This window comes from Streptomyces fulvorobeus (genome assembly GCF_013167895.1).
In the GTDB taxonomy this organism is placed as follows: domain Bacteria; phylum Actinomycetota; class Actinomycetes; order Streptomycetales; family Streptomycetaceae; genus Streptomyces; species Streptomyces fulvorobeus.
Genome location: NZ_BLWC01000001.1, coordinates 171597 through 402282, shown reverse-complemented (window position 1 = coordinate 402282; position 230686 = coordinate 171597). Strand labels below are relative to the sequence as shown.

Sequence of the window (230686 nt, the reverse complement as noted above, 5' to 3'; positions counted from 1 at the left end):
CCCCTCGGCCGGGATCACCGCTCAGCCGGCGGGATCTCCCGGCCGGTCAGTCGCCGAACATACCGGCGTACGGGTCCGGCTCGCCGGTCCACGGGTCCAGGCCGGCCTTCGACAGCCGCTGCTCCTCCTGTCTGTTCAGGAAGACAGCCGGGTGCCTGCCCCAGAGGGAGAGGTCGCTCAGCGGACACGCGGGGAAGTCCGCTCGCAGCACGCGCACGAGGAACTCCGCCATCCCGCAGTCGTACCGGCTCCAGAGGTTGTCGCCCCTGCTCCGCACCAGGACCGGCCACGCGTCCGGGTCACTTCCCGAGGCGTCCCAGCACACGATGTCGGAGCTGGAGTCGACCCCCCAGGCGATCAGCTCGGGTGACGTACCCGCCAGTTCCGGGGACTTCGGCTCCCCCCTCGCCCAGGCGTCCTGCGCGTTCACCGTTTCCATGAGCATCTCGTCGGGCCCCGGTTCGGCCCCTCTCGGCTCGGGCCTGAGGACTCCGAAGGAGTTCTCGATCGTCCCGGCTCCGTACGACTCGATGAAGTGCCGGTAGTCGGACGGGAACCCCTTGCCCCACGACTGGCCCATCAGGTCCCAGTCGGTCACCGTGTCGCTCACGGCCGTGGGCGGCATCAGCTGCCGGAGCGTCTCCAGTGCTGCCATCTCAGTCACCTCTCCCTCTGCGCGGCGGCGTCACGGCATGGACCCGGTGGGAATGGGGGCGCCGGTGGTGTGGTGGTTGTACATCCCGAGGTTGTTCCCCTTCAGGGTGTTCGGTATGAACTCGTCGATGCGGATCCCTGGGGTGCCGTCCGGGTTCGTGCCGTAGGCCGTGATGGTGAAACCGTTGGGAACCGTTCTGGCGCCAGTGTAGTGAGCCGTCACCGAGTACATGACCTCCTGACCGCCGGCGTTGACCGCTTCCGCGACCTGGTTCTCGTAGTTCTTCATGTTGTTGGCCCCCTGGGCGGAGCCGGTCTGCCAGTCGTTGGCGCCGCGGGCACAGGTGGCCAGGTTGTTCAGATCGGTACCCGAACCGCTCAGCTGGTTGCCGAGGAGATGGCACGCGTTGATGTTCTTGGACGGGGACACCCCGAGGTGCCCCGCCACGCGCTGCGCCCACTTGTAACCCGGAGGGGCCACCGTCTTGACGTCGGTCCCCGAACCCTTGTGGGTGGACAGGTAGTCCTTGTCGAGGCAGGCGCTCACACCTGTGGCGCGGTCGCCGTTGGCCGCGTCCTGGGCGCCGTGCTGGACCCACCCGCAGCCGGAGCCGTCATCGTCGTCACCGTCACCGGTGCCTCGCGGCTTGGGCGAGGGCTTGGGAGCGGGCTCGGGCGCCGAGTCCTCCTCCGCCGCGTCCTCCACGGCGTCCTCGATCCGGTCAACCGTATCGGCGACGACCGTGGTGACCGCGGCGGCCACCACCGCCGCCACGACCACGACCGCGGCCACCACGACCACCGGCGCCAGGATGGCGAGGAAGGCGAGATGCCCGTCGAGCTCCACGTTGCTGGTGGGGTTGCCCCCGGTGAAGGCGTAGCGGTTGCCGGTGAAGGGATCGCTGCCCAGACCCATGTCGGCCAGAGCGCCGTTGAACATGTCCCGGGTGGTGAAGCGGTTGAGCCCCGGGCTGTAGTCGCGGAAGCCCATGTCGTAGGTGCCGGCCCCGGCGTCCCACCGCTTGGCGTTGTACCGGTACGAGTTGTACTGGTCCTTCGCCGGGTTCGCGGCATCCGGCTTGTCGATACCGGTGAACTCGGACGAGTCGTCGCTGCCGTACGCGGTGTACCCGTACGTCGCCTTGGTGTTGCCGCCGGCGTCCGTCAGCGTCTCGACGTCGGTGCGGCTGTTGTAGCCGTAGTAGGCGTCCTCGGCGGTGCCGTCCGTGTTGTGCTTGACCTGGGACAGCCGTTCACCCCACGGACTGTACTGGTAGGACTTGGTGAGCTGTCCGGAGATCTCCTCGGTGAGGACCTCGCCCGACAGTCCCAGATAGTTGTAGTCGGTGGTCTTGCCGTCCACTGTCCTGGACGTCGTGCGGTCGATCGGGTCGAAGGCGTAGGTGGTGGACTTCATTCCACCCGAACCGTCGCGCTGCTGGGACTCGACGACGTGGTCGAATCCGTCGTACACGTTCCGCGAGACGATCTGGCCACCGGCGGTGACGGACTCCTGGCGGCCGAACGGGTCGTAGTTGAAGGTGGACACTGCCCCCGACGTCGTCGACGTCAGCAGCCGGTTGCGGTCGTAGGCGAACGTCGAGGACGTGCCCCTGACCGTCTGGCTGACCACGTTCGCGTTGTCGTCGTGGACGTAGGTGTCGGTGCCCGCCCCGTTGCCCGTCTTGACCGACTGCGAGAGCCGGTCGGCGGGGTCGTAGGCGTAGGTGGTGGTGGAGTCGAGGTACGCCGCGTGGTTGTCGGCGTTCATCTTCCGCGTGACGTCCCGCGCCTTGTTGCCGTTGGCGTCATAGGCGAAGTCGTGGGAGGAGACGAGCGTGCCGTTGGGCTTCTTCTCGTACTGGGCCTTGAGCGCACCGTCCAGGTAGTAGGTGTGGTCGACCGTGTTGGAGTTGGCCTTCGTCTCGCGCAGCGGCTGGCCGCGGTCCGTGTAGGTGTACGAGGTGACCTTGGGCGCGGCGTCGGTCGCGGTCCTGCCGACCGACACCGTCTTCACCAGGTCCCGGAGGTCGTAGGTGTACCGGGAGAACTGGTCGGGGTGCAGGACCGTCTCGGGCCGGCTGTTGGCGTCGTAGGTGTAGGAGGTGGTCTTCTTCTCCTGGCCCGCCAGCGCCTCGGTGATCTTCTGGACCTGGTTGAGGCCCGTGTAGGCGATGGTGTAGGCGTCGATCCTGGCACCGGAGGAGGTGTCGTCGATCGACGTGAGGTTGCCGTTGAGGTCGTAGCCGTAGCCGAAGGTGTGCTTCTCCGTGTCGGTTTCACCGGAGGTGTCACGCACCAGCTTGACCGCGTCGGCCGCGACCGTCCCGCCGCTGTTCTGCGCCAGCCTGAGCTTGCCGGCGTTGCCCTGGGAGAAGGTGAACGAGCCCAGCGGGACCCAGGTGCCGGCGGCCGTGTTCTGGTCGACCGTCTTGTCGGTGGTGCCCGCGGAGTGCGTGACGGTGTACTTGGCGGCCGTCGCGGCCCCCGTCGCCTGCGGGAACTTGACGTAGGCGGTGTAGCTCCCGGTCCTCGGGATGTTCAGCGTCCAGGTGAACGCGTCCGTTCCCGTGCCCGCGGCGTGCGCCTGGTGGTCGTAGCCCTGCTGACCGGTGGTGCTCCGCTTGGTCCAGGTACCTGTGGAGCTGGTGTTCTGGTGGTCGGAGTTGTCGACGAGGACGACCGCGCTGCCCACCGGCACACCGTCGTCGGTCTTCGACTTCAGCTTGCCGTTGGGGTGGTAGCTCCACCCCATCGTGCGCGACGAGGAGCCTCCTGCCGAGGTGATGGTCCGGGAGGTCTGCGCACCGATGTCGTTGTAGTCGTAGGTGGTGACGATGTCCCACGGATCGGTCGTGGACTTCGTCCACCCGTTGTCGAAGTAGGTGAACCTGGCGTCGTTGCGGACCGTCTGGCCCTCGGACGGCGGTGCGGAGGTCGTGGAGACCCTGCCGACCTCGTCGTAGAAGGTCTGGGTGTAGACGTTCGGGCTGTTGTACCGGGAGTCCGCCGGGTCGTACGGCTGGTACTGCTTGACCGGCCGGTTGAGCTTGTCGTACTCGGTACGGGCGGTGAAGTCGTCCGCGGCGGCCGTGTCGGCGCCGCGCGGGGTGATCACCTTGGTGGCGTTGCCGACCTGGTCGTACTCGTACTTCGTCGTCCGGTAGGTGACGGGGCCGGTGCCGGTGTGCGGAGTCCGGACCTGCGTCTTCGCGCCGCGCTCGTCGTAGGTGACCAGCGTCTCGTTGTTGTCGACGTCCTTCGTGGCGACGACGAGCGAGTCCTTGTCGTACCTGCTGGAGGTGGTCTTGCCCAGCGCGTCGGTGACCGTCGTGACCCGGTGGTTCAGGTCGTAGGCGGTCCTGCTCGTGTGGTCGGTGGTGTCGGCGGTCGCGTTCTTCTTCGGGTCGATGACCGTGACCGGGTTGCCGACGTTGTCGTACTCGTACGAGACCTTGTGACCCACCGCGTTGACCACCGAGGTCAGCTGGTAGATCTCGTCGTAGTGGTGGGTCGTGGTGTAGTCGTTCGGGTCCGCTGTGGTCGAGGTGCCCTTGGGCTCGGTGGTCGTCCGGAGATGCCCGGTCCTGTCGTAGGTGTAGGTGGTCGTCCGCTCGGGAGCGGTCGCCGAATCCCTCGGGGCGGTCCCGGCGATCACCTGGTCCGCCGCGTCGTACACCGCTGTGGAGACCGCGCCGTGCGGAGCCGTGACGGTGGTGACGTTGTCGTTGGCGTCGAAGACCGGGGCCGGAGTCGTGAGGAGGACACCGGCGGCCTGGTCCTTGGGCGCCGTGCTGACCATCGGCCGCCCGTAGACGTCGTAGCTCTGCGTGGTCCTCTTGCCCAGCGCGTCGGTGACCCGGGTGACCTGGCCGCGCTCGTCGTAGACGTACGAGGTCGCGTTGTTCAGCGCGTCGGTCGTCCTCTCCGGGTGACCGGTGGGGCCGAACAGACTGCTGGTCGACGCGTTGCCGTTGGCATCGGTCGTCCGCGTGGGCTGGCCGTAGGTGTCGTACTCGTGCCTGGTGGTGTAGTCGTCCGGTACCGCGGCGGTCGCGAGGCCCTTCGGGTCGGTGAGCGTGGTCAGATTGCCGAAGGTGTCGTAGCCGAACTGCCAGGTGCGGCCTTCCGGAGACGTCTTCCGGTACAGGTGGGCGGAGAAGCCGTCAGGACCGGGCCGGTACTCGTACTTCTGCGCGTTGGCCGGGTAGACACCGGGCGCGCAGTCGCTAGCCGCCGGCACGCCGGCCTTGTTGTTCTCGGCGTCACGCTGCCAGAGGGGATAGCCCGTCCTCTGGTCGTAACAGAACGCCGTCCTGGCGCCGTTGTTCTCCTCCAGGTACGTGACGTTGTTGTCGGCGTCCCAGCCGAGCTCGACCGTCTGCGCCTTGGCGTTGGTCGTCAGTACGGGACGGCCGAAGTCGTCCGTCACGTAGTCCGTCGCGCGGTTCTCGGCGTCGGTGACCCTGGCGTGCGTGAACTTGGGGTTGGCGGCGTCGGGGGCGTAGGCGAATCTCGTCGTGTTCTGCAGACGGTCGGTGATCGTCTGGGTCCACCAGTGGTACTTCGGGTCGTCGCCCTCCTTCGGGAAGTGGTACGACAGGCCCGTGCTCTTGCCCCGCGGGTCGGTGACCTTGACCAGCTTGACGTTCTTGTTGCCCTGCGTCGCGTCGTACTCGAAGCCGAACACCTTGGGCTGGGCCGAGCCCGCGCCGTCGGTGAGCTGGGTGAGCAGGCCCTTGTCGGAGTAGCCGAAGGTGATCCTGCGGCCGGAGATGTCGGTCATCGACTTGACGTGGTCGTCGGCCTTGGGGCCGGCCTCGCCCTTGGTGTAGTACTCGACGGTGAGGCTCTGGCGGCCCGCCGGGTCGGTGATGTACTTGAGGAACTTGGTGGGCTTGTTGTTCGACTTGCGCTCTTCGTAGGTGTAGGTCTGCGTGTTGCCGTTCTTGTCGATGATCGACGTCATGTAGCCGTCGCAGCCGAACAGGAACCGGGTGCCGTCGGGACGGGTCATCGTCCAGGCGTCGGGTATCGGGTCCTTCAGCGGCGTGCAGTCCAGCCCGGGCTTGGCCTCCAGCTTGTAGTGGACGCCTGCCGGAGCCTTCCAGCTGCCGTCGGACTGCTTGGCGAAGACGTGCGTGGTGCCGTCGCCGTCCGGGAGCTTGATCTCGGTGGGGTGGGGCTTGGGATGGAGCTCAAGTGGCGCGCCGAGCCGGATGGGCCCCGCTGCCTGGCCCGACCAGCCCGCGCCGAGGACGGTGTCGGAGGTGTCGAGGGAGTTGTAGGAGAAGCGGGCGAACGTGGTGAGTCCGCGTCCGGGGTTGGAGAAGGCGTTGTAGGACCAGACGCTGTTGCCGGAGGCCGTGTTGTTCATGACCGTGGAGCCGGCGCCGGTGTTCTTGCCCGCGTACGAGGAGAACTTCTCCAGGCCGAGCTGGTTGGAGGTCGGGTCCTCGACCGCCACGTTCTGCTTCAGGCCCGGGACGCCGGCGGTGCCGGAGACCCAGGTACTGGTCGTCTTGTCGAAGACGTCCCAGGTCAGGGCGTAGTCGGTGCGCTTGTTGCCCGAGTCGGAGTTGATCGGGGTCTTGACCTGCGCCTGGAGGCTGACGGAGTCACCGGGTGCCACGTCGCGGGGCAGGGCGGTCCGGATCTGGTTGCCGCCGTTGGTGACGTCGGTGCCGTCCGGGAGCGCCCACTTGTAGGTGAGGACCTGGTCGGTGGCCTTCCACGTGGTCGTGGTGGTGTTGGTCAGGTCGAAGGCGACCGTGTACGTGGTGTTCGGCGTCATCCGGGCCGGAGTCTGCGGCGCGAAGTACGTCGAAGCCGTCGTCGAGTCGATATAGGTGACGACGATTCTGGGGTGGAGCTTCGGTTCGGCGCCTTCGGAGGACAGGAACAGGGTGCGTTCCTGCTTCGCCGTCTCGTCGGCCATCCTGATGGCGACGCCCTTCTGGGACGCCGGGGTGTTCACCCAGGACTGGGCCAGGGACGTGACGTTCCAGTCGTGGCGGGCGGGGTCGTTGGTCTTGGACCCGTTGTCGGACACCACCGCGCCGACATCACCACCCGGGGCCGTCCAGGCCGTGGCCGCGTTCGCCTTGGCCCAGGTCGCCGTTTCGTCGAAGTCCCGTGTCAGAGGGCGCAGTTCGTAGACGGCGCCGGCCGCGTCCTGACTGGTCTGGGTGCCCCACAGCCGTACGGTCGCGTCCAGTACGCGGGCGGTGGCGGGGATGCCCAGCTTGGGGAAGCGCACCAGGGCGCGGGTGTCACCGTAGGTGAGGGAGTTGTTGCCGGCCGAGATCCATGTCTGCGGGCCGCCCTCGGACAGGGTGTCGTGGGCGAGGGCGGGTTCGGCGGAGGAGAGGGTGGTGTCCGCGTCAGCGGCCAGGACCTTCGTCGTACGCCCGGCCTTGGGGAGCCTCACCAGCTGGGTCGGGGCGCCGATGACCTGGCGGTCCTTGGTCTTCACCGCGACCATGTAGTAGTACGCGCGGCCGAACGGGTCCGCGTCGTCCGCCTTCGTCGGCGTCGCGGTGGTGTCGGTGAACGACGTGGTGCCGGGGGCGACCGGGGACACCATCGTCGCGGCGGACGGGGTGAACGTCTGGTTGATCGAGCGGTGGACCTGGTACTCGACCAGATCGTCCGCGGTGTTCGCGGCCGAGGGGTCGGTGTAGGGCGACCAGTTCAGCTCCGCACCCGTGTCATGGATCGTGGTCGGGGTGGTGAGGTCGACGCCCTGGCGGCCGTAGGTCAGCACCAGCTTCGGATAGGTCGCGGACTCGCCCGCGTACCCGAACTCACTGCCCTGGTAACGCGGTCCGCCCTTGGGGCCGTTGGCACTCTCGTCCCCGGCCTTGATGACGAACCCGTTGTTGGTGTTCGTGCCGTCGACCCACGACTGGACGGTCCTGGTCACGGGGAAGGAGTGCCAGGTGTTGAGCTCACCGGGCTTCTTGGTGACCACACCCCCCTTCGTGAACCGCACCGCGTCCGCCAGGACGGTGGTGGAGGCGGAGGCGGGGCCGTCACCCAGGACGACCTTGCCCAGGGTGCCCGCCTTGAACGGATGCGTCCCCAGCGTCTTCCACACACCACCCGTACCGGCCTGCTGGTTGACCGCGTACGTCTTGCTTCCCCCGCTGTACGTCACGGTGTACGGGGCGTTGGCGGCGCGGTCGGCAGCCGGAACGTAGTGCGCCTCGACCTGGTAGTCACCGTCCTCCGGCAGCGTCGGCTGCCAGCTGTAGCTGTCCCCGGCGACCGTGTCCTTGTTGTAGAGGTAATCCAGATTCCTGGCGTACTGCGTGTAGGCGGTGTTCCCGGATGCGGGCCATGCGCCCACCGCCGCGGTGAGCCCGGCGTCACCGTCATCCACCACCACCGAGGTGCCGGAGAGCTCACCGGTCAGCGCGTTCGCGTTGTTCCACGTCGCACCCTCCTCGGTCCACTCCTGCGTGGCCCGGTGCGCCTCCAGCTGCACCTCGGTATCGCCCGTGGTGTGCGTCTGGTCGTAGTACAGCCTCAGATCGGCCGAATCCAGCTTCGTGCCCGGCGGGACCGTCCCCAGCGGGAAGCGGATCAGGGCACGGGACGACCCCGTGCTGGTGTTGCCGACCGACAGACGCCAGTTGTCGTCGTAGTTCGACGCCGGACCGTCCGAGGAGATCATCACGTCGCGCGCCGAAGTCGGCGTCGGCGCGATCGTGATCGTCGGATCGACCGTCACCGGGTACTGCCGCTCCTTCGCGGCCAGCCACTTCGCGTCCGGTACGACCGTCAGCTTCCAGTCCTTGCCCGCCCTGGTGAGCCTCTGCTCCACAGCCGGGCTGTAACCCGTCCCGTACGCGGCCTTCGCGTCCTTCCCCGCGTCCGTCATGAACGCCGGGGGGATCACCAGCACCGGGTCCGGTGCCTCACCGTAGAAGCCGACGGAACCGTCCTTGCCTGCCTTCGGCGTCAGACCGCCCGAGTCCAGAGTGAACGTGAACGACACCGGGGCCGCGGGCCGTACGGGCAGGACGATGTTCTCCTTCACCCGACCCGCACCCACCACGTACGACAGGTCAGCGCCGCCGACCGCGTCCTTGTACGTCACGGTGTCGCCCTCGGCCACCGGGGCCAGCTTGCCCGCACCCTCCAGGCCCAGCGTCACCGTGTGACCCCCGGCCTCGAACCGCAGCAACCGCTCCGCGTCCGACCCGAACCAGCTGCGCGCCGCGTTCGTCGTGTTCGCCAGGACGAAGCCCCTGGCATCGGTCGGCCGGACCGTGGGGTCGATGTCCTTGAACGACTTCCCCGACCGGTAACCCGTCGGTGTCACCGACACCTCGGCCTGCACCCGGCCGTCCGACAACCGCCAGAACCGCTCGTTCGCCGTTCGCCGCTCTGTCAGCTCCGCGATCCGCTTCGCCTTCCCGGCGGCCTTCCCCACCGGCAGCTTCTCCCGGCTGGCCAGGACAGGATGCCCGCCGGTCGACGGCCACTCCGGCCGGTTCTCAGCACTTTCGTCGCCGGAGAACCAGCCCTTGACGGCATCGACGATTCCGTCGCCGTTCTCACCGGAAACCTCAGCCGCATAGGCGACTTGAGGCATCATGGTGGAGGCGACCGCCGATACCACTAGGCAGGACAGAGCCCGCCCGAATCTGACTTTCACGCCATTCCCTTCACCGACGTGCCGGCGGGGGAATCCCCTGCCGGTCACGCGAAAAGACCGACCCGACCGGTCCGCATCCAGGCATGGTGAACAGGCCGCCCCCGCAGTACGCGCGGGAAAGGCGGCCTCACCGGAGACGTGTTGATCAAGGTCGGAGGCTGTCTAGTCGATCACTGAAGCCCCGGTCAAGAGAGTTCGTATTTCGGGGTAATCGGCTCTTCCTGCGGTAAGTCGGAAAAGAGAGCGCACCCCGATTTGCCCGCTTCTTCCGTTCCCTGGCACGGGTCGATTCCCATGGTGTATAACCCAGGCGAACTCGCCTCGACCGAAAGCGCGGCCATGCCCACACCGCAGGAACCCACCAACCCGGAACAGCCGGAACAGCCGGGCCGTCCGGAACAGTCGGAGCACCCGGAAGAACCCGAAACCCCGGAAGCAGCCGGGAAGGCGTCCCGGAGCACCGACCGCCGTGGCATCGCCGTGGCCGTGGCGCTGCTGCTCGCCTGCGGTGCCTTCGTCACGTACGGAATCCTCGACACCGGCAGCGACCGGGCCGGGAAGGAATCCGCCGTACCCACCGCCGCCGTCACCTACGAAGTGGTCGGCGAGGGCGCGGCCGACATCTCCTACCGCGGAGACGGTGAGGACGGCCGCGCGAGCGTCGTGAACGACGCCGAACTGCCGTGGAAGAAGACGGTCGACGTACCGCTCGGTACCTCTCCGGTCATCAACGTCACCCTCGGCGAGAAGGGCGGCGAGGCCAGCTGCACACTCGCGGTCCGGGGCAGGCACGTGCAACGTGCCACCGCGTCGGGGTCCTTCGGGCGCAGCACGTGCACCAGCGAACTGCCGGCCGCCGAAGCGTCCGCGACTGCGGGCGGAGCCCGGTGACGGAGTACGGTGAGCGCGACGGCGTCAGCCTCGATGCGGTCACCGGGCCCGCCCCTCAGGACTGCCGCGCGACCGGCCACCGCAGCTGACAGGACGGGCGGAGCACCCGTGAGTCCCACATCGATCCGCCTGATCGAGCCCTCGGACGGACCCGCACTCGCCGGCCTGCGCGCCCGGGACCGGCATGCCTACGCGCGATGGCTGCCCGCGCAACCCGCGGAGTTCTACACGCCCCAGGGGCAGGCGGCGGTCATCGAATCCCTGCTGGCCTCCCATGACCAGGGGCTCGCGTGGCCGGGCGTCGTGGTCTGTGAGGGGGCCGTCATCGGGCAGGTCGGCATCAGCTCGATCCTGCGCGGCCCGTTCCAGAAGGGATTCCTCGGCTACTGGGTCTCCTCCCTCCACCAGGGCCGCGGGCACACGAGCCGTGCGGTCGGCCTCGTGCTGCGGATCGCCGAGGACGAGCTGAAGCTGCATCGGCTTGAGGCACACACCCAACTGGAGAACCTCGCGTCCCAGGCGGTCCTGCGCAAGCACGGATTCAGCCCCTGGGGCATCGCCCATGACCACTTCTACGCCGAGGGCGCATGGCGCGACGAAGTGTTCTGGGAGAGGAGACTGACGGGCGGCCCCGCCACCTAGGGCGTCACCCTCCGGTCCTTGCGCACCGTAACGGCAGCCCGCTGCCACCGGGTTGCCGTTACGGTGCGCCCAGGTCACCGCGCAGCCGTCGTGGTCTGCTCCGGCCACCGGGTGCGGCGCCGGAGGACCGGTGAGGGGCCAGCTCCCGCGCGGAGCCCACTCGGCCTCGCCGTTTCGGGTGGGGAGCGGCTGGAGGGCCGCACCCCGGGGGAAACAGCGAGGCCGAGCCCTCAGTTGCCCGCCCTCTCCGCGGCCACGTAGACGGTGTTCGTCGCGGTCCCGCCCTGGAGTGTGTTGTCGAACTCCACGACGTGTGCCTCGGCCGTGGCGAAGACGCCTGCGAGTACGGAGACGAACTCCTCGTCCGGCGGGTCGTTCGACCACAGGGCGAAGACACCGCCGGGACGGAGGCAGCCGGCCAGGGCGCGCAGCCCGGCAGGGCGGTAGAGCGCCGCGTGACTGGGGTGCAGCACGTGGCGTGGCGAGTGGTCGACGTCCAGCAGGATCGCGTCGAACCGGTGGTCCGGATCCCGCGGATCCAGGCGGGATTCTGCTGCCATCGCGAAGAAGTCGCCGTGTACCAGGCGGCAGCGGGGATCGGACGCCAGGCCACTGCCCAGCGGGACCAGCCCCCGCTCGTGCCACTCGATCACCGCGGCCAGCGCGTCGATGACGACGAGCGACCGCACGCGTGCGTCGTCCAGGGCCGCCCGGGCGGTGTACCCGAGGCCGAGACCGCCCACGGCGACGTCCAGCTCACCGCCTGTCACGCCGGCCAGACCGAGCCGGGTGAGGGCGATCTCGCCCGCCGTGAAGAGGCTGGACATGAGGAACTCGTCCCCGAGCTTCACCTCGTGCACGTCGACGCCCGACGCGGGGTCCCGGCGACGGCGCAGGCTGATGTCACCCATGGGCGTCGGGCGCCAGTCGAGCTCCTGGAAACGCACGCTCATCCGTTCACCTCTCGGTTTCCTTCTTCTGTCTCCTGGTCCGGCCGGACCAGGCGGGGATGACGACCGGCCGGACTCCGGGTGCGACCCGGTCAGGCGTCGATGACGACCGGGATGATGAGCGGCTTGCGGCGGTGGGTCCGGAAGGCCCAGGCCGCGACGGCACGGGCGATGAGCTGCTCCAGCTGGCGCGCGTCCCCGACGCCTTCCTCGGCCGCCTTGGCCAGGGTCTTCTCGATCACGGTGACGACCGGTTCGAAGGTCGCGTCGTCGTGGACGAAGCCCCTGGCGAGGAAGTCCGGAGGCTCCGCGAGGGCGCCCGTGTCGGCGTCGACGAGCGCCACCACGGTGACCACGCCCTCCTCGGCGAGGGTGACACGGTCCTTCAGGGAGGCTTCGGTGGCACCGCCGACCGTCATGCCGTCCACGTAGACGTTGCCCGCGGGTACCTTGCCGGTGATCGAGGCACGGCCCTTGACGAGGTCGACGACGACTCCGTCCTCGGCGATGATGACCCGGTCGGGGTCGACCCCGGTACGGATGGCCAGGTCACCGTTGGCGCGCAGGTGGCGCCACTCGCCGTGCACCGGCATGACGTTGCGGGGCTTGACGATGTTGTAGCAGTAGACGAGCTCTCCCGCACTGGCGTGTCCGGAGACGTGCACCTTCGCGTTGCCCTTGTGGACGACATGGGCGCCCCATCGGGTCAGCCCGTTGATGACCCGGTAGATGGCGTTCTCGTTGCCCGGGATCAGGGAGCTGGCGAGCAGGACGGTGTCGCCCTTGCCGATGCGGATCATGTGGTCGCGGTTGGCCATGCGCGAGAGCGCGGCCATCGGCTCTCCCTGCGAGCCGGTGCAGATCAGGGTGATCTTGTTGTCCGGCAGCTTCTCCAGTTCCCTGGTGCTGACCACGAGACCGGAGGGGACCTTGAGGTAGCCCAGTTCCCGGGCGATGCCCATGTTGCGGACCATCGACCTGCCCACGAACGCGACCTTGCGGCCGTGCTGGTGGGCGGCGTCCAGTACCTGCTGGATACGGTGTACGTGGCTGGCGAAGCTGGAGACGATGACCCGGCGCGGAGCGGTGCGCAGGACCTGTTCGATCGCGGGGTTCAGCTCGCGCTCGGACGTGGTGAAGCCCGGCACCTCGGCGTTGGTCGAGTCGGTGAGGAAGAGGTCGACCCCCTCCTCGCCGAGCCGGGCGAAGGCGCGCAGGTCGGTGATGCGATCGTCCAGCGGGAACTGGTCCATCTTGAAGTCGCCGGTGTGCAGGACCATGCCCGCGGCGGTACGGATGGCGACCGCCAGCCCGTCCGGGATGGAGTGGTTGACGGCGATGAACTCGCAGTCGAAGGGGCCGAAGCTCCGGCGGTCGCCCTCGCGGACCCGGACCGTCCGCGGCCTGATGTTGTGCTCCTTGAGCTTGGCCTCCAGGAACGCCAGGGTCAGTTTCGAGCCGACGACGGGGATGTCCGCCCGTTCGCGCAGCAGGTAGGGGACGCCGCCGATGTGGTCCTCGTGGCCGTGGGTCAGTACGACGGCCACGATGTCGTCCAGGCGGTCCCGGATCGAGGTGAAGTCCGGGAGGATGACATCGACCCCCGGTTGGTTCTCCTCGGGGAAGAGCACTCCGCAGTCGACAATCAGCAGTTTGCCCGCGTGCTCGAAGACCGTCATGTTGCGGCCGATCTCACCCAGGCCGCCCAGGGCGGTGACCCTGAGCCCTCCCTTGGGCAGTGGCGGGGCAGTTTTCAGCTCGGGATGGGGATGACTCATGCCTTGACGCTACCGGAGCGTACCCGGCAATCTCTCGTTAGGTGATCACGGACGGGCGACGGCGTGCCGGTCAGCCCGGTGATCAGCCCCCGCCGCACCGCCGGCGGGCGTCCGGATCACCGCACGGACCGCAGGCGCGTCAGCGCTCCGACTGGATGTCCCCGTGGGTGGAGGAGGCGATCGGGTCCCGGTGCGCGAAGTCGCCAGGCGGTATCCCGGGGTGGTGGCCGCCGTGTGGTTGCTGGGCCGCGGCGGGGCCGCCGGGCGGGTGCGAGCCGAGGGTGAGCCGGGAGACGATGCGGTAGCGGTCGCCCCGGTAGATCGAGTGGACGTACTCCACCGGCCGCCCCTGGGAGTCGGTGGTCAGCCGCTCGAAGAGCAGTGCGGGGGAGAGTTCCGGCACGTCGAGCAGCGCGGCCTCGGCCTGGGTGACGACGGTGGGCTCGATGGCCTGGACCGCCTCACGGACGTGCACCGCGTGCTGGTCGCGCAGATGGTCGTAGAGGTCGCCGCTCTCCAGCTCCTGCGGGGTCAGGCCGGGGACGAGCAGGGCCGGGATGTGCAGGTGCTCGATGGCGATCGGGGCGCCGTCGACGAGACGCAGGCGGGCGATGTAGACGATCTCGGCCGCGGGGGACATCCGCAGCTTGCGGCCCACCCGGGCGCCGGACTGGAGGGTGGTGAATTCGAGCAGCCGGCTCGACCAGGTGCCGGCGGCCTGCGGCACGCTGAGGGTCTGGTGGCCGGAGACGAGCTCCTGGGTGATCTTCTCGGGGGCCACGAACATGCCGCGGCCGTGTTCGCGCACGAGCAGCCCCGCGGCGACCAGCTCGTCGACGGCGGCGCGCAGGGTGGGCCGTGACACGCCGAGCCGCGCGCAGAGCGAGCGCTCCGAGGGGATGGCGTCACCGGGCCGCCGCGACTCGATCAGTTCCAGGATGACCTCGCGGACCCGCTCGCGCTTGAGCACCGCTCCCTGAGCGTCGGTGTCGGCGTTCATTCACTGCCCTTCGTGACCGGTTGGTGTTGACCAGTTTCCCAGTTATCGCCCACAACCGGGCCGCCGGTCAAGCGCGGTCCGGCCGGTGAGCCGTGAATTCCCCTTGCTGCAAGGCCCCTTGACGGCAACAGTGGTCTATGCCAACTTCATCCCTCACCAAGAGGTCACCTGTCCAGTGGGTCCCACTGGTCAAGTCCTCGGGTCTCGTCCGGTCCTGATGTCGGGTCCTGTCTCTCAGAGGTGAACCGTGAAGTTCCGTGTGCTTGCGGCTGTGTCCGCGCTGGTGATGACCACCGGCCTCAGTGCCTGCAGTTCCTCAGGCGACTCCGACGGCGGATCCGGCGGCGGGGGGACGACCATCGACGTCTGGCTGATGCGCGACAGCGTCTCGGCCGAGTTCCAGGCCGAGTTCGTCAAGGGCTTCGAGGCGGCCCACCCCGACATCGAGGTCAAGGTCCAGATCCAGGAGTGGGACGGCATCGGCCAGAAGGTCACGGCGGCCCTGGCCAGCAACGACGCACCGGACGTCATCGAGACGGGCAACACCCAGGTCGCCCAGTTCGCCGAGAGCGGCGGGCTGCTGGACCTCAGCGACCGGGTGGAGGAGATGGGCGGTGAGGACTGGCTGAAGGGCCTGGCCGAGCCGGGCGCGTACGAGGGCAAGCAGTACGGGATTCCGTACTACGCGGCCAATCGCGTCGTCATCTACCGCACCGACCTCTTCGAGCAGGCCGGTATCGACGCCAAGGCCGTCAAGACCCGTGACCAGTGGATCGAGGCCACCGAGAAGCTCGACAAGGGCGGCAACCAGGGCATCTACCTGCCGGGGCAGATGTGGTACGCGCTCGGCGGCTTCATCTGGGACGAGGGCGGCGATTTCGCCACCGAGTCCGGCGGCACGTGGAAGGGCGCTCTCGACACCCCCGAGGCGGTCCGCGGCATGGAGTTCTACGCGCGGTTGCAGGCCCTCGGCAAGGGGCCGAAGGACTCCGACGAGGCCGAGCCCCCGCAGGCCGAGGTGATGGCCACCGGGAAGGTGGCCCAGGTCATCTCCAGTCCCGGCGGCGCCAAGGCCGTCATCGAGAACAACCCCGCCCTCAAGGACAAGCTCGGTTTCTTCCCCATCCCCGGCAAGACCGCCGACACCCCCGGCGCGGTCTTCACGGGCGGCTCCGACCTGGTCGTGCCCACGGTCGCCGGAAACCACGAGGCGGCCGTCACCTTCATCAAGGAACTCACGGGCGACGAGTGGCAGAAGAAGCTCGCGGTCGCCATGAGCTACGTACCGAACAAGACGACGCTGGCCGGTGCGGTGGCCGCCGATCCGGGCGCCTCCGCGATGGCCGTCGGCGCGGCGAACGGCCATGCCACGCCCAACACCCCCGGCTGGGCCGCCGTCGAGGCCGAGAACCCGATCAAGGACTACATGACGGCCGTGCTGACCGGCGGCGACCCCAGGCGCGAGGGCGCCAAAGCCTCCGAGGAGATCACCCGCGCGATGAACTCCGGTTCCTGACGTGCGAGGCGTCAAGGAGCGGGCCGCCTCCACCGGGCCGCTCACCCCCCTCGCCCCGCTGCCGCCCGGGCGCGCGCGGCCCGCACGGCGCGGCCTCTGGCCGTACGTCCTGATCGCACCCGCCGTCGCCGGCATGGTCTATCTGCTCGTCTATCCGCTGCTGCGCGCCGTGCTGATCTCCCTCCAGGACTTCGGGCTCCGCCAACTCATCATGGGTGAAGCCGAGTTCGTGGGGCTCAGGAACTACGAGACGTTGCTGGGCGATCCCCGCTTCTGGGAGGTCGTACGGCGCACGTTCGTCTTCATGGTCCTGTGCGTGGTGCTGATCCTGGTGATCTCCACCCTGGTCGCTGTGATGGTCGAGCGGCTCGGCAGGTTCGGCCGTACCGCGGTGCTGAGCGCGCTCGTACTGGCCTGGGCGATGCCGGTCGTCGCCGCCACCACGGTCTTCCAGTGGCTCTTCCACTCCGAGTTCGGCATCGTCAACTGGCTGCTGACCGGCATCGGCTTCGAGTCGTTCGACCGCTACCCGTGGTTCGCCAACGGCCCGGCGGCCTTCGCCATCCTGGTGACGCTGATCGTCTGGCAGTCCGTGCCCTTCGCCGCCGTCACCCTGTACTCCGCGCTGACTACCGTCCCCGCCGAGCTGTACGAGTCGGCCCGCCTCGACGGCGCCACCGACCGGAAGATCTTCACCGCCATCACCTTCCCGATGATCCGGCCGATCTTCATGCTGGTCCTCTCCCTCGAAGTCATCTGGACGTTCAAGGCGTTCGTACAGATCTGGGTCATGACTCGCGGCGGCCCCGGCGACGCCACCACGATCCTGCCGGTGTACGCGGTCCAGACGGCCCTCTCCAGCCAGCGCTACGACCTCGGCTCCGCCGCGTCCATGGTCACGGTGGTCCTGATGTCCGGCGTACTCGTCCTCTACTTCCGTCAGATGTTCAAGCAGGAGGACGAGCTGAAGTGACCGTGACCCGCCCGCGCATCCGCCGGATACCGCTGAACGCCGCCGCCGCGGTCACGGTGCTCGTCTGCCTCTTCCCCGTCTACTGGATGATCTCCACCGCGTTCAAGCCGTCCCGCGACATCCAGTCCGACCGCCCGCGACTGATCCCCTACACCTGGACACTCGACCACTTCCGCAAGGCGGTGGAGGCTGACGGCTTCGGTCTCTTCTGGCGCAACAGCATCCTGGTGACGCTCTCGGCCGTACTCCTGGCGCTGCTCGTCGCACTCGCCGCGGCCTTCGCGGTGGCCCGGCTGCAGTGGAGGGGCCGCAGTCAGTTCATGCTGATGGTCTTCGTGGCGCAGATGGCGCCCTGGGAGTCGCTGATCATCCCCATCTACATCATCTCCCGCGACACCGACATGCTCGACCGGCTGCCGACGCTCACCCTCGTCTACTTCATGATCACGCTGCCGTTCACCATCGTGGTCCTGCGCGGCTTCATCGCCACCATCCCGCCGGAACTCGAGGAGGCCGCGCAGGTCGACGGCTGCACCCGGGCCGGCGCCTTCCGGCACGTGGCCTTCCCGCTGCTGGCGCCCGGTCTGATGGCGACCTCGCTTTTCGGCTACATCACCGCCTGGAACGAGTTCGCCTACGCCAACTTCCTGATCATCAAGCAGCAGGACAACCGGACCCTGCCGGTGTGGCTCTCCTCCTTCCAGAACACCTTCGGCACCGACTGGGGCGCCACCATGGCGGCCTCCACGCTCTTCGCGCTGCCCGCCCTGGTGATCTTCCTGCTGCTCCAGCGCCATGTGACCTCCGGCTTCGCCGCCGGCGCCGTGAAGGGCTGACGCCCAGCGACCCCGTCCCGAGCCCACGGACCCCATGCGACCCCGCCCCGGAGGCCGACCCGTGCCCGCACTACGCCCCGACTTCCACCTCGTTCCCCGCCCCACCAAGCTCACGCCGCGGCCCGGCCACTTCACGCTCGACGGTGACACCGCCGTACGCGCGACCCCCGGAGCCGAGGCCGCCGCCGGACTGCTCCGCACCCTCCTGGCCCCGGCCACCGGACTGCCACTGCCCGAGTCGCCCACCGGTCAGTTCGTCCTCGCCCTCGACCCGCAGCTCGGCGGCCTCGGCACGGAGGGATACGGGCTCACCATCGACCCGCACGCCGTGCGGCTGCGCGCCGCACACCTCACCGGGCTGCTCCGCGGCATCCAGACCGTGCGCCAACTCCTGCCCGCGGCCGCCCTGCCGGCGCATCCGTCACCGGGCCGCGCCTGGCAGCTGCCCTGCGCCGAGATCACGGACGTGCCGCGCCACTCCTGGCGCGGAGTCATGCTCGACGTCGCCCGGCACTTCCAGCCGGTCTCGTTCCTGCGCCGCTACGTCGACCTGCTCGCGCTGCACAAGCTCAACGTGCTGCACCTGCACCTCACCGACGACCAGGGCTGGCGGATGCCCGTCGCCGCGTATCCGAAGCTCACCGAGATCGGCGGCCACCGGGCGCGGTCGATGACGGGGGCGGCGGGCAGCGAAGCGTACGACGGGCGCCCGCACGGCGGTTCGTACACCCGGGCGGAGCTGGTCGGTCTCGTGGCGTACGCGGCCGCGCGCGGCGTCACCGTGGTGCCCGAGATCGAGATGCCCGGGCACGCGCGGGCCGCCATCGCCGCCTACCCCGAGCTGGGCGACGACCCCGGGCGCAGACTCGACGTCTGGACCCGGTGGGGAGTGTGCGACACCGTGCTCGGCGTCCACGACGACCGGGTCCTCGACTTCTGCCGCACGGTGCTCGAAGAGGTGATGGACGTCTTCGACTCGCCGTACATCCACGTCGGCGGGGACGAGTGCCCCACCACCGAGTGGGAGCGCAGCCCGGCCGCCCGCGCCCGCGTCGCCGCCGAGGGCCTGGCGGGGCCCGGGGCACTGCACGGCTGGTTCATGGCACGGATCGGCGCGTTCCTCGCCGGACACGGGCGTACGCCGGCCGGCTGGGCCGAGACCGGGACCGAACTCCCGCCGGAGTTCACCGTGATGTCCTGGCGCGACCCGGCCCACGCGCTCGACGCCGCCAGGCGCGGCAACGACGTCGTCACCGCCCACTACCTCTCCACCTACCTCGACTACGCCCAGTCCGAGTTCCCCGGCGAACCGCCGGCCCAGCCCGGCGCCATCGTCGACCTGCGCGCCGTACACGCCCATGAGCCCGTGCCGACGGGGTGGGAGCCGGCGGCGGCCGCGCGGGTCCTGGGCGCACAGGCCCAGCTGTGGACCGAGTTCGCCACCACACCGGACCACATCGAGTACCTCACCTACCCCAGGGTCTGCGCGCTGGCCGACCGCACCTGGTCGGGCGCCGAGGACTGGGAGGACTTCACGGTCCGGCTGCGGTCGCACACCGCCCGGCTCGACGCACTCGGAGTCAACTACCGCCCCCTGTCCCCGCGGCCCCTCACGGCCGCGGCCGCACGAACCGCACCACCCCGTCGGAGCACCCCCACCGTTCCCGGAAGGAACACGCACTGATGAGAGACCGCACGAAGAACCGCATACGTACCGCAGCGGCCACCACCGTCGCAGCGAGCCTGTGCACCGTGGGACTCGCCGCGCTGCCGGCCACCGCCAGCGCGGCGGCGGACGGCCTCACCGTCCAGTACCGGACCAGCGCGTCCGGCGCCACCGCCGACCAGAGCGAGCCCTGGCTCAAGGTGAAGAACACCAGCTCAGGTGCGGTACGGCTGAGCGACGTCAAGGTCCGCTACTACTTCAAGGCCGACGCGCCTGGCGCCACGTACCGCTTCGCCTGCTCCTGGGCGGTCGAGGGCTGCGCCAACATCACCGGTACGTTCGGCACGCTCGCCCGCCCGACCGCCACCGCCGACCGCTATCTGGAGATCGGCTTCACCGCGGGCGCGGGATCGCTCGCGGCGGGCGCCGACACCGGCGACATGCAGCTGCGCTTCCACCAGTCCAGCTGGCAGACCCTGAGGCAGAGCGACGACTACTCGTTCGGCGCGGGACAGTCCTCCTACGGCGACTGGTCGAAGGTGACCGCGACCCTCGGCGGCAGCGCGGTGTGGGGCACCGCCCCGGGGGCGGCGCCCCGGACCCCGACCCGGACCCCACCGACCCGCCGGGCAGCGGGGCCGCGCTCTTCGACGACTTCAACTACACGAGCCACACCGACCCGAGGATCTCCGCGAACGGCTGGAGCGTGCGCTCCAACTCCGGTGGCCCCGGAGTGCCGGGCGCCACCTGGGCCCCAGAGAACATCACCTTCGCCTCGGCCGGCGGCAACTCCATCATGAACCTGGAGACCTCGACGGCGGGTACCGGCGCGTCCACCGAGCACACCGAACTCCTCACCAAGTCCATGAAGTTCAAGAACGGCACCTACGCGGCCAGGGTGAGGTTCTCCGACGTGCCGAAGGCCGGAGGACCCGACGGCGACCGCCTGGTGCAGACGTTCTTCGCGCTCAACGACCTCACGGCCCCGATGGCGGACGACTACGCGGAGTACGACTTCGAGTACCTGCCCAACGGCGGCTGGGGCGAGCCGTCCAACATCCTCTACACCACCTCGTGGGAGACCTACCGCCCCGACCCGTGGGAGGCCGTCAACCAGCACACCGAGTCCCGCGTCAGCCACGCCGGCTGGCACGACCTCGTGTTCACCATCGACAACACCAGCATCAAGTACTACCTGGACGGACAGCTCTTCGGTACCCACGACGCCAGGTACCTGCCCGAGCGGCCGATGGGGATCTACTTCAACCAATGGCTGATCGACCTCGCGGGCCAGACGAGCACCACGCCGCGCGCGTACGACCAGCAGGTCGACTACGTCCTGCACGTCAAGGACCAGGTGCTCAGCCCGGCCCAGGTGAGCGCGAAGCTCGCCGCCTACCGCACGGCGGGCACGACCTTCCAGGACACGGTGCCCGCAGGCTGACCTGACAGCCGTGTCCGCGACGGGCACAGGGACGGGCCGGGGCGCGTGCCGACCGCACGCGCCCCGGTCCCTCCGGTTCAGGCCGGGGTGGCGTCACCGCCGCCGAAGGGCCAGGCGTCGATGTCGCGGTAGCGGATCGGTCCGCTGCCGCGGCCCGCGTTGCTGCCGACCAGGTGCAGCCGCTCGCCCGGCCATCGGCCGCCGGTGAATCCGGCAAGGCTCGCGGCGACCTCCGCGGCCGATGACCGGTCCCCCGACGTGCCCGCGCCAAGGTCAGATGGGGGTGCAGCGGCCGGTCCTCGAAGGCGATGCCGCAGCCCTCGACCGCGGCACGCACATCGGCGGCGAGCGCGTGCAGCTCGTCGAGGTCTCCGCCGATCCCGCTCCACAGCACCCGCTCGTCGAAGCTCCCGCCGCCGCGCAGTGCCAAGGACAGCGGCGGGCGGCCCGCCGCCAGTCCGGCGAGAGGCGGACGCAGGAGGGGCACGGTCCCGGACGGCAGCTCACCGAGGAACGCCAGGGTGATGTGCCAGTCCTCGATACGGTTCCACCGCAGGTGCGGGTGGCTCACGTAGGCGGGGCGCAGCGCCCGGGCCAGTTCTTCCTTCGCGGGGTCGGGCGGGGCGAGGGCGATGAACACGCGAACGGTCGCGGGCTGGATCTCTTGGGTCACACCGCCTTCGTACCAGGCCGCGGGGGACGCGCGTACGCCGGAGGGCGGAGCCGGTGTACGGACCGGAACAGGCCGGGAGGCCCGCTGGTAAACTGAGGGCCACGCTTCGACACCGCCGGGGCCCGTACCGAGGGGTACGGGCCCCGGTGCGTTCCGGGCGCCAGAGCCAGGAAGGTTGCCCATGAACACCACGCCGCAGGCCCAGGGGCCGCGAGCCACGGACTCCCGCAGAGCCGCAGCGCCCGGTGGGGAACCGGCGACGTCGCGGACGGCGGAGCCGGGCCTGCCGCCGGCCGAGTCCTTCGACGCGCTCGGGCTGCCGCCGGAGCTCATGAGGACGATGGCCGGCCTCGGGGTGAAGGAACCCTTCCCGATCCAGGCGGCGACCCTGCCCGACGCGCTGGCGGGCCGTGACGTCCTGGGCCGCGCGCGGACGGGCTCCGGCAAGACGCTCGCCTTCGGTCTCGCACTGCTCGCCAGGACCGCGGGCAGGCGGGCGGAGCCCAAGCAGCCGCTCGCCCTGGTCCTGGTGCCGACCCGTGAGCTGGCGCAGCAGGTGAGCGACGCGCTGGAGCCGTACGCGCGGGCGCTCGGCGTACGCATGGCGACGGTGGTCGGCGGGCTGTCGGTCAACCTGCAGTCGGCGCTGCTGAAGACCGGCGTGGAAGTGGTGGTCGCGACGCCAGGGCGGCTGACGGACCTGGTGTCGCGTCGGCACTGCCACCTGAACCAGGTCCGGATCACCGTGCTGGACGAGGCGGACCAGATGTGCGACCTCGGGTTCCTGCCGCAGGTCACGGATCTCCTGGACCAGGTCCGCCACGACGGGCAGCGGCTGCTGTTCTCGGCGACGCTCGACCGCAACGTGGACCAGCTGGTGCGGGACTACCTGCACGAGCCCGTGCTCGCCTCGCTGGACCGGCTGGCGGGGTCGGTCACCACGATGGAACACCACGTGCTGAACATCCACGCCGCCGACAAGTACGCGATCGCGACCGAGATCGCCGCGCGCGACGGCCGGGTCCTGATGTTCCTGGACACCAAGGCGGGCGTGGACCAGTTCACCCGTCACCTGCGGGCCAGCGGGGTACGAGCCGCCGCCCTGCACAGCGGGAAGTCGCAGCCGCAGCGCACGCACACGCTCGGCCAGTTCAAGGACGGTGAGATCAACGTGCTGGTGGCCACCAACGTCGCCGCGCGGGGCATCCACATCGACGCGCTCGACCTCGTCGTCAACGTCGACCCGCCCGCCGACGCCAAGGACTACCTGCACCGGGGCGGGCGCACCGCACGCGCGGGGGAGTCCGGGAACGTGGTCACGCTCGTCACCCCGAACCAGCGGCGGGACGTCAACCGGATCATGACCGACGCCCGGATCAGGCCGACGGTCACCCAGGTGCACTCCGGTGAGGAGAAGCTGACCGCCATCACGGGGGCGAGGCGCCCGCCGGTCGAGGGGAAGGGCAGCGGCAACGTCGCCTTCCGCGGCATGGGTACGCGACCCGGACGCCCGAAGGAGACCCGCAGGACGGCCGATGCCCGCAAGGCGGCGGAAGCGCGCGCGGCGGCCCGGGTACGGAGGAGCCGCTGACCGTCCGCGAGGGGTATGCGCCGGGCGCATAGCATGGTGCCCATGACGCAGGACAAGGACGAGCTGGACAGCCTGGTACGCAGAAGGATCCGCGCCCTGCGCGTGGCCCAGGGCTGGTCCCTGGAGGAACTGGCCGCCCGCGCCAACGTCAGCCAGTCCACGCTCAGCCGCATCGAGACGGGTCAGCGCCGGCTGGCCCTCGACCAGCTCGTCACGCTGGCACGCGCCCTGGACACCTCGCTGGACCAGCTCGTCGAGACCGCCGCCGACGACGTCGTCACCAGTCCGGCGATCGACGCGGCCCACGGACTCATGCGCTGGTCCATCAAGGCGGAGCCCGGCATGAGCGTCGTACGCCGCCGCATGACGGAGCCACCGCCGGACAGTCCCGCACGGATGCGGGCACACCCCGGCCGCGAATGGCTCGTCGTCCTGTCCGGCACCGCGGTCCTGCTGCTGGGCAACCGCCGCCTGCGCGTGGAGACGAACCAGGCGGCGGAGTTCCCCACGATGCTGCCGCACGCGATCGGCGCCGAGGGCGGGCCCTGCGAGATCCTGGGCATCTTCGACCGGGACGCCCGCCGCGGCCACCAGCGCGGGGACGACGGCTGAGACGGGAGAACGGACCGCTGTTTGCGCGTTCCGCAGCGCGTCCGGCCAGCTTCTTGCGTATACCGGGAGAGGTGATGCGTCTCCGGCATGAGTTCCCTAGCGTGGCACTCATGACTCACGCTTCCCCGCACACGGCACACCAGGGCTCGCACCCCGGCCCCCAGCACACTCCTGACTCCCACGACCAGGCGGACATCCTCGACCTGGACGCGGAGGTGCTCGCCGAGCACACCGCGTCCCTGACCGCATGGCTGCCCGTCGAGGGCGAACCGCGGCACATCGTCGACCTCGGCTGCGGCACCGGGGCGGGCACGTTCGCCCTGCTCGCCCGGTTCCCCGAGGCCGAGGTGACCGCGGTGGACACGTCGGCCGTCCATCTGCGCCGCCTGCGGGAGAGGGCAGGGGCGCTCGGCCTGGCCGACCGGGTACGCACGGTCTCCGCCGACCTCGACGCGGACTGGCCCGGACTCGGCCGGCCCGGCCTGGTGTGGGCGTCGGCCTCGATGCACCACCTGGCCGACCCCGACCGGGCCCTGCGCAGGGTCCGCGGCCTGCTCGCCCCCGGCGGCCTGTTCGCCGTCGTCGAGCTGGCCGGCTTCCCCCGCTTCCTGCCCGGCACCGCTCCCGAGGAGCGGCCCGGCCTGGAGGAGCGCTGCCACGCCGCCCTCGCGGACCACCACGCCGGACACGTCTCCCACCGCGGCGCCGACTGGGGCGCCAAGCTGGCCGCCGCCGGATTCACCGTCGAGGGCGAGCGCACCCTCACCGTCGCCGTCGACGGCTCCCGCAGCGCCGCGGTCGGCGCCTACGCGCTCACCGGCCTCAAGCGCCTGCGCGCCGGCGCCGCCCGGGCCCTCGCCCCGAGGACCTCGGCGCCCTGGACCGGCTGCTCGACACCGAAGGCCCCCACAGCATCCTGCGCCGTGAGGATCTCGCGGTCCGCACCGAACGCCGTGTCTGGGCGGCACGCCGCACGGCCGGCCTCGGCTAGAAGGCAACGGCGGGACCGTCGGCGCGTGCCCGGCATGGCCGGGCGCCGCCGAGCCCTCCGTGACGGGCGCCGGGCCCCGGGTGTGACCCGCGCCTACGCGGGACGTGCGGGGCGCGGCGGCATCCCCGTCCGGCCGTCACCCCGTACCGGTCGCGGACTGTCCCCGGGGCCGGTTGATGTGGGCCGTCAGAAGGTGGGAGTCCAGCAGGGAGACGTCCGCCGTCCGGTCGGCCTTCGCGTATCCGGCCAGCATGCGTTTGGTCAGCACGAGCGCCTCGGGCGCGCGCCGCACCAGGGGTCTGGTCCAGGCGTCGACGGCCTCGTCGAGCCGGTCGGGCGGGGCCGTCCTGTGCAGGAGGCCGAGCCGGTGTGCGGTGGCCGCGTCGAAGACCTCGCAGGTGAGCATGAGTTCCCGGATACGGGCGGCTCCCGCCTCCGAGACCAGGCGGCCCATCGCTCCTCCCCAGGCGGGTGGCAGCCCGATGCCGACCTCCGGCATGCGGAAGCGGCAGGTGTCCGCGCCCGCGCGCAGGTCGCAGAACGAGGCCAGCGCGAGTCCGGCACCGATCACCCGGCCGTGGAGCCGGGCGATGGTGACCGCGTGGGTGTTCTCCAGCGCCTGGCACAGACGGTGGGCCTTGTCCGCGATGCGCCGCAGCCCTGCTCCTGTCGGGTCCGCGGCGAGCGATGCCTGGTACTCGGCGCGGTCGGCGCCCAGACAGAAGTCCGTGCCCAGGGACGACAGGACCAGGACGCGGACGTCCGGGCGGTCGTGGAGGCCGTCGAGCAGGAGGAGGAACTCGTCGAGGACGGCGACGCCCAGCGTGTCGTCCTGCTGCCACGGGTTGAGGCGGACATGGAGTACGGGACCGTCCTGCTCGACGCGTATCGCCTTGCCGGAGCCGGAGGGACTGGTGTGAGGGGGCGTCATAAGGCTCATGCGAGGGCGACATCCAGGTTGAGCGGGCGCCGGAACGCCACCCGGGGCGCCATCGTCGGGCGGCGCACGAGCGTGAGGCGGGGGAGGCGCCGGATCAGCTGGCGGAGAAGGATCTGGGCTTCCAGCCGGGCGAGCGGCGCGCCCAGGCAGTAGTGGATGCCTCCGCTGAAGGCGAGGTGAGCGGGCTTGCGCAGGGGGTCGAACCGGTGGGGTTCACGGTGCCTGGCGGGGTCCCGGTGCGCGGCTCCCACCATGAGGTGGACCATCTCGTCCCTGCGTATCTCGATCCCGCCCAGGACGTGGTCCTTGGCCGCGACCCTGCTGATCACATGGGTGGGCGGGTCGTAGCGCAACGTTTCTTCCACGAAGCCGGGCACCAGGTCGGGGTGGTTGGCCACCAGGTTCCAGCGGTCCGGACTCTCCACGAGATGCAGCGCCATGGTCGTCAGGAGCGTCGCGGTGGTCTCCAGGGCGGCCAGCAGGACGAACAGGACCAGGAAGTAGACCGCCTCGTCGGCCTTGTCGCGGTCGGGTTCCATGGTGTCCCACGTCTGTATCCAGCGGGAGACGGGGTCATCCCCGGGATGTGCGCGCCGGTCCTCGACCAGGGCCGTGAAGTAGGTGCGCAGTTCAGCCGTGGCCGCGTCCGACGCGGCGAGCTGGCTCGCCGAGGGGAGCAGTTCCTGCGTGAAGACCTGGTCGTGGGTGAGCTCCCGCAGCCGGGGCCGGTCGGCGGCCGGGATACCGAGCCAGTCACCGATGGCGGCCACCGGCAGCTCCTCGCCCACCAGGGCCGCGAAGTCCGCCTCCCCTTCGCGTACCCGCTCCAGCAGGGAGTCCAGCAGCCGGTCGGTCGTCCGGGTCACGGCCTGGCCGATCCGTTCGATGGCGGCGCGGTCGAACGTGCCGGCCGCCCGGCGGGCCCGGGTGTGGTCCGGGGGGTTGAGGGCGGCCAGCGTGTTGCTCATCTCCCGCGAGGAGGAGGCGTTCCAGCGGGTGCCCGATCCCTGGCGCTCGCGCCACCGCTTGTCGGGCTCCAGCCAGTCACGGCTGCGCAGCACCTGGTCGCAGACGGCGAAGCTCGACACGACGGAGCCGCCCCAGGGGGCGGGTATGACATCCCCCCTGGACAGCAGCTCCTCGTATATCGGGAAGGGGTCGGCCTGCCCTGCTGCCGTCCGCAGACGTGAGAAGAGTGAGGCGGACGCCCTGCGGTCGTACGACGGAGTTGTGGCAACTCCCATATGGCGGCTCCTTTCCGAGAACCAGCCGCCATGCATACCCATAAGGTCGTTGAAGCATCCAGTAACACAGGGGCCTCATGGGGTTACTTAAATCACTCTCCCCTCGTCCATGCCAGGAAGCGGCTGAACATGCCCCCTTTGTGCTGCGGGGCGGCGGAGGCCGACGGCTGGGAGGAGCGGGCCGCGGACCGCTGTTCGGCGGGCGCGTGCTGCTGGGCGGCCGGGGCCTGCGCGGGCTCCGCTGCCGACGACACCGTCCGCGGGGTGAAGCGGACAGGCAGGGTCACCAGCGAACGGCTCCACGGCGTCGGCGCCCAGGCGAGTGTCCTGAACGGGACCCGCATCTCGATGTCGGGCAGCCGGTTGAGGAGGGTCTCGACAGCGGTGACCGCGATCATGAACGCCGGGTCCTTGGCGGGGCACGCGTGCGGGCCCGCCCCGAACGCCAGGTGCGCCTTGGCGCTGAGCTGCTGGCGGTGCTCGGTCAGCTTCGGATCGGTGTTGGCCGCGGCGAAGGACACCAGGACCGGATCGTTGGCACGCAGCAGCCTGCCGCCCAGCTCGACGTCGTGGACCGGGTAGTGGGCCGCGTAGTTGGCGATGGGCGCGTAGTTCCACAGGCTCTGGGCGATGGCGTCCTCGACCGGCAGCCCGGTCTGCCACTCCTCACCGAGGTACAGCGCGCTGCTGGTGCCGATGGCGGCGGTCAGAGGCGCGGTACCGCCGGAGAGCAGCGTGACGAGCTGGTGCAGCACCTCCTCGTCGCTGAGCCGGGCCGAGTGCTCCATCAGCCGTGTCGTCAGGTCCGCCGCCGGGCGGCGCCGCTTCAGGGCGATCAGCTCGGTGAGCGCGCCTCCCAGCACCTCGTCGGCCCCGGGGGTGCCCTCGAAGATGCCGCTGATCCCGGCGATCACACGGTCACCGATCTCGGGCGGGCAGCCGAACAGGTCGCTGAAGACCAGCAGCGGCAGCGGCTGCGCGTACTCCGACATCAGCTCGGCCTGGCCGCGGGGCTCGGAGCTGAACCGGCTGATCAGGTAGTCGGCGGACTGCTGGGTCTGCCTGACGAGCTGGAGTTCGTTGACCGTGGCGAGGCTGTCCGTGACCGCCTGGCGCAGCCGGGCGTGTGCCGCGCCGTCGCTGAAGAGGGCGTTGGGGCGGTAGCTCATCATCGGCAGGGCCGGGCTGTCCGCCGGGACGCGCCCTTCGTTCAGCGCGTTCCAGCGGCGGGAGTCACGGACGAAGGACGCGGGGTTCTGCAGGACGTACAGCGCGGCGTCGTAACTGGTGATCAGCTCCACCTGGACATCCGGGGCGATGTCCACGGGGGCGCTCGGACCGAACGAACGCAGATGCGCGTAGTGGCCGTCGGGGTCGGCACCGAACGAGGGACCGTACAGCTGGACGTTCCCGTGCGCGGGGCACCCGGGAGGTATCTCCTGTGCGTCAGGCGGCTGTTGCATTGCGGCGCTCTCCTAGCCGAGTTGGGACATGAGGTGGGTGACGAGGGTGATGAGTGCCTGGGCCGAGGTGGTCTCGTCGCGTACGTCGCACCTCACGACGGGGGTGTCGGCCGTCAGGTTCAGTGCTTCGTGGATCTCGTCGAGCGGGTAGTCCGTCGTGCCCTCGAAGTGATTGACGCCGATGGCGTACGCCAGGCCGAAGCTCTCGACCAGGTCGAGGACGGGGAAGGACTCGTGCAGCCGCTCGGGGTCGACGAGGACGAGTGCGCCCAGGGCGCCCCGGGACAGCTCCTCCCACATCTCCTTGAAACGCTCCTGGCCAGGCGTACCGAAGAGGTAGAGGACCAGGGTGTCGCTGAGGGTGAGGCGGCCGAAGTCCATGGCCACGGTGGTGGTCTTCTTGTGGGGGGTTCCCGACAGGTCGTCGTAACCCTCGCTGGCCTCGGTGATCTCCTCCTCGGTCCGCAGCGGCTCGATCTCGGAGAGACTCCCGATGCAGGTGGTCTTCCCGACCCCGAAGTGCCCCACTATGAGGATCTTCACCGCGTGGGAGACGTCTGGATCCAGGTACACGCGTTACGCTCCGAATCGGTTCTTCAGGCCATCGAGTACGGCGCTGACCAGTTCTCTGTCCACTCGTTCGGCGCGCGGTATCGGCCTTCTCACGAGGATGAGGCCGTCCTCCTCCAGCTGCGCCAGCAGGATGCGCACGATGCCCAGCGGCAGGTGCGTGTGGCCGGCCACCTCGGCCACGGACAGGAAGCCGTCGGCGACCAGTTCCATGACCTGGCCCGCTTCCGGGGAGAGCGTGCGCGCGGCGGCAGCCGACTCCGGCGCCGCCATGACGAGCGTGGTGTGCTCGTACTCGTGGTCCGGGGGCAGTGCCCGTCCGTTCGTGATCACGAAGAGGGGGACTAACGGGGACGTCAGTTCCAGCTCGTGCTCGGGTTCGTCAGGCATGGCCTGCCCCCTGTCCTTGCGCCGCTGAACCGGTCAGTTTCGGGATCACTTCGTGCAGGCGCGTGGTGAACTCCTCGATGTCGCAGTCGTGCTCGGCCGCGGCGGCCAGGAAGGCCCCGGTACCGGCCGCGATCAGGAAGATCCAGCCGTGCTGGAACTCGATGACCGTCTGCCGCCACTCGGCGTCCTCCAGGACGCCCGCGAACTGCGAGGTGACCCTGCTGTAGGCGTGGATGCCCGTCATGGCCGCGGAGATCGTGTCCGCCAGGTCCCTGTTCAGTCCGCTGGTCGCCCCGCGCGGCAGCCCGTCCGCCCCCAGCAGCACGGCGTGCCGAGCGCCCCGCACCTCGGAGATCACCCGGTCGAGGTCGGCGAGCACGAAGCCCGAGCCGCCGCCGCTCTCACGCCTGGCGGGTCCGGAACCACCCGTACCGGCGTCCTCGTCCGTGTTCACCCGGGGCGGCGAGGTGAGGTTGTTGCCCAGCCTGGCGACGAGACGGTGCATGCGGAAGGAGATCTGCTGCATGTCCACGTCGGGCGCCGCGGCGGCCGCCAGATAGGCGCCCTGCCCCGCTCCGATCAGGAAGCTCCAGCCGTGGGAGAACTCGATGATCGTCTGGTTCCACTGCCGGTTCTCCTCGGGCCCCGCGAAGTGGGCGGTGGCCCGGCTGAGCGACTGCATCCCGGCCATGGCGGCGGAGATGGTGCGCACCTCCTTCTCGGCCAGGCCCTCCGTGGCTCCCCGAGGAAGGCCGTCCGCGGACAGCAGGACGGCGTGCCGTGCCCGGGGCACGTTGTGCACGATGTCCTCTAGCATCCACGACAGGTCGGCGGTCATGCGTCTTCGGACCCTTCGAGTGACGTGGCGTCAGGATTGCGGCCGGACAGCGTGCCGCGCTGGAAAGCCCCCAGGCTGCGCCCGGAGGCGCGCCCCGTCTCCTGGGGAGCCCTTGGCGCGGAGCGGGGCGCCTCCGGGTCGGGCACGCTCGCGATGGGCGCCTGGCGCGCTCCGCGCTTCGGCAGGCCGTGCGTGGTGCGCGCCGCACCCGTCTGCGGCCGTCCTTCGTTGCGCATGATGCTGCTGACGGGAGCCTCCGGGGCCTGGGGTGTCTCCTCCATGGTCCACAGCTCCTCGGGCAGCAGGACGACGGCCCGTACGCCGCCGTACCGGGAGACTCCGGTGACATCCACCGTGAAGCCGTACTGACGCGCGATCAGGCCGATCACCGGGAATCCGAACTTCGGCTGGTTCCCGAGCTGGGACAGCCGGGGCACGACATCCCCGGACAGCAGCTCGGTTGCCCGCTGGCGGTCCTCGTCGTTCATGCTGACACCGGCGTCGTCGATGACGATGCACAGGTTGTTCCGGATCCGCTGGAACGTCACCTCGATCGGTGCGTCCTGCTGGGAGAAGCTGGCAGCGTTGTCAAGCAGTTCGGCCACGGCGAGCGCCACGGGAGCGACCGCGGACGCCTTCAGCGCCAGACCGGTCTGCTGCATGATGGCGACCCGGTGGAAGTTGCGTATCTGCCCCTGGGCGCTGCGCACCACGTCGTACACGCTGGCGGGGCGGTTGCGGCGGCCGAGCGGCGCTCCGCACATGACGGCGATGCCCTGGGCCTTGCGCGCCATCTGGGCGTTGGCGTGGTTGACCTCCAGCAGGTCGCTGAGCACGGCGTGACCGCCGTACTTCCGCTGGATGCCGTCCAGGAGGGTCGTCTGCTCCGCCGCGAGGCTCTGCAGGAAGCTGGCGGCGCCCTTGAGGACCGCCTTGGTGTTCTCCTCCGCGGCCTCCTTGGCCTCGCGGAGGGTCCGCTCCTGCTCGCTCCTGAACCTCTGCAGTTCGGCTCGGGACACGTGCAGCTGGCTGTCGGACGTGTGGAGCTGGCGCCTCAGCTCGGCCTCGGACTGCTGCTTCTTCGCCCCTAGGGCTCTGTTGCGGGCGGCGAGTGCCACGACCGCGACGACGGCTGTCGCCGCCACCGCGGCCAAGCACCACACAAGTGCATCTCGAATCATGGAAACCTTTCCGGGCGCATGGCAGGCGGACGGCGACCGGTCACACCTCGCGAGGGCCCGCGACACAGCCGCTCGGGCGCTGCCCGGCCGCTGCTGCGCGGGACAGGCCGCCGATCGCACATCAGCATCTGGATCCAGTTGGATCAAGATCACAGATGCCCGGATGCTATCACCGGAATCCGGCCTTCAGCGGAACCGGGTCAGACTCCGGATACCAGTCAACCGGCCCTGTACGCAAGGATGTTGGAGAAGGCTTAGCCTTCCGTTCAGGCCGACGCCAGCTTCTGTTGTCCCTCGTCCCCGGCAGTCGCCGGAGGTCTTTCACAAGAGAGGTGACAATCTCTCACATCCGCTTACACGTTCGACAACCGGTGCCTCGTGGTGGCCACGGGCGAAACCCCGCCCGGTGGGCGGAAGTGTCCTGTTTCCGGCGGGGCCACACCGTTCCGCGCTAAGCTGCGAGCGCCCCGCGGGGGAAGTCCGGTCCAAGTCCGGCGCTGACCCGCAACGGTAGGCGGAGACCACACAGGTCTCCGTAAGCCCGATTTCCCGCGGTGCTGATGGCTCCTGTCAATTCGCCGTGGACTGCGAGAGGTGCTGCGCGGGGGCCTCCCGGTCCCGGGCTGCTCCTTTGGAAACGTAGGCGCACGGCCCGAGGCGAAAGCGACCCGCCCGTGGCCACATCGCTCGAACACCTACCCGCCGCACCACTGCGCACCGCCCCCACCGGCGCCGGACCCGCACCGCCCAGGCGCGTCCCGCTGCCGGTGCTCCTGACCTGCCTGGGCATCGCGCTCCCGGTCTCCCTCGTCTTCGGCGCCGGAACAGGGGCCTCGGGGCTCAGCTGGCCGGAGGTGGCGCACCACCTCTGGGCCGGACTGACCGGCGGACCCGTCGCCGCCGACCAGGCCGGGGCCTACACGATCGTGTGGGAACTGCGCTTCCCGCGAGCCGTCCTGGCCGCGATCGTGGGGGCGGGTCTTTCGGCCATCGGCGTCGCCGTGCAGGCCATGGTCCGCAACGCCCTGGCCGACCCGTTCGTCCTCGGCATCTCCTCGGGCGCGGCCGTGGGGGCCAACGCGGTCCTCATCTTCGGCGCGTTCGGTGCCTTCGGCGTCTGGGCCCTGTCATCGGCCGCCTTCGTCTCCGCCCTCCTGGCCATGGTGCTGGTGTACGCGGTCGCCCGCACCGACCGCGGCCTCACCCCGCTGCGGCTCGTCCTGACGGGCACCGCGATGTACTACGGCTTCTCGGCCGTGACCACGTTCATGGTGTTCGCCGCCGAACGCGGCGAGGCGGCCCGCTCGGCGATGATGTGGCTGCTCGGCAGTCTCGGCGGCGCCACCTGGACCTCCGTGCCGATCGCCGCGGCCGCGGTGTGCGCCGGCCTGGCCCACCTCGTGTGGTCGGCCCGCCGTCTGAACGCCCTCGCCATGGGCGACGAGACCGCCGCCGCGCTGGGTGTGGACGCGGGAAGGCTGCGCAAGGAGCTCTTCCTCGTCTCCGCGGCCGTCACGGGGGCCGTCGTCGCGGTGAGCGGAGCCATCGGCTTCGTCGGCCTGATGGTCCCGCACGCCGCCCGGATGCTGGTCGGCGCGGACCACCGCCGGCTCCTTGCCGTCGCACCACTCGCGGGCGCCGTCCTGCTGATCTGGGTGGACATCCTCTCCCGCGTGGTGCTCGCACCGGCCGAACTGCCCGTGGGCGTACTGACCGCGGTCATCGGCGTTCCGTGCTTCGTCCTGCTCATGCGCCGCCGCTCCTACACCTTCGGGGGCGCGTGATGCGGATCGACATCGACCGGCTGACGGTCGAGATCGCCGGCGCACGGCTCGTCGACGACGTCACACTGCGCGCCGGTTCGGGCAGTTCGTCGGCCTCGTGGGACCCAACGGCAGCGGGAAGTCCACCCTGCTGCGCTGCGTCTACCGGGCCCTGCGACCCACGGCCGGCACCGTGCGGCTCGGCGAGGAGGACGTGTACGCGATCAGCGCGCGTGAGAGCGCCCGCCGGCTCGCCGCGCTTCCCCAGGAGGCGGTCAGCGAGTTCGACTTCACGGTCGCCGAGGTCGTGGCCATGGGGCGGCTGCCGCACCAGCGGTCCATGGCCAGGGCCACCGATGAGGACCTGCGTACGTGTGAGGCCGCCCTGGCGGGAGTAGGTGCCGGGCACCTCACGGACCGCGGCTTCCTCACGCTGTCCGGAGGGGAGAAGCAACGCGTCCTGATCGCCCGCGCGCTGGCCCAGCAACCCCGCGTCCTGATCCTCGACGAGCCCACCAACCACCTGGACATCGCCCAGCAGCTGGAGGTGCTGGCCCTGGTGCGCGAGAGCGGGCTGACCGTGCTGACCGCGCTGCACGATCTCAACCTCGCCGCACTCCACTGCGATCTCATCCACGTCATCGACGCCGGCCGGATCGTCGCTTCCGGCCCTCCGCACGACGTCCTCACACCCGCGTTGCTGGCCGAGGTCTTCGGCGTACGGGCGCATCGCGTACCGCACCCGGAGACCGGCGCGGTGCAACTGCTCTTCGACCGCCTCCAACCCGCGTGACCGATGCCCAAGGAGTTTCCCTCACCATGCCCAACCCCGTACGACCCGCCGCATTCGCACTCGCCCTCGCGCTGGCACTCACCGGCTGCGGAGCCGATGTCGCCTCCCAGGACGCTCCGGGGAAGGGCTCCGGCGCCCCCGGCGGCCACTATCCGGTGACGGTCGAGAACTGCGGTGAGAAGAAGACCTACGACAAGGCCCCGCAGCGCGTGGTCACCAACGACGTCGGCATCACGGAGATCATGTTCGCGCTCGGACTGGAGGACCACATGGCGGGATACGTCATGCCGGACGACAAGGGTGATCTCACGTCCGTGCCGTGGAAGGACGGTTACGAGAAGACCACCTGGCTCTCGAAGGGGACCATCAACAAGGAACTGGTCCTGGACGCCCGTGCCGACCTCGTCTTCGCGGGCTGGAACTACGGCTTCAACGAGGGGGAGGGCTTCACCCCGGCCGCGCTCCGGCGCGTGGGCATCGACTCCTACCTGCTGAGCGAGTCCTGCCGTAACGGCCGGGGCAAGGCGCGCGGAGTGATGGCACCGCTCGACGCGCTCTACACCGATCTGCGCAACCTGGGACGGATCTTCGACGTCGAGGACCGGGCCGAGACCCTCGTCGGGGCGTTCCGCGAGGAGGTGGCGGAAGCGCGGGCGACGGCCGCGGAGGGAGGTGCCCGGCCGCGCGTCTTCCTCTACGACGACGGGCAGGACAAGCCCTTCACCTCGGGCGCGTACGCCGGGCCCCACGACATCATCACCAAGGCGGGTGGTGACCACATCATGAAGGACCTCAAGGACAGCTGGACGACGGTCGGCTGGGAGACGGTCGTCGAGCGTGACCCGGAAGTGATCGTGATCAACAACTACGGTGACACGAGCGCGGAGCGCAAGCGCGCGTTCCTGAAGTCCTACAAGCCGCTCGCCGACGTCTCGGCGATCAGACACGACCGCATCGTCGTCCTGGACTACGTGGACCTGGTGGAGAGCCCGCGCAACCCCGCGGCCGTCACCAGGCTCGCCGCGGAACTGCGCGGACTCACCCCGTGAGACACCGACTCACACCCGGGAGAGCTCGGCAGCCCCGAAGGAGACGTTGAAGCGGTCGCACCAGATGGTCACGCTGCTCAGACGGTCCAGGTCGACGCCGGAGGGCAGGGCGTAGTTCTGATCGCCCTTGTTGCCCTTGAGCCTGCCGAGGCTCCTGTGCTCTCCGTCGTCGAAGACTCCCCAGCCGGTCCTGCCCTCCCGCACCTGGGCGTCGGTGATCCAGACGTGCAGATCGGGACCGTTGCTGGTGTCCAGCCCTTCCAGGCGCACCGTGTGTGAGCCGTCGGGCAGCCGCAGGACCTTCACCGTGCCGGAGGTCGCGTGTTCATGGCTGATGAACTCACCCGTCGCGAGCGTCCGCGGCCCGGCCGGGGGCGCCGAGGGGGTGGCCGGCTGCCGCGCCGCAGGCGTAGGCGCGGCAGTCGGGAACTCCTCCCGCACGGTCTCGTCCTGCCATAGCTTCCAGGGCTGGAACAGCCAGAGCCCCGCGCCCACGGCCAGTACCGCCACCATCAGGAGTCCGCGGGTCACCGGTCCGCCGAACAAGCGCCGTGCACGTGTCATCACATCTCCCGAGCGTCTGAGTGTTACTCGCATTTCCCGGGTGATACTCGCATTCGACGGGGACGGGCGACGGATGCGGCCCCGCGGCTGCTCGACGTCACCGGCCCACCCGCCGGCACGAGGGTGCCTGTGGGTGGGCCGGCGGGGGGTCAGGAAGCGATGTCGTAGAAGACGAACTCCTCCCAGGCGCCGGTGATCTCGGCGGAACGGGCGCGCAGCACGTACTGGAGCGATCCGGTGTAACCGTTCTCCATGGTGACGAAGAGGCCGTTCAGCGTGGACTGGAGCGCCCAGTGACCCAGCTCCTCGTTGTAGTACACGTGGAACCGCTCCCAGCCGCCCGCGCCGGCGGAGCGGGCCCGCAGTACGTTCTTGGCGCTGCCGGTGTAGTTCTTCTCGACCGCCACGTACAGGTTGTTCGCCAGGGACCTCATGGCGTACGTCTCGGTGGTCTCGTCCCACTCGAAGGCGAAGCCCTCCCAGGCGCCGCCGTACGCGGCGGAGCGGGCACGCACCACGCCCGTGCTGGGCGGGCCGTAGTTCAGCTCGGTGGCGGCGAACAGTCCGTTGCGGACCGACTGCAGTGCCATGAGCTCGGGCTCCTCGGCCGAGGCGGAGAGCCTTTCACCGGTGGCGGGGGCCCGCAGGGCTCCCGTCTCCCCGGTGATCCGCGCCAGCTCGGCGCCGTCCACCGCCTCCCACCCGCCGGGCACCGCGGCCGGCCGGTCGGCCTGCGGTACGGCGCCGGCCACGGGTGCGGTCATCGCGGACGCCGCCAGCAGGGCGCTCAGGGAGACCAGGACGGAGGTTATGCGTCGCACAGGTATTCCTCACCTTTGTCGAATCAGATTTCAGAAGCAACCGATAAATCGGCCTCAGAGTAACGGCGGAATTCGACGCGTGAACAAGGAAATAGCGATATCCGGACCGCTCCGGCGAATCGTCGTACTGCGTTGTTGCTTCCGCTGTTCCCCGTTAAGGTCCAGGAAACTCCAGGTTCGCTCAGGCCGTGGCGGATACGCGCAACTCTCCGTGCAGGCAGGTGCATTCCCACTCGTTGCACACCTTCCTCGCCTCCGTGCGCGACCGTGACCGGAGAGGGAGGCGGCCGGCTACGGGGTGCGGCGGCACACTGGGCGGGCAGGACAACCCTTTCCCGTACGAAGGAGTTCGCTGTGGCACTCACCCGCGAAGAGCGCGAACAGTTCCTCGCCCAGCCCCATGTCGCCGCGCTGGCCGTGGCAACGCAGGACAGTGACCGGGCGCCGCTCAACGTGCCGATCTGGTACCAGTACGCGCCGGGCGGCGACATCCGGGTGCTGACCGGGCGCACCTCGCGCAAGGCCGAACTGATCGCCGCGGCAGGGAGGTTCTCGCTGCTCGTCGACCGGGTGGAGCCGACCGTCCGTTACGTGTCCGTCGAGGGTCCCGTCACCGAGACCCGCGCCGCGACGCGCGCTGACCTGGAGGAGATGGCCGCGCGTTATCTGCCGGCCGAGAAGGTCGCGGGCTACGTCGACTTCGCGTGGCAGGACCACGGCGAGCAGGTGGTGATCCGGATGCGGCCCCAGCGGTGGGTCAGTTCGGACCTCGGGCAGGTCTGAGAGGGTGTCCGGTCCCCGTGGGGCGTCCCCCGGGGGCCGGACCGGGCGGTCCCGGAGGGGCCGGCGCATCGCTCGGGCCGATGCCACCCGAGGGCGAGCGCCGCGCCGGCCGGCGAAACGGCATCGGCGGGGCGAGGGCCGTTCGCGGGCCCGAAGGCAGCTGCGGGAAGTGACCGCGGGGGAGTGGGGGGTCCCGAGCCGGTACGGGCCAGAGGGCTGGTCCGTACCAAAGTCTTGACAGCGCGATCGCTCACTTCTTAAATCACGTAGTGAACTAAGCGCTTGCCTGTCATATGCATGACATCAACCCTTTCCCCCCGCCATGCTCCATGAAGGGACAGTCATGGCTTCCCCGCGCCTATCCCGGCGTCTGCTGACGTCGCTCGTCTCGGTACTCGCCCTCGCCTCACTCTCCACCGGACTGGCGCAGGGCGCACCCACGCCGGCGACCGAGCCATCCGCCCGTACCGCGGCGGCCGCGGCCGCCGTCACGTTCTCCGACGAGTTCGACGGGCCTGCGGGAGCGGCCGTCGACGGGGGGAAGTGGCAGACCGAGACGGGCGACAACGTCTCCAACCACGAGCGGCAGTTCTACACCGCGGGCACCCGCAACGCGGCCCTGGACGGCCAGGGGAACCTGGTCATCACCGCCCGCCGGGAGAACCCGGAGAACTACCAGTGCTGGTACGGACGGTGTGAGTACACCTCCGCCCGGCTGAACACCGCGGGACGGTTCACCACGACGTACGGCCGCGTCGAGGCCCGGATGAAGATCCCGCGCGGACAGGGCATCTGGCCGGCGTTCTGGATGCTGGGCAACGACATCGGGCAGGTGGGCTGGCCGAACTCGGGCGAGATCGACATCATGGAGAACGTCGGCTTCGAACCGGGCACCGTCCACGGCACGCTCCACGGCCCCGGCTACTCCGGCTCGGGCGGTATCGGTGCCGGTTACACCCTGCCGGGCGGCCAGGCGTTCGCCGACGCCTTCCACACCTTCACGGTCGACTGGAGCCCGAACGCGATCACCTGGTCCGTCGACGGAACCGTGTACCAGCGGCGTACACCCGCCGACCTGGGCGGGCGCCAGTGGGTCTTCGACAAGCCGTTCTTCCTGATCCTCAACCTCGCGGTCGGCGGCTACTGGCCCGGCGACCCGGACGGCAGCACGGTCCTTCCCCAGCGCCTCCTGGTCGACTACGTCCGCGTGAGCACCGACACCGCCCAGCCGGGTACCGGCGGGCCCATCACCGGCATCGGCGGCAAGTGTGTCGACGTGGCCGGGGCCAACACCGCCAACGGCACGGCCGTCCAGCTCTACGACTGCAACGGCACGGCCGCGCAGCGTTGGACCGTCGGCGCGGACGGCACCATCCGCGCGCTCGGCAAGTGCCTGGACGTGGCTTCGGGCGGCACGGCGGACGGTACGCGTACGCAGTTGTGGGAGTGCAACGGCAGCGCCGCGCAGAAGTGGGCCGTCCCCGCCGCCAGGGACATCGTCAACCCCCAGGCCAACAAGTGCCTGGACGCCACCGGCGGCAGCTCGGCCAACGGCACCCGGCTGCAGATCTGGACCTGCACCGGTGCGGCCGCCCAGAAGTGGACGGTGACCCGCTGACCGCCTGAGTCCCGCCGCGCGACCAGCACGCGCACGGGGGCAAGTGCGGGGCACACGAGCGACCCTGACCTCTCCGGTCCGGCCATGGCCGGACCGGAGAGGTCAGGTCGTCCCAGCACCGACGCCAGGGACGTCAGCGCGGCCAGGGGGTTTTCACCGACCGGGGTCAGGACCGAGTCGGTGACGCCCGCCTCGCCGAGCGCGGTGAGCCGGTCCCCGTACCTGTTCCACCGTGCCGGCCAGGGCGCCGGCGGCCGGTCAGTCGGTGTCGCGCGGGTCGAACGACGTGGTGTCGGTCACCAGCGGCTCCGGGAACGCACCGGCCACGGCGTCCCACCGGACGAACTTGAAGTCGGTGCCCTCCCTCCCGCCGTCAGCGGGGGCTGCCTCGCCGTCGTGGGTGACCAGCAGGCCCTTCGGGAAACCGCGCCCCAGGGGGACGTTGACGACGGTCGAGCCGTCGGAGTGCTGCACTCCGTCGGTGGCCGCGCCGTCGTCCACGGTGAAGGAACCGAGGTAGCGGTTGCGGCCCTCCCGCCCGTACACGGCGAAGGTGTTGTCCCCCTGGCTGGAGGCGAGCACGTATCCGGTGCCCTCGGCCGCGTGGTAGACGGTCACACCCTCGGCGTCCGCGCTCAGGTTCTCACCGCCGAAGCCGGGGTCGGCGGCGGTGTCGAGCACGCACTCCTCCCCGGCCGCGTCGTACGTCCACGGAGTGCCGTACTCACGGACGCGGTCCAACACCTCGGGGGTCCCGAACTCCTCGTCGTCGAGCTCGACTCGCCACAGTCCTACCGCTTCCTGGGCGGCGTAGAGGACGTGCTCCTCTTGGTCGACCGCCATCCCCTCGACCTGCGGGCGCTCGCCCGGGTCCGCGCAGGGCGTCCAGTCGGTGCCGTCCGGCAGTGTGAACGTGCCGGGCAGATCCAGCGTGTCCTCGGCGCTGTACCCCACCCGGCCGCCGACATCCTCCAGTTCGAGCAGGCGAAGGCGGCTCTCCTCGCGCTGCGACACCACGACGTAGGCGTCGTCACCGTCGCTGAACGCCGCGAGACCGTACGACGTGCGCTGTCCGTCCACCTCGGCCTCATTCGCGGCGAAGACCGGCCGCACCCCCGAGGCGGTCACGTCCCTCAGGGGCGCCCGCCCCGCCGCGACGGCGGCGGGATCGATCACATAGGCGCGTATCCGGTCCCGGCCCCGGTCGCTCACGAGCGCCAGATCCCGCTTCCGGCCGCCCAGTTCGAAGCCGTAGACGATGTCGACGTTGTTGAAGCGGCCGGGGGCCGCGTCCTCGCCGGGCGCCGCCGGGGCGCTGACGTGCTGCAACCGCCGCCCGTCGAGGCCGTACACGTCCAGGCCGGCTTCCTTGAGGGTCCCGATCACGATGCTGCGCCCCGGGTTGTCGGGATCGACCCAGACCGCGGGGTCGTCGGCATCGGCGTTGCCGCCCGCCTCGTCGTCGTACACGGCGGGGGTCTCCACACGTGCCTCTACGGAGACCGGACCGGCCGGGGAAGCGCCGGTGACCATCACGAGGGAGGCGGCCAAAGCTGTCAGGGCGGAAGCGCTCACGGTACTCCTCAGTAGCGTTGCGGACCCGCGAGACGCTATGGGCATCCGGTGTGGACAGCGGAACGGCACGGTGAATCCCGGATGACGACTCGCAGTGGCGGCGGCGCCGCTCCGGAGGCGGAAGCCCTCCCGGCCCGCCCGCCGTCCCCGGGTGTCACCGCCCGCGCAGCGCCTCGGGGAGTTCCTCGCGGTGGACGATCCCCAGGCGCCGCGTGGCCCGGGTCAGCGCCACGTACAGGTCACTGGTCCCGAAACCGGAGGGTTCCACGACCAGTACGTGGTCGAACTCCAGCCCCTTGGCCTGCCGCGGGCCGAGCAGGACCACCGTCCGGGTCAGATCGGGCTCCGCACCGGCCGTGACCCCGTCCAGCTGCGCCGCGATCTCCTCGTGCAGCGCCGAGGGGGCGATCACCGCGAGGCGCCCCTCGGTGGGCGTCAGCTCCGCGACCGCCCGCGCCACCGCGCCCGCCAGATCGTCCCCCGAGCGCCGTGTCCACGGCATCTCGCCGGTGGAGCGCACCGAGCCCGGAGGCTCGAAGGAGGGGTCCTCGGCCCGCAGGACCCGGGCCGCCAGCTCCATGATCTCGGCGGGCGTACGGTAGTTGACCTTGAGCCGCACGTGCTCGAAGCGGTCGCCCACGTACGGCTCCAGGATCTTCTCCCACGACCCGACACCGGCCTCCTCCGAGGTCTGCGCGGGGTCGCCGACCAGCGTCAGCGAGCGGGTCGGCGACCGGCGCATCAGCAGCCGCCACGCCATCGGCGACAGCTCCTGCGCCTCGTCGACGATGATGTGCCCGAACGCCCAGGTCCGGTCGGCGGCGGCACGCTCCGCCGCGCTGCGGTGGTCGGCCTCCTCCTGCCGGTCCGCCATCCGCTCGGCGTCGATGATGTCGTGGGCGGCGAGGCGCTCCGACTCCTCGTCCTCGAACTCGTACGTCTCCGAGCCCCTGGACAGTTCCAGCACGCCCTGGGCGTACGCGACGCGCTCCTGGCGCACGGCCTCGGCCGCGGCCCGTTCGGCGCTGTCGTCCCGCCCGAGCAGTTCGGCCGCCTCGTCGAGCAGCGGTACGTCGGCGGGCGTCCACGCCCCCTCGCCCGGCGCCCGCCGGATGGCCCGCGCGTCCGCCTCCGGTATGTACACCGGATCGGCCAGATAGCCGGCGACGAACTCCTCGGGAGTGAGTTCGGGCCACAGCTCCGCGATGACGGAGTGCACCTCCCCGCTGACCGCGACACCCTTGCCCAACTGGGCGATGTCGTCGGGGCCGAGGAAGTTGGGACCGCCGTAGGGGTCCGCGCCGATGCGCTCGGTGAGCTGCGCGGTGAGGGCGTCGATGATCCGGAAGGCGAAGTGGGGACGCGCCAGGTTGTGCGGCAGCCGCGTGTCGCGGGCCGCCTGCCGGGCCTCGTAGGCGATCTCCCAGTCCAGTACGAGGTCCCCGTCGTCGTGCGCGACGACCAGCGGTGCACCGGGCTCGGGCAGCCGCTGCCGGTCGCGGACGGCGAGGGCGAGCGCCTCCGCCATCGGCGCACCGCCCTTGACGGCGACCGCCCGCGGGGTGTCCGTGCCACGGGCGCGCACGCCGGGGAAGAGCTCGCCCTGCGTGGCGAGCAGGACGCCCGTCTCGCCGAGCGCGGGCAGGACCTCGCCGATGTAGCTCAGGAACGCCGGGTCGGGGCCCACGATCAGGACGGCGCGCTTGGCGATCAGCTCGCGGTGCTCGTACAGCAGGAAGGCCGCACGGTGCAGCGCCACCGCGGTCTTGCCGGTGCCGGGGCCGCCCTCCACGACCAGGACGCCCTGGTGCGGGGCGCGGATGACACGGTCCTGTTCGGCCTGGATGGTCCGCACGATGTCGCCCATGCGCCCGGTACGGGCGGAGCCCAGGGCGGCGAGCAGTACGGCGTCGCCGCTCGGGTCCTCGAAGCCGGTGCGTTCCCGGTCGCCGAGGTCGAGGATCTCGTCGTGCAGTTCGGTGACGCGGCGTCCCTCGGTGGTGATGTGCCTGCGGCGGCGCAGACCCATGGGGGTGTGCCCGGTGGCCAGATAGAAGGGGCGTGCCACCGGTGCGCGCCAGTCGATCAGAAGAGGTGTACGCGCGGGGTCGTCCTCGCGAATTCCGATACGGCCGATATGGTGTGCCACGCCGTCGGAGAGGTCGATACGGCCGAAACAGAGCGAGCCGTCCACCGCGTCGAGGGCGGCCAGCAGCCCCGAGCGCTCGGCGACGAGCACCTCGCGCTCGAGACGGGCCTGCATACCCGTACCCACGGGCGTCATCGCGTCCTCGACACCCTCCGCGGCGGCTCCGCGCAGCGCGTCGACCCGGTCGTGGAGCCGGCCGATGAATTCCTGCTCCTCGTGCAATTCGGCGCTTTCCCGAGTTGACAACATGACTCCCTGCTGGATATGGTATTTCTTAGTGGCCCCGATTCGGGGCTTTTTCTGTGAGCGCACAGAAACACTCAATATACCCGTGGAAATCCCCGGCCCGCAATTGCGGACCGGGGATTCTCGCTGTGCGGGGGGAACGACCGCCGGCCTCAGCCGACCCGGTCGTCCGGCGCCACGGGCCGCGCCTCCAGTCCCGGTGCGGCGAGCAGGTCGGCGATCAGTTCCCGGGAACCGCCGATGTAGGTGCTCATCAGGTCCACGTCGCCGCCCAGGCACCAGGCCCGGTCCTGCGGCCACCACAGGTCGGGCAGTTCGGCGAACTCGTCCAGGGAGACCGGCGAGACGGCTTCGTGCAGCGCGCCGGTGAGCAGGACCTCCTCCCTGTGGGGAGTCCCGAACGTCGGTACGTGGTCGAAGTCCCACCGCCCGTACCCGTGCCAGAGGCCGAACCAGCAGTGCCCGGGTGTCGCGGTGTGCCGGGCCAGGACGGGGATGAGGGCCTCGGCGACGGCCGGCGGAGTGGGCCCCTCGCCCGGGTACTCGTCCCACACGCCGGGCAGACCGCTGTCGGACGCGTCGGGGTGGTCCTGGTCCGTGCCGACCACCTCGTGCCAGCGCGTGCCGGGGCCCACCTCGCGCCCGTACGCGGCGGCGACCTCCGCCCACCGCACCGGCCGTTCGTCCAGGGATGCCGGGTGCAGCACCCGGGCGTAGGCGTCGAACCCGGGCGCGGCGACGCCTGCGGCCGTCCCGAACAGCCCTTGCCCGGGGGCCCGTTCGGTGAGCCATCGGGCAGGGCCGAGATCCGAGGTCCGCACGCGCAGGCTGCCGTACCGTTCGGGGGCCGGGAGCCGGTCCACCAGGGGGAAGTCATTCATACCGCCCAGTCTGCACGTGAGGACCGTCCGCACGCGGTGATGCCGCACCGGTCAGCACCGGAACGGCATCGTCCAGCGTTGGAGACGGCCTTCTTGCCCGGGAGCCGGTCCGTCAGCCAGGAGATCGCCTCTCCCTGGTCCGTGATGAGCGGTCGCCTCCCGAATACGGGCGCCTCCTCGGTGATCCCGGATGCCCGGCCGGACGGAACGACGGAACCTGATCCGACTGGCACCCCCTAGGCTGCCAGTCGGCACCGGCACCCACCCAGGAGCGCACACCATGGTCGACCCCGTACAGAAACACCCGTTCCCCGATGCCCTCGGAGCGGACCGGTCCCCCGCCCCGCACCCGCTTCTCGCACCGGTGCTCGGGCTCCTGGGCACCTGGGCCGGCCGGGGACGCGGGGGATACCCCACGCTCGACGCCGAGTTCACGTACGCGCAGGAGGTCACCTTCAGCCACGACGGGCGGCCCTTCCTCCACTACGAGGCGCGCGCCTGGCTGCTGGACGCGCAGGACGCGCCGCTCCGGCCTTCGGCCAGGGAGAGCGGCTGGTGGCGGCTGCAGCCCGAAGGGCACGTCGAGGCGCTCATCACGCAGCCCACCGGCATCGCCGAGATCCTGACCGGCAGGGCGGAGGGCGGCTCGGTGGACCTCGCCACCGCGCAGGTGGCCCGCACGCCCACCGCCAAGGAGGTCTCCGCCACCCGCCGCCGCTACACGCTGACGGACGGCGACACGCTGGACTTCGTCCACGACCTCGCGGCGGTCGACCGGCCACTCCAGCACCACCTGGCGGCCCGGCTCCTGCGTACGGGGGCGAACTGAACACACCGCGGACGCCCGCCGCCGTCCCCGGGCGGGCTCCGGGAGAGGGAGGAGCGAAGGGCTACCGGTCGCCGCGGGCGAGGGCGGCGAGCCGGGCGTCCGCCCGGTCAGGGGCGTAGAGGTGGTCGACGACCATGGCGGCGCCGCCGACCAGCGCCGCACGGTCACCGAGGGCGGAGAGGGTCACCGAGAGATGGGCGGTGGTCCGGGGCAGTGCCCGCTGGTGGAGGAGCTCACGCACCCCGGCGAGGAACGGTGTCCCCGCCAGATCCCCCGCGAGCACCAGGACACCCGGGTTGAGCAGGGTCACCACGGTGACCAGGACCTCGCCGACACGCTGTCCGGCCTCGCGGGCGAACCGTACGGCGTCGGGCTGTCCCGCGGCGAGATGGTCCCGCACCCCGGAGCCTGAGGCCGTGGGCACACCGGCCGCAGTCAGCCGCTCCGCGAGGGAGCGCCCGCTTGCCACGGCTGCCAGGCAGCCGTACGAGCCGCACATGCAGAGGGCGTCGGGCCGGTCGTGGAGCCGGATGTGGCCGATGTCGCCCGCTCCGCCGTCGGTCCCCCGGTAGACCTCACCGCCCACGACGACTCCGGCACCGATCCCGGTCGACGCCTTGACCAGCAGGAACGCCCCGCAGCCGGGGTGGTTCTCGCGCTGCTCGGCCAGCGCCATCAGATTGGCGTCGTTGTCGAGGAGGACCGGCAGCGGCCCGGCCGGGGGCAGCGGCGCGATGTGCGCGGCGAACGCCTCACGCATCCGCTCCCGCACGGGGAACCGGTCCCAGCCGGGCATGATCGGCGGCTGCACGATCCGCGCCGACTCCGGGTCGACCGGCCCGGGTACGGAGAGGCCGATGCCGCAGACCATTCCGGGGACCGTGCCCGCCTCGTCGACGAGGAGGGCGAACCAGCGTGCCAGCCGGTCGAGCACCGCGTCCGGGCCGTCCGATATGAAGAGCTCCCCGGTGCGTTCCGCGAGGGTCGTGCCGGCGAGGTCCAGGACGGCGGCGCGCCCGTGGCGCGTCTCCAGGTCGGCCACGAGTACGACGCCGTGTGCCGGGTCGAACTCCAGCCGGGCGGAGGGCCGTCCCCCGGTGGAGGCGCCGGCGGAATCCCGGAGCCAGCCGGCGCCGAAGAGCTGCTCCAGGCGGTGCCCGACGGTCGACCGGGACAGCCCCGTCGCCTGCCGCAACTCGCCGCGGGTGGTGGCCTCACCGCTGCGTATGAGCCGCAGCAGGTGTCCCGCACTCGCCCGGTTTCCTGCCATCCCCGCTGCCCTCGCCCTCATCGCCGGTGCCCATGGGCGGGCCCGCTCCGCCGTCAGCCCTTGTCCGCTCCGCTGGTCAGCCCCTCGGTGAGCAGGCGTTCGGCCGCCAGGAACAGGAGTACCACGGGGACGGTGAGCACCACCGAACCGGCCATCAGAACGGTCTTGGACACCTCCAGCCCGTTGGCCAGCTGCTGGAGCCCGAGGGAGACCGTCCACCGGCCGGGTTCCGCGGTGAGGAAGAGGAGCGCGAAGAGGAACTCGTTCCAGGCGATCACGAAGACGTAGAGCCCGGTGGCCGTCAGAGTCGGCAGGGAGAGGGGCAGCACGATTCGGACCACCGTCTGGAGCCGGGACGCGCCGTCGATCGCGGCGGCCTCCTCGACACCGGCCGGAACGGTCACGAAGTAGTTCCTGAGCATGTGGACCGATACCGGCACGGTCTGCGCGACGTAGACGACGGCCAGCCCGGCGAGGCTGCCCGAGAGACCCATCTTCGCGAACATCACGAAGAGCGGTACGGCGAGCAGGGTCGCCGGGAAGAGGTAGACGGCCAGGAAGAGCGCGCTGACGTGCCGGCCGCCGAAGAACCTCAGCCGGCCCACGGCGTACGCGCCGGGGACCGCTGCGGCCAGGGTGAGCAATACGGTCGCCAGGGCCACGACCGAGGAGTTGAGCAGCATCCCCAGGAAGCCCTGGCCGCCCTCGGACGCGGGCCTCAGCACGCTTCCGTACGTGGCGAAGGTGAGGTCCTCGGCCGCGATCCACAGACTGCCCGGGTTCCGCAGCAGCGCGTCGACCGGCTTCACCGAGAGCATCAGCATGTAGGCGAAGGGCACGAGGGTGATCGCGGCGAGGAGAACGATCACGACCGGGCGCACCACGGCGAAGAGCCGCTCCTCGAACCGGGCGCGGCCCGCTGCCCGTCCGCGCCGCCGCGTCACGCCGCTCATGCCGGCTCGTCCTGGACCCGCTCGGCCAAGCAGGCGAAGTAGATGCCGAGCAGCGCCATGAGCACCACGGCCAGGACGAGTGCCTGGGCCGACGCCGCTCCGACGTCGAAGCGGGACGTGAGGAAGTCGTAGACGCGGACCGCGACGACATCCGTGCCCGCACCGCCGCCGGTCAGGAGGTAGACGTCGTCGAACTTGTTGAACGTCATGATGAAACGCAGGACGCAGAGCAGGGCGATGACGGGCATGAGCTGCGGCAGCAGGACGTACCGGAAGCGCTGGGTGAGGGTGGCTCCGTCCACCTCGGCCGCCTCCTCCAGCGAACGGGGGACGGCCTGGAGGCGGGCGAGCACGAACAGGAAGGCGAAGGGGAAGTACCGCCAGGTCTCGAACGCGATGACGGTCAGCAGCGCCAGGGGCACGTCGAAGTGGACGCCGAACACGCCGGCTTCGTACGACCGGGTGGTCAGGAAGGCGATCGGGTCGCCCCAGCCGGGCAGTCGGCTGCCCCAGGCGTTCACCACCCCGTACTGCGGACTGAGCGCGACCTCCCAGACGAAGGCCACGGCGACGACCGGAGCGACGTAGGGGAGCAGCATGGCGGCCCGCAGTGCACCGCGCCCACGGAACGGCCGCCGCAGTGCCAGAGCGGCGATGAGGCCGAGGAGTACGGAGCCCGCCGTGGCGCCGGCTGTGTAGAGCAGGGTGGTGCCCAGACTGCTCCAGAAACCGGGCGAGCCGAAGACCTGCTCGAAGTTCGCGAGGGTCCAGCGGCCGAGGAGGCCGTCCTCCTGGATGTCGGCCAGCGCGGAGTCCTGGAAGGCGAGCAGGACGGTCCACAGGATCGGCAGGATCACCACGGCCAGGACGACCAGGAAGGTCGGAGCGACGAAGGCGAGGCCCGCGCGGTTCTCCCGGGCAGCGGCGGTCCGCGGCGGACGGCGGCGCTTCCTCGCGCCGCTCCGGACGGTGCTCATGACCCGGCACCCCTCGATGGGTTCGGACGGCTCGGTGGAGGGGGCGGCCCGGCGGTCACCGGAGCGATTCCTGAAGGGCGGTCACTTCCTCGTCCGCCTCACGCGCGGCCTCGGCGGGTGAGAGCCGGCCGCCGGTCATGGCACCGATGGCCTTGGCCACGGGCAGTTCGCCGCCGGTCGCGCCCACGAGAGTGCCCTGGCCTTCCGTCAGTCCCCAGCGGCTCATGCCCCGCACCCCGGCGACGAGCCGGTCCAGGAGCGCGGCCGGGTAGGTCGCCCGCAGGGAGGCGCGGCGGTCGACGCCCATGACGCCGGAGCGCCACGCGCGTTGGAAGGTGCCCGGGGCCGCGGGGGTTCCGGTACGGACCGGGATCTTCCCCTCGGGGGCCATGCCGAACCAGTCCGGATAGCCCGCGCCCATCAGGTAGGTGACGAACCTCTCGGCCGCCGCGGTCTCGGCGGACTCGGTGACCGCCCACGAGGTGATCTCGCCGAACTGGGCGGGTTCCCTGCCGTCAGGGCCCTGGAGCGAGGTGACGACGCCGGTGTTGTCGGCGAGGAAGGCCGGGTCCTTCCGGCACTCCGGGCAGCTGGGGAGCGCGTCGGAGCGCAGCCCCGCCAGTTCGTCCAGGAGGAAGGAGGACCAGACCATCATGGCGGACGAGCCGGAGAAGTACGTGGCGCGGGTGGAGTCCACACCCTGGCTGCCCGGCGCCCCGTGTTCGCGGGCCAGCTCGTCGTAGAGGGTGAAGGCCGCGACGCAGGCCGGTGAGTCGAGGGCCGGTTCCCCTCTCTCGTCCACCAGCCCGCAGCCGTTCGCCAGGGCGAGGTCCTCGAAGCTCTGCTGGGTGAACACGTCCGAGGGGTCGGTGGCCAGCGAGATTCCGTACCGGCCGCCTCCGTCGAGGGCGGCCGCGGCTTCGCGCGCGTGCGCGTAGGTGTCGGGCGGCTTGAGCCCCGCGTCGGCGAAGAGGTCCTTGCGGTAGAGGAGGAGCTGGAGCCAGGCATCGGAGGGGACGGCGAGCCGGGTGCCGTCGTCCTCGGTGAGCGCGAGCGCGTTCGGCTCGAACGTGCCGGGGTCGAGGGCGGTGAGGACGCGGGCCGCCGCGTCCGTGTCGAGCAGCCCGTTCCCGTACATCTGCCAGATCTGTCCCAGGGGTACGGCGGCGATCACGTCCGGGAGCCGGCCCGTAGCGGCTGCCGACATGATCAGTTGCGGCAGCTGGGCCTCGTCGACGCCGACGAGGTCGACCTCGACGCCCGTGTCCTTCTCGAAGCGGCTGACGATCTTGCGGGTCGCGGCCATCCGCGGTGGCAGGTTCTCCTGGGACCACACCGTGATCCGGTTGTCGGACCTCCGCTCCGCTGCCGAGCCGCCCGAGCAGCCGGCGAGCAGGCACGCCACGAGGCACGCCGCGACGCGGGCCACGGCCGGCCCGCACCGTCCAGTCGTCATCCCCATGCCGCTCCTTCATTCATCCCTCTTGTGTATGAATGTTAGGCATTTCACTCTCACTTCTGCTTGTTGGTGATACATAACTGTGGGATAACTTCAACGTAAGTCGGCGATCGGGGACCTCACGGCACATCGGCTGAGGCCGGGCCGACTCCCTTTCCGCGGTTCCGCCACGAGCCACCCCTCACAGCGCTGCGTCGGCGCGAAAGGCATCCAGGGCATCCATGGAGAAGATGGAGAAGACCGCTTCCCAACCTCCGGCCCGACGGGCCGAGTTGCAGCAGGCGTGCGCCCAGGGGGCGCGGAGGTCACGGGCATGACCTCGCTCCTCGACTCGCCGGTGCCCGCCGCCGCGGACGATCCGGCACTTCGGCGCGGCGCCGCACGCGTCCTGTACGCCAACTGGACGGGCGCCTCCACCGTTCCCTCCCGCGGCCTGTATCCGCACCAGTGGAGCTGGGACTCGGCGTTCATCGCGATCGGCCTGCGCCATCTCTCCGTCCGCCGCGCGCAGCGGGAACTGGAGACGCTGCTCGGCGCGCAGTGGGCCGACGGACGCGTTCCGCACATCGTCTTCAACCCGGCGGTCGCGCTCGACGCCTACTTCCCCAGCCCCGACTTCTGGCGCTCCTCGCGCGACGGCGCGGCGGCCGGAGCCCCCGAGGGCATCGAGACGTCCGGAATCGTGCAACCCCCCGTACACGCGCTCGCCGCCTGGCTCGTCCATCTGGCCGACCCGGACGCCTCGCGCAGCCGTGGCTTCCTGTCCCGGGTCTACCCGGCGCTGACCGCCTGGCACGAGTACCTCACGGGCGCCCGCGACCTGGGAGGCGGCGGCCTCGCCGCCGTCCTGCACCCGTGGGAGCCCGGCATGGACAACAGCCCGTGCTGGGACGCGCCCCTGCGGCGGATCGAACCGGCCCCGGCCGACTCCTACCGGCGCGCCGACCTGGCCCACGGAGCGGCGGCGGAGCGCCCCACGGACCTGGACTACGGCCGGTACGTGCGCCTCGCGGGCGACTACCGCGACAGCGGATACGCGGACGCGGGCACCCGGCACGCGTTCGCCGTCGAGGACCCGGGCGTCAACGCCCTGCTGATCGTCTCCGAGCACGCCCTGGGGCGCATCGCCGCCGAGACCGGGGCGGACCCGGCCCCGCACGAGGAACGGGCCGCGCGGCTCACCGCCGCGCTGGTGGAGCGGCTGTGGTCGCCCGATGACGGCATGTTCCTCTGCCGCGACCTGGTGGACGGTGAGCTGATCACCGAACGCAGTGTCGCCGGCCTCCTCCCGCTCGTCGTGCCCGGGCTCCCGCAGGAGATCGTCGACGCGCTGGCCGGTACGGCCGCGGGCCCGGGTTTCCGGCTCGGCGAGATCCCGATGGTCCCGTCGTACGACCTCACAGGACCCGCGTTCGACCCGTCCCGCTACTGGCGCGGGCCGGCCTGGTTCAACACCGGCTGGCTGCTGGAGCGCGGCCTGCGCGGGCACGGAAGGACCGGGGCCGCGGACCGGCTGCGTGCCACCATGCTCACCTCCGCGGGCGCCTGCGACTTCGCGGAGTACGTGGACCCGTTCACCGCGGAGGCCCGCGGCACCCGCGACTTCGGATGGACGGCCGCGCTCACCCTGGACCTGCTGGCCCGGGACCCCGCCGAGGAGGACGCGGGCAGCACACCGGACGCCGTGGCCGCGGCCCTCGTCTGACGGGTACGCCGGGCGGACCAGGAGCGCCCCGCGGCTGCCCCGGACGCCCGGCTGTCCGGGAACCTCCCGGCGTCCTGCGCGCCGAACACCTCACCGGCCCCGGCGCGGGGAGCGGCGACGGCATGGCGCTCCCCGCGCCGGCTGCCCGCCCGCCTCGACAGCTCGCCGGTTACTGGACGCCCGGGATCTCGCGCCCCCTGAATCCGGCGCGGACCGCCTCCGCCACGCCGTCGCCGTACATGCTCCGCGCCGTCGCGATCGTCGTCAGCGCCGCGTCCTGGAAGCTGGTGCCGGGCGCGAAGCCGAACTGGGCGTTGATGATGACGCGGTCGGCCACCCTGGCACCGAGCGCGCGCCGGATGTCGAGCAGCGCACGGGACCAGATCTCCCCGTCCGCGTGCACCGAGCCCACCCGGTCCCCGTACACCTTGTCCGTGTCGATGCGGCGCAGGCAGTGCGGAGCGGCGCTGTAACTGACGGAGTCCCAGTCCGCCACGCACGCCGGGTCGGCCTTGAGCGGCCAGCCGTAACGGGCGGCGGCGTGGGTGCCGACCCCGACCGCGAGGTAGTCACCGAACGCCTCACCGATGGCCCCCGCCTCCACCGACGTGCCGAAGCCGGGCACCTGGGCGTGGTGCACCGCGTGTCCGTACTCGTGCACGATCACCTCGGCGTCCTCGGCGTCGTCCACCCCGCCCTTGCCGAAGCGGATCTCGGCCTTCTTGTCGGTGAAGTAGGAGTTGTCCGCACCCCACTGGTTGATACGGACCGGCTGCGCCCGGTCGTTGACGCCCGGGAGGTCGCTGCCGAAGCCGAGGCCCTGGAGGTACTCCTGCGCCTCGTTGGTCCAGAAGTAGGCCATGACCTGCTCGAACTGGTCGTCCTGCCGGGTGTACGCGGCGGCGTCGGCGGTCCGCGCCGACGCACCCGTGTCCGACCTGACGTAGGCCCACCGCCCGGAGAGCCCGCCACTGCCGTCGAGGTTGCGCAGCGCGGCCGAGGCGTAGGCCGACGCGGGCACCGCGCCGGCCGAGTCCTTCGCGTCGAGGAGTGACTGGTCGCCCGAGGACTGGACGGGGTTGACCATGAAGACGCTGGCGGCCGGGGCGCGGTCCGTCCCGGCGGCCGAGGCCGCTCCGACAGTGGTGAGCAGAGCCGTGACGGCGGTGGCCGAGGCGATCAGCGCGCGGGGTGTGCGGCGAGCCATGTACATCCTCCGTTGTGGTGCGGGTGGCGCCGGAAGCGGGGGGTGGCGCGGGCGCGATCCTCCCGTACGGGCGGGGCTTTGAACAGCCCCCGGAACACGGTGGCCCCCAGCCGCCCGGCTCAGAAGTTGATCATGTGTCCGGCGAGCCCGTGGACGGCCTCCTTGACGGCCTCACCCAGCGTCGGGTGGGCGTGCACGTTACGCGCCACCTCGTGGACGGTGAGGTCCCACTGCTGAGCGAGCGTCAGCTCGGGCAGCAGCTCGGTCACATCCGGCCCGATCAGATGGGCACCGATGATCTCGCCGTACTTCGCGTCGCTGAGGATCTTGACGAAACCGGTCGCGTCGCCGAGACCGTGCGCCTTGCCGTTCGCCGTGAAGGGGAACTTGGCGACCTTCACGTCGAAGCCCTGCTCCCGGGCCTGCGCCTCCGTCCAGCCGAAGCTGGCGATCTGGGGCTGGCAGTACGTGGCGCGGGGGATCATCCGGTAGTCGAGCTCCATCGTCTCGGCGTCCGCGATGGTCTCGGCGGCGATGACACCCATGGCCTCCGCCGCGTGGGCGAGCATCAGCTTCGCGGTCACGTCGCCGATGGCGTAGATGTGCGGCACGCTGGTGCGGCAGCGGCCGTCCACGTCGATCGCTCCCCGCTCAGTGAGGGCGACGCCGGTCGCCTCCAGCCCGTAACCGCTGACGTTGGGCGCGAACCCGATGGCCTGGAGCACCTTGTCGGCCTCCAGCACCTTCTCGGCACCGTCCTTTCCGGTGACCATGACGCGGACCTGGGGCCCCGACTCGTCGATCGCCTCGACGCGGGTGGAGGTCAGGACCTCGATGCCGAGCCTGCGGTACTGCTTGGCCAGCTCCTTGGAGACGTCCTCGTCCTCCAGCGGCGCCACCCGGTCGAGGAACTCGACGATGGTGACCTTCACCCCGTAGTTGTGCAGGACGTACGCGAACTCGATGCCGATGGCGCCGGCGCCCGCGATGACGATCGACTGCGGCACGCCGTCCGCGAGGATCTGCTCCTCGTAGGTCACCACGCGTTCGCTGCGGGCGGTGCCGGGCAGCAGGCGCGGGGTGGCGCCGGTGGCGATGACGCAGTGGTCGAACGTGACCGTCCGCGTGGTGCCGTCGGGCCCGGCCACCCGCAGGGTGTTCGCGTCGAGGAAGGTGCCCCGCCCGTCCAGCTCGGTGATGCCGTTCTTCTTCATCAGGTAGTGGACGCCCTTGACGCGGCCGTCCGCGACTGTACGGCTGCGGCGGAACGCCTGGCCGTAGTCGAAGGAGACGCTCCCCTCGACCTGGATGCCGAAGGTCTTGGCCTCGTGGTTGACGATGTGGGCGAGCTCGGCGTTGCGCAGCAGCGCCTTGGTGGGGATGCAGCCGACGTTGAGGCACACCCCGCCCCAGTACTTCTCCTCCACGACCGCGACCCGCTTGCCCAGTTGGGCGGCGCGGATGGCGGCGACGTAGCCGCCGGGGCCGGCTCCGAGTACGACGACGTCGAAGCGCTCGTCCATGACTTGTCCTTAGGGTCGAGGTGATCCGTAACCGAGGGCATACGCTGGCCCCTTCACCCTAGGGGGTCCCGTCCGCGCCGCTCCGGAGCCGGGTGCGCTGAAGCCTGCGGGCCAGGGCGGCGGACGGCCGAGCTCGCGGACCGCTGCCGGGGAGCAACGACTCCGGCGGCGTCATGACGCCGTCAGTCTGCCCTCGCGCATCGTCAGGACCCGGTCGCTGAAGTGCCGCACCGCCGCCAGGTCGTGGCAGATGAAGAGGTAGCCGAGCCCTCGGGTCTCCTGCAGTTCGAGCAGCAGGTTGAGGATGCCGGCGCGCATCGACGGATCGAGGGCGGACACCGGCTCGTCCAGGATCAGCAGCTCGGGATCGCTCGCCAGCGCCCGGGCGATCCCGGCGCGCTGGCACTGCCCGCCGGACAGTTCGTGCGGGAGCCGCCCGCCGTGTTCCCCGTCCAGGCCGACCAGGGCGAGGAGTTCGCGGACCCGCCCGGGACCCGTGGCGGCCGACCAGCGGCCCTGGGCGCGGAGCGGTTCGGCGACCTGGTCGCGAATGCGCCGACGGGGGCTGAGCGAACCGTACGGGTCCTGGAACACCGGCTGGACACGCGGCCGGACCGCCCGCAGTTCGCGCTCGCCCAGTGCGGTCAGCTCCACGCCCCCGAAGCGGATCTCACCACTGTGCGGCCTGCGCAGTTGCAGGACGGCGGCGGCCGTGGACGACTTTCCGCAGCCGGACGGACCGATCAGGCCGACCGTCTCGCCCGCGTCCACCTGGAAGGAGACTCCGTCGACCGCGGTGGTCCTCCCGTACCGCACGACCAGCTCGCGGACGTCGAGCAGGGGGCTCACACGGACTCCAGGTGGTCGAGGTGACAGGCCACCTCGCGTCCGTCGACGCTGCGCGCCGCGGGCCGCTCGGTGTGGCAGCGGACGGTGGCGTAGCGGCAGCGGGGTGCGAACGCGCAGCCCGCACCGAGGGCGCCCGGGGCGGGCGGACGCCCCGGGAGGGTGGGCAGCCGGGACTTGCGGGGCGTGCCGGCGGTGGGCAGGCAGGCGAGGAGGGCTTCGGTGTACGGGGCGAGCGGCCGGCGCAGAATCCGGTCCACCGGGCCGTACTCGGCCGGCCGGCCCGCGTAGAGGACCACCATCCGGTCGGCGTGCGCCCCCACCGCCCCGAGGTCATGGGTGACCAGCACGAGGGACGCGCCGGCCGCCGCGCACCGGTCACCGAGGACGCCGAGCACCTTGTCCCGTGTCCCGGGATCGAGAGCCGTGGTCGGCTCGTCGGCGACGACCAGTTCCGGACGGTTGACCGTGGCCATGGCGATGACGGCGCGCTGGCGCATGCCGCCCGAGAGTTCGTGGGGATACGCGGAGACCCGCGCGGCCGGGATACCGACCTCCGCGAGCGCCTCCCGGGCCCGGGCCAGTGCGTCCCTGCGGGACAGGCCCTGTACCGACCTGACGGCCAGCGCCAGTTGACCGTCGACCGGGAGGACGGGTGAGAGCGCGGACAGCGCGTCCTGGGGTACCAGCGCGATACGCCGCCCCCGGTCGGCGGCGGTGACGGGCGTCCCGCGCAGCAGCACGCTCCCCGAGACGGCGGCCCCGCGCGGGCACATGCCGAGCAGGGCGCGCGCGGTGACCGACTTCCCGGCGCCCGACTCACCCACCAGGGCGAGGACCTCACCCGGCCGGACATCGAAGGAGAGGCCGCTCAGGGCCGGTACGCCGTCGAAGTCCACGCTCAGATCGCGGACCGACAGCAGGGCGTCAGACGGCAACGGGGGCCGCCTCCTTCCGGACGGGCGCGCGGCGCGGTCCGCCGCGCCGGGTGTGCGCCGACAGGGCCACGGCGAGCGCGGCGAGGAGCGCCAGCGCGACCGCGGGGGCGAGGGCGGCGACAGGGGCCCGCTCGATGTAGTCGGCGGACTCGTCGAGCAGGAGACCCCAGTCGGGGGACGGCGGCTGGGCGCCGAGACCGAGGAAGCCGAGCGAGGCCAGGGCCAGCGCGATGCCCGGCAGACGCAGGACCGCGTGCCGGGAGACCGGGCCGGCCACCGAAGGCAGGACATGGCGGACCATGATCCGGGCCGGGCTCGCCCCGATCGCCTTCTGCGCCGACAGGAACGCCGAGGCACGGACCTCCTGGGCGAGGGCGGCGGCGTGCGCGGCCAGCGGCGGCCAGGAGATGAGCGCGACGGCGAGTGCGGCACCTCCCGCCCCGGGGCCCGTCGACGCGGCCACCAGCATGCCGACGATCACCGGCGGCAGTGCGTTGGCGATATCGGCCAGGCCGGTCGCCGCGTTCGGCAGGAACCCGAGAGCGAGTCCGATGACCAGGCCGATGAGGCAGACGGCCGCCGCCGTGCCGACCGTCGAGCCCGCCCCGTGCCCCAGCCGGGCCAGCACGTCACGGCCGAGGGCGTCGGTCCCCAGGGGGTGCGCCCAGGAGGGCGCGGTGAGCCTGGCGGTGGTGTCGATGACGTACGGATCGCGCAGCAGCCCCCAGCCGGTCACGCCGGCCAGCAGCGTGCCCAGCACGGCCGGTACGGCGGGGGAGACCCGTACCGGACGGGCCGCGGGCAGGGTCAGAGCCGCGTCGCGCAGGGCCGGGCCGAGCAGCTGTGCGCGCAGGGCGGCCGACGCGACGCCCACCAGGAGCCCGAGCGCCAGCAGCGCCAGGACCGCGCCCTGGAGCAGCGGAAGATCCTGGGACCTGGCCGCGCCGAGGGCGGTGCGGCCGAGCCCCGGCACCGCGAAGACCGTCTCGACGGCGACCGCGCCGCCGGTCAGGCCCACCGCGGCCATGCCGAACTGCGGGATCAGCGGCGGCAGGACCCGGCGCAGGGCCGCGGTGGTGACGGCACGCCGGCCGACGCCCGCGCCGCGCCACAGCTCCACCCAGCGTTCGTCGAGCGCGTCGGGCAGCGCGTCGGCGACCAGCCGGCCCAGGAGCGCACCGGCCGGTATCCCGAGCGCGAGGGCGGGGAGGACCATGTGGGCGGGCCCGCCCCAGCCGGAGGTGGGGAACCAGCCGAGCCACACCCCGGCGACGACGAGGAGGAGCAGGGCGACCAGGTACTCGGGGACCGCGGCGAGCATCGCGCCAAGCGTCCCGGCGCCGCCCCGGCCGCGTACCAGAACCGGCAGGGCCAGAGCGGTCCCCACCAGGAGGGCGACGGCCAGGGACGCGCCCATCAGGGCGAGCGACACCTGGAGACCGGCCGTCACCGAGGGCAGGACCTCCGAGCCGGACACCCACGAGACTCCGAGGTCGCCGCGGATCAGTCCGGCCGCCCAGTGCCCCAGCAGCCCGAACGGCCCCGCGTCGAGCCCGAGGTCCTCGCGGATCGCGTCCAGTGCCTCGGCGGTGGGTTCCTGCTCGGCCGATCTGGCCCGCAGCAGACTCAGTGCCGGGTCCTTGCCGGACAGCCAGGGCAGCAGTCCGACGAGAGCGAGCACGGCGGCCAGTCCGGCCGCCCGGGTGAGCGCCGCCCTCACTTGACGTGCGTGCGGATCGTGACGAGTTCACGTTCGCGCGGGTCGTGGGCCGCGCCCCTGACGCCCGCCGCGTCACCCTGGATGACCCGCTCGTGCAGCATCGGCACGGCGGCGTCCGTGGCCAGCACGGCTGCCTCGGCGGCCATGACCGCCTCGCGCCTCGCGTCACCGGCCGGGGTCTGCGAGGCGGTGGTCAGTGCCTTGTCGACACCGGGGTCGGAGAGCTGCGCGAGGTTGAAGGACCCTTCACCGGCGAAGTCGCTGTACAGGTACGCCGCCGGGTCACCGGAGTCCAGGACCGTGGCCCGCGACAGGACGAACGCGTCGAACTTCCCGGCGAGGGCGTCCGCTTCGATGGTGGCGTACTCGCGGACCTCCAGCTTCACCCGGAAGCCCGCTGCCTGGAGCTGCTGCTGGAGGATCTGGGCCACCTCGGGAAGCTCGGCCCGGTCGGTGAACGTGCCGATCGTGATCTCCGCGCCCCCCGGATCGCCGGCCGCCGCCCGTACGGGCTTCTCACGCAGCTCCGCGGCCCAGGGGAGGGCCGGGCCCAGCAGCCCTTCGGCGAGGTCGGCCCTGTCCTCGTACACACTGCTCACGATCTGCTCCGCGTCGACGGCCGCGCGTGCCGCGGCCCGGACGCGCGCGTCTTCGAACGGTCCCGAGCCGGCGTTCAGGTACAGGGTGTTGGTACGCGGCATCGGCACCTCGTGGATCAGCTCCGGGTCCAGGAGGCGCGCCTGCGAGACGGGGACCGCCTCGACGATGTCGGCCTCGCCGCTGCGCAGCGCGGCGGCCCGCGCGGTGCCGTCGGGCACGAACCTCACATCGATGCCGGCCGCCTTCGCCCGGCCGCCCCAGTAGCGGTCGTAGCGGTCGAGCGTGGCCGTGGTCGTGCCGCCCACCTCGACGAGTTCGAACGGGCCCGTGCCCGCGCCCACCGGGCTGACGGTCCTGCCCCGGTACGCCTTGGCGGCGAGGATCGACAACTGCGGGGAGCTGAGCCGCTGGGGGACCAGCGGATCGGCCGCTGCCGTGGTGACCGTCACCGTGCGGGGGCCGGTGGCGCGGGCGGTGAGGGTGACGCCGTCGAGGATGCGCGGCTTGGGCGAGGCGGTGGCGGCGACGGTGAGGGACTTCACGACGGAGCGTGCGGTGAAGGCGGTGCCGTCGTGGAACGTGACGCCCTCGCGGAGGGTGAACGTCCAGTCCTTGCCGCTCTGCCGCCAGGAGGTCGCCAGGGCGGGCCGTGCGTCGCCGTCCGCGTCCAGCCGGGTGAGGGTCTCGGCGGTGGACCAGCGCGACAGCTTGAACGCGTCGTCCGTCAGCGGGGAGAGTCCCGCGCGCGGCGGTTGCATCATCGCGACGCGCAGGCGGGAGTCACCACCGCCTGAGGAGGGGCCGGCCGCGGCGAAACAGCCGCTGAGCAGCGCCGCCGCCGTGCTCAGACCGATCGTGGACAGGAGGCCCCGACGAGGTGTGCGGGGATTCTCGAACAGACGCAAGGGGGACCCCAACGGGATGCGAGGAGTGGGTGAAGCCGATGCGCCGACCCTAGCATTATGACAATCATGTTCAGTTACGGGAGTGGATGGCCGGCTCCGCCCGGAGTTCCGGCCCGGGGTGGACGAGGGGCGCGCCATCGGGCCGCTACCCGCACCCGCCGCTCGGAGAGCCCACGTGCGCGTCACCGTCGCAGCCGGTGTCCGCGACCGGGAGGCCGGTGCCCTGGTTGTTACGTCATGGTTATCGGCCTACCGTCGGCAGAGTGCCGCCCCGGCGGCTCCGTAATCCTTACTTCGGGCCCGGATGGGCCCACCCCTCGGAGAAGAGCGAGATGTCCAAGATCCTTTTCGTAGTGACCGGCGCCGACCACTGGACTCTGGCCGACGGCAGCAAGCACCCCACCGGCTTCTGGGCCGAGGAGGCCGTGGCCCCGTACGAGGCGTTCAAGGCCGCGGGCCACGAGATCGTCGTCGCCACCCCGGGCGGCGCCGTACCGACGGTGGACCGGGGCAGCCTGGCCCCCGGTGCCAACGGCGGCCAGGAAGGCGCCGACCGGGTGGCGGCCGCCCTTGAGTCCTTCACCGAACTCCGGCACCCGGTCCCGCTGGACGGCGTGGACCTCGCGGACTACGCCGCGGTCTTCTACCCCGGCGGACACGGGCCCATGGAGGACCTCGCCGTCGACCCGGTCTCCGGCCGTCTGCTGGCACGGGCACTGGAGTCGGGCAAGCCCCTCGGCATCGTCTGCCACGGCCCGGCCGCGCTGCTCGCCGCACGCGACGACGACGGCACGAACCCGTTCGCCGGCTACCGGCTGACGGGCTTCACCAACGCCGAGGAGACCCAGGCCGGTCTCGCGGACCAGGCGAAGTGGCTGCTACAGGACCGCCTGGTCGAGCTGGGCGCGGACTTCCAGGAGGGCGAGCCGTGGGCCCCGTACATCATCGTCGACCGCAACCTGGTCACCGGGCAGAACCCGGCCTCCTCGGCTCCGCTCGCGGCCGAACTGCTCAAGAAGCTCGGCTGACCACGGTGCCGGCTGCCGGGCGGGCCTGAAACCGCACGGCGGCCGGTCCTCGCAGGACATTCGCCTGCCGGGCGCTCGCCGGGCCGGATGACGCGCCGTGCCCAGCACCCCCGTGCGGGGCGCGGCGCCGTGAGGAAAGGCGCCTCACCCGCTCCAGCCGTAGCCCGGCACCGAGGTGGGAGTGGTGCCGGGCGTCAGGAGCGTCTCCGCGCACGGTTCCCCCTCGACCGGCGCTCCCGCCGCCAGTTGCAGTACGTGCAGCATCTTCCGCAGCCGGCGCCGCGCGTCCAGCTCGGAGTGGCCGTCCGGGGGTTCGTCGCCGGAGGCCGCGTCCCAGACGGGGCGCAGGGCCTGCGGGTCCCCGCCCAGGATGGTGACCAGCAGGTGGGTCGCCGGCCATGAGGCGACCACTTCCCCGCCCAGGCTCAGGGTGACCGCCTCGGCCGGCAGCCCGGCCTCCCGGGCCACCTCGGCCGTCGACAGGGTGGATCTGTCGAACAGCGCGCTCAGATACCAGCGCAGCACCCGCGCCGCGGCGTGCTGCAACCGGCCGGAGGGCCGGGTGAACATCCAGTCGAGCGGCTTGCGCGAGGCCGGGCCGTCGCGGGGCTGGAGCCGGTACGGGCCGGTGGCGCGACGGCGCGATTCCGGTTCCGGACAGCTTCCCCCGGGCATCTCCTGGCGCACGGTGTCGCGGACCAGCGGTTGCACGAAGTCGATGTGCGAGGAACCGTCCGCTCTCATGCGCAGCAGACCGGCGCGCAGCGCCCTCGCCACGTCATGGGCGGACGCCCCGGCCGCGACGGCCAGTTCCCGCAAGGTGTCCGTGGTGCTCTCGGGACCGAGGACGGCGCAGGCGTTCAGGACGGCGAGTACGCCGGACGGAATACCGGACAGTCTCTCCGTGATCACTTCCGCCAGTCTCGGCGGCAGCAGCTCGTTGACCTGACGGGCCGTCGTCGCGTCGTCCACCGCTTCGAGGAGCCCGAGCAGCAGGAACGGGTTACCGCAGGACCGTTTCTGCAAGGCCGCGCACAGGGCGGGGTGGGCGCGGGCGCCGAGAGAGGCGGCCATGATGCCGTGGCTCTCCTCCGGCGGCAGCCCCTCCAGCCGGATCTCCTCCGTGTGCGGCATCTGGAGCAGGCGCGCCCGGGTGGCCCGCCAGCCCGGATCGTCGGAGACGCGGAAGGCGCGCGCGGTGACGACGAGCAGCAGCGAGGACTCGGCCGTCTGCTCCAGGAGGAAGCGGGTCAGCGCGAGCGAGGGGAAGTCGGCGCGCTCGAAGTTCTCCAGGACGATGACCAGCGGGCGGTCGGCGAGGGCCACCAGGAGCCGGCTCACCGCTTCCTGGAAGGCGAACGTCCCTGCCGCGGGGAGGCGCGAGGGCTCTCCCGCCGGGTCGCCGTCCGGCTCGGGGAGGAAAGGATCGAGGAGCGGATCGAGGTGCCTGCGCACGGCCGGCGGCAGCGCATGAATCGCCTCGGGCCGCCGGGCGGCCGCCTGGCGCAGTACCTGGAGCCACGGCCAGTACGCCGGCATGTCGTCGTCCGGAGGGCAGTAGACCGTGAAGACATCGATGTCAGACGCGCGGCACCGCTCCCCGAACCGCTGGAGCAGCCACGTCTTGCCCACCCCCGCCTCTCCCACCACGAGGACACCGCGTCCGCTGCCGCGGCCGGCCGCCTCCAACGCGGCCGACAGCCTTTCCAGCTCGGCCCGCCGCGTCCGCGGCGACCCCGGCTCGGCAGCGGCCGCCGCTGCTGGTGGTGGGGCGGCCGGCGGGAACACCGGCGCGGCGGCCGGTTCCGCCGCCAGGCCGGAGCCTTTGGCGGCTGGGTGGCCGGCCGGCGGGAAGCCGGGCGAACGAGGCCACGCGACGGGAGGCGTGGGCGGCGGGGCGGCGGGGGCCGGGTGAGTGCGCCGGAGCGCGGGATCGTGCCGGAGGATTCTCTCGTGCACCTGCCGTAACTCGGGGATGACATCGGCCCCGAGCTCCTTGGCGAGGGACTGCCGGGTGCGCTCGAAGGTGAACAGCGCGTCGGCCTGCCGGCCGCACTGGTACTGGGCCCGCATCAGCTGGTGCACCAGGCGCTCGCGCAGCGGGTGGAGGTGGACCTCCTGCTCCAGCACGGGAAGCAGCTCCTGGCTGCGGCCCAGCGCGAAGGCGCACTCGGCGCACTCCTCCAGGGCGGTCAGCCGCAGGTCGCCCAGGCGGGACGCCTCCTGGGAGGCGAAGTCGTAGTCCGTCAGGTCCTCGAAGGGAGGTGCTCCCCAGCCGTGCAGTGCCTCGGACAGCAGATCGTAGGCGTGCAGCGCGTCACCCCGGTGGCGGGTGGCCATGCCACGGCGTACCGCCTGCTCGAACCGCAGGACGTCCACGTGCTCCGGCGGCACGGTCAGCACGTATCCGGGGGAGCGGTGTCTGAGCTGGAGCTGCACCCCACCGCTCAGCGGCCGGTCCGCCACCAGTCTGCGCAGCCGTGAGATGTACGACTGGAGGGTGGTGACCGCCTGGCCGGGCGGTCTGTCCCCCCAGATGTTGTCGACGAGGGACGAGAGCGACACCACCTGGCCGGCGTTGACCAGCAGCAGGGCCAGGACGGCGCGACGGCGCGGTGGTCCCAGCTCCACCGGACCTTCGGGCGTGCGTACGGTCATCCTGCCGAACGCGGAGATCACGACTGGGGTGGCGGTGCTTTCCGGTGAGTGGATGAACCGGCGAGCCCCGTCGACGCTCTGGACCAATCCCTCTGTCATAAGCCCCTTGCCTCTGTGGTTCGCGAAGCGGACGGCTCGCCGGCAAGAGGTCAACGCGGTCGGTGGGAGGCGCGTGCCGACCGCGGTGAGTGCTCCGGCCCGACGCCGAACCGGTCATAACGTACCAACCGTGACGCGCCGAACACAGGGTGTGTTCGGCCAAACCCTTCCGGGACGGAGGTGGCCGGCGGCGGATGAGCGGTGAGCCGCACGGGAAACGCCTGCGAAACGGGGGATGCCGGGTGCCCCGGAGGCGGACGCGGGCCTCCCCGCCTTGTCCCGGGCTTGTGGATCACTGGACGAACGGCGTGCGCCGTGATCATGCCGACCGCATACGGCCGCTGGCAGACTCCCGTCCATCCGGTGGCTGTTCACCGCCGCCTTCCCCACATCCCTCCCGAGTCCACAGCACCCCCGTGCCCGTCTGTACAAAGGAGCCCGCCCATGTCCGTGTCCCCCACCGTGCCGGTCACCGCGTCCACCGCGTCCGGGACGGCCGACTGGATTCAGGCCGACCGTGACAGGCTGATCCACCCGAACCTGCCGGCCGGCAGGAAGGACCGCATCGTCATGGTCGAGGGCAAAGGCTGCCGCGTCCGCGACAGCACGGGCCGCAGCTACCTCGACGCCGCCGCGGTACTGGGCATGGTGCAGGTGGGACATGGGCGCGGCGAACTGGCCGACGTCGCCGCCGCGCAGATGAAGGTGCTGGAGTGCTTCCACACCTGGGAGATGATGAGCAACGACAAGGCGATCGAACTGGCCTCGCGGCTGGCCGAGTTGGCGCCTGCGGGCCTGGAGCGCGTCTTCTTCACCAGCGGTGGCGCCGAGGGCAACGAGATCGCCCTGCGGATGGCGCGCTACTTCCACTACCGCGCGGGCCGGCCGGAGCGCACCTGGGTGCTCGCCCGCAAGCTGGGCTACCACGGCATCGGCTACGGCAGCGGAAGCGTGTCCGGACTCCCCGTCTACCACGAGGGGTTCGGGCCGACCATGCCCGACGTCCACCACCTCACGGCGCCCGACCCGTACCAGATCCAGCAGTACGGGGAGGAAGGCGTGACGGACTTCTGTCTGCGGGAGCTGCGCGAGACGATCGAACGGATCGGACCCGGCCGGATAGCGGCGATGATCGGCGAACCCGTCATGAGCGTCGGCGGCGCGGTCATTCCCCCCGCGGACTACTGGCCGCGGGTGGCGGAACTGCTCCGGCAGCACGGCATCCTGCTGATCTTCGACGAGGTGGTGACGGGGTACGGCCGCACCGGACACTGGTTCGCGGCGGAGCACTTCGGTGTCACTCCCGACATCATGGTCACCGCCAAGGGCCTGACCTCGGGTTACGTTCCTCACGGAGCCGTGCTGGTCAGTGACGAGGTGACCGAGACGATCACCGGGAACGGGTTCCCCATCGGGTTCACCTACACCGGGCACCCCACGGCCTGCGCGGTGGCCCTCGCCAACATCGATCTCATCGACCAGGAGAACATGCTGGAGAACGCGGCCAAGACCGGGGCGTACCTGGCAGAACGGCTGGAAGGGCTGCGGGACCTGCCCGTGGTCGGCGAAGTCCGCCAGCTCGGCCTGATGCTCGGCATCGAGCTGGTGGCGGACAAGGGGACGCGGAGCCCGCTCCCCACCGGCACCGCGCCCGTCGCGACGGCCCTGCGCGAGGAAGCGGGCATCATCCTGCGCGGCAACCCCCGCGCACTGCTCATCAATCCGCCCCTGGTGCTGAGCCGCGACGAAGCCGACGAGCTGGCCGACGGCCTCTACGCGGTGCTGCGACGGGTGGACCCCGACGGCAGCGTCCGGGCAGCCTGACTCCGAACCGTCCGCCACTCCTGGCGACCCCGCAAGCACCACCTCTCGTTGCTCCGTGTCCGTATCGAGGAAAGGGCCCCCCATGTCCCTCTTGGACCTCACCCCCGACGAACTGCTGACCACTACGCGCTCCGTGCGCAAACGGCTCGATCTGACCCGTCCCGTTCCGCTCGACCTGGTCAGGGAGTGCCTGGAGATAGCGCTCCAGGCGCCGTCCGGCAGCAACCGGCAGACCTGGCACTGGATGGTCGTCACCGACAAGGACCAGCGGGCCGCCATCGGCGAGTACTACCGGCGGGCGGTGCGGACCTATCTGACGTCCGAGGGCTCGTGCGCCTCGCTCTACGCGGACCACCCGGTCCGCCATCCCCAGCAGCAACGCGTCGGAGACAGCGTCGCCTACCTCGGCGAGCACATGGCGGACGTCCCCGTCCTCGTCATCCCGTGCCTGGACGCCAAGGAGGCGCCGGAGTACAACGAGGCCGGTATGTGGGGCTCGGTCATCCAGGCCGGGTGGAGTTACATGCTCGCCGCCCGCGCCCGTCGCCTCGGCACGGCCTGGACCACGCTCCACCTGATGTACGAGAAGGAGATCGCCGAGCTGCTGGGCATGCCGGACGGTATCGTGCAGGCGGCTCTGATCCCGACCGCGTTCTCCATCGGCACCGACTTCCGGCCCGCCGCCCGTCAGCCACTGGACTCCGTGCTGCACCTGGACACCTGGTGAGGGGCGGCCGCCCGGGTCCGGAGCACCTCCCTCTCCCCGTACGGACAGGACACCGATGACGACCGCTCCACCACCGCTCCCCACCCACCGCCTCGGCAGGCTGAAGGTGCCGGCCCAGGGCCTGGGCTGCCTCAGCACCACGTCGTTCTACGGGGTCGCCGACCCCGCGGAGGCCCTCGCCACGGTGCACGAGGCGATCGACCGCGGTGTCGCGCTCCTGGACACCGCCGACGTCCAGGGACTCGGCGAGGGGGAGCGGCTGCTCGGACGGGCCGTCGCGGGGCGGCGGGACCGCGTGCTCCTGTCCACCAAGGTCGGTCTCGAACGTGACGCGCAGGGCAAGTTCCTGGGCGTGCGCGGGGACCGGGCCTACATCCGGGAGCGCTGTCACGCCTCCCTGCGCCGCCTCGGCGTGGACCACCTGGACCTCTACGTCAAGCACTGGGCCGCCCCCGGCGAGGACATCGAGGAGGCCATGGGTGCGATGGCGGAGCTCGTCGCGGAGGGGAAGGTGCTGGACGTGTGCCTTTCGGAGGTCTCCGCCGCCACCCTCCGCCGCGCGCACGCGATCCACCCCGTCACCGCGGTCCAGAGCGAGTGGTCGCTCTGGAGCCGGGACGTCGAGGTCGAGATCCTGCCGGTCTGCCGGGAGCTCGGTGTGGGCCTGATCGCGTCCAGCCCGCTGGGCCGGGGCTTTCTGACCGGGCGCATCCGCTCGGAGGCGGACCTCGGCCCCGCGACGGACTTCCGGCGCACACTGCCCAGGTTCGACCCGCCGCATCTGCGCCGCAACGTGGCGGTGGTGGACGCGCTCCGGCCCCTGGCCGACGCGCACGGCATCACCGTCGCCCAACTCGCCCTGGCCTGGCTCCACCAGCAGGGCGACGACATCGTCCCCATCCCCGGGACCGCACGACGGGACCACCTGGCGGAGAACCTCGCCGCAGTCTCGGTGCAGCTGTCCGCCGACGAACTGGCGGCGGTGGCCTCGGCCGTGCCGGCGAACGCCGTGCACGGTGACCGCTACCCCCCGTTCCTCATGACGCTGGTCGGCAACTGACCGCCGCCGTCCACGGTGTTCCGTCCGTCGCCCACCCCCCACACGCCCCCTACGGGAAGGTATGGAAGCGTGAAGTTCCTGCACCACGATCTCGCCGCCTGCGAGAGGCTGTTACCGGGTCTCGCCGGCCGGCTGGCCGACGTACCGTTCGATGAGCTGGAGTCGGCGCAGAGCCCCGCACTCGCCCTGTTCAAACAGTACGGTGGCCCCAACCTCCTGATCCCGGGCGAGTACGACGGCATCGGCGCCTCGGCCCTCGACGCGGTCCGGGTCGTCCGTGCGCTGGGGTCGCTCGCCCCCTCCCTCGCGGTGGCGACCGCGATGCACCACTTCTCGGTCGGGATGCTCTACTCCCTCTCGCCCCTCTACGGCGACGACTCCAAACTGCGCAAGACCGTCCTCGACGTCATGGCGGAGAAGCGGTCGCTCCTGGCCTCGGGCTTCGCGGAGGGACGGTCCGGCCGAGGCATCCTGAGCCCCGCGGTCCAGGCCCGCGAGACGTCCGGCGGCTACCTCGTCAGCGGCTCGAAGAAGCCGTGCAGCCTGTCGCGCTCCATGGACCTGCTCACCGCCAGTGTGGGCGTGAGCGGACGGGACGGCAGCCCGGAGATGGCGCTGCTGGTGCTGCCCGCCGACACCCCGGGCATCTCCGTCCACCCGTTCTGGTCGACGTTCCCGCTGGTGGCGGCGGAGAGCCACGAAGTCCGGCTGGAGGATGTGTTCGTCACGGACGAGGACCTGCTCCGGGCGCCCCCGGCCGCTGCCGAGAAGCTCGACGAACTCAACGAGACCGGCGTCATCTGGTTCCAGATGATCATCGCCGCCGCCTACACCGGTGTCGCCAGTTCCCTGGTCGCCCGCGCCCTTGACGAGCGGCGCGGTACGGCCGCCGAACGCGCCCAGCTGTGCCTCCTCGTGGAGACCGCCGCCTCGCTGGTCGAGGGACTCGCACGCCGGATCATGGACGGCGACCTCGGCAACGACTGCGCCGCCGCCTCCCTGTTCACCCGCTACTCCGTGCAGGACGTGCTCACCAGGGTCGTCGCCATGGCGGTCGAGACGCTGGGCGGCATGACCTACATCCGCTCGCCCGAGATCGCCTACCTCGCGTCCGCCGCCCAGGCCCTGGTCTTCCATCCGCCCTCGCGCTCCAGCATGAGCGAGGCCATCGACGCCTACTACGCGGGCAAGCCCCTCTTCTTCTCGTAGACAGCAGATCGGCACAACCGACCGGACGGAGCAGAACATGGCCGGAATAACGGACTTCGAGATCACCTTCCCGTCGGCGCGCAGAAGCGTCCGCGAGATGGCGGCACAGTCGGGACTCTCCGAGGATGACGTACGCGTCATCACGACGTGCGACAGCTACCCGGTCCTCGGGGAGGGGGAGACGGAGTGGGAACTCGCGCTGCGGGCCGCGCAGCAGGTGATGAAGCGGACGCAGGTGCCGCCCTCGGCCGTACGGACCGTGATCTACGCCGGTACGGGGGAGTGGGACAAGGCGTTCTGGTCACCGGCGGCGAAGGTGGCGCAGGAGCTGGGCATCACGGGGGCGTACTGCTACGAGCTGACGAACTACTGCAACGCCGTGACCGCCGCGCTCCAGATCGGCAGCGACGCGCTGGCCGGACGCGAGGGCGAGTCGGTGCTCGTGCTGATCGGCGACCGGGTGAGCACCCTGCTCGACTACGGCGATCCCACCGCCAAGGAGATGTTCAACCAGGGTGACGCGGGCGGCGCGTTCCTGCTGTCGTCGGCCGGCACCACGGCGGAGGTCCTGGGCTCGCGCCTGCGTACCGATCCGAGCTGGTGCGACTACTACTCCGGTGTCCGTGACGGTGACGGGATGATCATCCGGCGGAACGGCGACCGGGACGGCCTGGCCGAGGCGTACGCGGAGAACTTCACCACTCTGATCACGGAACTCCTCGCCTCGCTCGGCAAGGACGTCACCGACGTCGCCTACCTGCTCGTCACCCATGGCAGCAGGCCCATCCACGAGCGGCTGCTGAGGGACCTGGGCCTGCCGGAGAGCCGGAGCGTCCTCAACTACCACCGGCTCGGTCACATGGGTGCCGCGGACACCTTCATCGCGATGCAGGAACTCATCGCCGCGGACAAGCTCGCGCCCGGCGACCTGGTCCTGCACGCGACGAGTGCGCTCGGGTTCAGCTGGGGGGTCATGGCCATGGAGTACAAGGGCTGACCTCTCGTACCCGGGCGCTCACAGGTGCGCCGGGCAGCGCGGGGGCGGCCCTGCCGGCGAGGAGTCCACGGCGCCGGCCGAGGCCGTCCTGCCCCGTCCGTTCAGCCCGGGTGCGCCGCGTCGAGGGACGAGGCGAGCCGACCGAGAACGTCTCGCAGCTCGGCGGCCTCCGCCGCCGAGAGCCCGCCGGTTTCGAGGACCGCGCGCGGAACCGGCAGGGCGCGTTCGCGCAGTTCCGCGCCGGCGTCCGTGAGGTGGACGGTCACCGCGCGTTCGTCCCGCGGACCGCGCACCCGGACGACGAGTCCGGCCGTTTCCACCCTTCTGAGCAGCGGGGACAGGGTCCCGGAGTCCAGACGGAGGCGCTCTCCGATCGTTTTGACCTGTTGCGGTCCGTGCTCCCACAGCACGAGCATCACGAGGTACTGGGTATAGGTCAGCCCCAGATCCCTCAGCGCGCTCCGGTACACCCCGCCGAAGGCCCGCGAAGCGGCGTGCAGGGTGAAGCAGACTTGGTGGTCGAGGCGCAGCAGTTCCGCGTCCGGGGCGGGCGGGAGGGCGGCGGAGGCCGGCGTAGGGGTCATGACTCCAGGATACTCCTCGCGGGCTATCAGGTTGTACACAACTGAATTGTGTGCCATTGTTTGTTGTCAGGGGTGACCGGGCCGGTCACCGCGACAGGAAAGAAGGGCATTCCATGGACGCGCTCTACACCGCTGCCGCCACCGCCAACGGCCGGGAGGGCCGGGCCGTGAGCTCGGACGGGCGGATCGACCTCGCCCTGGCGCCGCCGCCGGCGCTCGGCGGCAACGGCGAGGGCACCAACCCCGAGCAGCTCTTCGCCGCCGGGTACGCCGCCTGTTTCGCCAGCGCGATGCAGTCGGTCGGCCGTCGGATGAAGGTGGACATCGAGGACGTCTCCGTGACGGCCGAGGTCTCCATCGGCAAGGACGACACGGGCTTCGGCCTCGCGGTCGTCATGCGGATCGAACTGCCGGAAGCGCTCGAGGGCGAGACGGGCCGCAAGCTGGTCGAGGCCACCCACGCGTACTGCCCCTACTCCAAGGCGACCCGCGGCAACATCGAGGTCGAACTCGTCATCGAGTGAGCGTCATCGCCGAGGCGCCGCCCCGGTACAGGTTCACGACCCGCCGGTCCAGGCCAGCAGCTCGTCGGCGCTCCACGCCGTGACGACCCGCTCCGCCGGCACCCCGCACTCCTCCGCACGCGCACAGCCGTAGATCTGCCACGTGAGCTGGCCGGGGGCGTGCGCGTCGGTGTCGACCGAGAACAGCACACCCGCCTCGACGGCCTGCCTCAGCAGGCGCCGGGGCGGGTCGAGCCGTTCGGGGCGGCTGTTGATCTCCACAGCCGTACCGGCCTCGGCGCACGCGGCGAAGACCTGGTCCGCGTCGAACTCGGACTCCGGCCGCCCCCGGCCGGTCAGCAGACGCCCGGTGCAGTGCCCGAGGATGTCGGTGTGCGGGTTGCGGACCGCCGCAACCAGACGCCGTGTCATCGCGGCCGCGTCCATCCGCAGCTTGGAGTGGGCGGACGCCACCACCACGTCCAGCCGCTCAAGAAGCTCCGGCTCCTGGTCGAGCGAGCCGTCCGCCAGGATGTCGCACTCGATGCCCGTCAGCAGCTGGAACGGTGCCCACCGCTCGTTGAGCTCAGCCACCTCGGCCAGCTGCCTGCGCAGCCGCTCGGGTGACAGCCCGTTGGCCACCGTCAGCCGTGGCGAGTGGTCGGTCAGGACCGCCCACTCGTGGCCCAGCTCCCGTGCCGCACGGCCCATCTCCTCGATCGGGCTACCGCCGTCCGACCAGTCCGAGTGCAGGTGGCAGTCGCCCCGCAGCAGGGCCCGGAGCGCCTCACCGCCCGCTGCGAGCGGGGCGTCGGCCTCCGCCTCCAGCCGCTCCAGATAGCCGGGGACCGCGCCGCCCCGGGCCTCCCGGATCAGCTGGGCGGTCTTCGGCCCGATGCCGTCCACCGACTCCAGCGACCCGTGGGAGACCAGCTCCGCCAGGTCGTCCGGGGAGATCGCGGCGATCGCGTCGGCTGCTCTGCGGAACGCCTGCACCCGGTACGTCCTGGCCTGCGACCGCTCCAGCAGGAACGCGATCCGGCGCAGCGCGCTCACCGGCTCCATCAGCACCTCCGCGTGCGGTTGCAGGGTCTGCCACCAAGCTTCGCCGAGTCCCGCCCCGTCCGCACAGCGAACCCGTCCGCACAGCGAAGACGTGAAAGCGAGGGGCGGGACCCGGGGGTGGTTCAGCGGACGGGCTGTGCGCCGTGCGGCCGGCCCTCCTCGGGACGCTCCTCCGCTGCGGGGCGCTCGAACTGGGTGCGGTACAGCTGCTCGTACCTGCCGCCCGCGGCCAGCAGCTCGGTGTGGGTTCCGCGTTCCACGATCCGGCCCGCCTCGACGACCAGGATCAGGTCGGCGGCCCGTACGGTCGAGAGCCGGTGGGCGATCACCACGGCGGTCCTGCCCTCCAGCGCCTCGGCCAGAGCCTCCTGCACGGCCGCCTCGGAGGTCGAGTCGAGGTGGGCCGTCGCCTCGTCGAGGATCACCACGCGCTGGCGGGCCAGCAGCAGCCGGGCGATGGTCAGCCGTTGGCGCTCCCCGCCCGAGAGCCGGTATCCGCGTTCGCCGACGACCGTGTCGAGCCCTTCGGGCAGCGAGGCGATCAGACCGTCCAGGCGGGAGCGGCGCAGGGCGTCCCAGATGTCGTCCTCGGTGGCGTCCGGCCGGGCGAGCAGCAGGTTCGCGCGGACGGACTCGTGGAACAGGTGCCCGTCCTGGGTCACCATGCCGAGGGTCTCGCGGATCGAGTCGCCGGTGAGATCGCGTACGTCGACGCCGTTCAGCCGTACGGAGCCCGCGTCGGTGTCGTACAGCCGGGGGAGCAGCTGCGCGATCGTGGACTTCCCCGCGCCGGAGGAACCGACCAGGGCGACCATCCGGCCGGGTTCGGCGCGGAAGGAGACGTCGTGCAGGACCTCCGTGCCCTCGCGGGAGTCCAGCGTCGCGACGTCCTCCAGCGAGGCGAGGGACACCTTGTCCGCGGACGGGTAGCCGAAGGAGACCCCGTCGAACTCCACGGACACCGGGCCGTCCGGTACCCGGCGGGCGTCGGGCCTGTCGGTGATGAGCGGTTGCAGATCCAGGATCTCGAAGACCCGCTCGAAGCTGACCAGCGCGCTCATCACCTCGACGCGGGCCCCGGCCAGTGCGGTCAGGGGCGCGTAGAGGCGGGTCAGCAGCAGGGCGAGGGCGACGATCGCGCCCGGGTCGAGGGACCCGCGCAGCGCGTAGTACCCGCCGAGCCCGTAGACCAGGGCGAGGGCCAGGGCGGACACCAGGGTCAGGGCCGTGATGAAGGTGGCCTGGGCCATGGCCGTACGGACTCCGATGTCACGCACGTGGCCGGCCCGGGCGGCGAACTCCGCCGACTCCTCGGCGGGGCGCCCGAAGAGCTTGACGAGGGTCGCCCCCGGTGCGGAGAAGCGCTCGGTCATCTGCGTGCCCATGGCGGCGTTGTGGTGCGCGGCCTCACGCTGAAGCCCGGCCATCCGCGAGCCCATCCGGCGCGCCGGGACGACGAACACCGGCAGCAGGACCAGCGCGAGCAGTGTGATCTGCCAGGAGATGCTGAGCATGACGGCCATCGTCAGCAGCAGGGTGACCAGGTTGGAGACGACGCCGGACAGCGTGTTGCTGAAAGCCCGCTGTGCCCCGATGACGTCGTTGTTGAGCCTGCTGACGAGTGCCCCGGTCCTGGTCCGGGTGAAGAAGGCGATCGGCATCCGCTGGACGTGGTCGAAGACCGCCGTGCGCAGATCCAGGATCAGTCCCTCGCCGAGGCCGGCGGACAGCCACCGGGTGAGCAGTCCGAGGGCCGCCTCGGCCACCGCGATGACCGCGATGAGTACCGCGAGCCTGGTCACCACCCCGGAGTCGCGGCCCTGGATGATCGCGTCGACGACACCCCCGCCAGTACGGGGGTGGCGACCGCGAGGAGCGCGGTGACCACGCTGAGCGCCAGGAAGCGGTAGATCCGCCGTCGGTGCGGACGGGCGAAGGAGACGATGCGGCGCAGCGTCGCCCGCGAGAAGGGCCGTCGGTCCTTCTGTGCGGTCATCGCGCTGTGCAGCGACGACCAGGCGGTCATTTCCATGCTCATGAGTGGTTTCTCCGGTAGGTGTCGGGCGACGCGGGCTACCCGTCGGCCGGTACGGCCCCCGGGGGTTACGGAGAGAACGCTAAGACCTGAACCAAACCTGAGGTCAACCGTTCCGGGCTCCCCGTCCGGGAAACGGCAGGCGACGCGCCGGCCGCGGCGCCTGCTCGGGGGCCCTGACCACGTCCGATGGAGGCCGTGGGGGCCGGTGGAGGGGGGTGCCGTGCATCCGGAGGTGCCGGGGAATGTCAGGATGGCTTCATGACAATCAAGACCTACTTCGACATCACCATCGACGGCAAGCCCGCCGGGCGGATCGTCTTCAACCTCTTCGACGACATCGTTCCCAAGACGGTTGAGAACTTCCGTGCCCTGTCCACGGGCGAACCGGGCTTCGGCTACGCCGGCTCGCCGTTCCACCGTGTCATCCCGGACTTCATGCTCCAGGGCGGCGACTTCACCCGTCAGAACGGCACGGGCGGCAAGAGCATCTACGGTGAGAAGTTCGCCGACGAGAACTTCACCCTGAAGCACACCAAGCCGGGCCTGCTCTCCATGGCCAACGCCGGTCCGAACAGCAACGGCTCGCAGTTCTTCATCACCACCGTCGTGACGCCGTGGCTCGACGGCAAGCACGTCGTCTTCGGCGAGGTGGCCGACGACGCCAGCATGGAGCTGGTCCGCACGATCGAGTCCTACGGCTCGGGCAACGGCAAGACGAAGGCCGAGATCCTCGTCTCCGCCTCCGGCCAGCTCTGATCCTCGCCCTGTTCCACCCCGAGCGCCCCGGCCGGTGAATCCACCGCCGGGGCGCTCCGGTTCCCCGGGCCCCGCACGCCCGGCCCGGGCAGCCGCAGCGTTTCGGTGGGGGGAACCGGGCCGCTGCGGGGCTGGCATGATCAGGGGCATGGACGAGTGCATCATCGCCGCGTGTGACGGGGCGTCGAAGGGGAATCCGGGACCTGCCGCCTGGGCGTGGGTCGTGGCCGACGCGCAGGGGCGGCCGGAGCGCTGGGAGGCCGGGCCGCTGGGGACCGCCACCAACAACATCGCCGAGCTCACCGCCCTGGCGGAACTGCTGGAGTCCACCGACCCGGCCGTGCCGGCCGAGGTGCGCATGGATTCGCAGTACGCGATGAACGCGGTGACCAAGTGGCTGCCGGGGTGGAAGCGCAACGGCTGGAAGACCTCGGGCGGCAAGCCCGTGGCCAACCAGGAACTGGTGACGCGCATCGACGCCCTGCTCAGCGGCCGGAGCGTGACCTTCCGGTACGTGCCCGCGCACCAGGTGGGCGGTGACGCGCTCAACGCGGTCGCCGACCAGGCCGCGAGCGAGGCCGCCGTGACCCAGCGGGCCGCGGGGACGGCGCACGGCGCCGTCGAGCTTCCGGTGCCCGCCCCGGCCCGGTCGGCGAAGGTCGGAACCGGCAGCGGGGCGGCGAAGAGCGCGAGGAGCGCCACAGGCACGGGCACGATCCGGGCGAAGTTCGCCGGGCGGTGCCACTGCGGCACGTCCTACGCGGCGAAGGACACGATCGCCAAGAATCCGAACGGCTGGGGACACCCGGAGTGCCGCACCGCGCCCGCCTAGACGGACCCCGGGGGTGAACACGGGGTCCCGGGCCGGGGAGGGCGGCGCCCGCCAGGTCAGATGTCGGCCCAGACGAGCCGGCCGGCACCGCCCGCGCTCGTACCCCAGCGGGCGGCCAGCGCGTCGACGAGCAGAAGCCCTCTGCCGTCCTCCGGCAGGTCCTCCGGGTCTGGGCATCCGCCGTCGGGGGCGGCCGCCGCCACGTCCTCCGGCCGGGGCGGGGACGGGACGCGGCCCCTGCCGCGGTCCCAGACGCAGATGCGGACTCCGCGGTGCGAGCGCAGCAGACGGCACCGGATGCGGCGACTGTTGGTGTGCTGAACCGCGTTCGCGACCAGTTCGGTCACGACCAGGGCCGCGGCCTCTATCCGCTCGCTCGGTTCGCCCCAGGCGCGCATCGCCTCCTGCACCCGGCGCCGGGACTCCGGCACACCGTGGGGGACGCGGGGTATCCACCAGCTCTGTGCACGCCTGTTACCCGCGTCCTGCAAAGCTCGCGGCGTACACGTGACTATTTCCGACATGTATGTACTCTCGGCGCAAAGGGCATACTTTGCAAGCGACAGAGTGCGCGCCCCGCAGCCGGGGCCGTCGTGGAAGGTGACGAGCATGCGTCCCCGCTCGGGTCCCACCGTGGAACATCGCGTCCTGGCGGTCCGCCTGCGGCTGCTCCGGGAACGCGCGGGCGTCAGCCTGGCCGACGCGGCCCGCGCACTGGACGCCCACCCGGTCACCGTGCGACGCATCGAACGGGCCGAGACCGGACTGGACGCCCACCAGGTCCGCGTCCTCCTCGACCGCTACGGCGTCCCGGGGGCCGAAGCCGAGCCCATCATCGCGGGCCTCGGAGCCGCCAGCCTGCCGGGGTGGTGGCACGAATGGCGCGACGCCATGGAGCCCTGGCAGCAGGACGTCATCGGTATGGAGTCCTCGGCCGGCCTCGTGAGGACCTGGCACCCCGCACTCGTACCCGAACTGCTGCGCACCCCCGCCTACGCCGCCGCGCTGGACCGCGCCCTGCACCCCGACCGCGACGCCGCCCGGCGTGAGCGCCGCGTCGAGCTGCTGCGGGAGCGGCAGCGCAGGCTGTCCTACCGCGGCGCCGCCCTGTGGGCCCTGATCCCGGCCGCCGCACTCCACACCCGGGTCGGTGACCGGCGGGTGATGGCCGAGCAGCGCGAGGCCCTGGCCGAGGCCGTCCACCGGCCCGGCGTCACGGTGCAGGTCGTGCCGCTCGACCATCCTCCGCACGCCCTGACCGGTGTACCGCCCCTGCACCTCCTGCGGGTGTCCGCCCCCGAGATCGGGGACCAGGCGATCCTGGAGACCCCGGGGGTCCGCGTCGACATCGTCGACGACCCGGACGCGGTCATGAGCCACCGCATCCGCATCGACGCCGCCTGCGCCGCCGCGCCCCGCCCCGGCACGCCGCTGCCGGCCACCTGACCCGTCCGGCGGCCGCGCCGGGATGCGGCGCGCGCCGGATACGGCCAACGTGGGGGAGTGGTGCAGCGGAGCAAGGCCCAGTTGATCCCCGCCGGCGTGATCGTGCTCGCCGTCGTCCTCGACCTGGTGACCCCGACGGACGTGACGTCCGCGCCGCTCATCATGGCGGCGCCCGTCGCCGCCGCGCCGCTGCTGTCGCCGCGCGGCATCATCCTCACCGGCCTCGCCTCGATGGCCGTCCACGCGGCTCTGGCCCGGCTCGACGGGACCTTCGGCTGGCACCGCGGACTGGCCAGCCAGCTCACCCTGGTGGCCGTGACGCTGCTGGCCTTCTTCATCCACCGCACCATCGACCAGCAGACCGGCCGGACCCGGCGTGCCCTGCGCGTCGCGGCCGTGGCCCAGGCCGCCGTGCTGCCCCGGCCACCGGCCCGGCTGGGGAACCTGCACATCGCCGCCCGCTATGTGCCCGCCGAGGACGAGGCGATGATCGGCGGCGACCTCTACGTCGTCCAGGAGACTCCGTACGGCATCCGGGTCCTCGTCGGTGACGTGCGCGGCAAGGGGCTCGGCGCCGTCAGCGCGGTCTGCGTCGATCTCGGCGCGTTCCGGTACGCCGCCGACCAGTGCGAGAGGGTCGGGGAACTGGCCCGCTCCCTGGAGGACGCACTGCTGCGCGAGGGTGTCCGGCGCGGCGGCCTCGAACAGGAGGAGGGCTTCACCACCGCCCTGATCGCGGAGTTCGCCGCCGATCTCAGTGCCGTGCGCATCGTCAACCGCGGCCATCCGCCGCCCCTGCTCCTGGACGCCGAGGGCGGGGCCACCCTCCTCGAACCGTCCCAGGAAGCGCCCCCGCTGGCGGTCGGCGCCATGGGCCACTGGCCCGCACCGGTCGACACGTTCCCGTTTCCGCCCGGTGCCACCCTGCTGTGCTACACGGACGGCGTCACCGAGTCCCGGGACGCCGAAGGAGTCTTCTACGACGCGGTGGCCCGCGTCCCCCTCCTGCTGCGCCACCGCGCCCGGTCCGGTGACGAGCCCACCCCGGCGGACGTCCTGGACCTGCTGATCCGCGATGTCCGGCGCCACACCGGCGGCCGGCCGCAGGACGACCAGGCCCTCCTCGCCCTGCGCCGCGCACCGCGCTGACGCGTACGGGCCGGGAGTCCGAGCGGCGCGTGGTCGGGGAGGGCCGCGCGCGGGTACAGGATGGGGCATGGACACCAAAGGCTGGCTCATCCTCGCGGCGATTCTCGCGCTGCTCACCATGGGCGTCGCGGCCGTTCTCCTGGTACGGGTGCTCCGGGCCAGGAAGCTGCTGCTCGCCGCGGGCATCCCGCTCCGTGACAAGGCACTGGTCGGGGCCGCCGTGATCTACACCGTGTCGCCGGTCGACCTGCTTCCCGACCCCGTCTACCTCGACGACATCGGGTTCCTGATGCTGGCCCTGCGTTCCCTGCACCTCGCGGCGCGCACGGCCGGTACGGCGGTGACGGGGGCGCGTGCCGCGAGGAAGGAGGAGCGGGGCGGCAACCTTTCGGTGCCCGGCGGCCACTGACGGGAACAACCCGTCCCCGCTCGGAAGGCCCCCACCGTGGAACCCATGCCTCACCGACCGCTCCAGCTGCGCCGCACCACCCGTACCCGTGTCCTGCTCGGCGCCCTGACGGCAGGTCTGCTCGCGGCGGCCGGACAGACCGCCGCCGGGCAGACCCTCCAGGCCGCCCCCGCCCCCCAGGCCGCCCCCGCCCGCCAGGCCGAGGCGCTGGACCGCGGCGTCGTCAGCGTGCACACCGGCAGCGGAAACCTCGTCACCTGGCGCTGGCTCGGCACCGACCCGGACAACGTCTCCTTCAACCTCTACCGGGCGGGCACCAAGGTCAACCCGTCCCCGCTCACGCGCTCGACGAACTACTTCCACCCCGGCGCCCCCGCCACCGCCGACTACACGGTGCGGGCCGTCGTGGACGGCGCCGAGCAGAGCGACTCCGTGCACGCGATCCAGTTCCGCGCGGGCTACAAGGACGTCCCGGTCTCCCCGCCGGCGGGCGGCACCACACCGGACGGTGTCGCCTACACCTACGAGGCCAACGACGCGTCCGCCGGCGACCTCGACGGCGACGGCGCCCTCGACCTCGTACTGAAGTGGCAGCCCACCAACGCCAAGGACAACTCCCAGTCCGGCTACACGGGCAACACGTACATCGACGGCATACGTCTCGACGGCACCCGGCTCTTCCGTATCGACCTCGGGCGCAACATCCGTTCCGGGGCGCACTACACGCAGTTCCAGGTGTACGACTACGACGGCGACGGCCGTGCGGAGGTCGCCATGAAGACGGCGGACGGGACCGTCGACGGCACGGGCAGGGTGATCGGCAGCGCGGGCGCCGACCACCGCAACGCGTCCGGGTACATCCTCACCGGACCCGAGTACCTGACGATGTTCGACGGCCGGACGGGCGCCGCGATGGGCACCGTCGACCACGTCCCGGCCAGGGGCACGGTGTCCTCCTGGGGGGACGGGTACGGCAACCGCGTGGACCGCTTCCTGGCGGGCACGGCCTACCTGGACGGCGCCAGGCCGTCCCTGATCATGGCGCGCGGCTACTACACGCGCACCGTCGTCGCCGCCTGGGACTGGCGCGGCGGCGCCTTCACGCGGCGCTGGACCTTCGACACGAACAGCCCGACCAACGCGGGCAGGGGGTACGACGGCCAGGGCAACCACCAGCTCTCGGTCGCCGACGTCGACGCCGACGGCAGGGACGAGATCGTGTACGGGGCCATGGCCGTCGACGACAACGGCAGCGGGCTGTGGACCACCAGGAACGGCCACGGCGACGCCATGCACGTGGGCGACCTCGATCCCTCCCGGCCGGGGCTGGAGGAGTTCAAGGTCAGCGAGGACAGCTCGAAGCCGGGCTCGTGGATGGCGGACGCGAGGAACGGGCAGATCCTGTGGTCCACCCCGGCGGGCCAGGACAACGGCCGCGGTGTCTCCGCGGACATCTGGGCGGGCAGTCCGGGGGCCGAGTCGTGGTCGTCCGCGGTGTCCGGGGTGCGCGGCCCGCAGGGTTCCGTCGTGACGAGCCGCAAGCCCTCCAGCAGCAACTTCCTGTCCTGGTGGGACGGCGACACCACCAGGGAACTCCTCGACGGCACCCGCATCGACAAGTACGGCACCGCGGCGGACACCCGGCTGCTGACCGGTGCCTCGGTGCGCTCCGCCAACGGTACGAAGGCCACACCGGCCCTCTCCGGGGACCTGTTCGGTGACTGGCGCGAGGAGGTCGTCTGGGCGACCACGGCGAACACCGCGCTGCGGATCTACTCCACCCCGCATGAGACCGGTACCCGGATCACCACACTGCTCCACGACACCATGTACCGCACGGCACTGGCCTGGCAGACCGCGTACAACCAGCCGCCGCACCCGAGCTTCGCCATCGGCGCGGGCATGGCGACCCCGCCGCGGCCGGTGATCAGCACGCCGTGACGTCCAGCGCCCCGGTTCGCGCCCGGCCCGCCCGGCTCAGATGACCGCTGAGACGGGTGATCCGGCAGACGAGGGAGGGGACTGCGCGGACTGGGGTGCGGACTGAGGGGCGGACGAGGGCGGTGATTCCGGGGACGGCGGCGGGGGTTCGGAGGTGGACCCCTCCGTCGGAGGCTCCGGGGAGGGAGCGTCCGGCGGGGCGTCGGAGGACGGGGTGTCCGGGGACGGGGTGTCCGGGGACGGCTCGTCAGGCGGCGCGTCGGAACGGGAACCGGACACGGAAGGGGAGGGCGAGGTGACGGCCGGCGGGTCGGTCCTCCGGTCCGTCCTGCCCGTGTCGCCCGGCTCGCGCGTGAACCAGTCCCCGGCCTCGGGATCGAAGACGACGAACGCCTTCACCACCGTGGGGGCGGGGGTGACCACGACGACGTCCGAGGAGCGGTAACCCGGCCACGCGGCGCCCTTCATCTGAGGGGCGTTCCGCAGGGCGACCGGCGCGAGCAGCGGGTTGCCGCAGGCGCAGCGCACCCGGGGCACCCCGCGGCCGTCGACCATGACGGCGGTCCCGGCCTGGAGCACCGCCTGGTAGGCGGTGGCCGAGCCGTCCTCGAAGCCGTGGTTGGTGACCCGGGTGTCCGCCCGCAGCCGGACCGGGGTGAGTGAACGCAGATATCCGGGGACCCCGGCGGGCTCGATGCGCAGGACCGAGGCGAACGCCCGGTTCCTGTCCGGAGCACCGGAGAGCGCGGTGATCTGTTTCTCCACGTCGCAGCTGGCGGTCCTGCGGGTGCCGCCGTACAGCCCGGGGGCCGACCCCTTCACCACCCGGGTGGCGGTGGTCGTGGAGGTCGAGCTCGGCACCGCGGTCGGCGTCGGAGACGCCTTGGGCCCTTCGGCGGTGGACTCGGTGAACGGGTCACGGCCCGAGGAGCCCGCGGCCTGGAGGAACACCTCGCCGCCCGCCTTCGCACCCTCCTCCGGGCGGGTCAGCACGACGGTGACGACGACGGCCGCGACCAGGGCGACGGCGATGACCGCCACGCGGGGAGCCGACCGCCACCAGGCCCGTCCGGGGCCTGGACCGCCCCCGGCCGCCCGGCCGCCGCCGTCCTGCCCGCCGCCTCCCGCCCCGCCGCCACCCGTTCCGTCCCCGCCGGGACCGCCACCCGCCCCGCCGGCACCGGAACTCCCGCCGCCCCGGCCGCCGGAGAGTTCGCCGCCACCGGGCGGGCCCGGTGGCGGACCGGCCGGTGTGTCCGGCGGCGTCGGACCTGTTGGCGAGGGCCCCGACAAGGGGCCGGAGGGGGGTCCGGTGGGTCGTCCTGACGACGGCGGTCGCTCACTCACAGGCTCTTCTTCCCCAGGCCGGGAACCAGTCCCGATCGTGTGCGTTTCAGCATTATTGTGTGCCTTGTACCCCGGCCGCCCGCAAGCCGACGCGGTCGGCCCCCACCAGGGGGCGGAGCATGCGCGCCGTGCATACCGTGTCAGCGTGAGCAGCCCGCGCAGCAACGGTCAGGACAGTGCGCCCCGCGTCCCGCACGGCTGGGCCGACGCCTTCGTGGCGGTGCTGGCCGGGATGATCGCCATGATCGTCGTCGCGGTCCTCGGCCTCTGGGCCGCCGGAGCCGGCCAACTCCCCGGTGGCGCCTTCCCCGCGTCGTCGCGGCGGTCGTCGTGATGGCCGCGGGCGGTTCCGTCGAGGTGTCGGGCGACGCCGGGGCACTTGTCGGGACCGACGCGGACCTCTCGGTGCTGCCGCTGTCCGTGACCCTGGTCGGTGCCCTCGCCCTCGCCGCGGGATTCCTCCGGCCGCTGCGCCACCGGGCCGTCGCCGGGAGCCGCGAACTGGGCGGCTGGGCCGTCCGCGTCGGAGCGCTCTGGCTCCTGGCGCTCCTCGCGCTCTCGCTCCTGGCCAGGCAGACCTTCGCCCTCCCGCTCGACGACCCCACGGGCGGCCTCCTGGACGACGTCCTCGACGCCGCGCCCACCGTCGGGTTCAGGGCTCAGATCCCGCTCACCCTGGTCTTCGGCCTGCTGTGGACGGCGGGTGTCCTCCTGCTCGCCCTGCTGGTGTCACGCGGCGCCCCGCTCCCCGCCCGGCTGCTGCGCCACCGGGCGCCGGTGCGGCCCGCGGCCCACGCCGTGGTCGTGCTGCTGCTCGGATACGTGGTGCTCGGCGTGGTCGTCGGGCTGGGCGTCGTGGCGACGCGGGGGCATCCCGCCGCGACGTTCGCGGTGATGCTTCTGGGGCTGCCGAATCTGGTGTGGATCGCGTTCACCCTGGGCCTCGGGGCCTCCTGGGAGGGCACGGTGCAGGGCCCGTTCGGGCTGCCGGTGCCCCAGGTGCTCGACTCGGTGCTCCGTACGCCGGACATCTCGACGCTGAACGTCCGCACGCTCGCCCAGCAGGACGGCCGCGCCTGGTTGCTCGTCGTGGCCGCAGCGGTCGCGGTCCTGGCGGCCGCCTTCCTGATGGCGCTGCGCTCACCTGCCAGGACGCGTGCCTGGCAGCACGCCGCGCACCTGGCGGTCGCGCTCGCCCTGACGGTGCTCCTCGTCTGCCTGGTCTCCGGGGTCTCGGCCCACCTGGGCCTCTCGCTGCTGGGCCTCGGTGACGTGGGAGGCGGGCTCGGCGGCGAAGTGCTCCTGCGTCCGCGCCTCTGGTCGGCGACGGGTATCGCCCTCCTGTGGGGCGCGGTCGCCGGCCCTGTCGGCGGACTGCTCGCCTCCGGGGTCCGGCGAAGGCACCGTCAGGACGGCGGCGACTCCCGCTGAGAGAAGACCGGCAGGGCCCAGCGGGGTGGCGGGGGCGGCGGTTCGACGGCGGCGGGACTGACGGGGCCGGCGCCAACCCGCGTCGGGCGATGCGTGTCGGGGCCGGTCCCCGCAGCCGCGGCGCGCAGGGCCGCGACGAACCGCAGACAGGATGCGTAACGGTCCTGCGGACTCTTGGCGAGCGCCTTCGCCAGGACGCCGTCGAGCTCGGCCGGAAGACCGGGGCGCTCCGCGCTCAGAGGTGGCGGCGCGTCGTACTGGTGCGCCCAGAGCAGGGCCATGTCGTCGTCCCGCCGGAACGGCGGGGCACCGGTCAGGGTCTCGTGGACGACGCAGGCGAGGCTGTAGACGTCGCACCGGCCGTCCACCGGACGGCCCGAGATCTGCTCAGGAGCCACGTAGTCCAGGGTGCCGACGAACTGGCCCACCGTGGTGAACCCGGTCAGCGACAGCGACTTCTTCGTCAGCCCGAAGTCGGTGAGGTACACGTGCTCGGGGTGGTCGCTGTCCGTGCCCGCGGCGACGAGGATGTTGCCCGGTTTGACGTCCCGGTGGACCAGGTCGTGGTCGTGTGCGGCGTCGAGAGCGGACGCCACCTGCCCGGCGATACGGATCGCGGTGGTGTGCGGCAGAGGACCCCTGCGGTCGATCAGCACGCGTAGGTCCTGCCCCGCGACGAAGCGCATCGCGATGTAGAGGACCCCGTCCGTCTCGCCGGCCTCGAAGACCGGCACGATGTGCGGATGGTCGATGGCGGCGGCCACGCGCGACTCGTACGTGAAGCGCTGCCGGAACGTGTCGTTGCGCGCGAGTCCGGGGGCGAGCAGCTTCAGCGCGACGGTGCGGTCGAGCCGCAGATCCCTGGCGCGGTAGACGACGGCCATGCCGCCGCGGCCGATCTCGCTCTCCAGCCGGTACCCCGCGATCTCCGTCCCCAGCAGGTCGTACGCCCGTCCGGCCTCGTGCGAAGGCGGCGGGGGCGGCGGGGGAGGAGCCATCGCGGGTCACCGGGCCGATCGGGTCCGCGGCCCCGCCGATGGCCCGGAGGCCGGAGGGCCCGACTCCTGTACGACGCGGGTAGGCTCGGGCCCACTGTCCTGGACGACGCGGGTCGGCTCCGGCCCGTTGTCCTGTACGACGCGGGTAGGCTCGGGCCCGTTGTCCTCTACCACGCGGGTCGGTTCGGGCCCCGCCCCGGTGGCCGCCCGGCCCGGTCCGGGACCCGCCGACTCCGCGTACGTGCTGAGCCGCCTCCCGTCGCAGTACACCCAGCGCTCGTGCTCCGCGTCGTAGAGCCACACGCCCTCGCCGTCGACGATCACACCCACCCGCAGCCCTTGGGTACGGAGCCGGAAGCCCTCTCCGTCCAGTCGCCCGTCCGCGAGATCCCGCGCGGCGCGCCGGTACTGGTGGAGCGCCTCGTCCGCCCTGGCCAGCAGGGGCCCCGGGTCCGCGGTGCGGGCGAGCGGCTGACGAGCGGCCGGCGGCTCCAGCGGCACGGGGACGAGCAGTCTGCCGTCGATCCACGCCGACCACCCGTTGGCGCAGGCGATGAACGCCCAGTCACCCCGCCGGTCGAGCAGCTGCACGGGCAGCAGGGGATCGAGCGGCGCGGTCGGCCGGGAGACATCGGGGGCCTCCCAGGCGGGCAGTCCGTCCGGGGGGACGACATGGGTCGGGCGGAACTCCGGAGTCGTCATGGGCCGCCGCCGCTACTTCCGCATGATGGCGGGTTCGTGGCGCCGCAGGAGCTTCGCCACCAGGTATCCGAAGACCAGCGAGAGCACCACCAGCATGCCCATGTTGAGCAGCCACACCCCGGCGGAGTGCGCGAACAGGGGATCGGCCGTCAGCTTCCCGGGGACGAGGGCGCCGAGGCCGATCGTCCCCGCCATGGCGCCCAGAGCCCACCTCGAAGGCACCAGCCACGCCAGCTGCTCGACCCCGGCCACCCCGTGCAGGGTGAGCAGGGCTCCGCAGAACACCACCTGCACGATGGCGAGGAGGACCAGCAACGGCATGGTGACCTCCTCCTTGCGGACGAGCGCGGACACCAGGAGGCCGAGCATCATCGCGGTGAACGAGAGCAGGGCGACGGCCGCGGTGATCTCCACCAGCGGAGGTAGCAGCACACCCCTGCCGCCGGGCGCGTGGAGATCGACGCCGACCAGACCCACCAGGGTCAGCACGACCGCCTGGAGGACCGTGATGACACCGAGCACCACGACCTTGGACATCAGGTACGCGGATCTGGACAGCCCGACCGCGCGCTCCCGCTGGTAGATGACCCGTTCCTTGACCAGTTCGCGCACCGCGTTGGCGGCGCCGGTCAGCACCCCGCCGACGCAGAGGATGAGCAGGGCGTTCATCGCCGTTTCCCGGTTCAGCTCGCTGCCCGCCAGGGCTCGTGCCATCGCTCCCATCACGAACGGCAGGGCGATCATGATGATGAGGAAGGTCCGGTCGGCGCTGAGAGCGGCCGCGTAACGGCGTACGAGGGTGCTCAGCTGGGCGCCCCAGTTCCTGGTCCTCGGCGGCGGTGCCACCGTCGCCGCGGCCGGGGCGACCGCGGGTCGCGGCTGAGCGGTGGCGCTGAGTATGTACCGCTGGTGGAAGGCGGACGCCTGGTACTGCCCCGCCCAGTCGCGGTCGCGGTCGTTCTCGAAGGCTTCGAACGCCTCGGGCCACTGCGAGAAGCCGAAGAAGGCCAGCGCTTCGTCCGGCGGGCCGTAGTAGGCGATGCGTCCGCCCGGCGCGAGGACGAGGAGCCGGTCGCAGACGTCCAGACTCAGCACGCTGTGGGTCACCACGACGACCGTACGGCCGTCGTCGGCGAGGCCCCGCAGCATGTGCATCACGGAACGGTCCATCCCGGGGTCGAGGCCGGAGGTCGGCTCGTCGAGGAAGAGCAGGGAGGGCTTCGTCAGCAGTTCCAGGGCCACGCTCACGCGCTTGCGCTGGCCTCCTGAGAGGCTGTGGATCGGCTGGTCGGCGCGTTGTTCCAGACCCAGTTCAGCCATCACCTCGGAGACCCGGGCCTGCCGTTCGGCCGCGGCGGTGTCCTGCGGGAACCGGAGCTCTGCCGCGTAGCCGAGGGCGCGCCGGACGGTCAGCTGCGCGTGCAGGATGTCGTCCTGCGGTACGAGCCCGATGCGCTGGCGCAGCTCGGCGAAGTCCCGGTAGAGGTCACGGCCGTCGTACAGGACCCGGCCCCGGTCGGCGGGCCGCAGCCCCGTCAGCGCGTTGAGGAGCGTGGACTTCCCCGCGCCGCTCGGTCCGACGACCGCGAGCAGGGACTTCTCCCCCACGGGGAACGCCACCTCGTCCAGGAGCGTCCTGCGGCCGTGGTCCACCGTGACGGCGAGGCCCTGCACGTCCAGCGACACCTCACCGGTGTCGACGAACTCCTGGAGCTCGTCGCCGACCAGGCAGAACGCCGAGTGCCCGATGCCCACGACGTCCCCGGCCGCGACGGGAGCGCGGTCCACCGGCGCCCCGTTGAGGAAGGTGCCGTTGTGGCTTGCGAGGTCGACGATCTCGTACGTACCGTCGGCGAGGGCGCGCAGTTCGGCGTGGCGCCGGGAGACCAGCAGGTCGTCGACGACCAGGTCGTTGCCGTCGCCGCGGCCGATGCGCACGGTGCGGGCGGGCAGCGGGCGTACGGTCGTCGGTTGCCGGAAGGTGCCCGTCGCGCCGGGCATGGAGACGGCCGACGGCCGTTGGGGGGTGCGGGCCGCGGTGGCCGGGGGCTCGGGTCCGACGAGCAGCGCGCGCGGCCCGTCACAGGCGCTGCCGAAGCGGATCACGCTACCGGGACCCACGTCCGCCTCATGGACGCGACGCCCTCCGGTGTACGTGCCGTTGGTGCTGTGCTCGTCCTCCAGCAGCCAGTGGTCCGTCTCGGGCCGCAGCACCGCGTGGTGCCAGGAGACCCGGATGTCGTCGATGACGATGTCGCTCGACGGGTCGCGGCCGACGCGGTAGTCCCGGCCCGGCCTCATCACTGTCGAACCCTGATCGGTTTCGAGGACGAGTTCGGGCGCAGTCGCCGCCACAGGCCGCTGTCCCATGGTCGAAAGTCTAGTCACGCCACTCCGGGCGCGCGCGTCGCCGGTAGGCACTTTGCACTAGTGCATTACGGATTCAGTGCTAGTCCAAAATGAGTTAGGGTGAGGTCATGCCTGCTCAGAGACCTGCGCCCGTGACGCTGACCGGTCGGCACGTGACCCTGGTGCCGTTGACGATGGACCACGCCGAAGACCTCTTCACGGCCGGTGGCCGCGACGAGGAGGTGTGGCGCTGGCAGGGCGGCCCCGCCCCGCAGTCGCCGGAAGAGCTCCGCGCGACGATGCGCGCCCTGCTCGGTGAGGCGGAGCGGGGCACCTACGTCCCGTACGCCGTCCTGCACCGCGCGAGCGGCCGGGCGGTCGGCTGGACCTCCTTCATGGACATCAGCGTCCCCGACGAACGGCTGGAGATCGGCTGGACCTGGTACGGCCGCGCGTTCTGGCGTTCGGCGGTCAACTCCGAGACGAAGCTGCTGCTCATGACGTACGCCTTCGAAGAACTGGGCATGGGGCGAGTCCAGTTGAAGACCGACCACCTCAACCTCCGTTCCCAGGAGGCCATCGCCCGCCTCGGCGCGCAGCGCGAGGGAGTGCTGCGCCGCCACCGCCGGCGCCACGACGGAACCTGGCGCGACACCGTCTACTTCTCGCTCCTCGCCGACGACTGGCCCGAGGCGAAGAAGCGCCTCGCCGCCCGTGGGGAGCGGCGGTCTGACGGAATGGCGGAATGCCCGTGTGTGTTGCGTTGTTCATGACCTTCTTTGTTGACGTGACAGTGCGCGGCTATGAACTCGACACCCAGGGGCACCTGAACCAGGCCGTCTATCTCCAGTACGCGGAGCACGCGCGCTGGGAGCTGCTGCGGGCCGCCGGTCTGCCGCAGGAGAAGCTCCTGGCGTCCGGTGTCGGCCCGGTGGCCCTGGAAGTGACGGTGAAGTACGCGAGCGAACTGCGCGGCGGGGACCAGGTCCGGGTGACCTGCGCGTTCATCTACGGGGCCGGCAAGACCTTCCGGATCGAGCAGCGGATCACCAAGGAGGACGGGACGGTTGCCGCGGAGGTCACCGGTGTGGGGGGCATGCTCGATCTGACCGCCCGCAGGCTGATCGCCGACCCGGCGGGACACCTCGCGTCGCTGGCCGACAACCCGGAGCTGCTCGGCGCCTGAAGCCCCGGCCCGGGGGCCCGCCCGGTGTCAGCGAACCGGCTCGCCCGCCGCCAGGCGTTCCGTCACCCGCCGGAGCCTGGCGGACCTGACGGCCGGTGTCCGCGCCGTAGCGAGACGCAGGAGCACCAGATACCGGGCGGACCTGCCGAGCTGAGCGAAATGGCGGGCCGCCTCCGGGTTACTCTCCAGCGCCGCTTCCAGGTCGGGGGGCACGACGGCCTCACTCTGGGAGGGGTAGGCCGCCGCCCACCGCCCGTCCGCCCGGGCGGCCCGCACCTCGGCGAGACCCGGCTCGCGCATCCGCCCCTGCGCCGTCAGCGCCTCGACCTTGCGCACGTTCACCAGCGACCAGATGCTCCTGGGGCGGCGGGGCGTGATCTTCTGGAGGTAGTACGTCTCGTCGCACGACTTGCGCTGGCCGTCGATCCAGCCGTAGCAGATCGCACTCTCGACCACCTCGGCCGCGGACACGGACGCCAGGCCCGACGCCTTCTTCGCGACCTTGATCCACAGCGCGGACCGTGTTCCGTGGTGGGCGTCGAGCCAGGACTCCAGATCCGCTGCCCCTTCGAAGAACAGAGTCCCGGGAGCCGTCGTCTCCACCGCTTCGTCTTCCACTGCCGCCTCCGGGGTGTAGGGGTACCGCCGTCCACCGGCACGGTAGGTGTCGATCAGGACAGGAGCTGACCTGATCGACACCTCGGCGGGCTCATCTGCCGAGCAGCCCCGAACCGAACCAGTCCGCCCTGTCCCGGACGCCGGGCAGTACGAAGAAGTAACCGCCCCCGTGGTGCTGGTGAAGTCGGCGAACCTCTCGCCCTCCAGGCGGCGCTGGACCGTGGCGAACTGCCGGTCGATGTCCTGCTGGTATGAGCAGAAGAGCAGCCCCAGATCGAGTGTGCCGTCCGGGGCCAGGCCGCGGTCGGTGTTGTAGCTGCGGCGTAGGAACTGGGAGTCGGCGGTCTCCGGGGTGCGCGGATTGGCCCGCCGGATATGGGAGTCGAGCGGGATCACCCGGCCCTCCGGGTCCGCCTTGTACGCCGGCAGGTCCGTCTCCTTCTTCCCCGTCAGCGGAGCCCCGGTCGCCTTGCGGCGGCCGAGGATCTTCTCCTGTCCGGAGGTGGGCACGCGGTCCCACGCCTCGGTGAACAGCCGGATGGTACGGAGGACCTGGTAGCAGCCGCCCCGGGTCCAGGCGGGTCCGCCCGCCGACGCGCCGACCCACAGCAGCCGGTCCGCCTCGCGGGGTGAGGAGATCGGGATGGGCGATGCCGTCCTTGAAGCCGGTGAAGGTGCGGGGCGCGCCCGCGGGGCGCGGCGGGTTGAGGAAGCCGTCGACCCGCCACCGGGCGCGCAGCATCCCGCGCGTCTCACGCGTCAGATCCCGGATCACGTGCACCACCGCGTCCGGGTGCTGCGCGCAGATCTGCACCGAAAGGTCGCCGTGGCAGCCCGCCTCGTCCAACTCGTCGCCCGGGAACGCGGGCATGGGCACCAGCCCCGCCGGTCTCCTCCGGGCCAGCCCGAAGCGGTCGTCGAACAGAGAGGCCCCACGCCGACGGTGACCGTGAGGAGATCCTGCGGGCCCCTGACCGCGGCGACGTCCGTGTCCACCGGAGTGATACCGGCCGTGAGCGCCCTGGCCCGCCGGGTCAGGTCCTTCAGGAGTACGGCCAGTTCCTTCTGGTTCCGGCACCCCACGTCGTACGCGAGGAACGCGGCGAAGGGCTGCTGCGGGGTGAGGACGCCCGCCTGATGCCGCCCGTGGAACGGGACGCGGCCCTCGTCGGCGGGGCCGGAGACGCCGAGGTTCCTCGCGGCGCCCTCCGCGCCGGCGGGCCCGGCGGTGAGGGCGGTGGCACGCGGCGCCGACGACAGGAGGCCGGCCAGGCCGGCGGCTCCCAGGACGAACGTCCGGCGTCCCCGGGGGCGGAGGGCCGATGTATTGCGTGGTCGTCGATGTCAGTCATGCGCGCGCCTCGTCCCGGTCCGGGGGCCTGCTGCGGTTTCACGCAGGACTACCCGCGGCGGGCGCCGGTGAGCCCAAGTTCATCCGTGCGGGTCCGTTCCGATCGCCCCATCGGCCCCGACACGCCGAAGGATCACCCTCTGATCGACTGATTACTGAGAGTGGGTGACATGTTTCCCTGTGTGACGGGGGACGTACTGGAGGTCTGTTCCCGGTCCGGAGCGGGCACGGCCTGAATTCCCTGACCGGTCATTGGGAGAACCTCGGTGGAGAACACGGAAACTGTGCGCAGCTGCCCGTTCGATTTCGCGCAGCAGCTCGACTTCGACCCCCAACTCGGTGAACTGCTCACGCGAGAGCCGGTGTCCCGTATCCGTATGGCGTACGGGGAGGGCGAGGCATGGCTCGTCACCCGCTACGAGGACGTCCGCACCGTCACCACCGACCGGCGCTTCAGCCGCAGCGCCGTGCTCGGCCGGGACTTCCCGCGTATGACCCCCGAGCCCATCGTGCAGGCCGAATCCATCAACCTGATGGACCCGCCGGCCAGCAGCCGTCTGCGGAGTCTGGTCGCCAAGAGCTTCACCCCGCGCCGCGTGGACCACATGCGCACGCGGACCCAGGGCATCGTCGACGGGCTCCTGGACGAGATGGAAAGTGCCGGCGCCCCGTCCGACTTCGCGGCGTGCGTCGCCGCACCGCTTCCCCTGATCACCATCTGTGAAGTCCTCGGCATTCCCGAGGTGGACCGCCCCTGGCTGCGGGGCCACGCCCTAACCATGATGAACACGGGCGCCGCGGGCCGGGAGAACGCGGTCCAGGCCAAGGCCGAACTCCGTGCCTACTTCACGGAACTGACGGGCGAGCGGCGCCGCTCACCCGGTGAGGACCTGATCAGCACGCTCGCCACGGCCCGGGACGGCGCCGAGCTCCTCGACGACCAGGAACTGGCCGTCATGGCGATGGTCCTCCTCATCACGGGGCAGGACACCACGACGTACCAGCTCGGCAACATCGCCTACACACTGCTCACCCGGCCGCCGCTCCTCGCGTCCCTGCGGGCCGAGCCGGACCGGCTGCCCCGCACCCTTGAGGAACTGCTGCGGTACATCCCCTTCCGCAAGGGCGTCGGCATTCCGCGCATCGCCACCGAGGACGTCGAGCTCAGCGGGGTCATGATCCGGGCCGGGGACGTGGTCCACGTCTCCTACCTCACCGCCAACCGGGACGGCCTGAAGTTCGCGCGCCCGGACGAGCTGGACCCGGACAGGCCGTCCATCCCCCACATGACCTTCGGCTGGGGCGCACACCACTGCCTGGGAGCGCCGCTGGCCACGATGGAGCTGGAGGTGGCCTTCTCGTCGCTGCTGACGCGCTTCCCGGCCCTCCGCCTCGACGTACCGCCGGAGGAGGTCCGGTGGAACACCACGTCCATCTGGCGTCACCCCCTCGCGCTGCCCGTCACCTGGTGACGAGAGCCTTCGCTTCCGAGATCGAGGAGAACCCATGGCGACCCTGTGCCGACCGGCCATCGCTGTGCCCGAGAACGTCATCACGATGCAGCAGACCTTGGACCTGGCCCGGGAGACCCACGCCGACCACCCGCAGCGCGAGCTGGTCCTGAGGCTCATCCGCAACACCGGTGTCGAGACCCGGCACCTCGTCCAGCCGATCGAGGAGACGCTGCGCCATCCCGGCTTCGAGGCGCGCAACCGGCTGTACGAGGCCGAGGCCAAGAACCGGGTGCCCGAAGTCGTCCGTCAGGCCCTGGCACATGCCGAGGTCGAGCCGGCCGAGATCGACATGATCGTCTACGTGTCCTGCACGGGCTTCATGATGCCCTCGCTCACCGCCTGGCTGATCAACACGATGGGCTTCCGCGCCGAGACGCGCCAGCTCCCGATCGCGCAGCTCGGCTGCGCCGCGGGCGGTGCGGCGATCAACCGGGCCCACGACTTCTGCACGGCGTACCCCGATGCCAACGTCCTCATCGTGTCCTGCGAGTTCTGTTCGCTGTGCTACCAGCCGACCGACATCGGAGTGGGCTCGCTGCTCTCCAACGGACTGTTCGGCGACGCCATCTCCTCGGCCGTGGTGCGCGGGCGCGGTGGCACGGGGATGCGCCTGGAACGCAACGGCTCCCACCTGGTGCCGGGCACGGAGGACTGGATCTCCTACGCGGTGCGTGAGACGGGCTTCCATTTCCTGCTCGACAAACGGGTGCCCGGCACCATGGAGATGCTGGCCCCGGTCCTGCAGGGCCTGGTCGACAGGCACGGCTGGACCGTGCCGGCCATGGACTTCTTCATCGTGCACGCCGGCGGACCGCGCATTCTCGACGACCTCTGCCACTACCTGGATCTCCCTCAGGAGATGTTCCGCTTCAGCCGGGCGACGCTCACCGAACGCGGCAATATCGCCAGCTCCGTGGTCTTCGACGCGCTGGCCCGCCTGTTCGACGACGGCGGTGTGGCGGACTTCGGACAAGGACTCATCGCCGGCTTCGGCCCCGGGATCACCGCCGAGACGGCACTGGGGAGATGGGTCGGTACGAGGGCGGCGGAAGAGGCCGGAACCGGCCTCGCGGAACTGTCCCTGGTCTCCGGTCCCGGCTGACCGTCCGAAACCGTCCGCCCCGCCTCCTCCTCCCATCCCGCCCTCATGCCAACCCGCCCGTCCCAGTCCCACCCTGTCACCGCCCTGCCTCAAGGAGAACTCATGCGCCTGCGCGCCCACTGGGCCCCCGCCGCTCTGCTGCTGGTGGTCCCCCTGATCGGTTCCACTCCGGCTTCGGCCGACACCGGCCGGACGGCCGCACCCGTGCTCCGGTCCGACCGCCCGGTCACCGGCGAGTACATCGTCACGCTCGCTCCAGGACTTGCGCCCGACGCCATCCAGCGGAAGGCCGGCCTGGGCGTCCAGACGTTGTTCACCTACAAGAACATCCTCAACGGCTTCGCGGCAGTCCTGACACCGGATCAGCTCCGAGCGGTACGCGCCCTGCCGGGCGTCGAGTCCGTGGAGGAGAACGGCGAGGTCACCGTAGGAGGCAGCGGCGCGCCGACCGCTCGGGCGTCGTTCCCCGGCACCCGCGCCACGCCCGGAAGCTGGGGGCAGGACCGGATCGACCAACGCGAGCTGCCGCTCGACAGCGCGTACGACGTGACCGGTACGGGCAAGGGAGTGCAGGCGTACATCGTCGACACGGGGATCGACGCCCAGCACAGCGAGTTCGGCGGACGGGTGACCTTCGGGTACGACTCCATCGGCGACGGACGTAAGGGCCAGGACTGCAACGGGCACGGCACGCACGTGGCCGGTACCGTCGGTGGTGCGACGTTCGGCGTGGCGTCCGCCGCCTCGCTCACCACGGTGCGGGTGCTGGACTGCCAGGGCAGGGGCTCGTGGGCCGGGGTCCTCGCCGGGTTCGACTGGGTCGCCGAGAACGCGGAGCAGCCCGCCGTGGTCAACGCCTCGCTCGGTGGTTCCTCGTCGGCCGCGATCGACCGCGCGGTCGACGGGCTGTGGGACCGTGGTGTCCTCCCGGTCGTCGCGGCCGGCAACGAGAACGCGGACGCCTGCGACGTCTCCCCGGCCGGAGCGGACGGAGTGGTCACCGTGGCCGCCTCGGACATCTCGGACCAGCAGACGGACTTCAGCAACTGGGGCAAGTGCGTCGAGCTCTACGCCCCGGGCGCGGCGATCGTCTCCGCCCGGCTCGGTGGCGGCCAGCAGTCGCTCAGCGGCACGTCCATGGCCGCCCCCCATGTCACCGGGGTCGCCGTGCTCCACAAGGAGAAGAACCCGGCCGCCTCCCCGCAGGCGCTCACCGACCTGCTCACCGAGCAGGCCACCGCGGGTGCCCTCTCCCGCCTGAGCTCGGGCTCACCCGACCGGCTCCTGTACACCGGCGATCTCTGACCGGGTCCGTCCCGGCCGGGCCGCGCAGTCGGACGCGCGGCCCGGCCTCGTGGCACAGTGTGGACATGGACGATCTGAACGCCCTCGCAGTCGAGCACCTGGCACTGGCCCGTTCCTCGGCCCACGGACGCAGTGCCCGTCTCCTGCTGCGCGAGGACACCCTCCGCCAGACGATCATCGCCCTCACGGGCGGATCGGCCCTCGACGAACACAACGCCCCGCCCGCCGCCTCCCTCCAGGTGCTCCAGGGCGCGGTGCGCCTCACCGCACCTTCCGGCGACGTCGATCTCGCCGCGGGCACCCTGCACCCGATCCCCCAGGAGCGGCACGGGCTGCTCGCCGTGGAGGACGCGGTGGTGCTGCTGACCGCCGTGAACGACTGACCCGGCCCGGAGCCGGACGGCCCCCGCTCATCCGACCGGCACCGTGTGCCCGGATTCTGCGGAGCCGCCCGAAGCTTTCGGAGCCATCGGAGGCTTCACGTTCCTGAGAGGGCGATGACGGCCCACAGGCGCCGGCCGTCAGGACCGGTGTCGCTACCGCAGCCGGTGACGGCGAGGTGGGCGGTGATCCGCCGCAGCACGTCGTCCCCCTCCGTCTCGTGACCGGCTCTGAGCGCCGACCGGTGGGACAGGACGACGATGCACACCTGTCCGTCCTGGCCGGACAGGTGAAGGCTGACGTGGGTGCCGCCGTCCGCGACCGTGGCGTCGACGAGCACGGTGGTCACCGCCTCGATGGTCCTTCCCACCGTCGACGTGAACACATGGCGCCACTTGGCCAGTTGGTCCGACACCGCCGTACGGGCTTTCCCCGCCGCCCACGGAGCCGACTCCAGCTTCCAGTTCATCCCGCGCCGATTCACCATCGTCACGCCGCGCCGCCCCGACCGCAGCAGCGTGGACCTGGTCGGTGCCGGGGTCGTGGTGTTCGGGCGCGGGGGCGAGACGGGCTTCTTCGGAGGCGGCGGGGTCTTGGGGGGATAGTCCGGCGGCTTGCCCGGTTCCAGTGACATGTCGCCCTTCCCGGGGGTGGTGCCGGGCGGGGTGGCGCCGCCCTCAGCACAGGTTAGGCGCAAGCGCGCCGGCCGGGAGCGGAGTTCGGCGGGTACGGCCCGGACGCCGACCCGCGCCGCCCGGGGGCGAACGGGCCTTCGTACGAACGAGGCGCCGTCGTACGGCTGTTAGAGTCCCGGATCGACGAAGGAGGGCCTCCCATGGCCAAGGTCAACATCAGTCTCGACGCCGAACTGGTGGTGGAAGTGATGGTCCTGGCCGGTGTCGGCTCGCCCCAGGACGCCGTAGAGGTGGTCGTGCGCGACTACATCGCCCGGGGGCACCGCACCGAGGCGCGCATCGAACTCCAGGAGCACCGCCGGCGCGAGACCGAGGCCAAACCGCAGGAACCCCAGGGCTGACCACGGTGATCGGGTGACGGCGCTCCTGGTCCGTGGGCACGGGACGCCTCGCCGCGTTCGACGGTGCCGGTCAGCCGAGGGCGCCGAGCAGTTCGTTGCACGCCGCTTCGCAGGAGCGGCAGGCTTCGGCGCAGACCCGGCAGTGCTCGTGAGTGTCCGCGTGCATGGCGCACTCGTCCCCGCACGCCTTGCAGACCATCGCGCACGCCGTCAGGATCGCGGCGGTGATGTGGGCGTCGTAGCCGGTGTGGCGGGAGAGCACCGCGCCGGTGGCGGTGCAGATGTCGGCGCAGTCCATGTCGGTACGGATGCACTTGGCCAGGTCGCCGACCATGCCCTCGGAGAGGCAGGCGTCCGCGCACGCCGTACACGCCTGGGCGCAGGCGATGCACTCCTCGATGCAGCGGGTGAGCTTGGCCTGATCGATGTCGCCGAGATCGGCCGGATAGGTGGCGAGCATGTCCTTGACGGTGCTGGACATCAGGGAACCTCCTCAACGCCCGGGGGCGGCGGAAACCGGTGCGGCCGCCCGAGAGCTCCCGGGGCTACCTCCAGCTAACGCCCCTGACCGCGGTCGCGCCCGGCCGGGACCGGGCGCGACCGCCGGGGAGCACCGGGTAGCGAGAGGGCTAATGGCCGAACGGTCCGGAGAAGTCGCGGTACCCGGCGACCACCGGCATCGTCTCGCGCAGCGCGCGGGCGCTGTCGTTGGAGTCATCGCCCAACGGCTGCCCGTGCCACCTCCGGTCAGGGTTGGAGAACTGCCCGACCCGGGTGCAGTCACCGCACGAGGACCCGTACGCCATGATCGTGTAGTACCTGCGGTCCGGGGTGATCCAGCCCGTGTTGTACGGCCGGTCCTCGCTCACCCTCATCCCGCCGTCCGGGTCGGTCGCTATCGTCGTACGGTCATGGGCCAGGCCCAGGTTGTGCCCGAGCTCGTGGCTGACCGAGTCGAGCTTGATCCCCTGCACATCGACGACCGAATACGCCATTTCGCTGGTCGCCTCGTTGAGCCTGGAGGTGTAGTCGGCGATGCCGCCGCCCTTCTCCGGCCGGTTCACCATGACGGTGACGAGGTCGGCCGCGAACCGGTCGCGCAACTCGTGGGCCGGCCCGCCCAGCGTCGGATCGTCCCGGTCCTTGAGCCGTCGGTAGGCGGGGACGAAGTCCTCGGAGCCGTCGTACTCCGTCGCCGTGTACGCGTGGGCGATGCGGATCGACCCGCAGACCCCGCTCCGCTTGAGCGAGCGGTTCATCCGGAGGGCGATCTGCTGGGCCGACGCGGACACACGGTGGCGCCCGCCGACCTCGGCGGCGGCCTTGGGGGTGTAGACCACCATCACGTCGACCACGGGGCAGTGGCCGGCTCCGGGGGCGGCCCCGTGAGCCGGTACGGGGGCCGCGGAGCCCCGGCTCTGCTCCGGGCTGTGGGGAGCTATGGCGCAGAGCGATGCTCCGACGGTCACGGTCAGCGCGATACGGAGAGCGGTCGGGAGCATGTGAGTTCCTTCTCGGCGCGGCGGAAGAGGCTCGTGGAGATGCCGGATGATCACCGTGGGTTGTTCATGTCTAACAGTTGGTGAGGAAGTGCGCTCGCTTGAAAGCGCGGAACGGGTGAATCCCCCTCCGGCCGATGACCGGCTCCCGTGCCCCTCGCCCTGGCCGTCCTCCCGTCAGTCACCTCCCGGAGGTGTCCAGTTGAGCTCTGTACCGATCACCAGGTGGACGGCCCGTCCGGTACGGGCCGTCCAGCGGCGGATGTGGCGGCAACCGGCTGGGCAGGTACAGGTGTGCCGGCCCGGCTGAGCGGCCGGGGAGCCGACGCAGAGGGGTGGCGACGTGACGGAACAGCACGCATGGCGGTTCACCGACGACCGGGGGCGCGTATCGCAGGCCGTACGCCGTCCGGTCCGGATACTGGCGTACATCCAGGCCGGAGCCACCCTGTGGGACTACGGCATACGGCCCGACGGAATCTTCGGCTCCGGCCACGACGGTTCGGTGCCCGACCAGGTGAAGGCCGGCACGCTCCCCCTGGAGTCGGTCGCCTACGCCGGTGCGGGCGCGGCCCTGGACATCGATGCCCTGCTGCGTGGCGCCCCGGACCTGGTCGTCGCGGTCTCCTACGGGGGCGGGCAGGCGTACGGGCTCGCTCCCGAGACCGCCAAGCATCTGGAGAAGCAGGTTCCGGTCGTCGTGATCGACGTGGGCCGGGCCCGCGACTTCGCCGCGACAGGTGAGCGGTTCGCCGAACTGGCCCACTCGCTGGGGGGCGGGTCCGCCCCTGCCCGCGCCGGGGAGTGCGCCGCCGCCAGGGAACGGCTGCGTGCGGTCGCCGCCGCACCGGAGCGCCCCGAGGTGCTCGCCCTCTCGCCCGCGGGCTGGGAGGAGGTCCACCTCGCCCGCCCGGGCATGTGGCCCGAACTGCGGGTGCTGGCCGAGCTCGGCGTGAACCTGGTGGAGCCCGCCGAAGGGCCAGGCGCGAGCTGGTCCACCGTCGACCGGGCGCGGGCGGCGGGAGTGCGGCCGTCTCTCGTCCTCGCGGACGTCAGGGCTCACGCCACCCCCTTCGACGCCTTCGCCGCGGCACCGGGCAGGCCGGCGCTGTGGGAGTCGGCGCGCGTGGTGCCGTGGAACCCGGAGCCGCTGTGCAGCCCTCAGGCCCATGCCGCATTCCTGACCCTGGTGGCGGACGCGCTGGAGGCCGTGGGGCCGGGGGAGCGGACCGGGCGCTGAGCCGCCGGCGCGACTGCCCGACCCGCCCTGGTGGGATTCCCGCCACCCGACCGGCGTGGTCTCGGTGGCGTGCCCGGCTCCCTCGCCCTGCTGGTGGCGGTCTGTCCGTGGACCCGGCCCCCGGGAGCCGTCCGGCCGTGGAGTGGAACGGCCTGTGCACCGTCCCGGCAGCGGGTGAACGGCGCGCTCCCCCGTACGGACGCGTGCGATCGCGCGGTGCGCTCCTGTTCGCGAGGCTGGCCGGAGCCGAAACCGTACCTCCCCAGGAGCAGGCATGCAGCAGGACAAGCACCCCTCGTACCGCCCCGTGGTCTTCCGCGACCGGTCCGCCGGCTACGCCTTCCTGACCAGGTCCACCGCGTCGAGCGAGCAGACGATCGACTGGGACGACGGCAACAGCTATCCCGTGATCGACGTGGAGATCTCCGCCGAGAGCCACCCGTTCTTCACCGGCAGGGCCCGGGTGCTCGACACGGAGGGACAGGTGGCCAAATTCGAGCGGCGGTACGGGGAGGAGGGCGGCCAGGGCGCCTCCTGAGACGCACCCGAACCGCCGCCGGGCTCTCCGGGTGCACCTCTGAAGGCTCGGAGTCTTCGGCACCTGTCCCGCACAGGGCAGGATCGGAGCCACTGTGTCCGGGAGGCGCAACGCCTGCCGGCACACCTTCGGCACCGCACTCCAGGGAGACGCCCCATGCTCGACAGACTCGACGTGCTGGTCATCGGTGAATGTGTCGCCGACATCGTCCGGCGCCCCGGTGCGGTCGACCAGGTCCTCCCGGGCGGCAGCCCGGCCAACGTCGCCTACGGACTCGCCCGGCTCGGGCGGAGCGCCACGCTGCTCACCCAGTTGGGCGCCGACGAGAACGGGCGGCTGATCAGGGACCATCTGACAGCCGCCGGGGTGCGGGTGCGCACCGACGACGCCACCGCGCCCACCCCGTCCGCCGCCGTGACCCTCGACGGCGACGGACGGGCCGCGTACACCTTCGAGATCACCTGGACCCTGGCAGCGGGAGGGTTCGGGACGCGCGACGCGCTGTACCGGTACGGGCCCCCGGGGACCGCGCACCGCCACGTCCACACCGGGTCGATCGCCGCGGTGATGGAGCCGGGCGCCGGCACCGTACGTGGCGCCGTCGAGTCGGCGCGCACAGAGGCGACCGTCAGCTACGACCCCAATGTGCGGCCGGAACTGATGGGGGACCATGCCGCCGCCGTCCGCCGCGTCGAACGCTGTGTCGCACTCAGCGACATCGTCAAGGCGAGCGACGAGGACCTGGAGTGGCTGTACCCGGGGGAGGATCCCGGGAAAGCCGCCGCCCGCTGGCAGGCCACCGGCCCCGCCCTGGCCCTGGTCACCCGGGGGCCGAGGGCGCGCTCGCCGTGTTTCGCGGTGGACGCGTGAGCATCGGCGCGGTGCCCACCGACGTGGTGGACACCGTCGGCGCGGGCGACGCGTTCATGTCGGGCACCCTGCACGCTCTCGCCTCACGCGGGCTCCTCGGCGCGGACGGCCGCGAGCGGCTGCGCTCGGTCGACGCGGGCACCGTGACCGAGGTACTGCGCCATGCGGCGGCCTCGGCCGCCCTGACCGTGGCGCGGGCCGGGGCGGACCCGCCGGACGCCGCCGAGCTGGAAGCGGCGCTCAAGCGGATCTGAACACGACTCGCGGCGCGCCGGCACCACTGCGCATCCCGGCGCGCGCCTTGCCGTGGGAAGCCGCCTCCGGGGCCGGCCGGATACACGGCGAAGGGGCGGGCCCGTACGGCACGGGTCCGCCCCCTGTCCTGCGGTGTACGTCGGTCCGTCGCGTACAGGGGGTCAGCGGCGGCGTCCCGGGCCGAACTCGCCGCCCATCTCCTTGCCGCTGCCCATGTCCTTCCCGTCCGCGTAGTCGATCTTCTCCTTGCGGACCTCGGCGGAGACTTCCTTCTGCTCGGTGACCTTGTTCGTCTCGAGACGGACGCGCTCGACGGGGACGGCCTCCTTGCGGACGGTCGCCCGTTCCGCGTGCAGTGTGACCTCGACGTCCTGTTCGCCGATGTCGGTCCGGCCGGTGGACTTCTCGTCCGGCATCAGGGGCTCGCGTACGACCCGGACCTCCTCGTGGGAGACGGGCACGGTGCGGGTGACGTTCTCGGTCACCACGTACTTGTGCAGACGCGCCCGTCCGCTCTCGTACTCCTCCGTCCCGACGTGCAGCTGCTCCTCGGACCGGATCATCTCGTCCTTGTGGCCGAGGTCGGCCGCGGACCGTTCGGACCCGGCGCCCACGAGTGGGCGTCCCGTGGTCGCGGAGGTGTCGCGGTGCCTGCCCGCGCCGGTTCCGGTTCCCGCCATGCCGGGGGTGGTCGCCTTGCCGGTGCCCCCACGGGTGGTGCCGGCGGCGCCCATCGTGCCGGTACCGGTCGTGGTCGGCGCGCCGGCAGCGGTGCCCGCCGGTCCGGCGGCCTTCGTGGTCGACCTCTTCGTGAGGCCGTAGTGCCGGTAGAGCTCCTCTTCCTCCGTAACGGACAGGTGGGCGTCCGCGTCCACCCGCGGGGCGTCCTTGACCTTGTCCTTCGGATGAGAGATATGCAGGTCGGAGGCGACACGGCGAGCTCCGGCGAGCGGTACGAAGCTCTCCTTCATACCGAACATGCCGGTCTTGACCGTGATCCAGTCGGGCTTGCCCGTGACGTCGTCGACGTACACCCGCCCGACGCTTCCGACCTTCTCGCCCTCGCTGTCGTAGACGTTCAGGCCGTCAAGCTCTGCGGAATCCGTGAAACCGTCTGCGGCTCCCATAGCCGGTTCCTCCTCGCCCGGGCGCGTCCTGTGGGTGGGTCCAGCAGGGAAGGCGCGTCCGACCTCCATCGCGCCTCACCCGGATGGGCGCTGCAACTTCCCGGCAGCGGGAGGCGGGGCCCATGGGCTCGGCAGGTGGGCTCCAGCACCGTGCCCCGCGGCATCGCGGGCTCTTTTCCGATTAGGCCGATCGGGTGACGGTGCGGTGGTGCGGGACGGTCGCGGGGGCTGGATGACCGTCCGGACGCGGCCGGGCCGGGGCGCGGGCCGCTCAGTCCTCGGTGAGCATCCCGCTGCGGAGCGTGGAGAGGATGCGGCTGAGCAGGCGGGAGACGTGCATCTGCGAGATGCCGAGCTGTTCACCTATCTGCGCCTGGGTCATCTCCTGGCCGAACCGCATGTCGATGATGAGGCGATCGCGCTCTCCGAGTTCGCAGAGCAGCGGCGCGAGGGCGTGGAGGTTCTCGACGCTCTCCATGGCCGGGTCGGGCTCACCCAGTACGTCGGCGAACGTGCGTCCGCCCGCGGTGAGCTTCCACGACTCGGCGGAGTCCGTGGGCATGTCCAGTGATCCGGCGGTGTAGCCGTTGGCGGCGACGATGCCTTCGGTGACCTCGCTCTCCTCGATCCCGAGATGCTCGGCGAGCTCCTGGACCGTGGGTTCGCGGTCGAGCTCGGCCGACAGGGACTCCTTCGACTTGGCGAGGTCCACCCGGAGTTCCTGGAGCCGCCTGGGCACGTGGACGGCCCAACTGGTGTCGCGGAAGAAGCGCTTGATCTCGCCGACGATGTACGGAACGGCGAAGGAGGTGAACTCGACCTCGCGGGAGAGGTCGAAGCGGTCGATGGCCTTGATCAGGCCGATCGTCCCCACCTGGACTATGTCCTCCATGTCACCGCTGCCGCGGTTGCGGAACCGTCCCGCCGCGAAGCGGACCAGCGACAGATTCATCTCGATGAGGGTGTTGCGCGCGTACTGGTGCTCAGGGGTGCCCTCCTCCAGGACCTGGAGCCGGTCGAAGAAGAGCCGCGACAGTTCCCGCGCGTCCTTCGGGGCGACCTTTCCGGCATCCTCGATCCACGGCAGCTCGGCCGTGGCCTTCGTCGCCTGCGCCTCGGCCGTTCGCACGGTGTGTCCCGTCATCTCTTCACGCTCCCCTGGTGGTTGGCCATGAGGTCTTTGCGCCTGCCCCGGGTTCCGGCGGTCATGCGTAACGGAAGGAGTCGGTCCGGGGAATACAGGTTGATTGGCCGGTATTCGCTCCGCCGGGCCGGAGAACCTCCGGCCGGGGTCGCGTCGAGCGCCCGGAGAGCACAGAACCGCCCCACCGGTACGGGGGAGCCCGGTGGGGCGATCGGCTCCACAGTGCCACAGCGGAAGGGGGGTTGGAGCCCGACCGGCCGGTATTCCACGCTCTTTGAGTCGATTTCGATGTACACCGGAGAACGGACACGCGAGGCGTACACGGGAATACATGCAGACCGAACGGACTTACCGCAGGTGTCGCCCTGCGGCTGCCGCATCCCGGCCGCCCATCGGGCAGCCGACGAGCGGACCGGAGCGAGGGAACTCATGCCCAAGGCGTACGTATTCACCCGGTACGGCGGACCCGAGGTGGAAGCCTTCGCGGACCTGCCGATGCCGCGACCCGGCCCCGGCGAACTGCTCGTCGCGGTCAGGGCGGCCGGAGTCGACCCCGTCGACTGGAAGCTGCGGGACGGTTATACGCGGCCCGGGAGCGCCCCCGTCGCCCTGCCCGCCGTCCTCGGCAGCGAGGCGTCCGGGACCGTGGTGGCGACCGGGCCGGATACGGACGGGTTCGCACCCGGGCAGGCCGTGTTCGGCTGCCCGCTCACCATCGTGATCGAGGTGACCGCATGAGCGGCGCCGACGCCTTCGCGGCGGGTGCCCGGCCCGGAGAGACGGCCGGGCACCCGCTCGACAACCCGGTCCGCTCGTCGCTGACCGGACCCCACGCCCGTTTCGCCGAGTGCCGTGGCCGCCTCCTGCGCTATCCGCCCGAGGTCTCCCCGTGGCTGGCACTTCCGGACGACCCGGAGGCCGGGGACTGGACCGACGCCGCCGCGCTCGCCGGACCCGGCGGCACCGTCACCATCGCGGCTTTCCGTGAGCCGCCGCCGGACGACTGGAAGGTCGTGTTCCACGCGGAGGGCGTCCAGCTCGTCGACGAGACCGTGGCCGCCGCCCCCGACCCGGAGGCCGTGCGGCTCGGCCCCGCCGACGTCCCGGAGATGCTCGAACTCGTCGAGCGCACCCGGCCCGGCCCCTTCGCCAAGCGCACCGTCGAGCTCGGCACCTACCTCGGCATCCGTCGTTCCGGGGTGCTGGTGGCGATGGCGGGGGAGCGGCTGAACCCGCCCGGCTGGAGCGAGATCAGCGGTGTGTGCACCGACGAGTCCGTACGGGGGCAGGGGCTCGCGGGCCGCCTCGTGCGCGCGGTCGCCCACGACATCAGGGAGCGGGGCGACATTCCGTTCCTGCACGCGGCGGCGTCCAACACCAACGCGGTCCGGCTCTATACCTCGCTCGGCTTCCGGCTCCGCCGCCGGACCGCGTTCCTCTCCGCGCTCGCACCCCGGCGCCCCGTGCCGGCCGACCGCCACTGAACCGCGGGCACGGGCCGGTGCCCCCCGGCCTGTGCCGCCACCCCGCGATGTTCCGCAGGACGCGTTCGAGGGCTTTCCGGTCGGCGGTCCGACACGGCTACGAAGAGGTGTCCGCGCCGCGCACGTGACCGCGCAGCCGGTCGAGGAAGACCCGCTGGCCAGCCACGAGGCGCTCCGCCGCCTCGGCCGGCGCGCACCAGGCGAACCGGTCCATCTCGGGGAACTCCCGCTGTACGCCGGAGCCGCGCGGCCACTCCATGGTGAAGGTCCCGGGCACGGCGAGCGCGGGGTCCACCTCGCCCTCCACCGCCCACACCGTCACCGTCTTGCCGCCCGCCTGACGCACCTCGCCCAGGGGCACCCAGCCGCCCCCGGGAGCGGGCAGCCCCAGCTCCTCCACGAACTCCCGGCGGGCCGCCGCCTCCGGCTCCTCCCCTGCGGCGTACTCCCCCTTGGGCACCGACCAGGCGCCCGACTCCCGGCCGGCCCAGAAGGGGCCGCCCATATGGCCGAGCAGAACCTCCACGTCCGGACCGTCTTCCGCGTCCACGACCCGGAAGAGGAGCAGTCCCGCACTACGCTTGCCCGTCGACATGCCGTCAACTCTGCTGGCCGGAACCAGCCGACGCCACCCCTGCCGCTCCGGAAGACCGGACAGGTCACCCGCCCGCCCCGAACTGTTCCCCCTGGTGGCCCCGTTGCCCTCTGGTGCGTCGCCCCGCGTCCGGCCATGCTGTCCGCCGACAGCGTTGACCGCCCGCGCGAGGCGCGCCCCTCCAGGAGGACTTGTGGGAGCTTTCAGATCCGGCACCGCCGTGCGTTCGCTCGTACTGCTCGTGACGCTGTCCGCGGCGGTGGCGGGGGCGATCAGCCCCGCCACCGCCGACGGCAACCCCGACCCCCGCCCGCTGGACACCACCGAGGTCCTGCGCCCCGTCGCCCCGCCGCCCGCGAGCAACGCGGCCGGCGGAGCGACGTCGGTCGTGGACGGCGACGGCATCGAGACGGCGCGCAGTTCCCGCCCGGTCGCCCCCGGCGTACGCCTCACCTCGTACGACCGGCTGGAGTCCGACAAGTGGCTCCGGGTCGACACCCTCTCCGTCGACCTCGACGGCGGCGTGCGCGCCGACTACCTCTCCACGGGCAAGGTCGCGGAGCGCCGTACGGTCTCCGAACTCGCCGCAGGGCACGACCCGGGAAGCGGACGCCGTACCGTCGCCGCGATCAACGCCGACTTCTTCGACATCAACCAGACCGGCGCACCGCAGGGGCCGGGCGTCAAGGACGGGATGATGGTCCACTCCCCGGCTCCCGGCATCCACCGGGCCGTGGGCATAGGCCCCGAGAACGCGGGCCGCGTCCTGGAGCTGTACTTCGACGGCACCCTCACCCTCCCGTCCGGCGAGCACCCGCTGAGCGCGTACAACGCGGCGAACGTGCCGGCCGGGGGCGTAGGCGCGTACACCCCGGCATGGGGGAGCGCCGACCGCGCGTCGACCGTGGACACGGCGACTCCCGTCGCGGAGGCGGCGGTACGGGACGGCAAGGTCGTCTCCGTGTCGCCCACCCCCGGGTCGGGCCCCGTGCCCGAGGACACCACGGTCCTGGTCGGCCGCGAGGCGGGCGCCGCACTTCTGGCCGCCCTGGAACCCGGCGACCCGGTGGCCCTGGCGTACCGGGCCCGCGCCGACAGCGGAACCGTGCCCCGTACAGCGGTCGGGGGCCGCGAACTCCTCGTCGTGGACGGCGTCGCGCAGAACCACGACGGCGGCGGCAACAACACCGCAGCCCCCCGCACCGCCGTGGGGTTCTCCAAGGACGGCCGCACGATGCAGGTGATCACCGTCGACGGCAGGCAGGCGGACAGCGGAGGCGTCACCCTCACCGAACTGGGCGCGATGATGCGGAGCGCCGGCTCGTACAGCGCGCTCAACCTCGACGGCGGCGGCTCATCGACCCTGCTGGCGCGCGAACCGGGCAGTGACACGCTCCAGGTGGAGAACAGCCCCTCGGACGGCGGCGAACGCACGGTGCCCAACGGCCTCGCCCTCACCACCGCGGACGGCAGCGGCCGGATCGAGGGCTTCTGGGTGGAGACGCGGACCCCGGCCGGTGCCGCGCCCGGCGACGACCCGGTCAGAGGCGGCCACCCCGAACGGGTCTTTCCCGGCCTGACCCGGCAGCTCACCGCAGACGGGTACGACGAGACCTACGGCCCCGCCGCGGGCACCCCGCACTGGCACACCGTGGCCTCCGCGGTCGGCAGGACCGACAGCACCGGCCTCTTCACCGCTCACCGCAGCGGGACCACCGAAGTCGTCGCCCGGCGCGGCGACGCCCGCGGCACCACCCGGCTGACCGTGCTCGACCGGCTGGCCCGTATCCAGCCGACCACCCGGCGCGTCGGCCTCGCCGACGCGGACGCCACCGGCACGTTCGGCATCGTGGGGCTCGACGCCCACGGCACGAGCGCCCCCGTCGAACCGCGTGACGTCATCCTCGACTACGACCGCGAGCTCTTCGACGTCCGCGACGACGACCGGGGCGGCTTCACGGTCACCTCCCGCACCGGCAGCGGCGCGGGACAGATCCGGGCTACGGTCGCGGGCACCACCACCGCCCTCGCCGTCAGCGTCGGCCTCACCGAACAGGCCGTCGCCTCCTTCGACGACGCCGCCTCGTGGAAGTTCAGCCAGGCCCGTGCCGCCGGTTCGCTCGCCGCGACCCCGGACGGCCGCACCGGTACCGGGCTGAGACTGACGTACGACTTCACCCGCTCGACAGCCACCCGCGCGGCCTACGCGGCCCCGCCCCAGCCCGTCGTCGTGCCCGGCCAGCCGCAGTCGTACACACTGTGGATCAAGGGTGACGGCAGCGGCGCCTGGCCGACGCTGCACCTCAGGGACGCCGGGGGCTCGGACCAGCTGCTGCGTGGCCCGTTCATCACCTGGACCGGTTGGCGGCAGGTCACCTTCGCGGTGCCCGCGGGGCCGCGATGCCACTCGGCGTGTTCCGCTTCTACCTCGCCGAGACGGCCGCGGCCAGGCAGTACACCGGTGAGATCGTCATCGACGACCTGGCCGCCCAGGTTCCGCCCACGGTCGCCCTGCCCGAACCGCCCGTCGTCAAGGACTCCTTGATCGATCCGGCGGCGGTGACCGAACGCCGGGACTGGCGGTTCGCGGTGATGTCGGACGCCCAGTTCGTCGCCCGCCAGCCGGACAGCGCGATCGTCGCCCAGGCCCGCCGCACGCTGCGTGAGATCAAGGCGGCGGCACCCGACTTCCTCGTCATCAACGGAGACCTCGTCGACGAGGGGTCACCCGCCGACCTCGCCTTCGCACGGAGGATTCTGAGCGAGGAGCTGGGGAACACGGTGCCCTGGTACTACGTACCGGGAAATCACGAGGTGATGGGCGGGAGGATCGACAACTTCGTCGCCGAGTTCGGCCCCGCCCAGCGGACCTTCGACCACAAGGGCACCCGGATCATCACGCTGGACACCTCCGGTCTCAGCCTGCGGGGCGGCGGTTTCGCCCAGATCAGGCAGGTGCGCGAACAGCTGGACGCGGCCGGGACGGACCCCCGCGTCGGTTCCGTCATGCTGATCGAGCACGTCCCCCGCGTGACCCGACCGTGCAGAAGGGCAGTCAGCTCACGGACCGCAAGGAGGCGGCCCTGATCGAGCGGTGGCTCGCCGACTTCCGTCGTACGACGGGCAAGGGGCGGCCCTCATCGGCAGCCACGTCGGGGTGTTCCACGCCTCGCACGTCGACGGCGTGCCGTATCTGGTCAACGGCAACGCGGGCAAGGCACCGGCAGGGCCGGTGGACGAGGGCGGCTTCACCGGCTGGTCCCTCATCGGGGCCGACCAGGTCACCGCGGAGGAACAGGCCACCGCCCGCCGCAAGCCGTGGCAGGGCGCCCCCGACTGGGTCTCGGCCCAGACCCGTGCCCACGTCGACGCCCTCGCACTCGACGCGCCCGCGGCCCTCGCCGCGGGGGAGCGGGGCGAGGTGGCGGCGACCCTCACCCAGGGCACGCGCGAGGTGCCGGTGGCCTTCCCGCTCAGCGCGGACTGGACGGCGTCCCCCAACGTCCACATCGGTGCGGAGTCCGGGGCCCGCCCCCGTCACACGGCGGTGTTCGACCCCGCCACAGGCACTCTCACAGCCCTGCGCCCGGGCACGGCCACGCTCGCCGTCACGGTCAACGGCACGACGAGCCGGGCGCTCGTCCACGTCACCGCCGAGCGGGCCGCCTCGGCGGCCTGAGGAAACGACGGCGGAGCGCCGCCGGACAGGAGAGATTTCTCCCGGCCGGCGGCACCCCGCCCTCGACCGCGCCTACACCTTGCGGTAGCCGTACGCTTCCGCAGCCGCCGCCTCCACCGCGTCCAGGTCACCGCCGGCCGACGCGGTGACCACCGCGGCGACAGCGCCCTCGACGAACGGCGCGTCGACCAGGCGGGTCCCGTCCGGCAGTTCGTCCCCCTCGGCGAGCATGGCCTTGACCGTGAGCACCGCGCTCCCCAGGTCCACCAGAACCGCGACCCCGGCGCCGCCGTCCACCGACCGCGCCGCCCCCGCGATCAGATCCGCGCTCGTCCCCAGGCCGCCTTTGGTGGTGCCCCCCGCGGCGGCCACGGGGCGGTCGCCCCGCCCGCCGCGAGCCCTCGCGCCAGCTCGGCGACCGACTCGGCCACCGGGCCGCTGTGCGACACCAGGACGATGCCGACCCGACCCGCCGCCCCGCTCATGAGCCGCTCCCGTCGTCCCCGCGCGCCGCGCCCGCCTCGGTCAGCGCCGCGACGAGCAGCGCGGCCGACGTGGCTCCCGGGTCCTGGTGCCCGATGCTCCGCTCGCCCAGATAGCTGGCCCGTCCCTTGCGGGCCCGCAGGGCGACGGTGGCGAGCGCGCCCGCCTCCGCCGCCTCACGCGCCGCCGCGAAGGACTCCCCGAGCGCCTGGGCGGCCGGCAGCAGCGCGTCGAGCATCGTCTTGTCACCGGCCTGCGCGCCGCCCAGCTTCCCCACCGCCGCGACGCCCGCCCCGAACGCCTCGGCCAGCTGTCCCGGCGTCACCTCGGCGGCGTCGCCGAGTGCCTTTCCCGTGCGCCGCAGCAGGGTCCCGTACAACGGGCCGGACGCGCCGCCCACCGTCGCGATCAGCTGCCGTCCCGCGAGTGCCAGTAGGGCCCCCGGGGTCTGCGGGGTGTCTTCGTCCAGTACGGCCGTCACAGCGGCGAATCCGCGTCGCAGATTGCTGCCGTGGTCGGCGTCACCGATCGCCGAGTCCAGCTCGGTCAGCCGGCCGGCCTCACGGTCGACGGCGACCGCGGTGGCGGTCATCCAGCGGTGGAAGAAGTCGGAGTCGAGCACATCATCTCCTTGTCCGGCAGGCGTGGACCACAGGCGCAAGCGTGTCAGCGGCCCCATCGCAGGGCGGGCGTCCGCACCGGCGCGTCCCAGAGCCGCAGCATTTCCTCGTCCACCTGGCAGAGCGTCACCGAGCAGCCGGCCATGTCGAGCGAGGTCACGTAGTTCCCCACGAGCGTACGGGCGACCGGCACGCGCCGCTCCGTGAGGACGCGCTGCACCTCGGCGTTGAACCCGTACAGCTCCAGCAGCGGCGTCGCCCCCATTCCGTTGACCAGGGCGATCACGGGGCCGTCGGGCCGCAGGTCGTCGAGTACGGCGTTCACGGAGAAGTCGGCGATCTCCCCCGAGGTCATCATCGGGCGGCGTTCCCGTCCCGGCTCGCCGTGAATCCCGATGCCCAACTCCAGCTCGCCCGGCGGTAGATCGAAGGTCGGACTGCCCTTGGCGGGGGTCGTCACGGCACTGAGCGCGACCCCGAAGCTCCGGGACGACTCGTTCACCCGGCGGGCGGTCGCGGCCACCCGCTCCAGGGGCGCGCCCTCACCGGCGAGGGCCCCGGCGATCTTCTCGACGAACAGGGTCGCCCCGGTGCCCCGCCGGCCTGCGGTGAACGAGCTGTCGACCACCGCCACGTCGTCGTCGACCAGTACCTGGGCCACCTGCACCCCCTCGTCCTCGGCGAGCTCGGCAGCCATGGCGAAGTTGAGTACGTCTCCCGTGTAGTTCTTGACGACGAACAGCACCCCCGCCCCGCTGTCCACCGCCATGGCGGCCCGCACCATCTGATCCGGCACCGGCGAGGTGAACACCTCCCCGGCGCAGGCCGCGGAGAGCATCCCCGGCCCGACGAACCCGGCGTGCAACGGCTCGTGCCCGGACCCTCCGCCGGAAACGAGCCCCACCTGCCCGGCCACGGGCGCGTCGCGCCGCACCACCAGGCGGCCCTCGACGTCCACGGTCAACTCGGGGTGGGCCGCGGCCATACCGCGCAGCGCGTCGGCGACGACGGTCTCAGGGACGTTGATGAGCATGCGCAACGGTTCCTCCTGGGTAGGTTGCCGACGGGGCCCTGAAGCAGGGTATTACCCGCGTCGGCGGCTCCGCGGGGGTTCGCGCCCGTGGCGGCCGGTGACTCGTCCAGGCAGTGCCTCGCGGTGAGCCGGACGCCTCTCGGCCGGCTCAGTCGGCCACTGCCACCCCCATGCCCATGGCGACGAGGAGCGAACCGGTCACCCGGTCCCAGCGGCGCCTGAAGGCCGGCCGGGCCATCCGGGTCCGGAGCCCGCCGGCCACGGCGACCAGGCCGAGCCACAGCACCACGCCGACGGCCACATCGAGGATTCCCAGCACGAGGATCTGCTCGCGTACCCGGGAACTGTCGTGATCGACGAACTGCGGAAGAACACTCAGGAAGAACAGCGACGCTTTCGGGTTGAGCACATTGGTCAGCAGACCTTCGGTGAAGGACTGCCACCAACCCGTGCGGCCCCCGTTCCGAGCGTCCGTACTCCCGCCCGGTCGCCGGGCCCAGGACGCTCCAGCGGGGCGCGGACGGGCACCTGCGGCGCCGTCTCGCTCAGTCGCACCAGGGGCGTCGGTCTTGCCACTCCTGCGGGTGGCGAGCAGGGTGCGGACCCCCAGGTGGACCAGGTAGGCCGCCCCGGCGAGTTTGACCAGGGTGAAGGCGAGAGCGGACTGGCTGACGAGCAGCGAGAGACCCAGGACCGCTGCGGCGACGTGGACGCACAGGCCGGCCTGGGCACCGAACGCGGCGGCCCGCCCCAGAGAGCGTCTTGTGGCGGCGGCCCGGACGATGACGAGGAAATCCGGCCCCGGCACGGCGTAGGCCACCAGGACCACTCCTAAGAACCCCAGAATATTCGCGGACATACGACCTCCCAAGGGCTGGGCACACGACGTGCGGGTGGGCCGCGACGGCTTCCCGTCGCGGCCCACCCGCACCTGTCAATGCACAACCGTCCACGCGCTGCTATTCAGACGCAGGACTAGAAATAGTGCTTACGCCCACCGACGGCGCGCCCGCTCGCACCGAGGATCCACAGGACGGCACCCACCACGATGAGCACACCGCCGATGGTCGTCAGCAACGACATGCCGACGAGCATGCCTACGATCAGCAGAATCAGACCAAGAAGAATCATGTCAGTTCCCATCATCGAGTCTTGTGGACGTGTACCGACTTCCGCTTCGCAGCGGATCAGCACGCCCGACCGGTAGATCCTGGCTAACGTCGGTATCGATAGTTATCAGGTTCTTGTCATGCTCACCCTTGTGCCCCGGGAAACCGTGTTCACGCACTCCCACGTCCGGGTTCGTTGAGAACCGCCGCCTCTGTATTCAGGTGGTGTGACAGTGAAAACGTGGGGTAGACGGGCTGGCGAGTATCCCGTGTACCGAGGGCGAGAGGAAAACGTCCGATGCTGATGGCGCATCCGGCAGTTCTGAAGAACCTGCTTGAGCAGTACGACATCCTGCGGCTCCTGCATGCCGAGAACGGCAGCCCGGAAGTGCAGCAGCGGATGGAAGATCTCGCCTACACGCTGTGCGTCTCGACCGGCACGCGGGACATCGAGACCGCACTCATAGCGGCCCGACACCAGCTGCCCGGCGCCCGCCCCGAGGGCGATTCCCTGCTGACCGCCTGAACCCTGACCGCAGGGAGAACATGTCCTGAGGTAGTGGCCCTTGTCGGTACGGAGCCTGACGGCTCCGTACCGACAAGGGCCACATTCACGCGCCGGCACGGTCCACGCCTTTCGGGTCGCCCCAGGGTGAACGAGGTGCGGGTCACCCATGATGCCTCCCGGGCCGGGGACCTCAGCCGTCCGCTCGCGGTGTCTCCCGGTCCGACGCCGGCCACACGTACGGCAGGTCGTCCGGTACGCCGGGGAACAGGCCCCGGTAGTGGTCCGGGTCCTTGCGGATCAGGGCCGACTGGTGGCTGCGGTGGAACTCGGGTGCGCCGAGCCATGACGGGAGGTCGCCCCCCGCGCCGAGCCCGGCCTGCGACCGGACCTTCCCGCCGGGCCGGTGGGCGAGGAAGTCCCGCATCATGGTGGCGGCGCAGGTGTCCGCACGCCCCTCGGCCGTCCACACACCGCAGATGTCCAGCCCGTACCGGACCAGCGCCTCCTCGTACCCGGCCCACATGCGGACCGCCGGATGCCTGCGCCAGCCGTATCCGGGCACGGTCAGGCCGCGCAGCACCTGGAGTGCTTCCACGCGCTGCTTACCGAGCCGCCGTGAGTCGAGGAGGACGGCGGACTCCGTGAAGCCCGGAAGGGGGAGAAAAGTCTGCATATGACCTGTCTACCCGATGCGGGCCCTCCCCCCCCGTGCGGCCTCTCTACCCGCGCGGAAGCTTCCCCGCCTCCGTGGGAACCTCTTCCGGCCGACGGCTCAGCGCCCCGGGCCACCACGCCTTCGGCCCCACGTCCCTGACCAGCGCGGGTACGAGGAGCGACCTGACGACGAGGGTGTCCAGCAGCACCCCGAAGGCGACGATGAACGCGATCTGGACGAGGAAGGCGAGGGGGATGACGCCGAGGGCGGCGAAGGTGGCGGCGAGCACGACACCGGCCGAGGTGATGACCCCGCCCGTCGCCGTGAGACCGCGCAGCACTCCCTCGCGCGTACCGTGCTTCAGTGATTCCTCCCGGACGCGCGACATGAGGAAGATGTTGTAGTCGACGCCCAGAGCCACCAGGAACACGAAGCCGTAGAGCGGCACCGAGGCGTCCGTACCGGAGAAGCCGAAGACCCCCTGGAAGACGAGCGCGGACACCCCGAGGGTCGCCACGAAGTTCAGGGCCACCGTGGCCACCAGCAGAACCGGCATGAGCAGGGAGCGGAGCAGCCCCACGAGGATGACCAGGATGATCGCCAGTACGACGGGAACGATCAGCGTGCGGTCGCGCTCCGCGGTCCGCTGGGTGTCGTACTGCTGGGCGGTGTACCCGCCGACCAGGGCGTCCGCGCCGGGGATCGCGTGGACGGCCGCACGGAGCCGGGCGATCGTCTCCTTGGCCTCGTCGCTGTCCGCCGGAGCCTGGAGCGTGGCGTCGATACGGACCTTGCCGTCGGCCACCAGCGGCGCACCGCCGCCGGGCCGCCCGGATTCCGTGACCGGACTTGCGCTCGCCACACCCTCGGTCCCGGCGACCGCGTCGGTCACCTGGTCCGCGGTGCCGGCGGCGGCGATGACGACGGCCGGATTGCCCGATCCTCCGGGGAAGTGCTTGGCCAGGGTCGCCTGCGCGGCGACGGATGGCGCGTCGTTGACGAAGAGCTCGTCGAGCGGGACCCCCTTTGACTCGAGCATCGGCGCGAAGGCGGCGCAGGCCAGTAGCCCGGCGAGGGTGGCCGCCCAGACCTTGCGCGGGGCCCGGTCCACCAGGGCGGCGACCCGCGGCCACACGCCCCGGCCCTTGCCGCTGCCGTCCGTGGCTCCGGCCGGCTTCGGGCGGGCGGGCCAGTACGCGCTGCGGCCCAGCAGGACGAGCACGGCGGGCAGGAAGGTGAGCGAACTGAGTACGGCGCAGACGATGCCGATGGCGCCCACCGGACCGAGCGCCCGGTTGTTGGTGAGATCGCTGAGCAGCAGTGCGATCAGGCCGAGGGCGACGGTGGCGGCGCTCGCCACGATCGGGCCCGCCGACTCGCGTACGGCGGCCCGCATGGCCGTCACCCGGTCGCCGTGCCGCTCCAGTTCCTCGCGGAAGCGGGCCGTGAGGAGCAGGGCGTAGTCGGTGGCCGCGCCGATGACCAGGATGGAGAGGATGCCCTGGACCTGTCCGTCGACCCGGACGATGTCCCGCTCGGCCAGGGCGTACACGACACCGCAGGCGAGACCGAGTGCGAGAACGGCGCCGATGATGATGACGAGCGGCAGCAGGATGCTGCGGTAGACCAGGAGCAGGATGATCAGCACGGTGGCCAGGGCGACCCCGAGCAGCAGTCCGTCGATGCCAGCGAACGCGTCCGACAGGTCGGCCTGGCTCGCCGCGGGTCCGGCGATCCTGGCCGTCGTGCCGGGTACCTGCCCGGCGGCCTCGCCCAGCCTCTCCAGGACGACGGGCAGTTCCTCGCCCAGGTCCGGGCGCAGTTGGACGACGCCCTGAAGGGCCTGCCCGTCCTTGGAGGGAACGGCCGGGGACGCCTGTCCCACGGTTCCGGAGACTCCCGTCAGCGAGGCCAGGGCGTCGGTCGCCGACGCGCGGTGCGCGGCGCTCACGTCACCGTCTCCGTCGGCTGTCCAGACGATGACCGCCGGGAGGGTCTCGTCCTGACGGAACGCCTTCTGTGCCTCGATGACCTGGGTGGACTCGGCGTTCTGCGGCAGGAAGGCCGCCTGGTCATTGGTGGCGACCTCGCCGAGCTTGCCGGCGTACGGGCCGAGCGTCCCGCCGATTCCGAGCCAGGCGACGAGGAGGACCACGGGCACGAGCCACCGCAGAAGCCGTGTGGAGCTGGACATTGCACTCCTGGTGAAGTGAGGCCGACATCTCTTGATCTGAGACTATCTCAATGATTGAGAGAGTTTTCGGGCGGCCCGCAGGGGACGTCCCCCTCCTTTACCCCGGTGCGGACGGTTCGGACGCACCACGGACGGAGACGTCGGTGTCACTGCCGCAACTGGTCCAGTTCCTCGTTCAGGGCGGCGAGGAACCTGAGCACGGTTGTGAGCTCCTCACCGCTGAACCGCTCCTGGGCACGGGTGGTGGCAGAGGCGAGGGGCATGAACGTGCTCCGGGCCGCCGACCTGGCCTCGGGGAGGTAGTGCAGATGCACCACGCGACGGTCGGGGCTCTCCCGGGCCCTGCGGATGTGCCCCGCCCGCTCCAGCCGGTCGAGACAGGCGGTGACCGCGCCGGAGGTGAGCCCGAGATGCCGGCGCAGACCGCCCGGAGTGAGCGGTGTCTCCGCGTCCAGGATCGCGGCGAGCGCCTGGATGTCGGTGGCGTGCAGCCCCTGCTCGGCCGCGAAGGTGTGCGCGAGGCGGTTGATCTCGCCGTTCATGCGCCGCAGCTGCACCGCGAAGGCGTGGAGCTCCTGCCCGCCGCCCTGTCCTCCGGCCCGTGCGGCGGACTCGGCCGCCGGTGTCTTTCCTGTACTCGCCACGTGTTCAGCCTATAGAGCGGGCGCCCATTGCGTTCCGCCCCGCTCGCCGGAGCCGTCGGCCCACCGCCGGTCCACCGATGCGCGACGCGGGGGACGACGCGCGTGGTGGGTCCTGGCATCGGCGGCCGGTTCGTGTTCGGCTTGACGAGCCGTCAGCCGACCGCAGGGAACACGCCCGTCGGACGCCCGGGCACGGCAGGTTCCCACCGGGCGCATCCGTGCGCGGGCGGACCTCCGAAAGAGAACGGCAACCGACCCGTCGACAGCAGTCAGGAGTGAGGCGTGGACATCGACGGCACGCGGGCCCCGGCTCCGGTGTCCGGCCCCCGCATCCCGCCCTTCCCCGCGCGAGGGGACCGGTGGGACACCGCGTGAGCGAGGAAGCGGAACGGTCCGGCGCCGTCGTCGTCGGCGGCGGCGCGGCTGGGCTCTGCCTGGCGTACTGGCTGACGCGCACGGGGAGCACGGACGTGACGGTCGTCGAAGCCCCCGAAGGCCCGCTGAGGCCGGCCGAACGGACCTGGTGCTACTGGGACGAGGGCCCCGGCGAGTTCGACGAGGCCGTCGTCGCCTCCTGGGCCCGCCTGCGGGTGAGGGGCCCGGACGGCCGCGTCATCACGTCCGACCCCGCGCCCCTGCGCTACCGGATGCTGCGCTCCGCGCCGTTCGGAGAACTGGTCACCTCCCGGCTGGCCGCCTGCCCCACCGCGCGCGTCGTGCGCGCGACGGCCCACAGCGTGCGCGACGTGCCGGGCGGCGCCGAGGTCCGCTGCACCACCGCGGAAGGACGCGCGCTGACGCTGTACGGCCGATACGTCTTCGACTCCCGCCCTCTGCCCCGGCTGCCGCCCGCCCGTACCCAGCTCCTCCAGCACTTCCGCGGCTGGTTCGTCCGCACGGCATCCCCGCGCTTCGACCCCGCGGTCGCCGACCTCATGGACTTCCGGGTGCCCCAGCCGGCCCATGGCCTCGCCTTCGGCTACGTCCTGCCCCTCTCCTCCCGGCACGCCCTGGTGGAGTACACCCAGTTCTCCCGCACCCCGCTGACGACCGCCGCGTACGACAGCTCCCTGCGGCACTACACCGACGACGTACTGCGACTGGGACCGCTCACCGTCGAATCCGCGGAACAGGGCGTCATCCCCATGACCGACGCCCGCTTCCCGCGCCGGACCGGGAAGGCCGTCTTCCGTATCGGTGCGGCCGGAGGCGCCACCCGGCCCGCCACCGGCTACACCTTCGCCGCCGTGCAACGCCAGAGCCGCGCCATCGCCGCCGCCGTGCGCGACGGCGGCGCGACCGTGCCGCGCCCCCACGGCCGGCGCGCGCTCGCCATGGACGCGGTGCTCCTGCGGGCGCTTGACACCGGACGCGTCGACGGACCGCGGTTCTTCACCGACCTCTTCCAACGCGTCCCGATGGAACGGCTGCTGCGCTTCCTCGACGGCGCGGGCACGCCCTGGGAGGAGTTCGGCATCGGACTCCGTACCCCGGTCGTCCCCATGCTCCGCACCGCCGCCGAACTCCCCTTCCTGCCCCGCCGTACCCCCACCCGATCCGGAGAGAGCCGCTGATGACGCTGTTGCAGGACCACGACCTCACAGCCGCCTTCGACCACGCCGCCCCCACCTACGACCGGCTCGCTGCCGTCAACCCGGGGCACCACGCCGACCTGAACCGCTCCGCCCGCCGCCTCCGGCTGCCCGACGGCGGAGCCGGTCTGCGCGTCCTGGACCTCGGCTGCGGCACCGGCGCCTCCACCCGGGCCCTGCTCAAGGCGGCCCCGCACGCGCGGATCACTGCGGTCGACGCCTCCGCGGGCATGCTGGAACGCGCCCTCGCCAAAGCCTGGCCCGACAACGTGTGCTTCCTCCATCTGACCGCCGAGGAACTCCACGCGGCCGGGGGCGCGCAGCCCTACGACGCGGTCTTCGCCGCCTACCTGTTCCGCAACGTCACCGACCCGGACGCCGTACTCGCCGACGTCCGCGCACTCCTGACGCCCGGCGGGCGTCTCGCCGTGCACGAGTACAGCCTCAGCGGCTCCCCGGCCCACCGTCTTCTGTGGGAGGCGGTGTGCCGGGGAGCGATCATCCCCGCGGGCACGCTCACCGGCGACCGGCCGCTCTACCACCACCTGCGGCGCAGCGTCGCCGCTTTCGACACGGCCCCCGCCTTCGCCGCCCGCATCGCCCGGGCCGGCTTCACCGGCGTACGCACCCTCCCGGTCGCCGGATGGCAGACGGGCATCGTCCACACCTTCCTCGCCGAGACCGGCCCCGGACCCGTGAAGCCGGCCGCCCCGTGAGCGCCCCCCGCCGCGGCCGGGACCGCAGGGCCGAGGTGATCCTGCCCGCCCCCGGCCGGAACCGGTTCACGGGTGACGCGCCGCGCACCGCCGTGATCGGCGGCGGCATCGCGGGTCTCGCCGCTGCGACGGCCCTCGCCGAACGCGGAGTACGGGTCACGGTCTACGAGCGCGAGGAAGCGCTCGGCGGCCGGCTGACCGGATGGCGTACCCGGCTCACGGACGGCTCCGGCGCCACCATGGGCCGAGGCTTCCACGCCTTCTTCCGGCAGTACTACAACCTGCGCGGGCTGCTGCGCCGCACGGACCCCGGACTCACCGGGCTCGTGGCGCTGCCCGACTACCCCCTGCGGCACAGCGGCGGTCTCACCGACAGCTTCGCCCGCGTCCCGAGGACACCTCCCTGGAGCGCCCTGGGCTTCGTCGCGCTCAGTCCCACCTTCACCTGGCGGGACCTGGCCGCGATGAACCCCAGGGCGGCGCTGCCCCTCCTGGACGTGCGGGTCCCCGACGTCTACGAGCGGTTCGACGAGGTCAGCGCCGAGGACTTCCTGTACGGGATCGGATTCCCCGAGGCGGCCCACCACCTGGCGTTCGAGGTCTTCTCCCGCAGCTTCTTCGCCGACCCGCGCGAGCTGTCCGCCGCGGAACTGCTGCTGATGTTCCACATCTACTTCCTCGGCTCCTCCGAGGGCCTGCTCTTCGACGTACCGCGCGAACCCTTCCCCCAGGCCCTGTGGGAGCCGCTCGGCGGATATCTGGAACAGCTCGGAGCCCAGGTGCGCACCGGCACGGCGGTCCACGGCGTCCGGCCGCTCGACGGCGGCGGCGTCGAGGTGGAGACGGACGGCGGCACCGAGCGCCACGATGCGGCGGTGCTCGCACTCGACGTCGCCGGACTGCGGCGGGTCGTGGCGACGTCGCCCCGCTTGGGGACCACGGCCTGGCGCGACGACATCGCCCGGCTGCGCACCGCGCCGCCGTTCCTCGTCTCCCGGCTCTGGCTCGACCGGCCGGTGCGCGCGGACCGGCCCGGTTTTCTCGGCACCAGCGGTTACGAGGGTCTGGACAACATCAGTGTCCTGGACCGGTGGGAGGGCGAAGCGGCACGGTGGGCGCGCCGGTCGGGCGGGTCGGTGGTCGAGCTGCACGCCTACGCCGTCGACCCCCGGCGCGAGCGGAAGGAGGTCCAGGAGGCGCTTCTCACCCAACTGCACGCCGTGTACCCGGAGACACGCGACGCCCGGATCGTCGACGCCCGCCACGTGTGGCGGGCCGACTGCCCGCTGTTCCCCGTGGGCGGCCACGCGCACCGGCCCCCCGTACGCACCGCGCACCCGCAGGTGGTGACGGCGGGCGACGCGGTCCGCTGCGCCCTGCCGGTCGCGCTGATGGAACGCGCCGCGACCACGGGTTTCCTCGCGGCCAACGCCCTGCTCGCCGGGTGGGGGGTGCGCGGGCAGGTGCTGTGGACGGTGCCGCGCGCCGGCCGTTCCCCGCTCCTGCGGGCCGCCGCCGCCCTGGCGCGGCCGCGCTGACACCCCGCCACCCGACACCCCGACATCCGGCCGCCTCAGTCGCCTCGGCCGTCTCAGCCGGGGAACCGGCCGGTGCTGCGCAGTGACCAGCGGCGCTCGGCGTAGGCGAGGTCGTCGCGCCACAGCCGCCCGGCCGCCCGGCGCATCAGCGGGCGCAGCACCGGTGCGGCGGCCCGCGCCAGGGCGAAGCCGCGCCGCTCCGACGCGGCGACGACCGCCTCGGTCACCGCGGTACGGGGACGGGCGTGCCCCCGGGGGTCAGCGGAGTGGCGTGCGTCTCCACGACCGATGAGGCCCCTTCACCCTCGGTGATGTGCATGACGACCGTGCGCGGCTCCGGCGCCGTGAACACGGCCCGCACGGGCACCACCAGCCGGCCGGCGACGCGGAACGACACCTCGACGGCGAAGCCGTCGTCGAGTTCGTCCCGGGGAGTGTCCACCACGCGCAGGTCGACGAACGAGTACGGATGGAACCAGGACCCGTGCCAGGGATCGAGCCGGTTCGCCACCACGTCCTCGGGCTCGCACCGGCCCACCGCGGTGAACACCGAGTCCACCGCACCTCCCGTCGACAGCCGCACCGGCCGCACCGGCAGGACCGGGCGCTCAAGCGGCTCCTCGCCCCCGCCTCGTCAAGGCGCACCCACACCAGCACCCCGTCGTCGTGCACGGGCAGGGGCTCCCACCCCGCGAACGGGCCGCCTTCGAGCGCCAGGCCGTGCCAGCGGCACACCAGCGTCCCGCACACCACCCTGCCCTCACGCAACGGAGCACCCAGGTGCGGGCAGGCACCAGGCCCGGCCCGGACCTCACCCGTGTCCGTACGCCACAGCACGACCTCCACACCGCTCACGGTGCGGCCGTACGGGCGGCCTCGGACGATGCCCCGGGAGGAGCCGGCGACGAACCAGTTCCCCGAGGGCCGCGCGGCGGCCCGCTTGAGGGCCGCGGAGATCACCGAGGGTTTCGCCTCCTGCCACGTCGGTGCCTGGGCCGCCCACCCCGCCCCCTGCGCACGCGCAGCGGCGGGGTCCAACGCGCCCGGCTGCCGGGGTCGTTCATCGGACGAGTCCTTCCCTGTGGGGCGAAGCGCCGTGTGCGGGCGCCACCGGGTCCGGCGCGGGGGAGCGGAACCGCGCGCCCACGATGCGCACCAGCCCGGCGGCGGCCGTACGCGCCCGTCGCCGGCGCGGCACCACGGAGCGGTGGTGCAGTACGGCGTAGCCGTCGTCGGCGATGGCGTCCAGAATGCCGCCGTACAGCGCGTACGCCGTGGCGATGCAGGGCCGCACCCGCGGGTCGAGCATGCCGATACCCGGCTCCGCCTCGCGGTACACCTCCCTGGTCATGGCGTCGGCGGCCACGAAGGCCGCGCGGATACGCGGATCACGGCGGCCGGTACGACGGCTCCACTCCAGCAGCGGCCGGTCCACCCCGTGGGCGGCGAGCAGGTCCGCGGGCAGGTAGACGCGCCCCCGGTCCAGGTCCTCGCCCACGTCCCGCAGGAAGTTCGTCAGCTGGAAGGCCACCCCGAGCGCCGCCGCGTGCGGTGCCGCCTCCTCGACGGCGGCGACCGTGCCGAGGACCGGCAGCATCTGCAACCCGATCACCGCCGCCGAACCGTGCATGTACTCCCGCAGATCGGTGTACGCCGCATAGTCGGTGACGTTCAGGTCGCTGCGCATGGAGGCCATGAAATCGGCGAACAGCCCCGGCTCGATGGCGTACCGCTCGGCGGTGTCCGCCACGGCGCGCACCACGGGCTCCTCCCCGCCGCCAGTGCGCAGCGCGTGCGTGAGGTCGCTCTCCAGCAGTCGCAGCAGCCGGTCGCGTTCGGTGGGCGTCTCCCGCCGGTCGAGGTCGTCGACGATGTCGTCCGCCCACCGGGCGAAGCCGTACAGGGCGTGGACCGCGGGGCGGCGCTCGACGGGCAGCAGGCGGGTGGCCAGGAAGTACGTCTTGCCGTGACGGGCGTTGAGCTGTCTGCACCGCGCGTAGGCGGCGCGCAGTCCCGGCTCGGTGATGCCGGCGGCGTCCAGTTCACGTCGGGTCATCGGCGGTGCCTTTCGAGGACGGTACGACGGTCCGTCGTGGGGTGGGGTGTGCACGCGTCCCGGCCGGTCCCCACCGGTGATGCGCGCGGCGGCGAGTTTCCCGCTGATGAGGACGGTGGGGACACCGACTCCCGGCGTGGTCCCGCAGCCGGCGAGAACGACGTTGTCCCAGCCGCGTACCAGGTTGCGGGGCCGGAAGGGGCCCGTCTGGGCGAAGGTGTGGGACACGGAGAACGGCGTGCCCGCCGCATGCCCCTGCGCGGTCCAGTCCACCGGAGTGACCAGCAGCTCGCGGTCGACGGAACCGCCGAACCCGTGCAGCCCGCGGCGTTCGAGCTCGGCCACCAGGCTGTCGCGGTACCGCGGCCCCAGCTCGTGCCAGGAGGTGGCGGGCGGTCCGGTCGTGGTGTTGGGGCACGGGGCCAGCACGTAGTGCAGGTGCTTGCCCTCAGGCGCGAGTCCCGGGTCGTGCGTCGTCGGCCGGGTGATGAGCAGCGACGGATCGCTCATCAGCTCCCCGGTGCGCGTCAGCTCCTCGAACGTCCGCTCCCACGCGGAGCCGAAGGAGATCGTGTGGTGCGCGAGTTCGGGCCAGGTGCGGTCCGTGCCGGCGTGGAGGATCACCGCCGAGGGGGAGTGGCGCAGCCGCACGGGCCGCCGGGGAGCGCGCCCCAGGAGGCGGTGCGCGACCGGCAGGTCAGGTGTGAGGACGACGGCGTCGCAGGCGATCCGTTCACCCGAGGACAGGCGCACGGCCCGTACCCGTCCGGCGGAGCGCTCCAGCTCCGTCACCTCCGCCGACCACCGGAACTCCGCACCGGCGTCACCCGCCGCGTCCGCCATCGCCCGGGGCAGCGCGTACATGCCGCCCCGGGGGAACCAGACGCCCGCCACCGTGTCCATGTAGGCGATGACGGCGTACGCGGCCAGTGCCCTGGCCGGGGCGACCCCCGCGTACAGCGCCTGGAAGGAGAACACCCTGCGCAGGCGGGCGTCCGAGAGGAACCTGCCGATCCCGGGGTCCAGCCGGCCGAAGCCGCCGAGCGCCGCCAGCCTGGCCAGGTCGGGGTGCAGCAACTGGAAGGGCGAGTCGAAGTTCGTGTCGATGAAGCGGCGCATCTGCGCCTGGTACAACTGCTCGAGCCAGGACCGCAGCCTGCGGTATCCGGCCGCCTCGGCGGGACCGGCGAACCGCCGCACCTCCGCCTCCATGGCGTCACCGTCGGTGTGGACGTCGAGCGTGGAGCCGTCCGCGAAGCGGGCCCGGTAGGCCGGATCGAGCGGGATGAGGTCCACGCGCCGGTAGAGGCTGTCGCCGACGGCCGCGAACGCGTCGTCCGCCAGCTCCGGCATGGTCAGCACGGTGGGCCCCGTGTCGACGAGGTAACCGCCGAGCTCGACCCGGCCCGCCCGTCCGCCGGGCAGCGCCTCCCGTTCGACCACGGTCACGCGCCGGCCGGCGCCCAGGAGGTGCAGGGCCGCGGCCAGCCCGGACAGTCCGGCACCGACCACGACGACGTGATCGGTCGGACCCGTCACTGTGCGCACAGGTTCTCCTTGTCATGCTCCGGCGCCGCGCCCACCGCTCGCTCGACCAGCGAGGCGAACTCCCGGCGCACCTGGTGGTCGGCGCCCGTGACGCCGAACTGACGCAGACTCATGGCGGCAAGTTCGGTGATGCGGGCCTCGACGACCGCAGTCGCGCCCGTGCGCTCCAGCGCGGCGCGCATCCGGTCGACCGCGTCCTCGGAGCGGGCGGGCGTGCCCGGCTGGAAGGCGTCGGGCCCCAGCGCCGCGACGGCCTCCTCGTCGTGCCCGGCGGCGGCGAGTTCGCTCGCCACCGCGAGGAGGTACGTCAGCTTCCGGCCGCGGAGGTCCTCGCCGGCCGGCTTGCCCGTGACCGCGGGGTCCCCGAAGGCTCCCAGCAGATCGTCCCGGAGCTGGAAGGCGAGCCCCGCGCACCGGCCCGCCGACCGCAGCGCCTCCACCGTGCCCGCGTCGGCGCCGGCCAGGGACGCGCCGAGCGCGAGCGGTCGTGCGACGGTGTACAGCGCGCTCTTCAGAGTGGCGACCTTCAGCGCCTCCTCCGTCCCCGACGAACCGGCGGCCTGGGCGTGGATGTCGCGGTACTGTCCGGCCACCATCTCCGTGCGCATCGCCTGCCACTCCCGGTGCAGCCGGTGTCCGTGCGGTGAGGAGAGCACGGTCTCGGTGAGCAGGTCGTCGGCCCAGGCCAGGGCCAGATCGCCCGCCAGTACGGCGGCGGCCGCGCCGTAGGCGTCCGGGGAACCCCGCATACCGCGGGCCCGGTGCACCCGGGCGAAGTCGGTGTGCACCGCCGGCGCGCCGCGCCGTACGGGAGACCCGTCCATCACGTCGTCGTGTACGAGCGCGCACGCCTGGAGCAGTTCCAGGGCCGCCGCGAGACGCAGCAGGGTCCTGGGTGATCCAGTTCCGCCTGCGGCCCGCCACCCGCACCACAGGAAGGCCGTCCGCAGACGCTTTCCGCCGCGCTGGACGAGCTCGGCGACCCGGCCCGCCACCTCCTGGGCGAACAGGCCGTCCACCTCGGCGGCCTCGACGAGCCTCGCGCCCAGGTGCTCGGCCAGCACACCGTCGACGGCGGCGGTGGCGTCGCCCGCGCCGTACGGCGCCCCGCCGGGGCCGTCGACGGCGGCGGTGCCTGCCCGCGTCGTCCGCGTATCGAGCATGGACAACCCCCTTCGGTATTCGTTCCACGCGTACACGTGCTTCGGCCGGTGGCCGGAGCACGGATGCGCTTATGCCTGCCCGGATGGGAGCGCCCTCGGGCAGGGTTCACTCCGACAGCCCAGGACGGCGGGGGCGGCGGTCGTCGGAGGAGCCCGCCCTTGTCAGTCACCGGTGGCGCGGGGCCGAAGGGCGACGTCGTGTGCTCTGCGTACCGAGGAGCACCGTGGGCGGGGCCGGCTACCGCACGGGCGGGGAGAGCGCCGCTGCGTGTGCTTCGGGGCACATCAACCACCTCACCGAGGCCGCAGGTGACCGTGAGGGACGCACTGAAGACGGCGGAAATCGGCGTCGGAGCGCTGCCCGTCTGCGGCGCGACGAGCGGCTCAAGGGAGTGCTCACAGATCGGGAGATGTCGTCAGGGTCCTGGCGCGGCTGACCGGAACCCGGCGATGCGCTGACGGAGAGCCTCCGGTACCACAGGTGCAGGAAGCCGCCCCGGTCCGGTCCGAGCCCCGGCCGGGCCGGCTTCCCCGGCATCTCGGCGCACGCGCAGGCACACGCCGAAGTGCGCCCTCGGGTTTCCGGTGGCGCGCTACCAGTAGTGCCTTCGTCCGGCTACGGCGTGTCCCATCGATCCGAGAATCCACAGGACGACCCCGATCACCACGAGCACGACACCGATGGTCCACAGAATGGATATACCGGCCACGAGCCCGATGACGAGAAGAATGACTCCGAGCAAGATCACGATCTGCTCCCTTCCCGCGTTGTTGTCATCCCAGTCTGGCCCCGGTGCAGCGCAGCGGCAACCGACTCCTCGCGGCGGCGCACACGTGGTTCGGCACCGGCTGGAAGGCCGGTGCCGAACCCGTGCCGCAGGCAGGAGCGGGGGCGCGCCCACGGAGGTGCGCGGAGGATCGGGACTAGCGGTCGCCGCGGCCGTGCAGCTTCTTCTTGGCCTCGCCCTTCGCCTGCTCCACCTTGCCCTCGGCTTCCTTGCGGCGGTTGCCGGTCATCTTGCCCATGGCTTCCTTCGCCTTGCCGGCGAGCTTGTCCTTGCCGCTTCCCTGGGGCATCGGAACTCTCCTTCGGTGCGAGTACGGATGACCCCCCCACGCGGTCCACGGTAGGCCGGGTCGGGAGCCGGGGCGCGGTGTGGGCCCTGCGGGAACGGGTCCTCCCCCGGGGCCCTGCCCCTCCGGTCCGGCGAAGGCGGGAGCCGAAAGCCGGAGAAGAAGGGGCCGGTTCGCGTGTTTCAACCCCTGCATCCCGGAAACGCCAACCATATGGTGCAATTCGGATACACGATGATGACCGAGCAGGCCGGTCCCCGAGCGCTGGTCGACGACGTGGTGGCGGCGGAACGGGCCGGGTTCGACTTCTCCGTCACCTCGGACCACTACTTCCCGTGGCTCGACTCCCAGGGCCACGCCCCGTACGCCTGGAGCGTGCTGGGAGCGGCGGCGCAGGCGACCTCCACCATCCCGCTGATGACGTATGTGACCTGCCCGACCGTCCGCTACCACCCGGCCGTGGTGGCGCAGAAGGCGGCGACGCTGCAGCTGCTCTCGGAAGGGCGGTTCCGCCTCGGGCTCGGTTCGGGCGAGAACCTCAACGAGCACGTCGTGGGTGCCGGCTGGCCCGCGGCGCACGTCCGCCTGGAGATGCTGGAAGAGGCCGTGGAGATTATCGGCGCGCTCTTCGACGGCGGGTACGTCAGCCGCAGCGGCACCCACTTCGACGTGGACAACGCCAAGCTCTGGGACCTGCCCGACACCCGGGTTCCGGTGGGCATCGCCGTATCGGGGAACCGCTCCTGCGAGATCGCGGGGAGGCTGGCCGATCTCGTCATCGCCACCGAGCCCAAGAAGGAACTGCTGACCGCGTTCGACCGGCACGGCGGCTCGGGAAAGCCCCGCGTCGGCCAGCTGCCCGTCTGCTACGACGAGGACCGATCGGCGGCCGTAGAGCGGGCACACGACCAGTTCCGCTGGTCGATGGGTGGCTGGAAGGTGAACTCCGAACTTCCGGGGCCGTCCGCGTTCGACCAGGCCACCACGTACGTCCGGCCAGAGGACGTCGAGCAGTCCGTGCCGTGCGGTGACGACGTCGGGGCTTTCGTCGACGCGGTCCGGCCCTATGTCGACGCGGGATTCACGGAGATCGCACTCGTCCAGATCGGTGGCGAGCACCAGCAGTCGTTCATCCGCTGGGCGGAGCAGAAACTCCTGCCCGCGCTGCGTGAACTCTGACACGACGCCAACTCGGCACGACGCGAACTGCTGCACGAGCCAGAAGGAAGGAACCCACCATGGGAATGCGCGCGGAGATGGTCCGGGCCAAGGTCATGAGGGTGAAGGGCGCCAAGATGAGGGCGGACGGCGCGGCCCTCGGGGACGAGCGGCTCAAGGCCGAGGGGCAGCGCTACCAGGCCGCCGCCCGTGCGGCGGAGGACCGGGCACGGGCGTCCCGCTCCGGCCCCCGTCTCTGACGCTGTCGGACCGGACGGGTCCCGGCATCCTGAGGGCCCCCGGGCGGACGCGGAGCGCTTGCGCGCGCCCCGCGTCCGCCGTTGCCGTCACCGCTGGTTCAGCGCCCCACGGCCTTGAGGAGCTGTTCCTTGTTCATGGTCGAACGGCCCTCGACGTTCTTCTTCTTCGCCTCTTCGTAGAGCTGGTCCCTCGTGGGACCCTGGGCGCCGCTGTGCGAGCGCATGCCACCGCGTTGCGAGGCGGACTTCGGGTCACGGGTGGAGGTCTTGCCGGGGTTCTTCGCCTCGCCCGCGCGGGCACGCTCCTTGTTGACCGTGCGCGCGGCGATCTCCTTCGCGCGGCCTTCCGGCGTGCCGCGCTTCTCGGCGCTCTCCTTCACGTGCTCGTACTGGCGCTCACGTCTGGGGCTGGATCCTGCGGGCATGACGTACTCCTCATAGATGTTCGGCTCGTCGGTGGGCGGGCCCGGCGGCACGGTCGGGCAGTGCCCTCAGGGACCCGGATACCACCAGTCGACGTCCGAAACCCGCCCGCCGCGACCGGGATACGCCCACCCGGCGACGCGTGGGGGCGCACGACGGGCAGGCCGTGGACCAGGAGACCGCGGGTGCGGGCGTTTCGGCCACGCGGGGCGGGCGGCGGCCGGGGCGGAGGGCAGAATCAGGCAGAACACCTGTGGCCGGCCGTCACCGCAGCACCGGCGGTGACGGCCGGCCGGCCGAGAACGAGGAGATCACATGGTGCACGAACGGGCCGGGAAGCCGGCACAGCCAGGAGACCTGGTGGACGTGGCACGGCTGGTGACGGCCTATTACGCCGTACACCCCGACCCTGCCGAGGCCGACCAGCGCGTCGCCTTCGGCACCTCGGGTCACCGGGGCAGCGCGACGGCGGCAGCCTTCAACGAGGACCACATCGCCGCCACCACGCAGGCCATCTGCGACTACCGGACACGCCAGGGCACCGACGGGCCGCTCTACCTCGGCGCCGACACCCACGCGCTGTCCGAGCCCGCCCGGGTCACCGCCCTGGAGGTCCTGGCCGCCAACGGTGCCACCGTCCTGATCGACTCCGCCGACGGCTACACCCCGACCCCGGCCGTCTCGCACGCCATCCTGACGTACAACCGCGACCGGTCAGACGGCCTCGCCGACGGGATCGTGGTGACCCCGTCGCACAACCCCCCCGGTGACGGCGGCTTCAAGTACAACCCGCCGCACGGCGGCCCGGCCGGGTCGGACGCCACCTCGTGGATCCAGGACCGCGCCAACGCGCTCATCGAGGGCGGACTGAAGGAGGTCCGCCGCGTACCGTACGCCCGGGCGCTGGCCGCCGGCACGACCGGCCGTCACGACTTCCTCACGGCGTACGTGGACGACCTGCCCGCCGTCCTGGACCTGGACGCCGTCCGCGACGCGGGTGTCCGCATCGGGGCCGACCCCCTCGGTGGCGCGTCCGTCGCCTACTGGGGGCGCATCGCCGAACGCCACCGCATCGACCTCACGGTGGTCAACCCGCTGGCCGACCCCACCTGGCGCTTCATGACGCTGGACTGGGACGGCAAGATCCGTATGGACTGCTCGTCCCCGTACGCGATGGCATCGCTGATCGAGCGGCGCGACGCCTACACCATCGCCACCGGGAACGACGCCGACGCCGACCGGCACGGCATCGTCACCCCGGACGGCGGGCTGATGAACCCCAACCACTACCTCGCCGTCGCCATCCAGTACCTGTTCTCCCACCGCGACGGCTGGCCGGCGGGTACGGGCATCGGCAAGACACTCGTCTCCTCCTCCATGATCGACCGGGTCGCCGCCGATCTCGGGCGCCCGCTGACGGAGGTGCCGGTGGGCTTCAAGTGGTTCGTGGACGGGCTCTACGACGGCAGCCTGGGCTTCGGCGGCGAGGAGTCGGCCGGGGCGTCCTTCCTGCGCCGCGACGGCGGCGTGTGGACCACCGACAAGGACGGCATCCTCCTCGCCCTGCTGGCCTCCGAGATCACGGCCGTCACGGGATCGACCCCCTCCCAGCACTACAAGGAGCTCACGGCACGGTTCGGCGACCCGGCGTACGCCCGCGTCGACGCCCCCGCGACCCGTGAGGAGAAGGCGGTCCTGGCCCGGCTCTCCCCGGAGCAGGTCACCGCGGACACCCTGGCCGGTGAACCCGTCACGGCCGTCCTCACCGAGGCCCCCGGCAACGGCGCCCCCATCGGCGGCCTCAAGGTCTGCACCGACAGCGCATGGTTCGCCGCCCGCCCATCGGGGACCGAGGATGTCTACAAGGTGTACGCGGAGAGCTTCCAGGGGCCGGATCACCTGGCCGAAGTCCAGGACGAGGCCCGTGCGCTGGTCTCCGCCGCGCTGGACGCGGCCGGCTGATCCCGTGCGCCGCGGTGCCCTGCGGGTACCGCGGCGCGCCGGCGGCCGGGTGCCGTTCAGGCGCCCGGAACGGTGTGGTGCACGAAGAGCTGCTCGGGGCCGGTGAGCACCGCCGCGTCGACACCGCCGCACCGCTCCGGAGACCGGCCATGAGGCGTCAGCCGGTCGGCCCTGGCTCACCGCCGGGCTGCTCCGCGTCGCCGCGGAACGCGCCGAGAATCTGCTCGGCGGCGAGCGTGGCCGTCAGCTCACCGTCCCGTACCCGCTGTTCGAGCGCGGGAGAGAGCGCACGCACCACGGGATGGTCGCGCAGGCTGTCCAACAGCTCGTCGCGGACCATCGTCCACGTCCAGTCGACCTGCTGCTCCCGGCGCTTCGCCGTCAGCCGGCCGGTGGAGTCGAGCAGGGTGCGGTGCTGTTCCAGCTGCTCCCACAGCGCGTCGAGGCCGCTCGACTCGCGGGCGCTGCACGTGAGGACCGGGGGAGTCCACGCGGCGTCCGCCGGGTGCATCAGCCGCAGGGCGCCCGCCAGTTCGCGCGCCGCCGACCTGGCGTCGCGCTCGTGCGGGCCGTCGGCCTTGTTGACCGCGATGACGTCCGCCAGCTCCAGGACGCCCTTCTTGATGCCCTGGAGCTGGTCGCCCGTCCGGGCGAGGGTCAGCAGCAGGAACGTGTCGACCATGTGGGCCACGGCCGTCTCCGACTGTCCGACCCCCACCGTCTCCACGAGGACGACGTCGTAGCCCGCCGCCTCCATCACCACCATGGACTCGCGCGTCGCCTTGGCGACCCCGCCGAGTGTTCCCGCGCTCGGGAAGGGCGTACGAAAGCACGGCTGTCGACGGCCAGCCGTTCCATCCTGGTCTTGTCACCCAGGATCGAGCCGCCGGTCCTGCTGGAGGAGGGGTCGACGGCCAGCACCGCGACCCGGTGCCCGAGGCCCGTGAGCATGGTGCCGAGCGCGTCGATGAACGTGGACTTCCCCACGCCGGGCACCCCGCTGACACCCACCCGCCGGGCCTGCCCCGCGTGCGGCAGCAGCCGGGTGAGCAACTGCTGTGCCAGGGGCCGGTGTTGTGGACGGGTCGACTCCACGAGAGTGATGGCGCGCGCGATGTACGCCCGCTTCCCGCCGAGCACCCCCTCCACGTACCTGTCGATGTCGATCGTCGAAGGCATGCGGTCAGCGGCTCACAGCTCGTGGCCGAGCGCGGCACCGAGCCGCGTGACCAGGTCGTGGGCCGCGTCGGGGATCACCGTGCCGGGCGGGAAGACGGCGGTGGCCCCCGCCTCGTGCAGCGCCTCGACGTCCTGCGGCGGAATCACACCGCCCACCACGATCATGATGTCCTCACGGCCCTCCGCCGCCAGCTCCTCGCGGAGCGCCGGTACGAGCGTGAGGTGCCCGGCGGCCAGTGAGGAGACCCCGACGACGTGGACGTCCGCCTCGACCGCCTGCCGTGCCACCTCGCCCGGCGTCTGGAAGAGCGGGCCGACGTCGACGTCGAAGCCCAGGTCGGCGAAGGCCGTGGCGATCACCTTCTGGCCGCGGTCGTGGCCGTCCTGGCCCATCTTCGCGACGAGGATGCGCGGCCGGCGGCCCTCCGCCTCCGCGAAGGCGTCGACCAGCGTGCGGGTGCGGTCCACTGCGGGGGAGTCTCCTGCCTCTTTGCGGTACACGCCGGAGATCGTACGGATCTGCCCCGCGTGCCTGCCGTACACCTGCTCCAGTGCGTCCGAGATCTCGCCGACCGTGGCCATCGCCCGGGCCGCGTCGACGGCCAGCGCCAGCAGGTTGCCCTCCAGATCCGGACCGGGCTCCCGGCCGGCGGCGGCAGTCAGTGCCCGCAGCGCCTCCTGGCACGCCGTCTCGTCGCGCTCCTCGCGCAGCCGCCGCAGCTTCTCGATCTGCTGGGTGCGCACGGAGGAGTTGTCGACCTTGAGCACGTCGATCTTCTCGTCGGTCTCCACCCGGTACTTGTTGACCCCGATGACGGGTTGGCGCCCGGCGTCGATCCGCGCCTGCGTACGGGCCGCGGCCTCCTCGATCCGGAGCTTGGGGATACCCGCGTCGATGGCCTTGGCCATACCGCCCGCCCCCTCGACCTCCTCGATGTGCTGCCAGGCCCGCCGAGCCAGGTCGTCCGTAAGCTTCTCCACGTACGCGCTGCCGCCCCACGGGTCGATGACCCGGCAGGTGCCCGACTCCTGCTGGAGCAGCAACTGCGTGTTACGGGCGATCCGCGCCGAGAAGTCCGTCGGCAGGGCCAGTGCCTCGTCCAGCGCGTTGGTGTGCAGCGACTGGGTGTGCCCCTGGGTGGCGGCCATCGCCTCCACACACGTCCTGGTGACGTTGTTGAACACGTCCTGTGCGGTCAGCGACCATCCGGACGTCTGGGAATGGGTGCGCAGCGAGAGGGACTTGTCGTTCTTCGGCTCGAACTCCTTGACCAGCTTCGCCCACAGCAGCCGGGCCGCCCGCAGCTTCGCGATCTCCATGAAGAAGTTCATGCCGATCGCCCAGAAGAAGGACAGGCGCGGCGCGAACGCGTCGACGTCCAGCCCCGCGTCGCGGCCGGCCCGCAGGTACTCAACCCCGTCGGCCAGCGTGTACGCCAGCTCCAGGTCGGCCGTCGCTCCGGCCTCCTGGATGTGGTAGCCGGAGATGGAGATCGAGTTGTACCGGGGCATCTTCTGCGAGGTGAACGCGAAGATGTCGGAGATGATCCGCATCGAGGGACCCGGCGGGTAGATATAGGTGTTGCGGACCATGAACTCCTTGAGGATGTCGTTCTGAATGGTCCCCGCGAGCTTCTCGGGCGGCACGCCCTGTTCCTCGGCGGCCACGATGTACAGCGCCAGCACGGGGAGCACCGCACCGTTCATCGTCATCGACACCGACATCTCGTCCAGGGGGATGCCGTCGAAGAGCTGGCGCATGTCGTAGATCGAGTCGATGGCCACGCCCGCCATGCCGACGTCACCCGTCACCCGCGGGTGATCGCTGTCGTAACCGCGGTGGGTCGGCAGGTCGAAGGCGACCGAGAGCCCTTTCTGGCCGGCCGCGAGGTTGCGCCGGTAGAAGGCGTTGGACTCCTCGGCGGTGGAGAAGCCCGCGTACTGCCGGATGGTCCACGGCTGGTTGACGTACATCGTCGGGTAGGGGCCACGCAGATACGGGGCGATGCCCGGATACGTGCCGAGGAAGTCGAGACCCGCCACGTCCTCGTCCGTGTACAGCGGCTTCACGGCGATGCCCTCGGGCGTCTCCCAGACGAGCTCATCGCCGGACAGGCCGGTCGCCTCCCGCACCGCGCCGCGCCAGCGGTCGGTGGACCCCTCCGGGGCGACGCCGGTGCCGAGCGGGATCTGGGAGAAGTCGGGAACCGGATTCTCCGCGGCGCCGGGTGAGGTTCCGGGGTTCTGCATCACGCCACTCCCATGCGGTCGAGTACGGAGGAGAGGACGGCGACCACGTCGCAGCCGGCGAAGACGTAACCGTCCACACCGGGGTAGGACCCGGGCCTGCCCGCGAGGAACACCTGCTCGGCACCGGCCGTCTTCAGGGCGGCGGCGACGGACTCGGCCTGCTCGGCGTAGAGCGCGTCACCTGAACAGAGGCAGGCGATCCTCGCGCCACTGGCGGCGAAGGCTTCGGCGGCCGTCGAGGCGTCCACCGACACGGGATCATGGACGGGCTCGATGCCACCTGCCCGGAAGAGATGGGAGGCGAACGAGGCACGCGCCGTGTGCGTCGCGGCCGGGCCCAGCGCGGCGATGAACACCGTCGGGCGCGCGCCCGAGACCGCCACCTGGGCATCGGACCGGGCCCGCAGCGCCTCGAACGCCTCGTCCCTGCGGACCTTGGGCAGGCCGCCGGCGGGGACGGCGGGCGCGGGCTCGCGTTCCACGGCGGGTTCCGTCAGGTTCGGGAACTCGCTGACCCCCGTCACCGGCTCCCTGCGGCGTGCCAGGTCCCTGCTGCGGGCGGCCCAGGTGGCGGCGAGCCGCTCACCGGCCGCCCCCGAGCGCAGGACGGCGGCCTGGCCGCCGGCCCGCTCCGTCTCCTGGAAGAACTCCCAGGCGGCGGCGGCCAGTTCGGCGGTGAGCCGCTCCACGTACCAGGAGCCGCCCGCCGGGTCGATGACCCGCGCCAGATGCGACTCCTCCATGAGGATCGTCGAGGTGTTGCGCGCGATACGCCGCGCGAACGCGTCGGGGAGGCCCAGCGCGTGGTCGAACGGCAGCACCGTCACCGAGTCGGCCCCGCCGACACCCGCCCCGACACACGCCAGCGTGGTGCGCAGCATGTTCACCCAGGGGTCCCGGCGCGTCATCATGACCGACGAGGTCACCGCGTGCTGCCGCTGCGCGCCGGAGTGCACGGAGCCGCACGCCTCGGCGACCCTCGCCCAGAGCAGGCGGGCGGCGCGCAGTTTGGCGATGGTCAGGAACTGGTCGGCGGTGGCCGCGAACCGGAACTCCAGCTGGGCGCAGGCCGCCTCGACGGAGAGCCCGCCCCCCGTCAGCGCCCGCAGGTAGGCGACGCCGGTCGCCAGCGAGAAGCCCAGCTCCTCGGCGGCCGAACCGCCGGCCTCGTGGTACGGCAACGCGTCCACCACCAGCGCGCGCAGACCCGGGTAGCGGGTGTCGCAGACCTGCGCCCAGCGGACGGCGGCCTCGAAGTCCGGCTCCGCCCCGGTGCGGGCCGCGTCGCCCAGCGGGTCCGCGCCGAGACTTCCGCGCACGGACTCGTCCGCTACCCCCCGCTCCGCGTTGAGCCGGAGCAACTCCTTTGCCGCAGTGTCGAGTTCACCGCCCGCGTCGAGCGCCACAGGGGCCAGGTCGAGGAGGACGCCGTCCAGGGCCCGGCCGAGGCCGGCGGCCGGAATCCCGGCGGGCCCGCCCACGGTCAGCCACAGCGACGTGGCACCGTTCTCCAGATCGCCGAGCACGGCCTCGTTCAACCGCGCGGGGTCCGTCAGCGTGTGGCGCTGGCGCACGTCCCAGCCGCCCGCGGTGTTCCCTTCGGCCCTGCCGCCCCTGGTGAAGGGCGCGAAGCCGGGGAATCCGGTGGCGGGCGAGCTGTCGTCGGAGGTGTAGAGGGGCCGGGTGGTGAGCCCGTCCTCCAGTGCGGTGGACAGTGCTTCCTCGGCTGCCGTGCCCGTCACGTCCTTGCCCGACTTGCGGAGCACGCCTTCGACAAGGCGCTGCCACTGCTCGTGGGAAGGGTCGGAGAACTCGGCGGCCAGTGGAAGCCCGTCAGCAGGCAGGACCGTCATGCTCAGATGCTAGGGCAGCCACTCGGGCCGCAGTGGGTGACCCGTTGTGACCTTGCCCTCCCGGGATCGTACTTGATCCTTTACGGGCCGTGGCGTATCCGGCACGGCCGGGGCGTTACCCGGCCGCCGCGTTCGGCGGGGGGAATCGGCCGGATGGTGCCTATTATGTGCAAGTCTCCTGATGTAGGACCGAATAGCCACGATTGCCGGGCTTCGGAGACGGAAGAGGCAGATGATCATGCAGACCGCCCGGGCCGTCCCGGCCGCCACCGTCCTCAACCTGCGCGACCTGGGTGGCATCACCCTCGCGCCCGGCCGCAGGATGCGGCAGGGCATCGTGCTGCGCTCCGGACAGCTGAGCGGTCTCGACGCCGTGCGCGACGTGGCGGTGGCCGCGCTCGGCATCCGCACCGTCGTCGACCTGCGTACCGCCGACGAGCGGCAGTGGGCGCCGGACCGGCTGCCCGTGGGGCCCGGCTCTTCGTGGCCGACGTGCTCGGGGACAGGCCGGGTGTCGCCCCCGCCCGCCTCAAGGCCCTGCTCGCCGATCCGGCCGCCGCCGAGAGGGTCCTCGGTGGCGGAAAGGCCGAGGAGCTGTTCGCGCAGACGTACCGGCAGATGGTGCTCTCACCCGGTGCCGCCGCCGCCTGCCGGGCGTTCCTGGAGACGGCGGCCGATCCGAGGGCGAGACCCGTGCTCTTCCACTGCACGGCGGGCAAGGACCGCACCGGCTGGGCCGCCGCCATCCTGCTGCTGATCGCCGGTGCGTCGAGAGAGGCGGTGCGGGCGGAGTTTCTGGCCGTGAACCCCGCCGTACGGGCCGCCTTCGCGCCCTATGTGCGGAACTTCCTCGACGCTGGAGGCTCCCCGGACATCGCCTCGGCGGTCGTCGAGGTCCGGCCCCGTTATCTGGACGCGGCCCTGGACGCCGTCGACGAACGGTGGGGCGGGCTCGACGGTTACGTACGGGACGGGCTGCGTCTGCCCGGGTCGGTGGTGGAGCGGTTGCGCGTCGAACTCACGGTGCCCGTCTGACCGCGCCCGCGCCCTCTCCCCTCCCTGTCCTCCGGGCGGGGTGGAGACCCCTCTCGCTTGACTTGGTACCCCCTGGGGGTATGTTGAGGGTGTCGGAAGCAGATCCGTCGCCTCTGGGGAGACCGCCATGAACACCGGACTGAAGATCACCGCGTACGCTGCCGCGCTCGCCGCCGCGTTCGGCACCGCGTACGGCGTCGGCAAGAGCGCCGACCCGGTGCTAGGCACCGGGTCGCAGCACGCGGGTCCCGCGCACCCTGCGCCTGAGCGGCGGGAGAAGACCGGGGGCGAAGGGCACGGCGGTCACCAGGAGGGGGCCGGGGCGGTGCGGAGGGGCGGTGCGGCGGGCGGTCTGGAGGTCTCCGAGGGCGGCTACACCCTCGCGCTCCGGACGCCGACGCTCACGGCCGGCACCCCCGGCGAGATCCGCTTCGCCATCGAGGACGAGCACGGCGCCGGCCTCACCGACTACCGCCGCGAGCACGGCAAGGAGCTCCATCTCGTCGTGGCTTCCCGCGACCTCACCACCTACCGCCATCTGCACCCCGTGCGGTCGGCCGACGGCACCTGGTCGGCCCCTGTCGAACTTCCCGCGGCCGGTGGTTACCGCCTCTTCGCCGACTTCACCCCCGCGGGCGAGCGCGGCACGAACCGCACGCTCGGCGCCGATCTCGTGGTGGCGGGGACCTTCCGCCCCGCCGGGATGCCGCCCGTCCGCGCCGTCGCGGAGGTCGACGGCTACCGGGTCGCGCTGAGCGGCGGGCTGCGTGCCGGCCGGGCCGGTGAACTCACCCTGACCGTCAGCAGGGACGGCAGGCCCGTCACCGACCTCCAGCCCCACCTGGGCGCCTACGGGCATCTGGTGGCCCTGCGCTCCGGTGACCTGGCCTACCTGCACGTCCACCCGAACGAGGGCGGCCCGGGTCCGGAGGTCTCGTTCACCGCGACAGCGCCCAGCGTGGGTACCTACCGGCTCTTCCTCGACTTCCGGCACGGCGGCGAGGTCCGCACCGCGTCGTTCACCGTCGAGGTGGCCGCAGCGGACCACTGACCGCCCGGGCGGGCCGCTGGGGGCGTGAACGAGGAGATCCGCGAGGCGCCGCTCATGCCGCCGCAGGGCCGCCGCTCAACCTGGAGGCCGTGGCGCGAGGCGCGCGACCGCGACCGCGACCGACGGGCACGGCCCATGCGGGATACTCGCTCCATGAGATCAAGCGTTACGGGGTCGGGCGAGGCGGCGGTGATCAGACGGGCGGTCGCCCGCGACGCCAAGCGGCTGACCAGGCTGGTGAGGACCTCGCGCGCGTACGGGGGCCGGTACGCCCCGATGGTCGAGGGTTACCGCATCGGCCCCGACTACATCGAGACCCACCAGGTGTTCGTCGCCGCCGACCCCGCCACCGGTCAGGTGCTGGGCTTCTACGCGCTGATCGTCTCGCCCCCCGAGCTGGACCTGCTGTTCGTGGGCGACGCGGCCCAGGGGCTCGGCATCGGGCGCAGGCTCGTGGACCATCTGAGGGAGGAGGCGCGGCGAGCCGGTCTGACCGCTGTGCGTATCGTCTCGCACCCGCCGGCCGAGGGTTTCTACCGCGGCGTGGGAGCCGAACCGGTCGGCACCGTCCTGGCCAGCCCGCCCGCGGTGATGTGGGACCGGCCCGAGCTGACGCTCGGCGTCGGCCGGTCCGTCCGCCCTCACGTGAGAAGCCCGGCCGCTCCCGAGAGCCGGACCGGCCGGGACACCTCCTAGGACCAGCCGCCGTAGGGGACCGTCAGGAGCTCCATGCCGTGACCGCTCGGGTCGGCGAAGTACACACCCCGTCCGCCGTCGTTCCGGTTGATCTCGCCAGGGAGCCTCTCGTGGGGATCGGCGAAGTACGCGATCCCCAGCTTCTGGATGCGGGCGAACCCCACGTCGAACTCCGCCTCGGAGACGAGGAAGGCGTAGTGCTGGGGCGTGATCGACGCGGCGGGAACGGTCGCGAAGTCCAGAGTGATGTCGTTCGCGAGCGGGACCGGGATGAAGGGGCCCCACGGCTCCCCGGTCTCCAGGTCCAGAATGTGCGCCAGGAAGTCGGCGGACTCCCGGTTGTCCTTGCAGTGAACGATGGTGTGATCGAGCTTGACCGACACGGTGGAATGCCTCCAGCGGGCATCTCACGGGCCACCTCCACGCCTCACCCGGCCGGTGACCGACGCGCGATGCCGTGGGCGAAAGCCTAGGGGAATGATCCCGTGCCGTCGAGAGCGCCGGGCGACGTGGCATGTGGTGCGCGGACAGGCCGGTGCCACCATGGAAGGCGGGGCCCCGGAGACGGAGGCGCGCCGTGGAATCGACAGGGAGCGGCGGGGACGGTGGTCCCCGCGAGAGCCGTCCACGGGGGGACGACGGCCGGGAGGAGACGGAGGAGGAGCGGGCGGACCGGCGGTGGAACGACCTGCTCCAGGAACTGCGGGTCGCGCAGACCGGCGTGCAGATCCTGTTCGGCTTCCTGCTCGCAGTGGTCTTCCAGCCCCGTTTCACCACCCTGTCGGACCTGGACCGCGGTATCTACGTGGTGACCGTGCTGCTCGGCTCGGCGACGGTGGCCGCGCTGATCGGGCCGGTCTTCTACCACCGGCTGCTGACCGGGCGGCGGGTGAAACCGCAGACGGTCCGGTGGGCCTCGCGGGTGACCGTCGTGGGGCTCGTGCTGCTGTTCTTCACCATGTGCTCCGCCCTGCTCCTCATTCTGAGAGTGGCCCTGCACGATTCCCTGGCGCTCTGGCTCGTGGGAGCGATGGCGCTGTGGTTCCTGGTGTGCTGGTTCGTCGCCCCGCTGCGTGCCCGGGCGCGGAGCAGCGGTCCGCGGCCGGCCGACCACTCCGGGCCGGGCGGGCCGCCGGGCCGCGAGGGCTGAGCTCAGTCCTCCAGGACATCCGGTGTCCGGACATCCGTGACGGTGAAGAGACCCCCGTCCGGGTCACACAGGGTCGCCTCGCTCCCGTGCTGCACCGGGCGCCGCTCGACGAGAGCCCCGCCGTGCTCCACCGCGCAGGCCACGGTCCTCTCCACATCCGACACAGGGAACTGCATCTGCCAGTGCGGTCGCACCATGGGGTCGGGGGCGGACTCCACCGCACCCGAACTGATCCGGGCGAGCGGCCGGCCCGCGCACCGCACGATGACCTCGTCCCTCACATAGGCCACCTCACAGCTGCCGGGGCTCCCGTCGGCCCAGTCGAGCACCTCACCGTAGAAGATCGCGGCGTCGAAGGCGTTCCTCGTACGCAGGCGGAGCCAGGCGTGGGAGTGCCCGGCGGGGGACGGGGGAGAGGTGCTGGCCTCGGTGCGCTCCCAGATGCCGAACACGGCGCCGTCCCGGTCGGCGGCCAGGGCGCCGCGGCCCTTGCCGAGCGACAGGGGGCCGACGGCCACGGTCCCGCTGCGTTCGCGGATGCGGGCGGAGGCCACGTCGGCGTCCTCGACGGCGAAGTACGGAATCCATGCCACGGCCACCCGGTAGGCCGACGCCACGGCCACGATCCCGGCGACCGGGACGTCGTCGCGGCGTGCCACGGCGAACTCCTGGCCCAGTCGGCCGGGCCGGAACGTCCAGCCCAGCACCGCGCCGTAGAAACGCTGCGCGGCGTCCAGATCGCGGGTCAGCAGATTGACCCAGCAGGGGGCGGCGGGTCCGGTCAGGGGCGCCGCCGCCCAGCTCGCTTCCGGTTCGCTTCTGGTCATGGTGCCACTGCCTTCGTCAGTTCTGCGGGCACGGCTTTCTCGGTGCCGCGGCCGGGACCAGCGTCATCTCGTGCGCGTGCTCCCGCAACACGCGGCCCCGCCGACCGGCGGGGCCGCGTGTCGCGGGAGGCGGTTCAGCGGGGGTCGCGGGGCGGGTCGGCCTCCGGCGGGGCCACCTCGCCGCCGCGGTCGCTGAGCTGGTGCGGGGAGAGGCGCCGGCCGTCCGTGGGGAAGGCGTCACCCCCGTGCGTACCGGTCTCCTCGATGTGGGTACGCCGATCGGGCTTGACCGGCTGTTCCTCGGGGCTGGGCGGCGGCGGCTCCTCGTCCGTGCGGCGCTTGCCCAGCCAGAAGGCACCGATGATCAGGCACACCAGGGCCAGCCCGACGATCGGCAGCACGATGCCGTAGGGGCCACCGTCATCGGCGAGGGTGGCGGCGAGAGAACTCTGCGCTCCGTTCGTTACATCCATGCTTGCCGCATACCCCGGAGACCTGCATGCAGTCGGGTATCTGCGTTAATTCATATTTTGGGACGATCTGCTGAGGAATGTGTTTGGCTTCCCCTTCGGAGGAACACGTTCCGTGTGCCCCCTCCTCTCGTGTCGCAGTCATACGGCTGCGGGGTGAGCCTGGAGGGAAGAGCCGCGAGACCCGACCGGAAGGAACCATGGTGAACAGCACGGCAGAGCAGGCGCCCGGCCATCAGGAGAGCCGGGATGTAGTAGTAGCGGTCACGGGATGTGCGGAGGAGGACGCGCGGACCGTGTTCGACCTGCTGCGGCACTCCTTCGTCTCCGACCGGCCCGCGGACGACGAGCCCGCCGAGGAGTCGTCCACGCGTCCGACCGTCTGGTTCGCGACCGTCGATGTCGGTGAGACCAAGGCGGCGGACGCCCCCGCGCAGCTCACGGCGCCGGTACTCATGGACGTGCAGGGTGGTTACTGGGCCGTCGACCGCTTCCGTAAACACCTCGCCGAGTCGTTCGCCGTACGCATGGTCGGGACGGCCGCCGGTGACCAGGAGGAAGAGGTCCGCCTCGAGCTGGCCAACCGGTAGTCCATACGGCGTCAGGTGCCGACCGGCCCGCTCCGGTCCGCGCCGCCCGCTCGCACATCTGGTAGGAACCAGGGCAGAATTCTCATTCGGGAAGGTGCTCGCGCATGGACCCCACCAGCCCCGGGAAGGGTGGTACCGGCCAGGGCCGGGCCGCTCTTCCCGACCGGTCGACCCTCACCCTGCACATCAACGGGACCGCACGGACGCTGACGCTCGATCACCGCACCACCGTCCTGGACGCGCTCCGCCAGCACCTCGGTCTCACCGGGGCCAAGAAGGGCTGCGACCACGGCCAGTGCGGCGCGTGCACCGTGCTCGTCGACGGGCGGCGGGTCAACAGCTGCCTCCTGTTCGCCGTTGCCCACGACGGTGCCCAGGTCACCACCGTCGAAGGACTGGCTGACGGCGACCGCCTGCACCCCGTCCAGCAGGCGTTCCTGGACCGGGACGCCCTGCAGTGCGGCTACTGCACCCCGGGCCAGATCTGCTCGGCGGTCGGCATGCTGGGAGAGGCGGCCCGGGGATTCCCCTCGCACGCCACCCCGCACGACGCCCTCGCCGCCCGGCAGGAAGGCACCGTGCCGCCGGCGCCCCTGGGCCGGGACGAGATCCGCGAACGCATGAGCGGCAATCTCTGCCGCTGCGGCGCCTACCCCCACATCGTCGATGCCATCGAGGACGTCGCGCCGTGAAACCGTTCGCCTACGTGCGCCCCGCCTCCGTGGCGGAGGCCGTCCGCGCGGCCGCGGGCCACCCCGGGCCGCGTTCCTCGGCGGCGGCACCAACCTCGTCGACCTCATGAAGCTCGGCGTCGAGACACCCGAGCTGCTCGTCGACGTCAGCCGGCTGCCCCTGGACCGGGTCACCAGCACCCCCGAAGGCGGCCTACGGATCGGCGCGACGGTGCGCAACAGTGACCTCGCCGCCCATCCCGCCGTGCGCACCCGCTACCCCGCCCTGTCGCAGGCCCTGCTCGCCGGAGCGTCCGGGCAGCTCAGGAACGCCGCCACCACCGGCGGGAACCTGCTCCAGCGCACCCGCTGCCCCTACTTCCAGGACATCTCCAAGCCGTGCAACAAGCGCACCCCGGGCACCGGATGCTCCGCCCGGGAGAGTTCCCACCGCGACCTCGCCGTCCTCGGCCACTCGGAGCGGTGCGTGGCCGTCAACCCCTCGGACATGGCGGTCGCGCTCGCCGCCCTCGACGCCACGGTCCAGCTGCACGGACCCGAAGGCGAGCGGACGGTCCCCGTCACCGACTTCCACCGCCTGCCCGGTGACAACCCGGACCAGGACACCGCCGTCCGGCCCGGTGAGCTGATCACCGAAGTGACGCTGCCGCCCGTCACGCAGACCACCGTCTCCCTCTACCGCAAAGCCCGCGACCGGGCCTCGTACGCCTTCGCCCTGGCCTCGGTCGCCGTCGTCCTCGACGTGCGGGACGGGAAGGTCGAGCAGGCCGCGCTCGCTTTCGGAGGGCTGGCCCACCGCCCGTGGCGTGCCCGCGCGGCCGAGGAGCTGCTGCGGGGCGCACCCGCCACACCCGGCACCTTCGTACGGGCGGTGCGCGCCGAACTCGGCGCGGCGCGGCCCCTGCGCGCCAACGCCTTCAAGGTGGACCTCGCCCGCAACCTGGCGGTCGGCGCACTCACCGAACTCACCGGCCGAGCCGCCTCGCCCGGCACCCCCCGCACCTGAGGAACCGAGGACTCCGAATGAGCCGTGCCCACCAGTCCACGGGTGCGCCCGTCGTCCGCCGCGAGGGCCGGGACAAGGTCACAGGCGCCGCGCGCTACGCAGTCGAGCACACCCCGCCGGACTGTCTGCGGGCCTGGCCCGTCCCCGCCACCGTCGCCCGCGGCCGGATCACCGCGATCCGGACCGCGGACGCCCTCGCCGTCCCGGGCGTGCACACCGTCCTCACCCACGACAACGCCCCCCGACTGGAGGAGCCGGACGACCCGATCCTCGCGGTCCTCCAGAACGACCGCGTCCCGCACCGGGGCTGGCCCGTGGCGCTCGTGGTCGCCGACACGCTCGAAGCCGCCAGGGCCGGGGCGCGGGAGGTGCGGATCGAGTACGAGACCGAAGAGCACGACGTCGTCCTCACCGAGGACCACCCCGGGCTCTACACACCCGAGCAGGCGAACGGCGGCCACCCGGCCGTCCGCGAACGCGGCGACTTCGACCGGGCGTACGCCGCCGCTCCGGTCCGCGTCGACGCCACGTACACCCTTGAGGCCCTCCACAACCACCCGATGGAACCGCACGCCTGCACCGCCGAGTGGGCGGACGGCCACCTGACCGTGCACGACTCCAGCCAGGGCGCCACGAAGGTGTGCGACACCCTCGCCCAGGTGTTCGGGCTCGGGACCGGCCGGATCACCGTCGTCTCCGAGCACGTCGGCGGGGATTCGGCTCGAAGGGCACCCCGCGCCCCCAGGTCGTGCTGGCGGCGATGGCCGCACGGCACACCGGGCGGCCCGTCGAACTCGCCTTCCCGCGACAGCAGTTGGCGGCCGTGGTGGGACACCGGGCACCCACCGTGCAACGGGTGCGGCTCGGCGCCGACGACGCCGGGGTGATCAGCGCGCTGGCCCACGAGGTCGTCACCCACACCTCCACCGTCAAGGAGTTCGTCGAGCAGGCCGCCGTGCCCGCGCGCACCATGTACACCTCGCCCCACAGCCGCACCACCCACCGCGTCACCGCCCTCGACGTGCCCAGCCCTTCCTGGATGCGCGCACCGGGGGAGGCGCCGGGGATGTACGCGCTGGAGTCGGCCATGGACGAACTGGCCTGCGCCCTGGGCGTGGACCCCGTCGAGCTGCGCCTGCGCAACGAACCGGCGACCGAGCCGGACAGCGGGCGGCCGTTCAGCAGCCGCAACCTGGCGGCCTGCCTGCGCGAAGGTGCCGAACGGTTCGGCTGGCACGGGCGCGATCCGCGGCCCGCGAGCCGCCAGGAAGGTCCGCTGCTGATCGGCACCGGGGTGGCCTCGGCGACGTACCCCGTGCTCGTCAGCCCGTCCACCGCCTCGGCCCACGCGGCGCCGGACGGCTCCTACCGCATCCGGACCAACGCCACCGACATCGGGACGGGCGCCCGCACGGTCCTCGCCCAGATCGCCGCCGCCGCGCTCGACACGTCCGTGGACGGGGTGACCGTCGAGATCGGCAACAGCGACCTGCCCCGCGCTCCGCTCGCCGGGGGCTCCTCCGGTACGGCCTCCTGGGGATGGGCCGTGCACAAGGCGGCCACGGCCCTGAGGGACCGGCTGCGCGAGCACACCGGGCCGGTCCCGGACGCCGGGATCACCGTCACCGCCGACACCGGGGAGGAGACGGCGCAGGAACCGCCCTACGCGCGCCACGCGTTCGGCGCGCAGTTCGCCGAAGTCGCCGTCGACTCCCGCACCGGTGAGGTGCGCGTACGACGCCTGCTCGGTGTCTACGCCGCCGGGCGCATCCTCAACGCCCGTACCGCACGCTCCCAGTTCATCGGCGGCATGGTCATGGGGCTGGGCATGGCCCTGACCGAGGGCAGCACCATGGACCCGGTCTTCGGCGACTTCGTCGAGAGCGACCTGGCCTCCTACCACGTGCCGGTGTGCGCCGACGTCCCCGACATCAGCGCCCACTGGATCGAGGAGGACGACCCCCACCTCAACCCCATGGGCAGCAAGGGCATCGGGGAGATCGGCGTCGTCGGCACCGCGGCCGCCATCGGGAACGCCGTGCGCCACGCCACCGGAGCCCGGCTGCGCGCACTGCCGCTCACCCCCGACAAGCTGCTGCCCTACCTGCCGTGAAAGCACCCGTTCGGCCCCGCTGACCCGCTGAGGACGCTCATCTGTTGCGGTAACCACTCCTCCGGGTCACCCTAATGAGTGACCGGTAAGTGATGACCGCTCACGCTTCGTGTTCGGGGGCCGTTGGTTCGACCAGGTGAAGCATGTGGGCCTCGCGGTAAGGAGCCTCGACAATGACCCTTCCACTCGACCGGAGCTACCAGGTCGACCTGCACGTATCGGTGGACCGCGTCACCCAGCTGCGGCGCATCGTCGCCGCGCACCTTCGGCACTGGGACCTCGACCTGCACGTCCGGCCGGTGTGCCGGGCCGCCGAGGAACTGCTGACCAATGTCCACCGGCATGTCGGCGACGGCAACAAGGCCGTCGTCGAACTCCGCTGGACCGGCCGTCACCTCACGGTGTCCGTCGCCGACAACGGCAGCGGGATGCCGAGGCTGCTCAGCGGTGGTGGCGGCGGCCTCAGCCGCGTGATGGCGCTGAGCGACAGCTGGGGCACCTGCCGGACCGCCGAGGGCAAAGTCGTCTGGTTCACCCGCTACGCGCAGGCGCCGCGCAGCACCGGACCGGTGGCGTACCTGCCGCTGCCCGGGGCACCCGAAGCGCGGGAAGTGCCGGTCTCCGTCCTGGTATGACAGTGCCGCGGGTGACGACCCGGCCGGTGCGGACCGTGTGCACACCGCACGCATGATCCGCGTCGGCCGGGTACGTGTGACGGGAGCCGCGTTTGCGCGCCGGAGCGTGGCGCGGCACGGTCGAAGTAATCCACCCGAGGAGGCCACTGCCATGCCCATCGCGACGGTCAACCCCGCGAACGGCGAGACGATCACCTCGTTCGACGCGCTGGGGCCGGAGGAGACCGAGCGACGACTCGCCACCGCCGCCGGCGCGTTCCGCGAGTACCGCACCACCGGCTTTGACACGCGGGCCCGGCTGCTCAGCCGCGCCGCCGACCTCCTGGACGAGGACCAGGAGAAGATCGCCCGCACCATGACCACCGAGATGGGCAAGCCCGTCAAGGCCGCCCGCGCCGAAGCGGCCAAGTGCGCCAAGGCCATGCGCTGGTACGCGGCCAACGCCGAGCGGCTGCTCGCGGACGAGGAGCCGGCCGACGCCGATGTGCGCGACGCCGGTGCCTCCCGGGCGTACGTCCGCTACCGGCCACTGGGCGTCGTCCTCGCCGTCATGCCCTGGAACTTCCCGCTCTGGCAGGTCGTGCGCTTCGCGGCCCCCGCCCTCATGGCGGGCAACGTCGGCCTGCTCAAGCACGCATCCAACGTCCCGCAGACCGCCCTCTACCTGGAGGACCTGTTCCGCAGGGCCGGATTCCCCGAGGGCTGCTTCCAGACCCTGCTGGTGGGCTCCAAGGCCATCGAGGCGATCCTCCGGGACCCCCGGGTCGCCGCCGCGACACTGACCGGCAGCGAGCCCGCCGGCCGGTCCGTCGCGTCGATCGCGGGCGACGAGGTGAAGAAGACGGTCCTGGAACTGGGCGGCAGTGATCCGTACGTGGTCCTGCCCTCGGCGGACATCGCGAAGGCCGCGACGACCGCGGTGACGGCCCGGGTGCAGAACAACGGGCAGTCCTGCATCGCAGCCAAGCGGTTCATCGTGCACACCGAGGTGTACGACGCCTTCGCCGAGCGGTTCACCGATGGCATGCGCGCGCTGACCGTCGGGGACCCGGCGCAAGAGAGCACCGACGTCGGACCGCTCGCCAGCGAGCGGGGCCGCGCCGACCTGGAGGAGCTCGTCGACGACGCCGTACGCCGGGGAGCCACCGCGCTGTGCGGCGGCGCCCGCCCCGAAGGTCTGGGCGGCGGTCTGGAGGGCGGCTGGTTCTACAGCCCGACCGTGCTGTCCGGCATCACCCCCGAAATGCGCGTCCACCATGAGGAGACCTTCGGCCCGGTGGCCACGCTCTACCGCGCGGCCGGCCTGGACGAGGCCGTGGCGCTCGCCAACGACACCCCCTTCGGGCTCAGTTCCAACGTGTGGACCCAGGACACCGGCGAGATGGAGCGCTGTGTACGCGATCTGGAGGCGGGCGGTGTGTTCTTCAACGGCATGACGGCCTCCCACCCCGCGCTGCCCTTCGGCGGCATCAAGCGCTCCGGCTACGGACGTGAGCTCGCCGGCCACGGCATCCGCGAGTTCTGCAACGCCACCACCGTCTGGTACAGCGCCTGACGGGGTGCTGACGGTCCTGCCCGCACCCTGCCGAGGAGCCACCTCATGAGCGACACCCCGCTGTCCGCCCACGAACTCGCGGCCCTGGACGCGCACTGGCGCGCCGCCAACTACCTCGCGGCCGGCCAGATCTACCTGATGGCCAACCCGCTGCTCGAACAGCCTCTCGCGCCCGAGCACATCAAACCCCGCCTCCTCGGACACTGGGGCACCGCGCCCGGGCTGAACCTCGTGTACACCCACCTCAACCGGGTCATCAAGGCCCGCGAGCAGCGGACGCTCTGCGTCTGGGGCCCGGGCCACGGCGGGCCCGCGGTACTCGCCAACTCCTGGCTGGAGGGCAGTTACACCCAGACGTATCCCGACGTGACCCGGGACGCCGCGGGTATGGGAGCCCTGTTCAAGCAGTTCTCCTTCCCCGGCGGTGTGCCCAGTCACGTCTCCCCGGAGACCCCGGGCTCCATCCACGAGGGCGGCGAGCTCGGCTACGCCCTCACCCACGCCTACGGCGCCGCCTTCGACCACCCGGAGCTCCTGGTCGCCTGCGTCATCGGCGACGGGAGGCGGAGACGGGACCGCTCGCCGCCTCCTGGCACTCCAACAAGTTCCTCGACCCGGTGCACGACGGGGCGGTCCTGCCGATCCTGCACCTCAACGGGTACAAGATCGCCAGTCCGACGGTCCTCGCCCGCATCCCGCAGAGCGAGCTCGACGCGCTGCTGCGCGGCTGCGGCCACGAGCCGCTGTACGTCAGCGGTGACGAACCCGCAGCCGTCCACCGCGAACTCGCCGCAGCCATGGACCTCGCGGTGGACCGCATCCACGCCTTCCAGCGGGCCGCGCGTACCGAGGGCGCGACCGAGCGCCCCCGCTGGCCGATGATCGTCCTGCGCACCCCCAAGGGCTGGACCGGCCCGGCGGCGGTCGACGGCCTGCCGGTGGAGGGCACCTGGCGCGCCCATCAGGTCCCGCTGTCCGGGGTCCGCGACAACCCGGAGCACCTGCGCCAGCTGGAGGCGTGGCTGCGTTCCTACCGGCCCGAAGAGCTCTTCGGCTCCTCGGGGTGCCCGAACGCGCAGGTACTCGACTGCGTACCCGAGGGCGATCTCCGGCTGGGCGCGAGCCCGTACGCGAACGGCGGGCTCCTCCTCCGGGAGCTGCCGGTACCGCCCCTGGACGACCACGCGGTGCCGGTGGACAGTCCCGGTGCCACCCAGCACGAGCCGACCACCGTCCTGGGAGGGCTGCTCGAAGACGTCATGGCCGCCACCGCCGGACGCCGGGACTTCCGGGTCGTGGGGCCCGACGAGACCGCCTCCAACCGGCTGGGCGCCCTCTACGGAACCACCGGCAAGGCGTGGCAGGCGCGGGTACTCCCGGTCGACGAGCACCTCGCCCGCGACGGCCGGGTGATGGAGGTGCTCTCCGAACACCTCTGCCAGGGCTGGCTGGAGGGCTATCTCCTGACCGGGCGCCACGGGCTGTTCTCGTGTTACGAGGCGTTCGCCCACATCGTCGACTCGATGGTCAACCAGCACATCAAGTGGCTGCGCACCTCGCGCCGGCTCGGCTGGCGCCGTCCCATCGCCTCACTGAACTACCTGCTCACGTCCCACGTGTGGCGCCAGGACCACAACGGGTTCTCACACCAGGACCCCGGATTCGTCGACCACATCCTCAACAAGAGCCCCGAGGTGGTCCGCGTCTACCTGCCGCCGGACACCAACACCCTGCTGTCCGTCGCCGACCACGCCCTGCGCAGCAGGGACTACGTCAACGTGATCGTCGCGGGCAAGCAGCCGGGCTTCGACTGGCTGGGCATCGACGAGGCCAGGGCCCACTGCGCACGCGGGGCGGGGACCTGGGAGTGGGCCGGTACGGAGGACGGCAGCCGGGAACCGGACGCGGTGCTCGCCTGCGCCGGGGACGTACCCACCCTGGAGACCCTGGCGGCGGCGAGCCTGCTCCGCAGGCACCTGCCGGAACTGGCCGTACGGGTGGTCAACGTCGTCGACCTGACGAGGCTGCTGCCGCAGGGGGAGCATCCGCACGGGATGCCCGACTCCGAGTACGACGCCCTGTTCACCACCGACAAGCCGGTCGTCTTCGCCTACCACGGCTATCCGTGGCTGGTCCACCGGCTGACGTACCGCCGCACGGGCCACTCTCAGCTGCACGTACGGGGGTACAAGGAGGAGGGCACGACCACCACACCGTTCGACATGGTGGTCCGCAACGATCTCGACCGGTACCGGCTGGTCATGGACGTCATCGACCGGGTGCCCGGTCTCGGGGTCCGTGCCATCGCCGTACGCCAGGAGATGGCGGACGCGCGCACGCGCCACCACGCATGGATCCGGGAGCACGGCACGGACCTGCCGGAGGTCGCTGAGTGGACCTGGGACAGCTGACGCCGCCCCAGGTTCCCCGGCCGTGCTTCGCGCGGGCGGGCGGTCAGCGCACGGTCACGCGCATCACGGGGGAGACCGCACCGCCACCGACGATCCGCAGGGTGTTCTTGCCCCTGAGGCCGAGCAGCACGCGCAGGTTGTAGGAGTGGTTGCGGTTGGTCTTCATCGAAGCGGGCAGGGAGACCCACCGCTTGCCCTGCTTCTGCTGAAGCGTCACCTTGGTGCCCGCGGGAAGGTGCCTGGCCGGTCCGTGGACCCGGAACTCCTGCCAGGCCGCGACGGTGCGCACGGTCGTCCTCGCGCTGAGCGCGGGCAGCGCCGCCGGCTTCGCGACGCTCGGCCGGACGGGGGGAGCGGGGACGCCGGACGAGGCGGCGGCCCCGCCCGCACCCGCGAGTACGGCCACCGCCGTCACGACGGCGGCCGAAACGCGCCTGAAGCGATCCATGGAATGACTCTCCTTCGTGTGCGAGCCCGATCGGGGAGATCGGCTGCGGAGGGTCAAACGTGACATAAGTCGCATAATCCCATGACAAGGACACGCGACGGCTGTGACCGTCTCTGCCCATGTGGCCGATGGGTGAGGTAGGGGGCGCCGAACTGCTCCACAGCGACCTGGACACCCAGCGGGAGGCCGGACTCCCGGGCACCGGAGTGCGGTGACGTCCGCGCGGAGCGAGAATTGCGGCAAGGACGAGGAGGCGGCATGAGCGAAGAGCCCGAATCCGTATCTGTGACCGTTCCGGAGGTCCAGGGAGTGACTCCCGACCACCTGCTGCACACCGGCGGGAGCGACCATCCGAGCGCCGAGGACCTGGTCCTCGCCTCCGGGCGGGACCTCACTCCGGAGAACCTGAAGTGGGCGCACGACAGGATCGCCGCGGAAGGCCGGTCGGCGATCGACAAGCGGCTTCCGTAGACGGCGTTCCGGGGCCCGGCAGGCGTACGCGTGCCGGGCCCCGGCGGGCCCGATGACCGTTGTCGGGCGGGAGCGCGTGGGGTGCTCCCCCGTCCCTCGGTTAGCCTGAGTGCACAATGAATCGTTTGACGACGTCACAGGGCGGATTCGATCTCGCCCGCTTCCCCGAGAACCCCCGCGACCCGTTCCGTGCGTGGGACGCCGCCGATGAGTACCTGCTGCGGCAGCTGGAGGGGATCGATGACGCCGCGCCGGTCGACCTGTCCGGCACCGTCGTGGTGGTGGGTGACCGCTGGGGCGCCCTGACCACGGTGCTGGCGCAGCACGCGCCCGTACAGATCACCGACTCCTACCTCGCACAGCAGGCCACTCTGGCGAACCTCGCCCGCGGCGGCGCCGAAGTGGGCTCCGTACGGCTCCTGTCGGCGCTCGACGCGCCACCGGAGCACATCGACGTCCTGCTGGTACGGGTACCCAGGAGCCTCGCGCTCCTGGAGGACCAGCTGCACCGGCTGGCGCCCGCCGTCCACGCGGACACGGTCGTCCTGGCGACCGGCATGGTCAAGGAGATCCACACCTCCACGCTCAAGCTATTCGAGCGGATCATCGGGCCGACCCGCACGTCCCTCGCCGTGAAGAAGGCCCGGCTGATCTTCTGCACCCCGGACCCGGAGCTGGTCCGTACCCCCAGCCCCTGGCCGCACCGCTACGACCTGCCCGCAGACGTCGGGATCGCCTCAGGCCGGACCGTCACCAACCACGCGGGCATCTTCTGCGCCGAGCGGCTCGACGTCGGTACGCGCTTCCTGCTGAACCACCTGCCCACGCGGACGGGCCCGGACCGGGTCGTCGACCTGGGCTGCGGAAACGGCGTACTCGGAACCGCGGCCGCCCTCGCCAACCCCGAGGCGGTCGTCACCTTCGTCGACGAGTCGTACCTGGCGGTCGCCTCCGCCGAGGCGACCTTCCGGGACAACATGGGACCGGGCGCCGAGGCCGCTTTCGTCGTCGGTGACGGGCTGACCGGTGTGGAGCGGGGCAGCGCGGACCTCGTCCTCAACAACCCGCCGTTCCACTCCCACCAGGCGACCACCGACGCCACCGCGCGGAACATGTTCGTCGGGGCCCGGAGCGCGCTGCGGCAGGGCGGCGAGCTGTGGGTCGTCGGCAACCGGCACCTCAGCTACCACGTCCTGCTGCGCCGGATCTTCGGCAACTGCACGACCATCGCGGGGGACCCCAAGTTCGTCGTCCTGCGCGCGGTCAAGCGCTGACAGCCGCAGGGCTCCACGGCCCTTCCGGACTCCCGCACCACGTTTCCCCTTGTGCGCCGCCGCACACGGGGGACGCGACCGTGAGAGCTCTGGAAGGGCCGTGCGACCAGCCAGGAAGGACGACGTCCCGGGCCGCCCCGGGGCCGGCTCATGCGGACGGCGGGAAACCGGCGCTGCTCCCGTGGGCGCACCGCGCCGAGGCCGACTCCAGCTCGCCGCCTCCTTCGAACGGGCGAGGCCCGAACTCGCGGCCGAGGCGGAGGTGTTCGAGGTCGAGGACTTCCCGCGCAGCCCACCGGTCCGGCCACCGGAGCCGTGCTGCGCCGCGTTCCCTCCCGGCTGCGCCGGCAGCTCCCGCCCGAGCACATTCCCGGAGCCGTGGCCCGGCTCGGCCCGGACAGCCGCCCCGACCCGTACGGACTCCGTGGACAGGCCGCCATACTGGACGGGCCGGGGAGGGCGCAGCGGCAGGCGAAGCGACGGGGGCGACAGCACACGATGGCGGAGACCAGGCTGATCCAGAGCCGGTACCGGCTGCTCGACGTCATCGGGCGCGGCGGCATGGGTGAGGTCTGGCGGGCCCGCGACGAGGCGCTCGGCCGCCAGGTGGCCGTCAAATGCCTCAAACCCGTGGGCCCCCAGCCCGACCGGTCCTTCACCGGAATCCTGCGGGAACGCTTCCGCCGCGAGGCCCGGGTCGCCGCCGCGCTCCAGCACCGTGGAGTCACCGTCGTCCATGACTTCGGCGAACACGAGGGTGTCCTCTACCTGGTGATGGAACTCCTCGACGGACGCAACCTCAGCCAGCTCCTGGAGGACAACGGACAGCGTCCGCTGCCCGTCCCGGACGTCGTCGACATCGCCGAGCAGGTCGCCGACGCCCTCGGCTACACCCATGAACAGGGCATCGTGCACCGGGACCTCAAGCCCGCCAACATCATGCGCCTGACCGACGGCACGGTGAAGATCTGCGACTTCGGCATAGCGAGGCCCGGCCATGACGTCGGCTCCGCCTCACGCCTCACCAGCGCCGGCGTCGCCATGGGCACCCCGCACTACATGTCGCCCGAGCAGATCAGCGGCGGCGACGTCGACCACCGCAGCGACCTCTACTCGCTGGGCTGTGTGCTGTACGAGATCGCCACCGGCGTCCCCCCGTTCGACCTGGACGACGCCTGGGCCGTCCTCGTCGGCCACCGCGACACCCGGCCCGAACCGCTGCGCAGCCACCGCGCGGAACTCCCCGGCTTCCTCGACCGGGTCGTCCTGGACCTGCTGGCCAAGTCCCCCGGGGAACGGCCCACCGACGCGGGCGACCTGCGCCGCCGCATCCGCTACGGCCGGACCGGCGACCGGCCCCCGGAGCCCGGCCCCACCACCCGCCCCACCACCCGCCCGCCCGGGCTGCCCTCCTGGACCCACGCCATGACCGCAGGCCGCAGGGCGACCGGCACGGTGGCGGCCGGGCTCCCGCTGCCCGACCACTCGGCCGGCCTGACGAGCGAGTGGACCACCGGCACCGACCCGCGCGCCCTCCCCGCCGTCCGCGGCGAACGGCCGACCCCCTCGCCCGAGCTGCTCTCGACCCTCGCCGACCGCCACGGCACCGGCCTCGACCTCGGCCGCCTCGGCCACTGGGAGGAGGCCGGCGAGGTGCACCGGGCCGTCGCCGCCGAACGCGAGCACGCCCTCGGCCCCGACCACCCCGACACCCTCTCCAGCCGCTACGAGGTCGGCTTCACCCTCAGCCGCACCGGCCGCGCCGACGACGCCCTGCGGGAGTTCGGCAGGGTCGTCGACGGCCGCGAACGCGCCCTCGGCCCCGACCATCCGGAGACCCTCGCCGCCCGGCAGGAGACGGCGTACGTCCTCGGTCAGCTCGGCCGGCACTTCGAGGCCCACCAGATGTACGCGGCCGTCCTCGCGTCCCGCGAGCGCACCATGGGCCGCGACCACCCGGACACCCTGCGCTGCCGCCACAACCTCGCGTTCAACCTGGCCAGGCTCGGACGCCTGGAGGACTCCTACCGGCTGGCGCACGAGGTGGCGGACGCCCGCACCCGGCTGCTCGGCGCGACCCACCCCGACACGCTCGCCACCCGGTACGAAGTGGCGTACACCCTGGGCAGGCTGGGCCGCTGGGAGGATGCCCTGCGCACCTACCGCGAGGTCGCGCAGGCCCGCGCCGCCTCGCTCGGCGCCGGCCATCCGGAGACCCTCTCCGCCCGCTACGAGGTGGGCATCAGCCTCGGCCGGCTCGGGCGCGGCGCCGAGGCGCTGGAGCTCTACCGGGCGCTCGTCCAGGACCGCACCCGGGTCAGTGGTCCTGCCGACGCCGAGACCCTGCGCGCCCGTCACGGGCTCGGCGTCAACCTGGGACGGATGGCCCGTTGGGAGGAGGCCGTCGGCGAAGCGCGCCAGGTGTGCGCGATCCGCGAGCGGACCCTGGGCCCCGATCACCCGGACACGCTCGTCAGCCGCCGCGAGATCGCCGTCGGGCTCGGCTGGCTCGGCCGCTGGACCGAGGCGCTCACCCTCTACCGCCAGGTCGCCGACGCCCGTACGCGGGTGCTCGGCGCCGACCACCCGGACACCCTCACCGGCCGCAACGACGAGGCGCACTGCCTGGAGCAGCTGGGCCGCAGGACCGAAGCCGTCGAGCTGTACCGGCAGGTCGCCGCCCTGCGCCGGCAGCGCGGGGCGCCGCGCCCCTGACGTACCCGTCACCTCTGGTCAGCGCCGAGCGTCCCATGTTACGAAGGTGTATGCCCGCACAGGACGCGCCCGCGCAGCACCGCTACGACGCCGTGATCGTGGGCGGCGGCCACAACGGACTGGTCGCCGCCGCCTACCTCGCCCGCGCCGGCCGGTCCGTACTCGTCCTGGAACGCCTCGGGACCCCCGGAGGAGCGGCCGTCTCGACCCGCCCCTTCGCCGGGGTCGACGCCCGGCTCTCCCGCTACTCCTACCTGGTCTCCCTGCTGCCCCGGAAGATCGTGCGCGACCTGGGCCTCCACTTCACCCTCCGCAAACGGACCGTCTCCTCGTACACCCCTGCCGTCCGCGACGGACGGGCGACCGGGCTGCTCGTCGGCGGCGAGGGTACCCGCGCGTCCTTCGCCGCGCTCACCGGCTCGGACCGGGAGTACCAGGCGTGGCGGCGCTTCTACGCCATGACAGGGCGGGTCGCGGAGCGGGTGTTCCCCACGCTCACCGAACCACTGCCCACCCGGGACGCCCTGCGTGCCCGGATCGACGACCCGGACGCCTGGCGGATGCTGTTCGAGGAGCCCATCGGGGTCGCCGTCGAGGAGACCTTCACCGATGACCTCGTACGCGGAGTGGTGCTCACGGACGCGCTGATCGGCACCTTCGCCGACGCCCACGACCCGTCCCTGGTGCAGAACCGGTGCTTCCTCTACCACGTGATCGGCGGCGGCGACGGGGACTGGGACGTGCCGGTGGGCGGCATGGGCGCGCTGACCGACGCACTCGCGCGCGCTGCCCGGAAGGCGGGTGCCGAGATCCGGCCGCTGCACGAGGTGACCCGGATCGAGACCGACGGGACGCACGCCGAGGTCACCGTGGGCTCGGGGGACACGCAGCAGGTGATCGGCGCCCGGCGGGTCCTCGTCAACGCCTCACCGCAGGTTCTCGCCGCACTCCTGGGCGAGGAGCCGCCCGCCCCCGCCGAGGGCGCCCAGCTGAAGGTCAACATGCTGCTCACCCGGTTGCCGCGCCTGCGCGACGAGAGCGTCGACCCCAGGCGGGCGTTTGCCGGGACCTTCCACATCGCGGAGGGGTACGGGCAGCTCGCCGACGCCTACCGGGACGCCGCCCAGGGGCGGCTGCCCGCCGCGCCGCCCTCCGAGATCTACTGCCACTCGCTGACCGACCCGTCGATCCTCGGTCCCGGTCCGGCGGCCCGCGGTCACCAGACCCTCACGCTCTTCGGCCTGCACACCCCCGCCCGGCTCTTCACCACCGACAACGACACGGCCCGGGCCGCACTGCTCAAGGCCACCCTCGCCCAGCTCGACGCGCATCTGGCCGAGCCGATCGCCGACTGCCTGGCCCTCGACGGGAACGGGGCGCCCTGCATCGAGGCGAAGACCCCGCTCGACCTGGAACGGGAGCTGCGGCTGCCCGGCGGCCACATCTTCCACCGGGATTTGGCCTTCCCCTACGCGGCGGAGTCCACCGGACGCTGGGGCGTCGAGACCGCGCACGCGAACGTGCTGCTCTGCGGGGCGGGCGCGGTGCGCGGCGGCGGGGTCAGCGGGGTCCCCGGCCACAACGCCGCGATGGCGGCGCTGGGCCGCTGAGCGTCACCGCCTGCCGGCCGGACACGCCGCGCGGGGCCGCACTCCCGCCCGGCAGGCCGTACTCCGCGCCGCCCTCGTGCCCGTGGTACGCGGACACCTCGCTCCCGGCGGGACCCGCCTGGCGGTGGCACGCGGTTCACGGGGCCCTCACAGGAGGTCTCTGCGGTCGACGGCCGCGGCGAGTGCGGTATGACCGGAGGGATTGGGGTGCAGGCCGTCGCCGCTGTCGTACGCGGGCAGCAGACGCGAGGGTCGCGCGGGATCGCGCAGCGCGGCGTCGAAGTCCGCGAAGGCGTCGAAGACCCGGCCGGTGCGTACCGCGCGGTTGACCTGCCGGCGGACCGCGTCGAGCTCCGGCGTCCAGCGGACCCACCCCTCGAACGGGGCGATGGTGGAGCCGACGGTCCGCAGCCCGGCGTTGCCGGCCCGCAGCACCAGTTGCCGGTAGCCGGCCAGGAAGAGTGCCGGGTCGGTCTGGCTCGGCCGATGGTGCAGGTCGTTGACGCCGAGGTGGACGATGACGGTGCGCAGGCCCGGCAGCGACAGGACGTCGCGGTCGAAGCGGGCCTGCCCGCCGGGCCCGAACCGGGCGTCGTTCAGCAGCAGCCGGTTGCCGCTGATCCCGAGATTGGCGACGGCCGAACCGGGAAGCCGCCGCGCCAGCTGGTCCGGCCAGCGCAGATCGGCGTCGTCGGGTGTCCCCACCCCCTCGGCGATGGAGTCGCCGAGAACGGCGAGCACCGGCCCGTGGGCGCCGGTCGTCTCGACACCTGTCAGCAGGAACACGGAGGTGGTGCGCACCCCGTCCACCGTGTGCGAGGCATGCGTGTCGCGGTGGAAGGACAGCGGTCCGGTGGGGCCCGGCAGCCGAGTCAGCACCGACAGCAGCGACCCCTCGGGGACCCGCAGCCCTTGGACGGCGTCACTGGTCAGCGAGGCGCCTGGGGCCAGCCATGCCTGCCCGCCGCCGTCGAACGTCACCGGCCGCTCGCCGGCCGTCACCGGACCGATGAGGATCGGCACGGCGCCGAACGCGTTCCCGTACCGCAGCCGCACCTGTCCGCCCGCGGAGAGCCGGACCACGGCCGTGTGGACACCGTCGGTCAGCCCCGCGCTCGCCACGATGTCGCCAGGCGTGGGCGCGGTCTGCGCCGTCGCCCAGGAAGTGGTCCAGCGCGAGCGGGCCGCGCCGGCACGCTCCGCCGCCCGGACCCCCGGGGCGGCCACGGCGACCGCCGCCACCCCGGCCATCCCCGCCGCCGACGTCAGAAGCCCGCGTCGCGCGGGCGTCCGGCCGCTCACCGCGGGCACGCGCCGGTCGGGACGTACCGGCTCACGTACGTGCCCACCGGGCTCGGGGGAGTGCGCGTCAACTCGGCGCCGCCGCCCGCGTTCCGGGTGACGGCGTCGGCGTACACCTCCGGGCCCGTGACGAGACAGCGGTGGGGCGGGCGTTCGCCGGCGACGGAGGGGGCGGGGAAGGCGAGCGGCGCGAGGCCGACGGCCGGCGCGGTGGCGGGCCCGGTGAACGAGTGACGCCTCATGGGGCGTGCCTCCTGGAGTCTGCGAAGGACGGAGCGAGCAGTACGGGGATGCCGGGGCGGAGGAGCAGGGACCTCAGCCCCAGGGCGGGTGTGAGCGGCGCGGCGGAGACCACCGCGCCGGGCAGGGCGGTGGACCCGTGACCGTGAGCAGGTCCACCATCCGCCACGGGCCGAGCGCGACACCCCGGACCGCGCGCACCCCTGGTACGCCGCTGTCGCCCCGGCCGTCACCGAGCCGGCGTCCGGACCCAGCAGCGTGTTGCGCCCTCAGTCGGCCGACGCCGTCCACCCCACCGCCTCGATCCGCCGCGCGTCACCCGGCCGCGCCTCGTGGAAGAGCGTGCGGTCACCGTCCTGGACGCGGATGGCGTCCACGTACACCCCCCGCCCCACGTACAACCGGTCCGTGCTGTACCGCCAGCGCAGCCGGACCTCCCTCCCGCGCCAGGCCGACAGATCCGCGTCGAGCCGGTGCCAGACCCGGCCCGACCACCCGGACGCGGAACCCGCGGGATGCGGTACCGGGCGGGTGTCCTGTGTGTCGTCCGTGCGCAGCGTCGTGAACGGCACCGGCTGCCAGCTCGCCCCCGCGTCCGCCGAAGCCTCCAGGTACAGCCCGTCGGAAGGCTCGGTGTCCCACCACAGCGCGCAGCTCAGCCGGGCCCGGTCCGATGCAGGGCGCAGGGCGGGCAGTGCCAGCGTGGCGGTCGTGGTGCTCGCCATCCCGGAGAACCAGGCCGTGCGACCGGTCGCGGGCCTCACGGCGACGGCCCGCGCCATCTGGTTCGCCGTGGCCACCCGCGGCGCACTGCCGGACCGCCAACTGCGCACCGGGTGCACGGAGTTGCCGAGGACGATGAGGAAGGAGTCCGTCGTCGGGTCCAGGACGAGGCTGGTGCCCGTGAATCCGGTGTGCCCCGCGCTGCGCGGCGTGGCCATCGCCCCCATGTACCAGTGCTGGTAGAGCTCGAAGCCCAGACCGTGTTCGTCGCCGGGGAAGGAGGTGTTGAAGTCGGTGAACAGCAGCTCCACCGAGTCGTCCGAGAGGATGCGGGACCTGCCGTAGACACCGCCGTTGAGCAGCGTGCGGGCGAGGACCGCGAGGTCCCAGGCGCACGAGAAGACGCCCGCGTGGCCCGCGACCCCGTCGAGGCTGAACGCGTTCTCGTCGTGCACCTCACCCCAGACGAGCCCGCGCTCCAGACCCGACCAGGGCAGCCGGGCGTCCTCGGTCGCGGCGATCTTCGGCTTCCAGGCGGCGGGCGGGTTGTACCGGGTGCGGTGCATCCCGAGGGGAGCGGTGATCTCCTCGCGGAGCAGGACATCCAGCGGGCGGCCGGTGATCTTCTCCAGCACCAGTTGCAGTGAGATGAGATTGAGGTCGGAGTACAGGTACGCGCTGCCCGGCGCACTGGCCGGCGCCTCCTTCCACAGCAGCGCCAGCTTGCCTTCCCGGGTCGGCTCCCTGTAGAGCGGGATCCAGGCGCGGAAGCCGGAGGTGTGGGTGAGCAGGTGGCGGACCGTGACGGCCTGCTTTCCGCCGCCCGCGAAGTCGGGAAGGTACGAGGCGACGGTCGCCTCCAGCTCCAGCGCACCCCGCTCGATCTGCTGCACCGCCAGGATCGAGGTGAACAGTTTCGAGACCGACGCCAGGTCGAAGACCGTGTCCTCGGCCATCGCGATCTGCTGGTCCGCGGGGAACTCCACGCCGCTGTCGGTCTTCTCGTCGTACGCCGCGTAGCGCACCGCCTTGCCGACCGGCCGGTGGAGCGCCACCGTGCCGCCCCGCCCGGCGAGCAGCACCGCGCCCGCGTACCAGGGGTGCTTGGGGGAGTCGGCGAGATACTTCTCGGCTTCGGCGACGAGCTGGTCCAGCGGCTCCTGGAGCAGTCCGGCGCGCTCGGCGGAACCGCGGCGCAGGGTCGGCCGCCCCGAAGGTGATCCCATGCCCGTACCGGCCTCCGACCCTGTGCCCGACACCCGCGCGCCGACCGCGCCCGCGGTCCGCTGCGCGCCGACCGCCGTCCCCCCGAAGGGGATCGGTGCGAGGGCGAGCGCGCCGCCCAGGGCCAGTATCCCGCCGCTCAGCCCCCGGCGGCTGATGCCCGCCTCCGACGCGGCCGTCGTGTTCTTCGCGTCCCTCGCGTCCTCGGTCATCCGGAACCCCTCTCCCACCCAGTAGAAGCACGTGCGCGAAAGTAACTTTCTCAATCTCGTCCGGCAGTGAAACTTCCTGCCGCCGCAGAGATTACTGTCACCGCCCGCGTCCCGTACGCCCCTGAGGGAACAAAGAATCTGACAGAGAGTCAGAAGGCGGCTACGCTCGCCCGCCCGGCTGCGGCACCCTGCCGCCCACCGAGACGGAGCACCGAGCGGGAGCCTCCTTGGAACCCGTCACTTCGCGGGCGGGCCTGCGAGGGGCCCGCCCGCGGCGAAGGCCAGCGCTGCGAAGCGCTCGCCGATGCGGCGGTGGGTCGCCGCGTCCGGGTGGAGCTGGTCGGGCAGCGGCAGTTCCTCGAAGTCCGCCGCGCCGTAGAGTTCGCGGCCGTCGAGGTAGTGCAGGTGCGGATCGTCGGCGGCCCGCCGCTCCACGAGGCGGGCCAGCTCCTCCCGGATGACGTTGAGCGTCAGCTTCCCGGCGGCCCGCTCCGCCGGGTCGCCCGCCGCCACGAACGAGAGCCTGCCCGCGCCCACCTCGCTGAAGTCGGGGGCGCTGGGCCCCGGGGTGTCCTCGTGGATGGGGCACAGGATGGGCGAGACGACGAGCAGGGGAACGGCCGGGTGACCCTCACGGATGGTGTCCAGGAAGCCGTGGACCGCCGGAACGAAGGCGCGCAGCCGCATCAGATCGGTGTTGACCAGGTTGATGCCGATCTTCACGCTGATCAGGTCCGCGGGAGTGTCCCGCAGGGCGCGTGCGGTGAACGGGTCGAGCAGGGCGCTGCTGCTCAGACCGAGATTGATCAGTTCGACCCCGCCCCGCAGGGCGGCCAGCGCGGGCCACGTCGTGGTGGGGCTCGCGGCGTTGGAGCCGTGGCTGATCGAACTGCCGTGGTGCAGCCACACCGGCCGGCCGCGATCCGGCAGTTCCTGGACGGGGGCGTCGGTGCGCAGGGCGACCAGGTGTGTGATCTCGTTCCAGGGGAGCCATATCTCGACGTCCTTCAGCCGGTCGGGCAGACCGGTGAAACGGACCGTGCCGACCGGGCCTGTCCGGGACTCCGCGGCCCCCGTCATCATGTCGACCGTCAGCTCGTTGCCGCCGGTCGTGTGGCCCCGGCCGGCCGGACGGTCGTCGACGAGCAGGTCGTACACCCCGTCGGGACGGGGCGGAGCGCCCTCGTACCCCATCTTGGTGCGCAGCGTGTCCAGTTCGACGGCGGTGGCCCGGGTGCGGAACACCACGCGTACGCCCGAGGGCTGGGACTCGGCCATGGCCGGCGTCCCGTCAGGGAACTGCGCGCGGGCCCGGGCGGGCAGCCGGTGCGGCAGCAGACCGTGCGGGGTCTGCTCCAGTTCGAGCGCACCGCGCACGAGGCCGTCGGTGAGGGGCGTGGTGATCCAGCCCGGTCCTCCGTGTCGAACAGGGCCGGGGGCGGGGTGGTCGTGCTGGGCGCTCATGATCCCAGGCTGACGACCTGACCGCCGATCCGCAATCGATTTCGGAGCACCCTGGGACAGCTCCCTCCCGTACGAGCGCTCCGGCCGCTCGCCGCGCACCGGGGGCAGCGAGGCCGAGACGGTCGGTCGGCCTCCCGGGGTACTTGACCACCGTCCCGGGGCGGCTGAGGATCACGCCATGACAGGTGTACGCAGCAGCACAGTCGACGGGATCGTGACCCGCAGCGCACGGCGCACCCCCGGCCGGGTCGCCGTGCGGTACGCGGAACGCAGCTGGACCTACGCGGCCCTGGACGCCGCGGTCAGCACCGCCGCCGCCGTCCTGACCGGCGAACACGGCCTGCGCCCCGGCGACCGGGTCGCCGCGTACGCGCACAACTCCGACGTCTATCTGATCGGCTACCTCGCCTGCGCGCGGGCCGGGCTCGTGCACGTCCCCGTCAACCAGAACCTCACAGGTGACGACCTCACGTACATCCTCGACCAGTCCGGCAGCTCACTGGTCCTGACCGACCCGGCCCTCGCCGAACGGCTCCCGGCCGGCCGGCCCCTACGCGCGCTCCGCGACGCGCCCGACTCGCTCCTGGAGCAGCTGGGCGACTCCCGCCCGTTCACCCCGGAGCGCGAGCCCGCCGCCGACGACCTGGTGCAACTGCTGTACACCTCCGGCACCACGGCCCTGCCCAAGGGCGCGATGATGACCCACGGTGCGCTGGTCCACGAGTACGTCAGCGCCGTCACCGCCCTCCAACTCGCCGCGACGGACCGGCCGGTGCACTCGCTGCCGCTCTACCACTCGGCCCAGATGCACGTGTTCCTGCTGCCGTACCTGGCGGTCGGCGCGGAGAACACCATCCTCGACTCCCCGGACGCGGACCGGATCTTCGACCTGATCGAGGCCGGTGAGGCGGACAGCCTCTTCGCCCCGCCCACCGTCTGGATCGGCCTCGCCAACCGCCCGGACTTCGCGACCCGCGACCTCGGCGCACTCCGCAAGGCGTACTACGGGGCCTCGATCATGCCGGTGCCCGTCCTGGAACGGCTGCGGGAACGGCTGCCGGACCTCGCCTTCTACAACTGCTTCGGCCAGAGCGAGATCGGGCCGCTCGCCACCGTCCTCGGCCCCGACGAGCACGAGGGGCGGATGGAGTCCTGCGGCCGTCCGGTGCTGTTCGTCGAGGCCCGGGTGGTCGACGAGAAGGGCCGCGAGGTCCCCGACGGGACGGCGGGCGAGGTCGTCTACCGCTCCCCCCAACTGTGCCAGGGGTACTGGGACAGACCGGAGGAGACGGCGGAGGCGTTCCGCGACGGCTGGTTCCACTCGGGTGACCTGGCGGTACGCGACGCGGAGGGCTTCTACACGGTCGTCGACCGGGTGAAGGACGTCATCAACTCCGGCGGTGTCCTGGTCGCCTCCCGCCAGGTCGAGGACGCGCTGTACACGCATCCCGCCGTCGCCGAGGCGGCGGTCGTCGGACTGCCCGACGACCGGTGGATCGAGGCCGTCACCGCGGTCGTGGTACTACGCGGCGAAGCGAGCGAGAGCGAACTGATCGCGCACGCCCGCGACAGGCTCGCCCACTTCAAGGCCCCCAAGAGAGTCCTGTTCGTGGACGGACTCCCGCGCAACGCGAGCGGAAAGATCCTCAAGAGGGAACTGCGCGACCGGTTCGCCGAAGACGCTTCCTAGGAACCTACGGCCTCTCGTCCACGATCCGCCTCAGCTTGCCGACCGACCGCTCCAGGGTCTCCGGGTCGACGATCTCCACCCGCACGGAGACCCCGACGCCCTCCTTCACGGCCGCCGCGATCGATGCCGCGGCGGCCGCCCGCTGCTCCGCCCCGGACCCGGACCGCGCCTCGGCCCGTACGGTCAGCACGTCCAGCCGCCCCTCACGGGTCAGCCGGAGCTGGAAGTGGGGCGCCACCGAAGGCGTACGCAGCACGATCTCCTCGATCTGTGTCGGGAACAGGTTCACCCCGCGCAGGATCACCATGTCGTCGCTGCGGCCGGTCACCTTCTCCATGCGCCGGAAGACCCGTGCGGTCCCCGGAAGCAGGCGGCTCAGATCCCGCGTCCGGTAGCGGATCACCGGCATGGCCTCCTTGGTCAGCGAGGTGAAGACCAGTTCGCCCTCCTCGCCGTCCGGCCGGACCTCGCCGGTGAACGGGTCGACGACCTCCGGGTAGAAGTGGTCCTCCCAGATGTGCAGGCCGTCCTTGGTCTCCACGCACTCCTGCGCGACACCGGGACCCATCACCTCCGACAGTCCGTATATGTCCACCGCGTCGATCGCGAAGCGCTCCTCGATCTCCCGGCGCATGGCCTCCGTCCACGGCTCGGCGCCGAAGATGCCGACCTTCAGCGACGTCGAGCGCGGGTCGACGCCCTGGCGCTCGAACTCGTCGAGGAGCGTCAGCATGTACGAGGGCGTGATCATGATGATCTCGGGCCGGAAGTCCTGGATCAGCCGCACCTGGCGGGCCGTCATCCCGCCGGACACGGGGATCACCGTGCAGCCGAGCCGCTCCGCCCCGTAGTGCGCGCCGAGCCCGCCGGTGAACAGCCCGTATCCGTAGGCGACATGGACCTTGTGGCCGGGCCGGCCCCCGGCGGCCCTGATCGAGCGGGCCACCACGTCCGCCCAGGTGTCCAGATCCCGTTCGGTGTACCCGACGACGGTGGGCCGGCCCGTGGTCCCGCTGGACGCGTGGATGCGCCGTACCTGGTCCTCGGGTACGGCGAACATACCGAAGGGGTAGTGGTCACGCAGATCGGCCTTGGTGGTGAAGGGGAAGCGGGCGAGGTCGGCGAGCGTACGGCAGTCCTCGGGCCGGAGGCCGGCCTCGTCGAAGGCCCCCCGGTAGAAGGCGACGTTGTCGTACGCGTGGCGCAGCGTCGTGCGGAGCCGCTCAAGCTGCAACGCCTCCAGCTCGTCGCGGCCCAGGCGCTCCGAGGCGTCCAGCGATGCCGACATGGGCGTACTCCTCTCCCGAACGGGCGACCGATCATTCGGTCGATCCTCCTGGGAGCAGTAATTCAGGCCGCCGGGGGCGATGGCAAGGCTCTGGTTCCGCTCCTCCTCCGGAGCGGGGCTCAGTGACCCCGGGGCAGTCGTCCGCGCGGCGCCCCGCGACCGCCGGCCTCTCGCTGAAGCGGCGCCACGGGCTCCACCCCTGGCCGTGACGCCAGGCCGCGCCGTGGCCGTAGCCTGGCCACCATGAACGGCGAGCGTGATCTGCGAACCCTGCTCAGGAGCATGCGGCCCGAGCTCAACCCTGGCCGCTACGTGTTCACCACCGTCCCGGACGGGGTGGTGCCCGCGGGCACCACCCCCGTGGTCACGGTCACCGAGCGGGAGGGACTGACCGTGGTCCTGCCGGAAGCGGAGGCGGACGCGGCAGGGCTGGCGTACGACTACGTGGCCGGCTGGATCACCCTGCGGGTCCGTTCGGCCCTGGACGCCGTAGGGCTGACCGCCGCCGTCTCCCTCGCGCTGACGGACGCCGGGCTGAGCTGCAACGTGGTCGCCGGTTACCACCACGACCACCTGTTCGTCCCCCATGAGCGGGCCACCGAGGCCGTGGCAGTGCTGGAGCGCCTGGCCGCCGAGTCGGCCTGATCCGCGCCGGCCCTCATCGCCCCCCGCCCGCCCGGAAGGCCCCCGGCCGCCCGGGAGAACCCCGGTCACCCGGAAGGCGCCGGTGACAGCCGCCACGGGGCCGGGCCCGGCTCGGCGACGTGAGCCGGGACACGTACCATGTCGGCATGTCCTTCCTCCGCCGCCGTAGCGCCGCCACACCCGCGGGCCCGGACTTCGACGTCCTGGCCATGGACCCGGGGGACTGGCCCGGTAACCTCGGCGCCGGTCTGCTTCCCGCCCCCGACGGGACCTGCCAGGGCGTGTTTCTGCGGTACGACCTGTTCGGCGGGCGCGGCCCGGCGATGATCATCGGTAATCTCCCCGAGGGCTCGCCCGCCCGCGAGACCGAAGAGGGCCAGGTCCCCTTCGAGGTCGCGCAACTGCTGCTCGCGCTGGAGAACGACGAGCCGGTCGAGGTGACGGGCACCGAGGACTCCCCGGTCATGCAGGGCGACAACCTCCTGATCGTCCGGCGCGTCAAGCTCTCCGAGAGCCGCATCTCCTGTGTGCAGTTCGACCGGAGCGACGGCGTCCTGGTCACCATCGCCAGCTGGGACCGGCCGATCACCGACGACCTGTACGCGTTGCTGAAGCCGCTCCCCGCGGAGCTGTTCCAGCAGGGCTGAGGCCCTCCCTCCACAGGAGTCGGGTCCGCCCCCAGGCGGTCAGCCGCCTCTGTCCACGGGGCGGCTTCCTTCACCGTGACCATCGCCTGGGCGAGCGGCGGGCGGATGTGCCGGGCAGTCGGGAGCCGGCGTCACGTCTGAACGGGCTGAGCCGTCAGCAGGGAGGCCACCCGCGCGGCCGACGTGCCGAGCCCCGTGGGGCCGGTGAGGTGCCAAGGGGCTCCGCCCGTACCCGAGCGCAGGTCGGCGTCGTCGTAGCGGACGCAGTAGCGGTGCCAGTTGAGAATCCCCGCCATCCAGTCCTGCAGTTCGACCACATAGGTGTCGAGGACCTCGCGGGCCTCCGCCCCCAGTGCGAAGTCGTCGTAGAGCACCGGCAGTTCGTGCTCGATGACGTGCTGGAACTGCCGCATCCGGCCCTTCATCAGCTCGTGCACCATGGACACACCCGTCGGGTAGTCCACCGCGAAGAAGTTCTGCACGACCAGGACCGCGTTGTGGACCTCGCCCTCGTACTCGATCTCCTTCTGGTAGGAGAAGAGGTCGTTGAGCAGTGTCGCGTAGTCGACGGCGGCGTTCTCCAGTGAGCGGATCGGGCCGCTGCGGTAGACGTCGGGCGGCACCCGGTCACCGTGCGCCAGCCGGCACAGCCGCATCGTCATGTCCGCGCCGAACGTGAAGCGCCGCATCTCGATGTAGTCGACCGGGTCGGGAATGCGGTTCTGCGCCTGGTTGGACAGCTCCCAGAGCCAGCTGTCGAGCATGTCGTCCACGGACTTGCGGAACACCCGTCGCGAGGCGTCGTCCATCGGCCCCGCCGTCCGCTTCCACAGGTCGGTGAGCCCGCGCTCCATCGCGTCGCAGGGTTCGGGAACGGGCCCGCCGTCCAGCGGCATGAACAGCCGCAACCGCTCGTTGGCCGCCCACGCCCCGGCCACGTCGCGGGCCCGCCCGTAGATGACCGGATAGAGATCGTCGCCGTACGTTCCCCAGGTCAGCCACTGCGACGAGAGGTTCAGTTCCTCGGGTGTCGCGTCCGGGTCGAGCCCCGCCGCGCAGAGCGGCAGATCGATGTTGCGGGCCCGCCTTTCGTCCCAGACGTGTGAGCCAGGCCGGCCCGGCACCCCTTCGAGCATGCCCATCCGCCGCGCCCACTCGACACTCTCGTCCCGGGCCGCCGCCAGGTGCGGGCTGAGGGTGAGCGGATAGGGGAAGTCGAAGTCGGGAAGCAGCGACGGGCCGACGTGCTCGAACGGCACGTGGGTATGGCTTCGCCGGCGGGCCGCCTCCGCCCGCGGGGTGAAGCGGATCGACGCGGCGGCCATGCCCCAGCCGGAATCGGCGGGCCCGGCCGGCACTCCGCCGCCGTTCATGTAGCGGCTGGAGCGCATGTGCCACTCGTGCCCGCCGGACTGCCAGTCCTGGAGCCCTTTGGTGTACGCGAAGACGTCCGCCGTCTCGGCGGCGGTGAGCCCTTTCGCCACACAGAGCGGTCCCACTTCCGTGAGCGCCGTGCTCTCGAACTGCTGGAGCCGTGACGTCAGCAGATCGTTGACGGCGTCGGCGGCCTCCTGCGTCGTACACCCCAGGAAGTGCTCAAGGACCAGCACCCCGTTGCTGTTCTCCTTCTCGTCCTCCACCTCGCGCTGGTAGGAGAAGAGGTCGTTGCGCAGATGCACCGCGTCGGAGAAGGCGTCCCGCAACACGCCGAGCGGCCGTGATCCGGCCACCGACGCCGGCACCTCCGCATTCGCCGCGTACTCCACCAGCCCCGCCGACCAGGGGGCACCGCCGACCTTCCTGCGCATCTCGATGTACTCGACGGGGTTGGCGATCCGCCCCTCGTCCATGTTGGAGAGCTCCCACAGGGACTCGTTCAGCAGATGCTCGGTGTTCTCGGCGAAGCGGGCCCGCCAGGCGTCCGACATGGACGGCACCGTCCGCGCCCACAGGTCGGCGAGCCCCGCCTCGACCGGGTTCTCCGGTGCCGGGAAGCCGTCGGCGAGATCCATCGGCATGAAGGCGGGCAGCCGGTCGAGATACCGCTTGCCGCCCTCGCGGTCCAGGGTGCGCTTGAACGTGTCCAGGAAGTGGTCGTCGAAGAAGAAGACCCACACATACCAGTCGGTGACCAGCGAAAGGACGTCCGAGGCGCAGTCGGGGTGGGTGTACGCGCAGAGCAGCGCGTAGTCGTGCGCGTCGAGGTCGCTCTCCTCCCAGATACCGGACCCCTCCAGCATGTTCATGCGGCGGGCCCACTCCTTGGTATGGCGCCGGGCCTCCTCCACGTGCGGGTTGAGCCGTGCAGGGTACGGAACGTAGAAGTCCGGCAGTGAGAACGGCTGTGCCATGTGCCTGCGGCCTTTCCGAGTGCATCCACCCGTCCGCGCACTGACGGCGCGGACCGGTCCTGTCGCGCCAGCACTACCCCTCGGCCATCCGGGGCACGCACGCGACGAATTAGTCAGATAAGTACGGCGGTCCGGTGGCCGGACGTGAAAGTCTGGTGACGGAACCCGGCGGCGTTCCGGCTGTCGGTGGCCTCGGCCGGGAAGCCGTGCGCGACCAGCGCGTCGACGCGCCGCGTCACCGTCAGCAGGTCAGGCCCGCGATCCGCGCACGTCATGGCGTGCTGCGGGACCCGTGTGTCGGCACGGGTCCCGCAGCACGCCTCCCCGTCGCTGCGGTCAGCGGGTTCCCACCGCGGCACGCACGGCCCGGCGTGCCATCGCGCAGTCGTCGTGCAGCCTGCGCAGCAGCAACCGCTGCTCCTCACCGGAGGAGAGCGCACCCGGCCTGTCCTGGCCACCGCTCGTGGCCGCCCGCATGGTCCGCTGCACCGCGGTCTCGTACGTACGGATCTCCCGCGTCAGCACGAGCATGAGGTTCACCAGGAACGCGTCCCGCGCCGCCGGGCCGTTGACCTGGGCCAGCTGACTGATCTGACGCCGCGCCACCGGGGCGTCACCGAGCGCCGTCCACAGCGTCGCCAGGTCGTACCCCGGCAGATACCAGCCCGCGTGCTCCCAGTCGACCAGCACGGGACCGGTGGGCGACAGCAGGATGTTCGACAGGAGCGCGTCACCGTGACAGAACTGCCCCATGCCCTGCTTGTGGCCCGAGTGGGCGAGACCGTGCAGCAGCTTCTGCAGATCCCCCAGGTCGCGGTCGGTGAACAGCCCCAGCTCGTGGTAGCGGGCGATCCGCGACGCGTACTCCAGCGGAGCCTCGAACAGCCCCGCCGGCGGCCGCCAGCTGTTGACCCGGCTGATGGCTCCGAGCACCGCCCGCAGATCCGCGCGCGGCGGGGCCTCCACCGAGTGCCTCGTCAGAGCCGCGACCCGTCCGGGCATGCGCTCGATCACCAGCGTGCAGTTCTCCGGGTCCGCGGCGATGAGCCGGGGTGCCCTCACCGGTGGGCGATGGCGGACGAAGGCGCGGTATGCCGCTATTTCGTGCCGGAACCGTTCCATCCACGCCGGGGAGTGGTCCAGTAAACACTTGGCCACGGCCGTGGTGCGCCCGGTCGTCCCGACGATGAGGACCGACCGGCCGCTGCGCCGGAGCACCTGCACCGGGTTGAACTCAGGGCAGATGCGGCGCACCGAGGCGATGGCCATCCTCAGCTGCGCGCCCTGAGTGCCTGACAAGTCGATTCTCCCGCTGAGCGGTTGCGTACCCAGCCCCGCCGGCCGCCTCGTCCGACCCGGACCGGGCCCCGGTGCCGCGTGGGGGTCCGGATACGGTCCACCACCCGCCCCCATCGGTCGGTACGGGCGGGGCGGGGCGGACACGGAGGACGAGGCTGTGTACATGAGCGAGACAGATCCCTTCGTGCGCCGACAAGCTGTGTGCGCCACCCCGGCCGACGGCCGTCCGGCACCCTGGGGAGTACCTAGGGCTGGCGGGCGGGGTGGCGCTTTCCTACCTGACACCGGGGCGCGGGTGGCAGACCATCTGGCGAACCCTGGCGAACCCTGGCGAATAGTCGACCCGCATCTGCCAGCGGGTTAGTGTCAAGTCAGCCGAGAACCTGGGGGCTTGACGTGAGCGGAGAACCCAACACCCGCCTGAACGACCTGTTCGGCCTGGCCGGATGGTCCAAGGGCGAACTCGCGAGAATGGTGAACCGGCAGGCGGCGGCCATGGGCCATCTCCAGCTGGCGACCGACACCTCTCGGGTCAGGCGCTGGATCGACATGGGGGAGTCCCCGCGCGATCCCGTGCCGGAAGTGCTGGCTGCCCTGTTCACCGAGCGGCTCGGCCGTGTCGTGACCATCGAGGACCTCGGGTTCGGCCGGCGCGGGCGTGTGGGAAAACGGCGGGACGCGGGGACGGAGAAGAATCCCGACGGCCTACCGTGGGCGCCCGAACGGACGGCAGCGGTCCTCACCGAATTCACGGGAATGGACCTCATGCTCAACCGACGCGGCTTGGTGGGCGCGGGCGCGGCGCTCGCCGCTGGCTCAGCACTCACCGGCGCCATGTACGAATGGCTGCACACCGTCCCCGCTCCGGCGGCCGGCGTGCCACGCCTCAACGACGCGATGTACGCGGACCGCGCCGGCTTCGACCGGTACGAGGCGGCTCCCATCGGCGCCGAGGAGATCGAGGCGCTGGAGCGCTCGGTCGAGGTGTTCCGCGCCTGGGACGCCTCCCACGGCGGCGGCCTCCAGCGCAAGGCGGTCGTGGGCCAGCTCAACGAAGTGGGCGGCATGCTCGCCTACCGCCACCCCGACCACCTGCAGCGGCGGCTGTGGGGCGTCGCCGCCAACCTCGCCGTCCTGGCGGGCTGGATGTCCCACGACGTGGGCCTCGAACCCACCGCCCAGAAGTACTTCGTCATCGCCGCCCACGCGGCGCGTGAGGGTGGCGACCGTCCGCGCGCGGGCGAGGCACTGTCCCGGGCGGCACGCCAGATGGTGCACCTGGGCCGCCCCGACGACGCCCTTGACCTGATGAAGCTCGCCAAGTCCGGTTCGGGGGACGAGACACTGCCGCGCACCAGGGCGATGCTGCACACCATCGAGGCGTGGGCGCAGGCGTCCATGGGCCGGGGGCAGGCCATGCGGCGCACGCTCGGAGAGGCGGAGGAGCTCTTCGTCTCGGACAAGGGAGACGTGCCGCCGCCCAGTTGGATGCAGATGTTCGACGAGGCCGACATGCACGGCATGCAGGCACTCGCCTACCGTACGCTCGCCGAGCACGATCCGGCGGCGGCGACCACGGCGCAGCGCCACGCCAAGCTGGCCCTGCACCTGCGCGAGAGCGGCCACCAGCGGTCCAAGATCTTCGACTACATCTCGCTCGCATCGGCCTGCTTCATCGCGGACGACCCCGAACAGGCCGACCGCTACGCCCGGCTCGCGCTGGGCTCGATGGGGGAGACCTCCTCGCACCGGACCTGGGACAGGCTCCGTGAGATGTACCGGCTCACCGGCCAGTTCGCGGGGTCCGCGAAGATCCAGGACCTGCGCCAGGAGATCGAAATGGTCCTGCCCCGGAGCATCTTCAAGAAGTCCCGAGGCGGTCAGCTCCGAGACCGGACGGCTCCGGCGTAGTCTCAGTCCCCGATCCGGGCAACCAGCACACAGCCGTCGTCCAGGCGCTCGGTCCCGCCGAACTCCTCGACAACGGCTCGTAGACAGTCCTGCGCCGTGCGGGCCTGTGCGAAACGCGGTGCGAGAGCGAGCAGTGACTCCGGGCCCGCACCCCGGTCCCTGCGACGAGTCAGGCCGTCCGTGTGCAGGAGCAGCACGTCTCCGGGGAACAGACGCACCTGGTCCTGTTCGTAGGCGACTCCGGAGGCCGCGCCGAGCATCACGCCATCGGGCCGGGGTAAGGAACGCCCCTCTCCGCCCCGGAACAGCAAGGGCGCAGGGTGACCCGCCTGTGCCCAGGCGAGGCTGCCGGTCGTGGGGTCGAAGCGGCAGCACACCGCGCTGCCGAGGGCCGGTTGCACCGTCGATTCGAGCAGCTGGTTGAGGTGGCCCATCAGGGTGCCGGGCTCGATCCCCGCCACTGCCATGCCGCGCAGCGCGCCGAGGATCATCGCCATGGCCGACGTCGCCGGGATGCCGTGGCCGGTCAGGTCACCGACCGTGAGCAGTGTCCTGCCGTCCGGCAGCTCCAGTGCGTCGTACCAGTCGCCGCCGATCAGGTCGCTCGTCCCGGACGGCAGGTAGTGGCCCGCGAGGTCGAGAGCGCCCGCTTCCTGCTGGGGAAGGCGCAGCGAGCCGCGCCACGGAGGCAGCACGGCCTCCTGTAACTCGACGGCCATACGGTGTTCCGTCCGTGCCATGTGCTGCTCGCGGCCGGCCGATTCGCGGGTCCGTCCCACGGCGCGCTGGCTGCGCCGCAACTCGCTGACGTCCCGCAGGACGGCCCACATGGAGGCGGTGCAGCCGTCCGCGTCGAGTACGGGTTCGCCCATCATGTGCAGGGTGCGCATGTGGCCGCCGTTGCGCAGGATGCGGAACTCACCGTCTATCGGTTTGCCGTCGACCAGGCAGGCCGTCACCATCGCGGTCAGCGAGGGCTGGTCCTCGGGGAGGAGGGAGGACGGTAGTTCGTCGAGCGACAAGGGGCCGGACGCACGAGTCCTGCCGAAGATCTCGTACAGCTCGTCGGACCAGCTGACCTCGTCCGTCAACAGATTCCATTCGGCGCTTCCGACCCTGCTGAGCAGCGATTCGCCCCGCGGGTCGCCGGGGTCCTGCCGGGCTGTCGTCCGCTCCGGTTCGCCGGCGGTCCTGACAGGCAGTCCTTCCCTGAGCTGTCCCAGGTGTCCGTCCAGGTCATCGAGGTGGTGGACCGCGAGATCGCAGAGCGCGCGCTGCCAGCGCAGCTGGGGGTCGTCCTCGTCGATCACGACGGCGTCCCGCCGCACGGCGTCCACATCTCCCCGCAGTCGGCGGGCCCGGTGGATCAGGGCGTCGACCGCGTCTCGCTCGGGCGGCTGTGGGGCGGGGCGGTCCGCGTACAGAGGGGACGGCATGTCGTACTCCGATACAGGCGCGGCGGCCGGTTCTCAAGGGTGGACCGAGACGACTGTCGCACAGGCCGCAGGAGCGTGTAAGGGCTTTGGCGACACTCGACGCGTCCTTGCGTCCGGCATATGCCGTGGGCCAGATGAATCAGAGGAATTTCCGAACACCCTTTCCCCTGTGGGGCGTTGAGTGCGCCCCTCGGGACGATCCAAGCACTGGCGCGCGCCCGCGCGCGAGGTCGAGAGGGGTGCGCGCCCCGGGGCTCCTCCACGGGAATGCGGACGCCGCGTGCCGCGTTGAGTGAGCATAACGAAAACGACACCCATTCCCGTCAGGGATGGCGTCGAACGCATCTGGAGGTTCCCATGGCACGCAGTGAGACCAGGCCGGTCGTCACGCTCCGCTCGACAGCGGGGACGGGGCAGACCTATGTGACGCGCAAGAGCCGGCGCAACGACCCCGACCGGCTGGAGCTGCGCAAGTACGACGCGGCCGCAGGGCGGCACGTCCTGTTCCGTGAGGCCCGCTGACCCTGCGAACGGGGGGAGGTTGGGTGGCAGGGTGCGGCGGGTGCTTCGGCTCACACCCGGAGATGCCGGTTTCCGGGAACGGCCCGGGGTGGTTTATCGTTCATCTATATGTGGGTGAACGGAGCCCCGCAGAACGCGGCCGCCCTCCGCACCCGCCCATGAGCCGCCCCGGCCGGATTCCCCCGATCCGACCGGGGCTTCCCCTTTTTCTCCGGTCCGTCCTTTTCCGGTTCCGCGGGCCCGGGCGTCCCCCCCCTGCCACGGCCTCACGTGGTCGCGTCGAGGTCACCCGCGTAGTGCTCCAAGGCCGACCGGTAGCGCGCCACACAAGGGTCGGTGCTGGTCGCGGCCACCAGGCGCAGCAGGATCTCCATCGCCTCCTGGTGCTCACCGATGTTGTAGAGCGCCATGGCCAGGAAGCTCCGCAGCGCCCCGTCCTCCGGGAACTCCGAGACGCCCCGGCGGAGCGTCTCGACGGCCTGCCCGTACCTGCCGAGCACGCGGTACGTACTGCCGAGACCGAGGAGCGCGCCCCGGCGCTCCTCGGCGACGAGGCCGGGCAGTTGCAGGCTCCGCTCGTAGTACGGAACCGCCTCGCTCTCCAGCCCCAGCACGTCGTGGACCCACCCGGTCTGGTAGGCGACGTCGGAGGCGTCCGGGAACGCGGCGGTGAGCGCGAGCAGACGCTCCCTGGCCTCTTCAGGGTGGCCTTCCGCGCGCAGTCGTACGGCCTTGGCCAGCGATTCGTCCTTGTCCTGTGCGTTCATGTTCCCATCGTCGCAGGCCCTGTTCTCCCCTCCGGATGCAGGGGCGGCAGTGTGTGTGGGCAGGCAAGTTCGGGGCAGTCTCTCGCCCATGACTGCTGAGACGGAACGAACCGGCAAAAGACGCTGGGGTCGCATACTGATCCGTGCGGCGATGCTCACGGCTACGGTGTTCGCACTGGTGGCCTTCTCCGTCGTGCTGGCCCATGTGACGCTTACGCCGTCGCCGGCCTCCGAAGACCTCGTCAGGACCAACCTGCGGCCCGGGCGCTCGCTCCGGCAGTACGCCGAGGACTACACCTTCCTCGCCGCCTGCAAACAGGCCGGCGGCAATCTGCTGCTGGGGGCGCCGTTCGGTGTGCTGCTCCCCATCCTGGTGGCGCGCAAACTGCGCATGATCCGCATGGTGTTCCTGACCGCCGCGGTCATGGTGATCGTCGAACTCATCCAGGGAGCACTCGTCGCCGGGCGGGCGTTCGACATCGACGACGTGATCCTCAACACGACCGGTGCCCTGCTCGGTTACCTGCTGGTGGGCCGCAGGATCAGCCACCGCTATCACGCCCTGGGAGAAGCACCCCCGGTGCCGGTCCCCGTCGAGCCCGTCCCGGCCCCCGCCGAACCGGTTCCGGCGAAGGAGAGCTCCAAGTCGGTCCACAGGCCCGGAGAGGACCGGAGCGCGTCCGCTCCGACCCGTGCCCGGGAACTGATCACCCGCCTCCGGAACCGTGGGCCGGGTGGGCGTTCTTCATGAGCTCATGGAGCCGGCACGGCGCCATGGCAGTACGGCCACGGGTGAACACCACGGCGTGGTCCTCTCGTTGCGCCCCACCCACGTCCCCATGATCGCGGAGTTCGCGCGCCACATCGGCCACGCGGACCTGCGTGAGCGCCTGGATGGCGCGACGGGTTCCTGAGAACGGTCGGACGGCCTCGCAGGACAGCGGCGATCTGCGGTTGCCCCACTCACACGTTCGGGGGAATCACGGCTTGGTGTGGGCACCGAGGGCTAGCAGGGCGTTACCCTGCGTCAGCCGCTCGATGGATCATCGAACTCCGAGGTGTCCTTGCCAATGAACCGTATGAGCACCGTACTCGCCACGCTCGGCATCACCGCCGGGCTGCTCACCGCACCCGCCGCGAGCGCCGCGGCGCCCCACGAGAACAAGGCGCCGGCCGCCGCGCCCCGGCACGAGCCGTGCACCGGGGAGTTCCAGGGCGACGCGCGACTCGGGCCCCAGTGGCTGCCGAAGAAGAAGCTGGCCCCGGTCGGTCCGCTGCTCAACGGCTACCAGCGTACGGGCGGCCTGTCGCCCGCCGACTTCCTCAAGAAGTACTGGGAAGGGCCGGCGGACTCCGGCAGCTGGAAGTACCCGCCGAACGACGGATTCGCTGAGGTCAACGGCGAGCTCGACAAGGCGCCCTCCGAACTCCGTCCAGGCCAGCGGCTCGACCGCTTCGGCTCGGAGTACGGCAGCTATCTCGCCCCCGCCGGTGACGCGTACGCCGAGCGCGCGCTGCCCCCGCAGAACCTCAACACCCGTGACGCGGCAGTCGCCTGCGACTACCGGGTCTACAAGGTCACCAAGTCCTTCTGGGTCTGGCAGGGCGGCATCGCGCCGTGGTTCGAACAGCCCGGCGGCGGTCAGCAGATCAAGCTCGACCCCGCCTTCCTCGACCCCGGCGAGGGGCAGCGGCTCAACGTGAAGTGGCTTCTGGAGCACGGCTATCTGAAGCCCGCCGGAGTCTAGGACCGTGGACCGCCCCCACCTGCGGGCCGCGCTGCGGGTGGCGGGCGTCCCGGACGGCTACTACCGCATCGAAGGCGTACACGAACCGGTCCCCCCGCCCACCGACTTCCTGTTCCTGCGGCGGGGCTCCGGCGATGTGTGGGAGACCGGGGCCTTCGAGCGCGGCACGTACGAAGTCCTGGCCCGGCACCCGGACGAGGAGTCCGCCTGCGCGCACCTGCTGGCGCTGCTCGTCTGACAGGCGCCGCGTGTCGGAGCCCGGGCGCCGGGCACCACCGGCCAAGGTGTTCGTATGAACACAGCTGGCGTCCTGGCCGACGCGTTCGAGCGCATCAGAGAAGCGGTACACACGGCGGTCGACGGCCTGCGGCCCGAAGACCTCAACGCACGGCTCGACGAAGGGGCCAACTCGATCTCCTGGCTCGTCTGGCACCTCACGCGCGTCCAGGACGACCATGTCGCCGACGCTGCCGGTGCCGAGCAGGTGTGGCTGTCCCAGGGCTGGGCCTCCCGCTTCGGCCTGCCGTTCGCCGACGAGGCGACCGGTTACGGCCACAGCAGTGACCAGGTCGCTGAGGTACGGGTGGAATCGGCCGAACTGCTCCTCGACTACTACGACGCCGTGCATGAGCGGAGCGTCGCATTCGTCCGCGGCCTGGACGGCAGGGCGCTGGAACGCGTCGTGGACGAGAACTGGTCCCCGCCCGTCACCCTCGGCGTCCGGCTGGTCAGCGTCCTCACCGACGATCTCCAGCACGCGGGCCAGGCCGCCTTCGTACGGGGAGTCCTGGAACGCAGATGACGCATTCCGTACGCCGGTGCGGGCCGGGCCCAGCGTCCCTCGGCTCCATGGTCAGTTGCACGCCGGTGCGTACTCCGAACGGCGGTGTCATACTCGGAGAGGTCCGCTTGACAGGTTCGGCACTGTCCGGAAAGGCGTCGCGTATGAGCTGGGCATCGTGGACGACCAGCAATGTCTTCGCGGGGACCGGCGGAGTCCGCACCCAGGAGGCGGGGATCGTGAGCGGGAATCTCACCGTCCACACGACCTGGGCCGACGGAGAAGCCGAAGTGGCCGTGCAGTTCAGCGGGGCCTCCGACTGGTTCTCCCTCGTCGGCAGCCCCGTGCGCTGCCCCTCCGAAGAGGCGAGCAGGGCGTTCCACCAGTCGGTCGTCGAGGCGGTACGGGCCGGCGGCGGCGCGACGGTTCCCGATCCACGGCCCACCGGGTGACCCCACCGGCCTAGAGTGAGCCGGAGCCGTTCCCGCGCGGGGGCAGCGGCGAACACGGGGCGAGGAGCGGCTTGATGGTGCTGACGGGCGCACAACAATCGAAGACGCGGAAGCAGCGCCCTCTGTGGAAGGAACTCCCCCTCCTCATCGGCATCGCCCTGCTGCTGGCGCTGTTCATCAAGACCTTTCTGCTCCAGGCGTTCTCCATTCCCTCGGACTCCATGCAGAACACGCTCCAGAAGGGTGACCGGGTCCTTGTCGACAAACTGACTCCGTGGTTCGGTTCCGAGCCCGAGCGTGGCGAAGTGATCGTCTTCCATGATCCGTCCGACTGGCTGAGTGGTGTGCCCGCCGAGACCCCCAACACCTTCCAGAAGGTGCTCGGCTTCGTCGGAGTGATGCCGTCAGCCGAGGAGAAGGACCTCATCAAGAGGGTCATCGGCGTCGCGGGGGACACCGTGGAGTGCAAGGGCGACGGTCCTGTGAAGGTGAACGGGAAGCCGCTCGTCGAGCCGTACGTCTTCCCGGGCGACACCGCGTGCAGCATTGACGACGCGGGCCAGTTCAAGGTCACGGTTCCCGAGGACCGGCTCTGGGTGATGGGGGATCACCGCCAGGCTTCCGGGGACTCCCGCTACCACCAGGACGATCGCTACAGCGGCATGGTGCCGGTCGACGAGGTGGTCGGACGCGCCGTGGTGGTCGCCTGGCCGGCGACCCGCTGGGACACACTCCCCGACGCCTTCGGCCGCTGAGTCGCGTCTGTGCCCCGGCCTCGGACGGCCGGGGCACAGACGCGACGACCGGGGATCGCGGGGGTCGGACCGCACCGGTCAGGGCGCGGACCTCAGCGCTCAGGCGGCGGCGGCAACCTTCGACGTGTCGGCCGCTGTCGCCGGGGTCCGGGGGGTCCTGCGTGTGCCCTTGAGGACGACGACCAGTGCGGTCGCCACCGCCGTACCCGCGGCGATCGCCACCAGGTAGAGGAAGGGCCCGCCGATCAGCGGGATGACGAAGATGCCGCCGTGCGGCGCCCGCAGGGTGCAGCCGAAGGCCATCGACAGGGCGCCGGTGACCGCGCCGCCCGCCATCACGGACGGAATCACCCGCAGTGGGTCCGCCGCCGCGAACGGGATGGCGCCCTCACTGATGAACGACGCGCCCAGCACCCAGGCCGCACGGCCGTTCTCGCGCTCGGTCCTCGTGAACAGCCTGGCGCGCACGGTGGTGGCCAGAGCCATCGCCAGCGGCGGTACCATCCCGGCGGCCATGACCGCCGCCATCACCTTGAGGCTGCCGGTCGTCGGGTCGGCGAGTCCGCCGACCGCGAAGGCGTAGGCGACCTTGTTGAGCGGGCCGCCCATGTCGAAACACATCATCAGGCCGAGCACCATGCCGAGGATGACCGCGTTCGATCCGGAGAGCCCGCCGAGCCCGTCGGTGAGTGCCTTCTGGAGCGAGGCGATCGGCTTGCCGACGACGACGAACATGAGGAAGCCGACCACCGCAGAGGAGATCAGCGGGATCACCAGCACCGGCATGATGCCGCGCAGCGTGGGGTGGACCTTGACCCGCTGGATCGCCATCACCACCGCGCCGGCCAGCAGACCGGCGGCGAGGCCGCCCAGGAATCCGGCGTCGATCGTCAGCGCGATGGCGCCGCCGACGAATCCGGGGACCAGCGCGGGACGGTCCGCCATGCCGTACGCGATGTATCCCGCCAGCACCGGGACCAGGAAGCCGAAGGCGGCGCCGCCGATCTGGTTGAGGAGAGCGGCCCAGCTGTCGGCCTCGCCCCACACGAAGTGTTCGGCGACGGACCTGGCGCCGGCGATCTCGTAGCCGCCGATGGCGAACGACAGCGCGATCAGGAGTCCGCCCGCCGCGACGAACGGCACCATGTAACTGACGCCCGACATCAGGTACGTACGCAGTCGGACACCGAAACGCGCCGAGCCGGACCCGTCCGCGCCCGGCTCCGGACCGCCGTCGCCCGGCACACCGACGGACTCGCCCCGTGCGGCCTTGCGCCGTGCCTCGGCGATCAGTTCGCCGGGCCGGTTGATGCCCGCCTTCACCCCGACGTCGACGAGCGGCTTGCCGCCGAACCGCGCCTTCTCGCGTACGTCGACGTCGTGCGCCCAGATCACCGCGTCGGCGGCGGCGATGACGGACGGGTCGAGCCGCTCGAACCCCGCCGAGCCCTGGGTCTCCACGCTGAGGGAGACCCCCGCGGTACGGGCTGCCGCCTCCAGGGACTCGGCTGCCATGTACGTGTGGGCGATACCCGTGGGGCATGAGGTGACGGCGACGATCCGGAAGGGTGCGGGCGTGGCCTCGGCCTCCCGCGCCGACGTCTCCGGGGCCGACGCCTCCCGCGCCGACGCTCCCCGAGCGGGCTCCTCGGGCGCGGTGGGCGGCGCGTCGCCGCGGATCAGGGCCGCGGCGCGGGCCGGATCAGCCGCCGCGCGCAGTGCGGAGGTGAAGGCCGGGTCCATCAGCCGTCGCGCCAGGCTCGACAGGATGGTGAGGTGGTCGTCGTCGGCTCCGGCGGGCGCCGCTATGAGAAAGACCAGATCGGCGGGACCGTCCGGCGCACCGAAGTCGATGCCCTGGGCGGCGCGCCCGAACGCCAGAGTCGGCTCGGTGACGTGCGCGCTGCGGCAGTGCGGGATACCGATGCCGCCGTCCAGACCGGTCGGCATCTGCGCCTCACGAGCGGCCACGTCGGCGAGGAAGCCTTCGAGGTCGGTGACGCGCCCGGCGGCGGTCATCCGCTCGGCGAGCGACCTCGCTGCGGCGTTCTTCGTCTCGGCGGACAGATCGAGGTCGACCAGGTCCGCGGTGATCAGCTCACTCATCGCGGTGCTCCTTGCTCATGGACCGCCGGGGCGGCGGCCTGGGGGACGGGGGCTCTGTGGCTGCTGCTTCTCGGTGGTGCGGACGTCATGGCGCGGGTTCCCTCAGTGCCCGGTCCAGGGGGACGTCCTCGGTCGTGACGACCGATGCCGGATCGATGTCGGCAGGTGTGGGCATCACGCTGCCGGGGAGCTGGACCGCCGCCGCGCCGTGGGCTACTGCGGCCGTCAGCGCGGACCGGCCGGCGCCCCCGGCGGCCAGGAAGCCGGCGAGCGAGGCGTCACCGGCGCCGACGTTGCTGCGGACGGTTCCCACGCGGGCGCTGCCGAAGTACGTCCCCGAGCCGTCCACCAGCAGTTGTCCGTCTGCTCCGAGACTGGCCAGTACGGCCTGTGCCCCGCGCCCGCGCAGCTCCTCCGCGGCCTCGACCGCGTCACCGACCGTCGCCAGGGGCCGTCCGACCGCCTCGGAGAGCTCCTCGGCGTTCGGCTTGATCACATCGGGCCGCTCGCGCAGCGCGGCCAGCAGCGCGGGGCCCGAGGTGTCGAGCGCGATCCGCGCACCGGCCCGGTGGCTGCGTGCCACCAGCTCGGCGTACCACTCGGTCGGCAGGCCCCGCGGCAGGCTGCCGCAGCAGGCGATCCAGTCCGTGTCCGACGAGCGGGTCCTCACCGTCTCCAGCAGGGCCTCGGCCTCGGACTCCGTGATCTCGGGCCCGGTCGCGTTGACCTTGGTGAGCGTGCCGTCCGGTTCCACGAGTGTGATGTTGACCCGGGTGCTCCCCGCGATCGGCACACCGGCTGCCTCGATCCCATGCTCACCGAGCAGCCGGGCGAGCAGGGCGCCCTCCGGTCCGCCGAGGGGTGCGACCGCTACCGTCCGATGGCCCGCCGCCGCCACCGCGCGGGAGACGTTGACGCCCTTGCCACCGGGGTCCACCCGGTCCCCGGTGGCACGCAGGACCGCGCCGCGGGTGAGGTCCCGCAGTTCGTAGGTGCGGTCGAGACTCGGGTTGGGAGTGACGGTGAGGATCATGCGCGTACCACTTCCGTGCCCCGGCTCTCGATGGCCAGGGCGTCCTCGGGGCTGAGCCCCGTGTCGGTGATGAGCAGGTCGACGTGGGAGAGGTCGCCGAAGCGGGCGAAGTGCTCCTGGCCGAACTTTCCCGAGTCGGCGAGGAGCACCACCCGGCGGGCGGCAGAGATCATCGCGCGTTTGACGGCGGCCTCCGCCAGGTCGGGAGTGGTCAGGCCGCCCTCGGCGGAGAACCCGTTGGTGGCGAGCAGGACGACATCGGCGTTGATCTCCGCGTAGGCGCTGAGCGCCCAGGCGTCCACGGCTGCCCGCGTACGGTGGCGGACCCGGCCGCCGACGAGGTGCAGCGCTATCCCGGGATGGTCGGCCAGGCGGGCGGCCACGGGCAGTGCGTGCGTCACCACGGTGAGGGCCGAGTCGAGCGGGAGGGACGCTGCGAGCCGGGCCGTCGTGGTGCCGGCGTCGATGATCACGTTGCCGTCCACGGGCAGCTCGCCCAGGGCCGTGGCGGCGATGCGGTCCTTCTCGTCCGCGGCCACCGTGTCCCGCTCGGCGAGATCGGGCTCGAAGCCGAGGCGCCCTGCCGGAATCGCGCCGCCGTGCACCCGGCGCAGGAGACCGGCCCGGTCGAGGGCCTTGAGATCGCGCCGTACGGTCTCGGCGGTGACCTGGAACTCCTCCGCCAGGGAGAGCACGTCGACGCGGCCGCTTTCCTGGGCGAGGCGCAGAATCTCCTGCTGCCGCTCCGGTGCGTACATGTGGTTTCTTATCCGTTCCATGCCCGACTCTGTGGTTTCGTGTCCAGATTACGGTCGAGGAAGTGGAATGTAAACAGATTCGGTCAAAGGACGGGCATGAACGGGCTCCGTGCGTCGGATGCCGCAGCCCATGGCAGGGCACCGCGACGCGTCGCGGTGCCCTGCCATGGGTCGCTCAGTGGCCGCCCGGGGCGCTGTCGCTCAGCGGCCGTACGAGCAGGGGGATGCGCGGTGCCTGATGGCCGCCGCTGGCCAGCATGCGTACCTCGCCGCGGTCGCTGATCTCGGCGCGGACGATTCCGGTCTCGTCCTCGTACACCGGGTATCCGCCCGCCCCCGACCGGTCGGTCATCCGGACGACGACCGTGTCGTCCGCCGCCCCGCTGGTCTGGAAGATCAGCTCGTAGCGCTCCGGGTAATCCATGAGGGGCCTCCCGACCGGACTCCGGCGGGAGCCGGTGTCCGTTGGCTGTGTCCCCATTGTTCCGCACCCCCGGCCGCGGCGCGCCCGGGGGCGGATGACCGCCAACGGGCGGAGGTGAGGGGTCGATCGGGTGACCTGTCCCGCAGGACAACATGACCGGCAGGTTCGAGGGCTAGTCATGCGTGTATGAGCCTTGAATTCCGACGAACAACCACTGTCTCCGCGCGCTCCCGCCGTCTCCGTATCGCCGCCGGAGCGTTGTGCGCCGTCGTCGCCTCCGCCCTGGTCGCGGGCTGCGGGCAGGACGGTGGCGACCAGACAGGGGCGGCTACTTCGGAGGCCGCCAAGGTCATCCCGGAGCAGACGACCTCCCCGTCCGGCAGCCCGTCCCCGGGGACGCAGCTGAGCGAGGACCAGGCCGAGCGCAAGAAGCTCCTCGAAACCACCAAGATCACTTTCGACAAGGCGGCCACGGCCGCGGTCGGGGCCGTGCCGGGGAGCAAGCTGGTCGAGCTCGACCTGGAGGGCCTTGACGACGACACCGACCGGCGCACCGACGCGAGCGCCTCGCCGACCGGAAGCGCGAGCCCGGGCGGTTCCGCGAGCCCGAGCGGCAGCCCGGCCGGCACGGCGAGCCCCAACGGCACCGCCTCTCCCAGTGGCAGCCCCAGCCCGAGTGGCAGCGGCACCGGACCGCACTGGGTCGCCGAGGTCGTCGAGACCGATGGAACTGCCCACACCGTCCGTATCGACGCGGTCTCCGGCACGGTGATCGAGGAGTCCGCCGACACCGGCCAGGACGCGGAAGACAAGCGCGAGATGGCCGACTGGATCACCAAGGCGAAGCAGACGCCCGAGCAGGCGGCGAAGGTCGCCACGGACAAGAAGAAGGGGAAGGTCACCTCGATGGGCCTGGACACCAACGACGACAACACCCTCGTCTGGGCCGTCGACCTCGTCAGCGCGGACTGGAACAAGACCGAGTTCGAGGTGGACGCGGCCAGTGGCACGATCGTCCGCGAGGAGACCGACCGCGACTGATCCGACAGGCGGCGTGGTTTCCGCCCGGCGGCGACCCGTGCCGCTCCCCTGACCCTCGGATCAGGGGAGCGGCACGACCGCGTCCAGCCGCCGCCGGTAGGCGAGACCCGGCCGGCCGTCGAGTTCGGTCTCGCCGGTGCGTACGAAGCCGGTGCGGGCCAGTACGGCCCGGGACCCCGCGTTGTCCGTCGTGGTCGCGGCCCGCAGCGTGGTCAGCTCGTACTCCGTGGCCGCCAGGACGCATATCCGGCCGACCGCGGTGGTGGCCAGGCCCCGGCCCGCGGCCTTCTCGGCGATCCGGTACCCGAGGTCGGCGGCCCCGTCCGCCACGTCCACCAGGTTCACCCTGCCCAGCACCTCGCCCCCCTCGCCCACCAGTACGTGGAAGTAGCACAGCCCGGCGCCCTGCTCGGTGAGCAGGGCGCTGTGCCGCGCCTCGAACTGTGCGAAGTACGCGTCGCCGCGGTCCGGGACGGAGGCGGCGAAGTAGGCGCGGTTCTCCTGCTCGAAGGCGAGCAGGGCGGCGGCGTGGTCGTGCCGCAGGAGCTGGAGTTCGGGCATGGGCGCGAGTCTTCCACGGCGTACCCGGATACGGAACCGCCGGGCGGCGGGGGTCCGTAGGACCCTCACCACCCGGCAGTCGAACGGCGGCAGGCGCCGATGTGTCAGTAGGCGCCGAAGACGTTGTCGATGGAGCCGTACCGGTCCGCGGCGTAGTTGCACGCCGCGGTGATGTTGGCGACCGGGTCGAAGCTGTCCGTCGACGTGCCGGGCACGTGGTACGCCTGGAACGTCGGGGCGATGACCTGGAGGAGGCCCTTGGACGGGGTGCCGGCCGCGGCGTTCGAGTCCCAGTTGTTGATGGCCCGCGGGTTGCCCGAGGACTCGCGCATGATGTTGCGGTGGATGCCCTCGTAAGTGCCGGGGATGCCGTGCTCGGCCATGACGGCCAGCGACTCCCTGATCCAGCCGTCGAGGTCGTTGGAGTACGTCGCGGGCTGTGCGGCGGGAGCGGCGGGAGCGGCGGTCTGCGCGGCCAGGGTGCTCGACCGCTCGGAACGGTCGGCGCGGTCCTCGGCGGCGGTCCGGTCGGCCTTGGCGCCGATGGTCAGCTCAAGACCCGGGCGAATGAGCTCCGGATTGTCGCCCACGGCCTTCTTGTTGTCCTTGTACAGCTTCTGCCAGCCGCCGGCCAGGGAATGCGCCTTGGCGATCTTGTGGAGGGAATCCCCCTTGACCACGGAATATCTGGTGGCCCCGGCCTCCTTGGCGCCAATCGCTTTGGCGGGTGCGGCTGCCTTTCCGGCCGCGACCGACTGTGCCGGTGCGGCGGAAGCGGTGGTGGCACCGACCACAGGAAGAGCGAGTACGGCTCCGCCCGCGGTGACGGCGACGAGACCCCGGGTCAGCGGGTTGGACTTGGGACGGCGGTGCTTACCCATCGTGGGCATGGCTGATTCCTCTCCGGCGCCTACGAGGTGAGCTGTCGGGTTCAGGCTGGAGGTGCCTGGTCGCAGGTGTGTGCGACTTAACCCCGAGCCGTTCCGCATGACGGATCGGCGACTTACCTGGGTCCCCCGCTCCTGCCGGGCGTGAGTGGTCTGGGTTCCCGGACGGCGGCAGGATTCGGCGTTCCATCCGGATTGAGGGTGACCGTAGGCGAGAAATGCCGAATGGGACAAGCCCTGAATTCCTGATCACCATTCATTAGCAAGATCGATGAACGTGATCGCCGCCGAATTCCCCCGGACCGCCGAGTCAACTCTCTTCCGGCGCAAGGGATGCGGGGAGGGGGCCGGGAGATCCCGGGACCCAAACGTGACGCTGGCCACTGAGTCCGAAAAGGGTGGTTTGCGCGAAAGGGCGACTGCCAGAGTTCGGGTAATGAGAAATCTATGAGAGCTGAAGGCGCATTAATGGGTAAAAGTCCGAATTGCAGGGAGTCGTTCAGGTTCGGGCGTGCGTCGTGATGTCCGCGGTGAACTCGGCGACGACCGCGGGGGTGACGGTCGGCCGGCACTGTCCGAGAGCGGTGAGGTAGTCGTCGGTGTCCGCACCGGCCTCGGCGCCGTCGCGTTCGAAGGCGGCCTGGGCGGCGGTCCGGGCCGCGTGCTCGATGTCGGCCGGGGTGAACAGCTCGCTCGCCGCGACCAGCGCGTCCACGTCGACGTCGTCACGCCGTGCCGAATGGCGCGACCAGATCGCGGCCCGCGCCACCTCGTCCGGGGTGCCGATCGGCACCAGGTAGTCGAAGCGCCCCGGCCGCAGGAAGGCCGGGTCCAGCGAGCGGATGGAGTTGGTCGCGCACACCAGCAGCCGCTCGTCCCGCTCGCGGAAGCCGGGGATGAGCTTGAGGAGTTCGTTGGTGACCCCGTGCATACCCGGCTCCGGGCGCTCTCCGCGTACGGGCGCTATCTCCTCGACCTCGTCGATGAAGACCAGGACCCGATCCAGCTCGGCGATCCGGGCGAAGGCCGTACGCAGCGCTGCGGCGAGATTGCCCTCGTCCGCGAGGCGGGACGGCAGCAGTTCGACGAACGGCCAGCCCAGGCGGGAGGCGATGGCCCGGGCGAAGGTCGTCTTACCCGTCCCCGGCGGGCCGAACAGGGTGATGGCGCGGGGCGGGACGACCCCGTGCCTGGCCGCACGCTCGGGCTCGGCCAGCGGCATGACGACACGGCGTTCGATGAGGCTCTTCTCCGCCTCCATGCCCGCCACCCTGTCCCACAGGTCGCCGGACAGCACCCGCCCGCCCAGTTCCTCCAGCAGATCGGCCGGGGTGCCCGTGGCCGGTTCGGCCTTCTCGAAGTAGGCGACCGCCGGCCGCCGGGTGTATCCGGCCTTCCGCAGCCCTTCACCCAGCAGCTCCTCCTCCGCCAGCACATAGGCGATGCGGCGCACCCGCGCCTCGATCAGCCGGCGTTCGAGCTCGACGAGCAGCGCACTGGCCAGGCCCCGGCCGCGCCAGGCCGGTTCGATGGCGATCCGCATCACCCAGGCCCGGCCGCCCGACACATGCGCGAGAGCCGCACCGATGGGCCGCCCGCGGTGCACGGCCACCACCGCGGGCTGACGCGATGTCAGCGCGCTGATGCACTCGGCGAGCGAGAAGACGGACTCCTGGCCGAGGCCAGCCGTCGTGTCGATGAGATGGACGACCGCCGCCAGATCGTCCTCACGGTAGTCATGGATGAGCCAGTTCACGTGCCGCTCCTCGCCTCTGGGGTGGTCCCCGAGACGCTAGGTCCCCGGCGGCCGGCCGTCGTGCGCCGCCGAGGACAACACCACGGCCGGACTCGTACGAAAGGGAAGCGGTACGCACGGTGGATTCCGGGTACGGGTCGGCGGTTCCGGCAACCTCAGGCCAGGTCGCGCGCCTCCTTGAACCTGGCCAGCCCTTCCGCCAGCCCCACGACGGGCTCCGGGTAGGCGCACCGGTCCCGCGCCGGCCCGGACAGCTTCCACGGTTCGTGCACGGCGCCGCCCTCGATGCCGCTCAGCTCCGGCACCCAGCGGCGTACGTACGTGCCCTCGGGGTCGTACCGCCTGCCCTGGAGCACGGGGTTGAGCACCCGGTTGGGCCGGCTGTCCGTGCCCGTCCCCGCGACCCACTGCCAGTTGAGCTGGTTGTTGGCGATGTCGCCGTCCACCAGCAGGCCGAGGAAGTGCCGGGCGCCGATCCGCCAGTCGACGTACAGGGTCTTGGCCAGGAAGCTCGCCGTGAGCAGGCGCCCGCGGTTGTGCATCCAGCCCTCGTGGCGCAGCTGGCGCATGGCGGCGTCCACCACCGGATAACCGGTCCTGCCCTCCTGCCACGCGGCGATGTCGTCGGCCGCCGACCGTTCGGTGCGCCACCGGTCGTGCCGGGACCGGTAGTCGGTGTGCGCTGCCGCCGGGCGCGCGGCCAGGACCTGGTGGTGGAAGTCCCGCCAGCACAACTGCCGTACGAAGGCGTCGGCGCCCGGCCCGCCCGTCGCGCGGGCCCGGTGCACCAGCTCGACGGGGGAGAGGGTGCCGAAGTGCAGATCGGGGGAGAGCCGTGAGGTGGCGTCACCCGCCAGGTCGTCGTGGCGGTCCCCGTACCCCGCGATCCCGTCGCCGTACCACGCGGCGAAGCGCTCACGGGCCGCACTCTCGCCGCCCCGCGCCAGCCCCTCGGACACACCAGCCACCGCCATACGCGAAGGGACGGGCTCGGAGCCGGGGCCTTCCGGCACCCGCAGCGCGCGGGGGGCGGCGAACAGCTCCCGCAGGGGCTGTTCGGACCACCGCCGGAAGTACGGCGTGAAGACCGCGAAGTGATCGGAACCCGAGCTCCCGGGTGTCACCGAGCCCGGCGCTACGGCGGTGATCACGGCGTCATGGACGTGCAGTCGGCACCCCTGCGCCTCCAGGGCGGTGCGGAGTGCTTCCTCGCGCCGGTGCGCGTACGCGGTGACGCCCGCGGCCACGTACACATCCCGGGCCCCCGCCTCGGTGGCGAGGCGGCACACCTCCTCGGCCGGCCGGCCGGAGCGGATGACGAGTCGTCCGCCGCGGTCACGGAGGCCGGCGTCGAGGCCGGCGAGACAGTCGGCGAGGAAGGCGCGACGGTTGGGCACGCGGAAGCCCGCGTCCGTGATGTGTTCGTCCAGGACGAACAGCGGCAGCACCTCGTCCGCCGCGGCCAGAGCGGCGTGGAGGGGCGGATTGTCGTGCAGCCGCAGGTTGGAGGTGAACAGGACGACTGCGACGGTCATGGCGCTACCTCTGGCAGGAGTCGAAGCGGAACGCTGACACCTTCCGTCCCGCCGCACGCCCCGGTTGCGGAACTCAGTCGAATGCCGGGAACTTCACCCGGTCGGGTGTCGTGCGTTTGGTGGCGGCGAGCGCGATGTTGCGGGCCATGCCGCCGAACACGACGGCGTGGAAGGGCGACACACTCCACCAGTACAAGTGGCCGAGCAGCCCGCGCGGGTGGAACACCGCCCGCTGGCGGTAGCGGGACCTGCCGTCGGCGCCCTTCTCGCAGTACATCTCCAGCCAGGCCAGACCGGGCAGACGCATCTCGGCGCGCAGCCGCAGCAGACGCCCCGGTTCGATCTCCTCGACCCGCCAGAAGTCCAGCGAGTCCCCCACCCTCAGCCGCTCGGCGTCGCGCCTGCCGCGGCGCAGCCCCACCCCGCCGATCAGCCGGTCGAGCCAGCCCCGCACGGCCCAGGCCGGCGGGAGGGAGTACCAGCCGTGGTCACCGCCGATGCCCTCGATCACACGCCACAGCGCCTCGGGCGGGGCATCGACATCGCGCTCCCGCACATCGCTGTAGAGGCTCCCGCCCGCCCAGTCGGGGTCCGTGGGCAGCGGATCGCTGGGGATGCCGGGGGTGGAGGCCGAGGACCAGCGGGTCGTCACCTTGGCCTCGCGGACCCGCTGGAGGGCGAGACCGAGAGCGAGGGTGAACGGGAAGGGCTGCCCCGGCCCGTCCGGGACGTACTGGGCGATGTCGTGTTCCTGGCACACCACCTCGTGGCGCAACGACTCCGCGAGCGGGCGGGCGATCGAGCGGGGGACGGGAGTGACCAGCCCGATCCAGTGACTGGAGAGCCCCGGAGTCAGTATGGGCACCGGCACGATCAGCCGGTGCGGCAACCCCGCGACCCGCGCGTACGCCTGCATCATGACGCGGTAGGTGATGACGTCGGGGCCGCCGATGTCGAAGGCGCGGTTCACCTGGTCCGGCATGAGCGCGCTGCCCACCAGGTAGCGCAGTACGTCGCGGACGGCGATCGGCTGAATCCTCGTCGACACCCAGCTGGGCGTCACCATGACGGGCAGCCGCTCGGTGAGATAGCGCAGCATCTCGAAGGACGCGGACCCGGACCCGATGATCACGGCGGCGCGCAGCGCTGTCGTCGGCACGCCCGAGCCGAGGAGGATGCGTCCCACCTCGGCCCTGGAGCGCAGATGCGGCGACAGTTCCGACTCGGGGACGTCCGAAGGAGTGAGTCCGCCCAGATAGACGATGCGACGGACACCCGCGGCCAGGGCCTCCCGCCCGAAGGTGCGGGCGGCCTCGCGGTCCGTCTCCTCGAAGCCGGGGCCTGTGCCCAGCGCGTGCACCAGGTAGTAGGCGACATCGATGTCCCGCAGGGCGGCGCGCAGGGACCGCGCGTCCGTGACGTCTCCCTTGACGACCTCCGCCCGGCCGGCCCACGGGTGGTCCCGCAGCCTCTCCGGGGCACGTGCCAGACAACGCACCCCGTGTCCCGCCTTCAGCAGCTCGGGAACGAGCCGGCCACCGATGTACCCGGTCGCCCCCGTCACCAGGCAGCGCAGTCCGGTGCCGGTGTCCTTGCCTTCCATGGCGCCTCCGCCTCGGTTCACGTCCGTCGTCCAGTCCACTGTGTCCGCGCGAGGGCGTTCCGGCTTCCCGGGCGCGCCCGACGCCGCCCCGCGAGGATTTCGGTACGGGCGGTGCCGGCGGATGCGCGACGGACGGCTGCGGGCCGTGAGGGCCACCGCCGACCGGGCGAGGTCAGCGGGGGTCCGTCAGGGGCAGGGTGCCGGAGGTGACGCCGTCGGCCTTCGCCGCGTCGGCGAGGGCCTGCGCCGCGGCCTCGGCCGCCCGGGCCGTGTCGTCGGCCGTGTCGTACCCGGCCTGGCTGTCGGGCGTCTGCTCCCGGGTGGCCGGTGACGGCGGCAGGGCCTCACCGAACGCCCGGGAAACGCCCTGGAGTGCGGAGGTGACCTCACTCGGGATGACCCAGAAGGTGCTGCCCTGCCCCTGTGCGAGCTGGGGAAGTGTCTGGAGGTACTGGTAGGCGAGCAGCTTGGGATCGGGATCGTTGCGGTGCACGGCCTGGAATACCTCGTCGATGGCGCGCGACTGTCCCTCGGCCTTGAGGATCTCGGCGGTGCGATTGCCCTCGGCCCGCAGCACGGCCGACTGCTTGTCGCCCTCGGCCGTGAGGATCTGGGCCTGGCGCTGTCCCTCGGCACCGAGGATCGCGGCCCGCTTGTCCCGCTCGGCCCGCATCTGCTTCTCCATCGCGTCCTTGATCGACTGTGGCGGGTCGATGGCTTTGATCTCGACCCGGTTGACCCTGAGCCCCCACTTGCCGGTGGCCTCGTCGAGTACGCCGCGGAGCTGGCTGTTGATGGTGTCGCGCGAGGTGAGGGTCTGCTCCAGGTCCATCGATCCGACGACGTTGCGCAGCGTGGTGACGGTCAGTTGCTCGACCGCCTGGAGGAAGTTGGCGATCTCGTAGGCGGCGGCCCGCGGGTCGGTGACCTGGAAGTAGATGACGGTGTCGATCTCGACGACGAGGTTGTCCTCGGTGATGACCGGCTGGGGCCGGAAGGAGACGACCTGTTCCCGCAGGTCGATGGGTGGATGGACACGGTCGATGTAGGGGACGACGAGGTTGAGGCCGGGTTGCAGGGTGCGGTGGTAGCGGCCGAGTCGCTCGACGTTGCGCGCGCGTGCCTGGGGCACGATGCGGACGGCCCGCAGCACGGTGAAGACCGCGATGACCGCGACGATCAGGCAGGCGATGAGGAGAGCCGAGACTTCCACGATTCACTCCCGGGGGTAGACGAGCGCGGTGGCACCGCTTATCTCTATGACGTCGACGGTCGTGCCCGGGGAATGACCAGCGTCTCGTCATAGGCGCGGGCCGTCCATTCCTCGCCACCGATGCGGACCCTGCCGCCCCGGCCCGTCACCTCGGAGAGCACCTGGGCGGTGCTGCCGATCAGCGCGTCGACGCCGAATCGCTCCGTCTGGGGCTTGACGAGACGGCGCAGCGCGACGGGACGCAGGAACAGCAGTCCGGCTGCGGCGGCGATCGTGAACACGACGAACTGCGGGGGCAGCGGCAGCCCGGCCGCTGCGAACACCGCCGTGACCAGCGCCGCCCCGCCCAGCATGCCGAGCGCGGCGGTGAGCGTGACGATCTCCGCCACGGCCAGTACCGCCGCGACGATCAGCCAGATCAGCCACGGATCCATGAGCGGCTTTCCTCCTCGATGCGGGCGGAAGCGCGAACGGAGGGTCAATGGGCCCTTTGGGTGATTTTACCCACTTTACGCATGAGGAGGCGGCGGTGGTCTCAGATCTGCCTGTCGTCGCCATGGCGCCCGAGAGCACGGCCGAAGCGTTCGGAGATCGCCGGCATCAGGCTCTCGCCGTCGCCCGGGCGCTCCAGCCCGAACACGTAGCCGGGGAAGTCCAGGTCCTTCTGCACCTCCCAGATCCCGGCGTGGTCGTCCGGCGGGAGGATCCGCGCCGGATCACCGACCGCGACCCAGCCGATCGGGACCATGGCATCGGCGGGCAGGACGGTGCGCAGGTGCACGACGCCGTTGATCCGTACTTCGGCCCTGGTCCCGATCCGGGCTCCGTTGAACACCCGGCTGCCGGTGGCGAGGAACACCTCGTCCTCGACCCGGCAGCCGGTCAGACAGGAGGTGGGTCCCACCAGGACGTGCCGCCCGAGTACCAGCGGATCGCGCCGGGTGCCGCGCAGGACCGCGTTCTCCATGACGATGCTGCCCTCACCCACCTCCACCGGCCCGCCCTCGGCGGTGAGAACGGCCCCGAAGAGCACGCGGCATCCCGGCCCCACCCTCACGTCACCGCACAGGGTGGCGGTCGGAGCGACATAGGCGGTGGGGTGGACCGCCGGAGAACGGCCTTCATGAGTGATCAGCATCCCCCGATCCTGCCGTACGGCCGTACGGCCGTACGGGCGGGCCCGGGTGCCGGCAGGGCCCGGCCGGCTCAGCGCTCCGAGAGCTCCGACGGGGCTTCCTGGACGACCCAGCCGTTGCCGTCCGGGTCCTCGAAGGACATGAACGAGTTCCACGTCTCGCCCTTGCCGTCCTCCCAGCCCGTGGCGCCGACATGGCGTACGGGGGAGACGTCGACGCCTCGGCCCACCAGCTCAGCGCGGGCCGCCTCGATGTCCGTGACACACAGCTGGAGTCCCTGCAGCGTGCCGGGTGTCATCTCCTTCATGCCGGGAGCCGCGGGCATGCCCGCGAGCATCGCGATGGAGCAGCGTGAGCCGGGCGGGGTCAGCTGGATGACGCGCATCCCCGGCGCCACCTCGTCGTCGAGGTCCACGGTGAAGCCGGCCTTGTCCGCGTAGAACTCCTTCGCGCGGTCCATATCGGTGACGGGGACCGGGATGACCTCAAGGGTCCAGTTCATGGAGCATCTCCTCAGTGGTGCCGGAGCACCTGGTGGAACGGATCACCCCGAGGGAGCCGAAGGGCACGCGAAGCGCGGCCTCCGGCACGGGGCTGTGCTCACCGTCTCCCACGACGCAGTGGTCCCGCATGCCGAACCACCAGAGCGCCGCGCATTTCTCGGGGACCGCGAGGGCCCGCACCGGTCAGGCGGGCCCTGCGGCGCGGAACGAGCGCCGGTAGGTGTCGGGCGGGACCCCGACGATCCGTTTGAACTGCCGCCGGAGCGTCGTGGCGGTGCCCATACCGGTAGCGGCGGCAACCGCCTCGACGCTCTTGTCCGTGGCCTCCAGCAACTCCTGCGCGCGGCGTACGCGCTGGATCAGGAGCCACTCGATCGGCGACTGCCCGATCACCGACCGGAACTGCCGCCCGAGGTTGCGCGGGCTCGTGTTCGCCTTCCGCGCCATGTCGGTCACCGTGAGCGGCTGGTCGAGCCGTTGCTGTACCCAGGCCAGCAGGCTGGTGAGCATGTGCTCTCCGCTCACCTGGACGGGCGTGGCCACGAACTGGGCCTGCCCGCCCGGACGATGGGGCGCCATGACGAGCCGGCGGGCGACGGAGTTGGCGATGGCGGCGCCGTGGTCGAGGTGCACCAGGTGGAGGCAGAGGTCGACGGCGGCGGCTTTGCCCGCCGCCGTGAGCACGCTGCCGTTGTCCGTGTAGAGCACGTCCGGGTCGACGACGGCCCGTGGACAGCGGGCACTCAACTCCGCGGCGTGGGCCCAGTGAGTGGTCGCCCGCCGCCCGTCGAGCAGACCCGCGGCGCCGAGCACGAAGGCTCCTGTGCACAGGGACGCCACCCGCGCCCCGGACGCGTGAGCCGCGCGCACGGCTTCGATCAACTCGTCCGGTGGCGGATCGTCGATGTCGGCGCACGCGGGCACGATCACCGTGTCGGCGCCCACCGCGCGCTCAAGCCCGTGGTCGGGCTCCACCACGAACGGGCCCACCCGCACCGGTCCCGGCCCGCAGAGCAACACGTCGTACCAGCCGCCCGCGGCCTCACGAGGCGGGTTGCCGAAGATCTCGTAGGCCACCGCCAGCTCGAAGTGCAGCAGATGACCGGCGGTCAGCAGCGCGACAGTTGCCATGTCCGAAAGTGTACGGGTGCTGTCCTTCCGGACCATCACGCTCCGGCACCGGCTGAGCAGAGACTTCACTCATCACGACGACGAGAACGGGGAACGGCGATGAGCTCGGAGGCTGCAGTGGTGGTTTACGGTGCGACGGGTCACACGGGTCGCTTCGTCGTCGCCGAGCTCCACCGGCGAGGCATCGCCACCGTCCTCTCCGGGCGCAACGCGGCCCGGCTGGCGGAACTGGCGGTCCAGTGGCCGGATGCGGCCGTGCGCCCGGCCGCCGCGGACGACCCCGGCTCCCTCGACCGGGCCCTTCACGGCGCGGCGGCCGTCATCAACTGCGCGGGACCCTTCGCGGTGACGGCCGGGCCGGTCGTCGAGGCGGCTCTGCGCGCGGGTATCCCGTACGTCGATGTCGCGGCGGAGATCGAGGCGAACGCGGCGATGTTCGCCGACTACGCGGAAGCGGCCCGGAAGGCGGCCGTGCCCGTGGTGCCGGCGATGGCCTTCTACGGAGGTCTGGGTGATCTGCTGGTGACCGCGGCCATGGGGGAGTGGATGGCGGGTGAAATGGCCGACATCGCCTACGGATTGACGAGCTGGCGTCCCACGGCGGGGACGAGGGTGGCCGGCCGGGTGTCCCACGAGCGCCGGGCGGGGCGTCGGGTGCGCTTCGCGGACGGTGCGCTGCGGTACCACGACGACGAGGTGTCGGAGCGGGACTGGCTCTTCCCGGAGCCGCTGGGCCGGCGCAGGGTGGTCTCCGAGTTCACCATGGCCGATGTCGTCACCATCCCGAGCCACTTGGCCGTGTCCGAGGTCCGCACCCACATGGCTGTCGAGGCTGCGAGGGACCTGGCCGCGCAGGAGACACCGGTACCGGAGGCGGTCGACGAGCAGGGACGGTCGGACCAGATGTTCGTCGTCGACGTGCGGGTCCGCGCCGGGGGTGTCGAACGTCGTGCCACGGCTCACGGCCAGGACATCTACGCGATCACCGCGCCCCTGGCGGTGGAGGCCGTCCACCGCATGATGGCCGGACGCACGCGTACGGCGGGGGTCGCATCGGCCGGTGCCATGTTCGACGCCGAGGACTTCCTGCGGTCCCTGGCCCCGCAGCTGTCGGTCGACCTGCCGCACTGACGGCCGAACCACGCCGCCCTCCGCGCCGCCCTTTGCGCCGCCCGGTCGGGGTGCACCGGGGAGCGGCCAGGGTGTGCGCCGGCGGCGCGGCGGCGGTTGTGTCCTTCGGGGGTCAGGCTTCCGAGGGCACGGCTGCGGCTGCGGCAGTGTCAGCCGCCTTGTCGGGCGCCTCGGAGCCCGGGGCCGGCTTGGGCGCTGTGTACATGGCCGATCCCTTCTGGATCTCCTTGCTGATGACACCCCGCTTGACCAGTGTCTCCAGGCTGTTGCGCACCACCTGGGCGGACGTCTTGCGGTCGGGGTGCGCCTTCTCCAGATCCGCGTGCACCTCGCGCACCAGACGCGGTTCCCCGGCGGGCAGGAACTCACGAAGGAGCTGGTGCAGCGGGGTCTCGGTGTTCTTCGAGCCGGCGGTCTCCGGGGACTTCACCGCGACCGCGTCTGCGGCGTCGGTCTTCGTGGCCGTCCTGCGCGAGGTGGTCCTGTCGCCGGCGGCGGGCTTCCTGGCGGCGGCCTTCGGCTGCTCGGTCACGGAGGACGCGGTCTTCGGTGCGGCCTTGGACGGTGCGGCCTTGGACGGGGCGGTCTTGGACGCGGCGGCCTTCGGCTGCGCGGCCTTCGACACCCCGGCCTTCGGCTGTGCCGACTTCGCTCGGGCGCCCTTGGCCGAACGCGGCTGCGGGACGGCCTTGGCGTCCTGAGCCGTCTCGGTCAGGGGGGCGCTGGTCGGCAGCGAGCCCTGCATGCCCGACAGCCAGCCCTCGTCCTTCTGCAGCTGCTCCAACCGCGTCTGCAACTTCGCGAGCTGCGCGGTGATTTCGCCCTGCTCCGAGCGGTTGGCCGCGAGGTCTGCGGCGAAACGCTCGGCATACGTGCGCTGCACGCTCTGCGGGTCGGTGTCTTCCAGCCTGTCGGCCACGGTGGTCCACACTCCTTGTATAGGGGGATTGCTGCCGGATGCTACCCATGTTGAACGCCCGGTGTTTACCGTCATGTACATCCAGCACCCGTACGGGCGCCACTGGGGACCGGTCCGGCCGCTCAACTCGTCCTCGTGCGGGTCTGTTTGCGAAGGCGTACGGAAATACTCGGCAGATGTGACCCAACGGCCGTGTGCAACGGGCGTACGGGCCACGGCTGTCACGCTGTGTGTGTGAACTGATACGTTACGCCACCAGGCGTCGGTGGCCCGCAGCTGACCACCCGGTGCCGATCGCTTCCCGGGATCTCGGCGGCCGACCCGCGCCGACCGGGCGTGCCCCGAGGAAGGTCTCGCAGAGCAACTCGCCGTGGTGCAAGCACCAGTTGGCGCAGCGTTTTGGGCGCGAGTGGCCGTCCGAGGGGGTTGCGGCGCCGCGGCAGAGATGAGGTGGGGGAGTGCCGCGCGGAAGCCGGTACCGCTCCTCCGTCAGATCGGCCCGCCTGCTCGCCGCTCGCGATGAACCAGGCGCTCGACGGGCCCGCGAGCGGGGCTCCTCATGTGCGGGGCGCCGAGCCGCAACCGCACGAGTGCGCCCGTTGCGGGAGGCGTGCGTGCCCGAGCCTCTCGTCGGCGACTGGAGTTCCGGATACGCCCTCGGTCGGCAGCCGGCCCGCGAACCCGACGCCACCGCCGTGTTCGCGTCCAACGACCACATGGCGCTCGGTCTTCTGCGGGCGCTGCACGAGGCGGGGCGCCGGGCACCCGACGGCGTCCGTGCGGTCATCCCCGTGGAGCTGATCGTGCGGGCCAGCACCGGGCCGGCGCCCCTGCGGGCGGGCGGCCGGGGGCTTCCCCGTGGCTGAGCCGATCCCCTGACGCCCCGTCACCGGGTGGGCGAGGCCGATTCCGTGTTCCGGACAGCCGAACGCCCGGGCCGGCCGCGAGGCCGACCCGGGCGCCACGGTCGGTCAGTTGAGGTCGAACCGGTCCAGGTTCATGACCTTGTCCCACGCCGCCACGAAGTCCCGCGCGAACTTCTCCTTGGCGTCATCGCACGCGTAGACCTCCGCGACCGCGCGCAGCTCGGAGTTCGATCCGAACACCAGGTCGGCGCGGCTGCCGGTCCACCGGACCTCGCCGGTGGCGGAGTCCCGTGCCTCGAACGTGTTCGCGTCCTCTGACGTCGCCTTCCACTCCGTCCCCAGGTCGAGCAGGTTGACGAAGAAGTCGTTGGTCAGGCGCCCGGGAGTCGTGGTGAGCACGCCCAGCGACGAGCCCGCGTGGTTCGCGCCCAGGACCCGGAGTCCACCGACGAGGACGGTCAGCTCGGGAGCGCTCAGGTTGAGCAGGTTCGCCCTGTCGATCAGCAGGTACTCCGCGGGCAGGCGGTTGCCCTTGCCGAGGTAGTTGCGGAACCCGTCGGCGGCCGGTTCGAGCGCGGCGAACGACTCGACGTCGGTCTGCTCCTGGGACGCGTCCACGCGGCCCGGCGTGAAGGGGACCTCGATGTCGAACCCGGCCTCCTTGGCAGCCTGTTCGACCCCGGCGGCGCCGGCGAGCACGATCAGGTCGGCGAGGGAGATCCGCTTGCCGCCGGTCCGCGCGCTGTTGAACGACTCGCGGACGCCCTCCAGGGTGCGCAGCACCGTTGCCAGCTCGTCGGGGTTGTTGACCTCCCAGCCGCTCTGCGGCTGAAGACGGATGCGCGCACCGTTGGCGCCGCCGCGCTTGTCACTGCCGCGGAAGGACGAGGCGGACGCCCAGGCCGTCGAGACGAGCTGGGACACCGTCAGACCGGAGGCGAGGATCTCGCTCTTGAGGGAGGCTATCTCCTGCGCACCGACCAGCTCGTGGGCCACCGCGGGCAGCGGGTCCTGCCACACCAGCGTCTCGCTGGGGACCTCCGGGCCGAGGTAGCGCACGACCGGGCCCATGTCGCGGTGGGTCAGCTTGAACCACGCCCGTGCGAACGCGTCCGCGAACTGGTCCGGGTTCTCGAAGAAGCGCCGCGAGATCTGCTCGTACGCCGGGTCGACGCGGAGGGCGAGGTCCGTGGTCAGCATCGTCGGGACGTGACGCTTGGAGGGGTCGTGCGCGTCGGGTACCGTACCCGCGCCCGCGCCGTCCTTCGGCCGCCACTGGTGGGCGCCGGCAGGACTCTTGTAGAGCTCCCACTCGTAACCGAAGAGGATCTCGAAGAAGCTGTTGTCCCAGGTGGTGGGCGTGTTCGTCCAGATGCCCTCGAGACCGCTGGTGATCGTGTCACCGCCCTTGCCCGTGCCGTGGGAGTTGCGCCAGCCGAAGCCCTGGTCCTCGATCGGGGCGGCCTCGGGGTCGGCGCCGACGCTCTCCGCCGGTCCGGCGCCGTGCGTCTTGCCGAAGGTGTGACCACCGGCGATGAGGGCGACGGTCTCCTCGTCGTTCATCGCCATCCGGCGGAACGTCTCACGGATGTCGCGGGCCGAGGCCAGCGGGTCCGGATTGCCGTTGGGGCCTTCCGGGTTGACGTAGATGAGACCCATCTGGACGGCGCCGAGAGGGCTCTCCAGCTCGCGGTCGCCGGTGTAGCGCTCGTCGCCGAGCCAGGTGGTCTCCGGGCCCCAGTACACGTCCTCGTCGGGCTCCCACACGTCGGCGCGGCCACCGGCGAAGCCGAAGGTCTCGAAGCCCATCGACTCCAGGGCGACGTTCCCGGTGAGGATCATCAGGTCGGCCCACGAGATGTTCTTGCCGTACTTCTTCTTGACCGGCCACAGCAGACGGCGGGCCTTGTCGAGGTTGCCGTTGTCCGGCCAGCTGTTGAGGGGCGCGAAGCGCTGCTGCCCGGCCCCGGCGCCGCCGCGGCCGTCGCTGATGCGGTACGTGCCCGCGCTGTGCCACGCCATCCGGACCATGAGCGGGCCGTAGTGGCCGAAGTCGGCGGGCCACCAGTCCTGCGACGTCGTCAGCACGTCCGCGATGTCCCGCTTCACGGCCGGGAGGTCGAGGGTGTTGAACGCCTCGGCGTAGTCGAAGTCCTCACCGAGGGGGTTGGCGACGGCGGGGTTCTTGGCAAGGATCTTCAGATTGAGCCGCTCCGGCCACCACTGGCGGTTCCCTCCGCCCTGGGTCGGGTGCGGTGCCCGCCCGTGCGCGACGGGGCAGCCGCCCTCGCCCTCCGTTTTCGCGTCGGTGACGATTGCGTCGTGGTTCTCAGACATGGAAATCCTTCCGGACGGGGCGGATCGCACTGCTCAGGAACAGCGGGCGGTGCAACAGCCGCAGGACAGACCACGGTGGAGAGGTGGCCCACGCGAGCACGCGTCCCGGAAGCGATCGCCCCGACCTCGTGGTGGCCACGGTCTTCTTCCTGTCCCTTGGCTATTGCCGTAGCCGATCCTACAATGGACAGAATCCAAGTCAAGAAGCGAACCAAGCCTTCCCCCTTTGGAAGCCGGATGCGGGGATGAGCGCCCGTCAAATCGGGCATACCCGCCAAATGTGAATAGGTGAACCGATATGAGCGGGCTGCTTGAGCGACTCCGAGGGCGTGGCTGGCGGATGACCTCCCAGCGGCGTGTCGTCGCCGAGGTACTCGACGGCGACCACGTCCACCTGACCGCCGACGAGGTCCACGCCCGCGCGGTCAGGCGGCTGCCGGAGATCTCCAGGGCGACCGTCTACAACGCCCTGGGGGAACTGGTCGCGCTCGGCGAGGTCGTGGAGGTCTCCACCGACGGGCGCGCCAGGCGTTACGACCCCAACGCGCACCGGGCCCACCAGCACCTGGTCTGCTCCGGGTGCGGCACCATCCGCGATGTCCACCCGACCGGCGACCCGCTGGCGGCTCTCCCGGCGGAGGAGCGGTTCGGCTTCACGGTCGACACGGCCGACGTCACCTATCGCGGGTTGTGCCCAGCGTGCGCACCGCGATGACGGCATCCCGCCGAGTCCGCGTTTCCTGGCCGGAGAGGTCCCCGATCCGGCCCGTCCCGAATGAGTCACGCATACGTTCGGAAGTGCCGGGCGCGCGCGAATGTCAGTCGCCGTGCAGGGCGACGGAGTGCAGCCGAACTGCGAGGCACACAGGCGGGAACATGGACGCGACTGACGACGAACAAGGCAAGGCATCCGGAAAACGCATCGACATCGCCACGGCCATGAGCCGGGCCTCCGCCCAGCTGGCGGAACTTCTGAGATGCGAACCGCACTCCGTATCGGCGGTGAAGGCGTCCGACGACGGCTGGTCGGCCGACGTGGAAGTCCTCGAAGTGGAGAAGGTCCCCGACACGATGAGCGTGATGGCGTCGTACCACGTCGCTCTCGACGCCGAGGGCCAGCTCCTCGGATACGAACGGACGCGGCGCTACGCCCGGGGCCGGACCGACCGGCACTGACGGCCGTGGCGCGTCGGCCCCACGTCGGCGATCCCCCGTCGCCGCGGTCGTGAGTGACGCCCCCGAAGGGCTCCGGGCCAAGCGCCGGGACGTGATGGCCCATGAAGGCGTCCTTGAGACCCTGATGGCGGACGGGGCGACCCTGCCGATGCGCTTCGGCCTGCTTGGCCCGGACGACGGCGGGGTGGCCGAGGTGCTGGAGCGGGAGCGCGACACGTACCGCGAGCGGCTGGCCGAACTCGACGGACACGTCGAGTACAACCTCAAGGCAGCACGCGAGGAAGAGGACCTGCTCCGCGAGATCATGGCGCAGTCCGAGGAGATCAGGCAGCACAACGAGCGGGCGCGGTCGGGTGCGCGCGGACACGACGAGCGGGTCGCGCTGGGTGAACACGGCGAGCGGCACCCTGGCGCGAAGGCTGGCCACGGACCCCGACTCGATGGAACGCGACCTCATGAAACTCGTGCTGACGATCGTCGAGTTGCTGCGTCAGCTGATGGAACGAACCGCCGTCCACCGGGTCGACCAGGGAGACCTGAGCGAGGAGGAACGGATCGGCATGACGCTGATGATCCTCCAGGAACGCATGGAAGAGCTGTGCCGGACGTACGGCCTCTCGATGGACGACCTGAACCTCGATCTGGGCCCGCTGGGGTCGCTGCTTCCGCGCGACGGAATCGGCATCTGACGGACCACCGCACCGACAGCCGCGTTTCACCTGAGAGGGAGAGGCAAGGAGGAATGACATGACTGCAGAAAGCGGAAACGCCAACAATTTCAGCGCCACGAACGCCGAGAAGACGACGGCCAAGCGCGCCGCGGCCCCCGCCGAGGGGACCGGGACGAAGACGGCCGAAGGGGCGGAGCGCGCGGCACACCGCACGGAGGAGTCCGCGTCCAAGAGCGCGGGGACCATCGGCGGAGCCACGTCGCGGGTCGGCCGCGCGGCGGCGAGCGGTCTGCAGAGCGGACAGCACGCCGTGACGGCCAACGCCTCGAAGGTGGCCGGTGCGGCCACCACGGCCTGGACGGTCGTCAAGCACAGGAAGGCGGTCGTGACAGGAGCGGCCGCGGGCGTCGCCGGTGTGGCCGGTGCCGCCTTCGCCCTGGGCCGCTCGACGGCCAAGCCACAGGTCGGCCCGCTGACCCGGCTCGCGCGCGGACGGATCTGATCCGGAGGACCCGTAGAGGGGCCCGTCCCCCCGCATCCGGTCCGCGCACCGCCCCCGCCCCCGTCCTGACGGGACGGGGGCGGTGCGCGTTTGTCGCACACCGGGCCAGACGGATACGCCGTGCGCCCCTTGACCACTCCGGACCACTCCAGCCGGTGACGTCCGGCTGAGCCCGGTCGCCGCAGCTCCGAGGGCGGGCCGTGCACGGACGGTCCGCGGCGTGCGGGGCACGCGAAACGGCCGCCGCGCGGGTGTCCTTGGACACCCGCGCGGCGGCCGGCCGCCTGCCTCACCGCACCGAACGATCCGGTACCCCTCCCGCACGTCCCGTGCGTGGGCCGCTCACAGCAGCTCCCGGGGCAGGGTCTCGTTCCACGTACGGGAGAAGACCCGCCGCTCGCCCTCGTAGCCGTCGAGGGTCGCGCCGATGAGGAAGTCCGTCTCCGTGCACCGGAGTTCGGTCCGGGTCTCCACCCGTACGTCCCAGTCGTCCCGCTGGAAGCGCATCGTCCACGCCGCTTCGCCGCCGACGGACGTGAAGTCGTCGGCCGTGGCGGTGTACCTCTCGTACGCGCGGCAGCCGACGTCCAGCCCGATGTCGTCGACGCGCACCGTGCCCCGGTCCTTCACGATCTCCAGCGCCGACTCGTAGCCGATCAGGTCCCGCTTCACCTCCCAGCGCTGCTCGGGCTGGGAGAGCTGGGTGGTGGAGAGGGGCGGGGCTCCCTCCGGCTCGCCGAACGGCTGCCGGGGCAGTTCGTCCGGCTCCTCCACGGGGCGCACCGGCAGTGTCAGGCTGCTCGACCGCTCGTGCACGCTCAGCAGGACGGGGCGCGGCGGCGGCCAGGCGAGGGGCCAGTACGACGTCGAGAGGGAGAGCCGGATGCGGTGGCCGCGCGGGAAGACCTGCGCCACCCCGTTCAGCTGCACGGTGGCCCGGTAGCGGCGGCCGGGCTCCAGGGGCTCGGGTTCGCCCGTTCCGTCGCGGTGCGTCAGGTTGAGAAGCCCGTACGTCACCCGGGTGGCCCGGCCGTCCGGTGCGACATCCGAGATGCGTGCGGCGACCGTGGCCACCGGTTCGTTGACGGACAGGTCGAGTTCGACCGTCGGTGAGCCGAGGATCTCCACCGGCTCCTCCAGCGGCCGCGTGTCGAAGACGAGTGAACCGCCGTCCTCCTCGCGCTGGTCGTACGGCAGATCCGGCGGGGCGTTGTACGACGCCCACTTGCCGGCGAACTGGCCCACCGAGAGGGGCGACTGCACCGTCATCGGATCGTCGGCGCGGTCGGCGCCACCGTCGTGGCTCTCCGCGGGCCCGGGGTCGTCCGGCCTGACGATGCGGTGCCGCAGGAGCGGATGCGTGACCGCCTTGACGTGCGGTGACGGCCAGCTCGGCTCACCGACCCAGCGGCCGGGGCGCTCCTCGTACGACGTCGAGGGCGGCACGCTCTCCTGCATCCACGTCTGGAGCATGGGGCCGTCCATCACCCCGTTGTCCACGCCCTTGAGCCAGTGGTCCCACCACCGCACGACCTCCTGGAGGTAGCCGATCGCGGGACCGGGCTCACCCAGGTGCGGGAACTTGTGGGACCACGGCCCCACCAGCCCCTTGCGCGGCACGTCCAGATTTCCCAGCAGGCGCATCACGGCGTTGGAGTAGCCGTCCGCCCAGCCGCTCGACGCGAGGACCGGGCACCGTACGGAGGCGTAGTCCTCGCACACCGAGGCGTGCCGCCAGTAGTCGTCACGGCGCTGGTGGCGCAGCCACTCCAGGACCCAGGGCCGGGTGTTCTCCATCCGCTCGTGCCACATGTCCCGCCACCGGTCCCCGACGACGGCGGGGTCCGGGGGACACGTCGCGTACGCGAACATCGTGCCCGCCTCGGCGAGGTTGTCCGACAGCATCACCCCGCCCATGTAGTGCATGTCGTCGGCGTACCGGTCGTCGGTGAAGGACGCGATCACCACGGCCCGCAGGCTCGGCGGCTGCCGTGCCGCCGTCTGGAGCGCGGCGAAGGCGCCCCAGGAGATGCCCATCATGCCCGTCGAGCCGTCGCACCAGGACTGGTCGGCCAGCCAGGCCAGCACCTCCTCGGCGTCGGCCTGTTCCAGCTCCAGGTACTCGTCGGCCAGCACCCCCTCGGAGTCGCCGGTGCCCCGCAGATCGACACGCACGCAGGCGTAGCCGTGCCCCGCGATGTACGGGTGGTTGATCGAGTCGCGTTCGGCGGTGAGGTCCCGCTTGCGGTAGGGGATGTACTCCAGCACCGCGGGCACCGGCTCGTCGTCCGAGGACACCGGGCGCCAGATCCGTGCCGACAGGCGTGTGCCGTCGGACATGGGTATGACGACGTGCTCCTCTTCCTTCGTCTCGTGCGGCAGATCGCTCACGTATCGCATAGGGCGGAACCGCTCCTCTCCGGTGTGCTCCATGCTCAGCTGTTCTTCTGGTCGCGCCCGCCCGGTGACGTCTGGTCGAAGGAGAGTCCCAGGGCCGCGACACAGCGGTCGTACTTGCTGCGCATGTCCTCCTCGCTGTCGCCGCCGGTGAAGATGTGCGCGATCTCGTAGCTGTAGCTGTCCTGCTGGGGTGTGTCCGAGAGGCGCTGCCCCTCCTCGGGCACCACGTCGACCCGCACGCCCGGTATCTCGCGCTCGATCCGCTCGATGTCCTCGCGGGAGGGGACGCGGTGCGCCACCCCGTCCGCGAACCACCGGTGGTACCACTTGGCGGCGACCGCGTACGGCCCCTTCCGGTGCGGCAGCGAGGGGTCCTTGCCGAGCGCGAGGCTGATCATGCAGTGGTGGTTGGGGACGCCGTCGACGTACTCGAACAGCTCCGCGTGCGACTGCGAGTGCCGTGGGTTGATCTCCAGCAGGTTGATCGCGTCGGTCCGCGCATCGTAGAAGTACTCGATGCTGAAGGTCGCCGCCTCCATACCGATCTGCCGCATCACCCGCGCGGAGACGTCGTGCAGCCGGCGTACGACCGGTTCGGGCAGGGCCGACGGGTACTGGTGGCGCAGGAAGCTGGAGGAGTCCGGATAGTTGATCGAGTCCAGGACGCCGTAGACGGTTACCTCGCCGTTGTGGACGTAACCCTCCACCGCGACCTGCACGCCCGAGATGGCCTCCTCGGCGAGACAGACCTGCCCTCCGACACCAGCCATCTCCTCGGGCAGGTCGAGCAGTCCGAGGATGTGCTCGAAGGGCCGGCCCACCCGGGCCACTCCCTTGCGGATCTCCTCGACGGCCTCCTCGAACTCCTTCTGGTCACCGACACCGAAGGCGAGCTCCGAGGAGTACGACAGGGCGGGCTTCAGCCACATGGGGAAGTCCACGCCCTCGGGGGCCGGGGCTTGTCGGCCTCCATGTCGACCCGGCCGAACCCCGGGTACTCATCGACGACCTTCTGCTGCTCCAGCCGGCTCCAGTACTTGTGCTCGCACTTGACGATGGACTCCAGACCGGTGCTCCGCGTGCCGTAGTGCTCGCTCAGCATCGGCACCAGCGTGCTCACGGGGAAGTCCCAGTAGCCGACGATCGCGTCGATACTGCCGTCGAAGGCGTCGAGCACGCCCTTCGCCTTCTCGAACAGGTCGGTCACCGAGACCTCGCCGACCTGGAGCTCCTCGATCGTGAGCAGCGGATGGAACCGGTACGAGTCGGCGTCGGGCACGGCGAGCAACGTCCGCATGTTCGACTCGTCCAAGCCGAGTACGAATATGTTCTTGTACTGCGTGATCATGTGGTTCACACGACTCCTTCAGGTGGGTGTGTGACGCGGTGCGCCATCATCGGGCCTGCCCAGGGCGCGTTCCTCGCCCAGCCCGTTTCACACCTGTGTCCCCGCACACGCCGTCGCCCCGCTGATCTGCGCGATCGCCCTCAGGCCGAGTCGTTGCGCAGCATGGGTCCCCACGGTCCCGGCTGGTGCGTGATCACCTCGTCGGCCTCGGTGATGGCGCGTGGGCCGATCCAGCCCAGCGGCTCTACCCGGTGGACGAGAGGCTCGTTGTCCGGTCCCCGCCCCGCCTCCGAGCCGTGCAGGACCCACGGCCGGGTCAGGTGGTGCCTGACCCGCTGGAGATGGGAGTAGTCGTACAGGCGCCGAGCCACCCAGATCCGTACCGGACGCTCGCCCCACCACTCCTCGATGTCGAGCGCGTTCGCCGACAGCCCCGGCAGCGGGACGCCCGTGAGGGCGTCCCTGCTGCAGACGGACTGCAGATCGAGCTCCGGACCCAGTGACCAGCGCACGTAAAGACCCCGCCGGCTCGCCACCAGCTCGGCCAGAGCGTCCAGGGTCCCGAATACCGGCATTGATTCCGCGTTGCTCATAACCCCTCGTCCGCAGCGAGCACCGACCGTGGTGCATGGGTTCCCCGAAACGCGCTCCGTTAACTGGCCGGGGCGGTACGCGCACCCGGACGGGCGCGTCCGCACCACGCGAAGACCTCCCCCGATCGGCCGGATCGGGGGAGGTCTCTGCGCGGTGCGGACGGCTCCGCGCGGTCAGTCGGCGGTCGGCAGGGCTCCGGTACGGGCGACCTCGGCGTACCAGCGGGCGCTGGACTTCGGGGTCCGGCGGCCGGTCGGGTAGTCCACGTACACAGCGCCGAAGCGCTTGCTGTAGCCGTAGCCCCACTCGAAGTTGTCGAGCAGCGACCACAGGAAGTACCCACGGACGTCGACACCGTCCGCGATCGCCTGGTGGACCGCGGCGAGGTGACCACGCAGATAGGCGATGCGGTCCGGGTCGTGGACGGCACCCGCCGGGTCGACGTAGTCGTCGAACGCGGCCCCGTTCTCGGTGATGACCAGCGGCAGGGCCGGGAACTCGCGCTTGAGGTCCAGCAGCAGGTCGTAAAGGCCGCTCGCGTCGACCGCCCAGCCCATCGCCGTGGTGCTGCCCGGCGGACGGTGGAAGGCGACCTGGTCGGCACCGGGCCACGGGCTGTGCTCGCTGACGCCGTGACCGTCGGAGTTGTGCGCACCGTCGACCTTCGCCGCGGAGACCAGGGTCGGCGTGTAGTAGTTGACGCCCAGGAAGTCCAGCGGCTGCCGGATGATCTGCGTGTCGCCGTCCTGGACGAAGGACCAGTCCGTGAGGTGCGCGGTGTCGTCGAGTACGTCGGCCGGATAGGCCCCGTGGAGCATCGGACCGGTGAAGACCCGGTTCGCGACCCCGTCGATCCTGCGGGCCGCGTCGACGTCCTCCGCGCTGTCGGTCAGCGACCGCACCTGATGGATGTTGAGGGTGACGGACATACGGGCGTCCGAGGGCAGGGCCGCCCGCATGGCCTGCACGGCGAGCCCGTGGCCGAGGTTCAGGTGGTGGGCCGCGCGCAGCGCGTCGACGGGGTCGGTGCGCCCGGGTGCGTGCACCCCGGAGCCGTAGCCGAGGAACGCGCTGCACCACGGCTCGTTGAGCGTCGTCCAGGTCTTCACCCGGTCGCCCAGCGCCTCGGCGACGATACCGGCGTACTCCGCGAAGCGCTCGGCAGTGGCGCGCTCGGGCCAGCCGCCCGCGTCCTCCAGCTCCTGCGGGAGGTCCCAGTGGTAGAGGGTCGCGACCGGTTGGATGTTCTTCTCCAGCAGGCCGTCCGTGAGACGCCGGTAGAAGTCGAGCCCCTTCTGCACGGCCGGCCCCCGCCCGGTGGGCTGCACCCGGGGCCAGGAGACGGAGAACCGGTACGCGCCCACGCCCAGATCGGACATGATCTGCACGTCCTCGGGCCAGCGGTGGTAGTGGTCCGTCGCGATGTCACCGGTGTCGCCGTTGCGGACCTTGCCGGGAGTACGGGAGTAGGTGTCCCAGATGGAGGGCGTCCGGCCGTCGGTGTCGGCCGCCCCCTCGATCTGGTACGCGGCGGTCGCCGTGCCCCACAGGAAGTCCGGCGGGAAGACCAGGGCGGGCGGGGCGGCGTGGGGAGTGGCGTCGGTGAGGTTGGAGGTTGCGGTGGCCACGTGAATCCTTACGGTACGGAAGGGGAGGGGGAGGGGGAGGGGAGGAGGAAAGAGTGCTCAGCCCTTGACGGCGCCCTGCATGATGCCGCCCACGATCTGCCGCCCGAAGACGACGAACATCACGAGCAGCGGAAGCGTGCCGAGCAACGCGCCCGCCATGATGAGCGACTGGTCGCGCACGTAACCGGCGCTGAGCTGGGTGAGGGCGACCGGCACGGTCGGGTTGTCCATGTTCAGCGCGATGAAGGGCCAGAAGAAATCGTTCCACGCGTGCACGAAAGTGATCATGAAGAGGACGGCCATCGCGGGCCTGGCCAGGGGAAGGACGATGCTCCAGAAGATCCGCAGGGAGTGGGCGCCGTCCACCCGCGCGGCCTCGATGAGCTCGTCGGGCATCGCCTCCATGAGGTACTGCCTCATGAAGAACACACCCACGGCGCTGACCAGGGTGGGGAAGATGACGGCCGGCAGCCGCTGCCCCCAGCCCAGGTCGCTCATCATCATGAAGAGCGGAACCACGCCGAGCTGCGGCGGGATCATCATGGTGCCGATGACCAGGGTCAGCAGGGCGTTGCGGCCCGTGAACCGGAGTTTGGCGAACGCGAACCCGGCCAGGGTCGCGAAGAGCACCGTGGCCACGGCGATGCTGGTCGCCACGATCAGGCTGTTGATCATCGCCTTGCCGAGGGCGGCTTCCGTCCACGCCCGGCTCAGGTTGGAGAACAGGTTCGGCCCCGGCAGGAACGGCGGCGGTGTCTGCGTCACCCGCGTGTTGTCGGTCGAGGCCGCGACCATCGTCCAGTACAGCGGGAAGAGGGACATCAGGGCGACGAGGCCGAGCAGGACGTACGCCACCGGACCGGCGTGGTGCTGCCGGCCGGCCTTCATCTTCAGGGACGGCATCCGGGAGCCGCTGCGGAAGGGGGCGACGGACGGCTTGCTCTTCGGGCTGTGCGGGGGCGCGCCCCGCAGGCTGTCGGTGGTCATCGCTTTCCGCTCCTGGTTCCCTGTGCGGTACGGGTCCGGCTGGTAGCGCCCTTGATGAGGCGCTGGAGGACGAAGGCCAGGACGAGAATCAGGAACATGGCCCAGGCGATGGTCGAGGCCCGGCCCATCTGGTAGTTCTTCCAGCCCTCCTCGTACATCAGCAGCCCGAGGGTCTGGTACTGGTTGTCGGCTCCGCCGGAGATCCCGTTCGGCCCCTGCCCGAAGATGAGCGGCTCACCGAAGAGCTGAGTGGCGCCGATCGTCGACAGGACGATGGTGAACACGATCGTGGCCCGGATGCCGGGCACGGTCACCGAGATGAACTGGCGCCAGCGCGAGGCCCCGTCGATCGCGGCCGCCTCGTAGCGGTCACGCGGGATGGCCTGCATCGCCGCCAGGTAGAGGAGGGCGTTGTAACCGGTCCACCGCCAGATGACGATCGTGGAGATCGCGATCTGCGCGGGCCACTTGTCGCCCTCCCAGTTGATGTTCTCGACGCCGAACATCCCCAGGAACCAGTTGATCATCCCGAAATCGCGCTCGAACAGCATGGTGAACACCAGTGCTGCCGCGCCGACGGAGGTGGCGTACGGCGTCAGAGCGGCGACGCGGAAGAAGGTCGAACCGCGCAGCGAGTAGTTGAGGAGATGGGCGATGCCCAGCGCCATCAGCAACTGGGGCACGGTGGAGATGACACCGATGGTGATGGTGTTGCCGAGCGCGTTCCAGAAACGGTCGTCGGCCCACAGGGCGGTGTAGTTGTCGAAACCGCGCCACTCCATGACGTCCATGGTGGCCAGCTCGACCTTGTGGAGCGAGATCCACGAGGTGTAGAGGAGCGGGTAGAAGCTGAACGCTCCGAAGACGATGAAGAACGGGGCGACGAAGCCGTAGGGCGCGCCGCGCAGGTCGAGCCGGTGCAGCAGGTTACGTCGTCCCTGCTGGGGGCGGTTCTTGCGACCGGGAGTGCGGCCGGGACCGGGCGGGGCGACGGCTTCCGGCCCGCCGGGGCCGGGGGCCGGGGTGGTGGAGGTGGCCACAGTGGCCTCCTTCCTGAGGGTGAGCTGCGAGGGGATGGGCGATGGCCGGGGCTGTGGCCGGGCTGGAGAGGGACTGGGCCGGCGCCCGGCCCGGGACGCCTGACCGCCGGAAGGCGGCGGTCAGGCGGTGTGGCCGGGACCGGCCCTGCGGGCGCGATACGTGATCGGCGCCGGACCGTACGGAGGGCCGGCACCGTCAGGAGGTGCGGGCGGCCGTACGGCGGGCGGCACCGCCGGGAGGGCCGGCGGCCGGCTCCCCCCGGCCGCGCGTCCGCGGGTACCGTCCCGCGGGGCGCTCGGCCCCGGGACCGGCCGGTGCGACTGCTGCCGGCCGGTCCCGGGCCGGCCGGGCGGGGCTCCGCACCCGGAGCCCCGCCCGGCCGACGTGACCGTCAGCCGACCGCCTTGCGGATGCGCTCGTCCGTCGTGTCCCACGCCTCGGACGGCTTCCTGCCCTTGGACTCCACCAGGTGCAGACCCTGGGAGAAGATGTCCTTGATCGTGCCGTCCTTGCGGCCGAGGATCTGCTCCGCCGGGATGTCGTTGGCGGCCGCGCCGAAGATCTCACCGATCGGCGCCTCGCTGAAGTACGGCGACTTCGCACCCGAGACCTCGGGCTGCGTCAGCGCCTCCTTCGAGGACGGGAAGTTGCCGATCTCCTTGAAGAGGGCGGCCTGCTGGGCGGGGGCGGTCAGCCACGCGACGAGCTTGCGTGCCTCGGCCTTCACGGGGCTCTTCTCCAGGACACCGAGGAAGGCACCTCCCCAGTTGGCGCCCTTGGGGGCCTTCGCGACATCCCACTTGCCCTTGTTGGCGGGGCCCGCCTTCTCGCTGATGTGGCCGAGCATCCAGGCGGGGCACACGGTGGTGGCGAAGGTGGAGTTCGCCAGGCCGGGGTCCCAGCCGGGCTGGAACTGCCGCAGCTTGGCCGTCATGCCGGAACCGCCGGCCTCGGCAGCCAGCTCCCAGGCGTCCTTGACCACGGGGTTCTTGTCGTAGACGAGCTCCCCGTCCTTGTCGTAGAACTGCTCGGACGAGCCGTAGATCATGGCGTTGAAGAGCCCGGTGGAGCTGTCCATGAAGGCGAGCTCGCTGTTCTTGGAGTTCTCCTTGAACTTCTTCCCGGTCTCGACGTACTTGCTCCAGTCGCCCGCCCACAGGGCGGCGACCTCCTCGCGGTCCGTGGGGAGCCCCGCCTGCTCGAACATGTCCTTGCGGTAGCAGACCGCCATCGGACCGATGTCCGTGCCCAGGCCCAGGACCTTGCCTTCGGGGGTGGTGACCTGGTTGAGCTTCCAGGGCTGGAAGTGGTCGGTGCCCTTGACGTCGGCGAAGTCCGCGAACTTGTCCGCCTGGGTGTCGACGATCTCCTTGGCCCGGCCCACCTCTATGCCCTGGATGTCCTTGAGGCCGCTGCCGCCCGCCAGGTGGGTCTGGAGTGCGGTGTAGTACGTCTGCTCGTCACCGGCGATCTCCGCCTTGATCGTCACCCCCGGGTTCTCACGCTCGTACTGCTCCAGGAGCCCGGTCTCCTTGAAGCCCATGACGCCGAAGAGGCCCATCGTGATGGTGACCTTGCCGTCCTTCTTGGCGCCCCCGGTGGAGGACGTACCACCTTCCGAACAGCCTGCGACCAGGCCGATGGCGGCGATGGCCGAGACCGCGACGGTCACTCTCGACCGTGACAGCGTTCGGGATATGCGCATGAGGGGTCCTCCCAGCGGCGGCTCCGGCGCACGGTGATACCCGTTCGTCCGGTCCACACAGCGGCTCGAAACGTGCAGTGGGAACGATTCCAGTCGTGGTGGGATCGATCCCACCGACGTGCCGTGAAGACTGGCCAAAACCTCGCCGTGTGTCAAGAAGTTGAATCGAACCTGTTTCAAATGACGTCAGTGTGTTCAACTGATGTGTCGATTGGATGTCGACGCCATCTGGCAGAATGCGCTGGCGAGCGCCCGGTCCGGGCGCTCGCTTTCGGGCGCCCGGTGCGTGACGGACGACGCGGAACGAACGCGCCGTACGGCGCGGGACCACGGGGAGGGACACATGGGCACCGGTCGGCCGCCGACCATCAAGACCGTCGCCGCGCGAGCCGGGGTGGGCCGTACGACGGTGTCCCGGGTCCTCAACGGCTCGCCCCTGGTGAGCGAGAAGGCGAAGGCGGCCGTCGAGGCGGCCATCGCCGAGCTCAACTTCGTGCCCAGCTCCGTGGCGCGCGGACTCGTCACCCGCCGCACCAACTCGATCGCCCTGGTGATCCCCGAGTCGGAGAGCCGGCTGGGCGCGGAGCCGTACTTCTCCGCCGTGATCCGGGGAGTGAGCACCGGGCTCGCGGCGACCCAGACACAGCTGCAGATCGTGCTGGTCAGGGACAAGAGCGAGCTCGACCACCTCACCGAGGCCGTCGCGGCCCGGCGGGTCGACGGAGTGCTTCTCGTCTCCGTCCACCGGGACGATCCGCTGCCGGACCTGCTGGAGGGGTTCGGTCTGCCCACCGTGCTGGCGGGGCGGCGCTCGGCCGCCGAGCCGCTCAGTCACGCGCACTCGGACAACCTCGGCGGGGCGAAGGCCGCGGTACGGCATCTGCTCGACCGGGGCCGGGAGCGGATCGCGACGATCACCGGGCCGCTCGACATGGAGGTCGGCAGGGCCCGCCTCCAGGGATGGCGCGAGGCGCTGACCGAGGCTGGCCGCCCGCCGGACGGGGAACTGGTGGCCGTGGCCGACTTCACCGAGGAAGGCGGCAGGCGTGCCATGGTCGAGCTGCTCGCCCAAGCGCCCGACCTGGACGCGGTGTTCGTGGCGTCGGATGTCATGGCGGCCGGGGTGCTGCTGGAGCTCCGGGCCAGCGGGAAGCGGGTACCGGAGGACATCGCGGTGGTCGGGTTCGACGATTCGATGATCGCGCGGCACACCAACCCCCCTCTCACCAGCGTCCGTCAGCCGGTCGAGCAGATCGGCAGCACGATCGCCCAGATGCTCCTGGAGGAGATAGCCACGCCGGGAACGCCCCGGCGGTGCGTTCTACTGCCTACCGAACTGGTGGTCCGCGAGTCGTCCTGACCGGGTGAGGGGCATTTCGGGCAGCGGACCTCGGCTGGGGCTCACCCGGGCGGCCTGACCAGGCGTCACGAGCCTTACCGCGCAGGCGGATAGCCGCCCGCGCGCGGCCGGGCCGAGCTGTGCGCGGGGCGTGTCACCGCGGGCCGGGGCGGGCCGCTTTGTCCGATCACTGGAGAAAGTTGACGTCTCTCGTGTCAAAGGGCTTTCTGCCGGGTGGAAAAGCCATTACCTTCCTGAGCTGTACCGGACAACACGGACCGAGCGCCTCATCCCTCCTCCCAGGGGTGCGACGTCCATCGGCGCGACGGCGCGCGCCTGTGCCCAGACCCCCCACCCCGTACTCATACGGAGGACGCGCGTGCACAGGAGAATCACCCGGCCCCTCGCGGCGCTCGCCTGCACCCTGCTCGCCGCCGCGGGCGCCCTCACCGCTCAGCAGAGACCGGCGGAAGCAGCGGTCGCCGACGAGTTCCAGCAGGTCACCCTCGCCAAGGGAGTGGCCGAGACCGGCGAACCGATGACCCTCGCCGTACTGCCCGACCGGTCCGTCCTGCACACCTCACGGGACGGAACCCTGCGGCTCACCGACGCGGCGGGCACCACGAAGGTCGCGGGCAAGCTGGACGTCTACAGCCACGACGAAGAAGGGCTCCAGGGCATCGGAGTCGATCCCGGCTTCAGCTCCAACCGCTTCGTCTACCTCTACTACGCGCCCAAGCTCACCACCCCGGCGGCGACGCCCCCGGGGACGGAACGGCAGCCGACTTCGCTCCGTACGACGGGGTGAACCGGCTGTCCCGGTTCGTCCTCAGGACGGACGGCACCCTGGACACGGCGAGCGAGAAGAAGGTCCTCGACGTCCCCGCCAGCCGGGGGCTGTGCTGCCACGTCGGCGGTGACATCGACTTCGACGCGGCGGGCAACCTGTACCTCTCGACCGGGGACGACACCAACCCGTTCGCCTCCGACAACTACACGCCCATCGACGAGCGTGCGAGCCGGAACCCCGGGTACGACGCCCAGCGGTCCGCGGGCAACACCAACGACCTGCGCGGCAAGGTCCTGCGCATCAAGGTCAACGCGGACGGCGGCTACTCCGTACCCTCGGGGAACCTGTTCGCCCCCGGCACCGCCAGGACCCGCCCCGAGATCTACGCGATGGGCTTCCGCAATCCGTACCGGATGAGCGTCGACAAGGCCACCGGCATCGTCTACCTCGGTGACTACGGTCCCGACGCGGGCACGGCGAGCGCCACCCGCGGACCCGCGGGCCAGGTCGAGTTCAACCGGATCACCAAGGCCGGGAACTACGGCTGGCCGTACTGCACCGGCAAGAACGACGCGTACATCGACTACGACTTCGCCACCAAGACATCCGGTGGGGCCTTCAACTGCGCCGCACCCAGGAACACCTCGCCCCGCAACACCGGGCTCACCGACCTGCCCCCGGCCCAGCCCGCCTGGATTCCCTACGACGGCGGCTCCGTGCCCGAGTTCGGCAGCGGCTCCGAGTCGCCGATGGGCGGTCCGGTCTACCGCTACAACGCCTCGTCCACCTCGACCGTGAAGTTCCCCCAGAGCTACGACGGGAACTTCTTCGCGGGCGAGTTCGGCCGCAAGTGGATCAAGCGGATCGCCCAGGGCGCAGACGGCGCGGTGCAGTCCATCAACGCCTTCCCCTGGCAGGGGACCCAGGTGATGGACATGGCCTTCGGCCCCGACGGCGCCCTCTACGTCCTGGACTACGGCACCGGCTACTTCAGCGGCGACGCGAACAGCGCCCTCTACCGTATCGAAGCGGTCACCGGAGGCCGCGCTCCCCTCGCCCAGGCCGCAGCGGACCGCACCTCCGGCAAGGCACCCCTGGCCGTGCAGTTCTCCTCGGCGGGCAGCTCCGACCCGGACGGCGACCCCCTCAGCTACGCCTGGAAGTTCGGTGACGGCTCGACGTCGACCGCCGCCAACCCCTCGCACACCTACACGGCCAACGGCCGCTACACCGCCGAAGTCACCGTCTCCGACGGCACCGGCAGGTCCGGTACGGCCTCGGTGACGATCACGGTCGGCAACACCGCGCCGACCGTCAAGCTCGACCTGCCCGCGGATGGCCGGATTATCGACCCGGGGGCGGCGGTGCCCTTCAAGGTCACGGTGACCGACGCCGAGGACGGCACGATCGACTGCTCGAAGGTCAAGGTCACCTTCATCGTCGGCCACGACAGCCACGGTCACCCGCAGACCTCCGCGACCGGCTGCTCCGGCACCGTACAGACCATCGCGGACGGCGAGCACGACCCCAACGCCAACATCTTCGGCGTCTGGGACGCGGAGTACACCGACAAGGGCGCGAACGGCCAGCCCGCACTGACCACTCACGCGCAGAACATCAGCCAGCCGAGCCACCGCCAGGCCGAGCACTACGGCGGATCGGGCGGCGTGCAGGTCGTCGACCACGCGGCGGCCCACGGCGGCAAGACCGTGGGGCACATCGAGAACGGCGACTGGATCTCCTTCAAGCCGTATCTGCTGGACAACGCCACGAAGCTCACCGCACGCGTCTCCTCCGCCGGCGCCGGTGGCACCCTTGAGGTGCGGGCCGGTTCCCCGACCGGCACCCTGCTGGGCTCGACCGCCGTCCCCGTCACGGGGAGCTGGGAGACGTTCCAGGACGTGAGCGCCGACCTGACCAACCGCCCCGCGACCACCACCACCCTGCACCTGGTGTTCAAGGGCGGCAGCGGATCACTGTTCGACCTCGACGAGTTCTCCTTCACCACCTCCGGCACCGCCACACGGACCGGAGAGATCAAGGGGATCGGCGGGAAGTGCGTGGACGTCGCCGGTGGCGCGACCGCCGACGGCACGCAGATCCAGCTGTGGGGCTGCGCGGGCGTGGCCGCGCAACGCTGGTCGGTACCCGCGGACGACACGCTGCGGGCGCTGGGCAAGTGCATGGACATCAGCGGCGCCGCCACGGCTGATGGCACCAAGGTGCAGCTGTGGACCTGCAACGGAAGCGGCGCGCAGAAGTGGGTGGCCCAGGCGGACGGGACGCTGAAGAACCCGCAGTCGGGCAAGTGCCTCGACGCGTCGGGTGCCTCGTCGGCCGACGGCACCAAGCTCCATCTCTGGACCTGTCACACCGGAGCCAACCAGAAGTGGGACCTGCCATGACCTCTGCCCGCACCAGCAGGCTCGCCCGAGCCCTGACCTGGACCGTCGGCGGCTTGCTCTGCGCCGCCGTCCTGCCCGCCACCGTGTCGTCCGCGGCCGGGCCGGAACCCGCCGCGCCGTTGGCCGCCGCGGCCGCGGACCCCGCGTACGACGTCCTCGTCTTCTCCAGGACGGCCGGCTTCCGGCACTCGTCCATCGACGAGGGGGTGACCGCCCTGCGCGAGCTGGGCGCCGCCAACAACTTCACCGTCACGGCCACCGAGGACGCCGCCGCCTTCACCCCGTCGGGCCTCGCGCCATACGAGGCGGTCGTCTTCCTCTCCACCACGGGTGACGTCCTCAACGCCACCCAGCAGACCGCCTTCGAGGGGTACATCAAGGGCGGCGGCGGATACGTCGGAATCCACGCGGCGGCGGACACCGAGTACGACTGGACCTGGTACGGGGGCCTCGCCGGCGCACTGTTCCACTCCCACCCGAACATCCAGCAGGCCACGGTCAAGGTCGAGGACCGGGCCCACGACGCCACCGCCCACCTGCCGACCGCGTGGCAGCGCACCGACGAGTGGTACAACTACCGCACCAACCCCCGTACCGACGCCCATGTCCTCGCCTCCCTCGACGAGAGCAGCTACAGCGGCGGCAACATGGCCGGTGACCACCCCATCGCCTGGTGCAAGGACTACCAGGGCGGACGGGCCTTCTACACCGGCGGCGGGCACACCGAGGGCTCGTACACCGAGGCCGGATTCCGCCGTCACCTGCTCGGCGGCATCCGGTGGGCCGCCCGCATGACCGAGGCGGACTGCCGTCCCGAGGCCGGGTACACCACCCTCTTCGGGAACACCGGCTCCACCACCGGCTGGAAGCAGGCAGGACCGGGCTCCTTCAGCAACAGCGACGCCACCCTCACCAGCCAGAGCGGTCTCGGCCTCTACTGGTACCAGGCCAAGGAGTACAAGGCGTACTCCCTCAAGCTCGACTGGCGGATGGCCGGCGACGACAACTCCGGGGTCTTCATCGGCTTCCCCGCGTCCGACGACCCCTGGTCGGCCGTGAACAACGGCTACGAGATCCAGATCGACGCCACCGACACCGCCGACCGCACGACCGGCGCCGTCTACGGCTACGGCTCCGCCGACCTGGCGGCGCGCGACGCGGCGCTGAACCCGCCGGGGGAGTGGAACACCTACGAACTGAGGGTCGAAGGCGAGCGCCTGCAGCTGTTCCTGAACGGGCGCAAGATCAACGACTTCACCAACACCGACCCCGCCCGCAGCCTCCAGCAGGGTCACATCGGCCTCCAGAACCACGGCACCGGCGACGACGTGTCCTTCCGCAACGTCCGCATCAAGGAACTGGGCGGCGGCACGGGCACACCGACCGGTGAGATCAAGGGGATCGGCGGGAAGTGCGTGGACGTCGCCGGTGGCGCGGCCACCGACGGCACGCAGATCCAGCTGTGGGGATGTACGGGTGTCGCCGCGCAGAAGTGGACGGTACCCGGTGACAGCACCTTGCGGGCGCTCGGCAAGTGCATGGACATCAGCGGTGGCGGCACGGCTGATGGCACCAAGGTGCAGCTGTGGACCTGCAACGGCAGCGGTGCGCAGAAGTGGGTGGCCCAGGCGGACGGGACGCTGAAGAACCCGCAGTCGGGCAAGTGCCTCGACGCGGCGGGCGTCTCATCGGCAGACGGCACCAAACTCCACCTCTGGACCTGTCACACCGGAGCCAACCAGAAGTGGAGCCTGCCTGCCTGACAACTCTCCCGGACCCCGTCGCCGGCGCGGAGGGCGCCGACGACGGTCAGGCCCCCTAGGGGGCCGGTCGACGGCGGCGTGGTGCCACGCCGAGGGCCCGCCGCCGTCCTCCCCGCGCCGGCCGTCCGCCTCCTGTCCCGCCCGCCGTCCGCACACCGGACGGACGGAACGGAGGGGCGGGCGGACGGCCTCTGCGGTTCAGGGCTGGGTGCGGGCCTGATCGGCGGCCTGAGAGGCCGCGGCCGTCTCGGTCGAGGCGCCCGCGGTGCTGAGCTCGCCACCACTGGACTCCAGGTGAGCACGGACGAACCACTGGAAGAGCTCCAGCCCGCGCAACTGCTCGATCAGCATGTCCTGCGTCACCGGGTCCGCCTCCTCGGTCGCCGCCATCGCGGACCGGTGGTCCTTGATGAGCTCGGTGTACACGAGGTTCAGGGCGCCGAGGTGCTCGATCGCCTCGGCCCGGCCGATCGAGTAGTCGTTCCACGTACGGTCGGCGACCAGGGCGCCCGGTGTGCCGTGCGGCTCCCCGCCCAGCGTCGAGATGCGCTCGGCGAGGTCGTCCGCCATGGAGCGGACCTGCTCGACCTGCGGGTCGAGCATCTCGTGCACGGCGATGAAGTGCGGCCCGACCACGTTCCAGTGGATGTGCTTGAGGGTCAGTGCCAGATCGTTGAGGGAGTGCAGGCGCATCTGGAGGAGGGGGATGACCTCACCGCTGACCTCGGGGTCATACCCGGCACGGTGTACGAAGGCTGCGGACGCTGTGACGACACAGGTGTGCTCCTTGCGAACTCAGTGGCTGATGCCTACAGGCAACCAGCCGCGGGAGCATCGCACATTCCGACAGCGCCGAGCGGAGCGTTGTTTCACCGCAGCGGACGGACGGGCCTGCTGTGCGGAGGGGCCGCCCAGGGGCCGGAACCACGCGGGGCACCCGGTCCCCGCCGGGCGGGCGTGCCGCAACGGGACGAATCCCGGCCCGTTCACCCTCTTGAGGGACGGAAGCCGCCTCGGCGACGGCGACGGCGTCGACGGCTGCCGGGCCACCGGCCTGGTCGGCCCCAGCCGTCACGCACGCCCGCCCGGTCCGCCGCTGACCGACCGCGCCCCGCAACCCTGCCGGGTTCACCGGTTCGGGTATTGAGCCGCACGGCCCCGCCCCCTTGAGGCAGGGTCATGGGTGAGCCGGCCGGCGGCGTGCGCTGGGGCGTGCGGTCGCCGGGCCGGTCCTTACAGCTGCCACCGGTTCCGGCCGGTGGGGGAGGAGCCTGACATGTGGGAGACCGAGGAGTTCGGCGGCGAGCACGAGGGCAGGCCGGGCGCGTTGCTGGCCGACGGCAGCGAACCCGGCCCGGTGTACTTCGACACCGGCAGCGGTCCGACCGTGCACCGGAGCACCGACTGGTGGATCTACGACGGCACGCTGGGCGCGCCGACCGCGACCGGCCTGCGCGGAGCATGCTCCTGCGGATGGCGTGGAGAGACCCCCTACTCGTTGGACTGGGAGAGCGTCGACCGCCGAAGCCCGTATCTGTTCGACACCAGCGGCCCGGAAGCCGACTGGGACGCCCACATCACCGATGTGACCTCCCGGACCGTGCCCGTCCCCGCGGATCTCGGCGCCCTGCTGGACCAGATCGAGTTACGCCTGTGCGCTCTGGTCGCCGACGAACCCCTGGCCGCCCTCCGGGCCGCCGCCACCCTGGAACGGCTCACCCAGCGCGTGGCCACCGACGCCGCGTCCAGCGTCGAGGCCGTCGCCCGGCCCCCCTGGGACACCATCGCCCAGGCCCTCGGGATCAGTGAGAAGGCGGCCCGCAGCCGCCTGAGCCGGTACACCCTTCGGTACTGACCCGGCTCCACCACCCCGACATCCCCTGTCCGTCCCGAGGTGCCCGGCGCCTACGGACGGATGGCCGCCGCCCGGCCGTCGGCGGCTCGTACGGGCGGGGGAGGTGTGAGGGGGGAGCACGAGAGCTCCCACGGCCTGCTCTGTATGTACTCCCGCCAGAGCAGAGCGGCGTTCCTTCTCTCCCACCGTGCCGCGATACCTGCCCTCAGCAGCCAGTCCAGGGCGAACAGCAAGGGGGCCAGGGAGAGCCACGGGTCCACGGTCAGCCCCATGACCAGAGCCGGGACGAGCATCACGGGAGGAAGCCCCAGGTGACGAGGGACCCTGGACAGTACGGGGACGGGAGGACGGCTCCGGGGTCCTTCAGCGGCACCGCTTCGTCGAAGTCGCGCACCAGCCCGATCCACCTGAGCCGGGATGCCTCGAGCAGCCCGCAGAGCACGCTCCATCCCGCCAGGACGAGGAGGAGGGTGCGTACGGTCTCGTCGGCGCCGGGCGGCACACCCTCCACACCGAAGGCCACGGCGGCACCGACCGCGCCGGCACACACCGCGGTCGCCACGCCCCTCAGCTGATGGTCGACGTACCTGATCATCGCATTCCCTCGTGGATACCCTGTGCGCGGGAGAAAAGCGCATCACACCCGTGCCCTCGCCCCCGCGTCGCGGACGGCGCCAACCCTAGGTCCGCCGCCTCCGGTGGTGCTCACCCGTAGACCTGAACGGTCGGTGAACGCTCGTCGGCAGCCTCCGGCGCGGGGTGCCGATGAGTTTTCCGTCGCCGCGCGGTCATAGATCATGGCCGGTGCGCGAGGGGCCGGGACACCGCGGCAGCCGTGAACGCGGTCCCAGCGCGTACCTTCCGTCCGCGACTGCTCCGTACCCGACACGAGATACCGAGGAACTACCAGATGCGTACTCTCATCAGCACCGCCTTCGTCTCCCTCGACGGTGTCATGGAGGCCCCGGGCGGTGAGCCCGGCTACCGGAACTCGGGTTGGACGTTCAAGGAGGTGGAGTTCCTCCCGGAGGCGTACGAGATCAAGGACCGGGAGCAGAAGGAGGCCACCGCGATGCTGCTGGGGCGGGTCAGCTACGAGGCGTTCAGCCCCGTGTGGCCGGGCATGGACGAATTCGCCGACTACGGGGCCATGCCGAAGTACGTCGTCTCCACCACCCTCGCCGAGGACAGCCTGGTCCGGAACTGGGGCGAGATCACGCTCCTGCGCTCGCTCGACGATGTCGCGGCGCTGAAGGAGACCGAGGGCGGTCCGATCATCGTCCACGGCAGCACGGCGCTGAACCGGAGCCTCGCGGACGCCGGCCTGATCGACCGCTACCACCTCCTCGTCTTCCCCCTCCTGCTCGGCGCCGGCAAGCGTCTGTTCAGCGAGACGGACAAGGACACCCAGAAGCTGAAGCTCGTCGAGCACCAGGCGTACGCCAACGGCATCCAGAAGAACGTCCTGGACGTCGTCCGCTGAGCGAGACGCTCATGGCGGTCGGCGGGCCGGGGGCCTCCGCCCCCGGCAGAGGTCGGCCCCGCTCCCCGCTCAGAGCCATCCGCAGCGCTGAGCCTGCAAGGCCATCTGGAAGCGGTTCGCCGCGCCGAGCCTGGCCATCAGAATCTGCAGACGGCGAAAGAGCGTGCGGCGGCTGACACCCAGCTCGCGGGCGATCACCTCGTCCCCCGCGCCACCCGCCAGGAGCGACAGGAGCCGGCGGTCGGCGGGCGGCAGGCCGCCCGGACCGGTGACGCGGCCGTGGAACGGCAGGGCGTTGCCCCACGACTGCTCGAACAGCGCCATGAGGGCGGAGAGCAGGCCGCACGGCTGGACGACCAGCATGGTGTTGTGGACGTCGGCCTCCTTGATCGACAAGGACACCAGCGCGTACGCCTCGTCGATGATCACGAGCTTGACGGGCAGCGAGGGCACCACCCTGGCCTGCTCCCCGGCCTTGACGCACGGTTCGATCACGTTCTCCAGGCGGCCGGGATGTTCCAGCGACTCCCGCGCGTACACGACGCGTTGCGTCACACCGCGGGCGAGTGTGGCCAGCGCGTCGTCCGTAGCCCCGGGAAGGGGAAAGTACGGCGGCGACTCGAACTGCCGAATCTGCTCGCGGGCGCTCGCCCAGGCGTGCCGCACCCGGGGGCCGATGGCGTCGCCGGTGACGACCTCCACGAGACCGTCGTTGTACGCGGCGAGCCGCTGGCGCCGGAACGATTCGAACGCACCCCCCACGGCGATGCGCGACTCCTCGACCTCGGCCGCCCGGTGCCGGGCGAGAACCTCGAGTCCCGCGGTGGGCGGCACCGGGGCCACCATCTCCCCACCCGCCTCTGCGGCACTGGCCAGCCCGGCGTCGACCAGAGCCTCGTACCCGGTGGCGAGCTGCCTGCCGTCGAGACCGGCCGCCTCGCCGATCACCCCCAGCGGAGCGGGGACAGCTCCAGCAGCGCCGAGTAGAGCTGGACAGCCGCGGGGCCGAGTCCCAGAAGCCGTAGGGCTTCGCCGAGTTTCGCGTTCGTCATACGCCCATCATCGACGGCTTCCGCCTGGACGGTGGCCGATCCGTGCCAGTGGCAGATCCGGGCACCGAGCCCGCGCGTGAAGGGATACCGTCCAGGAGCCGCCGACGACCGGCGGCAGCGCGGGCGTCCGGCACGCATCGGGAACCCGCCGCTGGGAACCCCACCGGGAAGAAGGTGTACGACGTGGCGAAAGGCCGGAAGAACGGTCTCTACACAGAGATCTCCGAGGAACTGTCCACGCTGATGCGGCAGGGCTGGGCGGACACCGAGCAGCATGACCTGAGGCTCGACGACCAGGCTCCGCACGCCGCCCGCCGCCGTGCCGCGCTCTCGGCGCACTTCCCGGGCGAGCGCCTCGTCATCCCGTCCGGGAACCTGAAGGTCCGCTCCAACGACGACACCTACCCCTTCCGCCCCTACTCGGGCTACGTGCACATGACCGGAGACCAGGCCAGGGACGGCGCTCTCGTCCTCGAACCCCGCCAGGACGGCGGACACGACGCCTACTGCTTCCAGCTGCCCCGCGACGGCAGGGACGACGACGAGTTCTGGACCGGAGCCACGGCGGAGCTGTGGATGGGCCGGCGCCGCTCCCTCGCCGAGGCGGAACGTGTGCTCGGCCTGCCCTGCCGAGATGTCCGCACGGCGGCCCGCGACCTCGCGGCGGCCTCCGGCGCGGCGCCGACCAGGATCGTCCGCGGTGTCGACGCGTCCCTGGAGGCCGCCGTCAGCACCGATGAGGAGCGCGACGCCGAACTGGAAGGGGCGCTCAGCGACCTCCGTCTCGTGAAGGACTCATGGGAGATCGCGGAACTGCGCAAGGCCGTGGACTCCACGGTGCGCGGGTTCACCGATGTGATCGGCGAGCTCTCCCGGGCGATCGCGTCGTCCGAGCGGTGGATCGAGGGCACGTTCTTCCGCCGGGCCCGCGTCGAGGGCAACTCCGTCGGTTACGGCTCGATCTGCGCGGCGGGCGAACACGCCACGATCATGCACTGGACGGACAACGACGGTCCCGTACGCCCCGGTGACCTGCTCCTGCTCGACGCGGGAGTGGAGACCCGCTCCCTGTACACCGCGGACGTCACCCGGACACTCCCGATCAGCGGCACGTTCTCCCCTGTGCAGCGCACGGTCTACGACGCGGTGTACGAGGCGCAGAAGGCCGGTATGGCGGCAGTCAGGCCCGGCGCCGCGTACCGCGACTTCCACGAGGCCGCCCAGCGCCACCTGGCGGCCCAGCTGGTCGAGTGGGGCTTCATCGAGGGCCCCGCCGACCGCGCGTACGACCTCGCACTCCAGCGCCGCTTCACCATGGCGGGCACCGGCCACATGCTCGGCCTCGACGTCCACGACTGCGCACAGGCGCGCAACGAGGCGTACGTCGGCGGAGTACTGGAGCCGGGCATGGTGCTCACCGTCGAGCCCGGCCTGTACTTCCAGCCGGACGATCTCACCGTGCCCGAGGAGTGGCGCGGCATCGGCGTCCGGATCGAGGACGACGTCCTCGTCACCGAGGACGGTCACGAGAACCTGTCGGCTGCCCTGCCCCGGTCGGCGGACGACGTCGAGGCGTGGATGGCCCGGCACGCCAACTGAGTGCGGGCAGCGGACTCCCGCCGAGGCGGGAGTCCGCCGGACTCCGCCCGCCCCCTGATCGGTGACACCCGGTGACACCGGCCCGCCCTCGGGGAGAATGGCTGCCATGACGACATGCGGGAAGTGCGGCGCGCAGCGGCGCCGGTGGCCTCGAAGGTGTGCACGCTGCCGGTCCGGGCCGGACCGGGCGGACGTGGCTGCCGACGCGGGCGAGGTGGCCGCCGAGCTGGGGGCGTTCGGATGGATCGGGCGGGGGATAGCCGGGATACTGCGCATGCTGCTGCGTGCCGTGGACTGACCGGACAGGGGCCGCCCGGCTCTGCTGCGAGGCCCTCGGACGCCGGTCACGGGGCCCGGCGGTTCCGACGGCCTGACGCCTCTACGGGCGTGTCGCGGGGCCGCGTGGCGGCAGCCGGTGCAGGCGTACGTCGTGCAGCCGCCCGTCCGACACCTCGGCGGTCATATAGGTGCGGTGGGGCTGCCTCCGGCGGTCGGTCGGTGACCCGGGGTTGAGCAGCCGAAGACCGCCGGGGGCGAGGGTGTCCCACGGGATGTGACTGTGGCCGAACACCAGGACGTCGACATCGGGGAAGCGCTCCGCGCAACGCCGTTCGCGGCCCTGCGAGGGGCCTGTCTCGTGCACCACGGCGAATCGGACTCCGCCGCACTCCACCCTGGCGACCTCCGTCAACCGCGCCCGTAGCTCAGGCCCGTCGTTGTTGCCGTAGACCCCGACGAGACGTCGTACGCGGGTCTCGAACAGGTCCAGCGTCGCCGCATCCACCCAGTCGCCGGCATGGAAGACGACGTCGGCTTGCTCGATCGCGGCGAGCAGCGGGGGAGGCAGCTCCCTGGCCCGCTTCGGCACGTGGGTGTCGGTCGTCAGCAGCAGAAGCACAGATCACCCTCCAGGGCCCGGGTACGAGGCGGACCGGTCACTCACCCGGAGTGCCGGTCCGCCTCGCCCCTCACGCGTACTCGTGCTCAGCGGGTCACCGCGTGCCGCTCATCGGCAACGCAGTGCGTCATCGTCAGCCCTTCGACGTCACGCGGCGGGTTGTCCCCGAGCCGCGCGAGACGCTTGCGGTCGTCCTCGGACAGATCCTGGCCGGCCAAGGGCTCCAGTCCCGCCACGTCCTTCGGGCTGATGCCCAGCCCGTCGCCGACCCGGAGGCCCAGGTCGTTCTCGACGAGGAGGAAGTGCCAGACCATGCGCTCCTGCACGGCACGCGGGCACTGGGAGAGCTGATCGACGAGGTTGGTCACCAGGTCGTCCTGCTCCCAGCCCTCCATCAGGAGATAACGCTGCCCTGCCTGCAGGTAGTCGTTGGTCCTGGGGATGCGCTTACGGGTGAGGCGGCCACGGATCTCCGGCCCCTGCTCGTCGTGCGTCGGATACTGGGCCTCGCGCAGCCCGCCGGTGATGGACGGCTCGTAGTTCACCTCGGGATTCGACCCGTGGTGGCCGTTGTCGTAAGCCATCTGCCCGTCACGCTGGTTGGTGGCCACGTGCGCGTTCTTGGCCTGGTTGACGGGAAGCTGCAGATAGTTCGGCCCCACCCGGTAGCGCTGTGTGTCGCTGTACGAGAAGGTCCGCCCGACCAGCATCTTGTCGTCGGAGAAGTCCAGCCCGTCGACGAGCACGCCGGTACCGAAGGACGCCTGCTCGTTCTCCGCGAAGTAGTTCTCCGGTACGCGGTTCAGCACCATCCGGCCCACCGGCTTGGGCGGGAACTCCTGCTCCGGCCAGGTCTTGGTGTCGTCGAGCGGGTCGAAGTCCAGCTCGGGGTGTTCGTCGTCGGACATCATCTGCACGACGAGTTCCCACTCGGGGTGGTCACCGCGCTGGATGGCGTCGTAGAGGTCCTTCGTCGCGTGCCCGAGATCCTTGGCCTGTACGTTCGCCGCGTCCTCGGCGGTCATGCTGCGGACACCCTGCTTCGGGAGCCAGTGGTACTTGACCAGGACCGACTCCCCTTCGGCGTTCACCCACTTGTACGTGTTGACGCCGAAGCCCTGCATATGGCGGTAGTCGGCCGGGATGCCCCGGGGGCTGAAGAGGTTCACGAGCATGTGCATGCTCTCCGGCGTCTGCGACATGAAGTCGAAGATGCGCCCCGGCTTCTGCTCGTGCGAGACCGGGTCGGGCTTCAGCGCGTGGATGACGTCGGGGAACTTGATCGCGTCCCGGATGAAGAAGACGCCGAGGTTGTTGCCCACGAGGTCCCAGTTGCCGTCCTCGGTGTAGAACTTGACGGCGAATCCTCGGGGGTCGCGCGCCGACTCCGACGAGTCGCGGCCGCCGATCACCGTGGAGAAGCGCACCGCGACGTCGGTGCGCTTGCCCGCCTCCTGGAACAGCTTGGCGCGGGTGTAGCGGGAGATGGGCTCGTCGCCCCACTTTCCGTACGCCTCGAAGTAGCCGTACGTCGTCACGCCCCGCGCGTGCACCACGCGCTCAGGGATGCGCTCCCGGTCGAAATGGCTGATCTTCTCCAGGAACTGGTAGTTCTCCAGGGTGGCCGGGCCCCTGGCCCCCACCGTGCGCTGGTTCTGATTGTCGAAGACGGCATGACCCTGCCGGTTCGTGAGTTCCGGCCGGTTGTCGTCCGGTTCCGGCCCTGAGCTCGCTACGTCTGTCACAGCCAACTGCTCCTTCTCACTGTTCCCAGGAATGCGGAATGCGGTGCCACGCGGCACTGCCGCGGCGAAAAATGGACTTCGGGCAACAGAAATTGCCCCCTCGTCCGGCTCCGGCGGCGCCGCAGCGCTCACTCCGCAGACGGGTCTCCGATATACCTATGCTCTCTCCGGCCCGTCGCCCCCACCACCGCAGAGCGGCGAAAGAAGGAGCGGCCCGGGCGTATCCCGTCATCCGTCGCGGCCTGAACGGCCGACGGTGGTCAGGGGCCCGCCCGGTGCGCCGGATGACCGTGCGTGCGGCGTTCCTCCTTCATCTCCGCCTCGTAGAGGTGCGTGCGGCCCCCGGCGATCTTCTGCCGCACCTGTTCCTCGACATCGGCGAAGGGCCGGTAGTACGTGGCGTTGTACGCCTCGACGATCTGGAAGGTCCAGCAGTCCGGGATGACATTGCGTCCCACGATCTCCGAATCCACCAGGTCAGCATGTTCCCTGTGCCCGGCCGTCCGGAGCTTCTCCACCGCCTCGCCCAGAAGCAGGTCCGCGCGTCCGGACAGCTGGTGGAAGGCGTACAGATGCCCACGGGCCTGTTCGACGGTCTCGAAGGCTTCCGACAGGCTTCCCAGGGCTTCGACCGAGGCACGGCTGACTCCGTCGGGCCTCCGGTGCCGCTCGCCCGGCTGGTCCCCGTCCTCGCTGATGTCTCCGTTCATACGGATGATTTTGCCCCCGTCATGCGCGCGCATTCCTTCGGCAGGGCCGGTGCCGGGCGAAATCGACCTGCTCTGCCATGCGCACCGCTCAGGAGCCCTCGCGCTTCTCGCGCAGAGAATCGGGCTTGTGTACCGCCCTGCGGCCGGATTTGTCGCTCTCCACTTCGTACTGCGGTTCCTCAGCCGATGCGTCGACCGTGCGCCCCGCTGCTTCCGTACGCTTCGTGATTTTCCGCCTGACCTTTCCCGGTACGGATTGGCCGTGGCTGTTCCATGCGACGTGGTCGCCTTTGTCGAACTTCTCGTCCTTCGCCATGTGGCAACTCCTGTCTCCGCTCTCTTCCACTGTGCTCACCGCGGCTCTCTGCTGCACCTCGGAAGATGCGGGCTTGCGCTCTCGTCGGCGTCCGCCTCGCCGGTCCGCTGCTGCCTGGCGTCACGCCTCGATCGGAGGGGGTGGACAGGGCGTGCTCAACCGCCGCTGCCTGCAACGTTGTTGCCTTCCTCACCCAGCTGGTCTCGGGGGCCGCCGGCTTCCGTCAGGACGCCCTCGTACGGCGGCAACTTCCCGCTCGGCGAAGCGGCGCGTGCGCCCCGCGCATCGAGGGAACGGGCACGATCGTGCTCGCCGTGCCGACCAGCCGGCCTGCGATCCCCGCCGCCTCGCAGCTCGTCCCGTCGCAGGCGGACGGGCGGCAGGCGGCCAGCTGGCATCGCCCTGGAGGGTCTGGCGCCCGAGGATCTCGGGCACTGGTGTCCGCCCCGCGCCGTGGTGGCCTGGCTGTCCCGGCGATCCGGGGGTTACAGTCTCCAGGCGCGGCAAGATTCCGATTCGTGGAACCGCCGTCGCAGCGGCGCCGAAATTCCGGCGCTGGACCAGCCCTGCAGTCTGCTCGGGCTGTGTCCTCCCACCGCTACCGCCATGTACTGGAGACTCGATGTCTTATGCCTCGCCCCGTCAGGCGCAGCGCCGCGTGGACGACACCCCTGCCGACAGGCAGACGCTCACCGGCCCCGGCCTCGACGGCGAGCAGCCCAAGCCGCAGTACGCGGGCCTGTTCATGGAGCCGAACCTCCCGCCGGTCACCGACGAATTCGAGTGACCGTGTCCGGGGACGGAGGGGGTCCGCGCTCAGCGGAGGATGAGCGGCGGCTGCGCTTCGTGCGCGGCCCCGGCCGATGCCGCCCGGAGTCAGGTCCGGGTGGGTCACCGTTCGCCGTGAAGGTGTACCTGCGCCAGGTCCACCTCATCCGGGGGGAATCATCGCCGGGACTTCGCGAGGCGGGCTTCACGGTCACCCCCGGAAACCTGGACGCGAACGCCGGCTACGGCGCGGTTGTGGAAGTCACCCGCCTGCGCGCAATTTGTGCTGTTTGTGCTGCAAGACCGGCACCTTCCAGGCGGCTGCTGACGCAGGTCGTGGGCCGGGACGCGGCGGGAGATGCCGTACGGATGGCAGGGGTGGCAGGAGTCGAACCTGCGGCATCCGGTTTTGGAGACCGGCGCTCTGGCCTCTGAGCTACACCCCTTCGGTGTTGATCATCCTGGCACGCCTCATCGCGCCGGCCAACTGAATTGCGCGCGTCAACAGGGTGATTCCCGTTCCCTCGTCGGCAGGGGAAGCTGGACGTCAGCGGTGCACGTCCGGGCGGGGACCGCCGAGCGTGCCCCCAGCCGGGCCGTCGACGCGCTCTCACTCCACCGGCAGGGAGAACCCGCGCTTCTCCTTCGCTTCGGCGCCCAGCCGCTCGTAGAACCTGATCGCGTCCGCGTTCCACGCCGGGGTCTGCCACTTCACCAGGCCGAGCCCCAGGGAGCGTGCTTCGGCCCGTACGGCGTCCATGAGCATCGGGCCGACACCCAGGCCGCGGTGGCCGTCCCGCAGGAACAGACAGTCCATGTGGAGGTACTCCGTCCCGCTCCACGTCGAGATCTCGGGTGCGCACGACGCGTAGCCGATGATCTCGGCGTCCCCCAGCTCCGCGACGAAGCACCGCAGCCGGGGAGCCGCGCCGCCGAAGAGGAGCGACTCCAGGCGTAGCGCCAGATCCCCGGGCGGTGGCGGCGCCTGTTCGTACCGGGCGTGCTCGGCCGCCAGTTCCGCGACGAAGGGGAGGTCGTCGATGCGCGCACGGCGCACCCGCGCCGTACGGGCGTTCATCGGCGGACCTGGCCTTCCGGCACGTCGCCGCACCTCGCGGCACCTTTTGGCCTCCGGCTGGACAGAACACGCTTCACGTCGGTCATCTCCCTATGATCCAGAAGGCGCGCCGTGTACGTACCCCGGGATCACTTCCGGCCCGGAGGCGGCACGGACCGAGAGCCCGGACGGCAGTGGCGCAGCTCACGGCCGACCGCGGAGGGGGCCCGGAACAAGCCGGGATGGTTGACCGTTCATCTGTATGTGGGTACGAAGGGGACAGTGTCCCCGGGCCTCAACTACAGCCCATGGGGAAGATCGTTCGGCTGAAGCCCCATGGAGCCGCTCGCCGAGAGGCGACCGCCCCTTCGCGCTCACACCCTCTACGGCCCCGGCTGGCCTCCCCCGACCAGCCGGGGCTTTCCTCACTGCGGTACCCCATCGGCAGGAAACCGCGCAGTTCACGCGCGACACCGGTTCCGGGTGCGGCCGTGAACCAAGGGGAATGACGGGGGACCGGCCGGGCACATGCTGTCCTGGAGGTTGATAACCATGGTCCCCCTGCTTCTCGTTCTTCTGCTCGCCGTGCTTCTCTTCAGCGCCGGTTTCGTGCTGAAGGTACTGTGGTACGTCGCCGTGATCGTGCTGGTCCTGTGGCTGCTCGGCTTCGTCATGCGCTCCGCAGGGACCGGGGGCCGTCGCGGCCGCTGGTACCGCTGGTAGGAAGCGGAGATTCGCCTTTCCTGATCCGGGGTGGGTACCGGCCAGTGTGCCGGTACCCACCCCGGACCCATGCCTGCTGGAGTTCGACGACGATGACCACCGGCAGACCGGGTGACGGACCTGATGGTCGGTCAGCACTCCGGTATCCGTTGACCTGAACGTCGAGTGGGGGAGGAACCATGCGTGTAGGGGTGTATCTCGCGCATCCGAGGCGGGGAAGCTTCAACCACGCTCTCTTCGATGCCGTGGTGGAGGAACTGCGCGGCGGAGGATGCGAGGTGATGGCGCACGACCTCTGTGCGGAGGGTTTCGAACCGGTGCTGTCCGCCGACGAGACGGGGACAGTGCGGTCGGCGCCGCTCGCCCGCGATGCTCAGGTGGCGCTGCACCGCACGGAGGTGGCCGCGCTCGACGCCCTGGTGTTCATCCACCCGAACTGGTGGGGCATGCCGCCCGCTGTCCTGACGGGATGGGTCCAGCGTGTACTGGCGCCCGGTGTCGCCTACAAGCTCGGTACCGCGGAGGGTGAGCCCGCCGGGCTCCTCAGGGCCGGCAGGGCTCTGATCCTCAACACCTCCGACACTCCCGCCGACCGGGAGGCGAGCGAGTTCGGTGACCCGCTGGAGAGCATCTGGTCCGCATGCGTCCTGCCGTACGTGGGAGTCGGCGACGTACGCCGGACCGTCTTCCGCACGGTCACGGGCTCAGGCGACGCGGACCGGGCAGCCTGGCTCGACCAGGCACGCCGGCAGGCGGCGGCGCTGGTGGCCTGAGCCTTCGCGGCCCGGGTCAGCGGCGTGCGGTCCTCCGGCTGCGGCTGCGCAGTGCCTCCAGGAGCGCTCCCAGTACGAACGACTGGATGAGCGCGCAGCCGATGAGCGCGCCCAGGAGGGTCCAGGCGGGGACGTCGTCGACACCCGGGACCGACCCGCCGACAGCTACGGTGAGAAGCGAGGCGGGGGCGGTGAAGAAGACGGGCCACACCCAGATGAATCCGGGGTCCGAGCTGAACAGCGTGAACGCCGTGGCGATGGCTACGGAGGCGCCGACGAGACCGAGATATATCGCCGAAGCGGGGTTGGCGAAGGTCAGTCGGGCGAGGGTGCGAGCGGTCATTGGTGCTCCCGGAGAGACGGTGTGTGCCCTCATGGTGGTGCGGAGCCGGGGTCCTGTGATGAGTATCCGTACCCAGTGCGGATGATCCTCGTACTTCATCGCCCAGGGCGTCATCCGTGTACGGCTTCCGTGCCGTGGAAGCCTGGGGCCCGTCCGGCGAATCGACGGGGTGCCCGGGACGGCCGGTCCGCACCTCGCACACGGCGGCCCGGCTCCAGGCGGTCACCATCACCGGGTGTCAACGTAACCAAGTAACGAAAATTACGCGGTTGCATTACTGTGAGGGTATGCCTCGCTCCGACCTCGTCCTCACCGACGCCCTTGACCAGGAACGATCCTTCCACGACGCCTGCCGCGCCGCGCTCGCCGCGATGATCGACGGTACGCAGGAGCAGGTGACCGTAGGCGAGGACGTCTCCGCCTCCGGCGCCGACGCCGAAGTGCTCGGCCACCGGCTGCGGTCGCGGGCGAAGGAGTTCCGCGAACTGCCTGAGGGGCCGCTGTTCTTCGGACGCCTCGACTTCGGCACGGACGCCGATGCGGCGGGTGACCACGCGGGTCAGCGCTACCACATCGGGCGTCTGCGCATCACGTCCCACCCCTCATCACCGCCCCTCGTCGTCGACTGGCGCGCCCCGGTGGCCCGGGCCTTCTACCAGGCGGGCCCTCGTGATCCGCAGGGTGTCGCGGTCCGGCGCCGCTTCGGCTGGGCGTACGCGAGCCGCGGCGACTGCGCCGACCTGACCAGCCTGGAGGACGAGCACCTCGAAGCGGGGGAGAGCTGGGAGAGCGGCATTGTCGCCGGGGAGATCGAGCGTCCCCGCATCGGGCCGATGCGTGACATCGCCGCCACCATCCAGCCCGAGCAGGACCATCTCGTACGGCAGGAGCTCGCGACCACCTTCTGCGTTCAGGGCGCCCCCGGCACCGGCAAGACCGCGGTCGGGCTGCACCGGGCCGCCTACCTCCTCTACACCTACCCGCAGCGCATCCGGCGCGGCGGAATGCTCATCCTCGGCCCCAACCGCACCTTCCTCTCCTACATCTCCGAGGTGCTCCCCTCCCTCGGCGAGACGAGCGTGCGGCAGTCCACCCTCGACGACGAGATCGCCCGTCATCCGGTCACGGCACACGACGGCGAGCACACGGCCCTCGTCAAGCACGACATCCGCCTCGCCGACGTCCTGCGCCGCGGGCTGTACGCCCGAGTGAGCCCGGACAGGGCGCCCTCCATCGCCCTGGCGGACGGCTCCTACCGCTGGCGCGTCCCGGCCGACGAGCTGGCGCGAATCGTCCAGGACGTACGGTCCGAGGAGCCTCCGTACGCCGTGGGACGCGAACGGGTCCGCACCCGTGTCGTGCGCGCCGTCCAGCAACAGGCCGAGCGTCGTGCGGGCCCGCGCACCGAGCTCTGGGTCCAGAAGGTGTCCCGGGCGCGCCCGCTCACCGCGGCGCTCGACGCCGTCTGGCCCGCCGTACGGCCCGAGGGGGTCCTCGCGGAGCTGCTCGGCCGTCCGGACCTGCTCGCCGCCGCGGCCGTGGGCGTACTCGACACGGCCGAGCAGAGCGCGCTCCTGTGGAGCAGGCCGCCGCGCTCCCACAGGTCGGCCCGGTGGTCGTCGGCCGACCTCGTACTCCTCGACGAACTCGCCGGGATGATCGAGCGCCCCGCCGGCTACGGGCACATCGTGATCGACGAGGCGCAGGACCTCTCACCCATGCAGTGCCGAGCCATCGCCCGGCGCTCCGCCTCCGGCTCGCTCACCGTCCTCGGTGACCTCGCCCAGGGCACCACCCCCTGGGCCGCCCGCGACTGGCCACGGCTCCTCTCCCACCTGGGCAGGCCCGAAGCCGTCGTCACGCCCCTGACCACCGGCTTCCGCGTGCCCGCCGCTGTCGCCGGACTCGCCAACCGCCTGCTGGCCCAACTGGACGTCGACGTGCCCCCGTCCCGCACCCTGCGCCGCGACGGCGAGGTGACCGTCACGCCGGCCGATGACACGGCGACCGCTGCCGTCGCCGCAGTGCGGGCAGCACTGGTGTACGCCGGTTCCGTCGGTGTCATCGCGGCCGACGCCGACTCCCGCGGGCTGCGCGTGGCTCTCACCGCGGCCGGGATCGCCGCCGCGGGACCGGACACCCTGGGCGCACGGGTCACGGTGGTGCCGGCCTCCGCTGCCAAGGGGCTGGAGTACGACCACGTCGTCGTGGTGGAGCCGGCCGCCATCGTCGAGGCCGAGCCCCGTGGACTGAATCGCTTGTACGTGGCCGTCACCCGGGCCGTCACCCGCCTGCACATCGTGCATGCCAGGCAGCTGCCACTCGCACTGCGGGCCTTCGAGCCGTAACGGGCGCGGGCGGACCGGCGGTGCGCGCGAAGAGGGTCCAGGTTCCCGGAGGGCTTCGGACCGGCCTCCGGCACCTCCGGCACACAGGTCACCGCCCGGAAGTGCCTCTTCCGGGCGGAGCGCTGCGGGTGCGGCCCGGGCGGGGGAGTATGGGGAGGGGCCACGGCGCCTGCCGAGGAGAGCGATCACCCACCCGGCCTGCCTGCGGGGCGGAAGGAGCGGCAGAGAATGGCTACAGACGGATCGCAGGACGATCTGGGCCCTGCCGGACGGGTCAGGATGGGCGGCTCACCGCCGGGAGGGCTGCTGGACGTGCTCGGGGTCGCGGCGATCGTTCTGGACTCGGACGGCCGGATCGTCTTCTGGAGTCCACAGGCGCAGGCACTGATCGGTTACACGGCCGAGGAGGCGCTCGGGCGGCTCGCCATGCAGTTGCTCGTGGCGGAGGCCCACGTGGACCTGGTGCTCCGGCTCTTCGGTGAGGTGATGGGCGGCGAGGGGACCTGGGCGGGCACCTTCCCCGTACGGCACAAGGACGGCGGTACGCGGCTGCTGGAATTCCGCAACATGCGCCTGACGGACGACCGCGGGGACGTGTACGCCCTCGGCCTGGCCACCGACCAGGCGACGCTGCGGCGGGTGGAGCGCGACCTGGCTCTCTCCGTCCGGTTGGTCGACCAGTCACCGATCGGACTGGCGGTCGTGGACACGGACCTGCGCTACGTCATGGTGAACCCCGCTCTGG

At 71.5% G+C, this 230686-nt stretch carries 183 protein-coding genes, 1 tRNA gene, 25 pseudogenes and 1 riboswitch (1 of these 210 running past the window's edge); of the genes and pseudogenes, 98 read left to right on the top strand and 111 right to left on the bottom strand.

Annotated elements, in window-relative coordinates; all coding sequences use genetic code 11:
• Positions 1-46 precede the first annotated feature (46 nt).
• Both Sfulv_RS01820 and Sfulv_RS01815 read right to left on the bottom strand, forming a co-directional pair.
• Positions 47-655 carry an SMI1/KNR4 family protein gene (locus Sfulv_RS01820; protein WP_173310630.1) on the bottom strand — a complete coding sequence of 203 codons (609 nt, stop codon included), beginning with the start codon at positions 653-655 and terminating at the stop codon, positions 47-49.
• Between the two features lie 30 nt (positions 656-685).
• Positions 686-9259 carry a golvesin C-terminal-like domain-containing protein gene (locus Sfulv_RS01815; protein ID WP_173310628.1) on the bottom strand — a complete coding sequence of 2858 codons (8574 nt, stop codon included), beginning with the start codon at positions 9257-9259 and terminating at the stop codon, positions 686-688.
• Positions 9260-9658: 399 nt separating this feature from the next.
• Here Sfulv_RS01815 and Sfulv_RS01810 point away from each other — a divergent pair, with 399 nt between their 5' ends.
• Positions 9659-10210 (top strand): MmpS family transport accessory protein, encoded by a 552-nt coding sequence (locus Sfulv_RS01810; protein ID WP_246352976.1) that lies wholly within the window; start codon positions 9659-9661, stop codon positions 10208-10210.
• A 108-nt stretch (positions 10211-10318) separates the two neighbouring features.
• On the top strand, positions 10319-10852 hold the full coding sequence (locus Sfulv_RS01805; RefSeq protein ID WP_256668785.1) for a GNAT family N-acetyltransferase: 534 nt from the start codon (positions 10319-10321) through the stop codon (positions 10850-10852).
• Between the two features lie 230 nt (positions 10853-11082).
• On the opposite strand, the gene Sfulv_RS01800 is transcribed toward Sfulv_RS01805, so the two are convergent.
• From Sfulv_RS01800 to Sfulv_RS01790, 3 genes are all read right to left on the bottom strand, one after another.
• Positions 11083-11805, bottom strand: coding sequence for a polyamine aminopropyltransferase (locus Sfulv_RS01800; protein WP_173310626.1), 723 nt, complete (start codon positions 11803-11805; stop codon positions 11083-11085).
• Between the two features lie 89 nt (positions 11806-11894).
• The gene (locus tag Sfulv_RS01795) at positions 11895-13580 is read right to left on the bottom strand and encodes a ribonuclease J (RefSeq protein WP_173310623.1); all 1686 of its coding nucleotides are present in this window, start codon (positions 13578-13580) and stop codon (positions 11895-11897) included.
• 139 nt (positions 13581-13719) lie between these two features.
• Entirely contained in the window at positions 13720-14580 is an 861-nt protein-coding gene (locus tag Sfulv_RS01790) for a GntR family transcriptional regulator (RefSeq protein WP_173310621.1), read from the bottom strand.
• A gap of 247 nt (positions 14581-14827) precedes the next feature.
• Between Sfulv_RS01790 and Sfulv_RS01785 the strand changes: the two genes are divergently transcribed.
• From Sfulv_RS01785 to Sfulv_RS01765, 5 genes and pseudogenes are all read left to right on the top strand, one after another.
• The gene (locus tag Sfulv_RS01785; protein ID WP_173310619.1) at positions 14828-16096 is read left to right on the top strand and encodes an extracellular solute-binding protein; all 1269 of its coding nucleotides are present in this window, start codon (positions 14828-14830) and stop codon (positions 16094-16096) included.
• A gap of 1 nt (position 16097) precedes the next feature.
• On the top strand, positions 16098-17069 hold the full coding sequence (locus tag Sfulv_RS01780) for a carbohydrate ABC transporter permease (protein WP_371874620.1): 972 nt from the start codon (positions 16098-16100) through the stop codon (positions 17067-17069).
• Positions 17066-17905: a carbohydrate ABC transporter permease gene (locus tag Sfulv_RS01775; protein ID WP_173310617.1), complete on the top strand. Its 840-nt coding sequence runs from the start codon at positions 17066-17068 to the stop codon at positions 17903-17905. The genes Sfulv_RS01780 and Sfulv_RS01775 overlap by 4 nt, the downstream gene beginning before the upstream one ends.
• A 61-nt stretch (positions 17906-17966) precedes the next feature.
• Positions 17967-19589, top strand: coding sequence for a beta-N-acetylhexosaminidase (locus Sfulv_RS01770; protein WP_173310615.1), 1623 nt, complete (start codon positions 17967-17969; stop codon positions 19587-19589).
• A pseudogene (locus Sfulv_RS01765) lies at positions 19589-21015 on the top strand (cellulose binding domain-containing protein). Before Sfulv_RS01770 ends, Sfulv_RS01765 begins: the two are co-directional and overlap by 1 nt.
• Positions 21016-21092: 77 nt before the next feature.
• Here Sfulv_RS01765 and thpR read toward each other — a convergent pair.
• A pseudogene (gene thpR, locus Sfulv_RS01760) lies at positions 21093-21688 on the bottom strand (RNA 2',3'-cyclic phosphodiesterase).
• A 181-nt stretch (positions 21689-21869) separates the two neighbouring features.
• Between thpR and Sfulv_RS01755 the strand changes: the two are divergent.
• The 3 genes and pseudogenes from Sfulv_RS01755 to Sfulv_RS01745 all read left to right on the top strand — a co-directional run bounded on the left by Sfulv_RS01755 (position 21870) and on the right by Sfulv_RS01745 (position 24882).
• On the top strand, positions 21870-23279 hold the full coding sequence (locus Sfulv_RS01755) for a DEAD/DEAH box helicase (RefSeq protein WP_173310613.1): 1410 nt from the start codon (positions 21870-21872) through the stop codon (positions 23277-23279).
• A gap of 42 nt (positions 23280-23321) precedes the next feature.
• Positions 23322-23891 (top strand): helix-turn-helix domain-containing protein, encoded by a 570-nt coding sequence (locus tag Sfulv_RS01750; protein WP_173310611.1) that lies wholly within the window; start codon positions 23322-23324, stop codon positions 23889-23891.
• Positions 23892-24001: 110 nt separating this feature from the next.
• Positions 24002-24882 (top strand): annotated as a pseudogene (locus tag Sfulv_RS01745) (class I SAM-dependent methyltransferase).
• Between the two features lie 136 nt (positions 24883-25018).
• On the opposite strand, the gene Sfulv_RS01740 reads toward Sfulv_RS01745, so the two are convergent.
• The 7 genes from Sfulv_RS01740 to Sfulv_RS01710 all read right to left on the bottom strand — a co-directional run bounded on the left by Sfulv_RS01740 (position 25019) and on the right by Sfulv_RS01710 (position 31508).
• On the bottom strand, positions 25019-25813 hold the full coding sequence (locus Sfulv_RS01740; RefSeq protein WP_371874619.1) for an enoyl-CoA hydratase/isomerase family protein: 795 nt from the start codon (positions 25811-25813) through the stop codon (positions 25019-25021).
• A 5-nt stretch (positions 25814-25818) separates the two neighbouring features.
• Positions 25819-27066, bottom strand: coding sequence for a cytochrome P450 (locus tag Sfulv_RS01735; protein ID WP_173310608.1), 1248 nt, complete (start codon positions 27064-27066; stop codon positions 25819-25821).
• Positions 27067-27158: 92 nt separating this feature from the next.
• Positions 27159-28529: a cytochrome P450 family protein gene (locus Sfulv_RS01730; protein WP_173310606.1), complete on the bottom strand. Its 1371-nt coding sequence runs from the start codon at positions 28527-28529 to the stop codon at positions 27159-27161.
• 12 nt (positions 28530-28541) lie between these two features.
• Positions 28542-29102, bottom strand: coding sequence for a GTP-binding protein (locus Sfulv_RS01725; protein WP_173310604.1), 561 nt, complete (start codon positions 29100-29102; stop codon positions 28542-28544).
• Between the two features lie 3 nt (positions 29103-29105).
• Positions 29106-29489, bottom strand: coding sequence for a DUF742 domain-containing protein (locus Sfulv_RS01720; RefSeq protein WP_173310602.1), 384 nt, complete (start codon positions 29487-29489; stop codon positions 29106-29108).
• The gene (locus tag Sfulv_RS01715; RefSeq protein WP_246352969.1) at positions 29482-30327 is read right to left on the bottom strand and encodes a roadblock/LC7 domain-containing protein; all 846 of its coding nucleotides are present in this window, start codon (positions 30325-30327) and stop codon (positions 29482-29484) included. Before Sfulv_RS01715 ends, Sfulv_RS01720 begins: the two co-directional genes overlap by 8 nt.
• Positions 30324-31508, bottom strand: coding sequence for an ATP-binding protein (locus Sfulv_RS01710; protein WP_173310600.1), 1185 nt, complete (start codon positions 31506-31508; stop codon positions 30324-30326). The genes Sfulv_RS01715 and Sfulv_RS01710 overlap by 4 nt, the downstream gene beginning before the upstream one ends.
• Positions 31509-32182: 674 nt before the next feature.
• Between Sfulv_RS01710 and Sfulv_RS01705 the strand changes: the two genes are divergently transcribed.
• The 3 genes and pseudogenes from Sfulv_RS01705 (at position 32183) to Sfulv_RS01695 (ending at position 35113) form a co-directional block, all read left to right on the top strand.
• Positions 32183-33292, top strand: a complete 1110-nt coding sequence (locus tag Sfulv_RS01705) for a FecCD family ABC transporter permease (RefSeq protein ID WP_173310598.1) — start codon at positions 32183-32185, stop codon at positions 33290-33292.
• Positions 33292-34064 (top strand): annotated as a pseudogene (locus tag Sfulv_RS01700) (ABC transporter ATP-binding protein). Before Sfulv_RS01705 ends, Sfulv_RS01700 begins: the two are co-directional and overlap by 1 nt.
• 26 nt (positions 34065-34090) lie before the next feature.
• On the top strand, positions 34091-35113 hold the full coding sequence (locus Sfulv_RS01695) for an ABC transporter substrate-binding protein (RefSeq protein WP_173310596.1): 1023 nt from the start codon (positions 34091-34093) through the stop codon (positions 35111-35113).
• Between the two features lie 9 nt (positions 35114-35122).
• Here the strand turns inward: Sfulv_RS01695 and Sfulv_RS01690 are convergent, their stop codons facing one another.
• Both Sfulv_RS01690 and Sfulv_RS01685 read right to left on the bottom strand, forming a co-directional pair.
• Entirely contained in the window at positions 35123-35677 is a 555-nt protein-coding gene (locus Sfulv_RS01690; protein ID WP_173310594.1) for a DM13 domain-containing protein, read from the bottom strand.
• A 149-nt stretch (positions 35678-35826) separates the two neighbouring features.
• Positions 35827-36489 (bottom strand): fascin domain-containing protein, encoded by a 663-nt coding sequence (locus tag Sfulv_RS01685; protein ID WP_173317509.1) that lies wholly within the window; start codon positions 36487-36489, stop codon positions 35827-35829.
• A gap of 363 nt (positions 36490-36852) precedes the next feature.
• Here Sfulv_RS01685 and Sfulv_RS01680 point away from each other — a divergent pair, with 363 nt between their 5' ends.
• Positions 36853-37281, top strand: coding sequence for a pyridoxamine 5'-phosphate oxidase family protein (locus tag Sfulv_RS01680; protein ID WP_173310592.1), 429 nt, complete (start codon positions 36853-36855; stop codon positions 37279-37281).
• Between the two features lie 343 nt (positions 37282-37624).
• Positions 37625-38899, top strand: a complete 1275-nt coding sequence (locus tag Sfulv_RS01675) for a glycoside hydrolase family 16 protein (RefSeq protein WP_173310590.1) — start codon at positions 37625-37627, stop codon at positions 38897-38899.
• A 258-nt stretch (positions 38900-39157) separates the two neighbouring features.
• On the opposite strand, the gene Sfulv_RS01670 is transcribed toward Sfulv_RS01675, so the two are convergent.
• From Sfulv_RS01670 to Sfulv_RS01660, 3 genes are all read right to left on the bottom strand, one after another.
• Positions 39158-40474: a phytase gene (locus Sfulv_RS01670; RefSeq protein ID WP_256668783.1), complete on the bottom strand. Its 1317-nt coding sequence runs from the start codon at positions 40472-40474 to the stop codon at positions 39158-39160.
• Between the two features lie 154 nt (positions 40475-40628).
• Positions 40629-42845, bottom strand: coding sequence for a HelD family protein (locus tag Sfulv_RS01665; RefSeq protein ID WP_173310586.1), 2217 nt, complete (start codon positions 42843-42845; stop codon positions 40629-40631).
• Between the two features lie 176 nt (positions 42846-43021).
• Positions 43022-43750, bottom strand: a complete 729-nt coding sequence (locus tag Sfulv_RS01660; RefSeq protein ID WP_173310584.1) for a hypothetical protein — start codon at positions 43748-43750, stop codon at positions 43022-43024.
• A 280-nt stretch (positions 43751-44030) separates the two neighbouring features.
• Here Sfulv_RS01660 and Sfulv_RS01655 point away from each other — a divergent pair, with 280 nt between their 5' ends.
• Complete coding sequence (locus tag Sfulv_RS01655; protein ID WP_173310582.1) at positions 44031-44579, top strand: nitrobindin family protein; 549 nt, start codon at positions 44031-44033, stop codon at positions 44577-44579.
• A 61-nt stretch (positions 44580-44640) separates the two neighbouring features.
• Here Sfulv_RS01655 and Sfulv_RS01650 read toward each other — a convergent pair whose 3' ends face one another.
• The 4 genes from Sfulv_RS01650 to Sfulv_RS01635 are packed head-to-tail and all read right to left on the bottom strand — an operon-like array spanning position 44641 to position 49241.
• Positions 44641-45849 carry an ROK family transcriptional regulator gene (locus Sfulv_RS01650; protein WP_173310580.1) on the bottom strand — a complete coding sequence of 403 codons (1209 nt, stop codon included), beginning with the start codon at positions 45847-45849 and terminating at the stop codon, positions 44641-44643.
• A gap of 53 nt (positions 45850-45902) precedes the next feature.
• Positions 45903-46802 (bottom strand): carbohydrate ABC transporter permease, encoded by a 900-nt coding sequence (locus Sfulv_RS01645; RefSeq protein ID WP_173310578.1) that lies wholly within the window; start codon positions 46800-46802, stop codon positions 45903-45905.
• Positions 46799-47779 (bottom strand): carbohydrate ABC transporter permease, encoded by a 981-nt coding sequence (locus tag Sfulv_RS01640; protein WP_173310576.1) that lies wholly within the window; start codon positions 47777-47779, stop codon positions 46799-46801. The genes Sfulv_RS01645 and Sfulv_RS01640 overlap by 4 nt, the downstream gene beginning before the upstream one ends.
• A gap of 55 nt (positions 47780-47834) precedes the next feature.
• Positions 47835-49241 (bottom strand): ABC transporter substrate-binding protein, encoded by a 1407-nt coding sequence (locus Sfulv_RS01635; RefSeq protein WP_371874618.1) that lies wholly within the window; start codon positions 49239-49241, stop codon positions 47835-47837.
• Positions 49242-49551: 310 nt separating this feature from the next.
• On the opposite strand from Sfulv_RS01635, the gene Sfulv_RS01630 reads away from it, so the two are divergent.
• Positions 49552-50943 carry an MGH1-like glycoside hydrolase domain-containing protein gene (locus Sfulv_RS01630; protein WP_173310572.1) on the top strand — a complete coding sequence of 464 codons (1392 nt, stop codon included), beginning with the start codon at positions 49552-49554 and terminating at the stop codon, positions 50941-50943.
• Between the two features lie 169 nt (positions 50944-51112).
• On the opposite strand, the gene Sfulv_RS01625 is transcribed toward Sfulv_RS01630, so the two are convergent.
• The 6 genes from Sfulv_RS01625 to Sfulv_RS01600 all read right to left on the bottom strand — a co-directional run bounded on the left by Sfulv_RS01625 (position 51113) and on the right by Sfulv_RS01600 (position 58676).
• A complete protein-coding gene (locus Sfulv_RS01625; RefSeq protein ID WP_246352964.1) occupies positions 51113-52150 on the bottom strand; it encodes a M36 family metallopeptidase in 1038 nt (345 codons plus the stop codon).
• A gap of 119 nt (positions 52151-52269) precedes the next feature.
• On the bottom strand, positions 52270-53673 hold the full coding sequence (gene lpdA, locus Sfulv_RS01620) for a dihydrolipoyl dehydrogenase (protein WP_173310568.1): 1404 nt from the start codon (positions 53671-53673) through the stop codon (positions 52270-52272).
• Between the two features lie 171 nt (positions 53674-53844).
• Positions 53845-54522 carry an ATP-binding cassette domain-containing protein gene (locus Sfulv_RS01615; protein WP_218578029.1) on the bottom strand — a complete coding sequence of 226 codons (678 nt, stop codon included), beginning with the start codon at positions 54520-54522 and terminating at the stop codon, positions 53845-53847.
• A complete protein-coding gene (locus Sfulv_RS01610; RefSeq protein ID WP_173310566.1) occupies positions 54519-55457 on the bottom strand; it encodes an ABC transporter ATP-binding protein in 939 nt (312 codons plus the stop codon). Before Sfulv_RS01610 ends, Sfulv_RS01615 begins: the two co-directional genes overlap by 4 nt.
• Positions 55447-57177, bottom strand: coding sequence for an ABC transporter permease subunit (locus Sfulv_RS30005; RefSeq protein WP_173310564.1), 1731 nt, complete (start codon positions 57175-57177; stop codon positions 55447-55449). Before Sfulv_RS30005 ends, Sfulv_RS01610 begins: the two co-directional genes overlap by 11 nt.
• Entirely contained in the window at positions 57174-58676 is a 1503-nt protein-coding gene (locus tag Sfulv_RS01600) for an ABC transporter substrate-binding protein (protein WP_246353339.1), read from the bottom strand. Before Sfulv_RS01600 ends, Sfulv_RS30005 begins: the two co-directional genes overlap by 4 nt.
• Positions 58677-59014: 338 nt before the next feature.
• Between Sfulv_RS01600 and Sfulv_RS01595 the strand changes: the two genes are divergently transcribed.
• Positions 59015-59710 carry a type 1 glutamine amidotransferase domain-containing protein gene (locus Sfulv_RS01595; protein WP_173310560.1) on the top strand — a complete coding sequence of 232 codons (696 nt, stop codon included), beginning with the start codon at positions 59015-59017 and terminating at the stop codon, positions 59708-59710.
• 144 nt (positions 59711-59854) lie between these two features.
• On the opposite strand, the gene Sfulv_RS01590 is transcribed toward Sfulv_RS01595, so the two are convergent.
• Positions 59855-62467, bottom strand: a complete 2613-nt coding sequence (locus Sfulv_RS01590; RefSeq protein ID WP_173310558.1) for an ATP-binding protein — start codon at positions 62465-62467, stop codon at positions 59855-59857.
• Between the two features lie 444 nt (positions 62468-62911).
• Between Sfulv_RS01590 and Sfulv_RS01585 the strand changes: the two genes are divergently transcribed.
• From Sfulv_RS01585 to Sfulv_RS01565, 5 genes are all read left to right on the top strand, one after another.
• The gene (locus tag Sfulv_RS01585) at positions 62912-64291 is read left to right on the top strand and encodes an aminotransferase family protein (protein WP_173310556.1); all 1380 of its coding nucleotides are present in this window, start codon (positions 62912-62914) and stop codon (positions 64289-64291) included.
• An 82-nt stretch (positions 64292-64373) separates the two neighbouring features.
• On the top strand, positions 64374-65018 hold the full coding sequence (locus tag Sfulv_RS01580; RefSeq protein ID WP_173310554.1) for a nitroreductase family protein: 645 nt from the start codon (positions 64374-64376) through the stop codon (positions 65016-65018).
• 55 nt (positions 65019-65073) lie between these two features.
• Entirely contained in the window at positions 65074-66078 is a 1005-nt protein-coding gene (locus tag Sfulv_RS01575) for an aldo/keto reductase (protein WP_173310552.1), read from the top strand.
• Between the two features lie 69 nt (positions 66079-66147).
• The gene (locus Sfulv_RS01570; protein WP_173310550.1) at positions 66148-67287 is read left to right on the top strand and encodes an acyl-CoA dehydrogenase family protein; all 1140 of its coding nucleotides are present in this window, start codon (positions 66148-66150) and stop codon (positions 67285-67287) included.
• A 37-nt stretch (positions 67288-67324) separates the two neighbouring features.
• Positions 67325-68284: a 3-oxoacyl-ACP synthase III family protein gene (locus tag Sfulv_RS01565; protein ID WP_173310548.1), complete on the top strand. Its 960-nt coding sequence runs from the start codon at positions 67325-67327 to the stop codon at positions 68282-68284.
• A 101-nt stretch (positions 68285-68385) separates the two neighbouring features.
• On the opposite strand, the gene Sfulv_RS01560 is transcribed toward Sfulv_RS01565, so the two are convergent.
• Positions 68386-68868 carry a MarR family winged helix-turn-helix transcriptional regulator gene (locus Sfulv_RS01560; RefSeq protein WP_173310546.1) on the bottom strand — a complete coding sequence of 161 codons (483 nt, stop codon included), beginning with the start codon at positions 68866-68868 and terminating at the stop codon, positions 68386-68388.
• Between the two features lie 113 nt (positions 68869-68981).
• On the opposite strand from Sfulv_RS01560, the gene Sfulv_RS01555 reads away from it, so the two are divergent.
• Positions 68982-69392, top strand: coding sequence for an organic hydroperoxide resistance protein (locus Sfulv_RS01555; protein ID WP_173310544.1), 411 nt, complete (start codon positions 68982-68984; stop codon positions 69390-69392).
• A gap of 33 nt (positions 69393-69425) precedes the next feature.
• Here the strand turns inward: Sfulv_RS01555 and Sfulv_RS01550 are convergent, their stop codons facing one another.
• Positions 69426-70436 (bottom strand): PHP domain-containing protein, encoded by a 1011-nt coding sequence (locus Sfulv_RS01550; protein ID WP_173310542.1) that lies wholly within the window; start codon positions 70434-70436, stop codon positions 69426-69428.
• 122 nt (positions 70437-70558) lie between these two features.
• A pseudogene (locus Sfulv_RS01545) lies at positions 70559-72474 on the bottom strand (ABC transporter ATP-binding protein).
• Between the two features lie 258 nt (positions 72475-72732).
• Between Sfulv_RS01545 and Sfulv_RS01540 the strand changes: the two are divergent.
• The gene (locus Sfulv_RS01540) at positions 72733-73230 is read left to right on the top strand and encodes a peptidylprolyl isomerase (RefSeq protein ID WP_173310540.1); all 498 of its coding nucleotides are present in this window, start codon (positions 72733-72735) and stop codon (positions 73228-73230) included.
• A 148-nt stretch (positions 73231-73378) separates the two neighbouring features.
• Positions 73379-74062 carry a ribonuclease H family protein gene (locus tag Sfulv_RS01535; RefSeq protein WP_173310538.1) on the top strand — a complete coding sequence of 228 codons (684 nt, stop codon included), beginning with the start codon at positions 73379-73381 and terminating at the stop codon, positions 74060-74062.
• A gap of 56 nt (positions 74063-74118) precedes the next feature.
• Here the strand turns inward: Sfulv_RS01535 and Sfulv_RS01530 are convergent, their stop codons facing one another.
• Positions 74119-74493, bottom strand: coding sequence for an ATP-binding protein (locus Sfulv_RS01530; RefSeq protein ID WP_305961400.1), 375 nt, complete (start codon positions 74491-74493; stop codon positions 74119-74121).
• A 178-nt stretch (positions 74494-74671) separates the two neighbouring features.
• Here Sfulv_RS01530 and Sfulv_RS01525 point away from each other — a divergent pair, with 178 nt between their 5' ends.
• The 4 genes from Sfulv_RS01525 (at position 74672) to Sfulv_RS01510 (ending at position 79007) form a co-directional block, all read left to right on the top strand.
• Positions 74672-75508, top strand: a complete 837-nt coding sequence (locus tag Sfulv_RS01525; protein ID WP_173310534.1) for a helix-turn-helix domain-containing protein — start codon at positions 74672-74674, stop codon at positions 75506-75508.
• A 57-nt stretch (positions 75509-75565) separates the two neighbouring features.
• On the top strand, positions 75566-76657 hold the full coding sequence (locus tag Sfulv_RS01520; protein WP_173310533.1) for a PP2C family protein-serine/threonine phosphatase: 1092 nt from the start codon (positions 75566-75568) through the stop codon (positions 76655-76657).
• A 67-nt stretch (positions 76658-76724) separates the two neighbouring features.
• Positions 76725-77066, top strand: a complete 342-nt coding sequence (locus Sfulv_RS01515; protein WP_173310530.1) for a YkvA family protein — start codon at positions 76725-76727, stop codon at positions 77064-77066.
• Between the two features lie 45 nt (positions 77067-77111).
• Positions 77112-79007: a rhamnogalacturonan lyase gene (locus Sfulv_RS01510; protein ID WP_173310528.1), complete on the top strand. Its 1896-nt coding sequence runs from the start codon at positions 77112-77114 to the stop codon at positions 79005-79007.
• Positions 79008-79043: 36 nt separating this feature from the next.
• On the opposite strand, the gene Sfulv_RS01505 is transcribed toward Sfulv_RS01510, so the two are convergent.
• The gene (locus Sfulv_RS01505; protein WP_175607139.1) at positions 79044-80354 is read right to left on the bottom strand and encodes a DUF6777 domain-containing protein; all 1311 of its coding nucleotides are present in this window, start codon (positions 80352-80354) and stop codon (positions 79044-79046) included.
• Between the two features lie 145 nt (positions 80355-80499).
• Between Sfulv_RS01505 and Sfulv_RS01500 the strand changes: the two are divergent.
• Positions 80500-81785: pseudogene (locus Sfulv_RS01500) on the top strand (streptophobe family protein).
• On the opposite strand, the gene Sfulv_RS01495 reads toward Sfulv_RS01500, so the two are convergent.
• The 3 genes from Sfulv_RS01495 to Sfulv_RS01485 are packed head-to-tail and all read right to left on the bottom strand — an operon-like array spanning position 81761 to position 85855.
• A complete protein-coding gene (locus Sfulv_RS01495; RefSeq protein ID WP_173310524.1) occupies positions 81761-82783 on the bottom strand; it encodes a serine/threonine-protein kinase in 1023 nt (340 codons plus the stop codon). The pseudogene Sfulv_RS01500 and the gene Sfulv_RS01495 overlap by 25 nt on opposite strands.
• 6 nt (positions 82784-82789) lie before the next feature.
• On the bottom strand, positions 82790-83485 hold the full coding sequence (locus tag Sfulv_RS01490) for an SH3 domain-containing protein (protein WP_246352958.1): 696 nt from the start codon (positions 83483-83485) through the stop codon (positions 82790-82792).
• Between the two features lie 12 nt (positions 83486-83497).
• Positions 83498-85855, bottom strand: a complete 2358-nt coding sequence (locus tag Sfulv_RS01485; protein WP_173310522.1) for an ABC transporter ATP-binding protein/permease — start codon at positions 85853-85855, stop codon at positions 83498-83500.
• A gap of 107 nt (positions 85856-85962) precedes the next feature.
• Here Sfulv_RS01485 and Sfulv_RS01480 point away from each other — a divergent pair, with 107 nt between their 5' ends.
• Together Sfulv_RS01480 and Sfulv_RS01475 are read left to right on the top strand one after the other, a co-directional pair.
• Complete coding sequence (locus Sfulv_RS01480) at positions 85963-86607, top strand: GNAT family N-acetyltransferase (protein ID WP_173310520.1); 645 nt, start codon at positions 85963-85965, stop codon at positions 86605-86607.
• Complete coding sequence (locus Sfulv_RS01475) at positions 86604-87020, top strand: acyl-CoA thioesterase (protein WP_173310518.1); 417 nt, start codon at positions 86604-86606, stop codon at positions 87018-87020. The genes Sfulv_RS01480 and Sfulv_RS01475 overlap by 4 nt, the downstream gene beginning before the upstream one ends.
• 27 nt (positions 87021-87047) lie before the next feature.
• Here Sfulv_RS01475 and Sfulv_RS01470 read toward each other — a convergent pair whose 3' ends face one another.
• Entirely contained in the window at positions 87048-87623 is a 576-nt protein-coding gene (locus Sfulv_RS01470) for a YdeI/OmpD-associated family protein (RefSeq protein WP_173317505.1), read from the bottom strand.
• A 106-nt stretch (positions 87624-87729) separates the two neighbouring features.
• Positions 87730-88925, bottom strand: a pseudogene (locus Sfulv_RS01465) (Dyp-type peroxidase).
• A gap of 315 nt (positions 88926-89240) precedes the next feature.
• On the opposite strand from Sfulv_RS01465, the gene Sfulv_RS01460 reads away from it, so the two are divergent.
• The 4 genes and pseudogenes from Sfulv_RS01460 to Sfulv_RS01445 all read left to right on the top strand — a co-directional run bounded on the left by Sfulv_RS01460 (position 89241) and on the right by Sfulv_RS01445 (position 93293).
• A complete protein-coding gene (locus tag Sfulv_RS01460; RefSeq protein ID WP_173317503.1) occupies positions 89241-90461 on the top strand; it encodes a cytochrome P450 in 1221 nt (406 codons plus the stop codon).
• Between the two features lie 28 nt (positions 90462-90489).
• Positions 90490-91605, top strand: a pseudogene (locus Sfulv_RS01455) (type III polyketide synthase); the annotation flags it as partial.
• 102 nt (positions 91606-91707) lie between these two features.
• Positions 91708-92910, top strand: coding sequence for a S8 family peptidase (locus tag Sfulv_RS01450; RefSeq protein WP_173310514.1), 1203 nt, complete (start codon positions 91708-91710; stop codon positions 92908-92910).
• A gap of 65 nt (positions 92911-92975) precedes the next feature.
• Positions 92976-93293: a cupin domain-containing protein gene (locus tag Sfulv_RS01445; protein WP_173310512.1), complete on the top strand. Its 318-nt coding sequence runs from the start codon at positions 92976-92978 to the stop codon at positions 93291-93293.
• 95 nt (positions 93294-93388) lie between these two features.
• Here the strand turns inward: Sfulv_RS01445 and Sfulv_RS01440 are convergent, their stop codons facing one another.
• A complete protein-coding gene (locus tag Sfulv_RS01440) occupies positions 93389-93925 on the bottom strand; it encodes a hypothetical protein (RefSeq protein WP_173310511.1) in 537 nt (178 codons plus the stop codon).
• A 201-nt stretch (positions 93926-94126) separates the two neighbouring features.
• Here Sfulv_RS01440 and Sfulv_RS01435 point away from each other — a divergent pair, with 201 nt between their 5' ends.
• On the top strand, positions 94127-94327 hold the full coding sequence (locus tag Sfulv_RS01435) for a type II toxin-antitoxin system VapB family antitoxin (RefSeq protein ID WP_173310509.1): 201 nt from the start codon (positions 94127-94129) through the stop codon (positions 94325-94327).
• A 70-nt stretch (positions 94328-94397) separates the two neighbouring features.
• On the opposite strand, the gene Sfulv_RS01430 is transcribed toward Sfulv_RS01435, so the two are convergent.
• Together Sfulv_RS01430 and Sfulv_RS01425 are read right to left on the bottom strand one after the other, a co-directional pair.
• Positions 94398-94808, bottom strand: coding sequence for a four-helix bundle copper-binding protein (locus Sfulv_RS01430; protein ID WP_173310507.1), 411 nt, complete (start codon positions 94806-94808; stop codon positions 94398-94400).
• Between the two features lie 148 nt (positions 94809-94956).
• Complete coding sequence (locus Sfulv_RS01425) at positions 94957-95829, bottom strand: M12 family metallo-peptidase (RefSeq protein WP_173310505.1); 873 nt, start codon at positions 95827-95829, stop codon at positions 94957-94959.
• 340 nt (positions 95830-96169) lie between these two features.
• Here Sfulv_RS01425 and Sfulv_RS01420 point away from each other — a divergent pair, with 340 nt between their 5' ends.
• The 3 genes and pseudogenes from Sfulv_RS01420 (at position 96170) to Sfulv_RS01410 (ending at position 98728) form a co-directional block, all read left to right on the top strand.
• On the top strand, positions 96170-97066 hold the full coding sequence (locus Sfulv_RS01420) for a substrate-binding domain-containing protein (protein WP_173310503.1): 897 nt from the start codon (positions 96170-96172) through the stop codon (positions 97064-97066).
• A 274-nt stretch (positions 97067-97340) separates the two neighbouring features.
• Positions 97341-97604 carry a type B 50S ribosomal protein L31 gene (locus tag Sfulv_RS01415; protein ID WP_173310501.1) on the top strand — a complete coding sequence of 88 codons (264 nt, stop codon included), beginning with the start codon at positions 97341-97343 and terminating at the stop codon, positions 97602-97604.
• Between the two features lie 156 nt (positions 97605-97760).
• Positions 97761-98728, top strand: a pseudogene (locus Sfulv_RS01410) (carbohydrate kinase family protein).
• 162 nt (positions 98729-98890) lie between these two features.
• Here Sfulv_RS01410 and Sfulv_RS01405 read toward each other — a convergent pair.
• Positions 98891-99856, bottom strand: coding sequence for a PRC and DUF2382 domain-containing protein (locus tag Sfulv_RS01405; protein WP_173310499.1), 966 nt, complete (start codon positions 99854-99856; stop codon positions 98891-98893).
• Positions 99857-100127: 271 nt separating this feature from the next.
• Positions 100128-101000 carry an RNA polymerase sigma factor SigF gene (locus tag Sfulv_RS01400; protein ID WP_173310497.1) on the bottom strand — a complete coding sequence of 291 codons (873 nt, stop codon included), beginning with the start codon at positions 100998-101000 and terminating at the stop codon, positions 100128-100130.
• A 429-nt stretch (positions 101001-101429) separates the two neighbouring features.
• Here Sfulv_RS01400 and Sfulv_RS01395 point away from each other — a divergent pair.
• Positions 101430-101714: pseudogene (locus tag Sfulv_RS01395) on the top strand (alcohol dehydrogenase catalytic domain-containing protein); the annotation flags it as partial.
• Positions 101715-101734: 20 nt separating this feature from the next.
• A complete protein-coding gene (locus tag Sfulv_RS01390; RefSeq protein WP_173310493.1) occupies positions 101735-102484 on the top strand; it encodes a GNAT family N-acetyltransferase in 750 nt (249 codons plus the stop codon).
• A gap of 97 nt (positions 102485-102581) precedes the next feature.
• Here Sfulv_RS01390 and Sfulv_RS01385 read toward each other — a convergent pair whose 3' ends face one another.
• Entirely contained in the window at positions 102582-103079 is a 498-nt protein-coding gene (locus tag Sfulv_RS01385) for an NUDIX hydrolase (RefSeq protein ID WP_173310492.1), read from the bottom strand.
• A gap of 193 nt (positions 103080-103272) precedes the next feature.
• On the opposite strand from Sfulv_RS01385, the pseudogene Sfulv_RS01380 reads away from it, so the two are divergent.
• Positions 103273-106758: pseudogene (locus Sfulv_RS01380) on the top strand (phosphodiester glycosidase family protein).
• A 72-nt stretch (positions 106759-106830) separates the two neighbouring features.
• On the opposite strand, the pseudogene Sfulv_RS01375 reads toward Sfulv_RS01380, so the two are convergent.
• The 5 genes and pseudogenes from Sfulv_RS01375 to Sfulv_RS01355 form a co-directional block, all read right to left on the bottom strand.
• Positions 106831-107243 (bottom strand): annotated as a pseudogene (locus Sfulv_RS01375) (PTS-dependent dihydroxyacetone kinase phosphotransferase subunit DhaM).
• Positions 107240-107863, bottom strand: coding sequence for a dihydroxyacetone kinase subunit DhaL (gene dhaL / locus Sfulv_RS01370; protein WP_173310490.1), 624 nt, complete (start codon positions 107861-107863; stop codon positions 107240-107242). Before dhaL ends, Sfulv_RS01375 begins: the two are co-directional and overlap by 4 nt.
• 44 nt (positions 107864-107907) lie before the next feature.
• Complete coding sequence (dhaK, locus tag Sfulv_RS01365; RefSeq protein ID WP_173310488.1) at positions 107908-108900, bottom strand: dihydroxyacetone kinase subunit DhaK; 993 nt, start codon at positions 108898-108900, stop codon at positions 107908-107910.
• 142 nt (positions 108901-109042) lie between these two features.
• Positions 109043-109753 carry a LysE family translocator gene (locus Sfulv_RS01360; RefSeq protein ID WP_173310486.1) on the bottom strand — a complete coding sequence of 237 codons (711 nt, stop codon included), beginning with the start codon at positions 109751-109753 and terminating at the stop codon, positions 109043-109045.
• Positions 109754-109869: 116 nt separating this feature from the next.
• Positions 109870-110088, bottom strand: a complete 219-nt coding sequence (locus Sfulv_RS01355) for a hypothetical protein (protein ID WP_173310072.1) — start codon at positions 110086-110088, stop codon at positions 109870-109872.
• Between the two features lie 213 nt (positions 110089-110301).
• Here Sfulv_RS01355 and Sfulv_RS01350 point away from each other — a divergent pair, with 213 nt between their 5' ends.
• On the top strand, positions 110302-110529 hold the full coding sequence (locus Sfulv_RS01350) for a DUF5133 domain-containing protein (protein WP_173310484.1): 228 nt from the start codon (positions 110302-110304) through the stop codon (positions 110527-110529).
• A 172-nt stretch (positions 110530-110701) separates the two neighbouring features.
• Here Sfulv_RS01350 and Sfulv_RS01345 read toward each other — a convergent pair whose 3' ends face one another.
• The 3 genes from Sfulv_RS01345 to Sfulv_RS01335 all read right to left on the bottom strand — a co-directional run bounded on the left by Sfulv_RS01345 (position 110702) and on the right by Sfulv_RS01335 (position 114004).
• Entirely contained in the window at positions 110702-111184 is a 483-nt protein-coding gene (locus Sfulv_RS01345; RefSeq protein WP_173310482.1) for an MSMEG_6728 family protein, read from the bottom strand.
• 46 nt (positions 111185-111230) lie between these two features.
• Positions 111231-113360: an MMPL family transporter gene (locus Sfulv_RS01340; protein WP_173310480.1), complete on the bottom strand. Its 2130-nt coding sequence runs from the start codon at positions 113358-113360 to the stop codon at positions 111231-111233.
• A gap of 146 nt (positions 113361-113506) precedes the next feature.
• A complete protein-coding gene (locus tag Sfulv_RS01335; protein ID WP_256668780.1) occupies positions 113507-114004 on the bottom strand; it encodes a MarR family winged helix-turn-helix transcriptional regulator in 498 nt (165 codons plus the stop codon).
• A gap of 371 nt (positions 114005-114375) precedes the next feature.
• Here Sfulv_RS01335 and Sfulv_RS01330 point away from each other — a divergent pair, with 371 nt between their 5' ends.
• The 3 genes from Sfulv_RS01330 to Sfulv_RS01320 are packed head-to-tail and all read left to right on the top strand — an operon-like array spanning position 114376 to position 117850.
• Positions 114376-115578 carry a lycopene cyclase family protein gene (locus Sfulv_RS01330; protein WP_173310478.1) on the top strand — a complete coding sequence of 401 codons (1203 nt, stop codon included), beginning with the start codon at positions 114376-114378 and terminating at the stop codon, positions 115576-115578.
• A complete protein-coding gene (locus Sfulv_RS01325; RefSeq protein WP_173310477.1) occupies positions 115578-116312 on the top strand; it encodes a class I SAM-dependent methyltransferase in 735 nt (244 codons plus the stop codon). The genes Sfulv_RS01330 and Sfulv_RS01325 overlap by 1 nt, the downstream gene beginning before the upstream one ends.
• Positions 116309-117850, top strand: coding sequence for an FAD-dependent oxidoreductase (locus Sfulv_RS01320; protein WP_371874617.1), 1542 nt, complete (start codon positions 116309-116311; stop codon positions 117848-117850). The genes Sfulv_RS01325 and Sfulv_RS01320 overlap by 4 nt, the downstream gene beginning before the upstream one ends.
• Before the next feature lie 53 nt (positions 117851-117903).
• Here the strand turns inward: Sfulv_RS01320 and Sfulv_RS01315 are convergent.
• The 6 genes and pseudogenes from Sfulv_RS01315 to Sfulv_RS01290 form a co-directional block, all read right to left on the bottom strand.
• Positions 117904-118914 (bottom strand): annotated as a pseudogene (locus tag Sfulv_RS01315) (Rieske (2Fe-2S) protein).
• Positions 118911-119810 (bottom strand): annotated as a pseudogene (locus Sfulv_RS29735) (phytoene/squalene synthase family protein); the annotation flags it as partial. The pseudogenes Sfulv_RS01315 and Sfulv_RS29735, both read right to left, overlap by 4 nt.
• Before the next feature lie 135 nt (positions 119811-119945).
• Positions 119946-121454: pseudogene (gene crtI / locus Sfulv_RS29730) on the bottom strand (phytoene desaturase family protein); the annotation flags it as partial.
• The gene (locus Sfulv_RS01300) at positions 121442-122617 is read right to left on the bottom strand and encodes a polyprenyl synthetase family protein (protein ID WP_173310473.1); all 1176 of its coding nucleotides are present in this window, start codon (positions 122615-122617) and stop codon (positions 121442-121444) included. The pseudogene crtI and the gene Sfulv_RS01300, both read right to left, overlap by 13 nt.
• Before the next feature lie 593 nt (positions 122618-123210).
• Positions 123211-123366, bottom strand: coding sequence for a DUF6131 family protein (locus tag Sfulv_RS01295; RefSeq protein ID WP_173310471.1), 156 nt, complete (start codon positions 123364-123366; stop codon positions 123211-123213).
• 175 nt (positions 123367-123541) lie between these two features.
• Positions 123542-123694, bottom strand: a complete 153-nt coding sequence (locus tag Sfulv_RS01290; protein ID WP_173310469.1) for a CsbD family protein — start codon at positions 123692-123694, stop codon at positions 123542-123544.
• Positions 123695-123904: 210 nt separating this feature from the next.
• Between Sfulv_RS01290 and Sfulv_RS01285 the strand changes: the two genes are divergently transcribed.
• Together Sfulv_RS01285 and Sfulv_RS01280 are read left to right on the top strand one after the other, a co-directional pair.
• The gene (locus tag Sfulv_RS01285) at positions 123905-124870 is read left to right on the top strand and encodes an LLM class F420-dependent oxidoreductase (RefSeq protein ID WP_173310467.1); all 966 of its coding nucleotides are present in this window, start codon (positions 123905-123907) and stop codon (positions 124868-124870) included.
• 59 nt (positions 124871-124929) lie between these two features.
• On the top strand, positions 124930-125109 hold the full coding sequence (locus Sfulv_RS01280) for a hypothetical protein (RefSeq protein WP_173310466.1): 180 nt from the start codon (positions 124930-124932) through the stop codon (positions 125107-125109).
• Between the two features lie 98 nt (positions 125110-125207).
• Here the strand turns inward: Sfulv_RS01280 and Sfulv_RS01275 are convergent, their stop codons facing one another.
• On the bottom strand, positions 125208-125534 hold the full coding sequence (locus Sfulv_RS01275; RefSeq protein ID WP_173310464.1) for a plasmid stabilization protein: 327 nt from the start codon (positions 125532-125534) through the stop codon (positions 125208-125210).
• Positions 125535-125847: 313 nt separating this feature from the next.
• On the opposite strand from Sfulv_RS01275, the gene pgm reads away from it, so the two are divergent.
• Entirely contained in the window at positions 125848-127494 is a 1647-nt protein-coding gene (gene pgm, locus Sfulv_RS01270; protein ID WP_173310462.1) for a phosphoglucomutase (alpha-D-glucose-1,6-bisphosphate-dependent), read from the top strand.
• 157 nt (positions 127495-127651) lie between these two features.
• Here the strand turns inward: pgm and meaB are convergent.
• From meaB to Sfulv_RS01255, 3 genes and pseudogenes are all read right to left on the bottom strand, one after another.
• Positions 127652-128673, bottom strand: a pseudogene (gene meaB / locus Sfulv_RS01265) (methylmalonyl Co-A mutase-associated GTPase MeaB).
• A gap of 12 nt (positions 128674-128685) precedes the next feature.
• The gene (scpA, locus tag Sfulv_RS01260) at positions 128686-130923 is read right to left on the bottom strand and encodes a methylmalonyl-CoA mutase (RefSeq protein WP_173310460.1); all 2238 of its coding nucleotides are present in this window, start codon (positions 130921-130923) and stop codon (positions 128686-128688) included.
• Entirely contained in the window at positions 130923-132776 is a 1854-nt protein-coding gene (locus Sfulv_RS01255; RefSeq protein WP_173310458.1) for a methylmalonyl-CoA mutase family protein, read from the bottom strand. Before Sfulv_RS01255 ends, scpA begins: the two co-directional genes overlap by 1 nt.
• A 238-nt stretch (positions 132777-133014) precedes the next feature.
• On the opposite strand from Sfulv_RS01255, the pseudogene Sfulv_RS01250 reads away from it, so the two are divergent.
• From Sfulv_RS01250 to Sfulv_RS01240, 3 genes and pseudogenes are all read left to right on the top strand, one after another.
• A pseudogene (locus Sfulv_RS01250) lies at positions 133015-133811 on the top strand (tyrosine-protein phosphatase).
• A 127-nt stretch (positions 133812-133938) separates the two neighbouring features.
• Positions 133939-134862: a DUF8832 domain-containing protein gene (locus Sfulv_RS01245; RefSeq protein ID WP_173310456.1), complete on the top strand. Its 924-nt coding sequence runs from the start codon at positions 133939-133941 to the stop codon at positions 134860-134862.
• Positions 134863-135015: 153 nt separating this feature from the next.
• Positions 135016-135558, top strand: a complete 543-nt coding sequence (locus Sfulv_RS01240; RefSeq protein WP_173310454.1) for a GNAT family N-acetyltransferase — start codon at positions 135016-135018, stop codon at positions 135556-135558.
• Here the strand turns inward: Sfulv_RS01240 and Sfulv_RS01235 are convergent.
• On the bottom strand, positions 135555-135941 hold the full coding sequence (locus Sfulv_RS01235) for a VOC family protein (RefSeq protein ID WP_173310452.1): 387 nt from the start codon (positions 135939-135941) through the stop codon (positions 135555-135557). The two genes, Sfulv_RS01240 and Sfulv_RS01235, sit on opposite strands and share 4 nt — an antisense overlap.
• A gap of 194 nt (positions 135942-136135) precedes the next feature.
• Here Sfulv_RS01235 and Sfulv_RS01230 point away from each other — a divergent pair, with 194 nt between their 5' ends.
• Positions 136136-136708 (top strand): DUF6328 family protein, encoded by a 573-nt coding sequence (locus Sfulv_RS01230; RefSeq protein ID WP_173310450.1) that lies wholly within the window; start codon positions 136136-136138, stop codon positions 136706-136708.
• A 2-nt stretch (positions 136709-136710) separates the two neighbouring features.
• Here Sfulv_RS01230 and Sfulv_RS01225 read toward each other — a convergent pair whose 3' ends face one another.
• Entirely contained in the window at positions 136711-137535 is an 825-nt protein-coding gene (locus Sfulv_RS01225; protein ID WP_173310448.1) for a VOC family protein, read from the bottom strand.
• Between the two features lie 134 nt (positions 137536-137669).
• The gene (locus Sfulv_RS01220) at positions 137670-138008 is read right to left on the bottom strand and encodes a DUF6479 family protein (RefSeq protein ID WP_173310446.1); all 339 of its coding nucleotides are present in this window, start codon (positions 138006-138008) and stop codon (positions 137670-137672) included.
• 200 nt (positions 138009-138208) lie between these two features.
• Between Sfulv_RS01220 and Sfulv_RS01215 the strand changes: the two genes are divergently transcribed.
• The 7 genes and pseudogenes from Sfulv_RS01215 to Sfulv_RS01185 all read left to right on the top strand — a co-directional run bounded on the left by Sfulv_RS01215 (position 138209) and on the right by Sfulv_RS01185 (position 147007).
• A complete protein-coding gene (locus Sfulv_RS01215; RefSeq protein WP_173317497.1) occupies positions 138209-138595 on the top strand; it encodes a hypothetical protein in 387 nt (128 codons plus the stop codon).
• A gap of 104 nt (positions 138596-138699) precedes the next feature.
• Positions 138700-139287 carry a 2Fe-2S iron-sulfur cluster-binding protein gene (locus Sfulv_RS01210; RefSeq protein ID WP_173310444.1) on the top strand — a complete coding sequence of 196 codons (588 nt, stop codon included), beginning with the start codon at positions 138700-138702 and terminating at the stop codon, positions 139285-139287.
• Positions 139284-140293: pseudogene (locus tag Sfulv_RS01205) on the top strand (FAD binding domain-containing protein). Before Sfulv_RS01210 ends, Sfulv_RS01205 begins: the two are co-directional and overlap by 4 nt.
• A gap of 17 nt (positions 140294-140310) precedes the next feature.
• Positions 140311-142406 (top strand): annotated as a pseudogene (locus tag Sfulv_RS01200) (xanthine dehydrogenase family protein molybdopterin-binding subunit).
• Between the two features lie 173 nt (positions 142407-142579).
• Positions 142580-143041, top strand: a complete 462-nt coding sequence (locus Sfulv_RS01195) for an ATP-binding protein (protein ID WP_173310442.1) — start codon at positions 142580-142582, stop codon at positions 143039-143041.
• A gap of 151 nt (positions 143042-143192) precedes the next feature.
• Positions 143193-144596: an NADP-dependent succinic semialdehyde dehydrogenase gene (locus Sfulv_RS01190; protein ID WP_173310441.1), complete on the top strand. Its 1404-nt coding sequence runs from the start codon at positions 143193-143195 to the stop codon at positions 144594-144596.
• Positions 144597-144641: 45 nt separating this feature from the next.
• Positions 144642-147007: pseudogene (locus tag Sfulv_RS01185) on the top strand (phosphoketolase family protein).
• 43 nt (positions 147008-147050) lie between these two features.
• Here the strand turns inward: Sfulv_RS01185 and Sfulv_RS01180 are convergent.
• Entirely contained in the window at positions 147051-147455 is a 405-nt protein-coding gene (locus tag Sfulv_RS01180; RefSeq protein ID WP_173310439.1) for a hypothetical protein, read from the bottom strand.
• Positions 147456-147713: 258 nt separating this feature from the next.
• Here Sfulv_RS01180 and Sfulv_RS01175 point away from each other — a divergent pair, with 258 nt between their 5' ends.
• The 4 genes from Sfulv_RS01175 (at position 147714) to Sfulv_RS01160 (ending at position 153525) form a co-directional block, all read left to right on the top strand.
• Complete coding sequence (locus Sfulv_RS01175; protein WP_173310437.1) at positions 147714-147926, top strand: hypothetical protein; 213 nt, start codon at positions 147714-147716, stop codon at positions 147924-147926.
• A 116-nt stretch (positions 147927-148042) separates the two neighbouring features.
• Positions 148043-149200 (top strand): methyltransferase, encoded by a 1158-nt coding sequence (locus tag Sfulv_RS01170; protein WP_173310435.1) that lies wholly within the window; start codon positions 148043-148045, stop codon positions 149198-149200.
• 498 nt (positions 149201-149698) lie between these two features.
• Complete coding sequence (locus Sfulv_RS01165; RefSeq protein ID WP_173317495.1) at positions 149699-151915, top strand: serine/threonine-protein kinase; 2217 nt, start codon at positions 149699-149701, stop codon at positions 151913-151915.
• A gap of 50 nt (positions 151916-151965) precedes the next feature.
• Complete coding sequence (locus Sfulv_RS01160) at positions 151966-153525, top strand: phytoene desaturase family protein (protein ID WP_246352956.1); 1560 nt, start codon at positions 151966-151968, stop codon at positions 153523-153525.
• A 147-nt stretch (positions 153526-153672) separates the two neighbouring features.
• On the opposite strand, the gene Sfulv_RS01155 is transcribed toward Sfulv_RS01160, so the two are convergent.
• The 4 genes from Sfulv_RS01155 to Sfulv_RS01140 all read right to left on the bottom strand — a co-directional run bounded on the left by Sfulv_RS01155 (position 153673) and on the right by Sfulv_RS01140 (position 158690).
• Entirely contained in the window at positions 153673-154836 is a 1164-nt protein-coding gene (locus tag Sfulv_RS01155; RefSeq protein WP_256668778.1) for a GDSL-type esterase/lipase family protein, read from the bottom strand.
• Positions 154824-155069, bottom strand: coding sequence for a hypothetical protein (locus Sfulv_RS01150; protein WP_173310431.1), 246 nt, complete (start codon positions 155067-155069; stop codon positions 154824-154826). The genes Sfulv_RS01155 and Sfulv_RS01150 overlap by 13 nt, the downstream gene beginning before the upstream one ends.
• Before the next feature lie 267 nt (positions 155070-155336).
• Positions 155337-157226: a serine hydrolase domain-containing protein gene (locus tag Sfulv_RS01145; RefSeq protein WP_173310429.1), complete on the bottom strand. Its 1890-nt coding sequence runs from the start codon at positions 157224-157226 to the stop codon at positions 155337-155339.
• Positions 157227-157463: 237 nt separating this feature from the next.
• On the bottom strand, positions 157464-158690 hold the full coding sequence (locus Sfulv_RS01140) for a GDSL-type esterase/lipase family protein (protein ID WP_173310427.1): 1227 nt from the start codon (positions 158688-158690) through the stop codon (positions 157464-157466).
• A 178-nt stretch (positions 158691-158868) separates the two neighbouring features.
• Between Sfulv_RS01140 and Sfulv_RS01135 the strand changes: the two genes are divergently transcribed.
• On the top strand, positions 158869-160380 hold the full coding sequence (locus tag Sfulv_RS01135; protein ID WP_173310425.1) for an acyl-CoA synthetase: 1512 nt from the start codon (positions 158869-158871) through the stop codon (positions 160378-160380).
• Between the two features lie 4 nt (positions 160381-160384).
• Here Sfulv_RS01135 and paaK read toward each other — a convergent pair whose 3' ends face one another.
• On the bottom strand, positions 160385-161668 hold the full coding sequence (gene paaK / locus Sfulv_RS01130) for a phenylacetate--CoA ligase PaaK (RefSeq protein WP_173310423.1): 1284 nt from the start codon (positions 161666-161668) through the stop codon (positions 160385-160387).
• A gap of 243 nt (positions 161669-161911) precedes the next feature.
• Between paaK and Sfulv_RS01125 the strand changes: the two genes are divergently transcribed.
• Complete coding sequence (locus Sfulv_RS01125; RefSeq protein ID WP_173310421.1) at positions 161912-162313, top strand: ACT domain-containing protein; 402 nt, start codon at positions 161912-161914, stop codon at positions 162311-162313.
• Positions 162314-162459: 146 nt separating this feature from the next.
• Positions 162460-162960 carry a hypothetical protein gene (locus tag Sfulv_RS01120; protein WP_173310419.1) on the top strand — a complete coding sequence of 167 codons (501 nt, stop codon included), beginning with the start codon at positions 162460-162462 and terminating at the stop codon, positions 162958-162960.
• A gap of 131 nt (positions 162961-163091) precedes the next feature.
• Here the strand turns inward: Sfulv_RS01120 and Sfulv_RS01115 are convergent, their stop codons facing one another.
• The 3 genes from Sfulv_RS01115 to Sfulv_RS01105 all read right to left on the bottom strand — a co-directional run bounded on the left by Sfulv_RS01115 (position 163092) and on the right by Sfulv_RS01105 (position 166775).
• Complete coding sequence (locus Sfulv_RS01115) at positions 163092-165311, bottom strand: terpene synthase family protein (RefSeq protein WP_173310417.1); 2220 nt, start codon at positions 165309-165311, stop codon at positions 163092-163094.
• A 113-nt stretch (positions 165312-165424) separates the two neighbouring features.
• Positions 165425-165550 (bottom strand): hypothetical protein, encoded by a 126-nt coding sequence (locus Sfulv_RS30000; protein ID WP_256668777.1) that lies wholly within the window; start codon positions 165548-165550, stop codon positions 165425-165427.
• A gap of 97 nt (positions 165551-165647) precedes the next feature.
• Positions 165648-166775, bottom strand: a complete 1128-nt coding sequence (locus Sfulv_RS01105) for an aminoglycoside phosphotransferase family protein (RefSeq protein WP_173310413.1) — start codon at positions 166773-166775, stop codon at positions 165648-165650.
• Between the two features lie 231 nt (positions 166776-167006).
• Here Sfulv_RS01105 and Sfulv_RS01100 point away from each other — a divergent pair, with 231 nt between their 5' ends.
• Positions 167007-168521, top strand: a complete 1515-nt coding sequence (locus tag Sfulv_RS01100) for a DNA-binding protein NsdB (RefSeq protein WP_173310411.1) — start codon at positions 167007-167009, stop codon at positions 168519-168521.
• Positions 168522-168523: 2 nt separating this feature from the next.
• Here the strand turns inward: Sfulv_RS01100 and Sfulv_RS01095 are convergent, their stop codons facing one another.
• Positions 168524-169957, bottom strand: a complete 1434-nt coding sequence (locus tag Sfulv_RS01095) for a PP2C family protein-serine/threonine phosphatase (protein WP_173310409.1) — start codon at positions 169955-169957, stop codon at positions 168524-168526.
• A gap of 357 nt (positions 169958-170314) precedes the next feature.
• Here Sfulv_RS01095 and rpmG point away from each other — a divergent pair, with 357 nt between their 5' ends.
• Positions 170315-170479: a 50S ribosomal protein L33 gene (gene rpmG, locus Sfulv_RS01090; RefSeq protein ID WP_173310407.1), complete on the top strand. Its 165-nt coding sequence runs from the start codon at positions 170315-170317 to the stop codon at positions 170477-170479.
• Between the two features lie 266 nt (positions 170480-170745).
• On the opposite strand, the gene Sfulv_RS01085 is transcribed toward rpmG, so the two are convergent.
• On the bottom strand, positions 170746-171246 hold the full coding sequence (locus tag Sfulv_RS01085) for a tetratricopeptide repeat protein (protein WP_173310405.1): 501 nt from the start codon (positions 171244-171246) through the stop codon (positions 170746-170748).
• Positions 171247-171397: 151 nt separating this feature from the next.
• Between Sfulv_RS01085 and Sfulv_RS01080 the strand changes: the two genes are divergently transcribed.
• The 7 genes from Sfulv_RS01080 (at position 171398) to lepB (ending at position 174982) form a co-directional block, all read left to right on the top strand.
• The gene (locus tag Sfulv_RS01080; RefSeq protein WP_305961359.1) at positions 171398-171997 is read left to right on the top strand and encodes a VanZ family protein; all 600 of its coding nucleotides are present in this window, start codon (positions 171398-171400) and stop codon (positions 171995-171997) included.
• A gap of 4 nt (positions 171998-172001) precedes the next feature.
• Positions 172002-172160 (top strand): mycothiol transferase, encoded by a 159-nt coding sequence (locus tag Sfulv_RS01075; protein ID WP_173310401.1) that lies wholly within the window; start codon positions 172002-172004, stop codon positions 172158-172160.
• Between the two features lie 156 nt (positions 172161-172316).
• Positions 172317-172994, top strand: a complete 678-nt coding sequence (locus Sfulv_RS01070) for a TNT domain-containing protein (RefSeq protein WP_173310399.1) — start codon at positions 172317-172319, stop codon at positions 172992-172994.
• A 4-nt stretch (positions 172995-172998) separates the two neighbouring features.
• On the top strand, positions 172999-173232 hold the full coding sequence (locus Sfulv_RS01065) for a hypothetical protein (protein WP_173310397.1): 234 nt from the start codon (positions 172999-173001) through the stop codon (positions 173230-173232).
• A 54-nt stretch (positions 173233-173286) separates the two neighbouring features.
• Positions 173287-173796 (top strand): mycothiol transferase, encoded by a 510-nt coding sequence (locus Sfulv_RS01060; protein WP_173310395.1) that lies wholly within the window; start codon positions 173287-173289, stop codon positions 173794-173796.
• A 143-nt stretch (positions 173797-173939) separates the two neighbouring features.
• On the top strand, positions 173940-174227 hold the full coding sequence (locus Sfulv_RS01055; protein WP_173310394.1) for a hypothetical protein: 288 nt from the start codon (positions 173940-173942) through the stop codon (positions 174225-174227).
• A gap of 74 nt (positions 174228-174301) precedes the next feature.
• Positions 174302-174982: a signal peptidase I gene (gene lepB, locus Sfulv_RS01050; protein ID WP_173310392.1), complete on the top strand. Its 681-nt coding sequence runs from the start codon at positions 174302-174304 to the stop codon at positions 174980-174982.
• Positions 174983-175081: 99 nt separating this feature from the next.
• Here lepB and Sfulv_RS01045 read toward each other — a convergent pair whose 3' ends face one another.
• From Sfulv_RS01045 to Sfulv_RS01030, 4 genes are all read right to left on the bottom strand, one after another.
• Complete coding sequence (locus Sfulv_RS01045; RefSeq protein WP_173310390.1) at positions 175082-177088, bottom strand: PTS fructose transporter subunit IIABC; 2007 nt, start codon at positions 177086-177088, stop codon at positions 175082-175084.
• Between the two features lie 85 nt (positions 177089-177173).
• Positions 177174-178121, bottom strand: a complete 948-nt coding sequence (gene pfkB / locus Sfulv_RS01040; protein WP_173310389.1) for a 1-phosphofructokinase — start codon at positions 178119-178121, stop codon at positions 177174-177176.
• Positions 178118-178879 carry a DeoR/GlpR family DNA-binding transcription regulator gene (locus Sfulv_RS01035; protein ID WP_173317491.1) on the bottom strand — a complete coding sequence of 254 codons (762 nt, stop codon included), beginning with the start codon at positions 178877-178879 and terminating at the stop codon, positions 178118-178120. Before Sfulv_RS01035 ends, pfkB begins: the two co-directional genes overlap by 4 nt.
• A gap of 175 nt (positions 178880-179054) precedes the next feature.
• Positions 179055-179303, bottom strand: coding sequence for a DUF6296 family protein (locus Sfulv_RS01030; protein WP_173310387.1), 249 nt, complete (start codon positions 179301-179303; stop codon positions 179055-179057).
• 186 nt (positions 179304-179489) lie between these two features.
• Between Sfulv_RS01030 and Sfulv_RS01025 the strand changes: the two genes are divergently transcribed.
• Positions 179490-180344: a PepSY domain-containing protein gene (locus Sfulv_RS01025; RefSeq protein WP_173310385.1), complete on the top strand. Its 855-nt coding sequence runs from the start codon at positions 179490-179492 to the stop codon at positions 180342-180344.
• A 60-nt stretch (positions 180345-180404) separates the two neighbouring features.
• Here Sfulv_RS01025 and Sfulv_RS01020 read toward each other — a convergent pair whose 3' ends face one another.
• From Sfulv_RS01020 to Sfulv_RS00975, 10 genes and pseudogenes are all read right to left on the bottom strand, one after another.
• On the bottom strand, positions 180405-180905 hold the full coding sequence (locus Sfulv_RS01020; RefSeq protein ID WP_173310382.1) for a GNAT family N-acetyltransferase: 501 nt from the start codon (positions 180903-180905) through the stop codon (positions 180405-180407).
• Between the two features lie 104 nt (positions 180906-181009).
• Positions 181010-181795 (bottom strand): transglycosylase SLT domain-containing protein, encoded by a 786-nt coding sequence (locus Sfulv_RS01015; protein ID WP_173310380.1) that lies wholly within the window; start codon positions 181793-181795, stop codon positions 181010-181012.
• A gap of 2 nt (positions 181796-181797) precedes the next feature.
• Positions 181798-181953, bottom strand: a riboswitch (cyclic di-AMP (ydaO/yuaA leader).
• Between the two features lie 338 nt (positions 181954-182291).
• Positions 182292-183548 (bottom strand): ATP-binding protein, encoded by a 1257-nt coding sequence (locus Sfulv_RS01010; protein ID WP_173310378.1) that lies wholly within the window; start codon positions 183546-183548, stop codon positions 182292-182294.
• 155 nt (positions 183549-183703) lie between these two features.
• Positions 183704-185083, bottom strand: coding sequence for a cryptochrome/photolyase family protein (locus Sfulv_RS01005; RefSeq protein WP_173310376.1), 1380 nt, complete (start codon positions 185081-185083; stop codon positions 183704-183706).
• A 73-nt stretch (positions 185084-185156) separates the two neighbouring features.
• Positions 185157-186686: an SDR family oxidoreductase gene (locus tag Sfulv_RS01000; RefSeq protein ID WP_173310374.1), complete on the bottom strand. Its 1530-nt coding sequence runs from the start codon at positions 186684-186686 to the stop codon at positions 185157-185159.
• A 172-nt stretch (positions 186687-186858) separates the two neighbouring features.
• Positions 186859-187899: an SPFH domain-containing protein gene (locus Sfulv_RS00995; RefSeq protein WP_173310372.1), complete on the bottom strand. Its 1041-nt coding sequence runs from the start codon at positions 187897-187899 to the stop codon at positions 186859-186861.
• A gap of 3 nt (positions 187900-187902) precedes the next feature.
• Positions 187903-188333, bottom strand: a pseudogene (locus tag Sfulv_RS00990) (NfeD family protein).
• 101 nt (positions 188334-188434) lie between these two features.
• Complete coding sequence (locus Sfulv_RS00985; protein ID WP_173310370.1) at positions 188435-189037, bottom strand: gamma carbonic anhydrase family protein; 603 nt, start codon at positions 189035-189037, stop codon at positions 188435-188437.
• A gap of 68 nt (positions 189038-189105) precedes the next feature.
• Positions 189106-189537 (bottom strand): VOC family protein, encoded by a 432-nt coding sequence (locus Sfulv_RS00980; protein ID WP_173310368.1) that lies wholly within the window; start codon positions 189535-189537, stop codon positions 189106-189108.
• Positions 189538-189721: 184 nt separating this feature from the next.
• Entirely contained in the window at positions 189722-190669 is a 948-nt protein-coding gene (locus Sfulv_RS00975; protein ID WP_173310366.1) for a helix-turn-helix domain-containing protein, read from the bottom strand.
• 99 nt (positions 190670-190768) lie between these two features.
• Here Sfulv_RS00975 and Sfulv_RS00970 point away from each other — a divergent pair, with 99 nt between their 5' ends.
• Complete coding sequence (locus tag Sfulv_RS00970; RefSeq protein WP_173310365.1) at positions 190769-191800, top strand: saccharopine dehydrogenase family protein; 1032 nt, start codon at positions 190769-190771, stop codon at positions 191798-191800.
• Positions 191801-191912: 112 nt separating this feature from the next.
• Here Sfulv_RS00970 and Sfulv_RS00965 read toward each other — a convergent pair whose 3' ends face one another.
• Positions 191913-192719 (bottom strand): hypothetical protein, encoded by an 807-nt coding sequence (locus tag Sfulv_RS00965; protein ID WP_173310363.1) that lies wholly within the window; start codon positions 192717-192719, stop codon positions 191913-191915.
• Positions 192720-193222: 503 nt separating this feature from the next.
• On the opposite strand from Sfulv_RS00965, the gene Sfulv_RS00960 reads away from it, so the two are divergent.
• Entirely contained in the window at positions 193223-193585 is a 363-nt protein-coding gene (locus tag Sfulv_RS00960) for a substrate-binding domain-containing protein (protein ID WP_256669218.1), read from the top strand.
• 105 nt (positions 193586-193690) lie between these two features.
• Here the strand turns inward: Sfulv_RS00960 and katG are convergent, their stop codons facing one another.
• Positions 193691-195922 (bottom strand): catalase/peroxidase HPI, encoded by a 2232-nt coding sequence (gene katG, locus Sfulv_RS00955; protein ID WP_173310361.1) that lies wholly within the window; start codon positions 195920-195922, stop codon positions 193691-193693.
• A gap of 298 nt (positions 195923-196220) precedes the next feature.
• Between katG and Sfulv_RS00950 the strand changes: the two genes are divergently transcribed.
• From Sfulv_RS00950 to Sfulv_RS00930, 5 genes and pseudogenes are all read left to right on the top strand, one after another.
• Positions 196221-196637 carry a Fur family transcriptional regulator gene (locus tag Sfulv_RS00950; RefSeq protein WP_173310359.1) on the top strand — a complete coding sequence of 139 codons (417 nt, stop codon included), beginning with the start codon at positions 196221-196223 and terminating at the stop codon, positions 196635-196637.
• Between the two features lie 161 nt (positions 196638-196798).
• Complete coding sequence (locus Sfulv_RS00945; protein ID WP_173310357.1) at positions 196799-197098, top strand: gas vesicle protein GvpO; 300 nt, start codon at positions 196799-196801, stop codon at positions 197096-197098.
• Positions 197099-197147: 49 nt separating this feature from the next.
• Positions 197148-197438: pseudogene (locus tag Sfulv_RS00940) on the top strand (GvpL/GvpF family gas vesicle protein); the annotation flags it as partial.
• 13 nt (positions 197439-197451) lie between these two features.
• Positions 197452-197787: a gas vesicle protein K gene (locus tag Sfulv_RS00935; protein ID WP_173310355.1), complete on the top strand. Its 336-nt coding sequence runs from the start codon at positions 197452-197454 to the stop codon at positions 197785-197787.
• A gap of 58 nt (positions 197788-197845) precedes the next feature.
• Positions 197846-198271: a hypothetical protein gene (locus Sfulv_RS00930; RefSeq protein ID WP_173310352.1), complete on the top strand. Its 426-nt coding sequence runs from the start codon at positions 197846-197848 to the stop codon at positions 198269-198271.
• Between the two features lie 342 nt (positions 198272-198613).
• On the opposite strand, the gene Sfulv_RS00925 is transcribed toward Sfulv_RS00930, so the two are convergent.
• From Sfulv_RS00925 to Sfulv_RS00895, 7 genes and pseudogenes are all read right to left on the bottom strand, one after another.
• A complete protein-coding gene (locus tag Sfulv_RS00925) occupies positions 198614-200671 on the bottom strand; it encodes a CocE/NonD family hydrolase (protein ID WP_173310350.1) in 2058 nt (685 codons plus the stop codon).
• Between the two features lie 35 nt (positions 200672-200706).
• Positions 200707-202019, bottom strand: a pseudogene (locus tag Sfulv_RS00920) (ATP-grasp domain-containing protein).
• Positions 202020-202159: 140 nt separating this feature from the next.
• Positions 202160-202594 (bottom strand): DUF6098 family protein, encoded by a 435-nt coding sequence (locus tag Sfulv_RS00915; protein WP_305961358.1) that lies wholly within the window; start codon positions 202592-202594, stop codon positions 202160-202162.
• Between the two features lie 192 nt (positions 202595-202786).
• Positions 202787-204184 carry a GH1 family beta-glucosidase gene (locus Sfulv_RS00910; protein ID WP_173317489.1) on the bottom strand — a complete coding sequence of 466 codons (1398 nt, stop codon included), beginning with the start codon at positions 204182-204184 and terminating at the stop codon, positions 202787-202789.
• Between the two features lie 114 nt (positions 204185-204298).
• A complete protein-coding gene (locus tag Sfulv_RS00905) occupies positions 204299-205228 on the bottom strand; it encodes a carbohydrate ABC transporter permease (RefSeq protein WP_173310347.1) in 930 nt (309 codons plus the stop codon).
• The gene (locus tag Sfulv_RS00900; RefSeq protein ID WP_256668774.1) at positions 205225-206268 is read right to left on the bottom strand and encodes a carbohydrate ABC transporter permease; all 1044 of its coding nucleotides are present in this window, start codon (positions 206266-206268) and stop codon (positions 205225-205227) included. Before Sfulv_RS00900 ends, Sfulv_RS00905 begins: the two co-directional genes overlap by 4 nt.
• Positions 206269-206660: 392 nt before the next feature.
• A complete protein-coding gene (locus tag Sfulv_RS00895) occupies positions 206661-207974 on the bottom strand; it encodes an ABC transporter substrate-binding protein (protein WP_173310345.1) in 1314 nt (437 codons plus the stop codon).
• 343 nt (positions 207975-208317) lie between these two features.
• Between Sfulv_RS00895 and Sfulv_RS00890 the strand changes: the two genes are divergently transcribed.
• From Sfulv_RS00890 to Sfulv_RS00880, 4 genes are all read left to right on the top strand, one after another.
• The gene (locus tag Sfulv_RS00890) at positions 208318-209334 is read left to right on the top strand and encodes a LacI family DNA-binding transcriptional regulator (RefSeq protein ID WP_173310343.1); all 1017 of its coding nucleotides are present in this window, start codon (positions 208318-208320) and stop codon (positions 209332-209334) included.
• Positions 209335-209692: 358 nt separating this feature from the next.
• Positions 209693-210121, top strand: a complete 429-nt coding sequence (locus tag Sfulv_RS31365; protein ID WP_371874616.1) for a PQQ-dependent sugar dehydrogenase — start codon at positions 209693-209695, stop codon at positions 210119-210121.
• A complete protein-coding gene (locus Sfulv_RS00885; protein ID WP_371874615.1) occupies positions 210118-212508 on the top strand; it encodes a carbohydrate-binding protein in 2391 nt (796 codons plus the stop codon). Before Sfulv_RS31365 ends, Sfulv_RS00885 begins: the two co-directional genes overlap by 4 nt.
• Positions 212505-214271: a ThuA domain-containing protein gene (locus Sfulv_RS00880; protein WP_173310341.1), complete on the top strand. Its 1767-nt coding sequence runs from the start codon at positions 212505-212507 to the stop codon at positions 214269-214271. The genes Sfulv_RS00885 and Sfulv_RS00880 overlap by 4 nt, the downstream gene beginning before the upstream one ends.
• A 198-nt stretch (positions 214272-214469) precedes the next feature.
• On the opposite strand, the pseudogene Sfulv_RS00875 reads toward Sfulv_RS00880, so the two are convergent.
• Positions 214470-215005 (bottom strand): annotated as a pseudogene (locus Sfulv_RS00875) (Dps family protein).
• 542 nt (positions 215006-215547) lie between these two features.
• Here Sfulv_RS00875 and Sfulv_RS00870 point away from each other — a divergent pair.
• Complete coding sequence (locus Sfulv_RS00870; RefSeq protein WP_173310339.1) at positions 215548-216126, top strand: hypothetical protein; 579 nt, start codon at positions 215548-215550, stop codon at positions 216124-216126.
• A gap of 50 nt (positions 216127-216176) precedes the next feature.
• Here the strand turns inward: Sfulv_RS00870 and Sfulv_RS00865 are convergent, their stop codons facing one another.
• Together Sfulv_RS00865 and Sfulv_RS00860 are read right to left on the bottom strand one after the other, a co-directional pair.
• Positions 216177-216419, bottom strand: coding sequence for a hypothetical protein (locus Sfulv_RS00865; protein ID WP_173310337.1), 243 nt, complete (start codon positions 216417-216419; stop codon positions 216177-216179).
• Complete coding sequence (locus Sfulv_RS00860; protein WP_173310335.1) at positions 216419-216721, bottom strand: hypothetical protein; 303 nt, start codon at positions 216719-216721, stop codon at positions 216419-216421. Before Sfulv_RS00860 ends, Sfulv_RS00865 begins: the two co-directional genes overlap by 1 nt.
• Before the next feature lie 315 nt (positions 216722-217036).
• On the opposite strand from Sfulv_RS00860, the gene Sfulv_RS00855 reads away from it, so the two are divergent.
• Entirely contained in the window at positions 217037-217609 is a 573-nt protein-coding gene (locus tag Sfulv_RS00855) for a dihydrofolate reductase family protein (protein ID WP_173310333.1), read from the top strand.
• Between the two features lie 69 nt (positions 217610-217678).
• Here the strand turns inward: Sfulv_RS00855 and Sfulv_RS00850 are convergent.
• Positions 217679-218661: pseudogene (locus Sfulv_RS00850) on the bottom strand (LuxR family transcriptional regulator).
• Between the two features lie 183 nt (positions 218662-218844).
• Between Sfulv_RS00850 and Sfulv_RS00845 the strand changes: the two are divergent.
• Entirely contained in the window at positions 218845-220260 is a 1416-nt protein-coding gene (locus Sfulv_RS00845; protein WP_173310331.1) for an aminopeptidase P family protein, read from the top strand.
• Positions 220261-220639: 379 nt separating this feature from the next.
• On the opposite strand, the gene Sfulv_RS00835 is transcribed toward Sfulv_RS00845, so the two are convergent.
• The 4 genes from Sfulv_RS00835 to Sfulv_RS00820 all read right to left on the bottom strand — a co-directional run bounded on the left by Sfulv_RS00835 (position 220640) and on the right by Sfulv_RS00820 (position 223929).
• Positions 220640-221158, bottom strand: coding sequence for a metallophosphoesterase family protein (locus tag Sfulv_RS00835; protein WP_173310326.1), 519 nt, complete (start codon positions 221156-221158; stop codon positions 220640-220642).
• 86 nt (positions 221159-221244) lie between these two features.
• Positions 221245-222903 carry a catalase gene (locus Sfulv_RS00830; protein WP_173310324.1) on the bottom strand — a complete coding sequence of 553 codons (1659 nt, stop codon included), beginning with the start codon at positions 222901-222903 and terminating at the stop codon, positions 221245-221247.
• Between the two features lie 260 nt (positions 222904-223163).
• Positions 223164-223613 (bottom strand): hypothetical protein, encoded by a 450-nt coding sequence (locus tag Sfulv_RS00825; protein WP_173310322.1) that lies wholly within the window; start codon positions 223611-223613, stop codon positions 223164-223166.
• Between the two features lie 88 nt (positions 223614-223701).
• Positions 223702-223929, bottom strand: a complete 228-nt coding sequence (locus tag Sfulv_RS00820) for a hypervirulence associated TUDOR domain-containing protein (protein WP_173310320.1) — start codon at positions 223927-223929, stop codon at positions 223702-223704.
• Positions 223930-224587: 658 nt separating this feature from the next.
• Between Sfulv_RS00820 and Sfulv_RS29995 the strand changes: the two genes are divergently transcribed.
• The gene (locus tag Sfulv_RS29995) at positions 224588-224716 is read left to right on the top strand and encodes a hypothetical protein (protein WP_256668773.1); all 129 of its coding nucleotides are present in this window, start codon (positions 224588-224590) and stop codon (positions 224714-224716) included.
• Between the two features lie 351 nt (positions 224717-225067).
• Here Sfulv_RS29995 and Sfulv_RS00815 read toward each other — a convergent pair.
• A tRNA-Trp gene (locus tag Sfulv_RS00815) sits at positions 225068-225143 on the bottom strand.
• A gap of 164 nt (positions 225144-225307) precedes the next feature.
• The gene (locus Sfulv_RS00810) at positions 225308-225775 is read right to left on the bottom strand and encodes a GNAT family N-acetyltransferase (protein WP_173310318.1); all 468 of its coding nucleotides are present in this window, start codon (positions 225773-225775) and stop codon (positions 225308-225310) included.
• Positions 225776-226306: 531 nt separating this feature from the next.
• On the opposite strand from Sfulv_RS00810, the gene Sfulv_RS00805 reads away from it, so the two are divergent.
• Both Sfulv_RS00805 and Sfulv_RS00800 read left to right on the top strand, forming a co-directional pair.
• Complete coding sequence (locus tag Sfulv_RS00805) at positions 226307-226477, top strand: hydrophobic protein (RefSeq protein WP_173310316.1); 171 nt, start codon at positions 226307-226309, stop codon at positions 226475-226477.
• 179 nt (positions 226478-226656) lie between these two features.
• A complete protein-coding gene (locus tag Sfulv_RS00800) occupies positions 226657-227250 on the top strand; it encodes an NAD(P)H-dependent oxidoreductase (RefSeq protein ID WP_173310314.1) in 594 nt (197 codons plus the stop codon).
• Positions 227251-227266: 16 nt separating this feature from the next.
• Here the strand turns inward: Sfulv_RS00800 and Sfulv_RS00795 are convergent, their stop codons facing one another.
• Positions 227267-227593: an SCO4225 family membrane protein gene (locus tag Sfulv_RS00795; protein ID WP_173310312.1), complete on the bottom strand. Its 327-nt coding sequence runs from the start codon at positions 227591-227593 to the stop codon at positions 227267-227269.
• A 287-nt stretch (positions 227594-227880) separates the two neighbouring features.
• Here Sfulv_RS00795 and Sfulv_RS00790 point away from each other — a divergent pair, with 287 nt between their 5' ends.
• A complete protein-coding gene (locus Sfulv_RS00790; protein ID WP_173310310.1) occupies positions 227881-229941 on the top strand; it encodes a HelD family protein in 2061 nt (686 codons plus the stop codon).
• A 228-nt stretch (positions 229942-230169) separates the two neighbouring features.
• A protein-coding gene (locus Sfulv_RS00785; RefSeq protein WP_173310308.1) for a SpoIIE family protein phosphatase crosses the window boundary here: on the top strand, positions 230170-230686 show its 5' portion. It continues 1562 nt past the right edge of the window; only the first 517 of its 2079 coding nucleotides appear in the window; its start codon is at positions 230170-230172; its stop codon lies beyond the right edge, outside the window.

Coding starts and splice junctions, on each gene's coding strand:
- Sfulv_RS01820 (WP_173310630.1), bottom strand. CDS start 655: ATGGCAGCACTGGAGACGCTCCGGCAGCTGATGCCGCCCACGGCCGTG.
- Sfulv_RS01815 (WP_173310628.1), bottom strand. CDS start 9,259: ATGATGCCTCAAGTCGCCTATGCGGCTGAGGTTTCCGGTGAGAACGGC.
- Sfulv_RS01810 (WP_246352976.1), top strand. CDS start 9,659: ATGCCCACACCGCAGGAACCCACCAACCCGGAACAGCCGGAACAGCCG.
- Sfulv_RS01800 (WP_173310626.1), bottom strand. CDS start 11,805: ATGAGCGTGCGTTTCCAGGAGCTCGACTGGCGCCCGACGCCCATGGGT.
- Sfulv_RS01795 (WP_173310623.1), bottom strand. CDS start 13,580: ATGAGTCATCCCCATCCCGAGCTGAAAACTGCCCCGCCACTGCCCAAG.
- Sfulv_RS01790 (WP_173310621.1), bottom strand. CDS start 14,580: ATGAACGCCGACACCGACGCTCAGGGAGCGGTGCTCAAGCGCGAGCGG.
- Sfulv_RS01755 (WP_173310613.1), top strand. CDS start 21,870: ATGAACACCACGCCGCAGGCCCAGGGGCCGCGAGCCACGGACTCCCGC.
- Sfulv_RS01750 (WP_173310611.1), top strand. CDS start 23,322: ATGACGCAGGACAAGGACGAGCTGGACAGCCTGGTACGCAGAAGGATC.
- Sfulv_RS01740 (WP_371874619.1), bottom strand. CDS start 25,813: ATGACGCCCCCTCACACCAGTCCCTCCGGCTCCGGCAAGGCGATACGC.
- Sfulv_RS01735 (WP_173310608.1), bottom strand. CDS start 27,066: ATGGGAGTTGCCACAACTCCGTCGTACGACCGCAGGGCGTCCGCCTCA.
- Sfulv_RS01730 (WP_173310606.1), bottom strand. CDS start 28,529: ATGCAACAGCCGCCTGACGCACAGGAGATACCTCCCGGGTGCCCCGCG.
- Sfulv_RS01720 (WP_173310602.1), bottom strand. CDS start 29,489: ATGCCTGACGAACCCGAGCACGAGCTGGAACTGACGTCCCCGTTAGTC.
- Sfulv_RS01715 (WP_246352969.1), bottom strand. CDS start 30,327: ATGACCGCCGACCTGTCGTGGATGCTAGAGGACATCGTGCACAACGTG.
- Sfulv_RS01710 (WP_173310600.1), bottom strand. CDS start 31,508: ATGATTCGAGATGCACTTGTGTGGTGCTTGGCCGCGGTGGCGGCGACA.
- Sfulv_RS01695 (WP_173310596.1), top strand. CDS start 34,091: ATGCCCAACCCCGTACGACCCGCCGCATTCGCACTCGCCCTCGCGCTG.
- Sfulv_RS01690 (WP_173310594.1), bottom strand. CDS start 35,677: ATGACACGTGCACGGCGCTTGTTCGGCGGACCGGTGACCCGCGGACTC.
- Sfulv_RS01675 (WP_173310590.1), top strand. CDS start 37,625: ATGGCTTCCCCGCGCCTATCCCGGCGTCTGCTGACGTCGCTCGTCTCG.
- Sfulv_RS01660 (WP_173310584.1), bottom strand. CDS start 43,750: ATGAATGACTTCCCCCTGGTGGACCGGCTCCCGGCCCCCGAACGGTAC.
- Sfulv_RS01655 (WP_173310582.1), top strand. CDS start 44,031: ATGGTCGACCCCGTACAGAAACACCCGTTCCCCGATGCCCTCGGAGCG.
- Sfulv_RS01650 (WP_173310580.1), bottom strand. CDS start 45,849: ATGGCAGGAAACCGGGCGAGTGCGGGACACCTGCTGCGGCTCATACGC.
- Sfulv_RS01645 (WP_173310578.1), bottom strand. CDS start 46,802: ATGAGCGGCGTGACGCGGCGGCGCGGACGGGCAGCGGGCCGCGCCCGG.
- Sfulv_RS01640 (WP_173310576.1), bottom strand. CDS start 47,779: ATGAGCACCGTCCGGAGCGGCGCGAGGAAGCGCCGCCGTCCGCCGCGG.
- Sfulv_RS01635 (WP_371874618.1), bottom strand. CDS start 49,241: ATGGGGATGACGACTGGACGGTGCGGGCCGGCCGTGGCCCGCGTCGCG.
- Sfulv_RS01630 (WP_173310572.1), top strand. CDS start 49,552: ATGACCTCGCTCCTCGACTCGCCGGTGCCCGCCGCCGCGGACGATCCG.
- Sfulv_RS01625 (WP_246352964.1), bottom strand. CDS start 52,150: ATGGCTCGCCGCACACCCCGCGCGCTGATCGCCTCGGCCACCGCCGTC.
- lpdA (WP_173310568.1), bottom strand. CDS start 53,673: ATGGACGAGCGCTTCGACGTCGTCGTACTCGGAGCCGGCCCCGGCGGC.
- Sfulv_RS01595 (WP_173310560.1), top strand. CDS start 59,015: ATGTCCAAGATCCTTTTCGTAGTGACCGGCGCCGACCACTGGACTCTG.
- Sfulv_RS01590 (WP_173310558.1), bottom strand. CDS start 62,467: ATGACAGAGGGATTGGTCCAGAGCGTCGACGGGGCTCGCCGGTTCATC.
- Sfulv_RS01585 (WP_173310556.1), top strand. CDS start 62,912: ATGTCCGTGTCCCCCACCGTGCCGGTCACCGCGTCCACCGCGTCCGGG.
- Sfulv_RS01580 (WP_173310554.1), top strand. CDS start 64,374: ATGTCCCTCTTGGACCTCACCCCCGACGAACTGCTGACCACTACGCGC.
- Sfulv_RS01575 (WP_173310552.1), top strand. CDS start 65,074: ATGACGACCGCTCCACCACCGCTCCCCACCCACCGCCTCGGCAGGCTG.
- Sfulv_RS01565 (WP_173310548.1), top strand. CDS start 67,325: ATGGCCGGAATAACGGACTTCGAGATCACCTTCCCGTCGGCGCGCAGA.
- Sfulv_RS01560 (WP_173310546.1), bottom strand. CDS start 68,868: ATGACCCCTACGCCGGCCTCCGCCGCCCTCCCGCCCGCCCCGGACGCG.
- Sfulv_RS01555 (WP_173310544.1), top strand. CDS start 68,982: ATGGACGCGCTCTACACCGCTGCCGCCACCGCCAACGGCCGGGAGGGC.
- Sfulv_RS01550 (WP_173310542.1), bottom strand. CDS start 70,436: ATGGAGCCGGTGAGCGCGCTGCGCCGGATCGCGTTCCTGCTGGAGCGG.
- Sfulv_RS01540 (WP_173310540.1), top strand. CDS start 72,733: ATGACAATCAAGACCTACTTCGACATCACCATCGACGGCAAGCCCGCC.
- Sfulv_RS01535 (WP_173310538.1), top strand. CDS start 73,379: ATGGACGAGTGCATCATCGCCGCGTGTGACGGGGCGTCGAAGGGGAAT.
- Sfulv_RS01525 (WP_173310534.1), top strand. CDS start 74,672: ATGCGTCCCCGCTCGGGTCCCACCGTGGAACATCGCGTCCTGGCGGTC.
- Sfulv_RS01515 (WP_173310530.1), top strand. CDS start 76,725: ATGGACACCAAAGGCTGGCTCATCCTCGCGGCGATTCTCGCGCTGCTC.
- Sfulv_RS01510 (WP_173310528.1), top strand. CDS start 77,112: ATGCCTCACCGACCGCTCCAGCTGCGCCGCACCACCCGTACCCGTGTC.
- Sfulv_RS01495 (WP_173310524.1), bottom strand. CDS start 82,783: ATGGCTCCTCCCCCGCCGCCCCCGCCGCCTTCGCACGAGGCCGGACGG.
- Sfulv_RS01490 (WP_246352958.1), bottom strand. CDS start 83,485: ATGACGACTCCGGAGTTCCGCCCGACCCATGTCGTCCCCCCGGACGGA.
- Sfulv_RS01485 (WP_173310522.1), bottom strand. CDS start 85,855: ATGGGACAGCGGCCTGTGGCGGCGACTGCGCCCGAACTCGTCCTCGAA.
- Sfulv_RS01480 (WP_173310520.1), top strand. CDS start 85,963: ATGCCTGCTCAGAGACCTGCGCCCGTGACGCTGACCGGTCGGCACGTG.
- Sfulv_RS01475 (WP_173310518.1), top strand. CDS start 86,604: ATGACCTTCTTTGTTGACGTGACAGTGCGCGGCTATGAACTCGACACC.
- Sfulv_RS01450 (WP_173310514.1), top strand. CDS start 91,708: ATGCGCCTGCGCGCCCACTGGGCCCCCGCCGCTCTGCTGCTGGTGGTC.
- Sfulv_RS01445 (WP_173310512.1), top strand. CDS start 92,976: ATGGACGATCTGAACGCCCTCGCAGTCGAGCACCTGGCACTGGCCCGT.
- Sfulv_RS01440 (WP_173310511.1), bottom strand. CDS start 93,925: ATGTCACTGGAACCGGGCAAGCCGCCGGACTATCCCCCCAAGACCCCG.
- Sfulv_RS01435 (WP_173310509.1), top strand. CDS start 94,127: ATGGCCAAGGTCAACATCAGTCTCGACGCCGAACTGGTGGTGGAAGTG.
- Sfulv_RS01430 (WP_173310507.1), bottom strand. CDS start 94,808: ATGTCCAGCACCGTCAAGGACATGCTCGCCACCTATCCGGCCGATCTC.
- Sfulv_RS01425 (WP_173310505.1), bottom strand. CDS start 95,829: ATGCTCCCGACCGCTCTCCGTATCGCGCTGACCGTGACCGTCGGAGCA.
- Sfulv_RS01415 (WP_173310501.1), top strand. CDS start 97,341: ATGCAGCAGGACAAGCACCCCTCGTACCGCCCCGTGGTCTTCCGCGAC.
- Sfulv_RS01405 (WP_173310499.1), bottom strand. CDS start 99,856: ATGGGAGCCGCAGACGGTTTCACGGATTCCGCAGAGCTTGACGGCCTG.
- Sfulv_RS01400 (WP_173310497.1), bottom strand. CDS start 101,000: ATGACGGGACACACCGTGCGAACGGCCGAGGCGCAGGCGACGAAGGCC.
- Sfulv_RS01390 (WP_173310493.1), top strand. CDS start 101,735: ATGAGCGGCGCCGACGCCTTCGCGGCGGGTGCCCGGCCCGGAGAGACG.
- Sfulv_RS01385 (WP_173310492.1), bottom strand. CDS start 103,079: ATGTCGACGGGCAAGCGTAGTGCGGGACTGCTCCTCTTCCGGGTCGTG.
- Sfulv_RS01360 (WP_173310486.1), bottom strand. CDS start 109,753: ATGTCCGCGAATATTCTGGGGTTCTTAGGAGTGGTCCTGGTGGCCTAC.
- Sfulv_RS01350 (WP_173310484.1), top strand. CDS start 110,302: ATGCTGATGGCGCATCCGGCAGTTCTGAAGAACCTGCTTGAGCAGTAC.
- Sfulv_RS01345 (WP_173310482.1), bottom strand. CDS start 111,184: ATGCAGACTTTTCTCCCCCTTCCGGGCTTCACGGAGTCCGCCGTCCTC.
- Sfulv_RS01340 (WP_173310480.1), bottom strand. CDS start 113,360: ATGTCCAGCTCCACACGGCTTCTGCGGTGGCTCGTGCCCGTGGTCCTC.
- Sfulv_RS01325 (WP_173310477.1), top strand. CDS start 115,578: ATGACGCTGTTGCAGGACCACGACCTCACAGCCGCCTTCGACCACGCC.
- Sfulv_RS01300 (WP_173310473.1), bottom strand. CDS start 122,617: ATGCTCGATACGCGGACGACGCGGGCAGGCACCGCCGCCGTCGACGGC.
- Sfulv_RS01290 (WP_173310469.1), bottom strand. CDS start 123,694: ATGCCCCAGGGAAGCGGCAAGGACAAGCTCGCCGGCAAGGCGAAGGAA.
- Sfulv_RS01285 (WP_173310467.1), top strand. CDS start 123,905: ATGGTGCAATTCGGATACACGATGATGACCGAGCAGGCCGGTCCCCGA.
- Sfulv_RS01280 (WP_173310466.1), top strand. CDS start 124,930: ATGGGAATGCGCGCGGAGATGGTCCGGGCCAAGGTCATGAGGGTGAAG.
- Sfulv_RS01275 (WP_173310464.1), bottom strand. CDS start 125,534: ATGCCCGCAGGATCCAGCCCCAGACGTGAGCGCCAGTACGAGCACGTG.
- pgm (WP_173310462.1), top strand. CDS start 125,848: ATGGTGCACGAACGGGCCGGGAAGCCGGCACAGCCAGGAGACCTGGTG.
- scpA (WP_173310460.1), bottom strand. CDS start 130,923: ATGCAGAACCCCGGAACCTCACCCGGCGCCGCGGAGAATCCGGTTCCC.
- Sfulv_RS01255 (WP_173310458.1), bottom strand. CDS start 132,776: ATGACGGTCCTGCCTGCTGACGGGCTTCCACTGGCCGCCGAGTTCTCC.
- Sfulv_RS01245 (WP_173310456.1), top strand. CDS start 133,939: ATGAACACCGGACTGAAGATCACCGCGTACGCTGCCGCGCTCGCCGCC.
- Sfulv_RS01240 (WP_173310454.1), top strand. CDS start 135,016: ATGAGATCAAGCGTTACGGGGTCGGGCGAGGCGGCGGTGATCAGACGG.
- Sfulv_RS01225 (WP_173310448.1), bottom strand. CDS start 137,535: ATGACCAGAAGCGAACCGGAAGCGAGCTGGGCGGCGGCGCCCCTGACC.
- Sfulv_RS01220 (WP_173310446.1), bottom strand. CDS start 138,008: ATGGATGTAACGAACGGAGCGCAGAGTTCTCTCGCCGCCACCCTCGCC.
- Sfulv_RS01210 (WP_173310444.1), top strand. CDS start 138,700: ATGGACCCCACCAGCCCCGGGAAGGGTGGTACCGGCCAGGGCCGGGCC.
- Sfulv_RS01195 (WP_173310442.1), top strand. CDS start 142,580: ATGACCCTTCCACTCGACCGGAGCTACCAGGTCGACCTGCACGTATCG.
- Sfulv_RS01190 (WP_173310441.1), top strand. CDS start 143,193: ATGCCCATCGCGACGGTCAACCCCGCGAACGGCGAGACGATCACCTCG.
- Sfulv_RS01180 (WP_173310439.1), bottom strand. CDS start 147,455: ATGGATCGCTTCAGGCGCGTTTCGGCCGCCGTCGTGACGGCGGTGGCC.
- Sfulv_RS01175 (WP_173310437.1), top strand. CDS start 147,714: ATGAGCGAAGAGCCCGAATCCGTATCTGTGACCGTTCCGGAGGTCCAG.
- Sfulv_RS01170 (WP_173310435.1), top strand. CDS start 148,043: ATGAATCGTTTGACGACGTCACAGGGCGGATTCGATCTCGCCCGCTTC.
- Sfulv_RS01165 (WP_173317495.1), top strand. CDS start 149,699: ATGGCGGAGACCAGGCTGATCCAGAGCCGGTACCGGCTGCTCGACGTC.
- Sfulv_RS01160 (WP_246352956.1), top strand. CDS start 151,966: ATGCCCGCACAGGACGCGCCCGCGCAGCACCGCTACGACGCCGTGATC.
- Sfulv_RS01150 (WP_173310431.1), bottom strand. CDS start 155,069: ATGAGGCGTCACTCGTTCACCGGGCCCGCCACCGCGCCGGCCGTCGGC.
- Sfulv_RS01145 (WP_173310429.1), bottom strand. CDS start 157,226: ATGACCGAGGACGCGAGGGACGCGAAGAACACGACGGCCGCGTCGGAG.
- Sfulv_RS01140 (WP_173310427.1), bottom strand. CDS start 158,690: ATGAGCGCCCAGCACGACCACCCCGCCCCCGGCCCTGTTCGACACGGA.
- Sfulv_RS01135 (WP_173310425.1), top strand. CDS start 158,869: ATGACAGGTGTACGCAGCAGCACAGTCGACGGGATCGTGACCCGCAGC.
- paaK (WP_173310423.1), bottom strand. CDS start 161,668: ATGTCGGCATCGCTGGACGCCTCGGAGCGCCTGGGCCGCGACGAGCTG.
- Sfulv_RS01125 (WP_173310421.1), top strand. CDS start 161,912: ATGAACGGCGAGCGTGATCTGCGAACCCTGCTCAGGAGCATGCGGCCC.
- Sfulv_RS01120 (WP_173310419.1), top strand. CDS start 162,460: ATGTCCTTCCTCCGCCGCCGTAGCGCCGCCACACCCGCGGGCCCGGAC.
- Sfulv_RS01115 (WP_173310417.1), bottom strand. CDS start 165,311: ATGGCACAGCCGTTCTCACTGCCGGACTTCTACGTTCCGTACCCTGCA.
- Sfulv_RS01105 (WP_173310413.1), bottom strand. CDS start 166,775: ATGTACACAGCCTCGTCCTCCGTGTCCGCCCCGCCCCGCCCGTACCGA.
- Sfulv_RS01095 (WP_173310409.1), bottom strand. CDS start 169,957: ATGCCGTCCCCTCTGTACGCGGACCGCCCCGCCCCACAGCCGCCCGAG.
- rpmG (WP_173310407.1), top strand. CDS start 170,315: ATGGCACGCAGTGAGACCAGGCCGGTCGTCACGCTCCGCTCGACAGCG.
- Sfulv_RS01085 (WP_173310405.1), bottom strand. CDS start 171,246: ATGAACGCACAGGACAAGGACGAATCGCTGGCCAAGGCCGTACGACTG.
- Sfulv_RS01080 (WP_305961359.1), top strand. CDS start 171,398: ATGCTCACGGCTACGGTGTTCGCACTGGTGGCCTTCTCCGTCGTGCTG.
- Sfulv_RS01075 (WP_173310401.1), top strand. CDS start 172,002: ATGGAGCCGGCACGGCGCCATGGCAGTACGGCCACGGGTGAACACCAC.
- Sfulv_RS01070 (WP_173310399.1), top strand. CDS start 172,317: ATGAACCGTATGAGCACCGTACTCGCCACGCTCGGCATCACCGCCGGG.
- Sfulv_RS01060 (WP_173310395.1), top strand. CDS start 173,287: ATGAACACAGCTGGCGTCCTGGCCGACGCGTTCGAGCGCATCAGAGAA.
- Sfulv_RS01055 (WP_173310394.1), top strand. CDS start 173,940: ATGAGCTGGGCATCGTGGACGACCAGCAATGTCTTCGCGGGGACCGGC.
- lepB (WP_173310392.1), top strand. CDS start 174,302: ATGGTGCTGACGGGCGCACAACAATCGAAGACGCGGAAGCAGCGCCCT.
- Sfulv_RS01045 (WP_173310390.1), bottom strand. CDS start 177,088: ATGAGTGAGCTGATCACCGCGGACCTGGTCGACCTCGATCTGTCCGCC.
- pfkB (WP_173310389.1), bottom strand. CDS start 178,121: ATGATCCTCACCGTCACTCCCAACCCGAGTCTCGACCGCACCTACGAA.
- Sfulv_RS01035 (WP_173317491.1), bottom strand. CDS start 178,879: ATGTACGCACCGGAGCGGCAGCAGGAGATTCTGCGCCTCGCCCAGGAA.
- Sfulv_RS01030 (WP_173310387.1), bottom strand. CDS start 179,303: ATGGATTACCCGGAGCGCTACGAGCTGATCTTCCAGACCAGCGGGGCG.
- Sfulv_RS01025 (WP_173310385.1), top strand. CDS start 179,490: ATGAGCCTTGAATTCCGACGAACAACCACTGTCTCCGCGCGCTCCCGC.
- Sfulv_RS01020 (WP_173310382.1), bottom strand. CDS start 180,905: ATGCCCGAACTCCAGCTCCTGCGGCACGACCACGCCGCCGCCCTGCTC.
- Sfulv_RS01015 (WP_173310380.1), bottom strand. CDS start 181,795: ATGCCCACGATGGGTAAGCACCGCCGTCCCAAGTCCAACCCGCTGACC.
- Sfulv_RS01005 (WP_173310376.1), bottom strand. CDS start 185,083: ATGACCGTCGCAGTCGTCCTGTTCACCTCCAACCTGCGGCTGCACGAC.
- Sfulv_RS01000 (WP_173310374.1), bottom strand. CDS start 186,686: ATGGAAGGCAAGGACACCGGCACCGGACTGCGCTGCCTGGTGACGGGG.
- Sfulv_RS00985 (WP_173310370.1), bottom strand. CDS start 189,037: ATGCTGATCACTCATGAAGGCCGTTCTCCGGCGGTCCACCCCACCGCC.
- Sfulv_RS00980 (WP_173310368.1), bottom strand. CDS start 189,537: ATGAACTGGACCCTTGAGGTCATCCCGGTCCCCGTCACCGATATGGAC.
- Sfulv_RS00975 (WP_173310366.1), bottom strand. CDS start 190,669: ATGGCAACTGTCGCGCTGCTGACCGCCGGTCATCTGCTGCACTTCGAG.
- Sfulv_RS00970 (WP_173310365.1), top strand. CDS start 190,769: ATGAGCTCGGAGGCTGCAGTGGTGGTTTACGGTGCGACGGGTCACACG.
- katG (WP_173310361.1), bottom strand. CDS start 195,922: ATGTCTGAGAACCACGACGCAATCGTCACCGACGCGAAAACGGAGGGC.
- Sfulv_RS00950 (WP_173310359.1), top strand. CDS start 196,221: ATGAGCGGGCTGCTTGAGCGACTCCGAGGGCGTGGCTGGCGGATGACC.
- Sfulv_RS00945 (WP_173310357.1), top strand. CDS start 196,799: ATGGACGCGACTGACGACGAACAAGGCAAGGCATCCGGAAAACGCATC.
- Sfulv_RS00930 (WP_173310352.1), top strand. CDS start 197,846: ATGACTGCAGAAAGCGGAAACGCCAACAATTTCAGCGCCACGAACGCC.
- Sfulv_RS00925 (WP_173310350.1), bottom strand. CDS start 200,671: ATGCGATACGTGAGCGATCTGCCGCACGAGACGAAGGAAGAGGAGCAC.
- Sfulv_RS00915 (WP_305961358.1), bottom strand. CDS start 202,594: ATGCCGGTATTCGGGACCCTGGACGCTCTGGCCGAGCTGGTGGCGAGC.
- Sfulv_RS00905 (WP_173310347.1), bottom strand. CDS start 205,228: ATGACCACCGACAGCCTGCGGGGCGCGCCCCCGCACAGCCCGAAGAGC.
- Sfulv_RS00895 (WP_173310345.1), bottom strand. CDS start 207,974: ATGCGCATATCCCGAACGCTGTCACGGTCGAGAGTGACCGTCGCGGTC.
- Sfulv_RS00890 (WP_173310343.1), top strand. CDS start 208,318: ATGGGCACCGGTCGGCCGCCGACCATCAAGACCGTCGCCGCGCGAGCC.
- Sfulv_RS00880 (WP_173310341.1), top strand. CDS start 212,505: ATGACCTCTGCCCGCACCAGCAGGCTCGCCCGAGCCCTGACCTGGACC.
- Sfulv_RS00870 (WP_173310339.1), top strand. CDS start 215,548: ATGTGGGAGACCGAGGAGTTCGGCGGCGAGCACGAGGGCAGGCCGGGC.
- Sfulv_RS00865 (WP_173310337.1), bottom strand. CDS start 216,419: ATGCTCGTCCCGGCTCTGGTCATGGGGCTGACCGTGGACCCGTGGCTC.
- Sfulv_RS00860 (WP_173310335.1), bottom strand. CDS start 216,721: ATGATCAGGTACGTCGACCATCAGCTGAGGGGCGTGGCGACCGCGGTG.
- Sfulv_RS00855 (WP_173310333.1), top strand. CDS start 217,037: ATGCGTACTCTCATCAGCACCGCCTTCGTCTCCCTCGACGGTGTCATG.
- Sfulv_RS00825 (WP_173310322.1), bottom strand. CDS start 223,613: ATGAACGGAGACATCAGCGAGGACGGGGACCAGCCGGGCGAGCGGCAC.
- Sfulv_RS00820 (WP_173310320.1), bottom strand. CDS start 223,929: ATGGCGAAGGACGAGAAGTTCGACAAAGGCGACCACGTCGCATGGAAC.
- Sfulv_RS00810 (WP_173310318.1), bottom strand. CDS start 225,775: ATGAACGCCCGTACGGCGCGGGTGCGCCGTGCGCGCATCGACGACCTC.
- Sfulv_RS00805 (WP_173310316.1), top strand. CDS start 226,307: ATGGTCCCCCTGCTTCTCGTTCTTCTGCTCGCCGTGCTTCTCTTCAGC.
- Sfulv_RS00800 (WP_173310314.1), top strand. CDS start 226,657: ATGCGTGTAGGGGTGTATCTCGCGCATCCGAGGCGGGGAAGCTTCAAC.
- Sfulv_RS00795 (WP_173310312.1), bottom strand. CDS start 227,593: ATGACCGCTCGCACCCTCGCCCGACTGACCTTCGCCAACCCCGCTTCG.
- Sfulv_RS00790 (WP_173310310.1), top strand. CDS start 227,881: ATGCCTCGCTCCGACCTCGTCCTCACCGACGCCCTTGACCAGGAACGA.